200 protein-coding genes, 8 tRNA genes, 2 pseudogenes and 1 riboswitch (1 of these 211 running past the window's edge) are annotated in these 212,014 nt (G+C 64.7%); of the genes and pseudogenes, 123 read left to right on the plus strand and 87 right to left on the minus strand.

The annotated features are described in order from the left end of the window. The 5 genes from iolD to BJ997_RS19715 form a co-directional block, all read left to right on the plus strand. Window positions 1-924, plus strand: partial view of a 3D-(3,5/4)-trihydroxycyclohexane-1,2-dione acylhydrolase (decyclizing) gene (gene iolD, locus BJ997_RS19695; RefSeq protein WP_035836673.1) — the final stretch only. 981 nt of this gene lie to the left of the window's left edge; the window shows 924 of its 1,905 coding nt (coding positions 982-1,905); the start codon falls outside the window, past its left edge; its stop codon occupies window positions 922-924. A gap of 2 nt (window positions 925-926) precedes the next feature. After that, a complete protein-coding gene (locus BJ997_RS19700) occupies window positions 927-1,853 on the plus strand; it encodes a sugar phosphate isomerase/epimerase family protein (RefSeq protein ID WP_035836672.1) in 927 nt (308 codons plus the stop codon). A gap of 45 nt (window positions 1,854-1,898) precedes the next feature. Beyond that, window positions 1,899-2,909: a Gfo/Idh/MocA family protein gene (locus BJ997_RS19705; RefSeq protein ID WP_035836671.1), complete on the plus strand. Its 1,011-nt coding sequence runs from the start codon at window positions 1,899-1,901 to the stop codon at window positions 2,907-2,909. A gap of 31 nt (window positions 2,910-2,940) precedes the next feature. Next, window positions 2,941-3,819: a sugar phosphate isomerase/epimerase family protein gene (locus BJ997_RS19710; protein WP_035836670.1), complete on the plus strand. Its 879-nt coding sequence runs from the start codon at window positions 2,941-2,943 to the stop codon at window positions 3,817-3,819. A 121-nt stretch (window positions 3,820-3,940) separates the two neighbouring features. Next, on the plus strand, window positions 3,941-4,129 hold the full coding sequence (locus BJ997_RS19715; RefSeq protein ID WP_035836669.1) for a hypothetical protein: 189 nt from the start codon (window positions 3,941-3,943) through the stop codon (window positions 4,127-4,129). Window positions 4,130-4,361: 232 nt separating this feature from the next. Here the strand turns inward: BJ997_RS19715 and budC are convergent, their stop codons facing one another. From budC to BJ997_RS19740, 5 genes are all read right to left on the minus strand, one after another. After that, entirely contained in the window at window positions 4,362-5,141 is a 780-nt protein-coding gene (budC, locus tag BJ997_RS19720; RefSeq protein ID WP_201771715.1) for a meso-2,3-butanediol dehydrogenase, read from the minus strand. After that, a complete protein-coding gene (locus BJ997_RS19725) occupies window positions 5,138-6,151 on the minus strand; it encodes a sugar phosphate isomerase/epimerase family protein (protein ID WP_035836668.1) in 1,014 nt (337 codons plus the stop codon). The genes budC and BJ997_RS19725 overlap by 4 nt, the downstream gene beginning before the upstream one ends. 92 nt (window positions 6,152-6,243) lie before the next feature. After that, window positions 6,244-6,990: a creatininase family protein gene (locus tag BJ997_RS19730; protein WP_201771714.1), complete on the minus strand. Its 747-nt coding sequence runs from the start codon at window positions 6,988-6,990 to the stop codon at window positions 6,244-6,246. After that, window positions 6,987-7,961: an aldo/keto reductase gene (locus BJ997_RS19735; protein WP_035836667.1), complete on the minus strand. Its 975-nt coding sequence runs from the start codon at window positions 7,959-7,961 to the stop codon at window positions 6,987-6,989. The genes BJ997_RS19730 and BJ997_RS19735 overlap by 4 nt, the downstream gene beginning before the upstream one ends. Next, the gene (locus tag BJ997_RS19740; protein WP_035836666.1) at window positions 7,961-9,280 is read right to left on the minus strand and encodes a cytochrome P450; all 1,320 of its coding nucleotides are present in this window, start codon (window positions 9,278-9,280) and stop codon (window positions 7,961-7,963) included. Before BJ997_RS19740 ends, BJ997_RS19735 begins: the two co-directional genes overlap by 1 nt. A gap of 139 nt (window positions 9,281-9,419) precedes the next feature. Between BJ997_RS19740 and BJ997_RS19745 the strand changes: the two genes are divergently transcribed. Further along, the gene (locus BJ997_RS19745) at window positions 9,420-10,736 is read left to right on the plus strand and encodes an FAD-dependent oxidoreductase (RefSeq protein WP_084141213.1); all 1,317 of its coding nucleotides are present in this window, start codon (window positions 9,420-9,422) and stop codon (window positions 10,734-10,736) included. Window positions 10,737-10,783: 47 nt separating this feature from the next. Further along, entirely contained in the window at window positions 10,784-11,227 is a 444-nt protein-coding gene (locus BJ997_RS19750; RefSeq protein WP_035836665.1) for a flavodoxin domain-containing protein, read from the plus strand. A gap of 9 nt (window positions 11,228-11,236) precedes the next feature. Here the strand turns inward: BJ997_RS19750 and BJ997_RS19755 are convergent, their stop codons facing one another. Further along, window positions 11,237-12,268 (minus strand): LacI family DNA-binding transcriptional regulator, encoded by a 1,032-nt coding sequence (locus BJ997_RS19755; RefSeq protein WP_160175870.1) that lies wholly within the window; start codon window positions 12,266-12,268, stop codon window positions 11,237-11,239. 240 nt (window positions 12,269-12,508) lie between these two features. On the opposite strand from BJ997_RS19755, the gene BJ997_RS19760 reads away from it, so the two are divergent. From BJ997_RS19760 to BJ997_RS19780, 6 genes are all read left to right on the plus strand, one after another. Further along, window positions 12,509-13,558, plus strand: coding sequence for a substrate-binding domain-containing protein (locus tag BJ997_RS19760; RefSeq protein ID WP_035836663.1), 1,050 nt, complete (start codon window positions 12,509-12,511; stop codon window positions 13,556-13,558). A gap of 143 nt (window positions 13,559-13,701) precedes the next feature. Further along, window positions 13,702-14,796 (plus strand): ABC transporter permease, encoded by a 1,095-nt coding sequence (locus BJ997_RS19765; RefSeq protein ID WP_052542248.1) that lies wholly within the window; start codon window positions 13,702-13,704, stop codon window positions 14,794-14,796. Then, the gene (locus BJ997_RS19770) at window positions 14,793-15,563 is read left to right on the plus strand and encodes an ATP-binding cassette domain-containing protein (protein ID WP_035836662.1); all 771 of its coding nucleotides are present in this window, start codon (window positions 14,793-14,795) and stop codon (window positions 15,561-15,563) included. Before BJ997_RS19765 ends, BJ997_RS19770 begins: the two co-directional genes overlap by 4 nt. Before the next feature lie 106 nt (window positions 15,564-15,669). Further along, window positions 15,670-16,632, plus strand: a complete 963-nt coding sequence (locus BJ997_RS19775) for a sugar ABC transporter substrate-binding protein (RefSeq protein ID WP_035836661.1) — start codon at window positions 15,670-15,672, stop codon at window positions 16,630-16,632. 53 nt (window positions 16,633-16,685) lie between these two features. Then, window positions 16,686-17,669, plus strand: coding sequence for an ABC transporter permease (locus BJ997_RS21250; RefSeq protein WP_338080934.1), 984 nt, complete (start codon window positions 16,686-16,688; stop codon window positions 17,667-17,669). Then, a complete protein-coding gene (locus BJ997_RS19780; RefSeq protein ID WP_201771766.1) occupies window positions 17,666-18,469 on the plus strand; it encodes an ATP-binding cassette domain-containing protein in 804 nt (267 codons plus the stop codon). Before BJ997_RS21250 ends, BJ997_RS19780 begins: the two co-directional genes overlap by 4 nt. A 36-nt stretch (window positions 18,470-18,505) precedes the next feature. On the opposite strand, the gene BJ997_RS19785 is transcribed toward BJ997_RS19780, so the two are convergent. Together BJ997_RS19785 and BJ997_RS19790 are read right to left on the minus strand one after the other, a co-directional pair. Continuing rightward, on the minus strand, window positions 18,506-19,918 hold the full coding sequence (locus tag BJ997_RS19785) for an HNH endonuclease (RefSeq protein ID WP_183323697.1): 1,413 nt from the start codon (window positions 19,916-19,918) through the stop codon (window positions 18,506-18,508). A gap of 342 nt (window positions 19,919-20,260) precedes the next feature. Continuing rightward, entirely contained in the window at window positions 20,261-21,028 is a 768-nt protein-coding gene (locus tag BJ997_RS19790; protein WP_052542746.1) for a GntR family transcriptional regulator, read from the minus strand. Between the two features lie 100 nt (window positions 21,029-21,128). Between BJ997_RS19790 and BJ997_RS19795 the strand changes: the two genes are divergently transcribed. The 3 genes from BJ997_RS19795 to BJ997_RS19805 all read left to right on the plus strand — a co-directional run bounded on the left by BJ997_RS19795 (window position 21,129) and on the right by BJ997_RS19805 (window position 23,813). Beyond that, window positions 21,129-22,151: a Gfo/Idh/MocA family protein gene (locus tag BJ997_RS19795; protein WP_035840208.1), complete on the plus strand. Its 1,023-nt coding sequence runs from the start codon at window positions 21,129-21,131 to the stop codon at window positions 22,149-22,151. A gap of 204 nt (window positions 22,152-22,355) precedes the next feature. Continuing rightward, window positions 22,356-23,117, plus strand: coding sequence for a DUF4386 family protein (locus BJ997_RS19800; protein WP_035840211.1), 762 nt, complete (start codon window positions 22,356-22,358; stop codon window positions 23,115-23,117). A 69-nt stretch (window positions 23,118-23,186) separates the two neighbouring features. Beyond that, window positions 23,187-23,813: a DedA family protein gene (locus BJ997_RS19805; protein WP_160175924.1), complete on the plus strand. Its 627-nt coding sequence runs from the start codon at window positions 23,187-23,189 to the stop codon at window positions 23,811-23,813. Window positions 23,814-24,206: 393 nt separating this feature from the next. On the opposite strand, the gene BJ997_RS19810 is transcribed toward BJ997_RS19805, so the two are convergent. The 4 genes from BJ997_RS19810 to BJ997_RS19825 form a co-directional block, all read right to left on the minus strand. Continuing rightward, the gene (locus tag BJ997_RS19810; RefSeq protein WP_035840230.1) at window positions 24,207-25,766 is read right to left on the minus strand and encodes a carboxylesterase/lipase family protein; all 1,560 of its coding nucleotides are present in this window, start codon (window positions 25,764-25,766) and stop codon (window positions 24,207-24,209) included. A 59-nt stretch (window positions 25,767-25,825) separates the two neighbouring features. Then, window positions 25,826-26,560: a flavodoxin family protein gene (locus tag BJ997_RS19815; protein ID WP_035840232.1), complete on the minus strand. Its 735-nt coding sequence runs from the start codon at window positions 26,558-26,560 to the stop codon at window positions 25,826-25,828. A 113-nt stretch (window positions 26,561-26,673) separates the two neighbouring features. Next, window positions 26,674-28,530, minus strand: a complete 1,857-nt coding sequence (locus BJ997_RS21835) for a hypothetical protein (RefSeq protein WP_183323699.1) — start codon at window positions 28,528-28,530, stop codon at window positions 26,674-26,676. Window positions 28,531-28,633: 103 nt separating this feature from the next. Further along, window positions 28,634-29,548, minus strand: a complete 915-nt coding sequence (locus BJ997_RS19825; RefSeq protein WP_052542324.1) for a hypothetical protein — start codon at window positions 29,546-29,548, stop codon at window positions 28,634-28,636. 198 nt (window positions 29,549-29,746) lie between these two features. Here BJ997_RS19825 and BJ997_RS19830 point away from each other — a divergent pair. Beyond that, window positions 29,747-29,819 (plus strand) — tRNA-Arg (locus tag BJ997_RS19830). A 276-nt stretch (window positions 29,820-30,095) separates the two neighbouring features. On the opposite strand, the gene BJ997_RS19835 is transcribed toward BJ997_RS19830, so the two are convergent. The 3 genes from BJ997_RS19835 to upp form a co-directional block, all read right to left on the minus strand. Further along, the gene (locus BJ997_RS19835; RefSeq protein WP_035837049.1) at window positions 30,096-30,536 is read right to left on the minus strand and encodes a MarR family winged helix-turn-helix transcriptional regulator; all 441 of its coding nucleotides are present in this window, start codon (window positions 30,534-30,536) and stop codon (window positions 30,096-30,098) included. 426 nt (window positions 30,537-30,962) lie between these two features. Further along, window positions 30,963-31,646, minus strand: coding sequence for a winged helix-turn-helix domain-containing protein (locus BJ997_RS19840; protein WP_035837047.1), 684 nt, complete (start codon window positions 31,644-31,646; stop codon window positions 30,963-30,965). A 568-nt stretch (window positions 31,647-32,214) separates the two neighbouring features. Continuing rightward, window positions 32,215-32,847 (minus strand): uracil phosphoribosyltransferase, encoded by a 633-nt coding sequence (gene upp, locus BJ997_RS19845; protein WP_035837045.1) that lies wholly within the window; start codon window positions 32,845-32,847, stop codon window positions 32,215-32,217. A 58-nt stretch (window positions 32,848-32,905) separates the two neighbouring features. Here upp and BJ997_RS19850 point away from each other — a divergent pair, with 58 nt between their 5' ends. Beyond that, complete coding sequence (locus tag BJ997_RS19850) at window positions 32,906-33,379, plus strand: nucleoside deaminase (protein ID WP_035837044.1); 474 nt, start codon at window positions 32,906-32,908, stop codon at window positions 33,377-33,379. Here the strand turns inward: BJ997_RS19850 and BJ997_RS19855 are convergent. Beyond that, window positions 33,363-34,325 (minus strand): cation diffusion facilitator family transporter, encoded by a 963-nt coding sequence (locus BJ997_RS19855; RefSeq protein ID WP_035837043.1) that lies wholly within the window; start codon window positions 34,323-34,325, stop codon window positions 33,363-33,365. The two genes, BJ997_RS19850 and BJ997_RS19855, sit on opposite strands and share 17 nt — an antisense overlap. Window positions 34,326-34,384: 59 nt before the next feature. Here BJ997_RS19855 and proC point away from each other — a divergent pair, with 59 nt between their 5' ends. Then, window positions 34,385-35,233, plus strand: coding sequence for a pyrroline-5-carboxylate reductase (proC, locus tag BJ997_RS19860; protein WP_035837042.1), 849 nt, complete (start codon window positions 34,385-34,387; stop codon window positions 35,231-35,233). Between the two features lie 184 nt (window positions 35,234-35,417). On the opposite strand, the gene BJ997_RS19865 is transcribed toward proC, so the two are convergent. The 3 genes from BJ997_RS19865 to BJ997_RS19875 all read right to left on the minus strand — a co-directional run bounded on the left by BJ997_RS19865 (window position 35,418) and on the right by BJ997_RS19875 (window position 39,228). Then, window positions 35,418-37,028, minus strand: a complete 1,611-nt coding sequence (locus tag BJ997_RS19865) for a MinD/ParA family ATP-binding protein (protein ID WP_035837062.1) — start codon at window positions 37,026-37,028, stop codon at window positions 35,418-35,420. 93 nt (window positions 37,029-37,121) lie between these two features. After that, window positions 37,122-37,793, minus strand: a complete 672-nt coding sequence (locus BJ997_RS19870) for a potassium channel family protein (protein WP_035837041.1) — start codon at window positions 37,791-37,793, stop codon at window positions 37,122-37,124. After that, the gene (locus BJ997_RS19875; protein ID WP_052542322.1) at window positions 37,786-39,228 is read right to left on the minus strand and encodes a TrkH family potassium uptake protein; all 1,443 of its coding nucleotides are present in this window, start codon (window positions 39,226-39,228) and stop codon (window positions 37,786-37,788) included. The genes BJ997_RS19870 and BJ997_RS19875 overlap by 8 nt, the downstream gene beginning before the upstream one ends. A 74-nt stretch (window positions 39,229-39,302) precedes the next feature. On the opposite strand from BJ997_RS19875, the gene BJ997_RS19880 reads away from it, so the two are divergent. The 5 genes from BJ997_RS19880 (at window position 39,303) to BJ997_RS19900 (ending at window position 40,862) form a co-directional block, all read left to right on the plus strand. Next, window positions 39,303-39,749, plus strand: coding sequence for an ArsR/SmtB family transcription factor (locus tag BJ997_RS19880; RefSeq protein WP_035837040.1), 447 nt, complete (start codon window positions 39,303-39,305; stop codon window positions 39,747-39,749). A gap of 79 nt (window positions 39,750-39,828) precedes the next feature. Next, entirely contained in the window at window positions 39,829-40,023 is a 195-nt protein-coding gene (locus BJ997_RS19885; protein ID WP_035837060.1) for a helix-turn-helix domain-containing protein, read from the plus strand. Window positions 40,024-40,104: 81 nt separating this feature from the next. Beyond that, complete coding sequence (locus BJ997_RS19890; protein WP_003792170.1) at window positions 40,105-40,203, plus strand: 30S ribosomal protein bS22; 99 nt, start codon at window positions 40,105-40,107, stop codon at window positions 40,201-40,203. Window positions 40,204-40,296: 93 nt separating this feature from the next. Then, the gene (locus tag BJ997_RS19895) at window positions 40,297-40,566 is read left to right on the plus strand and encodes a glutaredoxin family protein (protein WP_035837039.1); all 270 of its coding nucleotides are present in this window, start codon (window positions 40,297-40,299) and stop codon (window positions 40,564-40,566) included. Then, a complete protein-coding gene (locus BJ997_RS19900; protein ID WP_035837038.1) occupies window positions 40,563-40,862 on the plus strand; it encodes a Dabb family protein in 300 nt (99 codons plus the stop codon). The genes BJ997_RS19895 and BJ997_RS19900 overlap by 4 nt, the downstream gene beginning before the upstream one ends. Before the next feature lie 58 nt (window positions 40,863-40,920). Here BJ997_RS19900 and aspS read toward each other — a convergent pair whose 3' ends face one another. After that, entirely contained in the window at window positions 40,921-42,234 is a 1,314-nt protein-coding gene (aspS, locus tag BJ997_RS19905) for an aspartate--tRNA(Asn) ligase (RefSeq protein WP_084141263.1), read from the minus strand. A 79-nt stretch (window positions 42,235-42,313) separates the two neighbouring features. Between aspS and BJ997_RS19910 the strand changes: the two genes are divergently transcribed. The 5 genes from BJ997_RS19910 to ccsB are packed head-to-tail and all read left to right on the plus strand — an operon-like array spanning window position 42,314 to window position 46,989. After that, window positions 42,314-42,958, plus strand: coding sequence for a histidine phosphatase family protein (locus tag BJ997_RS19910; RefSeq protein ID WP_035837036.1), 645 nt, complete (start codon window positions 42,314-42,316; stop codon window positions 42,956-42,958). Further along, window positions 42,958-43,554, plus strand: a complete 597-nt coding sequence (locus tag BJ997_RS19915; protein ID WP_052542320.1) for a TlpA family protein disulfide reductase — start codon at window positions 42,958-42,960, stop codon at window positions 43,552-43,554. Before BJ997_RS19910 ends, BJ997_RS19915 begins: the two co-directional genes overlap by 1 nt. A gap of 2 nt (window positions 43,555-43,556) precedes the next feature. Continuing rightward, window positions 43,557-44,318, plus strand: a complete 762-nt coding sequence (locus tag BJ997_RS19920) for a cytochrome c biogenesis CcdA family protein (RefSeq protein ID WP_035837035.1) — start codon at window positions 43,557-43,559, stop codon at window positions 44,316-44,318. After that, window positions 44,302-45,987 (plus strand): cytochrome c biogenesis protein ResB, encoded by a 1,686-nt coding sequence (gene resB / locus BJ997_RS19925; protein ID WP_052542319.1) that lies wholly within the window; start codon window positions 44,302-44,304, stop codon window positions 45,985-45,987. Before BJ997_RS19920 ends, resB begins: the two co-directional genes overlap by 17 nt. 51 nt (window positions 45,988-46,038) lie before the next feature. Beyond that, window positions 46,039-46,989, plus strand: a complete 951-nt coding sequence (gene ccsB / locus BJ997_RS19930) for a c-type cytochrome biogenesis protein CcsB (RefSeq protein WP_084141264.1) — start codon at window positions 46,039-46,041, stop codon at window positions 46,987-46,989. A 182-nt stretch (window positions 46,990-47,171) separates the two neighbouring features. Here the strand turns inward: ccsB and BJ997_RS19935 are convergent, their stop codons facing one another. The 5 genes from BJ997_RS19935 to BJ997_RS19955 are packed head-to-tail and all read right to left on the minus strand — an operon-like array spanning window position 47,172 to window position 50,275. Beyond that, window positions 47,172-48,152 carry an o-succinylbenzoate synthase gene (locus BJ997_RS19935; protein ID WP_035837033.1) on the minus strand — a complete coding sequence of 327 codons (981 nt, stop codon included), beginning with the start codon at window positions 48,150-48,152 and terminating at the stop codon, window positions 47,172-47,174. A gap of 34 nt (window positions 48,153-48,186) precedes the next feature. Next, entirely contained in the window at window positions 48,187-48,447 is a 261-nt protein-coding gene (locus tag BJ997_RS19940; protein ID WP_183323701.1) for a hypothetical protein, read from the minus strand. 9 nt (window positions 48,448-48,456) lie between these two features. After that, a complete protein-coding gene (locus BJ997_RS19945) occupies window positions 48,457-48,816 on the minus strand; it encodes a DUF7882 family protein (protein WP_052542318.1) in 360 nt (119 codons plus the stop codon). A 50-nt stretch (window positions 48,817-48,866) separates the two neighbouring features. Then, window positions 48,867-49,955 carry a sigma-70 family RNA polymerase sigma factor gene (locus BJ997_RS19950; protein ID WP_084141262.1) on the minus strand — a complete coding sequence of 363 codons (1,089 nt, stop codon included), beginning with the start codon at window positions 49,953-49,955 and terminating at the stop codon, window positions 48,867-48,869. After that, a complete protein-coding gene (locus BJ997_RS19955; protein WP_035837032.1) occupies window positions 49,952-50,275 on the minus strand; it encodes a hypothetical protein in 324 nt (107 codons plus the stop codon). The genes BJ997_RS19950 and BJ997_RS19955 overlap by 4 nt, the downstream gene beginning before the upstream one ends. A gap of 258 nt (window positions 50,276-50,533) precedes the next feature. On the opposite strand from BJ997_RS19955, the gene BJ997_RS19960 reads away from it, so the two are divergent. Together BJ997_RS19960 and BJ997_RS19965 are read left to right on the plus strand one after the other, a co-directional pair. Continuing rightward, the gene (locus BJ997_RS19960) at window positions 50,534-51,703 is read left to right on the plus strand and encodes an AMP-binding protein (protein ID WP_183323703.1); all 1,170 of its coding nucleotides are present in this window, start codon (window positions 50,534-50,536) and stop codon (window positions 51,701-51,703) included. Between the two features lie 81 nt (window positions 51,704-51,784). Then, window positions 51,785-52,801 carry a 1,4-dihydroxy-2-naphthoate polyprenyltransferase gene (locus tag BJ997_RS19965; RefSeq protein ID WP_052542317.1) on the plus strand — a complete coding sequence of 339 codons (1,017 nt, stop codon included), beginning with the start codon at window positions 51,785-51,787 and terminating at the stop codon, window positions 52,799-52,801. 111 nt (window positions 52,802-52,912) lie between these two features. On the opposite strand, the gene BJ997_RS19970 is transcribed toward BJ997_RS19965, so the two are convergent. Then, window positions 52,913-53,254 carry a DUF4229 domain-containing protein gene (locus BJ997_RS19970; protein ID WP_152602212.1) on the minus strand — a complete coding sequence of 114 codons (342 nt, stop codon included), beginning with the start codon at window positions 53,252-53,254 and terminating at the stop codon, window positions 52,913-52,915. Window positions 53,255-53,431: 177 nt separating this feature from the next. Here BJ997_RS19970 and BJ997_RS19975 point away from each other — a divergent pair, with 177 nt between their 5' ends. Further along, on the plus strand, window positions 53,432-53,833 hold the full coding sequence (locus BJ997_RS19975; RefSeq protein WP_035837031.1) for a PLD nuclease N-terminal domain-containing protein: 402 nt from the start codon (window positions 53,432-53,434) through the stop codon (window positions 53,831-53,833). 5 nt (window positions 53,834-53,838) lie between these two features. After that, on the plus strand, window positions 53,839-55,818 hold the full coding sequence (locus BJ997_RS21660) for a thiamine pyrophosphate-binding protein (RefSeq protein WP_035837030.1): 1,980 nt from the start codon (window positions 53,839-53,841) through the stop codon (window positions 55,816-55,818). 17 nt (window positions 55,819-55,835) lie between these two features. On the opposite strand, the gene BJ997_RS19985 is transcribed toward BJ997_RS21660, so the two are convergent. From BJ997_RS19985 to BJ997_RS21840, 3 genes are read right to left on the minus strand one after another with little or no spacing between them, the layout of a single operon-like run. Further along, window positions 55,836-57,209 (minus strand): sensor histidine kinase, encoded by a 1,374-nt coding sequence (locus BJ997_RS19985; RefSeq protein WP_221243999.1) that lies wholly within the window; start codon window positions 57,207-57,209, stop codon window positions 55,836-55,838. An 11-nt stretch (window positions 57,210-57,220) separates the two neighbouring features. Further along, on the minus strand, window positions 57,221-57,781 hold the full coding sequence (locus BJ997_RS19990) for a response regulator transcription factor (protein ID WP_268871385.1): 561 nt from the start codon (window positions 57,779-57,781) through the stop codon (window positions 57,221-57,223). 12 nt (window positions 57,782-57,793) lie between these two features. Further along, window positions 57,794-57,925, minus strand: a complete 132-nt coding sequence (locus BJ997_RS21840; RefSeq protein ID WP_268871384.1) for a response regulator transcription factor — start codon at window positions 57,923-57,925, stop codon at window positions 57,794-57,796. A gap of 121 nt (window positions 57,926-58,046) precedes the next feature. On the opposite strand from BJ997_RS21840, the gene BJ997_RS19995 reads away from it, so the two are divergent. The 6 genes from BJ997_RS19995 (at window position 58,047) to BJ997_RS20020 (ending at window position 62,268) form a co-directional block, all read left to right on the plus strand. Next, complete coding sequence (locus tag BJ997_RS19995) at window positions 58,047-58,541, plus strand: hypothetical protein (protein ID WP_152602211.1); 495 nt, start codon at window positions 58,047-58,049, stop codon at window positions 58,539-58,541. Beyond that, complete coding sequence (locus BJ997_RS20000) at window positions 58,531-59,010, plus strand: hypothetical protein (RefSeq protein WP_183323705.1); 480 nt, start codon at window positions 58,531-58,533, stop codon at window positions 59,008-59,010. Before BJ997_RS19995 ends, BJ997_RS20000 begins: the two co-directional genes overlap by 11 nt. 87 nt (window positions 59,011-59,097) lie before the next feature. Then, complete coding sequence (locus tag BJ997_RS20005) at window positions 59,098-59,478, plus strand: hypothetical protein (protein ID WP_035838219.1); 381 nt, start codon at window positions 59,098-59,100, stop codon at window positions 59,476-59,478. Next, window positions 59,471-59,767, plus strand: coding sequence for a hypothetical protein (locus BJ997_RS20010; protein WP_035838217.1), 297 nt, complete (start codon window positions 59,471-59,473; stop codon window positions 59,765-59,767). Before BJ997_RS20005 ends, BJ997_RS20010 begins: the two co-directional genes overlap by 8 nt. Window positions 59,768-59,770: 3 nt before the next feature. After that, a complete protein-coding gene (locus BJ997_RS20015) occupies window positions 59,771-60,760 on the plus strand; it encodes an FAD:protein FMN transferase (protein WP_221244000.1) in 990 nt (329 codons plus the stop codon). Beyond that, on the plus strand, window positions 60,757-62,268 hold the full coding sequence (locus tag BJ997_RS20020) for a 2Fe-2S iron-sulfur cluster-binding protein (protein ID WP_052542507.1): 1,512 nt from the start codon (window positions 60,757-60,759) through the stop codon (window positions 62,266-62,268). The genes BJ997_RS20015 and BJ997_RS20020 overlap by 4 nt, the downstream gene beginning before the upstream one ends. 141 nt (window positions 62,269-62,409) lie before the next feature. On the opposite strand, the gene BJ997_RS20025 is transcribed toward BJ997_RS20020, so the two are convergent. Continuing rightward, complete coding sequence (locus BJ997_RS20025) at window positions 62,410-63,642, minus strand: isochorismate synthase (RefSeq protein WP_035838213.1); 1,233 nt, start codon at window positions 63,640-63,642, stop codon at window positions 62,410-62,412. Window positions 63,643-63,706: 64 nt separating this feature from the next. Here BJ997_RS20025 and ubiE point away from each other — a divergent pair, with 64 nt between their 5' ends. The 3 genes from ubiE to BJ997_RS20040 are packed head-to-tail and all read left to right on the plus strand — an operon-like array spanning window position 63,707 to window position 66,942. Further along, the gene (ubiE, locus tag BJ997_RS20030; RefSeq protein WP_035838225.1) at window positions 63,707-64,450 is read left to right on the plus strand and encodes a bifunctional demethylmenaquinone methyltransferase/2-methoxy-6-polyprenyl-1,4-benzoquinol methylase UbiE; all 744 of its coding nucleotides are present in this window, start codon (window positions 63,707-63,709) and stop codon (window positions 64,448-64,450) included. 31 nt (window positions 64,451-64,481) lie between these two features. Continuing rightward, complete coding sequence (locus BJ997_RS20035; RefSeq protein ID WP_052542505.1) at window positions 64,482-65,552, plus strand: polyprenyl synthetase family protein; 1,071 nt, start codon at window positions 64,482-64,484, stop codon at window positions 65,550-65,552. Between the two features lie 10 nt (window positions 65,553-65,562). Continuing rightward, window positions 65,563-66,942 (plus strand): FAD-dependent oxidoreductase, encoded by a 1,380-nt coding sequence (locus tag BJ997_RS20040; protein ID WP_035838209.1) that lies wholly within the window; start codon window positions 65,563-65,565, stop codon window positions 66,940-66,942. 261 nt (window positions 66,943-67,203) lie between these two features. Here BJ997_RS20040 and BJ997_RS20045 read toward each other — a convergent pair whose 3' ends face one another. Next, window positions 67,204-67,692: a YajQ family cyclic di-GMP-binding protein gene (locus BJ997_RS20045; protein ID WP_035838207.1), complete on the minus strand. Its 489-nt coding sequence runs from the start codon at window positions 67,690-67,692 to the stop codon at window positions 67,204-67,206. 38 nt (window positions 67,693-67,730) lie between these two features. Then, on the minus strand, window positions 67,731-68,747 hold the full coding sequence (locus BJ997_RS20050; RefSeq protein WP_035838205.1) for a LacI family DNA-binding transcriptional regulator: 1,017 nt from the start codon (window positions 68,745-68,747) through the stop codon (window positions 67,731-67,733). Between the two features lie 154 nt (window positions 68,748-68,901). Between BJ997_RS20050 and BJ997_RS20055 the strand changes: the two genes are divergently transcribed. From BJ997_RS20055 to BJ997_RS22005, 3 genes are all read left to right on the plus strand, one after another. Further along, window positions 68,902-68,983: transfer RNA gene (locus tag BJ997_RS20055), tRNA-Tyr, on the plus strand. A 93-nt stretch (window positions 68,984-69,076) separates the two neighbouring features. Further along, on the plus strand, window positions 69,077-69,901 hold the full coding sequence (locus BJ997_RS20060; RefSeq protein WP_052542503.1) for an inositol monophosphatase family protein: 825 nt from the start codon (window positions 69,077-69,079) through the stop codon (window positions 69,899-69,901). A 203-nt stretch (window positions 69,902-70,104) separates the two neighbouring features. Next, entirely contained in the window at window positions 70,105-71,337 is a 1,233-nt protein-coding gene (locus BJ997_RS22005; RefSeq protein ID WP_152602288.1) for a M23 family metallopeptidase, read from the plus strand. Between the two features lie 93 nt (window positions 71,338-71,430). Here the strand turns inward: BJ997_RS22005 and BJ997_RS20070 are convergent, their stop codons facing one another. Beyond that, a complete protein-coding gene (locus tag BJ997_RS20070; RefSeq protein ID WP_338042589.1) occupies window positions 71,431-72,231 on the minus strand; it encodes a GTP pyrophosphokinase in 801 nt (266 codons plus the stop codon). 183 nt (window positions 72,232-72,414) lie between these two features. After that, window positions 72,415-74,091 carry a glycoside hydrolase family 13 protein gene (locus BJ997_RS20075; RefSeq protein WP_035838203.1) on the minus strand — a complete coding sequence of 559 codons (1,677 nt, stop codon included), beginning with the start codon at window positions 74,089-74,091 and terminating at the stop codon, window positions 72,415-72,417. Between the two features lie 171 nt (window positions 74,092-74,262). Between BJ997_RS20075 and BJ997_RS20080 the strand changes: the two genes are divergently transcribed. The 3 genes from BJ997_RS20080 (at window position 74,263) to BJ997_RS20090 (ending at window position 78,150) form a co-directional block, all read left to right on the plus strand. Continuing rightward, window positions 74,263-75,489 carry a sugar ABC transporter substrate-binding protein gene (locus BJ997_RS20080; protein ID WP_035838201.1) on the plus strand — a complete coding sequence of 409 codons (1,227 nt, stop codon included), beginning with the start codon at window positions 74,263-74,265 and terminating at the stop codon, window positions 75,487-75,489. Window positions 75,490-75,602: 113 nt separating this feature from the next. After that, window positions 75,603-77,225, plus strand: coding sequence for an ABC transporter permease subunit (locus BJ997_RS20085; RefSeq protein WP_035838199.1), 1,623 nt, complete (start codon window positions 75,603-75,605; stop codon window positions 77,223-77,225). A 1-nt stretch (window position 77,226) separates the two neighbouring features. Further along, on the plus strand, window positions 77,227-78,150 hold the full coding sequence (locus tag BJ997_RS20090) for a sugar ABC transporter permease (protein ID WP_183323707.1): 924 nt from the start codon (window positions 77,227-77,229) through the stop codon (window positions 78,148-78,150). A 4-nt stretch (window positions 78,151-78,154) separates the two neighbouring features. Here BJ997_RS20090 and BJ997_RS20095 read toward each other — a convergent pair whose 3' ends face one another. Beyond that, a complete protein-coding gene (locus BJ997_RS20095; RefSeq protein ID WP_183323709.1) occupies window positions 78,155-79,453 on the minus strand; it encodes a nucleotide disphospho-sugar-binding domain-containing protein in 1,299 nt (432 codons plus the stop codon). A gap of 124 nt (window positions 79,454-79,577) precedes the next feature. On the opposite strand from BJ997_RS20095, the gene BJ997_RS20100 reads away from it, so the two are divergent. Further along, a tRNA-Thr gene (locus BJ997_RS20100) sits at window positions 79,578-79,649 on the plus strand. Between the two features lie 33 nt (window positions 79,650-79,682). Next, window positions 79,683-79,756: transfer RNA gene (locus BJ997_RS20105), tRNA-Met, on the plus strand. A gap of 338 nt (window positions 79,757-80,094) precedes the next feature. On the opposite strand, the gene BJ997_RS20110 is transcribed toward BJ997_RS20105, so the two are convergent. From BJ997_RS20110 to BJ997_RS20140, 7 genes and pseudogenes are all read right to left on the minus strand, one after another. Beyond that, a complete protein-coding gene (locus BJ997_RS20110) occupies window positions 80,095-80,844 on the minus strand; it encodes an ATP-binding protein (RefSeq protein WP_183323711.1) in 750 nt (249 codons plus the stop codon). Then, window positions 80,841-81,344 (minus strand): hypothetical protein, encoded by a 504-nt coding sequence (locus tag BJ997_RS20115; RefSeq protein ID WP_183323713.1) that lies wholly within the window; start codon window positions 81,342-81,344, stop codon window positions 80,841-80,843. The genes BJ997_RS20110 and BJ997_RS20115 overlap by 4 nt, the downstream gene beginning before the upstream one ends. Window positions 81,345-81,444: 100 nt before the next feature. Beyond that, window positions 81,445-82,212, minus strand: a complete 768-nt coding sequence (locus BJ997_RS20120; RefSeq protein WP_035840905.1) for an ATP-binding protein — start codon at window positions 82,210-82,212, stop codon at window positions 81,445-81,447. Next, window positions 82,212-83,801, minus strand: a complete 1,590-nt coding sequence (istA, locus tag BJ997_RS20125) for an IS21 family transposase (protein ID WP_035840902.1) — start codon at window positions 83,799-83,801, stop codon at window positions 82,212-82,214. Before istA (BJ997_RS20125) ends, BJ997_RS20120 begins: the two co-directional genes overlap by 1 nt. A gap of 144 nt (window positions 83,802-83,945) precedes the next feature. Further along, window positions 83,946-84,212, minus strand: a pseudogene (locus BJ997_RS20130) (AAA family ATPase); the annotation flags it as partial. A gap of 2 nt (window positions 84,213-84,214) precedes the next feature. Then, window positions 84,215-85,597 (minus strand): Mu transposase C-terminal domain-containing protein, encoded by a 1,383-nt coding sequence (locus BJ997_RS20135; protein ID WP_035840285.1) that lies wholly within the window; start codon window positions 85,595-85,597, stop codon window positions 84,215-84,217. Window positions 85,598-85,604: 7 nt separating this feature from the next. After that, window positions 85,605-86,201: a recombinase family protein gene (locus BJ997_RS20140; protein WP_035840286.1), complete on the minus strand. Its 597-nt coding sequence runs from the start codon at window positions 86,199-86,201 to the stop codon at window positions 85,605-85,607. A gap of 263 nt (window positions 86,202-86,464) precedes the next feature. Between BJ997_RS20140 and BJ997_RS20145 the strand changes: the two genes are divergently transcribed. Next, on the plus strand, window positions 86,465-86,782 hold the full coding sequence (locus BJ997_RS20145; protein ID WP_052542755.1) for a hypothetical protein: 318 nt from the start codon (window positions 86,465-86,467) through the stop codon (window positions 86,780-86,782). Between the two features lie 261 nt (window positions 86,783-87,043). Here BJ997_RS20145 and BJ997_RS20150 read toward each other — a convergent pair whose 3' ends face one another. From BJ997_RS20150 to BJ997_RS20165, 4 genes are all read right to left on the minus strand, one after another. Beyond that, a complete protein-coding gene (locus tag BJ997_RS20150; protein ID WP_035840288.1) occupies window positions 87,044-87,700 on the minus strand; it encodes a hypothetical protein in 657 nt (218 codons plus the stop codon). A gap of 1,718 nt (window positions 87,701-89,418) precedes the next feature. Beyond that, the gene (locus BJ997_RS20155) at window positions 89,419-90,915 is read right to left on the minus strand and encodes a S8 family serine peptidase (protein WP_183323715.1); all 1,497 of its coding nucleotides are present in this window, start codon (window positions 90,913-90,915) and stop codon (window positions 89,419-89,421) included. Window positions 90,916-91,045: 130 nt separating this feature from the next. Beyond that, window positions 91,046-92,440 carry an IS1380 family transposase gene (locus tag BJ997_RS20160; protein WP_035841044.1) on the minus strand — a complete coding sequence of 465 codons (1,395 nt, stop codon included), beginning with the start codon at window positions 92,438-92,440 and terminating at the stop codon, window positions 91,046-91,048. 115 nt (window positions 92,441-92,555) lie between these two features. Continuing rightward, window positions 92,556-93,455: a hypothetical protein gene (locus BJ997_RS20165; RefSeq protein WP_183323717.1), complete on the minus strand. Its 900-nt coding sequence runs from the start codon at window positions 93,453-93,455 to the stop codon at window positions 92,556-92,558. Between the two features lie 123 nt (window positions 93,456-93,578). Between BJ997_RS20165 and istA (BJ997_RS20170) the strand changes: the two genes are divergently transcribed. Both istA (BJ997_RS20170) and istB read left to right on the plus strand, forming a co-directional pair. After that, window positions 93,579-95,060, plus strand: coding sequence for an IS21 family transposase (gene istA, locus BJ997_RS20170; protein WP_084141842.1), 1,482 nt, complete (start codon window positions 93,579-93,581; stop codon window positions 95,058-95,060). Then, window positions 95,057-95,788, plus strand: coding sequence for an IS21-like element helper ATPase IstB (gene istB, locus BJ997_RS20175; RefSeq protein ID WP_183323340.1), 732 nt, complete (start codon window positions 95,057-95,059; stop codon window positions 95,786-95,788). Before istA (BJ997_RS20170) ends, istB begins: the two co-directional genes overlap by 4 nt. A 406-nt stretch (window positions 95,789-96,194) precedes the next feature. On the opposite strand, the gene BJ997_RS20180 is transcribed toward istB, so the two are convergent. Continuing rightward, a complete protein-coding gene (locus tag BJ997_RS20180) occupies window positions 96,195-97,169 on the minus strand; it encodes an AAA family ATPase (RefSeq protein ID WP_035840812.1) in 975 nt (324 codons plus the stop codon). A 1,365-nt stretch (window positions 97,170-98,534) separates the two neighbouring features. On the opposite strand from BJ997_RS20180, the gene BJ997_RS20185 reads away from it, so the two are divergent. Continuing rightward, window positions 98,535-99,299 carry a primase-like DNA-binding domain-containing protein gene (locus BJ997_RS20185; RefSeq protein ID WP_035840809.1) on the plus strand — a complete coding sequence of 255 codons (765 nt, stop codon included), beginning with the start codon at window positions 98,535-98,537 and terminating at the stop codon, window positions 99,297-99,299. Between the two features lie 205 nt (window positions 99,300-99,504). Continuing rightward, window positions 99,505-100,904 (plus strand): IS3 family transposase gene (locus tag BJ997_RS20190; RefSeq protein ID WP_183323836.1). Its coding sequence is split into 2 segments (ribosomal slippage): window positions 99,505-99,826 and window positions 99,826-100,904, totalling 1,401 coding nucleotides; the frame shifts between segments, so codons are not numbered across the junction. 107 nt (window positions 100,905-101,011) lie between these two features. Here BJ997_RS20190 and BJ997_RS20195 read toward each other — a convergent pair. Beyond that, entirely contained in the window at window positions 101,012-101,197 is a 186-nt protein-coding gene (locus BJ997_RS20195) for a hypothetical protein (protein WP_152602320.1), read from the minus strand. 741 nt (window positions 101,198-101,938) lie between these two features. On the opposite strand from BJ997_RS20195, the gene BJ997_RS20200 reads away from it, so the two are divergent. After that, window positions 101,939-103,174, plus strand: coding sequence for an ATPase AAA (locus tag BJ997_RS20200; RefSeq protein WP_035839080.1), 1,236 nt, complete (start codon window positions 101,939-101,941; stop codon window positions 103,172-103,174). 29 nt (window positions 103,175-103,203) lie between these two features. On the opposite strand, the gene BJ997_RS20205 is transcribed toward BJ997_RS20200, so the two are convergent. The 6 genes from BJ997_RS20205 to BJ997_RS20230 form a co-directional block, all read right to left on the minus strand. After that, window positions 103,204-103,809 carry a hypothetical protein gene (locus BJ997_RS20205; protein ID WP_035839083.1) on the minus strand — a complete coding sequence of 202 codons (606 nt, stop codon included), beginning with the start codon at window positions 103,807-103,809 and terminating at the stop codon, window positions 103,204-103,206. Window positions 103,810-104,084: 275 nt separating this feature from the next. Next, window positions 104,085-104,732 carry a hypothetical protein gene (locus tag BJ997_RS20210; protein ID WP_052542588.1) on the minus strand — a complete coding sequence of 216 codons (648 nt, stop codon included), beginning with the start codon at window positions 104,730-104,732 and terminating at the stop codon, window positions 104,085-104,087. A gap of 363 nt (window positions 104,733-105,095) precedes the next feature. Further along, on the minus strand, window positions 105,096-106,670 hold the full coding sequence (locus BJ997_RS20215) for a competence protein CoiA family protein (RefSeq protein ID WP_052542589.1): 1,575 nt from the start codon (window positions 106,668-106,670) through the stop codon (window positions 105,096-105,098). Between the two features lie 195 nt (window positions 106,671-106,865). Beyond that, on the minus strand, window positions 106,866-107,504 hold the full coding sequence (locus tag BJ997_RS20220; RefSeq protein WP_152602321.1) for a helicase associated domain-containing protein: 639 nt from the start codon (window positions 107,502-107,504) through the stop codon (window positions 106,866-106,868). A gap of 100 nt (window positions 107,505-107,604) precedes the next feature. Beyond that, complete coding sequence (locus BJ997_RS20225; protein WP_160175910.1) at window positions 107,605-107,766, minus strand: hypothetical protein; 162 nt, start codon at window positions 107,764-107,766, stop codon at window positions 107,605-107,607. Window positions 107,767-107,791: 25 nt separating this feature from the next. Beyond that, the gene (locus BJ997_RS20230; RefSeq protein WP_035839089.1) at window positions 107,792-108,235 is read right to left on the minus strand and encodes a hypothetical protein; all 444 of its coding nucleotides are present in this window, start codon (window positions 108,233-108,235) and stop codon (window positions 107,792-107,794) included. 309 nt (window positions 108,236-108,544) lie between these two features. On the opposite strand from BJ997_RS20230, the gene BJ997_RS20235 reads away from it, so the two are divergent. Both BJ997_RS20235 and BJ997_RS20240 read left to right on the plus strand, forming a co-directional pair. Next, on the plus strand, window positions 108,545-109,171 hold the full coding sequence (locus BJ997_RS20235) for a nucleotidyltransferase family protein (RefSeq protein ID WP_160175911.1): 627 nt from the start codon (window positions 108,545-108,547) through the stop codon (window positions 109,169-109,171). After that, entirely contained in the window at window positions 109,171-109,584 is a 414-nt protein-coding gene (locus BJ997_RS20240; protein ID WP_052542591.1) for a hypothetical protein, read from the plus strand. The genes BJ997_RS20235 and BJ997_RS20240 overlap by 1 nt, the downstream gene beginning before the upstream one ends. A gap of 452 nt (window positions 109,585-110,036) precedes the next feature. Here the strand turns inward: BJ997_RS20240 and BJ997_RS20245 are convergent, their stop codons facing one another. After that, window positions 110,037-110,255, minus strand: coding sequence for a hypothetical protein (locus BJ997_RS20245; protein WP_152602322.1), 219 nt, complete (start codon window positions 110,253-110,255; stop codon window positions 110,037-110,039). A gap of 354 nt (window positions 110,256-110,609) precedes the next feature. Between BJ997_RS20245 and BJ997_RS20250 the strand changes: the two genes are divergently transcribed. Then, window positions 110,610-111,833 (plus strand): Fic family protein, encoded by a 1,224-nt coding sequence (locus BJ997_RS20250; protein ID WP_035839092.1) that lies wholly within the window; start codon window positions 110,610-110,612, stop codon window positions 111,831-111,833. Window positions 111,834-111,859: 26 nt separating this feature from the next. Here the strand turns inward: BJ997_RS20250 and BJ997_RS20255 are convergent, their stop codons facing one another. Continuing rightward, the gene (locus BJ997_RS20255) at window positions 111,860-112,375 is read right to left on the minus strand and encodes a hypothetical protein (protein WP_035839095.1); all 516 of its coding nucleotides are present in this window, start codon (window positions 112,373-112,375) and stop codon (window positions 111,860-111,862) included. Between the two features lie 152 nt (window positions 112,376-112,527). Here BJ997_RS20255 and BJ997_RS20260 point away from each other — a divergent pair, with 152 nt between their 5' ends. Both BJ997_RS20260 and BJ997_RS21845 read left to right on the plus strand, forming a co-directional pair. Continuing rightward, window positions 112,528-112,773 carry a hypothetical protein gene (locus BJ997_RS20260; RefSeq protein ID WP_035839100.1) on the plus strand — a complete coding sequence of 82 codons (246 nt, stop codon included), beginning with the start codon at window positions 112,528-112,530 and terminating at the stop codon, window positions 112,771-112,773. 167 nt (window positions 112,774-112,940) lie between these two features. After that, window positions 112,941-113,066, plus strand: coding sequence for a hypothetical protein (locus tag BJ997_RS21845; protein ID WP_268871402.1), 126 nt, complete (start codon window positions 112,941-112,943; stop codon window positions 113,064-113,066). A 1-nt stretch (window position 113,067) separates the two neighbouring features. Here the strand turns inward: BJ997_RS21845 and BJ997_RS20265 are convergent, their stop codons facing one another. The 3 genes from BJ997_RS20265 to BJ997_RS20275 all read right to left on the minus strand — a co-directional run bounded on the left by BJ997_RS20265 (window position 113,068) and on the right by BJ997_RS20275 (window position 115,453). Continuing rightward, window positions 113,068-113,298, minus strand: a complete 231-nt coding sequence (locus BJ997_RS20265) for a hypothetical protein (RefSeq protein ID WP_035839103.1) — start codon at window positions 113,296-113,298, stop codon at window positions 113,068-113,070. 58 nt (window positions 113,299-113,356) lie between these two features. Continuing rightward, a complete protein-coding gene (locus BJ997_RS20270; RefSeq protein WP_052542592.1) occupies window positions 113,357-114,715 on the minus strand; it encodes a PDDEXK family nuclease in 1,359 nt (452 codons plus the stop codon). Between the two features lie 63 nt (window positions 114,716-114,778). Continuing rightward, window positions 114,779-115,453 carry a hypothetical protein gene (locus BJ997_RS20275; protein ID WP_052542593.1) on the minus strand — a complete coding sequence of 225 codons (675 nt, stop codon included), beginning with the start codon at window positions 115,451-115,453 and terminating at the stop codon, window positions 114,779-114,781. Between the two features lie 505 nt (window positions 115,454-115,958). On the opposite strand from BJ997_RS20275, the gene BJ997_RS20280 reads away from it, so the two are divergent. From BJ997_RS20280 to BJ997_RS20305, 6 genes are all read left to right on the plus strand, one after another. Further along, window positions 115,959-116,282, plus strand: a complete 324-nt coding sequence (locus tag BJ997_RS20280; RefSeq protein WP_244962602.1) for a hypothetical protein — start codon at window positions 115,959-115,961, stop codon at window positions 116,280-116,282. A gap of 11 nt (window positions 116,283-116,293) precedes the next feature. Further along, on the plus strand, window positions 116,294-116,614 hold the full coding sequence (locus BJ997_RS20285) for a pore-forming ESAT-6 family protein (protein ID WP_183323722.1): 321 nt from the start codon (window positions 116,294-116,296) through the stop codon (window positions 116,612-116,614). A gap of 36 nt (window positions 116,615-116,650) precedes the next feature. After that, window positions 116,651-117,010, plus strand: coding sequence for a DUF6507 family protein (locus BJ997_RS20290; protein WP_035839995.1), 360 nt, complete (start codon window positions 116,651-116,653; stop codon window positions 117,008-117,010). Next, window positions 117,010-119,334, plus strand: a complete 2,325-nt coding sequence (locus BJ997_RS20295) for a DNA/RNA non-specific endonuclease (RefSeq protein ID WP_035839998.1) — start codon at window positions 117,010-117,012, stop codon at window positions 119,332-119,334. Before BJ997_RS20290 ends, BJ997_RS20295 begins: the two co-directional genes overlap by 1 nt. Then, a complete protein-coding gene (locus BJ997_RS20300) occupies window positions 119,327-119,809 on the plus strand; it encodes a hypothetical protein (protein WP_152602349.1) in 483 nt (160 codons plus the stop codon). The genes BJ997_RS20295 and BJ997_RS20300 overlap by 8 nt, the downstream gene beginning before the upstream one ends. Before the next feature lie 64 nt (window positions 119,810-119,873). Further along, entirely contained in the window at window positions 119,874-120,338 is a 465-nt protein-coding gene (locus tag BJ997_RS20305) for an antitoxin YezG family protein (protein ID WP_052542710.1), read from the plus strand. A 424-nt stretch (window positions 120,339-120,762) separates the two neighbouring features. Here the strand turns inward: BJ997_RS20305 and BJ997_RS20310 are convergent, their stop codons facing one another. Beyond that, window positions 120,763-122,280 carry a relaxase/mobilization nuclease domain-containing protein gene (locus BJ997_RS20310; RefSeq protein ID WP_160175922.1) on the minus strand — a complete coding sequence of 506 codons (1,518 nt, stop codon included), beginning with the start codon at window positions 122,278-122,280 and terminating at the stop codon, window positions 120,763-120,765. A 14-nt stretch (window positions 122,281-122,294) separates the two neighbouring features. After that, window positions 122,295-122,810 carry a plasmid mobilization relaxosome protein MobC gene (locus tag BJ997_RS20315; RefSeq protein WP_084141748.1) on the minus strand — a complete coding sequence of 172 codons (516 nt, stop codon included), beginning with the start codon at window positions 122,808-122,810 and terminating at the stop codon, window positions 122,295-122,297. A gap of 769 nt (window positions 122,811-123,579) precedes the next feature. On the opposite strand from BJ997_RS20315, the gene BJ997_RS20320 reads away from it, so the two are divergent. Both BJ997_RS20320 and BJ997_RS20325 read left to right on the plus strand, forming a co-directional pair. Next, window positions 123,580-125,430, plus strand: coding sequence for a hypothetical protein (locus BJ997_RS20320; protein ID WP_035840004.1), 1,851 nt, complete (start codon window positions 123,580-123,582; stop codon window positions 125,428-125,430). A gap of 990 nt (window positions 125,431-126,420) precedes the next feature. Beyond that, window positions 126,421-127,820, plus strand: a protein-coding gene (locus tag BJ997_RS20325; RefSeq protein ID WP_183323836.1) for an IS3 family transposase whose coding sequence is annotated in 2 segments (ribosomal slippage) — window positions 126,421-126,742 and window positions 126,742-127,820 — 1,401 coding nt in all. Because the reading frame shifts where the segments join, the coding sequence is not laid out codon by codon here. Between the two features lie 145 nt (window positions 127,821-127,965). Here BJ997_RS20325 and BJ997_RS20330 read toward each other — a convergent pair. After that, complete coding sequence (locus tag BJ997_RS20330; RefSeq protein WP_183323724.1) at window positions 127,966-128,688, minus strand: primase-like DNA-binding domain-containing protein; 723 nt, start codon at window positions 128,686-128,688, stop codon at window positions 127,966-127,968. A 292-nt stretch (window positions 128,689-128,980) separates the two neighbouring features. Here BJ997_RS20330 and istA (BJ997_RS20335) point away from each other — a divergent pair, with 292 nt between their 5' ends. Together istA (BJ997_RS20335) and BJ997_RS20340 are read left to right on the plus strand one after the other, a co-directional pair. Continuing rightward, window positions 128,981-130,561: an IS21 family transposase gene (istA, locus tag BJ997_RS20335; protein WP_035840899.1), complete on the plus strand. Its 1,581-nt coding sequence runs from the start codon at window positions 128,981-128,983 to the stop codon at window positions 130,559-130,561. Next, entirely contained in the window at window positions 130,561-131,340 is a 780-nt protein-coding gene (locus tag BJ997_RS20340) for an ATP-binding protein (protein WP_035840897.1), read from the plus strand. Before istA (BJ997_RS20335) ends, BJ997_RS20340 begins: the two co-directional genes overlap by 1 nt. 94 nt (window positions 131,341-131,434) lie before the next feature. Here the strand turns inward: BJ997_RS20340 and BJ997_RS20345 are convergent, their stop codons facing one another. Further along, complete coding sequence (locus BJ997_RS20345; RefSeq protein ID WP_183323726.1) at window positions 131,435-132,610, minus strand: DUF5906 domain-containing protein; 1,176 nt, start codon at window positions 132,608-132,610, stop codon at window positions 131,435-131,437. Between the two features lie 133 nt (window positions 132,611-132,743). Continuing rightward, window positions 132,744-132,959 carry a helix-turn-helix transcriptional regulator gene (locus BJ997_RS20350; RefSeq protein WP_035835993.1) on the minus strand — a complete coding sequence of 72 codons (216 nt, stop codon included), beginning with the start codon at window positions 132,957-132,959 and terminating at the stop codon, window positions 132,744-132,746. 87 nt (window positions 132,960-133,046) lie between these two features. Here BJ997_RS20350 and BJ997_RS20355 point away from each other — a divergent pair, with 87 nt between their 5' ends. Then, window positions 133,047-133,787, plus strand: coding sequence for a helix-turn-helix domain-containing protein (locus BJ997_RS20355; protein WP_035835991.1), 741 nt, complete (start codon window positions 133,047-133,049; stop codon window positions 133,785-133,787). A 131-nt stretch (window positions 133,788-133,918) separates the two neighbouring features. Further along, window positions 133,919-134,938 carry a site-specific integrase gene (locus BJ997_RS20360; RefSeq protein ID WP_160175854.1) on the plus strand — a complete coding sequence of 340 codons (1,020 nt, stop codon included), beginning with the start codon at window positions 133,919-133,921 and terminating at the stop codon, window positions 134,936-134,938. Window positions 134,939-135,026: 88 nt separating this feature from the next. Here BJ997_RS20360 and BJ997_RS20365 read toward each other — a convergent pair. The 3 genes from BJ997_RS20365 to BJ997_RS20375 all read right to left on the minus strand — a co-directional run bounded on the left by BJ997_RS20365 (window position 135,027) and on the right by BJ997_RS20375 (window position 135,374). Then, window positions 135,027-135,099 (minus strand) — tRNA-Phe (locus tag BJ997_RS20365). Between the two features lie 64 nt (window positions 135,100-135,163). Beyond that, window positions 135,164-135,237 (minus strand) — tRNA-Asp (locus tag BJ997_RS20370). Window positions 135,238-135,301: 64 nt separating this feature from the next. After that, window positions 135,302-135,374: transfer RNA gene (locus BJ997_RS20375), tRNA-Glu, on the minus strand. 244 nt (window positions 135,375-135,618) lie between these two features. Here BJ997_RS20375 and BJ997_RS20380 point away from each other — a divergent pair. Then, entirely contained in the window at window positions 135,619-137,019 is a 1,401-nt protein-coding gene (locus BJ997_RS20380) for a M23 family metallopeptidase (protein WP_236628869.1), read from the plus strand. Then, on the plus strand, window positions 137,012-138,382 hold the full coding sequence (locus BJ997_RS20385) for a C40 family peptidase (protein WP_035835990.1): 1,371 nt from the start codon (window positions 137,012-137,014) through the stop codon (window positions 138,380-138,382). The genes BJ997_RS20380 and BJ997_RS20385 overlap by 8 nt, the downstream gene beginning before the upstream one ends. Window positions 138,383-138,448: 66 nt before the next feature. Here BJ997_RS20385 and BJ997_RS20390 read toward each other — a convergent pair whose 3' ends face one another. Further along, window positions 138,449-138,940 carry an inorganic diphosphatase gene (locus BJ997_RS20390; protein WP_035835989.1) on the minus strand — a complete coding sequence of 164 codons (492 nt, stop codon included), beginning with the start codon at window positions 138,938-138,940 and terminating at the stop codon, window positions 138,449-138,451. 45 nt (window positions 138,941-138,985) lie between these two features. On the opposite strand from BJ997_RS20390, the gene tilS reads away from it, so the two are divergent. The 16 genes from tilS (at window position 138,986) to cls (ending at window position 152,807) form a co-directional block, all read left to right on the plus strand. Beyond that, complete coding sequence (gene tilS / locus BJ997_RS20395) at window positions 138,986-139,990, plus strand: tRNA lysidine(34) synthetase TilS (protein ID WP_035835988.1); 1,005 nt, start codon at window positions 138,986-138,988, stop codon at window positions 139,988-139,990. An 18-nt stretch (window positions 139,991-140,008) separates the two neighbouring features. Further along, complete coding sequence (gene hpt / locus BJ997_RS20400) at window positions 140,009-140,572, plus strand: hypoxanthine phosphoribosyltransferase (RefSeq protein WP_035835987.1); 564 nt, start codon at window positions 140,009-140,011, stop codon at window positions 140,570-140,572. An 83-nt stretch (window positions 140,573-140,655) separates the two neighbouring features. After that, window positions 140,656-142,668, plus strand: a complete 2,013-nt coding sequence (ftsH, locus tag BJ997_RS20405; protein ID WP_035835986.1) for an ATP-dependent zinc metalloprotease FtsH — start codon at window positions 140,656-140,658, stop codon at window positions 142,666-142,668. 8 nt (window positions 142,669-142,676) lie between these two features. Further along, window positions 142,677-143,246, plus strand: a complete 570-nt coding sequence (folE, locus tag BJ997_RS20410) for a GTP cyclohydrolase I FolE (RefSeq protein WP_035835985.1) — start codon at window positions 142,677-142,679, stop codon at window positions 143,244-143,246. Next, window positions 143,243-144,079 (plus strand): dihydropteroate synthase, encoded by an 837-nt coding sequence (folP, locus tag BJ997_RS20415; RefSeq protein ID WP_035835984.1) that lies wholly within the window; start codon window positions 143,243-143,245, stop codon window positions 144,077-144,079. Before folE ends, folP begins: the two co-directional genes overlap by 4 nt. Window positions 144,080-144,093: 14 nt before the next feature. Then, a complete protein-coding gene (gene folB / locus BJ997_RS20420) occupies window positions 144,094-144,456 on the plus strand; it encodes a dihydroneopterin aldolase (RefSeq protein ID WP_152602120.1) in 363 nt (120 codons plus the stop codon). Continuing rightward, window positions 144,453-144,974: a 2-amino-4-hydroxy-6-hydroxymethyldihydropteridine diphosphokinase gene (folK, locus tag BJ997_RS20425; RefSeq protein WP_035835981.1), complete on the plus strand. Its 522-nt coding sequence runs from the start codon at window positions 144,453-144,455 to the stop codon at window positions 144,972-144,974. Before folB ends, folK begins: the two co-directional genes overlap by 4 nt. Beyond that, a complete protein-coding gene (locus BJ997_RS20430; protein ID WP_035835980.1) occupies window positions 144,971-145,468 on the plus strand; it encodes a DUF3180 family protein in 498 nt (165 codons plus the stop codon). Before folK ends, BJ997_RS20430 begins: the two co-directional genes overlap by 4 nt. Beyond that, window positions 145,461-146,000 carry a PH domain-containing protein gene (locus BJ997_RS20435; protein ID WP_152602119.1) on the plus strand — a complete coding sequence of 180 codons (540 nt, stop codon included), beginning with the start codon at window positions 145,461-145,463 and terminating at the stop codon, window positions 145,998-146,000. Before BJ997_RS20430 ends, BJ997_RS20435 begins: the two co-directional genes overlap by 8 nt. Continuing rightward, on the plus strand, window positions 145,997-147,673 hold the full coding sequence (locus tag BJ997_RS20440) for a PH domain-containing protein (protein ID WP_052542081.1): 1,677 nt from the start codon (window positions 145,997-145,999) through the stop codon (window positions 147,671-147,673). Before BJ997_RS20435 ends, BJ997_RS20440 begins: the two co-directional genes overlap by 4 nt. Window positions 147,674-147,686: 13 nt before the next feature. Then, entirely contained in the window at window positions 147,687-148,481 is a 795-nt protein-coding gene (locus tag BJ997_RS20445; protein ID WP_084141125.1) for a Rossmann-like and DUF2520 domain-containing protein, read from the plus strand. Between the two features lie 11 nt (window positions 148,482-148,492). After that, window positions 148,493-149,359: a pantoate--beta-alanine ligase gene (gene panC, locus BJ997_RS20450; RefSeq protein WP_035836003.1), complete on the plus strand. Its 867-nt coding sequence runs from the start codon at window positions 148,493-148,495 to the stop codon at window positions 149,357-149,359. A 97-nt stretch (window positions 149,360-149,456) separates the two neighbouring features. Continuing rightward, window positions 149,457-150,977 carry a lysine--tRNA ligase gene (gene lysS, locus BJ997_RS20455; protein WP_035835979.1) on the plus strand — a complete coding sequence of 507 codons (1,521 nt, stop codon included), beginning with the start codon at window positions 149,457-149,459 and terminating at the stop codon, window positions 150,975-150,977. A 7-nt stretch (window positions 150,978-150,984) separates the two neighbouring features. Then, window positions 150,985-151,140 (plus strand): hypothetical protein, encoded by a 156-nt coding sequence (locus BJ997_RS20460; RefSeq protein ID WP_160175853.1) that lies wholly within the window; start codon window positions 150,985-150,987, stop codon window positions 151,138-151,140. A gap of 17 nt (window positions 151,141-151,157) precedes the next feature. Next, the gene (locus BJ997_RS20465) at window positions 151,158-151,337 is read left to right on the plus strand and encodes a hypothetical protein (RefSeq protein WP_035835978.1); all 180 of its coding nucleotides are present in this window, start codon (window positions 151,158-151,160) and stop codon (window positions 151,335-151,337) included. Between the two features lie 6 nt (window positions 151,338-151,343). Then, complete coding sequence (gene cls / locus BJ997_RS20470; RefSeq protein ID WP_035835976.1) at window positions 151,344-152,807, plus strand: cardiolipin synthase; 1,464 nt, start codon at window positions 151,344-151,346, stop codon at window positions 152,805-152,807. A gap of 7 nt (window positions 152,808-152,814) precedes the next feature. Here the strand turns inward: cls and BJ997_RS20475 are convergent, their stop codons facing one another. Next, window positions 152,815-154,251 (minus strand): hypothetical protein, encoded by a 1,437-nt coding sequence (locus BJ997_RS20475; RefSeq protein WP_052542080.1) that lies wholly within the window; start codon window positions 154,249-154,251, stop codon window positions 152,815-152,817. A gap of 210 nt (window positions 154,252-154,461) precedes the next feature. Between BJ997_RS20475 and BJ997_RS20480 the strand changes: the two genes are divergently transcribed. The 5 genes from BJ997_RS20480 to BJ997_RS20500 all read left to right on the plus strand — a co-directional run bounded on the left by BJ997_RS20480 (window position 154,462) and on the right by BJ997_RS20500 (window position 163,849). Next, window positions 154,462-156,987, plus strand: a complete 2,526-nt coding sequence (locus BJ997_RS20480) for an ATP-dependent Clp protease ATP-binding subunit (RefSeq protein ID WP_035835975.1) — start codon at window positions 154,462-154,464, stop codon at window positions 156,985-156,987. A gap of 159 nt (window positions 156,988-157,146) precedes the next feature. Beyond that, window positions 157,147-157,671: an amino-acid N-acetyltransferase gene (locus BJ997_RS20485; protein ID WP_035836001.1), complete on the plus strand. Its 525-nt coding sequence runs from the start codon at window positions 157,147-157,149 to the stop codon at window positions 157,669-157,671. 128 nt (window positions 157,672-157,799) lie between these two features. Beyond that, window positions 157,800-162,551: an ExeM/NucH family extracellular endonuclease gene (locus BJ997_RS20490; protein WP_084141124.1), complete on the plus strand. Its 4,752-nt coding sequence runs from the start codon at window positions 157,800-157,802 to the stop codon at window positions 162,549-162,551. 135 nt (window positions 162,552-162,686) lie between these two features. Next, window positions 162,687-163,328 carry a hypothetical protein gene (locus BJ997_RS20495; RefSeq protein ID WP_035835974.1) on the plus strand — a complete coding sequence of 214 codons (642 nt, stop codon included), beginning with the start codon at window positions 162,687-162,689 and terminating at the stop codon, window positions 163,326-163,328. Between the two features lie 83 nt (window positions 163,329-163,411). After that, on the plus strand, window positions 163,412-163,849 hold the full coding sequence (locus tag BJ997_RS20500; RefSeq protein ID WP_052542078.1) for a hypothetical protein: 438 nt from the start codon (window positions 163,412-163,414) through the stop codon (window positions 163,847-163,849). Here the strand turns inward: BJ997_RS20500 and radA are convergent. Further along, complete coding sequence (gene radA, locus BJ997_RS20505) at window positions 163,846-165,210, minus strand: DNA repair protein RadA (RefSeq protein ID WP_035835973.1); 1,365 nt, start codon at window positions 165,208-165,210, stop codon at window positions 163,846-163,848. The genes BJ997_RS20500 and radA overlap by 4 nt on opposite strands. 10 nt (window positions 165,211-165,220) lie before the next feature. Beyond that, a complete protein-coding gene (locus BJ997_RS20510) occupies window positions 165,221-166,006 on the minus strand; it encodes an SGNH/GDSL hydrolase family protein (protein ID WP_084141123.1) in 786 nt (261 codons plus the stop codon). An 86-nt stretch (window positions 166,007-166,092) separates the two neighbouring features. On the opposite strand from BJ997_RS20510, the gene BJ997_RS20515 reads away from it, so the two are divergent. The 4 genes from BJ997_RS20515 (at window position 166,093) to BJ997_RS20530 (ending at window position 168,138) form a co-directional block, all read left to right on the plus strand. Beyond that, a tRNA-Ser gene (locus BJ997_RS20515) sits at window positions 166,093-166,182 on the plus strand. 373 nt (window positions 166,183-166,555) lie between these two features. Then, window positions 166,556-167,179 carry a DUF3267 domain-containing protein gene (locus BJ997_RS20520; RefSeq protein WP_052542077.1) on the plus strand — a complete coding sequence of 208 codons (624 nt, stop codon included), beginning with the start codon at window positions 166,556-166,558 and terminating at the stop codon, window positions 167,177-167,179. Between the two features lie 17 nt (window positions 167,180-167,196). Next, the gene (locus BJ997_RS20525) at window positions 167,197-167,478 is read left to right on the plus strand and encodes a hypothetical protein (RefSeq protein ID WP_152602118.1); all 282 of its coding nucleotides are present in this window, start codon (window positions 167,197-167,199) and stop codon (window positions 167,476-167,478) included. A gap of 198 nt (window positions 167,479-167,676) precedes the next feature. Then, window positions 167,677-168,138, plus strand: a complete 462-nt coding sequence (locus BJ997_RS20530) for an SRPBCC domain-containing protein (protein ID WP_052542076.1) — start codon at window positions 167,677-167,679, stop codon at window positions 168,136-168,138. 50 nt (window positions 168,139-168,188) lie between these two features. Here BJ997_RS20530 and BJ997_RS20535 read toward each other — a convergent pair whose 3' ends face one another. From BJ997_RS20535 to BJ997_RS20545, 3 genes are all read right to left on the minus strand, one after another. Next, complete coding sequence (locus BJ997_RS20535; RefSeq protein ID WP_052542075.1) at window positions 168,189-168,926, minus strand: META domain-containing protein; 738 nt, start codon at window positions 168,924-168,926, stop codon at window positions 168,189-168,191. Between the two features lie 312 nt (window positions 168,927-169,238). Beyond that, the gene (locus tag BJ997_RS21670; protein WP_084141121.1) at window positions 169,239-171,608 is read right to left on the minus strand and encodes an alpha/beta fold hydrolase; all 2,370 of its coding nucleotides are present in this window, start codon (window positions 171,606-171,608) and stop codon (window positions 169,239-169,241) included. A gap of 53 nt (window positions 171,609-171,661) precedes the next feature. After that, complete coding sequence (locus BJ997_RS20545) at window positions 171,662-172,732, minus strand: DUF418 domain-containing protein (RefSeq protein WP_084141120.1); 1,071 nt, start codon at window positions 172,730-172,732, stop codon at window positions 171,662-171,664. 124 nt (window positions 172,733-172,856) lie between these two features. Between BJ997_RS20545 and BJ997_RS20550 the strand changes: the two genes are divergently transcribed. After that, complete coding sequence (locus BJ997_RS20550) at window positions 172,857-173,501, plus strand: TetR/AcrR family transcriptional regulator (RefSeq protein ID WP_035835970.1); 645 nt, start codon at window positions 172,857-172,859, stop codon at window positions 173,499-173,501. 46 nt (window positions 173,502-173,547) lie between these two features. Next, window positions 173,548-176,082, plus strand: a complete 2,535-nt coding sequence (locus BJ997_RS20555) for an MMPL family transporter (protein ID WP_035835969.1) — start codon at window positions 173,548-173,550, stop codon at window positions 176,080-176,082. Here BJ997_RS20555 and BJ997_RS20560 read toward each other — a convergent pair. Then, window positions 176,079-177,692, minus strand: coding sequence for an ABC-F family ATP-binding cassette domain-containing protein (locus tag BJ997_RS20560; protein ID WP_035835968.1), 1,614 nt, complete (start codon window positions 177,690-177,692; stop codon window positions 176,079-176,081). The two genes, BJ997_RS20555 and BJ997_RS20560, sit on opposite strands and share 4 nt — an antisense overlap. Before the next feature lie 479 nt (window positions 177,693-178,171). Here BJ997_RS20560 and BJ997_RS20565 point away from each other — a divergent pair, with 479 nt between their 5' ends. Together BJ997_RS20565 and BJ997_RS20570 are read left to right on the plus strand one after the other, a co-directional pair. Beyond that, complete coding sequence (locus BJ997_RS20565; protein ID WP_183323728.1) at window positions 178,172-179,749, plus strand: DUF222 domain-containing protein; 1,578 nt, start codon at window positions 178,172-178,174, stop codon at window positions 179,747-179,749. 228 nt (window positions 179,750-179,977) lie between these two features. Then, complete coding sequence (locus BJ997_RS20570) at window positions 179,978-181,018, plus strand: IS110 family RNA-guided transposase (RefSeq protein ID WP_052542858.1); 1,041 nt, start codon at window positions 179,978-179,980, stop codon at window positions 181,016-181,018. 222 nt (window positions 181,019-181,240) lie between these two features. Here BJ997_RS20570 and BJ997_RS20575 read toward each other — a convergent pair whose 3' ends face one another. Both BJ997_RS20575 and BJ997_RS20580 read right to left on the minus strand, forming a co-directional pair. Beyond that, window positions 181,241-182,308 (minus strand): IS110 family RNA-guided transposase, encoded by a 1,068-nt coding sequence (locus BJ997_RS20575; protein ID WP_183323730.1) that lies wholly within the window; start codon window positions 182,306-182,308, stop codon window positions 181,241-181,243. A gap of 277 nt (window positions 182,309-182,585) precedes the next feature. Next, on the minus strand, window positions 182,586-183,890 hold the full coding sequence (locus BJ997_RS20580) for a hypothetical protein (RefSeq protein ID WP_035840156.1): 1,305 nt from the start codon (window positions 183,888-183,890) through the stop codon (window positions 182,586-182,588). Window positions 183,891-183,974: 84 nt separating this feature from the next. Here BJ997_RS20580 and BJ997_RS20585 point away from each other — a divergent pair, with 84 nt between their 5' ends. The 3 genes from BJ997_RS20585 (at window position 183,975) to BJ997_RS20595 (ending at window position 185,523) form a co-directional block, all read left to right on the plus strand. Next, entirely contained in the window at window positions 183,975-184,313 is a 339-nt protein-coding gene (locus tag BJ997_RS20585; protein ID WP_035840154.1) for a PadR family transcriptional regulator, read from the plus strand. Beyond that, a complete protein-coding gene (locus tag BJ997_RS20590; protein ID WP_035840153.1) occupies window positions 184,306-184,905 on the plus strand; it encodes a hypothetical protein in 600 nt (199 codons plus the stop codon). Before BJ997_RS20585 ends, BJ997_RS20590 begins: the two co-directional genes overlap by 8 nt. A 123-nt stretch (window positions 184,906-185,028) precedes the next feature. Next, entirely contained in the window at window positions 185,029-185,523 is a 495-nt protein-coding gene (locus tag BJ997_RS20595) for a DUF2231 domain-containing protein (RefSeq protein ID WP_035840152.1), read from the plus strand. Between the two features lie 44 nt (window positions 185,524-185,567). Here the strand turns inward: BJ997_RS20595 and BJ997_RS20600 are convergent, their stop codons facing one another. The 4 genes from BJ997_RS20600 to BJ997_RS20615 all read right to left on the minus strand — a co-directional run bounded on the left by BJ997_RS20600 (window position 185,568) and on the right by BJ997_RS20615 (window position 188,851). Beyond that, entirely contained in the window at window positions 185,568-186,797 is a 1,230-nt protein-coding gene (locus tag BJ997_RS20600; protein ID WP_035840151.1) for a Dyp-type peroxidase, read from the minus strand. Further along, a complete protein-coding gene (locus BJ997_RS20605) occupies window positions 186,797-187,324 on the minus strand; it encodes a copper chaperone PCu(A)C (protein ID WP_035840148.1) in 528 nt (175 codons plus the stop codon). The genes BJ997_RS20600 and BJ997_RS20605 overlap by 1 nt, the downstream gene beginning before the upstream one ends. Then, the gene (locus BJ997_RS20610; protein ID WP_052542737.1) at window positions 187,321-187,986 is read right to left on the minus strand and encodes a copper resistance CopC family protein; all 666 of its coding nucleotides are present in this window, start codon (window positions 187,984-187,986) and stop codon (window positions 187,321-187,323) included. The genes BJ997_RS20605 and BJ997_RS20610 overlap by 4 nt, the downstream gene beginning before the upstream one ends. Window positions 187,987-188,236: 250 nt before the next feature. Then, window positions 188,237-188,851 carry a hypothetical protein gene (locus BJ997_RS20615; RefSeq protein ID WP_052542735.1) on the minus strand — a complete coding sequence of 205 codons (615 nt, stop codon included), beginning with the start codon at window positions 188,849-188,851 and terminating at the stop codon, window positions 188,237-188,239. A 93-nt stretch (window positions 188,852-188,944) separates the two neighbouring features. Between BJ997_RS20615 and BJ997_RS20620 the strand changes: the two genes are divergently transcribed. The 6 genes from BJ997_RS20620 to BJ997_RS20645 all read left to right on the plus strand — a co-directional run bounded on the left by BJ997_RS20620 (window position 188,945) and on the right by BJ997_RS20645 (window position 194,308). Continuing rightward, on the plus strand, window positions 188,945-189,712 hold the full coding sequence (locus tag BJ997_RS20620; protein WP_035840145.1) for a hypothetical protein: 768 nt from the start codon (window positions 188,945-188,947) through the stop codon (window positions 189,710-189,712). A gap of 60 nt (window positions 189,713-189,772) precedes the next feature. Further along, window positions 189,773-190,126: a hypothetical protein gene (locus tag BJ997_RS20625; protein WP_183323731.1), complete on the plus strand. Its 354-nt coding sequence runs from the start codon at window positions 189,773-189,775 to the stop codon at window positions 190,124-190,126. 37 nt (window positions 190,127-190,163) lie between these two features. After that, window positions 190,164-190,547 carry a DUF7882 family protein gene (locus BJ997_RS20630; protein ID WP_236629025.1) on the plus strand — a complete coding sequence of 128 codons (384 nt, stop codon included), beginning with the start codon at window positions 190,164-190,166 and terminating at the stop codon, window positions 190,545-190,547. 251 nt (window positions 190,548-190,798) lie between these two features. Continuing rightward, a complete protein-coding gene (locus tag BJ997_RS20635) occupies window positions 190,799-191,152 on the plus strand; it encodes a zinc ribbon domain-containing protein YjdM (protein ID WP_035837173.1) in 354 nt (117 codons plus the stop codon). 150 nt (window positions 191,153-191,302) lie between these two features. Continuing rightward, the gene (locus BJ997_RS20640) at window positions 191,303-193,693 is read left to right on the plus strand and encodes a trehalase-like domain-containing protein (RefSeq protein WP_052542355.1); all 2,391 of its coding nucleotides are present in this window, start codon (window positions 191,303-191,305) and stop codon (window positions 193,691-193,693) included. A gap of 33 nt (window positions 193,694-193,726) precedes the next feature. Then, on the plus strand, window positions 193,727-194,308 hold the full coding sequence (locus BJ997_RS20645) for a hypothetical protein (RefSeq protein ID WP_035837174.1): 582 nt from the start codon (window positions 193,727-193,729) through the stop codon (window positions 194,306-194,308). A gap of 3 nt (window positions 194,309-194,311) precedes the next feature. On the opposite strand, the gene mmsB is transcribed toward BJ997_RS20645, so the two are convergent. Genes mmsB through BJ997_RS20665 form a run of 4 tightly spaced genes read right to left on the minus strand, consistent with a single transcriptional unit; the run spans window position 194,312 to window position 198,969 of the window. Next, window positions 194,312-195,229 (minus strand): 3-hydroxyisobutyrate dehydrogenase, encoded by a 918-nt coding sequence (gene mmsB / locus BJ997_RS20650; RefSeq protein WP_035837175.1) that lies wholly within the window; start codon window positions 195,227-195,229, stop codon window positions 194,312-194,314. A gap of 13 nt (window positions 195,230-195,242) precedes the next feature. Further along, window positions 195,243-196,331, minus strand: a complete 1,089-nt coding sequence (locus tag BJ997_RS20655; protein ID WP_035837176.1) for an enoyl-CoA hydratase/isomerase family protein — start codon at window positions 196,329-196,331, stop codon at window positions 195,243-195,245. After that, window positions 196,328-197,467 (minus strand): acyl-CoA dehydrogenase family protein, encoded by a 1,140-nt coding sequence (locus BJ997_RS20660; RefSeq protein ID WP_035837177.1) that lies wholly within the window; start codon window positions 197,465-197,467, stop codon window positions 196,328-196,330. The genes BJ997_RS20655 and BJ997_RS20660 overlap by 4 nt, the downstream gene beginning before the upstream one ends. Before the next feature lie 2 nt (window positions 197,468-197,469). Next, window positions 197,470-198,969, minus strand: a complete 1,500-nt coding sequence (locus BJ997_RS20665; RefSeq protein ID WP_035837178.1) for a CoA-acylating methylmalonate-semialdehyde dehydrogenase — start codon at window positions 198,967-198,969, stop codon at window positions 197,470-197,472. Window positions 198,970-199,128: 159 nt separating this feature from the next. On the opposite strand from BJ997_RS20665, the gene BJ997_RS20670 reads away from it, so the two are divergent. Together BJ997_RS20670 and BJ997_RS20675 are read left to right on the plus strand one after the other, a co-directional pair. Then, window positions 199,129-199,908, plus strand: a complete 780-nt coding sequence (locus BJ997_RS20670; RefSeq protein WP_035837179.1) for an electron transfer flavoprotein subunit beta/FixA family protein — start codon at window positions 199,129-199,131, stop codon at window positions 199,906-199,908. A gap of 32 nt (window positions 199,909-199,940) precedes the next feature. Further along, complete coding sequence (locus tag BJ997_RS20675; protein WP_035837180.1) at window positions 199,941-200,912, plus strand: electron transfer flavoprotein subunit alpha/FixB family protein; 972 nt, start codon at window positions 199,941-199,943, stop codon at window positions 200,910-200,912. A gap of 77 nt (window positions 200,913-200,989) precedes the next feature. On the opposite strand, the gene BJ997_RS20680 is transcribed toward BJ997_RS20675, so the two are convergent. Beyond that, window positions 200,990-201,595, minus strand: coding sequence for a DUF305 domain-containing protein (locus BJ997_RS20680; protein ID WP_052542356.1), 606 nt, complete (start codon window positions 201,593-201,595; stop codon window positions 200,990-200,992). Window positions 201,596-201,927: 332 nt separating this feature from the next. Here BJ997_RS20680 and BJ997_RS20685 point away from each other — a divergent pair, with 332 nt between their 5' ends. From BJ997_RS20685 to BJ997_RS20695, 3 genes and pseudogenes are all read left to right on the plus strand, one after another. Further along, a complete protein-coding gene (locus BJ997_RS20685) occupies window positions 201,928-202,782 on the plus strand; it encodes a hypothetical protein (protein WP_035837181.1) in 855 nt (284 codons plus the stop codon). A 104-nt stretch (window positions 202,783-202,886) separates the two neighbouring features. Further along, on the plus strand, window positions 202,887-204,173 hold the full coding sequence (locus BJ997_RS20690) for an ATP-binding protein (protein ID WP_035837182.1): 1,287 nt from the start codon (window positions 202,887-202,889) through the stop codon (window positions 204,171-204,173). Window positions 204,174-204,192: 19 nt separating this feature from the next. Beyond that, a pseudogene (locus BJ997_RS20695) lies at window positions 204,193-204,995 on the plus strand (transglutaminase-like domain-containing protein). A gap of 9 nt (window positions 204,996-205,004) precedes the next feature. Here BJ997_RS20695 and BJ997_RS22010 read toward each other — a convergent pair. Beyond that, window positions 205,005-207,773, minus strand: coding sequence for a helix-turn-helix transcriptional regulator (locus BJ997_RS22010; protein ID WP_035837183.1), 2,769 nt, complete (start codon window positions 207,771-207,773; stop codon window positions 205,005-205,007). 317 nt (window positions 207,774-208,090) lie between these two features. On the opposite strand from BJ997_RS22010, the gene BJ997_RS20705 reads away from it, so the two are divergent. The 5 genes from BJ997_RS20705 to thiM all read left to right on the plus strand — a co-directional run. After that, on the plus strand, window positions 208,091-208,711 hold the full coding sequence (locus BJ997_RS20705) for a SipW-dependent-type signal peptide-containing protein (protein ID WP_052542357.1): 621 nt from the start codon (window positions 208,091-208,093) through the stop codon (window positions 208,709-208,711). Window positions 208,712-208,713: 2 nt separating this feature from the next. Next, window positions 208,714-209,394 (plus strand): SipW-dependent-type signal peptide-containing protein, encoded by a 681-nt coding sequence (locus BJ997_RS20710; protein ID WP_052542358.1) that lies wholly within the window; start codon window positions 208,714-208,716, stop codon window positions 209,392-209,394. Continuing rightward, window positions 209,367-210,686 carry a signal peptidase I gene (locus BJ997_RS21265; RefSeq protein ID WP_236629023.1) on the plus strand — a complete coding sequence of 440 codons (1,320 nt, stop codon included), beginning with the start codon at window positions 209,367-209,369 and terminating at the stop codon, window positions 210,684-210,686. The genes BJ997_RS20710 and BJ997_RS21265 overlap by 28 nt, the downstream gene beginning before the upstream one ends. Further along, a complete protein-coding gene (locus BJ997_RS20720) occupies window positions 210,683-211,195 on the plus strand; it encodes a hypothetical protein (protein ID WP_035837184.1) in 513 nt (170 codons plus the stop codon). The genes BJ997_RS21265 and BJ997_RS20720 overlap by 4 nt, the downstream gene beginning before the upstream one ends. A gap of 11 nt (window positions 211,196-211,206) precedes the next feature. Further along, a riboswitch (TPP riboswitch) is annotated at window positions 211,207-211,305 on the plus strand. Further along, window positions 211,296-212,014: hydroxyethylthiazole kinase (gene thiM / locus BJ997_RS20725; protein WP_338080935.1), on the plus strand; the 719-nt coding region annotated here is incomplete at its 3' end. (Overlaps the previous riboswitch by 10 nt.)

Consider the following 212,014-nt stretch of genomic DNA (forward strand, 5'->3'; position numbering starts at 1 on the left):
GTGGCCTCATTCGACGCGTTCAAGCACGGCAGCGCCATCCCGGTCGTAGCGGATGCCCGTGAGTCGCTTCTCGAGCTCACCGAGGCTCTCGCAGGCTTCCACGTCTCCGCCGACTTCCGCTCCGATTACACCCGGGAGAAGGCCACCTGGGACGCCGCCGTCGACGAGTCCTTCGTGGATCGCCGGCTGGCGCTGCCGAGCCAGTCCGAAATCATCGGCGCCGTGCAGCAGGCCTCCGACCCGCGCGATGTGATCGTGTGCGCCGCCGGCTCGCTCCCCGGCGACCTGCACAAGCTGTGGCGCGTGCGCGACGACCTCGGCTACCACGTGGAATACGCCTTCTCGTGCATGGGCTACGAGATCGCCGGCGGCATCGGAGTGGCCAGGGCAGACGTTACCCGCGACTCCATCGTGATGGTCGGCGACGGCTCGTACCTCATGATGCACTCCGAGATCGTGTCGGCCGTGGCCGAGGGCATCAAGTTCATCATTGTGCTCATTCAGAACCACGGCTACGCCTCGATCGGCCATCTGAGCGAAGACGTGGGGTCGCAGCGCTACGGCACGCTGTATCGCTACCAGGACAAGGCGGGCAACAACTTCGAGCAGGGCGAGATCCTGCCGATCGACCTCGCCGCGAACGCCGCGAGCTACGGCCTCGACGTGATCTCGATCGAGCCCACCGAGAACGCGATCGTCGACCTGTCCGCCGCCATGAAAACGGCCAAGGCCTCCACCCGCGCCACCATGATTCATATCAACAACGACCCGCGGCTCTACGCGCCCGATGGCGAAGGCTGGTGGGACGTGCCGGTGGCCGAAACCTCCACCCTCGACACCACCACGGCCGCACGGGTCGACTACCTCGCACACAAGACCAACCAGAAGCCGCACCTCGGTGCCGGCGCCGTTGAAAGGAACTGACCATGACCTCTTCCCTCGCCACGACCGAGCAGCTCCGCATCGGCACGGCCCCAGACTCCTGGGGCGTCTGGTTTCCGAACGATCCGGGGCAGATCCCGTGGGAGCGCTTCCTCGACGAGGTGCAGACCGCCGGCTACCACTGGCTCGAACTCGGCCCTTTCGGCTACCTGCCCACCGACCCTGCCCAGCTCGAGGACGAGCTCGCCAAACGCGACCTCAAGCTCTCGGCCGGTACCGTCTTCACCGGATTCCACAAAGGTGACGACCAGTGGAAGAGGGCCTGGGACCAGGCCCTCGACGTGGCCGGCCTCGTCTCCAAGCTCGGTGCCGAGCACCTCGTGGTGATCCCCGACCTCTGGCGCAGCGACGCCACCGCCGAGGTACTCGAGGCCCGCACCCTCGACAACGAACAGTGGCACAAGCTCGCCGCCGGTCACGACAAGCTCGGCAAGGCCCTGTTCGAGGAGTTCGGCATCAGCCAGCAGTTCCACTCGCACGCCGACAGCCACGTGGGAACCTACCGCGAGGTGGAGCGCTTCCTCGCCGAGACCAACGCGCAGTACACCAACCTGTGCCTCGACACCGGCCACTTCGCCTACTACCTCGGCGACAACCTCAAGCTCATCGAGGCCTACCCCGACCGCATCGGCTACCTGCACCTCAAGCAGGTGGAGCCGCACATCCTCGCCGAGGCGCTCAAGAACGACCTGCCCTTCGCTGAGGCCGTCTCCCGCGGCGTCATGTGCGAACCGCCCCTCGGCGTGCCGGAGCTGGGCCCGATCGTCGAGGCCGTCAGCCGCATCAACCCCGAGATCTTCGCCATCGTCGAGCAGGACATGTACGGCTGCGACATCGACAACGGCCTGCCCATCGCTACGCGCACGCGTGAGCACATCTTCGGGTGCACCCGCGCCGCGCGCATCCGCTGACCACTCGTAACCCCCAGAAACTTTCACTCATAGAGGAGTAAAACCATGACAGACCTTCGTATTGCCGTTGTCGGCGCCGGCCAGATGGGCGCGGACCACATCAACCGCATCACCGAACGCATCGTGGGCGCCAGCGTGAGTGTTGTCGTCGAACCGGATGCCGCCCGCGGCGCCGCCGCGGCGGCCCTCGCTCCCGGGGCGGTCGCCCTGAGCAGCTTCGCCGAAGCCCTCGAGCGCGGCGACATCGACGCCGTGCTCGTGGCCACGCCCGGCCAATTCCACGAGACCGTGCTGCTACCCGCCCTCGCGGCCGGCCTGCCCATCCTGTGCGAAAAGCCGCTCACACAAGACCCGGTGTCGTCGCTGCGGGTGCTCGAGGCCGAGCAGGCCGGCGGCAAGAAGCTCATCCAGGTGGGCTTCATGCGCCGTTTCGACCGTGAGTACATGCAGCTGCGCGAGCTGATCGAGAACGGCAACGCCGGAGCCCTCCTTGCGATGCACTGCGCGCACCGCAACCCCACCACCGGCGAGGGCTACACCGACAGCATGCTCATCACCGACTCGGTCGTGCACGAGATCGACGTGGTGCGCTACCTCACCGACTCGCCGATCGTGGCCGTTGAGGTGAAGCGCCCCAAGCGCAACTCCCTCGCGCCGAGCTGGCTCAATGACCCGATTCTGGTGCTGCTCGAGACCGAGTCCGGCATCCTCGTGGACGTCGAGATGAACGTGAACATTCAGTTCGGCTACCAGGTGAAGACCGAGGCCGTGTTTGAGAAGGGCGTCGCCGAGATCGGGCGCACGGCCGGCCTCACCCGCTGGCAGGACGGCCGTATCTTCGGTGAGGAGCACACCACCTTCAAGACCCGCTTCGCCGACGCCTACGACGCCCAGATACAGCGCTGGGTCAACGCCACCAAGCGCGGCGAGATCGACGGCCCAAGCGCGTGGGACGGCTACCTCGTTGCCGCGTCCTGCGAGGCCGGGGTCAAGGCCCAGCAGACCGGCGAGCGTGAAGAGGTCGTCTACGTGCCGCGCCCGGCCTTCTACAACTAGCCTTCACCTATCAGCGTTCGAAAGGCCATCCGTGAAGATCGCGCTCGATCCCACCCCGTTCCACCACTCGCACTCGCTGCTCGAGTTTCCGCGCCTCGCCGCGGACCTCGGCTACGAGTGGCTGCAGCTCACGCCGCACGCCGACTTCATCCCGTTCTTTAACCACCCGAAGGCCGACGATGAGCTCGTGCAGGCGTTCAAGAAGGCGTGCACGGATGCCGGGGTGGGCGTGGCATCCGTCCTGCCGGTTCTGCGCTGGTCCGGCCCAGACGAAGACGCCCGCGAGGCGGCGGTTCGCTACTGGAAGCGCGCCATCCAGATCACGGTGGAGCTCGGGGTCGACACGATGAACACCGAGTTCAACGGGCGCCCCGAACTGCCCGAGCAGTCGGAGCGGGCCTTCTACCGCTCGATGGAGGAGCTCGTTCCGATCATCGAAAGCGAGGGAATTCGGGTGCTGATCGACCCGCACCCCGACGACTTCGTTGAAGACGGCCTCGCGGCGCTGCGCGTGATCCGCGGCATCAACTCGAAGAACTTTGGCTTCGTGTACGTTGCCTCGCACACCTTCCACTACGGCAACAGCCCGCTTGAAATCATGCGCGCGGCCGGCGACAAACTCGGCCTCGTGCACGTGTCGGACACCATGGACCACAACGCCTCCCACGGCCTGCGCTACATCACCAACCCGCCCGGCAACGCCGTGCGGGTGCACCAGCACCTGAAAATGGGCGACGGCGACGTGAACTGGGGCGAGTTCTTCGGCGGGCTCAAGGAGATCGGGTTCCTCGAGCGCCCCGACACCGTGATGGTGTCGAGCGTGTTCGCCGAGGACGAGACGGCCGCCGAAACCGCCATCTACCAGCGCGAGCTGATGCGGGACTCCGTCGCGAGCCTGATCGGGACCTGAACGGTTCACCGGATCCGACAGGACATACTGTCATATGAAACGATAAAGTGAAGATCTTGGGCCACCGCAGCGGTCCAGACAAAACAGTCGAGATGACCCGTGCCGATACTCATGGTGCGGTGTGGGAAACCTGGTTCGTCCTTACACCATCTTGTTTCTCGTCGTTGCGTTCGTCTGCGCCGTACAAACGTTCCTCAACATTGCGATCGGGGTCTATCTGTCGGAAGTCTTTCCGCTGCATTTGCGCGGCTTCGGCATCGGCGTGTCGATCATTGCCCTGTGGGTGACGAACCGCGTTCTCTCGCTCTAGTTCCTCAGCCTGGTTGAGGCTGCAGGCATCACGGGGACATTCTTCCTGAGCGCCGCTACGGGGGTGCTCTCTCTGGTCTTCGTGGCAACGCAAACAGCGGATCCACGTGGACGCAGCCTCGAAGCTCGAGGAGAACGTGACGACCGGCGCTATCTGCGCGGTGTCCGGCGAGCGTGACGAAGTCGTCTACGTGCCGCTTGTGACTGCGTGAACGTTCGCGTGGTACTGCAAGTCACACAGGGCGGGGTGTGCCGGCCGATGCGGTGGTGCCGCCGTCGACCGGCAGGATGGCGCCGGTGATATAACCGGCGTCCGGGCTTGCGATGAAGAGCACGGCGCGGGCTATGTCTGCTGGTGTCGCCGCCCGGCCGAGAGCGACGCGGTCCAACAACCGCGCGGAGAAGTTTGGATCGTCGAGCCGCGCCTGAGTGAGTCGGGAGGCCGTGAACGCGGGGGCGATCACATTGGCGCGAACACCGAACTCGCCGAGGTCGAGCGCGAGGCTCTGCACCAGGGCGTTGACCGCGCCTTTTGTCGCGTTGTAGGCGAACTGTTTCCAGTCCCCGCGTATGCCCGAGACCGAGGAGATCGCCACGAGGTTGCCTCTGGTCGCCTTCAGCGCCGGCGCGCTCGCGCGTACGAGGGTGATGAGCGAGTCCAGGTTGACCCCACGCATGCGCTCCCAGGCGTCGTCTTCGAACGAAGCTATGTCGCTCGGTTCGCTTGTGCCGGCATTGCTCACCACCACGTCGAGTCGCCCGAAGCGGCCGATGATGGCGTCGACGGCGGTCTCCACCGCCGGCCGCGAAGTGACGTCGGTGACGAGCGCGAGACTGCGCTCGGCAGGAAAGTCGTTCACAGCATCCAAGAGGGTCTGCTGGGTGCGGCCGAGTACAGCGACGCTCGCACCCTGTTCCAGGAAGGCACGCGCAATCGCCCGGCCGATCCCGGAGCCAGCGCCCGTGACGAGCACGACTGTGCCCGCGTACGGGTAGGTCGCCCAGGCGATCACTGCCGGAGTGAGGCGTGTAGCGCGGCGTCCGCTGCGAGCAGCACGCTCGCGGCGACTTCCAACCCTTCCAGCCGGCCGAGTTCGGTGTCTTCGTGCTCGATGTTGACGAGCATGTCGGGGTCTACGGCGTGCAGGGCACGCAGGAACTCCGTCCAGTACGCGGTGTCGTGACCTTTGCCGAGTGCGACAAAGTCCCAGGCGGCGTCTTTCGGCCATTCGTTTGCCCATTCGTCGCCGCCCAGATTGGTGCGGGGCTCAGTTGGGGAGAGGCGGCGGAAGCGGTTGTCGAGCACGCCATAGATGGCTGCGTTCTCGACGTTCACTCGTACGTCCTTGGCGGCGGCCTGGAAGACCAGCGGACCGAGATTCTTGACGACCGCCACCGGGTCCATCTGCTGCCAGAACAGATGGCTCGCGTCGAGTTCCACGCCGATGTTCGTCGCGGCGGTGCGCTCGACGAGGGTGCGGATGTCGGCCGGATTGAACACGAGGTTCTGCGGGTGCAGTTCGAGGGCAACTTTGACATCGAGGTCATGGGCCAGACGGTCGATCTCTTTCCAGAACCTGGCGGCGACCTCCCACTGGTAGTCGAGCACGTCGAGGGCTGCCGAGTTCCAGGCATTGACGATCCAGTTTGGCTGGCTTGCGCCGGGCTCGCCCCCGGGCAGGCCCGACATGGTGATGACCCGGTGCTGGCCGAGGCGGTTGGCGAGTCTGATCGAACGTCGCACGTCTTCCGCGTGCTTGTCTCGGATCGTGGGGTTCGGGTGCAGCGGGTTGCCGTTGCAGTTCAGGCCTGCGATGGACACGCCCGTTCCCGCGAACAGCCCGAGAAAGTCGTCGCGCGCGGCGTCGCTCGTCAGGATGTCCTCGAAGCTGGGGATGTGTACGGCGGGCAGGAACCCGCCGGAGTTGAGTTCGAGACCGGTCAGACCGAGGTTGGCGACGACCTCGATGGCCTCCGGGAGGGTGCGGTCGTGCAGAATTGCGTTGTAGACACCGAGCTTCATTGCATAATCATCTCTCTTGGGCCGCGCGCGACAATGAATATCTTTGTCCTGACAATACTACATAGGAGTGCAATGGCGCAAGAGAATCCGCCCTATAAATCTGTGAGGCGGGCCGAGACCGAATTGGCGAGCCAGGCAACGAGGGTGCCGCTGAGTTCGGCGCTCGTGGACGGGTCGAACCCGCGCGGGTCCGGGCCGAAAATTCCCCAGAGCGGATGCCGCGGGTCGTGCCGGTAATCCCCCATCGGGTTGCTATGTGGGTCGATGCCGGGATGATCCGCCGCAGAGGGCAAGCGCTCCAGGTGCACGAGGTCCGGCCAGAAGGAGTGCAGGAGTGTGGTTTCGAAGAGCCCGGCGTGATCCGGGGCCAGGGGCGCGGTCTCGCAGCGGTTCACCCCGGTGGCGAGTACGTCCATGGTGCGTTCGGCCTGGCGCCACGCCGAGGCGATCTCATCGATCATGGCCAGCTGCTCTGGGGCGAAATGACCGGTGAAGATCACCGCGAGCCGAAAGCCGAAGTGTTCCAGCCGAGCGAGGGTGTGCTCCAGGTGTGCGCGGACCCCCGCCGCTGACGTCATCATGATCGTCCAGGGGTAGTCGGAGTGCCCGCCTCCGACGCCCTGATAGACCGGCGGTAGCACGACGCCCCCGCATGCCATGGCCGCTCCGACACATACGCCGTGCGCGTTGAGGGCGTCGAGCCCAATGGGCAGGTGTGCACTGTGAAACTCGAGGCTGCCGAGCGGCAGATAGGCCACGGGGCAGGCCCGCACGGCGGCCTCCAGTTCGGCGGGGGCCAGATATTCGGCCCGCACGTCGGGCGTTTTGGCGTTCGTCACTTGTAGTAGTTTCGCGGCCAGTTGTGCTCGGCCAGCTGGTCACTCAGCTCCTGCGGGAACGGCACGCCGTCGGAGTACGAGACGTTACGGTCCACGTGATCCCGGGTACGAATGCCTGCGATGACGGTCGACACGTGCGGCGAACTCAGCGTGTACCGCATGGCAGCCTCGGCGAGCGTGGGGAAGTAGGGAGCGCACAGCTTCTTGAGGGCCTCCACGCGTCCCAGGGTTTCAGCGAAGCGGTCACCGCGAAACAACTGGTGCTGCACCGAGCCTTCCTCCCAGGTGGCGTAGGTGTCTTCGGTCCAGCGACCGCTGAGCGACCCTGAATCGAAGGCCACGCGGTCGATGAACGCGGTACCGCTCTCCGCGCCGGCCGGGAACAGCTCGTGGGTCGGCCGCTGCTCGAACAGGTTGAAGATCACCTGGATCGAGTCCACGAGCCCGAGCCTGGCAATCTCGACGCCTTCATCCGGGCGGTGGTCGCGAATGGAGACGCCGATCTTGTCGATCTTGCCCTCCACCCGAAGGGCGTTCAGGGTTTCCAGCCAGTCGAGGTTCTGCACGCCGTCGGAAAACCAGCCGTGAAGCTGCAGCAGATCGAGACGTTCCACACCCAGGCGTGTGAGGGCAAGTTCCACGCCCTTGCGGAGATGCCACTCGGGGTAGCGACCACTCATCAGCGGGTGGCCCTCGTCGGCGCTCGGCCACACCGTGGGCTGAATCTTCGTCGCGACATGGATTCTGTCGCCGCTCCAGCGCCGCAGGGACTCGCCGATCACTTCCTCGCTGTGGCCGGCGCCGTAGAGCTCGGCCGTATCCACGAAGTTGATGCCCTGGGCGTAGGCATGCAGCAGGGTGCGCACCGACTCTTCATCGTCGACGGTGCCCCATTGCCCACCGAGTTGCCAGCCGCCGAAGGAGATTTCGCTGACCTTCCACCCGGTTCGGCCGAAATCACGATACTGCATCAGCTGAACTTCACGGGAAGCACGGCAAAACCACGCACCATCTGCTTCACCCAGCGCTCGGGGGTACCCACGATACGAACGGACGGTCCGGCGAGCAGGGTTTCCATCGCCACCCGGGTCGCGAGCCGGGCCAGAGGGGAACCCATGCACGCGTGGATACCGTCTCCGAACGACATGATTCGGTTCTTAGGGGTGAACGCGCGGCTGAGGTCGAACGCGTCAGGGTTCTCGAACACGCGCTCATCGCGATTTGCGGAGCCCAACAACAGCATCACGCGCGAATCAGCGGGGATGGTAACGCCGCCGATGACGACCTCAGACGTGGTCTGCCGAGACAGGTTCTGGCCCGGAGTGTCGTAGCGCAGAGTCTCTTCGACGAACGCGCCGATCAGTTCTGGGTGGTCACGCAGGTGCTGCTGCAAGGCCGGGAACTTGTCGAGCACCGCGATGCAGTTGGTAATGAGCGCGGCGGGGGCATCGATCGCGGCGGACAGAATCAGGTGCGACAGACCGACCTGTTCTTCCTGCTCGACCTTTCCCTTTGCGACACCCAGCAGGATCTGCGTGATCGCGTCCGAGCTGGCGGTGTCTGCACCGGCTTCGATGTCATGGCGTCGTTGCTCGACGACCTCATGAATGTGAAGCTCGGTCTCCTGGTTGGATGCGGCGGCGTCGTCGGGCACGCCGAACTCGCCCACGGTTCGCTGCATGGCGCGCCAGAGGTGGTCCTGCAGCATGGCGTTGTCTTCGGCGGGCATACCCACCAGATTGGTGGCGGCGGCAATCGCGAGGGGAAGCGCGAATTCCGCGGTGAAATCCCCGCCGCCGTTCTCATGCATCTGCGCGAGTAGATTCTGCGAGAATTCACGCATACCGTCTTCCTTGGCGAGGATCTCTCGTGCGGCGAACACTCGGCGCACGGAGGCCCGCAGCGCGGTGTGCCGGGGCGGGTCCTGGGCCACAAGGTTGCCGCTGCCGTATGAGTCGTGGGTTCCATCGACGTCATTGCCGAAGGCGTTGATCATCTGCTCGTAGTTCTTCAGGCCGGCCTGTACGTCGTCGTAGCGCGAAATCACGTAGAGGTTGCGGTCGGCGTTGTAGTACACGGGTGCTTCATCGCGTAGGCGACGGTAGAGGTCGTAGGGGTGGTCATAGGCCGCGTACGACAGCGGGTCGTAGTGCACTGTCAGGTGCGTCACATCGGAGCCGGAAGCGGCCGACTCGTGGGGCGGGCGGCCCGCGGGAACTGTTGGCGCAGTGGCTCCGGGGAAGGGGCAGCCCTGGTTTGTCGGAGCGTTGGATTCGGCGGCTAGCGTCATGGGGTAAGCCACACTTTCACGATTCAGGTCGGCTCTGCACGGGCGATTTCACCAGAGACTAGCACGTGCTAGTAAATAATGCTATGTTGACCTGACAAAGGGGGAATCATCCCGCAAGAACTGCAAGGGAGCAGCGCGCATGCACAGGAGCGAAGTGTCCACCGCCACCGAGGCGGCGACCATGCCCGCTCCTGCGGCGCATTCCATCGCCATTGTCGGCAGTGGGCCGGCCGGCTGCTACGTTGCCCACTTCTTGCGCAAGCGCTGGCCGACGGCCGAAATCGTCATCTTCGATCGCCTGGGTCTGCCCTACGGGCTCGTGCGCTACGGCGTGGCCCCCGACCACACCGGAACCAAGGCGGTGGCCCGGCAGTTCGACCGATTGTTTGAGCAGGGCGGAGTGCGGTTTGTCGGCGGGACCGAAATCGGTCGGCACCTCACGGTCGACCAGTTGCGCGAAGCCTTCGATGTCGTAGTACTGGCCACCGGCCTCTCCGCCGACCGCCCCCTGGGCATCCCCGGTGCGACCGGCCGTCCCGTGCCTGTCGTGACCACTTCGACGGGTACCCAGCCTGCCGGCGCCACGGTGCACGGCGCCGCCCTCAGTGGCGCGGCGCTGTCCGGAGTCTACGGTTCAGGGCGACTCACCCGACTGATCAACGGCCACCCCGATGAAAACGCCGAGGGCGTCGTGTTCGGGTCGCGGGTTGCGATCGTCGGGCAGGGAAATGTCGCTATCGATCTCCTCCGTCTGCTCCTTATGTCGCCAGACGAGCTGCGTGGCCATGGCGTGGCTGACGAGGTCGTCAACGCCATTGCCGCCGGGCCCGTGCGCCACATCGACATCGTTGGACGGTCGAGCCTGTCGCGTGCGAAGTTCGATCCGGCAATGATCAGTGAACTGGCAAAGATCCCAAACGTACGTTTTCTGGCCGACCACGGTGAACTCCACGACGCCGATGCCGAGCCTCGGGACCTTGCCAAGCGGGATGTGCTCCTGCGCCTGCTGGCGACCGCATCTCATGACGCTGACAGAACGGATGCCAACCCCGGCTCCGATCGTACGGTGCGATTTCATTTCGGCTGGGTGCCGGAGCGGCTCGAGGGGGCTGGCTCCGTTGACACCCTGAGCCTTCGCGGTTCTGTCGGCAGTGACTCTTCACTCAAGCTCGCCGTGGACTCCGTGCTGACCGCCATTGGCTTCTTCGAGGCAGCGGATGCCCCGTTGCGTCGCCAATCACACGAATCGCCCGACAGCGACCTCGAAATCGGACGCCTCGGACCGGGACTCTACTGCGTCGGCTGGCTCCGCCGCGGGCCGCAGGGCACCATTCCCGCCAACCGCACCGATGCGAAGATGGTGGCCGACGTCATCGCTGCCGCCGCCGACGCTGGCGAGTTTTTCCCGGGCAAGCCCGGGTTTGCCGGGCTGAACCTCCTGCCCTCCGACCATTAACTGCACGCATCGCCCTCGCACGCCCATCCCGGAACAAAGGAACGATCATGAGCACAACCGTCATTCTGTACGGAACCGAATCCGGCAACTCCGAACTGGTCGCCGAAGACCTGGCCGCCGACTTGGGGGGAGACCGGGACGTCAGGGTCTACGACATGTCTGACTTCGACGTCGCCGACTTCGACACCGACGATTTCTATCTCGTTGTCTGCTCCACCCATGGCGACGGAGAACTTCCGGGAGGCGCCAAGCCGCTCCTGGAAGCCCTGAATAGCGAGCAGCCGGACCTGTCGGGCATCCGCTATGCAGTGTTCGGTCTCGGCAACAGCACCTATGAAACGTATAGTCAGGGCAGCGAAATCATCGACCGCCGATTCACCGAGCTCGGTGCCGAACGTGTGGGGGTCTACGGCCGTCACGACGCCTGTGACGGATCGCTTCCGAACGACGGCGCGGTCGAATGGGCCCGCGAACTTCTCGTGCTGGTTTAGTCGCGTGGGCTAGCGCGGCACGGCCGTGCTGCCACGAACGACGAGCCGGGCACTCGTGAAGACTTCGGTGCCCGTCGTGCTGGTGGTGGTGATTCGGCTGATGGCGGCGGCTATGGCGGCCTTACCGACCTCTTTGGGGTCCTGACGCACCGTCGTGAGGTTCATGAACGACAAGCGGGCGACGCGGCTGTCGTCGAATCCGGTGATCGAGACATCCGCTGGAATTCGCACCCCGGCTGCCGCGAGGGTGTGGCTGAGGCCGAGGGCGGCCTGGTCGTTGCTACAGACGATGGCCGTCGGGAGCGCCTCCCGGGCGAGCAGGATGCGCGCAGCGCTCGCCCCGCATTCTTCGGTGTAGTCCCCCCGAACTTCGAGGATCTGCTCGGTGAGGGCGAGCCGCTGCGCGCCGGCCCGATAGCCGGAGAGCCGCAGCTCAGCGTCGAGCATGTCGACGCCGTGCACGTAGACGATCGAGGTATGCCCTAGACCGGCCAGGTGCACCACGACGGATTCGATTCCGCTGTCGCCCTGGGAGCGAACGAGATCGAATTCGCTGTCGGGGATGCCCCGGCCGATGACCACAATGGGAATCTGCCCGGCGGCGCGACGCAGCAACTCCGGTGACGAACGTGGGGCGACCAAGATGAGCGCCTCGCAACGATGGCCGACGATCTCGGTGATCGCCTCGCCTTCGTCCCTGATCGGTGTCAGCGCACTGACCACGAGCCGGTAGCCGGATTCGTGGGCGAAGGCATAGAGCCACTCAATGATTTCGACGGGGGCTGAGTGGGCGGGATCGAAGATGACCCCGATGTACTTGGTCGAACCCGCGCGCAAGGCGCGGGCCGCCGTGTTCGGGCTGTAGCCCAGAACGTGAGCGGCCTCAAGGATCTTCTCGCGGGTTTCGGCGCCGACACCAGCGGCATTTCGAAACACCAGTCCCACGAGCTGGCGGGACACCCCGACCCGTACGGCGACATCCGCCATGGTCGCCGGTCGCGGCGCTGTCGGGGGTGGTGTCGCGGATGACGTCTCGGGCACTGTGGGTCCTTTCGCCGCTCCTTTCATCGTAACGTTTGTGCTTAATGTCACTGTTTGATAACGGATGCCCAAATTAGCGAATTTAAAGCTTGTGCTTACAAAGTTTATGACGTAATAATGTCCTAACAAACGATCTGTCGTCACCCGGTTCCCCCGCTACCGTCAGTTGTTTGGACTGCGCCCCCGGCCCTAGCCGGGGGCGCGACACACATTCAGTTCTTTTGAAAGGGACACAGCGACGTGAAACTCAACCTCTCAACCAAGCGCGGTCTGGCGGCCGTGGCCATCGCGAGCACCGCGGTGCTCGGCCTGTCTGCTTGCACCTCGGCCGGAACCACTCCAGCCTCCTCCACCTCTTCCGCCGGCCTTGAGTCGGGCTTCGGAGCTCGCGCCGAGAACCGCGACGCCTACTTCATCACCTATTACAACCCGGCGTCCGATGCCTTCTGGGCGCAGATATTGGCCGGGGCAGAGGATGCCGCGAAGCTCGGCAACCTCAGCCTCACCCACCAGACCGCAGACGCCGACCCGGCCACCATGGTGACCCTGGTGCAGACCGCCATCGCCACGAAGCCGGCCGTGATCTTCATGCCGTTCAACGAGGGTGAAGCCTGGGTTGACGTTGCCTGCCAGGCGCACGACGCCGGAATCACCGTTGTCTCCTACAACGTACCTGCCCCCGAATCGGCCGGTGACTGCGTCTCCGGTTTCGTCGGGCAGGACTTCTACGAGGTAGGTGGCATCGTCGGTCAGGCACTTCTCGACTCCGGGAAGGTCGGCACAGGCGACAAGGTTCTGATCACGGCGGAGGAGCCCGACCAGCCCTATGCCCTGCAGCGTGGCGGCGGGGCTTTTGATGTCCTCGAAGAAGCCGGCATTGGCGTTCTTCCTCAGGAACAGTGGCTCCGTGTCGGTGGTGATGACGCCGGTGCTCTCGACGCACTGACCTCATGGCTCGTGGCAAACCCTGACGTCAAGGCCGTCATCCCCGTAGGCGGAACCCCGCACCGCAACCTTCCCGCCGCGCTCGAGGCTGCCGGTCTCTCCGACGTCACGATCATCGGATTCGACACCGCGCCCCAGATCGTTCAGGGCTTGAAGGACGACGTCATTCTCGCTACGGCAGACCAGCAGGGCTACGTTCAGGGCTTTCAGTCCACCATGCAGGGCGTTCTGTCGATGGACTTCGGATTCTCACCGGCGAACATCAACTCCGGTGGTCTCGGCCTGATCGATAAGGACACCGTCGAGAACATCGAGGCTCCTGACCTGCAGGGCGTCCGCTGGTAGCCTGCGGCACCTTCTAGCCACCAGCTCCTTCTCGTCACCAGCTCCACCGGGGCCGATCACCTACGCGGTGATCGGCCCCGTCCACTCCACACCCCCCCCCCCGTTCCGGCACCTTCAACTCATGTGCTCAAAGGAAAGAAGCCATGTCAGACAAATCCCCCGGCCTAAAGGGCCCCATTCTCGAAGTGCCCCTGCCGACAGAGGCCATCTCGCTTCGACGCAAGCCGGCCGATGAACCCGACTCGTTCTTCGGCCGGATGATGTATAACCTGCAGTTCATCCGCGGTCGCGGAGCACTCGAGATCAGCATCGTATTGATCGTGCTCCTCACCGGATATGTGATCGCGAGCCTGATCTCACCCACCGGCTTCGCGTTCCTGAACCCCAACAACCTGTCCGGCGTTATCTCCCAGAGCGTGCCCGTGCTGGCCATCTTGGGCCTCGCCGCCGGAATCCTGATGATCGCCGGAGAATTCGACCTCTCCCTCGGCGCCAACATCACCCTGAGCGCAATCGTCTTCATCAAGACCTCTGAAGCTGCCGGACTCTGGGCGGGTATCGCCGCCGGTATCGCCACCGGCGTCGCCGTGGCTCTGGTCAACGGACTGATCGTCGTCTACACGAAAATCCCCTCCTTCATCGCCACCCTGGGCATGAGCTTCTTCTGGATGGGCGCCGGTATCTTCATCAACGGCACCTCTCCAGCCGCGCTCACTACCTCTCGTGAGGGCACGATGGAGTACCTGTTCGCCCACAATTTTGGTTCCTTCCGCTCGCAGCTCGTCTGGCTCATCATCATCGGGGTCGTTGCCTGGTTCTTCGTGCACCGTCACCGACTCGGGAATCACATCTTCGCCGTGGGCGGCAACCCGGCGGCGGCCGAGGCCATCTCGATCAACACCAAGAAGGTCAAGCTCATGTCCTTCGCCATCTTCGGTGGCCTCGTGGGCTTCGCGTCAATCCTGATCGCCGTGCGCACATCGTCGATCCAGCCCGGCGGTACCGCGACGGAGGACTTCACCCTCTTCGCGATCGCCGCGGCGGTCGTGGGCGGCACCTCACTCACCGGCGGACGCGGCAGTGTCATCGGCATCATCGTGGGAGCTGCACTGATCGAACTCATTCGCAACGGACTCCTGCTCGCCAAGGCGCCCGGCTTCTACATCACCCTCTTCGTCGGCGTCACCATCGTTATCGCGGCGATCTTCAACAAGCTCATGGAAGGGAAAGCGCGATGAGTAACGCATTGCTTCGAATCGACGGCGTTTCTAAGAAATACGGCCCCAACACGGTTCTCAAGGACGTGTCTTTCGAAATCGGCAAGGGCGAGGTCGTCGGCCTGCTCGGCGACAACGGAGCCGGTAAGTCCACCCTGGTCAAGATCATGTCCGGCGTTGTGGATTCTTCCACAGGTGACTTCTTCTGGGACGGCAAACAGATCGAGAAGATGAACCGCGATGTCACGGAGAAGCTCGGTGTGGAGACGATTTTTCAGGACTCCGCCCTGGTGCCGCAGATGACCATCACCCGCAACATTTTTATGGGCCGCGAGATGACGAACTCCCTCGGCTTCATGAAGATGAAGGAAATGGATTCCATCGCCGCTGACGTTCTCGACAGCGTTGTGACAATCGAGGGCATCAAAAGCCCCAAGCAACTCGTCTCCTCGCTCTCGGGCGGGCAGGCCCAGGCCGTGGCCATTGCCCGGGCCGTGCACTTCAAGCGCAGCCTGCTCATCTTGGATGAGCCCACGTCGGCACTGGCTGTTCGTGCCACAGAGGCACTGCTCAGCTACCTTACTCAGCTGAAGGGTGAGGGAGTGAGTTCGGTGCTCGTGACCCACAACCTGCACCATGCTTTCCAGGTGTGCGACCGGCACATCGTGATGAACCACGGCAAGAAAATCATGGATGCCCGCCGCGAAGACACCAGCGTCGAGGAACTCACTGCTGCTGTTGTCGAGGGTGCGGTTGGACTGGCACGGTTCCGAGAAGGGGTCTTCTAACCTCTGAGCAGAAGGCGGCCCGTGATGCGGACCGCCTTCTTTTGGGGCGGCGTGAGGGGAATTCGCGCCGGACAGGCCACAATTGAGGCAACGAAGGTTGCAGAAAATGAAAAAGAACAGAAGCTGGCTCGCCGCTCTCATTGTCATTCCCCTGGCCCTGACGGGATGTACGGCCACCACAAGCGACACGACGACCGCGGCATCCGCTGACGAGGCCGTGATCGCCGTGGTCACGCACGGCACCGCGGGCGACTCTTTCTGGGACGTGGTGAAGAGCGGCGCGGAACAGGCTGGCACCGATCTCGGTGCCACGGTCACGTACCAGGGCGACGGCGACCCGGTGAAGCAGAGCCAGCTGATCGACGCCGCGATCGCGTCGAAGCCCGACGGTCTGATTGTGTCGATGGCCAATCCCGACGGCGTGAAAGACGCGGTAGAGCGGGCTATCGCGGCCGGAGTGCCGGTGATCACCATCAATTCAGGGCTCGAAGACTCCAAGGCCTTCGGCGCCCAGACTCACGTGGGCCAGAGCGAGTTCATCGCCGGACAGGGTGCGGGCGAGCAGCTGGCCAAGGCCGGCGTGACGAACGTGATCTGCGTCATCCACGAGGCCGGCAACTCCGGGCTCGAAGAACGCTGCCAGGGCGCCGCCGACACGCTCGGTGGCACGCTGTCCAACGTGCAGGTCGACATCGCCAACGTCGCCGATGCCCAGAACACCATCAAGAGCAAGCTTCTGGCCGACCCGTCGATCGACGGCGTGCTCACACTGAACCCGGCCATCGGTGTGGCCGCCGCCCAGTCGATTGCCGAGGCGGCGAGCACGGCGAACCTCGCGACCTTCGACGTGTCTGCCGACGTGACCTCGCTCATCGAAGACGGCAAGATTCTCTTCGCCGTTGACCAGCAGCCCTATTCACAGGGGTACCTGCCTGTGGTGTTCCTCACGCTGCAGAAGCGCAACGGCGACGTCGTGGGCGGCGGCCAGCCTGTGTACTCCGGCCCGGCCTACGTCACGAAAGACAACGTGGCCGAGGTTGCCGAGTTCGCGACCAACGGCACCCGGTGATCCTCGCCGCCCCGGCGCGGTCCGATGAACGGGTCAGAGTAGCCAATCGCGCGGTGAAGCTGTTGCGTCGACCCGAAATCGGCGCGGCGGTCGCGGCGCTGGCCATCTTCACGTTTTTCTCGTTGATGGCGCCGGTGTTCCTGACCCCGGCCGGAGTCTCGACCTGGCTGTACTCCGCGTCGCTGTTCGGCATCATGGCGGTGGCTGTCGCCCTGCTGATGATCGGCGGGGAATTCGATCTTTCCGCCGGCGCGATGACAGGCACTACCGGCCTGATCGTGGGCGTGATGACCACCCAGTGGGGGCTCAACATCTGGCTCTCGATGCTGATCGCGCTCGCCGCGGCACTGCTCATCGGGGCAGGCAACGCTTTCGTGGTGATGAGAACCGGTCTGCCGAGCTTCATCGTGACGCTCGCGACCTTCTTCATTCTGCAGGGCGCAAACCTGGCCGTGACCAAGCTCATCACCGGTTCGGTAGCCATCCAGGGAATGGGAGCCGTGCTCGGCTTCGACGTCGTCAAGGTGTACTTCGGCTCGTCGTTCCCGTTCCTCGGGGCCGACATTAAGATCGCGGTCGTGTGGTGGATCGCACTGACAGCGCTCGCCACCTGGGTGTTGCTGCGCACCCGCGGGGGCAACTGGATCTTCGCGGTGGGCGGGCAGCTCTCCAGCGCCCGGCAGCTCGGTGTGCCCGTGGTGAAGGTGAAGACCGGACTGTTCATGACCACCGCGGGAGCGGGCTGGCTCGTGGGCATGCTGCAACTCTTTGATGTGTCGACGGTGCAGGCCACGACCGGCATCGGCCAGGAGTTCATCTACATTATCTGCGCGGTGGTGGGCGGATGCCTACTCACCGGTGGCTACGGATCCGCGATCGGCGCCGCCCTCGGCGCTCTCATCTACGGCATGACCCTGCAGGGCATCGTGTTCGCCCAGTGGGACAACAATTGGCTCAAGGCCTTCCTTGGCGGCATGCTTCTGCTCGCCGTGCTCGTGAATCTGTACGTTCGGCGCCAGGCGGGGGAGCGGTCGTGAGCGGCGCGGCATCCGCAGTCTCGCCCCTGCTTGAGGTGCGCGGCGTCGGCAAGACCTACGGATCGATCGTGGCGTTGCGAGACGTCTCGGCCTTCGTCGGGGCGGGTGAGGTGCTGTGCGTGCTCGGTGACAATGGCGCGGGCAAGTCGACGCTCATCAAGATTCTCGCCGGGGCGCACGTGCCCTCGCAGGGCGAGCTGCTGTGGAACGGCGAACCACGCCGGTTCGCGAGCCCGCGGGACGCCCTCGACCTCGGCATCGCCACGGTCTACCAAGACCTCGCGGTGGTTCCGCTTATGCCGGTGTGGCGCAACTTCTTTCTCGGTTCGGAGCCCACGCGCGGGCGCGGGCCGTTCCGCCGCCTCGATGTGAAGCGGATGCGCGCGGTCACCCTCGCCGAGCTGGCCCGGATGGGCATCGACCTGCGCGACGTGGACCAGCCGATTGGCACTCTCTCCGGCGGTGAACGCCAGTCGGTGGCGATCGCGCGCGCTGTGTACTTCGGGGCGAAGGCGATCATCCTCGACGAACCGACCGCGGCGCTCGGTGTGAAGCAGGCCGCCGTGGTGCTGAAGTACATCGCGCAGGCCCGTGACCTCGGCCTTGCCGTGGTGTTCATCACCCACAACCCGCACCACGCCTACCCGGTGGGAGACCGGTTCCTGCTGCTGCGCCGCGGAACGAGCCTGGGCGCGTTTGCCAAGAGCGAGATCTCCCTCGAGGAGATGACGCGCCTGATGGCCGGTGGCGCCGAGCTCGATGCGCTCGCGCAGGAGCTAAGGCGGCCGACCTCCGACTAGCTACTTCTCGACGAGCGTGGTCGCGATCCGGACAGGCTAGAACGGGCAGTCCTTGGAGTTGGTGGCGGGGATACTCCAGGGGTCTGCGTAGGTGAGTGGCTTCGTGGTCAGCGTGGGTTCCGTCAGGGGGATGGTCGGTCGGATGCGGGTTTCGGGGTGAGTGGCATAGTGCCTGCCCGCCGGGCTGGTCCAGTTGAGGGTTCCGTCCTCGCCTTGGACCACTGACCAACCTGTTTCGTGTTTGACCCGGTGGCTCGGGCGGCAGAGGCTGGAGAGATTCGAGAAGACGGTTTCTCCGCCGTGTTCCCAGGCGATGGTGTGGTCGATGTCGCAGTCGGCGGCTCGTCGGTTGCAGCCGACGGCGCGGCACGTGCCGTCGCGTAGTCGCAGCCAGTTCTTCAGGTCGTCCGGGACCTTGTACTTCGTGCGTCCGAAGGAGAGGACAGCGCCGGTCTCCGGGTGGACGAGGATGCGAGTGAAGCTGGTGGCCGTTCCGGCGAGGCGCCGGGCGGTCTCCGCGTCGATCGGCCCGAACCCTTCCAGGGTGCCGGGTTCCTCGCTCTGACCCAGCAGGGTGAGAACGGGGACGGTGACGAACACGCTCGCGCGGACGCCGGCACCGAGCCCGGTCTCTGTCACTCCTTTCAGGAGCAGGTCCGTGGCGGCGTCGGTGCGAAGCTGCGCGAGGGTGCGGGTTTCGTCGTGCACCTTCAGGTTCTTCGCCAAAGATTCGACCCGGTCCGCGATGGCGGCCGCATCTTCGTTGCTGAGGGTCATCTCCAGGTACCCCATACCGTCACGACCGGGACTGACCCAGAAGTTCCGATCGGCAAGGGCCTTCTGGTGCCGGATAGCGATGGACTCCGGGTGAGTGAACTCCCGCACCTTCACGGCCTTCCTCCGCAGTTGCGGGACGGTGAGGGTTTCACTGTTGGTCAGGGCCTCGTCTTCGAAGGCCTTCCAAGCCTCCGGTGGCAGGGAGACTGCGTTCTCCATTACTACCTCGGCGTGGCGGTAGCTGATGTCACCGCGTCGGAGGGCATCTCGGGTGGCGGGGAGCCGGTGTTGCAGCAGGTCGCTTTCGAACATCAGATTGCGGGCGACACCGCTGGGCAGTTTCAGCAGGGCGGCCAGCTCAGCGACGAGGCCTTCGTGGGCGGCTTTCTGCGGCGACCACTCGGTGTCTCGTCGTCCCCGCGCGGTGAGGGGGAGTCCAGCCTCGGCCGTGGCGTCGGTCCACTGCCGGAGCTTGTCGATCACTTCCGCTCGAGCGGCCTGGGCGAAACAGACCATCCGATCGAAGCTCAGGATCGCGTCGAGGAGCAGGGTTTGAGTGTCGTCGGCGACGGCCTTTTCCTCCGCCAAGACGGCGAGGGCCTGATCGACTGGTTCGGGCGGGGTATTCCCCGCGGCCTCCTCCAAAGGAGGAACTTCATCGTTTTTCTCCATAAGATAATTATCCCACGAACCACAGACAGATTCGAGAAAACCTCACGGTTGTGGATAACTCATTCGAATAAGTCTCCCCTTTACGATTTCAGTGAGATAGCGATTGCTCCATTGCAGACGGTCATGCGCCACTTAGATATGGGCATCTCACTGAAATCGTAAGGGGGATAAGTCTCCGCCCTCCCGCAGTCCGGAGATTGGGTCGCGGGCCTCGAGACTCTCGTTCCCCGTTCGACGACCAGCGAGAACGGGGCGCCGTAGGCGGCGTCTATTGTCGAGATGGCCGGGGGAGCCGAGCTCGACGCGCTTGCGGAGGAGATCAAGCGGCCGACCTTCGACTAGCTACTTCTCGACGAGCGTGACCTCGAAGGAGTAGAGGTCGGGGCGGTAGCAGTGGTGGCCGAATTCAACGGCGCGACCCGAGTTGTCGAACGCGGTGCGGTCCATGGTGAGCAGCGCGGCGTTCTTCTCCACGTCGAGCAGCTCGGACTCCTCGTTCGTGGACTTGCGGGCGCCGATATGCTGGCGCGCCACCCGCATAGTGACGCCACGGGAACGCAGCACCTGGTAGAGCCCGTAGGTGACGAGGTCTTCGGGCTCCATCGTAAGAAACTCCTCGGGCAGCCAGTTCTCCATCACGGCAACCGGAACGTCATCGGCCAGGCGTACCCGACGGATGTGCAGGGTGGGCGTGCCCACCTCACAGGCGAGCTTCTCGGCCACTGTGGCATCCGCGGGAACGCTCTCGAACGTGAGCAGGCGAGTAGACGGTACCTTCTGCGTGTTGGTGAGGTCGTCGTAGAGGCTCGTGAGCTCGACCTTGCGCGTGACCTGGCCGTGTACGACCTGGGTGCCGATGCCGCGACGGCGAACGAGAAGCCCTTTGTCGACGATGTCCTGGATGGCGCGGCGCACCGTGGGGCGGCTCAGTCCGAGGCGCTCGGCGAGGCCGACCTCGTTCTCGAGGCGAGCGCCCACCGGGAGCTCGCCGCTCAGAATCGCCTTCTCGATGCGCTGCGACACCTGGAAATACAGCGGTATCGGCCCGGACCGTTGGAGGTCCATGAACAGGCTCATCGGCAGCACGTTCTCTTCATTCGTGGTGCTCATGCCAGCCCCTTACATCGTCTTCTCTTTGGCAAGTTGTTATGACATTATCATGACTAGGATTCAGTGTCACCGGTGGTACGGGAAAGAAATAGGACGAACAGTGCGCATTGGAATTGTCGGCTACGGAACCGGGGGCAAGAATTTCCATGCCCCGTTCATTCAGGCAGCGGAGGGAATCGAGCTCGTGGGAGTTGTGGCCCGGTCGGCCGGCAAGCAGGCCGAGGTGCGCGCCGACCTGCCGGGGGTGCCGGTGTATTCCAGCCTCGAGGAGATGCTCGCGGCCGGTGTCGACGCGGTGACCATCACGACACCGCCGGCCACCCGGCACGACCTCGTGCTCGAGGCGATCGCGGCGGGAGTCGACGTAGTCGCCGACAAGCCGTTTGCACGGGATGCTGCCGGTGGACGCCTGCTGCAGGCCGCTGCGGAGCAGGCGGGGGTGACTCTCAACGTCTTTCACAACCGCCGGCGCGATGCGGACCTGACCACCCTGGCATCCGTTGTCGCTTCAGGCCGACTCGGCGAGCTGTGGCGGGTGCACTCTCTCATGGACCTCGACGATCCCGGCACGATTGACGCCGGCATGTTCGGGGGGCTGCTGCGCGACGTGGGCAGCCACCTGATCGACCAGATGCTCTGGCTGCTCGGCCCGGTCGTTCGGGTTCACGCTACGCTCGACCGCACATCGCGATTCGGCGAACCCACCGACTGTGGCTTCTTCGTTACCCTCACGCACGCGTCGGGGGTGGTGTCGACGGTGTCGTCGACCAAGCTCAACTTCTCGTCGACCCGCGAGTTTCGGGCCTACGGCAGCGAGGGGAGCTACCAGGCTTCGGGAACCGACGTGCAGGCGCAGGCCATCTTTGCCGGCCACAAGCCCATGGATTCGCCGGAGACCTGGGGAATCGACGCGCCGGAATACTGGGGCGCACTGTCGACGCCCGTCGGACGCGAAACCATCCCGTCGTTGCAGGGCAACTATGCCGACTTTTACACGGAGTTCGCGCGGGCGGTGCGCGGCGACGGGCCCGAGCCGGTGTCCGCCTCCGAGGGCGTGCGCACGCTCGAGGTTCTCGACGCTGCCCTGCTGAGCGCTGCGACTGGCGAGGTCGTCAGCCTGTAGCGGCTGCCGCGGGACACCGGTGGGAACGTGGTGGTGCAGGCCCCGGCCGGTGGCGCCGCGAGGAAGCCGTCTTCCGGAGGGTGCACTGGTCGCGTGCACACGCCGGTGGACGCCGCCCCCGTCCGCTCGAGCGTGAGGCGCGCTACGGTGTCGACCTGTGGGAGGGCGATGTGCCGCGGCACCCGGGCGGAGAAGAGCCGGTGGATGATGACAACAGCATCGGACGCTGACGCACACCGTGCGCATACGACCGTTCAGTCGTGGCGCACCCTCTTCTACGTCGGCGGGATCGCAGCCATCCTCTTCGTGATGCTCTTCCTGTGCGCCCTCGTACTGGACTTCCTCGCGCCACCCCCCGAGAACGGCGGGGTGGAGACTCTCGAGTTCATCTCCCGCAACCGGGCGATCTACAGCGCGGAGCAGATCCTGTGGATTCTGCCCGATATTCTTCCAGTTCTCACGTTTCTGGCCCTGTTCGTGGCTCTCGCACCGGACAACAAGGCCCTGGCCCTGATCTGCGTTACGGTGGCGGGAGTCGGTTGGGCGCTGCTCCGGGTCCTCCCTACCTCTGGCCGCGGATCGCTCGTGCTGGTGAACCTCAGCGACAGCTACGTCGAGGCCGGCTCCGCGAGCCAGCGGCAGGTCTACAGCACTGCGGCCGAGGTGATCATTGCGGAGAATAACACTCCGTCGCTCCTCGGGGTGCTCAGCGCGGTGGGGATCGCGCTGGCATCCACCGCCATGATTCGGAGCGCGTTGCCACGTCTGGTCGGGTGGCTGGGTGTCGTTGCCGGTGTCGTGGGCGTCGTGTCGGAGGTGTCGGCCTACACGCTGCCCGCGTTGTCGAGCGCCTACGGGCTGTTGCTCTGGGCCTGGTTCGTGAGCGTGGGAATCGCCTTGATTCGGCTGGCCCGGCGCACGCCGGAGCGGGGCCCGGGAGCTGCCGATGGCACCGCCGGCGGCTAGCATCGGCGGCGTCAACGTAGCGTTCACCCGCCGTTACGCGCTCCGGTCTAGTGTCGGAGCATTGTGTCCTTGACCGAGATCATTCTGGCCGTGGCCGGCAGCCCGTGGGCCTATGTGGCCCTCGCTGCGCTGCTCCTGATCGACGGGTTCTTTCCCTTCGTGCCGGGGGAGACCTTCGTCGGTGCTCTCAGCGCGCTCGCCGCAACCGGCAGCGGTCCTTCCGTCGCATACGTTCTGGGCGTCGCGATCATGGCGACGGTCATCGGCGACGCGATAGCCTTCGTGCTCGGGAGACGCATGGGACTCAGTCGCTGGGCCTGGATGCGTCGCCCGCGGATCGCCCGCGCCTTCGCCTGGGCGGCGCGCGGCCTGCGACAACGCCCCGCAGCATTCTTTCTGACGGCCAAGTTCGTGCCCGTGGGGCGGGTGGCCGTTACGATGACGGCGGGCGCGACCGGGTTTCCGGTGGCGCGCTACATCCCGTTGTCGATCGCCGCCTCGAGCTTTTACACGGTGTACCACGTGGCAGTCGGCTACGCGGCCGGGTCATGGCTGAGCGCGCATCCGCTGCTCGCGATAGTCGTCTCCATTGGTTCCGTGCTGCTCGTTGGCTTCAGCATCGACACCGTGATGACCGCGCTGTCGAGGCGCCGACGACGACGGATGCTCATGGCCGGTGAAGGCCCCCGCGACTGAAGGCCACCGCGTGAATATCGCCCTCGTCAGCACTTCGTAAGGTGGCCTGCACGGCAAAACCAGCGAAGGGGAGTACGGTCGGCTGTACGCCGGGCGTGTGATCGCCCGACCGACCGGAAGAATTCTTGAGAGAGGTACGACAGATGTCTGACACACCGCACCCCAAGCCCCACGACCCACGGCCGCATGCGCCCGAGTCGCCAGCTCCCAAGCCTCCCGAGCGTCCGAACCCGCAACAGCCATAGCGTCACCCGCCGCCCTTCGCGAGGGCCTCGGAAACCGCGCTCCGTGAGGGCGGGTGGTGCGTCGTCTGTCGCGCTCGCGACCGACGCACAGCCCGCTTTCGCGAGAGTGCGTGCGGGACTTCGAGCGGGAGCGCGAACGGATGCCCCGCTACAGGTCCGGCAAGAACTGCTGCCACGCCTCCCTGCGACGGCCTCGCGGGTCGGACTCCACCCGATCGACCTCGTCGATGATGAGGGTTTGACGATCGGTTTCGGTGTAGGCCGGCCAGGACGAGTCGACCACACCCGTGCAGGCGAAGTGCAGCCAGTGTCGGCGCATCCGCTCGCCCGCGCCGATGAACACTCGCCGACCGCCGAGAGAAGTCGCCGTGCGTGCGAACGCGGTATCGACATGGTTGAACAGAGCGAACAGTTCGATACCGTGGGTCGCGTCGAGCCCGATCACATGCATGAGCCGCGGGGCGAGATCGAATCGGTAGAAGTGCACGGGAGCCACCCTGGAGTGCAGCGAACCCACCGTGACGCTCGGAAACCAGAACGCGAAGTCGCCACCGAAATCCGATGATGTGCGCTTGGTATGCAACCCCGGGTAGGCCTGCCGCATGGCCTTGTGCACGTCGGCGGGCGCACTCGCAAAGAGCGCCTGGATGCGTGGCGTCGACGTGGGCAGAATATCCACCCGCCCGCGAAAGGCAGAACCCTCCCGGTCGTTGGTGCCGATGATCAGCGGTACTCGGTGTGCTCGACCGTGTCGGAAGGCATCCACCGGGCGCTCCGGCAGAAAATCCCCGTCCACCACCGGGGCGAGTGGAAAAGTTCCCGGCCGGGCGTCGGGCGTTCGCGTCTGAATCGTTAGCGCTGCGGCCAGCAGATGAGCGACGTCGGCATGCGCGAGCAGGTCGGCCGGCTCGGACTCGGTGTCGGCCGTGAGTCGGCGCAATTCGAACAAGAATTCCGCGGCCCAGCTGGCCGCCAGCTCGGGAGAATACGCGGCACCGGGCGGGGGGCTTTGCGCGATGACTCGGGAGAACAAGCCATCGGCCGACGGCGTGGCCATGAGCGTGATGGCGGCGTTGCCGCCAGCCGATTCGCCGAACACGGTGACATTGTTCGGGTTGCCTCCAAAGGAGCGGATGTTGTCACGAACCCACTCGAGTGCGGCCACCTGGTCGCGCAGGCCCAGATTGCGTTCGAACGTTCGCTGCGGCGTGGAATAGCGGCTGAAGTCCAGGTAGCCGAGGGTGCCGAGCCGATAGTTGAAGTTCACGTAGATCACCCGGCCCGTGCGCACGAATGCCTCGCCCTGCCCGGGAAAATCCTGCGACGAACCGACACTGTATCCACCGCCGTGAATGAAGACCATCACCGGAAGGCTCAGCTTGGTGCGTCGGCCGACCGCAGGCGCGAGAACGTTCAGGGTGAGGCAGTCCTCGCTGGAGGCGGGCCGGAACGCGGTGGCGCGGCGTCGGGGGAGCTGGCACGCGGCCGGCCCAAACCGGCTGCAATCACGGATGCCGTCCCACTCCTGCACCGGCTGGGGCGCGCGAAAGCGCAGCGGCCCCACCGGCGGGGCCGCATAGGGAATGCCGCGCCACGCGAGAACACCGCCTTCGCGCGCGCCGCGAAGCAGCCCGCCTTTCACCCGCACCACGGGCCGGCCGGGGCTAGCGGCTGACGGATGATCAAGAGCTGCCTGCGTAATAGCCATGGTGCCGCGCCCTTTCCGTTCTGACGCCTGTTGTCGTTCTGGTTCCGGTCGTTTCCTCTTTACCTGTACTCGGGGTTGGGTTCGAAGCCGAATCGTTCGCCGCTGTCCCAGCTGCCACGAAGGTTTCCCCACGCGGGGATGCCGCCGTTGGCCTGCAGAATCGAGGCCAGATGCATGAGGTTCCAGCTCATGAAGGTGGTGTTTCGGTTCGTGAAGTCGTTCTCCGGGCCACCTGAACCCGGGTCGAGGTAGCTCGGGCCCGGCCCGATCTCGCCGAGCCAGCCCGCATCCGCTGCCGGGGGAATCGTGTACCCGATGTGTTGCAGGCTGTAGAGCAAGTTGGAGCCGCAGTGCTTCACCCCGTCTTCGTTACCCGTGATGATCGCCCCGCCGACTTTGCCGTAATAGATGTATTGGCCCTTGTCGTTGAACTGTCCGGACATCGCATACAACCGTTCGACCACGCGCTTGGTGATTGAGCCGTTGTCGCCGAGCCAGATCGGTCCGGCGAGAACGAGAATGTCGGCGGCCCGCACGGTCTCAAAGAGAACGGGCCACTCATCCGTTTCCCAGCCGTGATCGGTCATGTCCGGGTACACACCCGTGGCAATGTCGTGGTCGATAGCTCGGATTTCGTCGACGTGCACGCCCTGCTCCCGCATGATGCGCGCGCTGAGATCGATGATGCCCTGCGTGTTGCTAGTTTGCGGGCTGCGTTTGAGGGTGCAGTTGATGAAAAGCGCCCGCAAAGACGAGTAGTCGAAGGACGTGTCAACACGCGTGTGCTCAACCATCCCGTCAGTAAAGCACCGAGGCACGCGGCTGGCTAGGGGGTTTCCAGACGCACCAAACCGGGCGTCGCGGCTTGTGGCCGTGCCGCCCGGTAGGTGTGGCTGGTGTTACTCGACTAGACGAGCGTTCCCTTTTTGTGTGCCACGAGGGTGAGCCCGAGGCCGAGCATCAGCACGAGAGCGCCCACGGCGAGCATCGGTGCGAGGTGCGTACCGGTTGACGCGAGCGACGCGACCGGGGTGACCCGGAGTGCGGCGATCGAGCTGTTACCCGAAGCGGATGCCGTAAGCACGTCCGAGGCGGACGGCGCGCGGGCTCCTGGGGTCGTCGGGGTCGTCGGGGTCGTCGGAACGACCGGAACAACGGGGGTGACCGGTGTAACCGGGGTCGTGGGCGTAGTGGTCGAGTCGCCCACGACGCTCACAGCGTTGCCGCTGATCGTGACGGGCACGAACGCTGTCGGCGCGATCTGTGTACCGCCGAGGATGCTTCCGGTTCCCGTGGTGGTGGCTCCGGTTCCCGTGGTGCCGGTTGTCGGCGTGCCGGTCGTGGTGGTTCCGGTGGTGCTGGAGTCGCCGAGGATGCTGATGGCGTTTCCGGTTGCGGTCACCGGGGCGGTGATCGGTGCGACCACCCGGGTACCGCCGAGGACGGAGTCGGTGTCGGTGGTGGTGGCTCCGGTTCCCGTTCCGGTGGTGCCTGTTGTGGTCGTTCCGTTGGTGGTTCCGGCGGAGTTGGAGTCGCCGAGGACGCTGATGGCGTTGCCGGTGACGGCGACCGGGGCGGTCACTGTCGGGGCAACCTGGGTGCCGCTGGCGATGCCATCGGTTCCCGTGGTGGTGGCTCCGGTTCCCGTGGTGCCGGTTGTGGGTGTGCCGGTTCCTGTTGTTCCTGTGGTTCCGGTGGAGCTGGAGTCGCCGAGGACGCTGATGGCGTTGCCGGTGACGGCGACCGGGGCGGTGGCTGTCGGGGCGATCTGGGTGCCGCTGGCGATGCCGTCGGTTCCTGTGGTGGTGGCTCCGGTTCCCGTGGTGCCGGTTGTGGGTGTGCCGGTTCCTGTTGTTCCTGTGGTTCCGGTGGAGCTGGAGTCGCCGAGGACGCTGATGGCGTTGCCGGTTGCGGTCACCGGTGCAGTGATCGGGGCGACGACCTGGGTGCCGCCGAGTGTGGAGTCGGTGCCGGTGGTGCTGGGTCCGATTCCCGTTCCGGTGGTGCCGGTTGTCGGCGTGCCCGTGGTGGTTCCGGTGGAGCTGGAGTCGCCGAGGACGCTGATGGCGTTGCCGGTTGCGGTCACCGGTGCAGTGATCGGGGCGACGACCTGGGTGCCGCCGAGTGTGGAGTCGGTGCCGGTGGTGCTGGCTCCGGTTCCCCTTCCGGTGGTTCCGGTTGTCGGCGTGCCGGTCGTGGTGGTTCCGGTGGTGCTGGAGTCGCCGAGGACGCTGATGGCGTTGCCGGTGACGGCGACCGGTGCGGTGACTGTCGGGGCGATCTGGGTGCCGCCAGCAACGGAATCGGTTCCCGTGGTGGTCGGCGCCGCGGCGGTCGGTGCAGCTGCCGGAGTAGCCGCAGGTGTCGTGGTTCCGGCGGAATTCGAGTCGCCGAGAACACTGATCGCGTTACCTGTCACTGCGACGGGTGCCGCGACAGGGGCAACAACCTGGGTGCCGCCGGCCACGGAGTCCGCGCCGGAAGTAGCGGGTGCTGCAGCGGGTGCCGGTGCGGCGGGTGCCGCAACGGGTGCCGGTGCGGTCATGGGGGCGGCCGCGGCGGTGGAGTCTCCGAGAATGCTGATGGCGTTCCCGGTGAGGGCGATCGGCAAGGCAACCTCGGTCACAACCTGGCTGCCCGATACGAGGCCGTCAGTGCCCGAGGTGATCGGTGCTTCGGCTGCATTGGCCGCACCGACGCCGATGAGCGAGATGCCCCCGACGAGTAGGGCGCACAAGAGGCCCTTTTTGACGAATGAATTCATGATGGTTCTGCTCCTGAATGAGTGATGGTGTGCTCCCCAGAAGGGAGACTTCGGTCTGCGTGTGACCTGCATCCCTGAAGCAGAGACGAGGTCGGCAGACCCATCAGTCGGGAGAAGAACCCGGATCGAACGTGGGCGCTGTGGGAAGAACCTCAGTGCCGAATGAGGAGCCGGACGACACCAGTCGCACGGGTACAGGAGCGGCCAGGGGCGCGTCGGAGGCCGTGTTCAGGCCTCCTGCTGATCCGGTCTGACCTGAGCTGCTGCCCGCCGGGGTCGGTAGGATCGCCTGTTCGGCGCTCCACCGCTGGGGTGCCCCGAACGGTCCGCCAGCGGGCGGTGCCTGCGAGAGAACTGCTTCCGCGGCCGAGGTGTTCGGCACGGTGAACGATGTGCTGGCAACACCGGCGGAGGTCGATGTGCCTGAGGAGATCAGATCTGAGGTGGGCGCAACGGTCGGGGCCGGAGCGGCTGCCGAAGCCAGATCCACGAGGGGAGCCAGGGTTGCCTCCACCGGAACGATGGCCACGGCATCCGTTGCCAGGGTGACGACCGGAGCCACGACTGCGCTCACAGGGGTGGCGACGGCCGCGACGACCGGGGCGATCACGGCGGTGACGGGCGCGACCACGGCGGTGACGGGCGCGACCACGGGGGCGGCGATGGCGGCAGCGGATGCGACAACCGGCGCGAGAACGGGGGCGGCAATCGGCGCGGCAGCGGCAGCCACAGGCGCGACGACGGGGTCAAGGGCCTGGGCGACGGGCGCGACAATCGGAGCGACCGGGGCGGTCACCGGGGCAGCGAGGTCAGCGACCGGCGCGACAATGGGCGCGATCGGATCCGCGACGCTGCTGAGGCTGCTGAGCGGGGCGAGCCCGTCCGAGTCGGCCTCGGCCTCGCACGGAGCGGCGGCGCCGACGATCACGCACACGGCCGACCAGGCAACAGCGAGGGTCGCTCCGACGAGCACCAATCGGAGCGGGCGGGATGCCGCGCGAAAAATTACTGTATCCATCGGGCACCCCCCTTTCGTGGGTCTCGTGTTGCCCTAGGTAAACATGCACAAATCACCCTGTCTATCCCCTTAGTGCCATTCGCAGCAATATCAGGCGTCTCGTAATGTCTGCGTAATAAGTGCAATCGGCGAGCGGGGCTCCGGATAGCTGGTATAGTTTTCAAGTTGCCTCCGAGCGTTTCAATCGGAAGTAACTGGGCGCCCGTAGCTCAGCGGATAGAGCAATTGACTACGGATCAATAGGTCGGGGGTTCAAATCCCTCCGGGCGCACATTGAGAAAGCGGTTCACTTCGGTGGGCCGCTTTTTTGTTGCCCGAGAGCGGGGCAATATCGCCCGAACGGGCAAACTGGGGGCAAGCTCAGGTACCATCAGCATAAGTGAGTAATTCTTACCTTTCGCTTCGTGGGCCACGTCCCACGTGTGCGACCGAGATTTCTCGCCGGGCGTTGTTCGGGCTCCCAGCGAGGAAGGCATTCCTGCGAGGGACTGCCTCGGTGGGGCGAGGGGTAGGGCCTTCGCCTCATCGCCACCCTTCGGGGGACCGACTAATTCGTGGAACGCGTGCGCAGCCGATCACACAGCACTGTGAGCTGGCACAGCTCGTCGTTGCTGAGGGAATCGCCGATGCGATCGGTGATCGTGTCCATGTGCTGCACCGCGACGCGGCGAAAGAGCGCGAGCCCGCTGAGGGTGAGCTCCACGATGGCGCCTCGACCATCCTGCGGGTCCGCGAGCTTGCACACGTACCCACGGGACACGAGACGGTCAACGAGGCGGCTGACGCTGGGCTGGGTGAGCAGCACGTGCTCGTTGAGTTCCCGCAGACGGATGCGGCGGTCAGGCTGACGAGACAGGTTGAACATCACGTCGTACTCGTTGAGGGAAATATCCTTCGATGGAAAATCGGCGGCGAGGCCGCGCATGATGGCGACCTGGGCGCGGAAGAGCGATTCCCACGCTCCTACCGCCACGTTTCTGTCAGCCACCGTGGATCCCCACCCATTCTCGTCCGCCGCGCCTCAGGGTAGCGGTCTCCACCAAGGATAGGGACTCCGTGCCGATCGGGTCGCATCCACTCGACACGTGTTGCGTGCCGGGCGGGAAGCGGCATGGAGGGAACTGTCAGGAGAAAAGGTCCCGGATGGGTGGCATCCGTTACTCATTCGTTATATATTCAGTAGGCGTCAACCGTTTGCTGTGGCGGAAGACGTGAAATGTGATTGCAGGACAACTCTTGGTGCAAGGGACGAGGGCCGGCCGTAGACTCTACGACCGGCCCTCAATCACGTGTCCGGCCGGTCGGGCGCTCAAAACCTGCACGCGCGCCCGCGATACCGACCGCACGAGCAGCTTTGCCCCGCAGGAACGGGTGATGCGGATGCCGCAGGCCGTGAAGCGCCGCCGCCGTGCGATTAGAAGCGGTCGGGGCTCGGGGTCGAGGCCTGGCGGATCGACACGTCTGCGTGACGGTCGAACCGGTAGCCCACGCCGCGAACCGTGCGCACGATGTCCTCGTAGCGGCCGAGCTTGGCGCGCAGGCGACGTACGTGCACGTCGATGGTTCGTTCGTTCGGGGTGTCCTCGTCGTCGCTCGCGTCCCACAGTGACGAGATGATCTCCGCGCGGTCGATCGTGCGGCCCTCTCGCAACACGAGGTACTGAAGTAGCTCGAACTCCTTGTAGGTGAGCGCTGCCGTCTCGTTGTCGAGGATCACGCGCTTGCGGGAGATGTCCACGACCACGCCGCTGTGTGCGCGGTCGAGCTCGTCGACCTCTGTGCGGTGTTCGGCCAGCGCCGAGGGATCCTGCAGGGCGAGGCGCACCACGTCCACGTCGCGGCCGCCGGCGCCCTCGGGGGCCAGGGCTACCGCCGCGTAGGTCTCGGCGCTCGGCGCGAGGTCGCTCGCCAGGGCCTTGAGCGCCTCGACGATCCGGTGCAGGCTCGTTCCGGCCGCGGCCGCCTTGGCCTCATCGATGCCGACGTAGAGCACGAAGCCGCGAGCCTCGGTGCCCTGCGGCACGGCGCGAATGCGGGGAGCGGGCTGCTCGACGATCTTGAGTGCGGGGTGGGTGGAGTGAATGTGGGCGAGAGACATGGGAGGAATCCTTGCGTGAAAGATCGGTGAACCCGGCGCCGTGGGCGACTGCAGGTTCGAAAATGAGGCACGTATGCCGGGTGTCGAAGGCTTCGGAACACGAAGCATCCGGGGAGTTCAGCCGCGACTCTCGCGGGGAACTCGGTCAGCTACAGCAGCTAGTCGGTTAGCGACACATTCGACAACAGGCGACAGCGGAGGACCCGGCCATCATCATGCCGGCAGTCCCGGGGGCCTCGAGGGAGGTCAGGGGGCGTGCGGTGGTTGTCATAAATGTGAGTAAAGCGGAATATGACGTGGTGTGTCAATTCTGTGACAGCGGATGACGCGGTGTGACACGCATCACATCCATCACGTCGGTCCCGTCTGGGCGAATCCGTGGGAAAGCCCCTTTATGAGAAGGATTCTTTTACAGAAAGGTGATTTGTCAAAGTTCAGTGAATATTCCGCCCGTCGGCGCGTCTCGAGCCGCAGAACCTGCGGTCCGCCGGAGCGACAGACGTGCGAGGCGCGTCTGGTGCGGCTCGCGTGAGCCGCACCGGACGCGCCGAGTGAGGATATGTGCGGGTCAGACCAGGCCGTAGAGACGGTCGCCGGCGTCGCCGAGGCCGGGCACGATATACCCGTGCTCATCGAGGCGTTCGTCGACGGCGCCGAGGATGATGGTCACTTCGCGTCCCGCGAGCGCCTTCTCCACCGCGGCGAGTCCCTCGGGGGCGGCGAGAATGCAGATGGCCGTCACGTCGGTAGCGCCGCGGGCGAACAGGAAGTTAATCGCCGCGATCAGAGAACCACCGGTGGCGAGCATCGGGTCGAGCACGAAGCACTGCCGGTCGGACAGGTCGTCGGGCAGGCGCTCGGCGTACGTGGTGGGCTCAAGTGTCTCTTCATTGCGAGCCATGCCAAGAAACCCCACCTCGGCGGTGGGCAGCATCTTCACCATGCCCTCGAGCATGCCGAGACCCGCACGCAGAATGGGCACAACGAGCGGCTTGGGGTCGCTGATACGCACACCCTGTGCCGGTGAAACGGGTGTCTGCACCGTGACGGCCTCCACGCGAACGCCGCGCGTGCCCTCGTACGCGAGGAGAGTCATCAACTCTTCGACGAGGGAACGGAAGAGGGGAGACGGAGTGGTTTGGTCCCGAAGCACGGTGAGCTTGTGCGTGATGAGCGGGTGGTCGGCTACGTGGACTCGCATAGGCTCAATTCTAGGCGCTCCCGGTCCGGGGCCACGGCGCTGCGCGGGAGGGAAACACATGGGTCGACACACCGAGTGGATGCGCCTGGCTCAGGGTGAAGCCCGCCTCGCCCTGGCCACCGGCGACGTGCCGGTGGGAGCGATCATCGTGGATACCGCGGGTGTCGTGATTGCACGCGGTCGAAACGAGCGCGAACTCCACCGAGACCCGACCCTGCACGCCGAGATCGTGGCCATTCGTGCGGCCGCGCGCGCCCTGGGCGACTGGCACCTGACCGGCTGTACGCTCGTGGTCACCCTCGAGCCGTGCGTCATGTGCGCCGGCGCCATTCTGGCCGCGCGCATTCCCTTGGTGGTCTTCGGCGCGTGGGACGAGAAGGCCGGCGCCGCAGGCTCGGTCTACGACGTGCTGCGCGACCGCCGGCTCAACCACCGGGTCGAGGTCTTCCCCGGCGTCGAAGAAGTGGAGTGTGGCGCGCTGCTGCGCAGCTTCTTCGACGATCCCGCGAGGCGCCCTACTCGAGGCCCTTGATTACGAAGGCGTCGGTCGGCGGGTTCGCCGCATCGGGGTTGAACCAGACATCGGGTTCGAGGTAGATCACCCGCGCCAGCGGCACGGCCGCGCGGATGCGCTTCTCGACGGCGTCGATGTCGGCGGCCACGAGGGAGAAGCGCTTGTCGGAATCGACGGCGATCTTGGCGCCCACGAGCATCTCGTCGGGACCGAGATAGAGCGTCTTGAGGTGGATGATGCGCGCGGTCTCTGGCCCGTCGAGGATGGCGGCCTCTATCGCGTCAACGTCCTGCTCGCTCGCGCCCTCGCCCACGAGAAGGCTCTTGGTCTCGATGCCGAGGATGACGGCCACGAGCACGAGCAGCAGCCCGATGCCGATGGTGCCGATGGCGTCCCACGCCGGATCACCGGTCACCACGGTGAGGCCAACGCCGAGGAAGGCGAAGACCAGGCCGGTAAGCGCCGCAACGTCTTCGAGCAGCACGACGGGTAGCTCCGGGGCCTTGGCATGCCGAACGAACTGCACCCAGCTCTGGGTGCCCCGCAGGTGGTTCGACTCCTTAATGGCGGTGCGCAGCGAGAAGCCTTCGAGTCCCATCGCGATCAGCAGCACGACAATGGGGACCCAGGCGTTCACGAGCGGATGCGGGTGTTGCAGCTTGTTCACACCCTCGTACAGCGAGAAGACACCACCGATCGAGAACAGGATGATCGACACCACGAAGGCGTACACATAGCGTTCCCGGCCATAGCCGAACGGATGCTCAAGGTCGGCCCGCTTTTTCGCCTTGCGACCTCCCAGCAGCAGCAGAAGCTGGTTGCCGGCATCCGCTATGGAGTGCACGCCCTCGGCGAGCATGGAGGCCGAGCCGGACACCCCCCACGCGATGAATTTCGTGATCGCGATGCCGAGGTTGGCCGCGAAAGCCGCCACGATTGCCTTGTTGCCGCCGGATGCACTCATGCGCCCATCCTAGGACGCACCCTCGGCAGGTTCGGAGGGCGCGAAAGTAGACTGATCTGATGACTTCTACCAAAACCGTAACCCTGCCCACGATTGCTTTCCTCGGCGCCGGCTCCATGGCCCGCGCCGTTCTGGCTGGGCTGTTGAAGCCGGGAGTGCACGTGGAGGGCGGCATCCGCACCACCAACCGCACCGAGGAGAAGGCCGCCGAACTCGCCGGAACGGAGGGCGTCACCGCCTTCGCCACCGCGGCCGACCCGGAAGCGAACCTCAAAGCGATCGCCGGCGCGAAGATCGTCGTCGTGGCCGTAAAGCCCTACATGGTGCCCGACCTGCTCGCCGAAATCGCCGATCACCTCGAGCCCGGCGCCCTCGTGATCAGCGTGTGCGCCGGCGTGACCGTGGCCACGTTTGAGTCGCTGCTGCCCGACACCGTGCACGTGATCCGCTCGATGCCCAACACTCCCGCCGTCGTGGGTATGGCCGTCACCGGCCTGAGCGCCGGAACGCGTTCGACCGACGATGACCTCGCCGAGGCGCAGGCCCTGTTCGCCACCGTCGGCGACGTTCTCGTGGTTCCGGAGACCCAGCTCGATGCCCTCGGCACCATCTCCGGTTCCGGACCGGCCTACGTGTTCTACCTCATCGAGCAGCTTACGGAGACTGCCGTCGCGAAGGGCTTCACACCCGAGCAGGCCGCCGTGATGGTGAACGGCACCTTCCTCGGGGCGAGTGCGCTGCTCGCCGTGTCGGACAAGTCGCCCACCGAGCTGCGCCGCCAGGTGACGAGCCCCGGCGGCACGACCGAGCGTGCCGTGGCCGAGCTGCAGAAGGGCGGCGTGCGCGAACTCTTCGACATCGCAACGGATGCCGCCCTCGCGCGTTCCCGCGAGCTCGCCGCCTCCTAGCTCCTCCGCCGCCGCTGGTCGAGGCGCGACGAAGGAGCGATCGAGACCTCGCGAGCCGTCTCTTAGGCTCGGCCCTCGCTGGTCGAGGCGCGACGAAGGAGCGATCGAGACTTCGTAGGCCGCCGCGCAGACTGACTTGCGGGGTCTCGATCGCTCGTACCTCGCGCCTCGACCGGCGGGGTTGCTACAGCCCTTCGGCGATGGCCGCGGTGGCCTGCAGCCAGGCTGAGCGGGTGCGGGGCGCGAGGGTATCGACGTTGAGCGGGCCGCCGCCCACAAGCGACGGGTCGTACGGCACGTCGAGCACCTGCCGCGTGAGCTGGCCGAAGTGCTCGTGCAGGCGCGCGGAGAGCTGCTGGTCCACCGTCTTCGACGGCGAGGCGAGGATGGTCACAGCCTGGGCCACCTTGTCGGCGTGGCCCTTGCGGCGCAGTCCGTCGAGCAGCGACGCGGCGCCGTAGCCGGTGTCCTCGCGGATCGTTGACACCACCACGAGCTGGTCGGCGGTGTCGACCGCTGCCTCCCAGTTGCTGGCGCGCATGTTGTTGCCGGTGTCGATCACAAGAACCCTGTAAAAACGACTGAGCGTGGCGTGCAGCTTGCGGAACGCGACGGCATCGATGCTCGCGGCACCGGCCGGGTCGAGGTCTGAGGCGAGCGCGTCGAACTGGGCGTCGCCCTGATTGCGCACGTAGTTGTCGAGGTCGCCCACGCGTGCCGAGCGCACGTCGGAGAAGCGGTCGAGGTCGCGCAGCAGATCAACTGCAGTGTTGGTGTGTCGGGCCGACTGCGCCCGTACGCCCAGTGTGCCCATGGTCTCGTTGTTGTCCCACGCGAGGGTATAGCCGCCGCGGTAGATGCCGAACGTCGCCGCAATGAGCAGGGTCGCCGTGGTCTTGTGTGCGCCGCCCTTGGGGTTGAGCACCACGATGGTGCGCGGTCCGCTCAGGCTGCGCTGCACGGCCGAGATGGCATTGCGCTGGGCCAACTCCGCCCCGCTCGGGCTCACGGAGATGAGTCCACCGGTGAGGCGACGGATGGCGCCCTGCCAGCCCTGCAGGGCTGGCCCGGCCGGAGCGGGTGGCCGCGAACTCAAGAAGTCGGCGAGGTTCGGCGGCACGTGGGCGCCGGCGCGCTCGGAGCGTTCCGCGCGCGTCAGGGGCGGCGCCGAAGACTCCGGAACGGCCGGAGTCTCCATGAGGGAATTGATGAAGGCCACGTCGGAACCGCTGTCTTCGGCATCGTCAGGCGTGTACGGCGGCGTAAACGAGGGCGGGAAGCCGGCGGATTTTGTCGATCCGGCGTCAAACGACGAAAACGTTGCGGCGTCGAGCCCCACCGAGCGGCTGCTCGCGCGCGGCGCAAGCACGTCTGTTTCGGTAGCGAACCCTGGAGCCATTAGCTGCGCAAACGACAGGTCCGATTCCGGCGCGGGCGCGTCAGCCTCGTCGTCGGGTACGTCTGCCTCGGGTGCGTCTGCCTCGGGTGCGGCACCGATGGCACTCGTGTGCGTTCCGAGCGGACCGGTGGTCGTGATCACGTCGCCGGTGGATTCCACCCGGCCGTCGGGGTGGATCACGAGGGGCCAGACACCCTGCTCGTCCTCGACCTCGAGCCGCACCGGACCGTCGAGGTCGCGGGCGACCCCTGTGGCCACGGCGACGATCTCTTCGCGCACGCCGGCGTCGTCGACCGCGACCACGATCTGGCTGACGCCCTCGATGATCACCTCGCCGGTGGCATCCGCTCGAACCAACGCGTTGATTCGCGGGAATTCGGCATTGTCTTGAGTCATCTTGGCCACCTTTTAAGCTTCACGGTTTGTTCCCCCGCAATGAAAGGCTAAACCTTCCTGGAACTGACGGTCTCTTGCGCACATAAACAGGGTCTACGAGCCCAGGGCCGCGAACCGCTCGATGTCGGCCTCGGTGCCGGACACAATAATGAGGTCGTGGTTGGACACTACAGTGTCGGCGGTCGCATAGGTGAATGGTTTTCCGGGGCTCTTCACGCCCACAACGGTCACGTTGTACTTGCGCCGCACGCCCGAGTCGATCAGGTTGAGGCCGCGAATCGGCTTGGGCGGGTACATCTTCACGAGGGCGAAGTCGTCGTCGAACTCGATGAAGTCGAGCATCCGGCCGGACACCAGGTGGGCGGCGCGTTCGCCGGCTTCCGCCTCGGGGTAGATCACGTGGTTGGCGCCGATGCGCTCAAGAATTTTGCCGTGCGACTTGGAAATGGCCTTCGCCCAGATTTGCGGAATCTTCAGATCGACCAGGTTCGCCGTGATGAGCACGCTCGCCTCAACGGATGAGCCCACCGCGCACACGGCGATGGAGAAATCCTGGGCGCCGATCTGTTTCAACGCTTCGAGGGAACGTGAATCGGCCTGCACGGCGTGTGTGACGCGCTCCGCCCACTTCTGCACGAGGGCCTCGCTGATGTCGACGACGAGCACTTCGCGGCCCAGTCGGTCGAGCTGACCTGCCGTGGCGGCGCCGAAACGACCCAGCCCGATGACGAGCACGGGGGCGTCGTGTTTGATGCGGTCAACCAACGATGGGCCTTTCCTCCGGGCGCTTAAACAGTTGCCTGCTCTGGCTCGCCGCCAGTGCGGCAGCGAGTGTCACTGTACCAACCCGCCCCATGAACATGGTGGCAGCCTGAACGTAGACCCCCTCCGGCGGCAGGTCGGCGGTGAGACCGGTGGACAGCCCACAGGTGGCGAAGGCACTGATCACGTCGAACAGCACATGGTCCAACGGAGCCTGGGTGATGTGCAGAATGAGGATGCTGGACACCGCCACGGTTGTGGCGCCCCAGAGCACGACGCTCACCGAGAGGCGCAGAATGTCGCTCGGGATGCGGCGCCCGAAAGCCTCCATCTGTTCCTTGCCGCGGGCCTCCGCGAAGGCGGCCAGAAAGAGGATGGCGAGGGTCGTCACCTTGATACCGCCGGCGGTCGACGCGGAGCCGCCGCCGATGAACATCAGCATGCTGCTCACGAGCAGGCTCGACCCGTGCAGGTCGCTGATTTCGATGGTGGCGAAGCCGCCCGACCGGGTCATCACCGACATGAAGAGCGATTGGAATATTGTGTCGCCGGCGTTCAGCGACCCGAAGGTCTTCGGATTGTCGAATTCGAGAATGATGTAGATGATCATTCCGGCGAACATGAGCGCGATCGTGGTCACAAGGGTGAGCTTCACGTGCAGCGACCACAGCCGGGGCTTGCGCCAGCTGCGGGCGAAGGCATAGATCACGGGGAATCCGAGGCTGCCGAGGAACACCCCGAGCATGAGTGCGCCGAGAAACCAGTAGTCGTTCTCGAACTGCCCAAGTCCCATAGCGTTCGGGCTGAATCCGGTGTTGGTAAACGCCATGGCGGCGTAGTAGAAACTGTGCCAGAGAGCCTCGCCTGCGCCAACACCGTCGATGAGCATCCGGGGAAAGAGCAGCGCCGCAACGCCGACCTCGATCACGAGGGCGCTGATCGCCACGGTGAGCAGCAGGCTGCCGACGTCGCCGAGCCGGATGGCCTGGCCCTCGTTCACCGGTCCCGCGTGGATGCGTGAGGGGTTCGAGTCGCTCGCCGCCATGAGCTTGGCGCGCAGCCCGAGGCGTCGGGAGATGACCATGCCCATAATGGAGGCGAGGGTGAGCACGCCGATGCCACCCACGTTCACACCCACGAAGACCAAGATGTTCCCGAAGGGTGACCAGTGGGTGGCCATGTCCACCGTGGCGAGACCTGTGACGCAGATCACGGAAACCGCGGTGAAAAGTGCGTCATAAAGGGGCGTGATGGTGCGGTCGGCCGATGCGATCGGCAGCGAGAACAGCACTGTGAAGAGCAGTATCAGGGCCGTGAACACCAGGATGGCAAACCGTGACGGCGACGTTCGAACGATGTGATCGACACCGTCGCGAATGCGGCCGTACCAGGTGGACTGGTGGTGCCCGAACCGCTTGGCGGAGGCGTTTGATTGCACGTGGAACCCCCAAGACCTGCGACCCGCGACAGTTTGTCATGGTACTCCCTGTAAGGAGTGACTAACCTGAGGGAATGGCAGACATCTTCGACGTTGTGGCGGATTCGACCCGGCGGGACATCCTTCGGATCCTCCTCGATCGTCACAACCAGGGCGGCGAGGCTCGCGGTGAGCTCAGCGTCTCCGACATTGTCGGCAACCTCGGGCTCAGCCAGCCGACGGTCTCGAAGCACCTCAAGGTGCTGCGCGAGAGCGGGCTCGTGAGCGTGCGCGAAGAAGGCCAACACCGCTACTATCACCTCGACTACGCGCCTCTGGAGGCCATCGAAGACTGGCTCATCCCCTTCCTGAGCGTCGACTTCGACGCCGCAGAAGAGGCAGAGGCCGCCGAGGAAGCCGGGCTGAAGGAAGAGCAGCGCGCGTTCGCCTCGGCCATCGGCAAGGCATTCGCCGACACGTCGTACCAGATGACCCATGTCGTGAAAGACGCCACGGCGAAAAAGTGGCGCAAGAACGCCTAGACGACCACGGTCTCTCGATCTAGAGTTACCTTCAGTGCACATCTCTCGTGCACGTTCGTGGACGCTGAAGGCGGGAATCGTGACACCGGATTTGGCTGATGTGCGGTTTCTTACCGTGGCCGAGGTCGCCGACATGATGCGCGTGTCGAAGATGACGGTGTATCGCATGGTGCATTCGGGTGACTTGCCCGCAATTCGGTTCGGACGGTCGTTTCGGGTGCCGGAATCGGCCGTTGCGCTGGCCATTCAGAGCCCGATTGCCGACTCTGCGTAGAACGCGGAGGATTTCTCCAGTAGAATGGGATTTTCGTGTCTGTCGCGAGTCCCGCGGCGAATCAACTCTTTGTGAGGTCCTGTGGGTTCTGTAATCAAGAAGCGACGCAAGCGCATGGCAAAGAAGAAGCACCGCAAGCTGCTTCGTAAGACCCGCCACCAGCGTCGCAATAAGAAGTAAGACGGTCTTTAGGCCGTAACCAAGCGTGAGCGCTGGGCCCGAAGGGTCTGGCGCTTTTTGCTTGCCCTTTTCGGCTTCAACTAGGGTTGGACCATGGCGAACATTCACCTCACACTGATCGGTAAGCCCGGTTGCCACCTCTGCGACGACGCACGTGGCCTCGTGGCAACGGTCGTGCAGAAGGTCGTGGCGGAACGCCCGTCCCCCGACATCACGGTGGAGGAGCGGTCCATTCTCGACGATGCCGAGCTGCACGATCTCTACGTCGAAGATATTCCCGTGCTGCTCATCAACGGCAAGGTGCACAACTACTGGCGCATCGACCCGATGCGTCTCCGCACGGCCCTCTTGGAGGTCTCATGACCATTCGTCACATTGTTTTCTGGAAGCTCAGTGCTGTCACGCCCCGCAAGAAGGCCGTTGATGCCGCCGGCGTCGCGAGCCGCCTCGAGGCACTCGTGGGAGTGGTTCCCGAGATCCGCGCGCTGACCGTCGGCCCCGACGTCGCCGGTGACGAGAACTGGGACATGGCTTTGATCGTGGACGTGGACGACCTTGACGCCCTCGCGCGGTACCAGGCGCATCCGGATCACAGGGCTGCCGGTGCCTTTATTCGCACCGTCGTCACCGACCGCCTCGCAGTAGATCTGGCGGTCTAGCGACCGGCCTCGCGCCCCCACCCCGTTGGTCGACCAGCGGTTGAGGAGCGCGTTGGGGCTACGGCTCCAAGCGGGTGGGGCCGCGGAACAGATACGTGACCTCGCGGATGCTCGCCTGGTGCAGCATGAGCATCAGCACGCGGGCGAGGCCCATGCCGAATCCTCCGTGGCTCGGCACACCGTACCGGAAGAAGTCGAGGTAGCCCTCGATCTCCTTCGGGTCGAGGCCCTTCTCGACCGCCTGCGCTTCAAGCACGTTGATGCGGTGCTCGCGCTGCGCTCCCGTCGAGATCTCGGTGCCGTTGAAGATGAGGTCGTAGCTCTTCGTGACGCTCTCGTCGCCCTCGTGACGCATGTGGTAGAACGGGCGGATGCTCGAGGCGTAGTCGGTGAGGAACACAAACTCATGCCCGAACTTCTCCGCAACGTACGCGGCGATCTGGCGCTCGCCCTCGGGGTCCATGTCGTCGTCGTCGCGGGGAACCTCGTAGCCACGGCTCTTCACGATCTCCTTCGCCTCGGCGAGGGGGATACGTGGGAACGGCTGGCTCGGAACCGTCACCTCGACGTCGAACAGGGCCTTGACTTCGTCGCCGTGCTTCGCCCTGACGGCGCTGAAGCCGGCCACCATGAGCTCTTCGTGCAACTGCATGACGTCTTCGTGACTGTCGATCCAGCTGATCTCCGAGTCAACGCTGGTGAACTCGGTGGAGTGGCGGCTGGTGAACGAGGGGTCGGCGCGGAACGCCGGGCCCACCTCGAAGATCTTGCCGAAGCCAGCCGACTGCGCCATCTGCTTGAAGAACTGCGGGCTCTGCGCGAGATAGGCCTTCGTGTCGAAGTAGCCCACCTCGAACAGCTCGGCGCGGCTCTCGCTCGCGCTCGCCATCAGCTTGGGGGTGTGCAGCTCGATGAAGTCGTGCTCGATCCAGTACGTGCGCAGGGCGTGCTCGAACGTGGTCTGGATGCGGAAGATGAGGTTCTGCTTCGGGTTGCGCAGGTCGAGGAAGCGCCAGTCCATGCGCTTGTCGAGGCTCGAGTCGGCCGCAATCGGCGTCTCGGGGATGGCGGCAGACACCACGGTGAGAGTGGCGAGCTTGATTTCGATGCCGCCGAGCTTCACACGCTCGTCGTGCTTGAGCTGTCCCGTCACGGTCACGAAGGTGCCCTGGGCCAGGCCCGAGATGCTCGTGGCCGGCTCGTCGGCAACGATAATGCCATCGGCATCCGTTGTGCGGGGGTTGACGAGCTGGACGGCGCCCGATTCGTCGCGCAGAACGACGAATTGAACCTTCTTCTGGTCTCGAACGGTATCGACCCAGCCGGACACCGTTACGGGGCCGTCGTCGAGAGCGGACAGGTTCTTGATCACTACGCGCGAAGTCACACGTCTGAGTTTAGCCGCCCGCCTCACGGCAAATTCGCGGGTGCCCTGTCAATAGACTGGGTGGGTGGTAGCCAGTCAAGTTCATCTCGTGCGTCATGGTGAGGTTTTTAACCCCCGGGGCGTGCTCTACGGCAGGCTGCCGAACTATGGACTCTCCGAGTTGGGCGCGAAGATGGCAGCGGCCGCTGCCGCCGACCTCGTGACCCGCGGGCGCCCCGTGGTGCGCGTGATCGCATCGCCGTTGCAGCGCGCGCAGGAGTCCGCCGCGCCGATTGCGAGCGCATTCTCCCTGCAGCTTGACACCGACGAGCGCATCATCGAGCCCACCAACCACTTCGAGGGCAAGCGGATGCGCGGCGAGGGCGGCGCCCTGCGGGACGTGCGTAACTGGCCCTACCTCGTGAACCCCATGCGTCCGAGCTGGGGCGAGCCGTTCCGCTCGGTCGCCGATCGGATGCTTGCCGCCATCCACGACGCCTGGAACTCCGTCGACGACGGCGACGTCGTGCTGGTCAGCCACCAACTCCCCATCTGGATGGTGCACCGCGCGCTCGCGAAGGAGCGCCTCGCCCACGACCCGCGCAAGCGCCGCTGCGCCCTCTCGAGCATCACGACGGTCTCCTGGCGCGGCGACCACTTCGAAGAAACCGCCTACTCCAGCCCGGCCGCCCACCTGCAGGGTTCGGCAACGGATGTCGGTGCCGTCTGATGCGCGCCCCTCGCCTTGCGATGACGGTCGGCCTCGTCGCCCTCGCCCTGGTTCTCACCGGCTGCTCATCTGATCCGCTCGCCGACCAGTACCGGGAGGGAAGCAGCAAGGGTTTCATCGCGGGAGACGGCAGCGTCACCGAGATTGCGGCATCCGCTCGAGGCGAAGCAATCGATTTTACCGGCATCGGCGAGAACGGCGAGACTCTCGCGAGCGCCGACTACGCGGGCGAGGTGCTCGTGGTGAACTTCTGGTACGCGAGCTGCGCCCCGTGCCGCGCCGAAGCTGCGGACCTGCAGAAGCTCAACGCCCAGTTCGAAGACAACGGCGCCTCTTTTCTCGGTGTGAACGTGCGAGACCAGGCCGCCAACGCGATGGCCTTCAACGACACCTACGGCATCACCTACCCCTCCGTGCTCGACGTCAACGACGGTGGCATGCAGCTGGCGTTCAGCGGAAGCATTCCGCCGAACGCCGTGCCCACCACCCTCGTGCTCGACAAGCAGGGGCGGGTGGCCGCGCGCATCCTCGGCCAGGTCACGTCGCCCTCCATCCTCGAAACCCTGATCCGTGACACCGTTGCCGAGGTCTCCTAGGCGTGGGCAATCCGTTCGGTGAGATCGTCTTCAGCGGTCCGTTGCTCTTCGCGATTCCGATCGCCATCCTCGCCGGACTCGTGTCATTCGCTTCCCCGTGCATCCTCCCGCTCGTGCCCGGGTACCTGGCCTACATCGGCGGGTTCGCCGACGGCAGCACCAGCGCAGCCAAGGGTGACCGCCGCGGCCGCCGCCGGCTCCTCACCGGAGTGGCGCTGTTCATCCTCGGGTTCACCCTCGTCTTCGTTCTCACGGGAGTGGTGTTCGGCGCGGCCGGTTTCTGGCTCAATCAATACCGCGACCTCGTAGGCCGCATCGCCGGCGTGGTCGTGATCCTGCTCGGCCTCGTGTTCGTGGGTCAGTTCGGGGTGATGCAGCGCACGCTGAAAACACAGTGGCGACCCAAGATGGGCCTCGCCGGTGCGCCGCTGCTCGGCGCCGTCTTCGCCGTGGGGTGGACGCCCTGCACCGGCCCCACGCTCACCGCCATCAACTCGCTCAGCCTCACCACGGGATCCCCGTGGCAGGGCGGGCTGCTCGCGCTGTTCTATGCGCTCGGCCTCGGCATCCCTTTTCTCCTGATCGCGCTGGGCCTTAACTGGGCCACCGGAAGCGTCGCCTTCTTGAAACGGCATATCCGGGCTATCAACCTGTTCGGTGGGGTCTTCCTCATCGTCATCGGCGTGCTCATGGTGAGCGGCATCTGGGGCCAGTGGCTCCTCGACCTGCAAGGGGTGATTGGCAACTTTGTCCCGGCCATCTGACCACTACGATTCCGCGCCGGCCCAGGCTGCCGACGCCCAGATCGTGCAGCCCAAGCTTGGCCTGACGGGCTGGCTGCGCTGGTTCTGGCGCCAGCTCACGAGCATGCGCACCGCCCTCTTCCTGCTGCTCATGCTCGCCATCGCCGCGATTCCGGGTTCCCTCGTGCCGCAGCGAAGTTCGGACCCAAACGGTGTCACGCAGTACTTCACCGACAACCCCGATCTCGCGCCCATGCTCGACAAGATCCAGGCCTTCGACGTCTACTCCTCCGCGTGGTTCTCGGCGATCTACATCCTGCTGTTCGTCTCCCTCATCGGCTGCGTCATTCCGCGCACCAAGCACCACTTTCTCGCCCTGCGCGCCAAGCCGCCGGTGACTCCTGCGCGTCTGGCAAGGCTGGCCGGTTTCACCGTGCGCACGGCGCCCGCGGGAACGGATGCCTCGGCGGCGATCGGCTCGGCACGTGCGCTCTTGAAATCCAGCGGCTACCGCACCGTCCTGTTCGACGACACGCGAGCCGGCACCACGTTCTCAGTCTCGGCGGAGCGCGGTTACCTGCGCGAAACCGGCAATCTCGTGTTCCACTTCGCCCTCGTGGGAATCCTCATCACGGTGGGCTTCGGCGGCGGCTACGGCTTCAGCGGTCAGCGCGTGATCGTGGAGGGGCAGACCTTCGTCAACACGCTGCTCGCCTACGACTCGTTCAACCCGGGCCGTTTCTTCGACAGCGACTCCCTCGACCCGTACAAGCTCACACTCGACGACTTCGCCGTGGAATATGAGCAGATGAACCTCAAGGCCTACGGGCAGCCCGTCGATTTCACAGCGAGCGTCACGGTCACCGACGAAGAGGCGAAAGAGACCGAAGGCGAGGTGAAGGTCAACGGACCGCTGCGCACCGGCGGCACCGACATCTTCCTGCTCGGAAACGGCTACGCGCCCACCATCACCGTGAAAGATCCGAGCGGCACGGCCGTCTTCACCGATTCGGTTCCCTTCCTGCCTCAGGACGCCAACCTCACCTCGCTCGGCGTGGTGAAGGTACCCGACGGGCTCGCCGAGCAGCTGGGCATGATCGGGTTCTTCTACCCGACACAGGCCGACACTCAGTCAGGCGCTTTCTTCTCGTCATTCCCCGACCTCGAGTACCCGGTGCTCACCCTGCGGGTCTACACGGGGGACCTGGGTCTCGACGCCGGCGTGCCGACATCCGTTTACTCGCTCAACACCGACGAGATGACCCCGCTCACCGGGGGCGCCACCGGGGTGGAATCCCTCGAACTGATGCCCGGTGAAACTGTGGATCTGCCGAACGGCCTCGGCACCGTCACCTTCGACAACGCGAGCCCGAACGCCGCCGCGAACGATTTCTCCACCTCGGTTCCGCGCTTCGCCTCGTTCGATGTGCACCGTGATCCGACGCAGGGTTGGGTGCTGCTGTTCGCGATGGCGGCCCTGTTTGGCCTTTTGACCGGGCTTTTCGTGCCCCGACGCCGGGTGTGGGTCAAGGCCGTCGATCAGACGGACGGAACCGTGCGCCTCGAATACGCCGGACTCGCCCGCGGTGACGACCCGGCCCTCGAAGCCGCGGTGGCCGACCTGGCCGACAGGCATTCCGCCCAGTTCAACCCCATTCAGGTCGTCGACCCGACGCCCAAACCGACTTAGGCTTACATCGTGAATCTCAATGAGCTCTCCATCATCAGCCTCTATTCGGCGATGGCAATTTACGCGGTGGCCTTCATCGCCTTCGCGATCGACCTCGCCAAGCGCAGCGCGTCGGTCGATGCCCAGGCCAAGGCCTCGGTAGCGGATGCCGCGGGCGGCTCATCCGCCGCGGCCGGCGGCGGAACCACCACACTCACCCGGCTGAGCGCCCGCATGGACAACGATGCGGCGAGTCCCTACGGCCGCTCGGCGAGCCTGCGCATCGGCGTCTCGCTCACGGTGCTCGCCTGGGCGCTGCACCTCGCGGCCACGGTGCTGCGCGGAGTTGCCGCGGACCGTGTGCCGTGGGCGAACATGTACGAGTTCGCGATGACCGGCACCGTTCTCATCGTGACGGTGTTCCTGATCGTGCTCACGCGCATTGACCTGCGCTTTCTCGGCACGTTCCTCACCGGCCTCGTGCTCGTGCTGCTCGGTGTCGCCGCGCTCAACTTCTACGTGGAGATCGCTCCGCTGCCGCCGGCGTTGCAGTCGGCCTGGCTCGTGATCCACGTTTTCGTAGCCTCGCTCGCCACCGGGTTCTTCGCGATAGGTTTCGCGCTGTCCACCGTGCAGCTCTTCCAGTTTCAGCGCGAAAGCCTCGCCGCCGAGGCGAAGAGCGTCAGGCTGCGATTCCTCGCCACGCTGCCCTCGTCGTTCACCCTCGAAAACCTCGCGTACCGCGTGAACATCATCGGATTCATCCTGTGGACCTTCACACTGATGGCCGGATCCGTCTGGGCCGAACAGGCGTGGGGTCGGTATTGGGGCTGGGACACCAAGGAAGTGTGGACCTTCATCATCTGGGTGATCTACGCGGGGTACATCCACGCCCGGGCCACCCGCGGCTGGCGCGGATCACGCTCGGCGTGGCTGGCGATCATCGGCTTCTCCGCAGTGCTGTTCAACTTCGGCATCGTGAACGTGTTCTTCAAGGGCCTGCACTCCTACTCCGGACTGTAGGCAGCCCGGCATCCGCTTCACCCCGCGCTAAAACCGGTCACAATGGTGACACGCCGCCTGCGGCGTCGGGCCGCCCGGCGTTAGGCCGCCCGGCGTTAGGCGATTCCACGGTTTTACGGGTCGTCGGGCCCTCGGTGGGCGGGTCTCGGCTTGGGCCCCGACCGATCGGTGGGGGTGGCGGGTCAGTCCTCGAGCAGGGCGTAGGTGCGTTCCAGACGGGCGATCCACCAGTCGCGGCGCTCGGGCGTGGCCGCATACTTGTCGAGCAACGCCGGATCGGGAGTGATGCGACGCACGGCGATCTCTCCGTCGACGGGCAGCAGCGGGTCGCTCGTGACGTCGCCGAGGAGCAGCGAGGCGGTGGCGAGCCCGCAGTCGAAGTAGAGACCGGGAACGGCCGCGGCGAGGTGCGCGCCCATCGAGATACCGATCGATGTGTCGAGGGCGCTCGAGACCACGACGGGCAGGCCGGTCTGGCCGATGATGGACAGTGCCGCACGGATGCCGCCCAGCGGCTGGGCCTTGATCACGAGGATGTCCGCGGCGCCCGCCCGGGCTACCGCGAGGGGGTCGCCGGTTTTGCGCACGCTTTCATCTGCGGCGATCGGCACCCCGAGGTAGGCGGTGCGCTCGCGGATATCGGCGAGCTCAGCCACGCTCGCGCAGGGCTGCTCCACGTATTCGAGGTCAAAAACGTTCAACGCATGGATGGCCTTCTCCGCCTCGTCCACCGTCCACAGGCCGTTCGCATCGATGCGGATGCGACCCTCGGCGCCGAGCAGTTCGCGCACCTTGCTCACCCGAGCGATGTCGTCGGCGAGGGTCTGGTCTGGGCTGGCGACCTTGACCTTGGCCGTGCGGCAGCCGGGGAAGCGAGCGAGCACGGCGGCAACCTCGTCGGGGCCGACGGCCGGAATCGTGGCATTGACCGGGATACTCGTGCGCAGCGCGTGCGGAGCCTCACTCCAGCCGAAGTCGATCGTGGCACGGAGCCAGTCGAGGGACTCGGCGTCGTCGTACTCCACGAAGGGGGAGAACTCCGTCCAGCCCTGCGGGCCTTCCACCAGAAGCGCTTCCCGACTGTCGATGCCCCGAAAACGGGCGACGACAGGCAAAGCGACGACGCGTGCTGAATCGAGCAACTCGTGCAGTGAGGGCTTCATGCTTCCAGTGTGTCAGTCCGCCGCTGTGAAACGATCACAAGCCGTCGGGGATGAACGATTCCGCAGTGTCGTTCTCGTGGCTGACCCCGTTGACCTGTGCGTGCACGAGGGCGATCGGGATGCCCGGCGCGATGAGCAGGAAGGCGTCTTCGTAGCGGCCCTCGCCGGCGTTGACCGGCAGCCAGTAGGGCACGCCGGCCGTAATGGCCGAGTCGATCTCGACTTGGATCGATTCCACGTCCCGACCACCAAGCGAGTACGGACGTCCGCCGTACACGATGTCAATCCGACTCATGAGGGCTCCTTAGTCGAGCTTGGTGAAGTGGTTGGCTACGAGGTCGCTATCAACTCCCGGCACGATCGACGGGGCGTGGGGCTCGGGAACGATCTGCAGGCCGCCCGAAGAATTTGCAGTGGCCATCAGCACCTCGATCCACTCTCGATTCAGGCTGGGCGATCGGCTGCCGAAGTACTTGTACGACACTGGGATGCTAGGGTGCATCCAAATCGTGCTGCGGCCGTCTCCCGATTTGGGGTCATCGCGCCAGCTGAAGTAGAAGGATTCTCCGCGGCGCAACTTGGCACCGACCACCACCTGGATGTGGGCGAGCACTCTGTCATCAAAGTCCGCAGTCAGGGTCGAATCATAGGTCAGCTTTCCCATTTCACCATTCCAATGAATCAGTTGCTGCGACCTTACGCCGAAACCGTGAACTAGTCCTTCAAATAGTGCTCCAGACGTGGCACGTGTAGGAGGGCCAGGGCGCGCTTCTCGATTTGGCGAACCCGCTCCCGCGTCACACCTTCGATGTGTGCGATCTGGTCGAGAGTGCGGGGCTCGTCGCCGTCGAGGCCGAAGCGGGCCCGCAAGATCGACTGCTCGCGCGTGGGCAGGGTGTCGAGAAAGAAGCGGATGTCGGCGGCGCGGAGTGCGAGGGTCGCGTATTCATCGGGCTGCGGAAGGTCATCGTCGATGATGAGTTCCGCCATATCGCCGGCGCCGTCGCCGACCGGAGTGTGCAGGGAGATGGGTTCGTTATCGTACTGCAGGAGACGCAGCACGTCGCGCACCGGAATTTGGGCGATCTCGCCGATTTCACGGGGCGTCGGGTCACGGTCCAGGGTGCTCGTGAGATCCCGACGGATGCGCTTGATCTTGTTGAGCTTCTCGGCTGTGTGCACCGGGATGCGGATCATGCGGGACTTGTCGGCCATGCCGCGGTGGATTGCCTGGCGAATCCACCAGGTGGCGTAGGTCGAGAACTTGTATCCAGTCATGAAGTCATACTTCTCGACCGCGCGCACGAGGCCCATGTTGCCGTCCTGCACGAGATCCATGATGGGAACGCCGCGACCCGAGTAGTGCTTCGCAATGCTGACAACGAGGCGCAGGTTCGCTTCGATGAACTGGTTCTTGGCTCGGCGACCGTCGTGCACGAGCCAGGTGAGTTCCCGGCGCTCCTCGGCGTCGAAAATCGGGTCTTCCCCGTTCACCTCCGCGTCGATGGGCTGCTGCACGAGTCTGGCGCCGGCGAACAAACCCACCTCGATTCGGCGCGCGAGGTCGACTTCTTCCTCGGCGGTGAGCAGTCGGCCCTTGCCGATGCGCCGCAGGTAGTCGCCGAAGGCATCCGTGGATGCCCCACTGTACTGCTCGGTTCGGGCGGCAGCGGCGGCGGCACGGCTGGCGGCGCTGGTTAGCCGCGCTTCAGCGGTGAACGTTTCAACCAGCGGGGGGATCTCGGCAGAGGGACTGCCTGGTCGGAGCTTCGTCGTGCGGTTTTCGTCGACTGTGACGGTCATTTCAGCACCTTTCGGTTGGCGAGGGAACTCGTCGAACTGGATTGGGGGGCCAGGCTTGCGGCCGCCCGATCGAAGGAAGAGAAGTAGCTGCGCTCGCGCAGCAGACGGAGGTTGGTCACCTCGTAAGCGGTCTTCACTAGCTGGATGAAACCCAGCAGCCCGGCCGGGTCGTCTTCGGAGAGAGCGGCGTTGCTCACGCGCCATTCGCTCGGTGACAGCGCTGTCACTGAAATGTTGTGCGGGGCGTCAATTTCGGACGTTCTGGTTGCCGTCTCGCCGGCGGTCGGGCTGGTGTGTGCGCTGTCGATTTCGTGGGCCATCACTGCCTCCCGATCTTTTCCAAAACACAATTACACCCGTGAAAAAGCAGGGCTTCAAGGGGTTGACTTGCCCTAATGGGCAGCGTATTTTTTTATCTTGAAGCTGTGCCCCGGTCACTCACGTGCAGTGGCGAAGTAGGCTGGCCCCATGAATCCTGGCCCTCGCAACGCCGGCCCGCTCAACGCCGCCACCGGCCCGGCCGACACCGTCACCGTGGATCGCCGAGCTGCCGCAGAACTGTCATACATGAGGCCGGCATGACCCGGACGCTACGCGCGGTGCAGGTGAGCGGTCGTGGCGCGCCGGACCCCCTTGAGCTGATGGCTCTCCTGCGCGGGGCGCTCACGTCGAGCGGCGACGCCCTCATGCCGGTCGCGGCGTCTGCTGCACCGCGTGACGGTCTCACCGTGCCGCGCTCCGTCGCCGTCGTGATCGAGACTTCCGGCTCAACGGACGCGCCCAAGCGCGTGATGCTCAGCACCGACGCCCTGTTGGCCGGTGCCGCCGCTTCGAGTGACGCGCTCGGCGGCCCCGGCCAATGGCTGCTCGCACTGCCCACGCACTACATCGCGGGCCTGCAGGTGCTCGTGCGGTCGATCGCTGCCGTGACAACGCCGGTGGTGCTGGCGCCCGGGCACTTTGACGCGCACGCCTTCCGCAACCTCGCAGAGACCATGACCGAGCCGTTGCGTTACACCTCGCTGGTGCCCGTGCAGCTCGCCAGATTGTGTGACGCGGCCACCGATGACCTACGGACGCGAGCGGTGCTGCGCCGGTTCACGGCCATTCTCGTGGGTGGCCAGGCCATGCCCTCGGAGCTGCAGACTCGCGCCGAGGAGCTCGATCTGCGCGTCGTACGCACCTACGGCTCGTCGGAGACGGCCGGCGGGTGCGTGTACAACGGAGTGCCGATCGGCAACACCCGCGTGCGTGCGGTGGGCGGGCAGCTCGAAATCTCCGGTGCGGTGCTGGCCGAGGGGTACCTCGGGGAGCCGGAACGCACCAGGCAGAGATTCAGTGAAGTTCATGGCGTGCGCTGGTATCGCACGGGAGATCTCGGCACTGTAGACCCGCTTTCAGGCGTGGTGCGGGTGCTGGGACGGGCCGACAATGTGATTATTTCCGGTGGCGTGAAAGTGTCCCTCGACGAGGTGGAGGCCATCGTGCGGGCGTTTCCCGGCCTCGAGAATGCCGTCGTCGTGGCTGCGAACGACCCCGAGTGGGGCCAGGTGCCCGTGATCGTCGCAGCGGGCAGCTCCGCGACCCGCGTCGAGCTTGTCGAGACCTCTGTCGAGACACGCATCGCGGATGCCGTCTCATCCGTTCTCGGTCGGGCTGCCCGGCCCGCGCGATTCGTGATCGTGCCGTCGATTCCGCTGCTCACGTCGGGTAAGCCGGATCGGCGGGCCATCACCGCCGCGCTCTGATTGAGGACATCGGCACGAGCCCTCCGGTAGAATCGGGGCGTGGCAAATGGAGCGCGGCCCGTGCGGCCCAGACAAGAACGCATGAACCCTGCGAAGGTGACTGACGAGAACTCAGCCAAGACGTCAGCGGCGAAAACCTCAGCGGCGAAGACGCACGGCAAATCGGGCAACCCGGCCAAGCGCAATAATCCAGCCCTGCGCGGGCACAACACGGTCAAATCGGCGTCGGCAGCCGACTGGATCTCGGGCGCTCGGTTGCGCACGCTTCCCCTCGCCATCGCGCCGGTTGCCCTCGGCACGGGGGCCGCCATCGTCGCGAGCGAACCCGGTGTGTACCACCCGGTTCGCGCGTTGCTCGCCCTGATCGTGGCCCTGTGTCTGCAGATCGGCGTGAATTACGCAAACGACTATTCCGACGGCATCCGCGGCACGGATGACTTTCGGGTCGGGCCGGCCCGCCTGACAGCGGCAGGCGCCGCACAGCCCCGCACGGTGCTCACGGTGGCGCTGGCCTTCTTCGCCCTCGCCGCCGTCGCCGGGCTCGTGCTCGTGCTCCTCACCCAGTACTGGTGGCTGCTGATTGTGGGCGTCATCGCGATCGCCGCGGCCTGGCTGTACACCGGCGGCAAGAAGCCGTACGGATACTTCGGCCTCGGCGAGCTGTTCGTGTTCGTGTTCTTCGGTCTGGTTGCCACCATGGGAACCACGTACGTGCAGGTTGGGCGCGTCAACGTGGAGAGCTGGCTGAGCGCCGTCGGTATCGGGCTGATCGCCTGTGCCGTGCTGATGGTGAACAACCTGCGCGACATCGAGCCCGACACCGCAGCGGGCAAACGCACTCTCGCCGTGCTGATGGGCCCGAAGTGGGGGCGCGTGGTTTTCTGCGTCTTCCTGTTGCTGCCGTTCGTCTTCGTCGGCTTCTTTTCGCTGTTCTATCCGCTCGCGTTCTTGACGTTCTTCGTGCTGCTCATCGCCCTGCCGGCGTGCCTCATCGCGGTGACGGGACGATCGGCGGGCGAGCTCATTCTCGCCCTCAAGCTCACGAGCATCGCGGCGCTCGCGTACGGGGTGCTGCTGGGGCTGGCCTTCGCGCTCTGATCCCGGCCGCGACCGGCGGCATCCGCTTGCCCCTGCCCGCACTCGCGCCCGTGTCGCGCGCCGCGGTCGCTACAGCGGTAGCGGGGCGCGGGAGCGGCGCAGACGCGCCGGTTAGGGCTGTGAGCCGTTCTGGCGAGAGTCCGTGCTCTGCTCGGCACCGGCGGTCGATTCGACCGGGGTGGCCTTGCGTTCTTCGCGGTCGAGCGCGGCATCCTCGAGCTCGGCGTCTTCGTGAACGCGCGGCTTCTCGCGGTGACGCGCGGCATACAGGTCGCGCGCAACCTTCTCCCGGGTCTTGCGCAGGAAGATGAACGACAGGCTCATGCCCACCAGCGCGGCGATCACGGCGGCGATCCATTCCTTGATGCCGAGCAGCAGCAGGATTGCGAGGGGAGCGACGAAGAGCAGCACGCGAAAGACTGAGTAGGACACCCAGGAGGGGACGGATTTCATGTGCTCAGCATAGGATGCGCAACTGTGCGCACGCTGCGGTGCGTACGGGTTTTCGGTGGGTTCACCGACGACGAATCCGGTGCCAACCGACACCGGATTCCCGTGAGGCAGCCGAACAGAGGTCGGTAGGGACCTTCTTGCGTCGCGCCATGTCGGGGACCGGCTTACAATTGAGTTATGCCCAAGCTGCTGATTTTCATCGGACTGGCCGTCCTCATCCTGACCGTCTACACAGTCGTGGACTGCGCCCTGTTCGAGCGCAAGCGAGTGCGTGGCCTGCCACGTTGGGTATGGATCTTCGTCATCGTGCTCGTGCCCCTCATCGGCCCGTTGCTCTGGCTCTTCGTCGGCCGCGGCCGCGGGGCATCCCCGGTGGGCCGGTCCTTCCGAACAGTGGCACCTGACGACGACCCTGAATTTCTGCGCTCCCTCAACAACGACAAGGACACGCGCGAGCGCCTGCGTCGCCTTGAGGAGGAGCTTGCCGACCTCGACAAGCCCGAGGCGAAGAAAGACCAGGACGTTCCGAAGACCACCGACCCGGGCGAGGGCGACCAGCCCGGCCGCCGGGACGTCTGAAACGGATGCCCGCGCCGCTTCGTAGCGGAAGCCCGGCCACCGATTTCAGCTTCGCACTGCTGAACGAATTCGTACGCCTCGGTGTACGCCAAGTTGTGCTGAGCCCAGGCGCGCGCTCCCAGGCCCTCGCGCTGGCCTGCGCGGAACTCGAGCGGCTCGGCCGCATCTCCCTCCACGTGCGCACCGACGAACGCGGGGCTGGCTTCCTCGCGCTTGGGCTCGCGGTCGAAACCGGGCTGCCCGCCCTCGTGATCACCACATCGGGAACGGCAGTGGCAAACCTGCACCCTGCCGTGCTTGAGGCGCACCACTCCGGTGTGCCGCTCATACTGCTGACGGCTGATCGTCCGAGCGAGCTGCGCGGCATCCGCTCGAACCAGACCACTGTGCAGCCGGGCATCTTCGGGGTGGCGGCGCACCTGTGCGTCGACGTGCCCGCGCCCACTGGCGAGCCCGACGAGGCCGCGGTAGCCGCGCGGCTCGCCCAGCGGGCAACGGATGCCGCCCTCGGCACCCACACGCTGGCCCCCGGCCCTGTGCAGCTCAATCTCGCGTTCCGGGAGCCACTGTCCGCGGCCGTGACGCTGCCCGACCTGCCCGACCTGCCCGACCTGCCCGACCTGCCCGACGCCGACGGTGACGTTCCTGATGCGCCGGACGTGCGGCGCGGGTCGGCCGATGTGCTCGCTGGCGCGGGTGGGCCCGCCGAGTTCTCTCGTGCCGAGGAGGAGTCCCGACGCGGGGGTGTGGCCGCTGACGGCTCGGCCGAATCAGGCTGGATGAGCCTCGGCGGCGACGCCGCGCAGGACGCCCGCGACAATGCCCAGGACCGTGGGTCGTGGGGCTCCGACGAGAGCGCCGATTTGGATGACGCCGTGGCCGAAGCCGCACGGGAGCCCGGGCCGCCCGAGGTGCACGCCCTCGTGCAGATCGCGCCCGGACCGCGCACGGTGGTCGTGGCCGGCCACGGCGCCGGTCCCGAGGCCGAGCACCTCGCCCGCTCCGGCGGCTGGCCGCTGCTCGCCGAGGTGTCGAGCGGAGCTCGCTTCGGGCCCAACCTCGTCGTCAGCTCCCGGGAGCTCCTGCACGCCGACGACCTCGGCGGCCGTATCGAACGGGTCATCGTGTTCGGGCACCCCACCCTCAGCCGGGAGGTCCCTGCCCTCATCGCACGCGGTGGCGTGGAGACCATCGTCGTGGCCCCCACCGGCACCGAGTGGTACAACCCCGCGCACGCCGCGCAGACGCTGGCCCGCACTGTTGAAGCGGATGCGGCATCCGTTGCCGCCGTGGGCACCGCCGCGGCGCGCGAATGGCTGGGACGCTGGGTGATGACGAGCCGCCAGCTGCTTGCTGCGGAGTCTGAGCGGGAATCGTATCCACTCGACAAGCGCGGCATCTCGAGAGCAGAGCTTGCCGCGCTGCGTGCCCCGCTTACCCGTTCTCTCCTCGTGGACGCGGTGTGGCGCGCCTCGTGGCCGCACGACCGCCTCGTGCTGGGTGCGTCACGGCTGATTCGTGAGGCCGATCGTCGGGTGCCGGGCAAGAAGATCTCGGTTCACTCCAATCGGGGTCTCGCCGGCATCGACGGCACGGTGGCGACCGCGATGGGCATCGCCCTGGCGAGCCAGGCCGGCGCCGAACCCCGCTCGGCGGGAGTGACGCGGCTCTTGCTCGGCGACCTCACCCTGCTGCACGACGTGGGGTCACTCTTGCTCGCGCCGGGCGAGACCCTGCCGCGGTTGCAGGTGATTGTGGGAACAGACGGCGGCGGCACCATCTTCGACGGCCTCGAGGTGGCGTCGACCGCGCCGTCCGCGGCCCTCGACCGGGTTCTGTTCACGCCGCGCCACGTCGACCTGGCTGCCCTCGCGGCCGCCTACGGCTGGGAGTACACCCTCGCCGGCACGCGCACGGACCTCGAGCGTGCCCTCACCGGTGTTCCCGTCGGGCCCAGCATCCTCGAGGTGCCGCTCGCCCGCTGAGCTCGCCCGCTTTGGGGTCAGGGCACGGCCTCGAAGGTGACGGAGGCGTCGATTCCGGAGCCGGGGCGCGGGGCCAGCGCAGCCGTGGCCCGGCTGGCCCTCGCGAGCTGGGAGACGATGGCGAGCCCGAGTCCGCTGCCGGGGTGATCCGAGGTGGCACGCCAGAAGCGGTCGAAGGCCCGAGTGCACTCCTCCGGCGACATTCCGGGCCCGTCATCCAGCACGTGCAGGGTGGTGTGAGCCCCGGCCACGGCGACGCGCACCACGATCGTGCTGCCGGCCGGGCTCACGGAAAGCGCATTGTCGAGGTAGTTGTCGAGGATCTGCTCCGGGGCGAGTGCCGTGGCGCGAACGGATGCGGCCGTTGCGCCCTCGTAGACGATCGTCACGTCGGACTCCTGGGCCAGGGCCTGCCACTGCTCCATCCGTTCCTGGGCGACGGAGGCGAGGTCGAGAACCTCCAGCGGTGCGGAGCTCGCCTCGGTTCGGCTGAGCAGCAGGAGCCCCTCCACGATGTTGCTGAGGCGATCCACCTCGCTCTCTGCAGCGGCGAGCCGTTCGGTAGCGCCGGCCGGGTCGGTGTGGAGCAGATTCCGCGTGCGCTCGAGGCGGAGGCGCAGGGCCGTGAGGGGGGTGCGCAATTGGTGCGAAGCATCCGCTGCGAAGGTGCGTTGTTGCTGAATGAGGGAGTTGAGCCGCTCCGCCATGAGGTTGAACGACGTTGACAGTGAGCGCAGCTCCGGCGCGCCGGACGTCTCGTCGGCTCGTGCGCTGAGATCGCCCTCGGCGAGTCGTTCTGTGGCACCCTGCAGCAGCTTGAGTTGGCGCGTCACCCTGCCGGAGAAGATCAAACCCACGAGCCCCGCCACGAGAACCGTCGTGAGCGCCACGAGACCGAGAAGGCGGATCTGGCGACTGACGGCATCCGTCACGACCTGGCTCGGGTAAGTGAGGCGCACGGCGCCGAGCACGCGGTCGCCGCTGAAGACCGGCACTGTCACGTAGAGCAACTCAGTTTTCACGGTGTCGGAGTAACGCTCTCCCGAGGTGATGCGGCCGGTGAGCGCCTCCGCGATTTCGGGCCGAGAGGCGTAGGAGGAGCCGAAACTGGACTGATCATCATCGCTCGTGACAACGGCAGTGCCGGCCGTGTCGACGATGACCACGCGGGCCCCTCCGGCGTCACGGTAGGTGCGTGCGACGGCTGCGAGCGTCGATTCATCCGCAGGCGTAGGGCTTTCGAGAAATTCCTCGCTGCGGCCGGCGAGCACGAAGGCGTCCCGCTCGAGGGCCGTGACGATTCGGTCGTTCTCGACAGTGCGGAGGTAGGAACTCAGCGGAATGTCCTGCACCAGGAGCATGAGCAGTGTGACGCCGATGAACGCCGCCATCAGCCGCCACCTCATGCCGGCGCCGCCGGAACTATGGGAACCTCGAACCGGAAACCGACACCGCGAACGGATTCGATCCAGGCTGGGTTGCCGAGTTTCTTCCGGATCGCGGCGATGTGCGCATCAAGGGTTTTCGTGGTGCCGTACCAGTTTGTGTCCCACACATCGTGCAGGATATCGCCGCGCCGGAAGACAGCCCCCGGGTCGTCGGAGAGGTACACGAGCAGGTCGAACTCCTTCGGCGTGAGGTACACAACCGTGCCGGACAGGGTGACTCGTTGTGCGCGGGTGTCTATCACGAGGGCGCCGCGGGTGCGTTCAGCGCCATCGGCTTCCGGACCGCTGTCGCCGCCGGCGTGGGCGAAGCGCCGTGAAACGGCACGGATCCGGGCCACCAGTTCGCGCATGCCGAACGGTTTGATCACGTAGTCGTCCGCGCCGATCTCGAGGGAGATCACGCGATCGATCTCGTCGTCGCGAGCGCTCACCACGATGATGGGTGTTTGGCTGGTCAGACGGATGGCCCGGCACACATCGGTGCCGTCCATGTCGGGCAGGCCCAGGTCGAGCAGAACGAGGTCGGGCTAATACTCGAGCATCGCGTCGAGGCACGCCGCACCGGTGGCCACGCGTCGGCACTCGATGTTGGCGTAGGTGAGGCCGTCAATGATTCCGTCCGCAACTGACCTGTCGTCTTCGACCAGGAGAACTCGCATAGGTCAATCATGCCGCCGTGGCGGGCGTATCGGTGCGGTGCGGCGGGGGCGCCCGCGGTTCTTGGACAAGTCTTGGATATCAGACGGGTTAATCTCGGCGAAGCTTTCGTAGCCTCGAATCATGAAGTCGAAAGTCTTGACGATGGTGTCAATTGCAGGAGTCCTCGGTATCGCCACGGCGGCCATGGTTGTGAACGCGGATACATTCTCCGCGGTGCATTCGAGTTCACTAGGGCGGGCCGCCGACGTGGTTGTTCAGGCGGTCACAGCTGATCCCCTCCCGGCGTCAGCAGAGCCCGCGGTAGACGCCCCGGCGCCCGCTCTCACCGTGCCCGAGGGTCCGCTCGCACCCGTGCCGCCGCCCGCTGCGGCCCCGGCGCCGGCAGTCTCGGTGGCCGTGCCGGTGCGCGCCCTTGCCCCCGCAGGACCGGCCGCGGCCGGGACCGCGTCTGCTGCAGCGGTGCCGCGCGCAGCACCGGTGCCCGTGGCGCCAGTGCCAGCCCCGATCGTGGCGGCACCGGCGCAGCCCATTGACGAGGCCTCCGACGACGACGCAGCTGAATTCGAGCAGCCCGAGCAACCGGACCACAGCGAGGATCCCGAGCATGACGACTAGGCGCAGGCATCCGGCGCGCGGTGCCCGCGTCGTGACGGGGGCCGCCTGCACCCTCGCATTCGTGGGCATGGTCTCGGGGTTCCAGGTGGCGGCGAGCGCCGACGCGGCGCAGGCGGCGAAGGACTCGGCCCAACGGGCATCCGTTGCCGTGATCGTGCAGAAAGCCGCCGTCGCGACGGCCGCGCCCGCTCCGGTAGCGGATGCCGTGCCCGTCGTTTCCGAGCCCGCCCCGGCCGCTCCAGCGCCGGCTGTCCCGATCGCGGCGGTGCCGCAACCGGTGCCGGCCGCCCCGGTGGCGCGGGTCGCGGCTCCTGGGCCTGTGGCCCCGGCCCCTGCGGCTCCGCCGGCCCCGGCGCCGCCCCCGCCAGCCCCCGTCGCGCCGGCCCCCGCGCCCCCGCCACCCCCGCCGGCCCCGGTCGCGCCGGCTCCCGCACCCGTGCAGGGCTCGTCGGGAGGGTCCGGCGGTTAGCGCCTGCTCGACACCGATCGATTTTCTTGGACAAGTCTTGGATGTTCACCGGGTCGGCCTGGAGAGTCGCCTCCGTAGTCTCAAAACATGAAATCGAAAACGATCACGATCTTGTCCATCGTCGGTGTGCTGGGCCTCGCGTCGGCCGCGATGGCCGTGAACGCCGACACGCTCTCCTCCCTCGGCACGGGAGCGATCGGCGGGGCCACGGAGGTGATCATTCCCGCCTCCACCGACGTTCCCTCTACCGGGGTGCCAGCCACGGCCGCACCAGCGATCGCCATCCCGGCGGCCACGGCGGAACCCGAGCTGCCGGCACCGGCCGCGGTTGATGCAACCAGTACCGCCACCCCCTTCTACTCCGACGACGACGGCTACAACGGCGACGACAACGGCGACGACAACGGCGACGACAACGGCGACGACGGATCAAAACACGAAGAGCAGGAGACCGGGGACGATGACTAAGGCAGTCCACCCGGCTCGCCGGGCGCGCATCGCCACGGGGGTCGTCTCGGTTCTCGCCCTCGTGGGTATGGTCTCAGGCTTCCAGACCGCGGCCACCGCGCAGGCCGTGCAGGACGCGCAGACACTCGCTGCCGCTGCTCAGGCTGCCGCGGATGCCGCCACGGCACAGGCGGGTGCTGACGCTGCGGCCGCCCAGGCCGCAGCCGCCCAGAAAGCGGCTACCGCAGCGGCAGCCCTGGCCCGCGTGGGCGCTCCAGTGCAGGCCACCTCGGCAGGGTCCGGCGGCTGACCCGTGGCTGACCCCCAGATCGCGCGAGACGCAGTCCGTGCTGTCTTTTCCGAAACTAAGACCAGACCGGAGTGCGTCTCGCGTTCCCAGACGCTGATGGGCGGGCGGGCCTCCGTCATGCTCGTGGGCGGCGGACCTGCCGCGTTGGCGCGGGTTTTCGCCCTCGCCGACCGCTGCGAGCAGCTGTGGAGCAGGTTCCTGCCCGACAGCGACGTGACCCGGCTGAACTGGGCGGAGGGTCGCGCGATCGAGGTCGACCCGCTCACTGTGCGGTTGATCATCGCCATGACAGAGGCAGCCGCACTCACCTCCGGCGACTACGACCCCACGCTCCTGCCCGATCTCGTGGCCGCCGGCTACGCGGCATCCGTTCTCACCCCCGACCGCATCACGACGCTGCCGGCCTCGGCGCGTGCACCGGGAAACCTGCGCGGCATCGTGATCGACGGCAGCACCATACGGATGCCGCTGGGCACGACGATCGACCCGGGCGGCATCGGCAAGGGGCTCGCCGCCGACATCGTGTGCGAAGACGCGCTCGCCGGGGGAGCGTGGGGCGCGCTCGCCGAAATCGGCGGGGACATCGTGGTGGCTGGGCAGGCGCCCGACGACGTGGCCTGGCGGCTCGGCATCGAAAATCCACTGCGCTTCGCCGAGAACGCAATCGATACCGCGCCCGAGCGCTCCGCCATCGTGCGGCTGGCCTCCGGCGCCCTCGTCACCTCAAGCCAGCGCAAACGGCGCTGGAGCACGGCGCAGGGTGACCGCCACCATCTCATCAGCCCCCGCACCCACTTGAGCGCACTCACCAGAATTCAGACCGTTTCCGTGATCGCGGCGACGGGAGCTCGAGCGGAATCCCTGACCAAACCCGGCTTCCTGCGCGACACCACCGAGTATCTCGCCTGGCTGCCCACCGTGGGCGCCGCCGGCCTCGTGATCGACGACACGGGCACCCTGACCTCTTCAGCGAATTGGAAGAATTACTCATGACCGAGCCGCACCTCTGGTGGTATATCTCCCGGGCCAGCGCCATCATCGCGTGGGCGCTCATGACGGCATCCGTTGTGTGGGGCATCTTGCTGTCCACGCGCGTGATGCGTCGCGTCGACAACCCCGCCTGGCTGCAAGACCTGCACCGTTTTCTCGGCGGCACGATGCTCATCATGGTGGGCCTGCACATGGTGTCGCTGATGTTGGATAAGTGGCTCGCCTTCACCCCCGGCGAGGTGCTTGCGCCGTTCGCGACCGACTTCAAACCGCTGCCAGTGGCACTCGGAATCCTTGCCTTCTACCTGCTCCTGGCCATCCAAGGATCATCGCTGCTGATGAACCGGCTACCGCGCAAGTTCTGGAAGGGTGTGCACTACTCGAGCTTCGCCGCGCTCATCCTCATCTCGTTCCACGCCGGTTTCACCGGAACGGACGTCGGCTCCCTCTGGTACAAAATAGTCGCCGTGAGCCTGATCGCCGTGGTGGCCGTTGCGATCATCATCCGCATCTCCACCGGCACCGCCACGCGCCCCGCGCGCAAGATCGACGCGAAGAGAGCCGCCCCGGGCGGCGCCTCGCCGGTGCCGCAGCCGGAGAAGCGAGGTCTCGTCGTGGCCAGCGCGACGCCGATTGCGGAGGGGGTGCTGGGCATCCGCTTGGAACGCCACGACTGGGCGCCCCTGCCGCTGTGGCATCCCGGTGCGCACCTCACCCTGCACCTGCCCAACGGTCTTGACCGGCAGTACTCGCTCTGCGGCGACCCGGCCGACCGGCATCACTACGACATCGCCGTTCTGCGCACCGTGGATTCGGAGGGCGGCAGTGAGTGGATCCATCAGCACCTCGTCCCCGGCATGACCATCGAGGTGTCGGGGCCGCTCAATCACTTCGAGCTCGAACCTGCCCCGGAATACCTCTTCATCGCGGGCGGGATCGGTATCACGCCGATGAAGGCCATGATCGAGTCCCTGCCCGCACAGCGCGACTGGCGCCTTGTCTACGTGGGTCGGAGCCGTCGTACGATGGCCTTTGCCGCCGAGCTTGAGAAGCAATACCCGGGTCGGGTGCTCATTCAGGCGAGCGACGAGAACACCCCGAGCCTCAACCTCGACGACGTGATCGGGCTCGGCGCCGACGAGGTGTACTGCTGCGGGCCGGAGTCGCTCATGAGCGCCGTCGCCGCCCGGGTACCCGCCGAACGTATGCATCTGGAGCGATTCGTTGCCCTCGAACGAGCCGGCCGACCCGCAGCGCCCGTGCATGTGGAGTGCCGCAAGAGTCGCAAAGCCTGTGACGTTCCGGCCGGGCAGAGCATTCTGGAGGCCCTCGTGGAGAATGGCCTCCCCGTGCTCGCATCCTGCCGCAAGGGCGTCTGCGGAACCTGCGAGGTGCGCGTGCTGGCCGGCGATCCGGAGCACCTCGACTCGGTGATGGACGACGATGACAAGGAGTCGCTGCGCATCATGTACCCTGCGTCTCCCGGGCCACGACACCCGCCCTGGTGCTGAACATCTAGCTGTGCTGAGCTATCCGGCGCATAACTCCTGCAAATCGGGACTGCCCAGCCTGGCGGCCGCGTGATTCCGGGCCCGAACTGGGACCGGCCCAGAATCTGCAGGAGTTATGCCGGGGGGCGGACGAGGACGCTGTTAGCCGAAGGCCTCGACGACGGGACGGAACTTCATTTTCGTCTCGGCGAGCTCGTGTTCCGGATTGGAATCGAGAACTATGCCGCAACCGGCATATGCCGTCACGTCGCCGGTGCGGCTCACTTGGGCGCAGCGCAGCGCGATAGCCCACTCGCCGTCGCCGTCGGCGCCGACCCAGCCCACCGGGCCGGCGTAGCGCCCGCGGTCGAACGGCTCCAGCTCGCGAATGAGCGCGAGCGCGCTCTGGGTCGGGGTCCCCGCAACGGCGGCCGTCGGGTGCAGGGCGGCGATCAAGTCAAGGGAGGTGGATCCGTCGCTGAGTGTGCCCTCGACATCCGTTGCCAGGTGCCACAGGTTGGGAAGCTTCACCGTGAAGGGGATCTCGCTCGTGGCGAGCACCGACGTGTGCGGGCGCAGCGACTTGAGCACGCTCTGCACCGCGAACTCGTGTTCGTCGCCGTCTTTGCTCGAGGTGGCGAGGGCCAGGGCGGCCTCGGTGTCGGCCACGGCATCCGCTCCCCGCGAGATCGTGCCAGCGAGCACTCGCGCATTGACCTCCCCGTGGTCGGCGCGAATCAGCGTCTCCGGGCTGGAGCCCACGAGCCCGTCGACCGCGTAGGTCCAGCAGTCGGGGTACCCGAGCGCGAGCTTGGTGATGGTGCGCCGCAGGTCTGATTCGTCGGGCAGGCGCCCCACGAGGTCGCGGGCGAGCACTACCTTGTTGAGTTCCAGCGACCCGATTCGCCCCACGGCCTCTGCGACGGCCTCCCGGTAGGCGGCGGGCTTGAGGGCGCCCGGCAGCAGCGAGATGCGGTACTCGTTGCCGAGCGGGTGCAGGGTGAGCGGATGCGCCGGCGCGGCTGACCCGGTGTGCCACACGCGGGTCACCCAGCATTGCCCGTTCTCGCGCCCCACGATCACTTCGGGAACGATCAGCACGCTGGTCTCGGCCGAGGACTCGTCGAATGCGAACGCCCCGAACGCGAGCAGTCCGGTGCCCGTGCGCTGAAGCGGGTCGGTCACAGTGGCCGCGGCCACGACCTCTTGCCACGCGCTCGCGGCATCCGTCATTCGGTTGGGGCCGGAGAATTCCAGCCGCAACGCGGTACCGACACCGGCGAGCCCCTGGTTGCGACGCATCCAGAGCAGCGGCTGACGCTGATCGAGGAGCAGAACCAGTTGGCGGATGTCGGGAATTGGGGTGGTTTCGACCGTTAGGGCCTGCGCATTCACCTGATTAGACTACGCCCGCCCGTGTGTCCATCTGTCGTACGCCCGCGCGATCTAGACTGGTGTGGTGAATAGAGCAGACCTCAACAAACGGCCCGCGCAGGTGGCTGCCATGTTCGACGAGGTTGCGGCGCACTACGACCGCACCAACGCCGTGCTGTCCATGGGCAATGCCACCCTGTGGCGCGTCGCCACCACGCGCGCCGTCGGCCCGAAGCGGGGAGAGCGCATCCTCGACATCGCCGCCGGCACAGGCACATCGAGTGCCGCGCTCACGCGCACGGGCGCCCAGGTCGTGGCCGCGGACTTCTCCGAGGGCATGATCGAGGTCGGGCGCCAGCGTCACGCCGACAACCCGAACATCGAGTTTGTGCAGGCGGATGCCACAGCGCTGCCGTTCGCGGACGGCGAGTTCGACGCTGTCACCATTTCCTTCGGCCTGCGCAATGTCGTGGAGCCCCAAAAGGCGCTCGCCGAGTTCTACAGGGTCACCAAGCCCGGCGGGCGCGTCGTGATCTGCGAGTTCTCCACACCACCGCTCACCCCGGTGCGAGTGGGCTACTTCGCGTACCTCAACCACGTGATGCCCGCCATCGTGCGCCTGGCATCGTCGAACGCGGAGGCCTACGACTACCTGGGCGAGTCGATCGCGGCCTGGCCGGATCAGGCCACGCTGAGCGGTTGGTTGCGGGGCGCGGGCTACGAGGGAGTTGCCTACCGCAACCTCACCCTCGGTATCGTGGCCCTGCACCGCGGGGTCAAGTCCCCCGACGCGCAGCCCGCAGCGGCATCGACCGACGCGACCTCCTAGCTCTTTTCTTACTCTTCGTTAGGCTGACACAGTGAAACCCAGAGCCCCCGTGGTGCGGCGGAGCCCCTCCGTGACGAGTCAGCTCGGCTTGAGCGAGCGTATTTTCGCGACGGCGGCCGACCGTGGCCTTGCAGCCAACATCGACGCCGGCATCGAAGACGTCGAGTCCTCGCTCATCACCGAACTCGTCTACGCGAACGAAATCGCGAACGTGACCACGCGGTATCTCTTCGATGCCGGCGGAAAGCGCGTTCGCCCGATGCTCGCCCTGCTCACCTCGCACCTCGGTGACGGCGCGGTTCCCGACGTGATCACCGCGGCCAGCGCCATCGAGCTCACCCATCTCGCCTCGCTGTACCACGACGACGTGATGGACGACTCGGACAAGCGACGGGGCGTGCCCAGCGCGCAGGCCGTGTGGGGAAATTCGATTGCCATTCTCACCGGGGATTTGCTGTTCGCGAGAGCCAGTCAGCTGATGGCACGTCTCGGTGAGCGGGCCATCCGCTTGCAGGCGGCCACCTTCGAGCGTCTGGTGCTCGGGCAGTTTCGGGAGACTGTGGGACCGCAACCCGGTCAGGATCCCGTGCAGCACTACATCGGAGTGCTCGCCGACAAGACAGGGTCGCTCATTGCCGCGGCAGCGCAGGCCGGCATCGTGTTCTCCAACGCCCCGGCAGAGTACGAGCAGCCGGTGGTGACGTTCGGCGAGAAAATCGGAGTGGCCTTCCAGTTGATCGACGACGTTCTCGACCTGTCGCCGCAGCCCGAGCAGACCGGCAAGGTGCCCGGCACCGACCTGCGCGCCGGCGTCGTGACCCTCCCACTGCTTCGGCTGCGCGAGCGCGCCCCGAGCAGTGAAGCGGATGCAGCGCTGCTCGCCCGCTTGGAACGTGACGTGATGACGAGCAACGGCATCGCCACCGAGGCCGCCGATTCCGCCATCACGGCCCTGCGCGAACACCCTGTGACCGCCGAAACTTTGGCCGAGGCCCATTCCTGGGCCCGTGACGCCGTTGCCGCCCTCTCGCCGTTGCCCGCCGGGCCGGTGAAGAAGGCGCTCACCCGATTCGCCGAGACCATCGTCGAGCGATCCAGCTAGAAAGGTCTCAGTGACCAAATTACGATTGGCCATCGTCGGCGCAGGACCAGCAGGCATTTACGCCGCGGATATCCTGCTGAAGGCGGAACGCAATTTCGAGGTGTCGATCGACCTGTTCGACCAGCTGCCCGCCCCGTACGGGCTCGTGCGATACGGGGTGGCCCCCGACCACCCGCGCATCAAGGGCATCATCACGGCCCTCCGCGGCGTGCTCGACAGCGGGGACATCCGCGTGTTCGGCAACGTGCGCTTCGGCGTCGACATCACCCTCGACGACCTCAAGAAGCACTACAACGCGGTGATCTTCTCGACGGGAGCCGTGAAAGACGCCGACCTGAAGATTCCGGGTGCAGACCTCGAGGGCTCCTACGGCGCCGCCGATTTCGTGAGCTGGTTCGACGGGCACCCCGACGTGCCGCGCACTTGGCCGCTCGAGGCGAAAGAGATCGCCGTGATCGGCAACGGCAACGTGGCCCTCGACGTGGCACGGATGCTCGTCAAGCACGCCGACGACCTGCTGCCCACCGAGATCCCCGAGAACGTCTACGCCGGGCTCAGTGCCTCCCCGGTGACCGACGTGCACATCTTCGGGCGCCGCGGACCGACATCCGTTAAATTCACGCCGCTGGAGCTGCGCGAGCTCGGCGAACTTCGCGACGTGGACATGATCCTGCACGACGAGGACTTCGACTACGACGATGCCGCGCGTGACGCCGTGAAAAGCAACAAGCAGGTGTTCGTGATCGACAAGGTGCTGAACCAGTGGCGCCAGCGCGAGACTGGCAGCGCGAGCCGCCGCTTGCACCTGCACTTCTTTGCCAAGCCGCTCGAGGTCGTCGATGATGGCACGGGCCGGGTGGACGCGTTCCGCTGGGAACGCACGAAGCGCGACGGCGCCGGCGGTGTCGTGGGCACCGGGGAGATCCGCGAGATTCCGGTGCAGGCCGTCTACAGGGCGGTCGGCTATTTCGGCTCCGAGCTGCCCGACGTGCCGTTCGACAAGAAGCGTGGTGTGATTCCCAACCGCGAGGGACAGGTGCTGCGGCGCGACCCCGAGGCCGGCACCGGGCTGTTCAACCAGCAGATGTACGGCGTCTACGCCACCGGGTGGATCAAGCGCGGGCCGGTGGGTCTGATCGGCCACACCAAGAGCGATGCGATGGAGACGATCCGCCACCTCATCAACGACCTCGGCAACTGGTGGCGGCCCGAGTCCCCGTCGGAGGAGAGCATTGTGGCCCTGCTCGACGAGCGCGGCGTGAAATACACCGGGCTCGACGGCTGGCACAACCTTGACCAGCACGAGCTCGCCCTGGGTGAGGCGTCAGGTCGTACCCGAATCAAGGTCGTCCCCCGCGAAGAAATGGTAACCATCTCCCGCGCGGAGTAGCCCCTCTCTGCACGGGGCCCGGGCCCGGAACGTGGGCCCAGTCTAGAAACTGGGCCCCGGTTCAGAGGGTGGGCCCGGTAGGCCAGAGGAATGCCCGCGTGCACGTGACGCCCCGTGTCATGCGGCGCGGCCACGGTCGCCGAGGGCGCGACCGACCTCTGCACGGGGCCCGGGCCCGGAACGTGGGCCCAGTCTAGAAACTGGACCCCGGTTCAGAAGGTGGACCCCGGAGGTCGGCGGTCCCGGCCCAGGGCAGCTGGGCTAGCGGAAGTTCACAAACTGCAGGGCCACGTCGAGGTCCTTGCCCTTGAGCAGGGCCATCACAGCCTGCAGGTCGTCGCGGCTTTTGGAGCTCACGCGCAGTTCGTCGCCCTGAATCTGGCTCTTGACGCCCTTGGGCCCCTCATCGCGGATAATCTTGCCGATCTTCTTCGCGTTCTCCTGATCGATGCCAGCCTTCATGCTGGTCTCGATGCGGTATTCCTTGCCCGACGCGAACGGCTCGCCGGCGTCGAGACTGCGCAGCGAGATGCCGCGCTTGATGAGCTTGGCCTCGAACACCTCGAGGATGGCCTTGACACGCTCCTCGGTGTTCGCCTTCATGAGTACCTTCTCGCCGCTCATCGCGATCGAGGCGCCCACATTCTTGAAGTCGTAGCGCTGTGCGACTTCCTTGTGAGCCTGGTTGAGGGCGTTGTCGACCTCCATCGGGTCGACCTTGCTGACGATGTCGAACGTTGAGTCTGCCATGCCTGCAATGATATCCGGTCGTCGCGCGGCCCCCGCCGTCAGCGGGGAGGGGCGGCCGTGCTGGAGCGCTGCTTCAGCTCGAAGGGCATGCTGATGTTCAGGCCCACCGGCTCGACTGGGCGGTCCCGGAGCTGTTCCATGAGAACGTCCACGGCCTTCTCGCCCTGGCCCTGCGGAAATTGCGCGATGGTGGTGAGGCCGAAGAAGTCGGCCAGCTCGTGGTCATCGACTCCGATCACCGATATGTCGCCCGGAACGGTCAGCCCAAGGTCGCGGGCCGCGAGGATGCATCCGATGGCCATCTCGTCCGATGCCGCGAAAATGGCGGTCGGACGGTCGTGGTCACGTTCGAGCAGGCGACGTGCGGCCTGGTAGCCGCCGCGCATGGTGAAATCGGCCGGTTCGAAGAGCTCCGCCCAGACGCCGATGCCGGCGGTCTCCAGTGCGGCTTCGTAGCCGATGCGACGGTTAGTGGGCAGGTGAAAGTCAAGGTCAAATTCCTTGCTACCGCCCACATGTCCGATGCGCGTGTGGCCGAGGGAGAGCAGGTGTTCCGTCGCGAGCCGGGCGACGGCTCGGTCGTCGATCGTGAGAGTGCGCACGCCGCCGATGGGGCCGCCCACGCCCACCAAGGGCTTGCCCACGGCGTAGAGGCGGTCGACCTCGTGTTCGGTGAGCTCGAGGGACACGGCGATCACGGCATCCAGTCGCTGGCGCAGCAGGAAATTGTCGAACACACTCGCGCGCTCGTCCCCGCCACCGGCGAGGTTGTAGAGGGTGAGGTCGTAGCCGTTACGCAGGAGGGCACGCTGGGCGCCCTCGACGACGCTCGGAAAAAACCAGCCACCGAGGAAGGGAATGACGACGCCGATGTTCTTCGTACGACCGGATGCGAGACTCGACGCGCTCGCCGACACCACGTACCCGAGTTGCTCGGCTGCGGCCTCGACCTTGAGGCGCGTGGCGGCGGAGACGGGCCCCTTGCCGCTCAGCGTGCGCGACACCGTTGCCGTGGACACTCCGGCGAGGCGGGCGACGTCCTCAATTCCGGCCATGGGCATCCTGTCGAGTCGAGAAAAGTGCGGGTGATTGATCTTATCGAGGGGATTTTCCAGCCGGGTGCAGGGGCTGATTTCACGCTGGGGCACTTCGTCTTGTATTCTAAATTCGCACGTCCGATTCGGTGAGTCATCAAGTCGGACAGCAGCTGGCGAGTTACCCAAGCGGCCAAAGGGATCTGACTGTAAATCAGACGGCGTAGCCTTCGTGAGTTCGAACCTCGCACTCGCCACACGCAGTGAACGGGCCCGGAGAAATCCGGGCCCGTTTTTTTCGTTCACCGGTCGTTCGGCTGGTGGGGTGGTGCATCACGTAGCGTGGAAGCATGACTCGCGCCGTTTCGACCGACCTGCTCTCCCTGGCCCGCACGATTGCGCTCGAAGCCGGCGCGCTCGCCTTTCGCCGCCGCGCCGAGGGAGTGAACATCGCGGCCTCGAAGTCATCCCCTGAAGACGTGGTCACCGACGCCGACCGCGAGGTGGAGACGCTCATACGCGCCCGCCTCGCCGACGCTCGGCCGCACGACGGCTTCTATGGCGAGGAATCCGAGGCGACCGCCGGATCGAGTGGGCTCACGTGGGTGGTCGACCCCATCGACGGAACCGTCAACTACCTCTACGGCATCCCGCACTATGCGGTCAGCATCGCCGTCGTCGCGGGCGACCCAGCGCCGAGCAGTTGGACCGCCCTCGCCGGGGCCGTCATCAATCCCGCACTCGGCGAGCTCTATACGGCTGCGGCGGGGGAAGGGTCGTTCCTCAACGATCGCCCTCTGAAGGTGAAGACCGGTGTGCCCCTCTCTCTGGCGCTGGCCGGAACCGGTTTCGGGTATGAAGCGCCGCGACGCCTGTGGCAGGCCGCAGTCGTGCAGGGTCTCATCGGCGAGGTGCGGGATATCCGTCGTATGGGAGCCGCCGCCCTCGACCTGTGTGCCGTGGCGACGGGTCGCCTCGACGTGTATTACGAGCGGGGCTTGCAGCCGTGGGACCACGCGGCCGGCGCGCTGGTGGCGGCCGAGGCCGGTGCCAAGGTCGGTGCTTTTGGCGCCGACTCCGAGGGAAAGGATCTTCTGATTGCCGCCGCCCCCGATCTCTACTTGGCTTTCGAACCGCTCCTAGCCGGGCTTTTTGCCCGGCTAGCCAGGGAATAACGGGGAAATCTCGTTCGCGGGAGCGGCCCCGGTTCGAGGTGCAATTGCTTGCTGAATGTGGTTTTTCGCTCCCCGCGGGGTACCCTTGACCGATTCATTATATTTCGTTTCGGCTAGATCGAGCAACAAAGCCACATTAGTTTTTTGCCCGCCGCGTAGAAAGAGCCCTTTTGTCACGTCACTCCAGCCCCTCAGATGCCCCCGTGTCTGACGCGAGTGACGCTTCACAACCCGCTCTCCCTCTCACCCGACGCGAGTTGCGCGAGCGCGAGCGTCAGGCCTCGACGGCCGGCCCGGTCTCCGATGCCACGCCGATGGTCACAGCGGATGCCGCGGTGTCGCCCGATCTCGTCGCTTCGATCGTCCAGGCGCCGCTCACCGAAGAAGCCGAGTCTGTCCCAGCCAGCCAGCTCGCGGAGCCCGATCTCGAGGCCGCCGTCGTTACCGAGTCAGACCGGGTGATTGCTGCGCCCGCGGCGGCCGACGCCCGCGACTCCGACGCTGACATTCTCCTCACGCCGGGCAAGACGTCAACAACCTCGATCCCGCTCCCCACTCGCTCCCAGCTGCGCAGCGACGAGTTTGCCCGCACGACGCGGCCGCGCCGGCTCCGCGTCGACGAGCCCGACACGACCCCTGCGGCCGCCTACGCGCCGCAGCGCACCTTCGTGCCGGCCTCCGCCCTTCCCCGCGCTTCACCGCACGCGCAGCCCGTCAGTGATCGCATGCGCAAGTTTGTGGCCAAGAGCATGACCGTGGCGGCCATGTCTTTCGTCGCGCTGATGGCGGTTTCCACATCGCTGCCGGCCCAGGCGCTGCTGTCGACGGCCGACGTGCAGGCATCCGCTCTCGCGGCGCAGCGTCCGAGTCAGGATGAGGGTGTACAAACCCTCGATCTCGCCGGTGGCGACACCATCACGGTTGAACGCGACGGCTACGAGACGAGCACCATCGCGGAATTCGCGGCCGCAAGCGGAATCCGCATGGAAGCAACCTTCACCAACAACCCCAATGGCACGATCCAGTGGCCCTTCGCCGTCGGCGTGCACATCGGCGACCAGATCGGTCCGCGCAGTTGTGCCGGCTGCTCTGCGAACCACGGCGGCCAGGACTTCAACCCGGGTCTCGGCGCTCCGATTCAGTCCATCGCCGATGGCGTCGTGAGCCTCGCCGAAGACGGCGAGGGCAGCCTCGGCGTGCACATGATCATCGACCACATGATCGACGGCAAGCTTGTCTCGAGCGTGTACGCGCACATGATCCACGGATCCATGAACTTCAAGACCGGCGACGTCGTCAAGGTGGGCCAGGTCATCGGCAAGACCGGAAGCACCGGAATGTCCACGGGCCCGCACCTGCACTTTGAGATCCGAGACGGCGGCATCGACGGCACCAAGATCGACCCGCTCGCCTGGCTCTACGCCAACACGAACTAACTCTCGAGCGTCGCTCGTTTCCGCGAGGGCTGGTGGCGTCGGGTGAGCCGCTTGGGCGGGACGATCCGCCCGCTTTCGCGGGGATGGCAGGGGCTACGCCGCCGGAGGAACCGGGATGCCGGCGCGGCCACGAACGAAGGCCTCGAGAACCTCGCGTGACATCGGCAGCTGAGCGAGCCAGCCCAGGCTCGTCTGCGTGCCGACGCCGTCTCTTTTGTCGCCGTCAGTCGACCCGAGGGCGACAACCTGGTCGTGCAGGCCCTCCTTTTTCACGTCGAGGCGATTGGCGACATCCGCTGCCTGTTTGAGGTCGGCGAGCAGGGTTTCGCGTACGGCGCCGTGGTACTTGTAGTAGATCTTGTGCTCAAGGCTGGCCCAGAAGTCCATGGCGATGGTGCGGATCTGAATCTCCACAGTGACCTGCTGCACGCGATCCGACATGAAGACCGGCACTCCCACGAGCAGATGCAGGCTCTGGTAGCCGTTGGGTTTGGGGGAGGCGATGTAGTCCTTCACCTGCAGCACCGTGACGTCCTTCTGCCCGGTGAGCAGATCGCGAATGCGATAGGTGTCGGAGACGAAACTGCAGGTGATGCGGATTCCTGCGATGTCCTGAATCTGGTCGCGAATCTCGTCGAGGGCCAGCGGGCAGCCCTTACGCAGGGCCTTTTTCAGGATGCCGTCAGACGACTTCAGTCGAGAGCTCACATGCTCGATCGGGCTGTAGTCGTGAATCGAACTGAACTCTTCCTTGAGGATGTTGATCTTCGTCATCATCTCGTCGGTCGCGAACTTGTAGGCCATCATGAACCGCGTGAGCTCAGTCTTGAGTTCGCGCATGGCCTGCAGCTGGCTGTACTCAGCCAGCGTGCTGTCGTCGACCTCGTCAGTCACTGTTCCCCCTCGATGTACGAATCAGCCAGTGTGCCACCGGCCCTTGTGCGTATACCCCGGGTGGGGAGCGGATGCTCAGGGGCGCGACCTGGGAAGGCCGCGCTCCGGGGGTGCCGCGGAGCCGCCGTAAGACCCGCTCTCACGGGGAAAAACGCGAGAGCGGGCAGCGGGCGGGGTCGTCTGTTAGGCGCGTAACCAGACGGTGGTGTCGCCGGGGAGGGTGCGCCCCGTGAGCGGTTCGCTCGCCAGGAGCACATCGCCGACGGGCAAGGCGACAGAGGTTTCGCCGGTGTTGGCGATCACCGTCACATCGCCGGAGCGGAACGCGACGACCTCCGGCGGGAAGCCGGGAAGCCAGTCGACCGTTCCGAGTCCGAGCGCGAACTGCCGACGCAGGCCCAGTGCAAGCGTATACAGCTCGAGAGTGGATCCCGCCACGCCCATCTGCTGGTCGCGGGCGAGCCCGGCCCATTCGATGGGTTGCGGCAGCCAGCTTGATGCGGAGGGACCGAAGCCGTAGGAGGGTGCGGCGGCTTCCCACGGGAGCGGAACGCGGCAGCCGTCTCGGCCGTAGCGCTCACCCTTGGTGCGGAACCATGTGGGGTCTTCGCGGGCTGAGTCGGGAAGGTCGATGACTTCGGGCAGGCCGAGTTCCTCGCCTTGGTACAGGTAGCTCGACCCGGGGAGTGCGAGCATCAGGCTTGAGGCGGCCCGGGCGCGGCGCAGGCCCACGACAGTGTCGGGAAGACCCTCGGTCTTCGGGCCGATGCCGTGGCCCTGCAGGTTCTCGGCACCGAGTGCGAGCCGGGAGGCGTGTCGAACGACGTCGTGGTTGGAGAGTACCCAGGTGCTGGGGGCTCCGACTCCGCTGAACGCGGCGAGTGAGTCGTCGATGACGCGGCGCAGCTTCGGCGCGTTCCACGGGGTCTCGAGGTAGGCGAAGTTGAACGCCTGGTGCATCTCGTCGGGGCGAACCCACTTGGCCACCTCGGTGAGCGGGTCGACCCACGCTTCCGCGGCGAGCACCCGGTCACCGGGGTATTCGGCGAGCACTGCGTGCCAGTCGCGGTAGATCTCGTGAACGCCGTCCTGCGCCCAGAAGGGCGGCGTGGCTGCGGGTTCCGCGCTGATGTCCGGCTCGAGGGTGGCCGAGCCCCCACCCATGCTGCCGCCGTCTGCCGGCGGAGTGTAGTCAGGGAGGCCCGCGGCCTTGATCATGCCGTGGGCGACGTCTACACGGAAACCATCGACGCCGCGGTCGAGCCAGAAGCGCAGCACCGAGCGAAATTGATCGCGTACCCAGGGGTTTTCCCAGTCGAGGTCGGGCTGGGTGCTGTCGAAGAGGTGCAGATACCACTGGCCGGGAGTGCCATCGGCCTCGGTGACGCGGGTCCAGGCGCGGCCGCCGAAGACTGAATTCCAGTTGTTCGGCGGTAGTTCGCCGGTGGCGCCCTTGCCGTCACGGAACATGTAGCGTGCGCGCTCGACGCTTCCGGGTGCGGTCTGCAGCGCTTCCTGAAACCACGCGTGGTCGCTTGAGGAATGGTTGGGAACGATGTCGATGATGACGCGGATGCCGAGGTCGTGAGCCGCGGTTTGCATGGCGTCGAAGTCCTCGAGGGTTCCGAAGAGCGGGTCCACGTCGCAGTAGTCGGCCACGTCGTAGCCGGCATCGCGCTGGGGCGAAGTGTAAAACGGCGATAGCCAGACGGCATCGACGCCGAGGTCGCGCAGCTGCGGCAGGCGCGACTGGATTCCGGCGAGGTCGCCCATGCCGTCACCGTTGGCGTCGGCGAACGACCTCGGGTAGATCTGATAAATAACTGCCGTGCGCCACCACTCTGTACCTGTGCCTGTCATTGCTTCATGCTATGTCATTCGGCACCGCGTGCAAGCGTTTGCACGCAGACCTGATGCTATTGGTAACGAACCGGTGTCGATTGTTCTCTGCGTGGTCCTGACAGTGCATACTCGGGCTATACCTGTAAACGCTTGCACAAACTGCAGCGTTCTCTACGAAAGGCAACACCAATGAAGGTGAACAAGAAGGGCCTGCTGGCGTTCAGCGCTGTGGCCGTGGCGACAACTCTCGCGCTGGCTGGCTGCTCCGGCGGCGATTCCGGCGTTCCGGCAGACGAAACCGCGAGTGCACTCACTGTCTGGGTCGATGCCGACCGTGCCGCCGTGCTCAAGGATGCCGCCGCGGAGTTCACGAAAGAGTCCGGCGTGAAGGTCAATCTTGTGCAGAAGGATTTCGCTGAGATCCAGGAGCAGTTTATCGCCCAGGTCCCGACCGGCAAGGGCCCCGACATCACCATCGCCGCCCACGACTGGCTCGGAAACTTCGTCAGCAACGGCGTCGTGCAGCCGGTCGAACTCGGCGACTCCGCTGCCGACTATCAGCAGGTGGCCGTCACCGCCATGAGCTACGAGGGTCAGGCCTACGGTGTTCCCTACGCGGTGGAGAACATCGCCCTGCTCCGTAACACGGCGCTCGCGCCCACTGCCCCGGCCACCTACGACGACATGATCGCCGCCGGAACCGCCGCCGGAACGGAATTCCCGTTTCTCGTGCAGGTCGGGCCGGAGTCGGACCCCTTCCACCTCTACCCCTTCCAGACTTCCTTCGGAGCTCCCGTCTTCGGTACGAACGCCGACGGCAGCTACAACGCGGATGACCTCGCCATTGGTAACGCGGGTGGAGAAGCCTACGCAGCCTGGCTCGCCCAGGAGGGCGCAGCCGGGCACCTCAGCGTGAACGTTACTGGCGACATCGCCAAGGAGAAGTTCAACGCCGGTGCGTCGCCCTTCTTCGTGACCGGTCCGTGGAACGTTCCCGACGCGGAAGCCGCCGGCATCGACCTCGCGATCGATCCGATCCCGTCGGCCGGTGGGGAAGCTGCGCAGCCGTTCGTCGGCGTGCAGGGTTTCATGGTGAGCGCCAAGACCACCAACGCCCTCGCAGCCAATGAGTTTCTCGTGAACTACATCGGGTCCGAAAAGGTGCAGACCGCTCTCTACGAGGTCGGTGGACGCGCCCCGGCGCTCACCTCCGCCTTCGAGGCTGCGTCGGCCGACCCGATCACCGCCGGCTTCGGCGCCGTCGCGGCTTCCGCAGTGCCCATGCCGAACATCCCGCAGATGGGCAAGGTCTGGCAGTTCTGGGGCGTCACAGAGGCGGCCATCATCACGGGCGGCGGCGACCCGACGACGCTGTGGCAGACAATGACGGCCGATATTCAGGCCGCCATTCAGTAGCACGTCGAATCGCCCCGGCCCGCGCACATGCGGGTCGGGGCGATTCGCGCCCGGCTTCACCCGCCGGGCACGCACAACCCGCATCGCAGACCGGCACCAGAAAGCAGACCAGCATGACCAGAACACAGACCCTGCGCGATGACGCGCAGGTCAAGAAGGCCAAGCAGTCCCGGCGCGCCGGACGCATCGCCGATGCGGCATCCGTTGGGGTGAAGGTCTTGCTGCTCAAGATTCTGCTGCTGGGAGTCGTCGACGCAATCAGCCTCTACGCCCTCTTCGTGCTCGGCCTGAACCGTGACTGGCTCGTGTTCGGCCTCGTGCTCGCAGTCGCACTCGCTGTCAACTGGGTCTACTTTCGGCGCGGCGGCCTGCCAGCCAAGTACCTGACACCCGGCCTGATCTTTCTCGCCATCTTCCAGATTTTCGTCATCGGCTACTCCGGGTATATCGCCTTCACCAACTACGGCACGGGTCACAACAGCACGAAGGATGACGCGGTGAACGCCCTCATCGTGGGCTCGCAGCAGCGCGTTCCCGATTCGCCCAGCTACGACCTGACGGTGCTCGAGCGCCTCGGCCAATACAGTTTCCTCGTCACAGACCCAGACGGCACTGCGAGCGTGGGTGACGAGCTCACGCCGCTGCGCGAGGTCAACAACGCCGAAACGGATGCCGCCGGTCAGGCCGTCGCCCTCCCCGGCTACACGACCCTCGGCTTCAGCGACATCGTGGCGAACCAGCAGGCGATTGCGGCCCTGTCGGTGCCCACCTCCGACGATCCCAACGACGGCACGCTTCGTACGCCAGACGGTTCGAGCGCCTATCTCTACCTGTCCGACCTCCTCTATGACGAGGCGGCGGACACCATGACAGACACGACCAAGAATCTGGTCTACTCAGCAGACGAAAGCACCGGCGCCTTCGTCGCCTCCGACGGTTCGCAGCTCCTTCCGGGGTGGAAGGTCGAGATCGGCTTTGACAACTTCACCAAGGCCTTCACGACGGAGTCGATTCGCGGCCCGCTGATCAGCGTCACCATCTGGACCTTCGCCTTTGCCTTCCTCTCGGTGGGCACGGCCTTCGGGCTCGGTTTGTTCCTCGCGATCGTGTTCAATGACATGCGCATGCGCGGGCGCAATGTGTACCGCGTCATCCTGATTTTGCCCTATGCTTTTCCCGGTTTTCTGTCGGCGCTCGTCTGGGCCGGCATGCTCAACCCCCAATTCGGCTTTGTGAATCAGGTCTTGTTCGGGGGCGCAGACATCCCGTGGCTCACCAACGAATGGCTGGCCAAGTTCAGCATCATCTTCGTGAACCTCTGGTTGACCTTCCCCTATATGTTCCTCGTCACGACGGGGGCCCTGCAGTCCATTCCCGAGGAGCTGCAGGAGGCCGCGAAGGTCGACGGTGCCAAACCCTGGGCGATCTTCCGCCTGATCAAGCTCCCGCTGCTGTTGGTCTCGGTGGCACCCCTCCTGATCGCGTCCTTCGCCTTCGCGTTCAACAACTTCAACCTCGTGTTCATGCTCACCAACGGTGGGCCTCGTGATGTCACGGCCGGCGTGAATGTGGGCGCCACCGATATCCTCATCACGATGGTTTACAAGGTGGCCTTCGTGGGAGCCAACCGGGATTACGGCCTCGCTAGCGCGTTCTCAATCATCATCTTCCTGCTGGTGGCGCTCGTCTCCATCATCAGCTTCAAACAGACCAAGGCGCTAGAGGAGTTGAACTGACATGAGCACCGCTGCCTCGCACTCCGCCCCGACAGACACGGCCCGTCGATACATCCCCACGAAGCGACCCTTCAACTTCACGCGCTGGTTCAAGGCAACCGGATGGCGCCACCTCGTTGGTGTGATCATGGCCGTTTTCGCCGCCTTCCCGCTGCTCTATGTGCTCTCGGCATCGCTGCACCCCGGCGGCACCTTGATCACAGCGAACGGGCTCTTCAACCAGATCGACATCGGAAGCTACGTGACGCTGTTCAACCTGCCGCAGCAGCCGTACGCCGACTGGTACGCGAACACCCTAATCATCGGCACCGTCACGTCGGTCTGCACAGTGTTCCTCGGTGCCCTCGCAGCATATTCTTTTTCGCGTATGCGATTCGTGGGGCGCCGCACCGGGCTCCTCACACTGCTGCTCGTGCAGATGTTCCCCCAGCTCCTTGCTGTCGTGGCGATCTTCCTGCTGCTCAACGGGATCAGCGACGTCTTCCCGCTCATCGGGCTCGACTCGCAGATCGGCCTGATCATGGTCTACCTCGGGGGTGCCCTGGGCGTGAACACCTACCTTATGTACGGATTCTTCAACACGATCCCCGCCTCGATCGATGAGGCAGCGAAGATCGACGGCGCGGGGCACGCTCGCATCTTCTTCACGATCATCTTGCGGCTCGTGTCGCCCATCCTCGCCGTGGTGGGCCTGCTCTCGTTCGTGGGCACCACTAATGAATTCGTGATCGCGAGCGTGGTGCTCATCTCACCCGAGAAGCAGACCCTTGCTGTGGGGCTGTATCAATTCGTTTCGCAAGAATTCTCCACCAACTACTCTGTCTTTGCAGCCGGAGCAGTGCTTGCCGCCCTGCCGGTGATGGCGCTGTTCCTCTGGTTGCAGAAGTACATCGTGAGCGGACTCACGGCAGGATCCGTGAAGTAGAGGCTCAGCGTCCGGCGGCGGCTGCTGTGATGGCTTCGACGGCCAGGGCGGTGGCGTCGAGTCGCCCGTAGCTCTGGGCGAGCTCGCGGGCGCGGTACCAGTAGCGTGGGTCGGTGAGCACAGTGTCCACGGCGTGAGCGATCTGCTTCGGCGAGGGGTGGTCGTTGGCGAGGGAGATGCCGACCCTGCTCCAGGCGACGCGCGCGTTAGCCTCCATCTTGTCCTCAGTTTGCCCGGCCACAACCAGTGGGACTCCGGCGGCAAGGGCCTGCTGCACGCCGCCGTACCCGCCGTTCGTGACCATGAGGTCTGCCTGGGGCAGCAGCTTGTCGAACGGAACGAAGCGCTCGAGCCTGAGGTTGGCGGGGCGACGGGACCGCGGGAGCACCAGCTCGGGGTCCGGTCCCCCCGTTGTTGCGACGATGAGTACGTCCTCCGTCGCGAGCGCCTGGATGGCGGGCAGCAGGAGCTTGCGCGGCTCGCGGGCGACGGAACCCTGGGTGACCACGATCACAGGCCGGCCCGATTCTCGGATTGCGGCTACGTCCGGCCACCAAGCGGGAGGCGTCCAGTTCGTCGTCGACGGTGGAATCAGCGCGCCGATGAACTGCACATGGCCTGGCAGATCGGACCGCGGGTATTCGAACTCGGGAATGGTCGCGGCGAGGTACCGTGTGGCCAACTCCACGTGCCAGTTCAGAAAGAAACTCGGGAGAGCCCGCAATCCGAGGCTCTGGCGCACCTCGTTTGCGGCTCTGTGCTCGTTCGCGAAGACGACACGCTGGACGGACGCGTTCAGCACTCGATTTCTCGCCTTCCCCGCCGCGGACGCAGACGGCGCATATCCCATGCCAAAGGGAGCGGTGTCAACGCTCGAGAGGGCGAGGGGGGTGGACGAAAAGGCCACGCTCGGAATCGAGCGTTTCTCGGCGAGAAACAGGCCGGCCACAAACCCGTGATCCACGACCACCACGTCCGGCTGGAAACGCTTGGCGATCTCGTCCAACTCGGCGAACCAGCCCGGTATCGGGATGAGGAATAGGTTGAGAAGCCCCCATCTGACCGCGTTCAGGCCGGGCTTTCTGGCCGCGGTGATGGCGAGCTGCTGCACGGCGTCGTCGTCGAGATCGACGCCGGGAGACATGGGCAGAAACGTGGCGCCGGTTTCCCTGATCATGTCGCCGTAGCCGGATCCGGTGTACCAGGACACCTCGTGACCGGCCGCGACCAGAGCGTGGGCGATACCGAGACCAGGGCGAACATGACCCGTCGTGGGCATCGTTCCCATCAAAATTCGTGCCACGTGCGCCCCCTGAATGCGTGTCAATCAAGCCCATGTTATCGCGGCGGTCACGGCGAGGTGCAAACAGGTGATAATCTGATCAGGTTGCCAAAATGCGGCGCAGCTTCTGCGGTTGAGAAGCTCTGCCCCCTTAGCTCATTGGTAGAGCACTTCCTTGGTAAGGAAGAGGTAGTGGGTCCGATTCCCACAGGGGGCTCAGGCTTGGAAGCGCTAGCAGCCGACAAGCCGTGGCGGGGTAGCTCAGTTGGTTAGAGCACACGGCTCATAATCGTGGTGTCGCGGGTTCAATTCCCGCTCCCGCTACAACAGCCCCGGATTTCTGCGGAAGTCCGGGGCTTTTTCTCTGTTGTAGCGGGCTCACCCCGCATGTTCACAGCACGAGGTCGTGAGTGAGTTCATCAGTCAGATTGTTCAGCCCCCCCAAGTCGAGTCTTCGTCTACGGCCATTCCTTCGGAAGCGTGGACAAGCCGTACTTCGATCACTTGGTGCGGAGGTTCAAAGATGTGCCTTGGATGGTGTGCGCATACTGAGTATTTGCTGCTTTGAGAGCCACCCGATCGTGCGGTTCAGAGCCACCGTTCGTGCGGGAGAGAGCCAGTGGTGGTGTGGCTGGGAGCCACTGGCTCTCTCCGCCGGATCTTTAGGCGCTGGTCAGGGCTGCTTGCTCCCTCATGTTGTAGGTGCCGGTCTCGACCCAGACGGTGTTGTGGATGATGCGGTCCATGATCGCGTCGGCGTGAACGCCGGACCCGAGACGGCTGTGCCAGTCCTTCTGCTGATACTGGGTGCAGAACACCGTCGAGCTCTCCCCGTAGCGGCGTTCCATCAGCTCGAGCAGCATGCCGCGCATCGATTCTGTCGGGCGATCAAGGAGCCACTCGTCGATGACGAGGAGGGTGAAGGAGGCATATTTCCGCAGGAACTTCGCGGCGCCGCCGGTGGTGTCTTGGGCAGCAACCCAGGCTTCCTCGAGGTCAGGCATACGGACGTAGTGGGCGCGAATGCGGTGTTCGCAGGCGCGTTTGGCGATCGCGCAGCCCAGATACGACTTCCCTGACCCGGTGAAACCCTGAAAGACAACGTTCTGCTGCCGGGTCACGAATGAGCACGTGCCGAGCTGGGTCAGGAGCTGCCGGTTCAGGCACCGCTCATCGAGCAGGTCGATGCGGCGCAGATCGGCGTTGGGATAACGGAGTCCGGCCCGCCGGATCAGCCCGGCGACTTTCGAGTGCGTGAAGGTGGAGTATGCGTCATCGACGACCAACCGGACCCGCTCTTCAAATGACAAGCTGATACTGAGGGTCTCGTCTTGGGTGTCGATCGCTTCCAGCAGCTCGCCGGCGTTCATCTCCCGAAGCTTGCGTTTAGTCTCCGTGTCGAGCCGGCTCATCGGGTGCCTCCGGCGTAGTAGGCGCTGCCACGGACGTAACCGCCGTCATCGGCTTCCGGCTCGTCGGGAACGTGCCCGGTCTTGTCTTGCCCGGTATCCAGGATCGGCCGCAGGTGCGCATACCGCGGCGATCGGATCGGGCCCCGCAACGCCAGTGCGCAGGCGGCCTCGACCCTGGTCGGGGAGAACCGGCGAGACAGACGTAACACCGCCAATGCCGGGTCGTAGCCCGTTTCCTCGATCGAGGCGGCTTCGAAGATCTTGCTGATCACCGTCACCGTGGCCGGTCCCATCCGGCCGGCCCACTCGTCGATTCGGGACCGGTCCCAGGCTTGGAAGCTGCGCCCTTCGGGCAGGTCCGCGTCGTTCGTCTGATATTGGTTCGTCGTGCTTGCCGGCAGCAGCAGGTGGCTCGTCAGGCGCTCGTCGTTCCGATAGACCTCCAGCATCGTGTCCGTGACGCGAAGGTCAACGTGGGCGCCGATGTGGCTGAAGGGCACGGTGGCGAGTGGCGCTTGATGGTAGCGGTAGTCCAGGCACCTGGTAGCGCAGTTCTGAAGAGCCGGTAGCGGCCCGGGTTTTGCGCCCGGGCCGCTTCGGTCACTCCCAGTAGGTCTCGTGGGCGCGGGCTTGGTCGTTGCGGTGCCGGCGCATGTCAATCTGGCCGAGGTTGATGATCCGGGCGTTGTTGGCGAGGCGGTTCACGATCGAGTCCGCGGCGACCCGGTCGGGCAGCTCGGCGACCCAGTGCTTTGGCCCGGTCTGCGAGGCGATCATCGTGGGTAGTCGGTGTTCCCTGTTCGCGAGGATCGCGAACAAGTCGCTGGCGGCGTCGCTGTCGATGCCGACTGTGAGGAAGTCGTCGATGATGAGCAGGTCGATGTTGGAGAGCTCGTTCAACAGCTTCTGATGGGCGATTCCGTCGCCGCGGGCGATGACAAGCCTTCGGGCGAGGTCGTCCATCCGGAAGTAGAGAACGGAGTGCTCACTCTGGCAGGCGCCGATGGCCAGCGCGCAGGCGAGGTAGGTCTTCCCGCCTCCGGTGGGCGAAATAATGAGGAGGTTCGTCGCATCGGAGCGCCAGTCATGGGCGGCATAGCGTCGCATTCTGACTGGGGTGATCCCGCGCCCGTCGCGGTAGTCGACCTCCGCGACCGTGGCCCCCGGGATCGGGAAAGCAGCTTGGCGGATGAGCTTGTCGACCTTGTTGATACGACGGGACTCCAACGCGTCGTCGACCGCGGTCAGGAACAGCTGCTCGGGGGTGAGGGTGTCGTTGCCTTCGTCTTGGATGAGTTCCTCCAGGCGCGTCGCGACGTGGGTCACGCGCAGGGCCCGGAACTTGTCGTAATCGATGCTGGTGAACATCACTTCCCCTCCTCGTCGCCTGCGTAGTGGGAGGCATCGCGGACGTAAACGTCCGAGATGGTGTCGCGGAACACGACCGTGTTGCTGCGTTTGCCTGTCGAGGCTGCCGGGGTCACCGGCCGGGGCTTCTTCGCGTCACTATCGATCGCCGCCATCAACCGTTTCAGCGTCGAATACGTCGGATGGGTGCCTCGGTTCACGAGTGCCTGGCAGGCCGCCTCCAGCCGTTCCCGGTTGTTCTTACCGAGCCCGTCGAGGATGTTCTGGCAGGCCAGGTAGCCCTGCGCCTCGATCACCTGGCTGTCGAGGATGTGCTCGATCACCGTGACGGTGGCCGGCCCAACGCTGCGCGCCCGGTCGATGAACCACCGCCTTGACCACAACCCGTCGATATCGCGGTGCTGCGGCGGGACGTGGTCCGGAAGAGTCGAGTACTGGCCTTTCCTCCCCGTCAGCCGAGGATGTTCGCAGATGCTCTCGTGCCCGTCGAAGACCGTCACCAGGGACGACGTCAGCCGAACCCGCAGCAGCTTGCCCGCCAACCCGAAGGGCACGGAATACCGTTGCGTGTCCGCGGTGACGTGGTAATTCCGGGCCGCCTTCAGCTCCTTCCACTGCACATCCTCGAACCCGGCATCGGGCAAAGGGCCGAGCAACTCGCGCTCCTCCATGTCGAAGCGTTCCCACCTGGTCGTGTCGTCGGCGCGGCGGATGTCATGGTTGATCTCACGCACGCGCTCTTCGATCGCCGTATTCAACTCGCTCAGCGTCGTGAAGACGTCGTCCTCGAGGTAGCCGATGACTCGTTTGTTGACCACGTTCACCGCGTTCTCCGCAGCCGCCTTATCGCGGGGTTTCTTCACTCGGGCCGGGACAATCGCGGTCTGGTAGTGATCCGCGAGCTGCTGATACCTCGCGTTGACGACCCGCTCCGCATCGCCCTTATGTGTCTGGTGAGTGGAGGTCGTCGGGTTGTCCGGCACGACGATCTGCGTCACGCCGCCGAAGAATGCGAACGCTCGAACGTGCGCATCGAGCCACGCCGGGGACTTCATATCCGCGTAAGCTCGGCAGAACAGAAGCCCTGAAAACGGCAACACCGCGACGAACAAGATCGCTCGGACCACCTCGCCGGTGATCGTGTCAACGATGTCCATCGTGTCGCCGGCCCAGTCGACCAGCATCGCCCGACCCGGCTCATGGCGCAGCACCGCGACGAGATCGTGGGTGCGGAGGTAGCCGGTGAACAGGGCGCAGAACTGCGAGTACCCGTACTTTTTCCCGGCGTCCTTGGCGTCGACGTACCGACGCCACGCCAGCAGCAACGTGAAGTGCCGGTTCGCCTTCATTGATGCCAGAACCCGAGACAAGTCGGGCTGGTCATACTCCGCCGACACTTTCCGGCGCCCGTCGGGGAACCATTCCGTCAGCTCGGCGTCGCTGACCGCGACCGCCGAGGTGACACCTCGTTCCTGGACCTCTTGCCGGACCCGGGCGACGTCGCGATGCGAGCACCCAGCGATCTCTACGACTTCGCGGTAGCTCCGCCCCTCGAGCAACAACCCCAATATTTTCCGATAATCCGCCATGACCCGCCCTTAACAATGGAACGACAACGCCTTGCGCGTTGTCCTTCCACAGCCCAGCAGTTCATTAGCGCCAGCGCTACCGTGTTCCCGGAATCCTGCTACCGAGTCGCTGGACTACCGCTACCTACAAGCGCTACTCGCCATCTTTGGTCTGCAGAGCACTTCAGGTGTGTAGAAGACGGTTCGGGATCGGTTGGCGAGGGCATAGTGCTTGGCGTCGTGGTCGCCGCGGGGGCCCCATTCATTAATGTATGGCTCGAGGGTGTCCCAGTTGGCGTAGCGACGGGCGGAGTTGGTTTTGCCGATGCCGGCATCTCCGTGGCAGATCCCGATTGTCTTCTCGGTGCGGACCGCGTTGGCGAACTCGATGAAACGTCGGTGTTCTTTGGTCACGATGAAGGCCTGGGTCATTGTTAGTCCTCTTCGTAGGTGCGTAGCTGGCGGCGGGGCGGTTTGGGCTCTGAGCTGCGAGGTTCTTCGCGGGCGGCGACGGCGGGGATACGTTCGTTGATGCTGTGGCGGAGTTCGCGTTTGCGGGCGCGACGGGCGGTTTCGATGTCGCGAAGGCTGAGCCGAATATTGGGGTGGGCTTCGTCGACGGCCACGCAGACAAAAGTGTCGCGGTCATAGACGCGAATTTCGGAGATGTCGCGGGGGTCGTACCGGATGGTGACGATGTGACCAACAAAAGGTGCCAACGTCGGGGCGAGATACCGCTGGCCTTGGAAGTGGATACCGTCACGCTGCACGACCCGGTTCTTCGGAACGGTGAGGAGTAGCCCGTCGAGCTCCTCGAGGCTGTCGGGCATCCGGGGAAGCCACCCGTCAGCAACCCAGGCGTCCCGAGGCGAGATGCCGAGTTCGCTGTGGGGCCTGTCGTTGTAGGTCGTGATGAACTCTCCTAGCGCGCGGTCCAGCGCTGGGAGGTCCAGAGTGGGGGTCGGCTTGCGGCTGCCGGGCCCGAGGTGTCCTGGAAGGGCTGCGAGCAGTTCAGTGTTAACGGTGCCGAAGAAGCGCTCGATCTTTCCGCGGCCTTGGGGCCGGGCGATGGTCGAGTGGATGATGCGGATGTGGAGCGCAACGGCGGTGCGTTCGAGGTGGTGGCTGGTGAAGTCGGATCCGTGGTCGACGTGCAGAATGTCGGGAATGCCACACATGGCCCACGCTGGGTCGGTTTTGCGCCAGATGGCCTGCCGCAACGCGAGGGCGGTATTGATCGCCGATGGCGCACCGCTGAATACGATGTAGCCGCAGATGGCCCGCGAGTGATCGTCCATCACTGTGGTCAGCCAGGGACGGTCTGGTTTCCCGTCGGCGCCGATGATGAGAATGTCGAGTTCGGTGTGATCGGACTGCCAAGTCTGATTGGGGCGGTCCGCGCGGCGACGAAATACGAGCTCGTGCCGGTCGCGGTACGCGGCCGGGCCCTCTAACGCGAGCGTGACCAAGGCGGGATCTAAGGCTTTGACGATTTCATAGACAGCGGCGTAGCTCGGCTCGGGCGCGTTCCGCTGGGTTGCGTCCGCGCGGGCAAGTCGGTGCAGCATCGCGATGCTGGGGCGAGGCCTTGTCAGCGCGAGATGTTCGATGAACGCGACCGTCTCGGCTGCCGTGCGTCGCGTGCCCGAGTCGGCGCGGGGGTGCGGATCCAGGGCCGAGATGCCCTGGGTCCGATAGAGGTGGTGCCAGCGTTGCAGCGTGCGCGCACTGATCCCGGTGTCACGGGCGAGGGCAGTGAGCGGGACTTGGTCTTCGACGTGCAGTCGAAGAACCCGCCACCGCTCGGTGCCATCCATGGGGCAGCTACATGGGGGTGCTCTCGCGGGCAGCGAGGGCTTGCTGGTGGCGGTAGAGCGTGGCTCGGCTCCACCCGACAAGACGCGCCGCGTCCCCGGCGGTGCGGCCCTTCGCGCGGGCTTCGGTGACGAGTTTGAGTTTGTCGGCGATCACGACCGGATCCGACAACGGCCGACCGAACCGGGTTCCGCCTTGCCTGGCCGCGGCGATGCCGGCGTTGACGCGTTCGACGATCAGCTCCCTCTCGTACTCGGCCAGAGTCGCGAGCATGTTCAGCATCAGCCGGCCTGACGTTGTCGCTGGATCAATGCCGTCGGAGATGCTTTTCAGGTGCACTTCGCGCTCCCGCAGCAACTTCACCGTGTTCAGAACGTCGATCAAGGATCGGCCGAGCCGATCCACTCGCCACACGACGACGGTGTCACCCGGCTCCACATAGGCGAGCAGTTTTTTCATTCCGGGGCGCTCGATCGCGGTCTTGCTCCCAGAAGTGACGTCGGCGAACACGTCGCGTTTTTGCACCCCGGCCAATACGAGAGCGTCGAGCTGGAGCTTCGCGTCTTGGCCTGAAGTGCTGACCCGTGTATACCCAAGATGTCTCACATAACCATTTTGCCTCAGAAAACCCCAGAGCGTACCCGCCAGAGACAATTCATGGCGAGACATGTTTCCAAGACACGTGGTGCCCCGGAATGACGCTAACTCGTTTCTTCGCCCGAAAGGCGAGATGGGTGCCTCGAAAAGCTGTACCTTTCCGAGACCCTTGGACCGATGCCGTATCAAGGTCACGTAGTGATTCCCGTGGCGCCCCGATTGCCGGCGGGACGCCCTGCGAATCCATAACGCCGGCTTGTATGGTTATGAGCATGCGACCAATCGAAACAGTTCACGCGGAACCGCGCGAATCCGTCGAATCACCCGACTATCGCGTGAACTTTTGGCAGCAATCCGGGGAGGCCTGGGCGCTGGACGCTTACGCGCTCACTGAAGTCGAGGACATCACGGAGGTGCTCCGATGGGTGGACGAGCACTCTTCTGGACGCCGTTTTGAGGTATTCGCCGAGATGGACGACGAACCGGAGCGCTCGTACCAAAGTCCGCGAAAGACTGGACTCATCCGCCTGCTCGGAACCAACCCCAATGTGGGTGTAACCGTTGAGATCGGACGCTTCGTCAAGATATGAGTGACTGCTATTCATTGTGACCTGACGACCGGCTACGCCTAACTTCGCCGGTAAAACCATCCGCCGCTCCAGGGAGCGCGCTGCGCCCGCCGAACACGTCCCAAACTCCCGGCGTCAGCAATAGATGACGGCAGGTGGCAGGCAATGAAAGAGGGGATAGAAGGTTATTTCCTCTATCCCCTCTCGCATCAGGGCGGCTACTTCCCTACAGCAGGAGAATTGTGTCCTTACTGGGTGAACGAGTTGCGATCAGTCTCGCCGTCAGCCGGCCAGATCGGAGCGGACGAAGGTGACCGTTGTGGTCTCGCTACTGGGCGATTCGCTGTTCCCGGCGATGCTTTGCGAGACTCCGCAAGCGACTCCCGTGTTGTTGCCGTATTTGCTGGAGGTAGCGGGGCCAACAAGCGTGTAGCCGGGAGGTGGACTAATTACACCCTGCGCCCAGCCCTGGAAATTGCCTGGTCCCTCGCTGCAAGAAACCGCTCTGTTGTTCTGGAGAGTTTTCTGGCCCGCGTTCGACTTCGACCCTGCACCCCACTGGGTGTAGTTGGGAGACACCCGGATCAACGAATAGTGCAACGTCAGGCTGCCCGCGGCCGCCGTGCAGGAGATCACGGCGACGCCGTTGATCGTGCCCGAGACATGCGTCGAGCCGTGCACATTCTGAACATTTAGATTGCATGAGATCGACGCCGCCAGAACACTTAGCCGAGCCTCGGAAGGCTGACGCCCGGTGGACGGAAGGATGGTCAACTGCGACTGTTCTGTATTGAACACCGTGCTTCCGTCGGCCTTGGTGACGCCGGTGGTCTCGGACGTTGACTCAGCTGCCCCGCCCCCGCTGTCGGCCGGCTGTTCGGCGGCCACGGCAGGCGCCGCGAATGTCAGGAGTGCGATCGTGAGCGCAGCGATGCGCATTCCCACTTTGTTTCGTGCTTTCATGATTCCCCACTTCGTGTCGCCTCCGTTGGCGGCTGCAAATGGAGGTTATCGGGGGGTGAGCCTCCGAGGTGAGGCCCCAAAACAGGGCGACGACTCCAGAACGAACTGCGCCGCGGGGACTCGTCTGTGCAGCACGTCTCGTCGGCTGGACCCGCGACGCTCTAACGTCACCTGCAAGCCCTCGCGATTCGGCAGAGCACAACCATGTCATTGAAGTCGCCGCGAGCATCCTCGTTTGCGACACCAAGCGATCAAAGAATGCCGCCACGGAGCGCTGAACTTCACAGCTTCTGGAGGATTCTTGACGTGCTCAATTGGGTACACCTCGATGGACATCAGGGAGAGGACTACGCCCGGAACTCAAGGTCGAGGGGAGCAATCGGGTGGCGGCCTGACGCCGACTGGATCACCGGAAACACAGCCATCGATTTCCAGACGAACGAGAAGATCGACGCGCCCTTTCTGCGTGAAACAGCTCTCTCAGCTGCTCCACGTCGAGCGCCGGTTGAATGCTAACAATGTCGCCGTTTGGTGCCCGCGTGGGTTGACGCTGGAGTCGTGGTCCGCTGGCTCCCTGATCGGATCCGACCCGAAGACGGCGCTGCCAGAGTTCCTGAGGCGTTTCCTGCGCTCCGTTCAATAGCCGCGCCCTCGCCCTCCGGACCTCGGATGCCCATCACGGGAGACCACTCTGCATTCTGTGCGGCGACGAGAGTTCGAGAGCAAGCCGATACGAGACCTACGGGCACACTGCAACACTCGAGATCGAAGAGATGTCCTCTCGTGGGATCTTGACGCTCAGCGAACCGACTGACAAGTGTGCAAATTCCTTGTCTAAGGCGATGTCAGCGGAGCAGTAACTTCCTTCTGAGACGGTATGTATGAGGACCCGGTCGCTAGTTGGAGCGGGTAGAGATAGTGCCAAGGCGACCAGAATAGAGCCGATAGCGAGGCCAGCGAGTGTCATGGACCACTGAATCAATCGAACGCCTAGCGTGACTTCTCGCTGCTCCCATCTTGCTAGTGACATCGGGTCATGTGTGGCTGCATTCGCCGGCCACCCAATTGAGGCGCGAACTGCAAACGCGACTGCCAAGAAGCCGGCAATAACCCCTGTGCCGAGAAGTATTAGAACGATCGTCCTGATGGGATCATCAAGATCCCCAAGAATGTCACGTCCTGCAGTAACGCCACCCAACAGCGCGATTCCAGCGGAAATCACACCGGCATTTCGCCACCCCGTAGCCGTATGCCGGAGCGCGGCGAGTTCGACTGATTTTACCTGGCGAGTGCGACGGGCCTCGATAACTTCCTCGGTAGTCGGGGCACGGGTCCCGCGGACGTTATTAGCTGGCTGGTTCATCGTCAACTTCAATCATTAGTGTCGTACCGCATCCAATCGGTCCGCTCTTCTGACCGGTGTGCTTATGGCCGCAGTTGCATTCCATGACTACGACCCAAACGGTGGGGCCGGAACCCCAACCTTGACCGATGACATCACTGGCTCCGACAGGGCGGGTGATCTTAGGCCAATTGACGGTCATGATGCCTCGGCAGGTCGGACAGATGCCGCTAACAGAGATGGACTCTTTGAGGCTGGCATCTGCGTGAATCGTCTCAAGAGTCTCTGGCAGACTTGCTGATTCGAGCGCTAAGGATTTCCAGTCCACTTGAAGGTGTCCCATGGGCATGGGCTACCGTGTGGCTCTCTGTCGAGTGCGACTGGTCAGACGAGCTTGAGCGAGACCATGCAGGTCGAGTTCGGGGCGCCCTTCGTCAACAAGCTCGATGGCAAGAGCGTAAGACTGTTGTGGGTGCTCTTGCAGTTGAGAAGCTGTCCATGGGCTTTTGTCATGCGAGACAACTAAGAAGTAATGTTCATCATCCTCGCGCCAAGTGTTGGTTGAAATATCGCGCCTAATAAGGGTGTTTGAACTGAGCGTGTTCACTCCTGGAATCGTCCGCGGACGTTTATTCTCATTCGGCATCTCATCGTAGGGAAGCTCTGGATTGCCTTCCCTCTCCGCAACCGTTGGCTGCTGTTCCCAAGTGCGCTTCACCTCGGTCAACGTCATATTGCGAACGAAGTCAAACTTCATGCGACCAGCAACATAGTTTCGACGGCTCCGCTTAACTGGTGGATCAAAAGATAGAACGATTCGAACCCTTCTTTCGGCTCCGCTCACCAACTGAGCGAACTCGCGAGGGATGGGGAGTTCATGAATCACCCGGGTGCCAATATCCATGAGGCCCTCGAACACAAGAATGGCTCTATTCTGCCCACTTTCGAGCACACGGTCAGCGTTCGGTATCCCGTACGCGAATTGTGTCGATGGCTCAAGATTCGGGACTCTCCCCGCCTCGAGAGGGGGCGCTGAGAGCGCAGTGATCGCCCGGAGCAAGTTGGGCCCTGCATCCGGATATCGGGTCGCAATCTTTGCCACTTCATGAGCAACAAATGGCGCAGCAAAACTCGTTCCTGTCGTCGCCGCGAACATGGGCGTATTTCTTCCCGTGAGAGTTATCACACCTAAGCTTGGGTCGTTTGAAACAGGCACCGAGAGGCTCGGCTTCCAGCCGAAATTCCCGCCAGGTGCGACGAGCTCGGGTTTTTGCGTCTTTCCGTCTCGATTGCCCCGGGTGGGCCCAGTTCGAGTGAACGGTGAGGGATGGCCCCTCGGCGCGATTCCCACGAGCGTCGTGTCGTAAGGAGCATCCCGAGCGGCGACCGCGCCTACCGTTATCGCTAGCGCGGCAGTCCCCGGCGCAGCGATTCTTGCGGACGGACTCTTGAGATAGTGAGGATAATCATCACGCCAGTGCTGCGTTCCGATCTCCCGTACGTTTCCAGCGCTGACAACGAGGACCATGCGGTACTCCCTGGCCAAACGGTCGAGGGTGACTGTCAGCTCAGTCGGCAGAGGGTCATCGTCCGCGTTGTCATACGCGAAGGCCACTACAGCGATTCGAGCGCCCTCTGAATGGAGCCATTGGAGCGCTTGCTCGACTTGGGCAACGACATTTCCGACGATTACACTTTGTCCGCTCCGATTCTCGCTAACGCGGGCGGACAGAATTGGGAAAGGCGCCGAGACTTGTTCCCCTTGCGATGCCCGATCCAGGGACCCGTAGGCGGCAATACTTGCGACTTGAGTCCCATGTGGAGTCGACGAGCCGAAGCCTGAATCCACCGGTTGGCCTCTGATGAATTCTTGATTTGGGCGCGATCCTTTTTCGGGGTTTTGGGCTCGGTCGAGCTGTGGGCCTTGATGCCTGGGTGTTCCACTGGGGTTCCTGGTTGCGCCCGGTCGGGCTCGATGGTTAGGTGGCGGCGCGGCCGGGCGGGTTGCAAACGCTGGTGAACAGCGCCGACCAGCCTTCTTCCCAGGGCCAGCTTTCGGGCAGGTGCAATGTGACGCGTCGTGCCGACGTGGATACTCTGGCGGCGACGTTGATGAGTTTGCGGCGAACGGTCGCGGTGACGGCTTTTCCGAGGGCGGGATTGGCGAGGGTGCCGGCGGCGCGGGTGAGATTGAACGTGATGCAGGCCAGCACCAGCCAGGCGGCGTTGGCCGTGAATACGCCGGACGGGAAGTGCGCCATCGCCGACGCTTTCATGTCGGCGTTCAAATTTTCGATGATCGCATGGTGGCGGTGGGTTTTGTCGGCGTCAACGGTGTTCAGGGTGCTGGTGGTGAAGAACGCGTGAAAGCGGAACAGGTCGAAAAGGGTGCCTTGCCCGGCGGCGACGGTCTTGTTCAGTTCCGGGATGCGGCGCACGACGAGGCGTCCAGGGATTTGTTCGCTCTTCTTCTTGGAGCCGAACGCGGTGAAGGGGATTTCGGCGACTTCCGCGTCGGAGATCCACCGCCCGGTGGCGTCGTCGAAGATCGCATTGGTGTATTTGATCGGGGTCCACGCGGTATCGGGGATGGTGCTGATACCCGCTTTCACCAATGAATTCAGGCGTGCCGTGATCGAAACCATCGCCCCGGCACGGAGGGCAGCTTGGATGACGGCGCTGACGTAGTAGGCGCTGTCGGCTCGGAGGAGAAGCATTCCTTTTGCGGTTGGGCTGCGCAGTCGTTTCACGGTCGCGAGGGTGTCGGAGACGAATTTCTTTGCGCCGCGGGCGGAGTTGGTGGGGCCTTTGCGTAGCCGGGAGCTGACGATGATCGGAGCGGCCGATCCGGTGCTGACGATGGCGAGCAGGGCGTTGAGGCCGCGAACACCGGAGTAGCCAAACCCGGCGCCTTGCTTCTTATATCCGTGCACTTCCCTGATGGTGTCGTCAATATCGACCAGGGCGAGGTCGTCGATACCGGTCACGATCGGCGTGACGGCGCCGAGGTTCTGCAGCCACCGGGACGCGGCGGCGTCGAGCTGGCGGACATGGCCAAAAGCGAACGCGCGCAGGAACGATCCCAGGGTCGAGGGCGCATAGGTTCCGGTGAACAATTTCCGGAGAGCGCCGTGCCGGAGCACGGCCATATCGTCGATGGAGTCGGCGCCGGTGAGCATTCCTGCGACCAGTGCCAGCGCTTTCAGGCCGGCATTCGCGCCGAAGTAACCGGGCAGTTTCACCCACTCATCGACCAGCGCGCCGAGGCCTGTTTTCTCGGCCAGAGCCATCGTGGGCACCAGTCCGGCCGACGACACGAGATTGGGGTCGTCGAAGGATGCAGAAAAGGACCGGTGAGTGTGAGAAAGTTGCATCTACGAGATGCCTCCTTGATCGTTGAATAGTTTGTCTAAGTAACAACTATTTTAGCTGATCAGAGGGGTATTCTCGGTTTAACGCGCCGTCAGAATCTGAGGTCGACCGGTGGATTCAGGCGAAGGCATAATCAGCCGGGAACGAGGCCGACGCCCGCAGAACATTCCTCATCCAAGGATTCGCAGTGAGGACGGTGTCATCAATAACACCAATAGCCGCACCATCGGCGGGTAATGGGTCGAAACGCTTCCCATCAGCAAGCAGGTGGTTGGGGCTCAAGTACGGCGTTAGCGGCCCCCGAATTCTTTCGACATAGGGGTGCCGCAATAGCTCGTCAAGCAAGCCGCGAGTTGCATTCACGCGCATGAGAAGAGTGTCCGGCCTAGGATCCTCATCGAGAATCGTGATTCCATCGTCCGCGATCGCCGCGGTATCTACGAGCTCGCGCAGCTCTCCCAGCCTTTGTGCGGCAACCCGGTTGGCGGCGGCGGTGGCAAGAAGAGACGTTGGCCACAGCACAACGTCAATTGGTTCGACTGTCTCGAAAGCTAGATCGGACAGGCTTGCGTCGAACCTATCCTCGACTCCAAAGATGGTGACGTCCCGAATCTTGTCTAGGGCCTTCGCCCACGATTCCGGATGATTCCACGACCCCGCTTGGGAACGATCTCCGTAGTCAGTCACGAGTGCCGCGAAAGCTCGACGTGACTCGAGGGCAGACAGCACGAAGTACTCGTTGTCTGCGTTCTCACCTAGGGCAGTCATGTTCCACTTGCTAAAGGGCCCCTTGTCGGCCTGGCCCGCAGTCTTGAACTTCAGAACGACGGTGCCCATTTCGGTTTCGTCGTCCTCGGCCGATGGCATCGTGTGTGTGATCAACTCTTTGTAGGCCGTTTCGGCGCTGGAATCCTGCCAAGTTAGCGGCTGGTTTCCTGCCAAAAGAGCGCTAAGAATCAGGCCAGGCAATTCCCCGCCAAGACGTTGGTTTGGGGAATGCGCCGAGACAGTGATCACCGGTGGCCGAGGCCCTTCTCCCGTGCGCGGAGACATGGGCCCGCCACCCCAGATATGTTCCTTACGGCGTAGCTACTGCCAAGCGGTCGCGCCGGAAGGAACAGAAAGCAGATGACGGTACCCATGTCCGTGCAAGAAAATATCAGAACTCTCGACTCCCACGGAATCGCGGGCCGAGAGATCGCCCGCCGACTGGGCGTCAGCCGCGACGCGGTAACGAAATACACCGGCCAGCTGGACTACTCGCCCAAGCCACCGTCGCCGGTGCCTCGGCCGGCCGGGTCGGTGTTGACAGGGTTCGAAGACACCATTGAGTTGTGGTTGGGCGAGGACCAGCGCCGGCCGCGCAAGCAACGCCACACGGCCAAGCGCGTCTTTGACCGCCTCGTCGTCGAGCAGGGCTACTTCGGCAGTTATTCGCCGGTGCAACGCTTCGTCGCTAAATGGAAGACCCGCCACCGCCAGGCCGGGGAGGGATTCACCGAACTGGTCTGGCCGGCCGGCACGGCGCAGGTCGATTTTGGGCAGGCCGAGGCCATCATCGCGGGGGTCCGGCAGGTCCTACATATCTTCGTCGTCACGTTCCCGTTCTCGAACATGCGCTTCGTGCAGGCTTACCGGGGCGAAACATCCGAGTGTGTCTGCCACGGCCTGCGGACTGTGTTTGATCACATCGGTGCGGCACCTCGGCACTTGGTCTTTGACAACGCGACCGGGATCGGGCGGAGAGTGGGGGCCAAGGTCGTCGAGACGAAACTGTTCAGCGCATTCAAACTGCATTACCGCTCGGAGTCTCGGTACTGCAACCCGTACTCCGGCAATGAGAAAGGCAACGTGGAGAACGCGGTCGGGTTCCTCCGCCGGAACCTGATGGTCCCCGAGCCGGAGGCGGCCACGTTGCAGGGCCTCAACGACGTGTTGTTGGCGCGGTGCCTGGCGTTGGCTTCGACGGTGCACTATCGCAAGGGCCTGCCCGTGGGTGAGCTCTTTACCCAGGACGTCGCCGCGAGTCTCGCGCTGCCCGGGGTCGGGTTTGACCCGGTGCGTTATGAGTCCCGCACCGCCGACAAGACCGGGAACCTCCTCATCGACGGGAACACCTATGCGGCCGGGTCTTCCTTCCATAGCCGCACCCTGACAGTGGGGTTACGACACGATGTGGTCGAGATCCTCGATGAGCAGGCCACGCCGGTGCGGTCATTCCCTCGGGCGTTCGGACGACAGACCGAGACGATCTTCGAACCCGCGTCGCTGCTGCCGTTGCTGGTGACCAAGCCCGGCGCTTGGGGTCACTCCCAACTGCGCCCCCTGGTCCCAGATCCGGTGCGGCAGTGGCTCGATACGGCCACCGCCACCAACCGGCGGCGACTCCTCAGCGCCGTGGATGCCGCCAGCGGTTCGGCCGGTTTCGACGCCGCAATCGGCGCCGCCGACATGCTGATCCAGCGTGGGGACACCCCCGATATCGCCGCGCTGAGCATGCTCGCCCGGCGCCTCGCCGACGGCACGGCCCCGGCGGCGGAGAACGTGGACCTTAGCGTTTATGACATCTTCACCGCCGACGCCTTCACCACCGTGAACACGCTGACAGGAGAGATCGCATGAGCCTGATCACCGTTCAAAACATCATCGAGACCGGCCGGCAGGCCTCCCTGACCAATACCGTGCTGGCCGAGTGGGCCGAGAAAGGCACCCCGAAGCAACGCGAATACCTGCACGGAATGCTCACGGCCGAGCACGAATCCCGCCAAGCATCTCGCCGCCAACGACTGCTGACAGCGGCCCGGTTGCCGGCGTTGAAGTCACTCACGGGTTTTGACTACTCGAGCGTGAAGTTCCCCGAGGACTACGGCCGTGACGAGCTGACCTCGCTGGATTTCATCGACCGGGCCGAGGACCTTGTCTTCTACGGTGACGTCGGCACCGGGAAAACCCACCTCGCCAGCGCGCTGGTCGCCGCCGCCTGCCGCGAGGGAATCCCGGCACGTTTCTTCACCACCTCGTCGCTGGTGATGCAGCTGCGCCGCGCCAAAGACGAAGGGCGCCTCGATCGGGAGCTGGCCTCCATAGCCAAAAATCGGCTCGTGGTGATTGACGAATTTGGCTACTTACCAATCGATACCGAAGGCGCCCGGCTCCTGTTCCAGGTCATTGCGGACGGTTATGAAAAAAGAAGCCTGGCCATAACCACAAATTTGGAATTCTCCCGCTGGGGAACCGTGTTCGGCGACGACAACATGGCCGCTGCCGTCATCGACCGCATCGTGCACCACGGCCGGCTCCTGCAATTTCGTGGCGAGTCCTACCGAGTTAAACACGCCCTCATGAAATAACCCCCGCACCACCCCAGCCGACGGCCGCGCTGGCCGAGAATGCTGGAACGACGCCGAAAACCGGCCATTCTGACCACCGTGCTCAACTGGCCGGAAACCACGCCGCACTGGCAGGTTTTTAATCGCTCAAATGGCCGGCTTCAAGTTGACAAAACACACATCGACGACGACGACGCCGAGGGGCTAAAGGATACCCCAGTAGATTCAAGGCCTTCGAGTATTCCCTTGATAGTTGTCGCATGCCTGCTTCGGTCGAAGTCACCCGACAGGCCTGCGTTTGGCGGGCGACGTCGTCCAAGAACGAGAGTGGGGCTGGTGAGGCGCAGATGGTCGGGCATGGACCAACACTATGGTCTGTCACCTGTCTTGCACGCCATTGCGGTGCTGGTCAGCACCTTGGTGGGAGTTACACCCAGCGACGTTGAGTTGTTTCGTGAATGGCTGCTTTCAACTGAGCGGACGAAACATGGTTATTGCGGGCAAGCACAGACCTGCGAATCGCCGAGTACGCAGCGAATTCGGCCGCAGCGTGTGGCAGGCCGACGAGGTCCTGAGCTGTGCTATCAATGTCAAAAAGATCTGTCCGGCCTCTGAGGATCCTGAAAAGGATCGACTGCAGTTCAAGCGTCTCGGGCAACGGTAACTCGGCGACAACATCGAAGCGACGCCAAAGCGCAGGGTCCAAGACAGAGGGATGATTTGTTGCAGCGACGATAATGGACGGACCGTCATATGCATCGATTTGCTGTAAGACTGCGTTCACTACGCGGCGAAGTTCGCCGTGGTCGGACGGGTCATCTCGCAACTTTCCAAGGCTGTCAAACTCGTCCAACAGCAAGACGTAAGCACCAGAACTGGCGTACTCAAATAGCTTGCGCAGGTTGGATGCTGTCTCCCCCAGATAGCTGGACATTAATCCGTCCACGCGCGCGGTAATGAGCGGTCGACCAAGTTCGGTTGCCAGGGCTTCTACCGAGCTAGTCTTTCCGCAGCCAGGTGGACCATATAGGAGAATTCGATTCCGCCGGGGCAATCCCGCGGTGTCCAGTTCCGGCCAACGGCCTACCTCTTCAACGAATTCCTGCAACAGATGGGAAATGTCAGGTCGTAGCACCTGCTCGTTAAGCCGTCGGTTGGGCATTGAGATCGAAGCTAGGGGAGTGCTGCTGTCTCGGTCAAGCGGTGGCTCAGGAAGAACCGGAGCTTCATTGAAGCTCACTGAGGACGAATTGACTGTCAGGAGTCTCGTCAAATCACGAGCGAGTGTCGTGTGTTTCTTTGCTTCTTCCTCCTGAATGATCGCTTGAACTGCGCGACGGAACTGAAGGTCGTCGCGACGCCCGTAAGCGGCAATCAAGTCCTTCAGATGCTGTCCAGCCATGCCCCCAACATTACAGCCACCGTGCGTGGTGAACGCGGGGCTCGACGGACTTCGAGTCGTCGTCTGCGCCGAGCGCATCACCGGCGCCCGAAGTGACTGCGCTGTTGTTCCTCCGGGTCACGCGAGAATCACGGCCAGGTGCACGGCGAGGCGCGCTGGGCCCCCTCGCCGTCGACCACATCTCACCTGAGGTGGCGGTTCTTGCCTCCGGCGATCAGCCTCTCTACGCGACCTCATGGGACTTCGGACGTGACCATCGAGTTAATCGAGGGGCATGCGCAGCCGGAGTCGTCTCCATTTGGAGAACGAAGTAAGTCGTCAGGCATGTTCTGACCTCCGCCTTGGAGCAAAAGAGGGAAAGAAGACAGAGGGTCCGTGGCAATGGGCTCTTCTCTTTTTGCGCATTCCTGGCCCCTAAGCCGAAAGCAGTTGATGCCGACTGCAAGCCGAGTGCCGAAAGAGGCCGACAGCTCTCTCTCACTGACATCGAGGCTGGTGCTCACCCTCGCCAATCTTTACGTAGCTTCAGTCAAGGCCGCCTCTGGCATGGGGTCCGGGAGGAGCCCGGCGAGGGCCGTTCTATCTCGGCAGCAGGGACAGCAGAGCCTGCCGCTGCACCGGAGCCGGCGATGGGCCCGACAAAGCCTCCGGAGTCGGCCAACAGCCGCCGGACAAAGCTTCTGGAACGCGTCGTCGGTAGCGGAGGTGTTGGGACCAGCTATTTCGATCGCGACAGTAACCAACGCTGACGCGGGCGCTGGTCGGGGCTGGTTCACGAGAGCACGAGAGCACGGCCGAGAGCTGGCCCAGAAGCACGTGTACCTTTTCTGGCGAGCAAGAAAAGTCACACCTCAGCAACGCTTCGACGCCACTAAAACCCCTGATCAGAAGCTAATGCTTAGCTCAGAAGGCAAGCGCGACGAGAGTGTGTACCTTTTTTGAAATACACGAAAAGTCACACTTTTCTAGCCTCTCATCAGGCCAAACGGCTGAATGTACCTTATGTACCAGACGTTTGGACAAACCCCTGTGTGTGCGTGTGCGCAGGCGCGCATGTGTAGGGTTTCTGCGATCACGAGGTACATAAGGTACATCTCTGTACTTCTCTCTTTCTATTTGTTGAAAAATCAAGAGAAAACAGCCCAAAGCAGCTGAAACTCTGTACCTTTTCTTACCTTTTGGAAAAAGAAGAAAAGGTACATTCAATCTCACAAACGCATTCTCATCAGGCAATTCCCCTCCTGAGCTTGTACCTTTTTCTGCGCGCAAAAAAGGTACATCGCTCTTTATGACTGGAAAACGCCCGTACAGTACGGGCAAATTGCCCAAGAACACCCAAACGCATCCTCTGAAGGAGGCCGCAGCATGCACAACACTGAGCAAACACTCGGCACCGCCATCGCGGAGCTGAACTGCCTGAGCCCAGGCGCTCCCGCGACACTTGGCGAACTCAACGCGCTGAACGTCGCTCGCGACTGCATCGACGAGCTGCTTCGGTCCTGCGTGAGCCAGCTGCGTGCCGAAGCTGCGACCCGACACTCCTGGGGAGCTATTGCCCATGTGCTCGACGCATCACCCCGCGGAACGCAGCAGAAGTACAGCCCGGCGCTCGTAACGGCGGTCTCGGGAGCGGGGCTTCTTCTCGACCTGCACCGGCCGGTACTCGCCCCGGCACTCGGGCATGACCACGACGACCAGACGCAGCTCGAGCACAGGCTTGACCTTGTCGTTCACGCGAACGATCGCATCAGCGCCTTCTGGAAAGAGTTCGCTCCCCGCTTCGCCTGGGATTTCCTACCCACCGAGTTCCTCCACGCCCTGTACGTGGAGTGGATGACCACCGAGGTGGTCGGTGAAGAACCGCTCGGAAAAGCAGCGTTCACAGGGCGGCTGACGAAGATCGTCTCGGCCGAGTCTGTGATATCCGAGCCCGTGTCTGTCGGGAATGCGTCCACCCAGGCAGCTGCGCCTGACGGATGGCGCTACACCCGCGCACGCGCACAGAGGCTGATGCGCGCAGCTGAGTCGATGGCGGATCAGCTGCATGGATGGTCGCCAGACAGTTCAGGGAATGCCATCTACGGACTGCATCGCAACACCCGGCGCCAGCCGTCGCGTGCTGGCCGGTGATGCCCAGGTAGCTGTCGAACTCGCACGAACACGGAACGACCTGCACGGAGGAGGTGAACCCGTGCAGGTCGTTCCGTGTTCCCTACGTGTCAGGGTTGGGTGAGGCCAGTACCTCAGAGCAAGTCCGCCGTTTGACGTAGGGCGAGAATCAGGAATCATCACCATGTCCAGTCCGTCTTTGAGCGCAGTGCGCGACGATAGTCATATGAGTAGTCCCGGACCCCGAGCTGGTGGCCCGACCTCGAGAAGGTCATTCACCCCAGCGCAGAAGCTTGCCTACCTCGCCGCGTATGACACGGCCATCAAGAACAACGAGGGCGGCACTTATCTGCGCACCGAAGGGCTCTACTCCTCGCAGATCACGGAGTGGCGAAAGCTTCGTGACGCGGGTGTTCTCGCGGGGAAGAAGCCCGGCGAGAAGATTGGCCGGTTAACTCCGGAGCAGGCTGAAATCGCCCGGCTGCGCCGCCAGTTGAGCAAGACCGAGCAGCGGTTGGAAACGACGGGGGTGGCGTTGGAGATCATGTCAAAAATGCACGAGCTACTCGAAAGTCTTTCGAAGAGCTCGCGGGACGAAACACCGCACACGAAGCCGTAATGACCGCGTACCGCGAACTGGCCAGTCGAGGGATCTCGACTCGCGTCGCGGCCGACCTGGTCGGGATCCCTCGAGCGACAGCCACAAGGAAACGACGCATTCCCGTGGCCCGGCCGGCGCTGATTCCGGCGAACAAGATCGGCGACACCGGCCGCCGCGAGATCCTTGACGTCGTCAATTCACAGCCGTTCGTTGACCTGCCACCGATCCAGATCTACGCCCAACTGCTCGACGCAGACACGTACTTGTGCTCCATATCAACGATGTATCGGGTGTTGAACGAGAATCAGCAGGTCAAGGACCGCCGCCGCCAGGCGCGCCATCCTGCCCGGGCGATCCCGGAACTGACGGCGACGGGACCCGGCCAGGTACTCAGCTGGGATATTACGAAACTCGCCGGCCCGATCAAGGGCAAGTACTTCGATGCTTACGTGATGATCGATATTTACTCCCGCTACATCGTCGGCGCCTATGTTCACGCGTCGGAATCCGGCGAGCTGGCGGTGGAGATGATGAAGGAGATCTTCGGCATTCACGGCGTCCCTCAGGTCGTTCACGCCGACCGCGGCACGTCGATGACGTCCAAGACCGTCGCGGCGCTGTTGTCTGACTTGGAGGTCACCAAATCGCACTCGAGGCCTCGGGTGAGTAACGATAATCCCTACAGCGAGGCCTGGTTCAAGACCCTGAAGTTCGCTCCGACGTTCCCCGAACGCTTCGGCTCCCTTGCCGACGCGAAGACGTTCATGGCCTCGTTCGTCGACGGCTACAACCACGAGCATCGCCATTCCGGGATCGGCCTCAACACGCCAGCAGACGTTCATTACGGCCTCGCCGAGGCGAAGGCCATCGAACGGGCAGCGACGCTGGACGCGGCACGCGCACGCTTCCCAGAGCGATTCAGCACCAACAAGGCGCCGCAGATCCTGTCCATTCCCAAGACGGCATGGATCAATAAACCAGCCCCCAAACCTATCGAGAATGAAGGGCTCGAACTAGCCGCCTAAACTCCCACTGGCCTCATCCACCTTGACAAATTCCGGTTTCCCAGGACCGGCCTCGCGGCGTGCTGGATCGAAGCCCCGGACTTAGCGCGTACTGGCCTCAGCTCTTCCTAAGCGCGCGTCCTGCGTTGCAGAACGTACCTGCGGCCGTAGTACACCGTCTGTACCAGACCAAGACCAAGCAGCGCTGCGGTGAACCAGAAATTGCTGGACGTCACGGCGCTGAATACGCCCAAGCCAATGAAGAAGAGGCCGATAATCGTCAAGGCAAGCGGCGCTTCAATGTGTTTGGTCATACTGCACTCACTCCCGTTGGTGAAGACGATCCTAGCGATGAACAGCCCCAAGATGTCATGGTCACGCCAAATAGTGTGAATCCAAGCGCCCCTCCGGCACTGGCCGATGCGATTGAGCCGCCAATGCTCAGGAAGCAACGGGCGGCCGCTGCTTTTTGGCCAGCCGTCGGTGCGGGCCCACCTGTGTACGAGTAGTTCCTTCCTTCGTATGTGAAGCACCCGACTGATGACGAGCAGTACCCGGTGTAGAGACGGTAGACGGCTCCGCACCCTGCCGTACCGGATCGGCAGACGTTGGCTGAGGAAACAGTGATGCACTTCTTCGGTGCGCAGATTCGGACCGGTATGGCGGTGGCTGGCCGTACCGAAGAAGTGACGACGTGCGTCTGAGTCAGACTGCTTGCTGCCAAACCCCCAGGCGAAGCGCTGGCGGCTCCGGCACTTGAGAGTAACGATCCCGCCACAAGCAGCGTTGCAGCCACGGAAATGAACTTGTATCGACTCACTCTGAATCCCCTTTGAATCAGCGGTCTCTGGCTGGTTGGCCACAGTGAACGCCACTTTCCACGGGTGGTCATCCTCCTGTCAATACCCACAAATTCCCATTGCCTGTTCAGCCGAAACCTGCCAGAGTCACCAGAGAGGGGCCGGGGGTCACGATCCGCAGGAACGGGCCAGACGACTTCGCAGCCGAGCCTGATAACTTTATCAAAGTCAGAAATCCCTGATAAACTTATCAACATGCGCACTGCACTCAATAGCCCGTTCAGCCCTGGTTCCGACAGCATCCCCGAAGTGTGGGCCGGCCGGACAGCCCAGCTCAGCGACTGGCGCGACGTCGTGCGGCCGCGGCGCATAGCCGGGCTCCCTGAGCGAGGAAGAACCATCCTCGGAGAAGCCGGTCTCGGGAAGTCCACCTTGGTCAGGCGCATCGCCAGAGATGCTGCTGCCGCGGGAGACTGGACCACCCAGCAGCTGCGCGTTCCCTCTGGCGCTGACCCCCTGAAGATCGTCGCCACGGCAATTCTGAAGCTCGCCGACCAAGCGGGCCTACCCACGTCGCGTGAGAGGCGCATCAAAGACGCCCTCAGTCGCGTGCAGGCTGTTGCTGCCAGCGGGATCTCGCTGTCCCTGCGCCAACAAGAGGGCCCTGAGCCGTACACGGTGTTGACGGCACTCTTGGTAGAGGTCGGCCGAGCCGCAATCGCGCGCGGCGATGTGATGGTACTCATCCACGTCGACGAGGTGCAGAACATCACCGACGAGAACGCCCTGTCCCAGTTGCTGATCGCTCTCGGTGATGCCCTTGTGCACGAAGAAGAGATCACCGCGCCCGGCGGTGTGCGTGTGCTCCGGTCGTTGCCGATTGCTGTCTATCTCACCGGCCTGCCTGATTTCGCCGACATGGCCGGATCGCGCACCGGCGCCACGTTCGCGAGGCGCTTCAAGACAACCCTGCTTGAGGCAATTGCTGATGATGATCTGGTCTCTGCTCTTCAGCCGTTCATCATCGAGGGCTGGCCTGTGCCTGATGACCTAGGCGGTATCACGCGTGTCCACATGGAACCCACCAGTGTCGCAGCGATCGTCGAGCTCTGCTGCGGCGAACCGTTCCTGTTCCAGCTCGCTGGCGAGCAAGCCTGGTACGCCGGCAGTACCGACGTGATCACCCGCGCGCAGGTGCTGGTCGGCTGGAAAGCTGCCCGTGCAGAGGCAGCTACCCATGTCGAGCGGATCCTTGATCGCCTTCCCAAGCGCGAGCGCGACTTCGTTCAGGCCATGGCTGAGCGCCCGGCCCAGGAGCGCACTCTCACCCGTATTGCCCAGGACATGGGCTTCGCCAAGGCCACAGACGCCGGCCCCACATCGCAGCGGCTGGACTCCGTGCGCGGCATCATCGAGCGTGGCAAGCCGTACACGTTCCGTCACCGTGCTGTCGAGGCGTACCTGACGAGTGACTGGCCCAGCGTCGACTGAGCTACCTGGGGGCGACAGGGCACTATCAATCAATCTTGAACCGGCAGCCCCACTCGCGTGCGAACGGCCGCTTCCCTGGCAATCGCCGTAGGGGTTTCAAGGACGGTACGAACCTGCATCCGTGTCCGGGGCTCCAGATGCACGGTCCCGTTCTCTGTTTCGACTGTCACGACGTCTGCGTCGAAGCGACCCTCTGTGTCAGAGCTGCGGGTGAAGATCACCGTCTGGATAGTGCCGATGTCGACGCCGTGCTCGTCGGCGAGGATGCGGCCGATGTGGTGACTCTTCAGCCCCTGTGCGAACAGAGTGCTCGTCCGGGGAACCTCGTCGCCTCCGATGTTGGGGGCGCAGGTTTTGCATGAGCGGAGCTTGATGAGCGCGCGCGCTTCGCCGCGGGTCATGAGCGTAGGAAGCGCGGGTCGGAAGTTTCGATCCTTCTGTAAGCGCTGGCGGGAGTAGCTGGGCCAGGCGAGAGTGCGGTCGAACCAATCTCTCAGGCTGGAGCACGAGATGCGGTGCGCCACGCGGTTACCTGGTGTCTGCATGTGCGTTACGGCGATGTCCGCGCCGCGCAACAGGCCCGCACGTACGACGGCGTTTTCTTCGTCGATGATCTGGGCAACGAGCTCGTCCATGCTCCCGTCGTACTCAGCAGGAAAATGATAGACAGGCGACGGATCCCAACCGGTTACCTCACGAGAAATAGCCACGGCATCAGGGTTCCGCTTTTCCTCGGCACGGGCGGCTTCCTTAGTGATGACCTCACCACGAACCCAGTCTCCCTGTGCGTTTTGCGTCGCGACGGCCCATTCGTACCCTCCGCCAGCGACACTCGATGGCGTGGGAGCTGGTGAGAAAGCGATGATTCTGTCCATCAGACGAGCTTATCGAGGCCCTGGCTAGTCCAGCTCTAGTCCAGTTCCAGCGCCTCAAGGACCGCAGCCCACGGGTAAGCCTCAATGGCTTCGTCAAACGTCGAAGCGCTGCTGGCCCCGGGCAAGTCTTCCGTGTGTGTGCTGGTCAGAAACACAGCGCACATGCTCGACGCGGGTTCGACGTGGAAGTCCAGGCGCACGCGGTGGCCATCAATAGAGCCAAACACGACCGCTCCAAACGGACCAGCTGGCTTGGCCATGGCGCTCAGAAATTCAGCACCGATGAGTTCCAGCTCGGCGTTGACGAGCTTCACCAGCGGCGCTGTGCCGAGGGCCGTCATCTCAGGCGTCCGTGGTGAGTCTGGAACAGCCGGTGGCTTGCTCGCAGCCTGGTCAGCTGCCGGGACATCAAGAGCCCGCTCAACGGCGGACGCCCACACCCACACCCGATGCGTGCCGCGATCTTCCCACTCAACGTACACAGCACGAGAGGTCCAGGCCACAACGAGACCCTGCACACGGACGGCGATCGCTGGGTATCGGACCCACGCCAGCACTGGCGTCGGCGCTGACGCCATGGACACAGCGAGATCGCCCAGCTCGGCCGGCGTCAAGCTGAACGGCCGCGGCACGAACTCGTTCCCGTGGTCGGGCTCGATCTGGGTCAGGTTCTCGGAAGACATTGGGCTTGCCTGCTTCCTATTGACGAGATGGACGAACGAACATCACCAAGTGATCAGCCGGGATCTCACTGCGCAGCTTCTCTATCGCTTCGAGACTGCTCGCTGCCTCAACGCGGGCAGGCGTTGCTTCAGCCGTGTCACGAGTGCGATGTGCGCGGTCCCAGAGCATCTATCTATTATCCGCCTCACAGGCAGACTGGCTCGCTGGGTCTGGACCACTATCTGAACGTGAGCTGCACATCTGATTTATTGCGGCAACACGTGATTCACGACGGAATCAGGTTCACAGCCCGCTTGGAGCATGCGCACGGGTAGCCCCGCTCGGCGTGCGGGGCGAGTCGGGTTCGTGGCCACAAGAGACTCCTACGTTCCGTCGGTCCCGACCGGCGCAGAGGCAATAGGTATCGGGGCTATCGGCGGCACCGCGCGCACCACACGCGGCAGGTCTCTGTCCCGCCGCAGTCGCTCCTGGAAGGCCTTCAAGTCCGCAGCCCGACTTGGGTCGGTAATCATCACTTGCCCCTCAGCGTCCACCGGCACCGGGCGTACCTGCCCGCCCTGAGCACGCACGCGCGCGAAGACGCGCTCGCGTTCCTCCCTGATAGCTACCAAGTTCGACTCACGCTGCGCTTCCCGCGCACGAGCGGTGGCTTCCTCGTCCCGAAGGACACGCATCGCCTCCACCTTCGCGTCGGCCGCGAGCTGGTTCGCAACTTCGCGGAGGGCCAGTCGCTGGTGATAGGCACTCATCCACACCCACGATTGCATGGCAGCCACGCGGGCGGTCCAGGATGCCTTGGAGATCACGGGCGAGAACCGTCCGCCCAAGGCCCTTCGGGCGTCTGCATTAGCTATTTGGTCGCGGGGATTGGCTCCGCCGGCTGCACGAGGTGCTCGATCAGCAAGAGTCGCTGGCGGGTGGCGGAGCGCTTCGAGAACGTGCTGAATTGACGAGCCCTGCCAACCGGGATGACACCAGTGCGCCGGGATTTCCGTGCGTTCTTCGTTGGTGCGAATCTCGGCGGCATCCGCAAGCCATGCCTGGTCAAGCCACGCAAACGGCGCAGCGCACCCCGGGCAAGAGAACCCCCATGCAAGGTCGGGCTGGTCTCCCGGGTGCGAGGGGCTGACAGGCACCGCCAACGACGCTTGGGGCAGATCGAGGCCCAAGTCTCCGGGCGACACACTGTCAGGCAGGTGCTCACCCTCCGTCCAGGTGCCCTCGCAGCGGTCGCACGCCTTCTCTGCGCGGCCGACGCTGTGGAACGTGATCGAGTGGACACGGCAGCTGTTGCATGCCTGCACGCCCCATCGCGTAGACGCGGCGATCGTGCCAGGCTGGGCGGGCGCCCACCGGAGCGGGCTATTCAGCACCGCGACGATGACGGGCGCGAGCGGGATTTCTGGCGTGCCCTGAGTCCATGCCCCGTCGCGGACCACTGGCTCGTCGTCCACGATGGCCACGCCGAGCGCAGCTGTAACCCCGTCCGTGAGGTGTTTGATGTGACGCACGAGCCAGAGGCATTCCACCTGATCGTTCGCGTACCGCTCCTGTCGGGCACGGTACACAGAGTGGATCTGCTTGGACCATTGCACCTCAAACGCGTACCTGCGGTCCCCACGGGTGGCCATGACATCCGCGATCCAGCTTCCGTCAGGGGCGCGGACTTCCTCGCTCGCTTCCCATCCGGCTTCTCGCGCGGCGAGCATGACCACGGTCTTAATGCGCAGGTGCTCCGGGGATTCAGGCTTGTGCTGGAACTCGCAAGCCGCGAGGTCGTAGTGGTAGAAGTGCTTCGTGCCCAACTTGGATCGACGCGGGATGCCACGAGTGCCGCAGCTCAGCGTGAGCTTGAGCTGTTTGAGGTCCGCCCAGTCTTCGTCCGCGATGAAGGGCGCCTGGTACTGGCGCTCACCGTCGTACGCCGTCAATGGCATGTGTTCCTCCGTGGCTGGCTGAGGCTGAGCCTAGCGAGGACCACTGACACTCTCTGTTCTCGCTGCAAGTGGCCGCACCGGCCGGTTTCAGCGCGACGCGCCTTGTACCTCCACGCTCGGTTCGAAACGGCGACCGCCGGCTCAACCGCCGCCGGGGTAACTGGTCGGCACGGCGAGCATGACCCGCGGCGAGGTCTACCGAGGATCCTGCCATCCTGGCGCGAGCTGATCGAGGAGCGCGATGCGCTCCGCACTGATCTGATCACTGCGGTTTTCGTTCCGCCTGTTCTTCACCCAGGTGGCAAGGCGCCGCTCATCAGCGGCGGCGCTGCGGCGGTTCGGCCAGCACCCCGTCCGCCTCACGTACGCGCCGAGCTCACCCGCGGTCCGCTCCCACGCGGTCTGCCGTGAACCGTCACCCTCCCAGCCGGGACAGGTCACGTTCAACCAGGCAGTCAGCTCCGCGTTCAAAGAACCGCTGTGATGCGCTACCCGCTGGGCAGTCAGCCACGCCCCGAGGCGCTGTTCGTCTGCGGTTTCGCCGTTCTGACGGGGAAGCCGCCCTGTCGTCTGTATGTGACGCTGCAACGCGACCGTGATCTCTGTCCGGCTCCGTTGAGGTGGCTTCGGTGATTCGCGCCAGCCTGGCAAAGACTCATCCAGCTTCATCTGACGGTGGAGCGTCATCCACGGCTCGCCACTCCTGGCGCCACGGCGCTGGATAGCAAGCCAGCCGCCCGGGTGGCTTTCGCCACGAGGAATCGAGCCACTGGCGCGAAAAGCCGAGACAGCGTGTCCGAGGTAGAGCATCCACTTTTGATCGTCAGCCGTCATGGGGCCAAGGATATCGGCCCGAGCTGCTGGTGAGGGGAGCTGGGCACTCGAGGAAGACACCTAGCCGGTTACGAGCTCGCTGTCTTGGCGAGAAAAGTAACTACTTCGCCGCAGGTGTTTGAGAAAGCTTGACGATCCACTTTGGCGTCTTGTCGTTGCCGGCGCGGCGGTCTGCGTTCACGCGAACTCGCGCGGCTACGGCCTGAGCTTTCGGGCTAGGCCGGCTGTCGCTCTGACGTTGCTGACTCTCGTTGATCGTCATGGTGTGCCTCCTGATCCTGTACTTATTATGCGCGTGGGCGCCTGAAAAAACTACGTATGACCCTAAAGATTCGAGCGCGGCTGCCAGTTGGTATAGGCGCATCATCGTCTTCGCTGGCACGTGCTTCGCTGGAAGGACCGGCGGATACGTCCGTGGGCCCCCTGTACAGGAACCACTGCGTTGCCGCTTGGATAAATGCTCGTTCTGGCTCGGTCTTCGATTCGAGCGCGTCGAGCATTTCGAGGCCAGTTATCTGCGTGGTCTCCTCCGCCGCCAGTGTCAGGTTCAATGCGTACTCGGCGCGCTTCCACCATTGCTCCTTGCGGGCGTTTTTCGTCGTCGCGATGTACGCGATAACGGCAGCGACGACGGCCAAGCACCCTGCGAATCCGGGAGACTGTGCGAAATCCGGGAACCAGAAGAGGTACGTGCCGCAGATGTCGCGCAGATTGTCGAGTACCGGGCCCATCCGCCCAGCATGCCAGAAGCACCAGCACGCCAGAGACAGAGGACGAGCCGGACGTAAATACGCAACGACGCATCTCGTGTTTGCCAGGACAACCACCACTAGGCCCGCTGTGATTTGTGTTTAGCAACGGTAAACACGAATTAGAGCGGGACTAGTGTGCCACTGGGTAACAGGAAGCGGTGTAGAACGGCGCTTCGATGTCCCGGCCTCTATCCGAGAGTTAACTGAACACCTGAGTCATTGCGGAATCACGTGTAACCTGTAAGTATCAGGTTCACAGCTTACTTGGAGGATTCAATGGATCTCGGGATGCCGCTTGTCACTGTCTTCGGTCGTACTGAGGGCGCAGTTCTGACGGCCCTCGCGCGCGGGTCGGCGTCGGTAAACGGTCGCCAGATCGAACGTCTCCTCGGCGGAACGGTGAGCATCAAGGGCGTGCGGGGAGCCTTGGAGCGTTTGACTCGAGTCGGTCTCGTGCTGGCAGCGTCCCGACAGGCCGAGACGCTCTACCGTGTGAATCGGGAGCACCTGCTCTGGTCGACCGTGGAGACGGCGATCAACGCTTTGACTGAGTTGCGCCAGCGCATCCGCGATCTTGCGAACGAGAGCGCCCCGAACAGAACCGCTGTCGTGCTTTATGGCTCAGTCGAACGAGGTGAAGCCACAGCCGACTCCGACGTCGACCTCCTGGTCGTGTTCCCTGACGAAATACCCGCGAGTCTCCGCGAGGACTTCGTCTATGAGTTGGGGCGACGCGTAGAGCTCTGGACTGGCAACCCGGCACAGGTCATCCAGATCACCGTTGGTGGCCTTGTGGAATCCGCAGGACGCGGTGACGCGCTTGTCGATTTGTGGCTGAACGACAGCGAAGTCCTGATCGGTGAACTTCCGACGGTAGTGTCGACGGTGCTCCCGACGACACTTCATCACCAGTAATGGCACGCCAGACGGCCAAGCGCCAGAACATCGACCGGCCCGCGATCCAGGCTCGGCTCGCGGACGCACTGAAGTTCCTCGAAGCAGCGCAGCTGTACGTCGAAGACGACAGTGTGTCCTCCTGGAAGGTAGCCGGCTCGAATGCGGTGAACGCCGGCATCGCGGCCTCAGACGCTATCTGCGGCCTTGTCCTCGGCGAGTACTCCCGCGGCGCAGACCACAAGGACGCCTTGGCCCTTCTCCAAGAAGCAACTCAGCCGGACACTGCGCCGCGCAGGCATCTCACCGCGTTACTGGCCGATAAGAGCGGCTACCAATATGGAACAGCTGGTGTCCGACAGGATGCGGCTAAGGCGCTCGTCGAGCACGCTGCGAAACTGGTGGCTGAGGCAGAGCGTCGCTCGAAGCGATAACTTCCGAATCGAACAGTCGCCCGCTCAACACGCCCGATCGACACATCGGCCCGGAAGGACCTCATGACCAACGTCATCGAACCATCGGTACCGCAAAGTGAAACGGGACATTGCCCCGCCTGTGGGACCTGGGCATGCGACGACTGCGGCGCCCAGCGCCCATACGCCAGCAGGTTTTCAGAAAAGTCGCAGCAGTGTGCGAGCTGCCGAAGCCTCAGCGGACAGATGATGCCGAGCCGTCACCGCGAGCGTCGCGCCGACGACCACGCAACCTCATATCAGTCGCGCCTCGCCGGCGGTGGCGCGCCGCGCTACCCGCTCGGGCCAGAGCGCTAGATCACCCCTTGGGCAGCGCGTGTTGCCGTGCTCGACCACCCTCCAGCTGAGCTGCGCCTAAACAAGCTCGAAGCGGTGCTATCGGTCACGAGACCTCGCTTATGCAAGTGGAACAGTCAGCGATACGTTGCCGCAAAACCGACACCGAATCCCACGATGAAATTCGAGATGACGCCACCGGCAATTACCCAAACACCTGCAACAATCCAGCCGAGTCGGCTGCGAACAATCTCCTCGTGGGTTCGTTCCCGAACCGGCGTCGTGATTGGAACGCCAGACATGGCTGCACCTTGTTGGTAGGAGGGTGACGTCGTCGGATCGAAATTGTCAGCCACGCTGCCCCCTGCTTCGTCTAGGCGCCCAGCTGCGCCACCACCCAAGGCTATGGGTGGCTGGTTGTCGCCGCCAGTGGTGTGAACGGCCGCGCAAAATGTCGCCGTTGCTCCCGCGTTTGAGCGGGCTGCCAAATAAAGTGTCGCCGTCGTGGTCCAAATGGAGTGTCGCGCCGAGCAAGCCGCTTTGGCAGGCGACACTTTATTTGGCAATCCAACGCGCTCTCCGGCCCCGTCAACCGGCGCAGGCCCTGCTCGACGACGTCTAGGCGCCGGCAGGAGCTAATCACCACTCTTTTCGCTCTAATTCGTGTTTAGCAATACCAAACACCATCTAGATGCGGTAAAGTTGTGCTTATGCACGCTGACATCACCAACACTGCTTGGCCGCCACACCAGGTTGAGACTCTGCCGTGGCGTCAGCAGATACGCAGTGGCACGCGTGAAGACCGGGAGCTGAGTTCGGTCGACGCGACAATCCCGCCTCTGATCCGGACGCTCGACTACATGCCGCCCCTGGCAGTGTTGTTGGAAACCGAGAAAGCCCTTCTCGCCGTCGCGCAGGCTGACACTGACGCCCAAGCAGGCACTGACGCGGAAGGCCATTCAGCGGCGCTGAGCCGTTTCATGGTGCGTTCGGAATCGGTGGCTTCCTCGAAGATCGAGCACATCTCTGCCTCGGCGCTGGACTATGCCCAAGCGGTTGCAGGCAACCGAGGCAACGCCTCGGCGATGAGCATAGTCGCCGCCTCGGCTGCACTCCACGAACTCATCACCACCGTTGAGCAGCACGGTCGTTTCGAGCTAGAGCACATCATCAGCGCGCATCGCGCGCTGATGTTAGACGACCCCAGCGAAGCAAGCTACGCCGGTCGTCTGCGGGACATGCAGAACTGGATCGGCGGAAGCGACTACTCACCCCGTGATGCCCTGCACGTGCCGCCGGCGCCTGAACGAGTCGCTGAGCTCATGACAGACCTGGTGGCGTACCTCAACCGCGACGACGTTCCCGTGATGGTGCAGGCCGCGATCGGTCACGCCCAGTTCGAGTCGATCCACGCCTTCACCGACGGCAACGGTCGCATCGGACGAGCGATGGTATCCGCTGTGCTGCGTCGCCGCGGCGTCACCAGAAACGCTGTTGTGCCGCTGGCCAGTGGTCTCCTTGCCCGCCGTGAGGACTACTTCGCATCGCTCGGCGCGTACCGCCGCGGCGACCCCGCGCCGGTTGTGAGCTTGTTCGCGCGCTCAGCGCGCGCGGCGGCCGAGTGCTCGCGCGGCACGATCGCTCGCCTGAAGGCGCTGCCTGATGTGTGGGCAGCAGAGCTGCGCCCTCGCGCCGGATCAGCGGCCGCTGCTCTGATCCAGGCGTTCTATGACCACCCCGTGATGAGTGCGGCCGAGATCGAGGCACGGTCCGGGTCCGCGGCTTCCCAAGCCTACCGGGCCATCGACCAGCTCACCCGAGCCGGGTACATCCAGGAAATCACCGGGCGCAAAAAGAACCGTGTGTGGGCCGCGTCCGAGGCGCTGGCCGAGTTGGATGATCTTGACCGACGCATCCAGGCCGCGATGGCGTGAAGATGAGCTTGCGAGGACGCAGGGGCTTAGCCTCGAGGAAGATGCGGACCCGCAGCCAGTACGGCTTCGGCTTCGACGCGCAGCTGGAAGTTCTGAACGACTTCCTGCATCTCGTCGGGCGACTTCGGTGTCCACTCACCTTCGGCGGTCGGCAATCCCAGCAGCGCAGCGAAGTGCATGACATTGAGACGACGTACCTTCTGAATGATCCGCAACGGAGCAAGCAGCATCTCTGACGTGAGGTTTGCGCCCTGAACGATCACGGCATGCCCGGCAGGCGCCGAGGCGGTCTCAGGATTGTGAAGCACCGCGACGAACGGGGCCGTGAAGCCCTTGGACGCCTCGTTGATCGTGTGCCGCCGATGCGTCTCCGGTAGGTGAAGTTGCTTGCCGAGCACGGGTTCGTGCGCATGCAGCCGCCCATCGACGGGAACGTCCAGATCGTCCGAGAGCCAGTGAGGCTCGACGGCGTAGAAGCTGAAGCGATAGCTGGCCGGCGCTGCTGCAAGATCCGCGAGGATCTGGTCCGCCTCCACGAGCATCGGGTCACGATCGGACGATTCTCGACGAGTGCTGGCAGAGCGTTGCGCTACGAGCTCACGCTGTCGGCGTTTGTCCTTGGGCATCGGCACCTTCCCTGATGTGCAGCCCGGTGCTGCACGACTTTAGAATACCGGCGCGCAGAGGAGCAGCCGTGGCCAGACGATTTCACCTCAGCGTCATCTCACTTCAAGGGTCTGGTTTCTTACCCACGATAATCGCACTTATCACTACTATTGGCGCGGAGGAACACGAGAGCGCGCAAAAGCGCGGCATCAAGGCCGCCGAGATCGAGCACATGGCCTCATCGTTCAATAAGACTCAGTTCGAGCAGGCCATACGGTTCGTGACGAGCGCGCGGCCTCAGGAAGAACAGGATAAAGAAACTAAAACACCCTGAAGAGGGGACGCAATATTAATAGCGTTAATACAAGTTAATAGACATTCATAAGCCAGTCCCGGTGGTGCAGCCGGATTCGAGGCTTACGGAGGGTTGCCACCGTTTTTTGTTAAAGTTATCACCGCACGCGGCGGCTGATAACGTTATCAACCAGTGACAGTGACACAATGACTGCCTTGAATGACACGCGCGTAGAGACTCTGCTCCTGGCAAAAGCCTTTCTGTCGCCTGTCGCGTTGTGTGGCGATGACGCCGCCATGGTCAAACAGCGCTACGGGCGACAGTTCGATTAGCTCACGGGACCAAACCTCGCTTTACCAGGTTGTCCATCGCCTGCGCTTGCGCGCGGAAAATGTGCGCGATGTTTTCGGTCAAATTCTCTTGCTGCTCACTCGTGAGCGACACCCAATCCGGCTGCTGACCATTGGTCACAGCGACTTGCTGATTCGCGAAGCAGCGGGCGGTCTCGTCGATCAGCTTCACTCGAAAGGGCGGCCATTCGTCGCGCCAGGTTGTATTGGGCATCTTCTTCTCCGGATTTCATTTTCTTCCTGGCCCCATGGTCAGACTGCGGTGCAGGCATTCACGAGGACTCCGTTTCAGATTTCCGGTAGTCCGGATCCCTCAGATATGCCCCAGTGTGGTATCCGTCGGCCGGGTGGGACCGAGTGGACGGCAGGCTTTTCAATGACGCGAGCGATTTCATAGTGCTCCCGGTTGGGATAAAAACGTGAACCCACTCCTCGGACTCAGCAACGATCGTAACCAGCTGCCGGCCGAATAGTCCTTCTTTGGTTGCTTGTGCTCGAACCCATTGCCTGTACTCCGCGTAGATGACGCCGAAGAGCACGATGGGCGGGAAATGTTGGGTCTGAGTGAGCCAGAACTCTCGGACGTTGTCATCTACAGGAACCCTGAAGCTGGTCGCCAGATACGAAACTGGAGTCGTCACAGCTTGGGGCCTCGGCGCGGCGTGCGAGGCTTCGGGGTCCTGTCCATCACGACAGGACGGGATGAGACTGACGGCGCCGGACTGGATAACGTAGCGGAACATTGTGGTCGCCAGCCCGGGATGCCGGATTGCCATCATTCCCCGCTGAGTTCTCAGGTCGATAGCTGCTGCGATGATCGTGAGGACCTGGGTCTGATTGACCACCTCGGGCAGCGGGTGGCCAAAACGCTCATGGAAAACAGCTGTCAAATCGATGCCAAACAAACCGCGAGCCGCGATTCTGATGATCTCGTCCCTGTTGAGCTGCTGGACCCAGTACAGGTAGTCGGTCACCTGGCCAACGATCGCTGGAGTAGTCCTACCTAGCTTCAGCTCAATGCTGTGGATTACCCCAGTCGGAGCTATAGCGAGAAGATCGAGAATACCGAACGACGTCGCCACCTGTTTGCCGATGATCAGCAGATCCGGTCCTAGAATCCACGGATTCGCCTGTAGGTGGTCCTCCAGCTCCGTCTCGAGCCGGAACGCGGGCAGCGGGGTCGATCGTGAAGCACGGGCTTTCGCCCTCTGACCGCGTGCGAAGGCTCTGGACGCCGGTCCTTCGGCCAAGGAGAATGAATCGCGTGTGAACCAGATCCAACCCTTGCGGCGCCAGTGAATCGCGACGATCTGATTGAAGAAGTATTTTTCCTTTCGTGGGGCCGTGGCCCAAGCTTCATTTTGGGACAGGAGCTTGTTGAAGAGTCTCGAAAAAGATGGACGAGCTTTCGTGGTCTTCCTCACGTGTCGGATGTAGAGCCCTGCGCCCCGTGCCCATTCGTCAGAGGTTTCCTCGCCCGTCAGCTCCAAGAACAACGGCCTCAGAACACTCCCAATTTGGCGCGGTTCGGCGCGAATGGTGTCCTGTGTCCGACTAATCACGGCCGGCAGCTGAGCCGTCTCGTCTACGTGATCTGCTCGGAACGGATACCAAAAGCCTGCTTCATTCATCTGTTCCTCATCCTCTCTGCTTACGGATCTTGTGGCGCCCCGTCAGGTGTCGGTGCCAAGTGCTCAACGCCAATCCGAAGCTTCCACGATCTCAATGACGTCGTGAACGTCGCCGCCGTCTCGGAGCCACTGAGCCGGGGTCTTGGGGCCCTCGGCGACGAGGCTTGTCTGCGGTGTTGCCATGAAGCCGGCCACGCTTTGCCAGCTCCATCGCGGGGACATGACCTGGGCGATCGCGGTGAGCCCTGGGAGGAGCTTCGAGGGAGACCCGGCGTCGAACTGCCAGACGGGAAAGCGGAACCGGCCGGAGATCTCGACCGCGTACAAGCGCCCCTCTGCGACGGCCGTGCCAACGACTTCCTCCTTCCAGCTCAGGAAACCGGAGACGACGTCCAACGAGATGGTTTCGAAAAGGCCCAACAGCCACGCCTCAGTTGCGGCAACGTGCAAGCATCCTCGGTTCACGGCTTCCGACGTCTTGGCCCACTCTTCAGCGCTGAACGCGCCAGATTCGATCAGAAAGCGGACTTCGGTCGCCGAGTATTCGTCCGGCGAGATGGGTTTCATTGCCGTGAGCATGTCCGTGAGTGCCTGAACGAAGTACTCAGGATCGTCCGACAAGGCGGCGACGGCTTCGGCGAGGCGTCGGACAGCTGCGGCGGAGACATGGACTGCTTCCGGCTCACTGCAGACTCCGTCGGTGGACGCGCGGGGTCTTGGTTGGGGATTGTCGGTCACGGATCGAATGCTTTCATCTCCGGGGGAGGAAGGCAACGGGGCGACGTGGTGTGAAAACCATCTCAGCAAAGTGCTTAAAAGGTCGGTGAAGCGGGATCGTTTGACGTGTTTTACACCTGATCAAACGCTTAATCACCTAATCACGCGTCCGTACGACGTGAGAATTTGGATCTCGCTGGGGTGTTCCTGCTCGAGTTGCGATCGCATTGCAATGACCTTCATTTACGAGCAGAAAACCGATGGCCGGGTGACGTCAGAAGCGGGCGTCAAGGTTTGCCTGTGAATCCCCTGTGGGGGCGTCCTGTTTGTTCAATCCCCAGGCAGGCCACGTCGGGTCGCAGTGCCGGCGGCCAACTGGGGGATCGGCGCCGGAGGCCCGCACGCCCCGACAGCGGTCCCTCACTGGCACACCGGGTAGACAGCTCGTCTTCCCTGTGGCCTAGACTGCGGTGATCATGAACCACAATCACCTTGGGGGCTCTCGATGGCTGGCATGAAGTTTGCAATGGGATCCGACGTTCTGTCGCATCTGACGAAGAAGACGAGTACCTCGTCGGATGACCTCGGGTCGCTCGTGAAGCAGCTGTTCGAAGCGGCCGCTCCGCTCGAAGGTCGGTTCAACGGTGCCGGTCGCGCCGCGTTCGACAGGTTCAAGAACGAGACGGATTCGATCTCCGCCGAGCTCAACGGTGCGCTGGGGTCGATCCTCACCGGTATCGCCGGGCAGGACCTCGCGTTCGGCCAGGCCGACCAGGAGTTCGCCGACCAGACGACGTCAGCACAATCCGGGGCGGGTTTCGACTCGGCGCGGTTCGGTTCACGGGGATAGGGAACACGCTCATGGCATCAGGCGGTAACGCGGCGGATCGTCGCGACTATGACATTGCGGCATCACAGAATGCGCAGGACAACTTCAACGCGATCGCCGGGCGGCTCGAGGCCCTGATCGACCAGCGCGACGCCGACGTGAAGGCCATGATGGCCGACTACCAGGCCGACGGTGTGTCGGAGGAGTACGCGTCGAAGGAAATTCGGTGGAACACCGTAGCGGGGCAGGTGAAGCAGATCATCACGTCGCTGCGTTCCTCGCTGGCGACCAACGACGAGACCGCTCAGTCGGCTCTCGCTCGTGGCCGGTCCGCCGTTCAGAACATCGGATAGTCCCGTGTTCACGGTCGCTCGGCGCGAGCCTTCCGCATGAGTGGCTGGAGTATCGACCCGTCGGGCGTGCAGTCAGTTCTCGCGTCGGTGGTAACCGCCGCGTCCGAGCTGCGCACGGCCCTCGACTCCGCGTCGACGTCGTTCGCCGAACTCGCGACAGGTGCCGGCCCGAACATGGCCGATGTCCCGGCCGCGATCCAGGCCCTGATGGAGAGCGAACAGGGCCGCCTCACGGCGATCGGCAACCGCATCACCGCCGGGTCCCTCGGCGCGAGCACGGCCACGATCGGGTACATCCAGGGGGACGAGGAGATGGCGGCCACCGCGCAGACGGCGGCCGGCCACGCCGCGTCATCCGGTGATTTGTCGTTCTTCAACGCGGCTGGAACGCCCTGATGCTGGCATCTGGCGAGGTTCAACCCGATAGCGATCTAATCAAGCCCGAATTGATCCCGGGCGACGACATCGACCCCGCCGTGATCGCCGGGTCCGCGACCGGTTTTTCGAGCGCGGCAACCACCGTCACCGATAAGGGCGCTGCCGTCGTCACCCAGTGGGCCGCGCTGTCCGGCGTGTATGCGGCCCCGGAGTCACCCGAACTTCTCGACGTGATGAACCCGGTCACGGTGGATTCTGCCGCTCTCGGCCAGACCTTCGCCTCCCTGTCGAAGATCATCGCGAATTTTGCAGACGACGTGGCCCCCGTAAAGACCCGACTAGCCGCTCTCCGAGAAGAAGCTCGCGTGTTCGTCGCGCGGGTAGCGGACGGCATCACTGTCAACATCGGGGATATGGAACATCCAGCGCGTGACGCTGGAATCGTCAGCTTCATGGTTACCGACTGGGTGGACATGGGCCCTCAAGTCATAAGCTGGCGCCAGCATCAAGAGTCAGTGGACATGAACAAGGCCTTGGTCCACCGGGTGAACGTAGAAGTCGCGGCCCTCCAGTCAATCCAAGCTGACTGCGTGAACGCGATCAACGCCCTGCGCACCGACACGGAAGTCGCCGCGATCATCCCGATCACGGCCTCCGACCTTGATTCGGGGGCTATAGCCCTGCCCTGGGGAGCTGCTACGGAGGGTGATCGTTCGTACACGGAGCTGTTCGGCGTCGGGTTCGTGAGTTCTCTGAAGGCCATGTGGGATGGCAGCGCCGCCCTGCTTAGCTACAACGCCGTATCCGGACGCTGGGGTGACCTCGGCACCACCGGAACGGCCCTGTCGAGTCTGGGGATGACGGTCGCTGGGGTTGCGCTGTTCTTCGGGGCCGGTCCCGCGCTTGCGTGGAGGGAGGACGTTCACGTGCCGGGATGGTTGCAGCCGGTGGATGACTTCATGGACGACGCACTGGCCCACTCAAGCGCTGCAGGCAACGGATTCATCGCGGCCGACCAATGGGCAGACAATCCTGCCTCCGCGGCGGGTTCGGTGGCTGCGAACGTCCTCACCCTGGCTATTGGCGGACCGGCGGTCGCTGGAGGGAAGGCTGCAACGCTCGGTGGGCGGGCGGTAACGATCATCGGTCACGCGGCCGAATTCGTCGTACCGATGGGGTCCTGGGCCGTGCGCGGAGCCACCTCGGGCCTGCTGCATGCTGGGCAGGGGCTGTCAGTGATAGCGGACGCTGCCCGGCTGAGCCTCGTCACTGGCGTGAGCACTTCCCGTGTCGCTCTCGCGGAAGCCTTGCGCACAGTCGGTGATTCCATTCCTGCCGTCAGCATTGTTCCGGGATACTCCGCCGTCACCCCGGACGGTGCCGGGTTCGGTGCTGCTCCGCGCCTGGTGGTTGGTGAGCCAGGAAGCGGCGGCAGCTTTCTGCACAGCGTCGCTGACCGCGTAGATGCGACGCGTGCGGACGGGCCAGTTCCGCCCGCCGCAGGTCAACTCGATGTGCAGCCAACGAGCACGTCCGACACGCTCACGGCCGATACGGGAGCCGCCGTTCATCGGCCGGACGGTGACGGGGTGGGCGGCGGCCTTGAGGTCAAGGGGGACGTCGGGCCGCCTGAGATGGGCCCTCGTGCGATTCCGCAGGATTATCCACGCCCACCCGTAGGGCATGAGGTACACGCCTCTGGGCGCGATCTACCGGGCAGCCGGACGCCGTTCGCGGCGCGGACGGATTTGCTCCCCGACACCGTTTATCACGTCGAAGGTCGAGGCGATTTCTACACAAATTCGCACGGCACCGTCAACTACGTTGAAACGACCTATGGCGGAACACGAAACCTCAACGCGGATCTCATGCATCCGCAACCGGACACGACCTACGTCGTGCATCCGAGCGTGGTTGACCCGATTGATGGGGCGAGTTACGCGCACGTATTTCAGACGGACGACCAAGCACACACGGTGCTGGCTCACACAGATCGTCTCGCGTTCGGCGATGCTGATCGGTCTCCGTCTATCCAGTCGACCGTCGCCGCTTGGGGAGGCGCGCAATATGATGGAGGCCATCTGTGGGCCAAGGGCTTCGGTGGGGGCGGGGAGTACACCAACATGTCCGCCATGCTCACCGAGCTCAATCGTGGCGGTGGGAACAGCTACTTCAACCTTGAGAACACATGGCGTGGCATGTTGAAAGCGGACCCGAATACCAAGATCGAGGTCGACATCCGACCTCACTACCCAGACGGAGAAAAAGTGCCAGACGTATTCACGGTTCGGTTCGCGATCGACGGCGAACGCTCAACGACGCGGCGGTTTGAGAATGGCTGAAGTGCAGGGGCTTGGCCTGCAGGGGGAAGCGTTTAATGCGTTGGGCAAAGTCCTGTTTGGGATGTTGGCCGACGGCGACGACCGGATTGAGTACAGCGCGAGCATGACGGCGCCAGTCACAAGCTCGGACGTGATGATATTCAACGCGACCGGTCAATTCGAGACTCCTGACGGGCGCGTCAACTCGTCGGAGGAGCCAGATGAGCTGTACGACGCTCTCAAAGCGTTGAGGGCGGCGTGTTATCGCCCCGGTACTGGTACGTGGTTCAGCATTCGCGTGGTGGTGCTCGCGACGGGCGCGGGAACGGCGGAGTACAACTATGACAACGAACCGGACTTTGGTCTCGGTGGGATTGACCCCATCTGCTATGTGACGGACCAAGATAGATTCCCGCGAGATGAGGACAAACAGCCGGAGTGGTTAAAGCTCCGGTTAGCTGAAGGACGCGCGGGGATAGCCGCTCGCGGTCAGTGACGTGCCCCGCTCATTCGGGGCGGCGTACGGGGCAGGCACCAAGTTGAGGGAGGCTTAATCGAAGATGAAGTACTCACCACGTGCTGAAGAATCCGCGAAATACCCCGGAATATTCGGGCAGAAGATTCTGCTGGAGAAACTCGGCAAGATCCTCTATTCGAGTATTCCTCTCGGATTTGACAGCGTTGTCTTCAAGGTCAGGACGCTGGCGCCGTGGGGACAGGCATCGATGGACATCACTCGCGCGGATGGTTCTGCCCAGAGCGCTACGGTCGCCGACAACGCGATGCAGTGCGCTGGCGAGCTTCGGGCAAATATGTATCGAGATGGACTCGGCACGTGGTTCAGTGCTGAGTTCACGGTCACTGCTGCAGGGAGCCTGCACACGACATATAACTACGACGACGAGCCGAACTGGACTCGCCCCGCGGAAGCTGTTTTCTACGTCGATGATCTCGAGCGTTTCCCGCGCGATCCAGAACACATCCCGGAGTGGCTGCGCCGCCAGGTGGAACTCGCAGGACGCTGATCTTGGAGACATCGGACGATCTCGACTTCCCTGACCGGGAGCTGCCAGACGACGACCCGGATATCGTGAAGGGGATGGAGAACTTGCGTCTTTTGCGCGAGCATGAGGACGACATCCGAGACTTGCGGCCCCGGCCGAACAGACGCCCGCTCTGACGTGCGGATCGCCGCTCATGCCAGTACGCCGCAGGGCCGGCTCTTCGTCGCTACTATCGGTCGATGGCGGCAGGATGGTGTGCTCGCAACTGCGACCACTTTCTGTCCGCGTTCGGACCAACGGTGTTCCTTCCGACAATGCAGCAAGGCGGCAGCGCGGAGTCAGATCGCGCCGTCGGTGCTCATATCTCCCGACTCTAGAGGGGCGCCGCAAGGGTGCTGAACTGTGGCTGCAGAACTCAGACAATCGTGACCACCCACCGTTTCCGTCAGTCGCCGAGCAAGGGCGCCTGCTTCCGGGGATTCATGGCTGGCGCGATGTCGTTGAAAAGTTCAGGATGATCCAATCGCAACTTCCGCTGCTGAGGTGTCATCGCCTTCGTCGCAGCAAACTGCTCGGGCGACACAACTGGCAGACCTAGCTGCCGGTTGCGCTCGTTCATTTTGCGGAGCTTCTCGGTATCTCCTTCGCCTCGCGGCGCGAACAGGATCGCCTCAGATGCGGCGGATTCCGGGGACGTTTTGCGAGCGGTCGGAGATTCTTCCCTTGTCGATGACGCATCACGCAGAGCCGAGAGAGATACGGCGCCGGGACTGCATACAATAGCGCTCTGTTCGACCTGTGTGGGCGCCTCAAAGGGCCGCTGCGGCTCGGCGCCTGGAGCTTTTGCAGTCTTGTAGTCAGCGATCATGCGGCGAGTCTCAGCGTTTGCTTGTTCATCGACTTCCTTGAGCGCAGCGCGCATCCGTTCTTTGAGTGACGACTTCTGCTGAGCCGGCCGGTGCTGTGGATCAGGGAGGACCATCTTCACCGTGGACGCGACAACGGGCAGGAGTGAAACCGAAGACTGCAGGGCTGCACTGTTGCGTGCCAGCGCCAGATCTACCGCATCCATCTCAAAGCCAGCACCGAGCGACGAACACCGTCGACGGTCGCTCGCTGCGGCTTCAGCGCGCGTGCCGTCGGGGTGCTCCCGCAGCATGCCGTACGAGATTCCGCGACCCTTCTTGCCGCGTTGCTGGACATGTATGCCGTGCTCGCGGCCCGCGTCGACAAAACTCGCCCAGTCGATAGCCGCTGGATCTGCGAGCGCTTGCTCGATGCGGGACTTGAGAACTGTCGAGCTGAACGGCTCTGTTTTGTGCGCTGCCCCGAACTCGTCGGCGATGTCGCTGTCTGCCTCCCACATGAGGTATCGCTGGAACTCGCGAAGCTCACTTCGCTGCGAGGAGTCACCCCTGCGGAGGCCGCTCGGCTCGCCACGCTCTCGGCGCTCAGTCGCATCGGAGAACGCCTTCTTGAGATCGGCACGCTGCTCGAACCCTTCGGCTTCGAGAACGCGCTCGTGAGCTTCGACGAGTCGCGAGTGCATGACGATGCTGCTGTCAAGGCTTCGGCCTGTCTTAGTCTCGACGCTGTTCACGACAATGTGATTGTGCACGCAGCCTGTCTTCCCATCGCGCTGCGTGACGATGAGCACCTGCCGACCCGGGAACCGGTCTTCAGCCAGGGCACGGCCCAGCCGTTGGGCGGTCATCCACGAGTCAGGATCATCTGGATCGAGCTCATCTTTCGCGAAGCTTTCGATGACGTGGTAGGCCTGCACAAACGCGCCAGGCTTGTCCTTGCCCCACTTCTTTCTGACGTCTCGCATCTGCTGCTTCGCGACCGAGACGAGCAGCCCGCCGACACCGGACGCCATGACGTAGCGCTCGCCCTGTTGATCGGGTTTGTCATCGAGGGCGTAGCTGATGAGCGCATGACCTGAGCGCGAGGCACTCGCCACTACAACGGGCATGGCTACGCAACCCCGCGTGGTGGGAGACCTTGCCGAACCAGGTGCGCGATGCGCCGTTCGATCTCGTCTGGCAATGCCGTCATGTCGGCAACGCCCTCGAGTGCTGCTGACAGCTCGGCGGCCGTCACTGGATCGCCGATGTTGAGCCTCTTCGAGATCTGGTTCAGATTCCCGGAGATGTGCGAAACAAGATTCCTGATCGGACCTAGCTCGTAGCCAAGGCGATCTGAAATGCTTGCAAGATTGACCCCCGGTGACAAGCCGCTGCGCTCCATAACGAGCGCTTGCGCTTCAATCTCGGCGGTGCCGAGCTTGTGCGTGATGAGCAATCGAAGGGCCTCACTGAAGGAGACATCTGTGATGTCACGACCGCTGGACTTGGCCAAAGCCCGGCGCACGTTTTCGACCGCTCGTTCCTCGCTTTCACTGAATCGCAGTGTGCGGCGCTTCGCGAAGTTGACGGCCTTCTTCCTCGTTCGCTTCGGCATCGCTCCGCTTGCCGCATCGTTCCTCGTCATCAGTCCGCCCCCTCCGCTCGGTACTTCTTGTAGTCCGGTCCTGTATCTCCCACGCTCCGCGAGGGTGGTACCAGCCTACAAGAAGTACGGGCAAGCAGTTTATCCGTCAGACATATCGCTTCGCTCATGTCTTTGGATAACAGCTTGCTCAGGTGGCTACGCCCCCGAGACCCCCTGTGACCACGCGCATCCACCCCCGGTCGGGGCCGGCAAACACACACCGTGCGATGGCCGCGCGGCGGGCTTCACTGGTTGTGAACTCGGCCCTCCGCGTTGCTGCACCCGCGACGCAGGTCGAACGCCTGAGCGGCGAATTGACCAAGCCGTGGAGGCGTTCAGGCGCTGTGCGAGCACGGAGCTCTCATCGGGCCGACGTGTCCACGGTCCTGCCTCAACGGCTATCTTCAACGTGGTGAGCACAAATGTATCGGCGCCTAGGCCTTCACGGACCGGCCGAGGCGTCCGAGAGCCAGGGGCTGAAACTCGCGACCAGTATCTGACCAGTATGTGGACACTATTCGGTCATTTTCTGCCCGTCAAGAATATGTAGTGGTAAATGCAGCGTCGAGAGGGTGGCAAGTGACCACATTGTGGACATTCTGCGGTCCAATGCGGCCCACTCTGTTTGGCTTAGATGGAAGTGGGCGCGACGTGTCCACTTTCTGGCCGCTATTCGAAGGCTGCCCCGTTAGAGGAGGAGACGGACTGAGGAACGGCCTTGGACGCCGTGAGAGTCAGCCCTTGACAAGGTTTCTGAGAGACTCTTGTCATGGACATCGAGACCCTCGCGGTGAACGAGATCAGCACTTTGGTTGCGATGTGTCCGCACCTGATTCAGCAGATTACAACCAACGACAAGACGCCGTTCACGGATGGGCACATCGAAATCTTCAGTGGCCTTGAGCGCAGCAAGGACGAGTGGGTCGGACGCGTCTCGGTCCAGGTCAAAGGACGAACTACCCCAGCCAAGGGGAGGTTCAAGAAGTCCTACCCGATCTCACGGACTGACCTTCTGGCCTATCAGTCCGACTCGGGCGTCTTGTATTTCGTCGTATCTATTGACCGCGATACAGGACAACGGCATCCCTACTACGCCCTCCTCTCACCGTTTCGTATCGAGAAGATACTTTCCGACGCCGCGCCAACAACGAATCAAATTTCGGTGCCACTCAAGGACTTTCCTGCCAACCAGGATGAGATTGAAAGGCTCCTACACTTCGCGCACAAGACCAAAGAGCAGCGACCGTCCGCGGGCAATGTTTCCTCGCTGTTTCCCCAGATGAAGAGTCTGACGGTCTACTCAGCCCAGACCTTGAATCTTGATTCCCCAATATCGCTGGTGCCTGGTGAGACCGAAATTACAGTGGTACTCACGACGGCTGAGGGGTTGTCATTGCACCTCGATGGTGAGTTACGGCTCTTCCCCCCGGCCTACGCTCCACGTATCGTCAACCTGAGAATCGAGTGCGGCGAGGTTATATTTGACCAAGTAACTGTGCAATCGATTGACGATGAGACCGTCGAAATGAAGCTGGCCGATGGCCTGTCATTGCGCTTCCGCAAGGCTTCAGGTGCACAGTCCATGCAAGCAAACTTCACATTGATGGACCTTCTCCCTGAGAGGATAAAGACACTTAGCTTTTTCGTGGCATTGCTCGATCGTCATCCCCTCGTCATTGACGGGGGATCGATCACGTCCGAGCAGGTCTTTGGTGATGATCCTGAGCTGCATCGTCATCTGGGCTACCTTCGCAAGTTGGCCGATCTCTTTCGTGTGCTCGGCGTGGATACCCAGCTGGTGAACCTCAGCGATATCGACCAGAAGCAGCATCGGGAGCTTCAGCTCCTTCACAGTTCTTTGGCAAATCACAAACCGTTCTTCGCTGACAATGCAGAGCCTGGGTGGGTTTTGCAGCAGGTAGGCCGTTGGCAGTTGATGCTCCTCGTTGTTCGCGGGTCAGAGCCGGGATCGTGGCGCTACGTCGATCCGTTTGCCCCGGGATCCCGCCATGAATTCCGAGCGGGACAAAAGCGCACCGATAATTCGTCCGAGTTCGTCCCCTCAACCATCTACGAGATCGTCGAGAACGAGGACCTGAAGTCGACCCTGAATCTGTGGCTCGATCAGATCACAGAAGCGTACGACGTCATTGCCGACCTCCCCGACACCGCCACCATGGCAACTCTCCAGGTGCTGTCACTCATTTCTGCCGCGGATGCGAGTGACAGCCGACGTGGAGCATTCCTCGACGCTGCTAGTGCACTTACCGAATGGCTCATCGCTGGCGCGGGGGAGGAGCCGCACTACCTCGTGAACCGATGGCAGATTCTTAAGAGAAGAGGAGACCTCAACAGCGCGCACCGAGGCGAGATCCGAGGCCTGAAGCGCTCGATGTCGAGGAGCGACCTTGAACTTGCTGGCCAGATCGAAGTCGCCTGTGCCTTCCTGCTCGACGACCGCGAAGAGGCCAATTACTGCCTTGAGCTGCTCGAACCTGAGGAACGCGACCAGCTGAAGACATGGCCGATCTGGGCGCTGCGCGAACCCGCCGCTGAGACCGCGTTCAGCACAACGCAGGTCACCGTCGGCACGGTCGCCAGTCCGGCCGCTGGAGAGTGAGGACGATGAGTCCGTGGTCCGGGCTGGCATCTCCGCAAGGAAGGCGCTCAATTCGGTGTTCGGCGCACTCCCCTCGGTGGAGACCGCGGGAAAGACAAAGTCAATGTTCTTGCCGATTTAGCAAACTGCGCCACAGTCTCCGGACGCGTCGCGGTGAAGGTCGAAGCGTCCCAGAGCACATGATCGCGGCTTAGGAGAAGACTCAGCTCGTGCAGTCTGCAGGAGCAGGCGGGTATTCCGTGGTCGAGTGAGTGGGGGCGAGGGTGGAGCTTGGTGGCGTGAGGCGGTTACGTTTCAGCGCGCCCTGTAGTAATGACTGAATTCCCTGTTCAGGTGCTATTTTTCAGCGTTATCTTTCGGTTACAAATTTTATCGCCCTCAGCCGCGCCAGGGGATGGCTCATCGAAAGGGGCCTCTCTCCACTCTCTCTATAACTCTTGTAACTTAGTAATTCTGTAATCTTGGTGCTTTTAGCCGCGGAATCATGCAGGTCTTGCGGTTACAACCGTGATGCTGAATCTGTAATCTCATATGTGGTTTGTAGTCCAGCTCATCATCGCCCTGAGCTTTGCCCAAAGAGGCATGCCCGCTCTGCGGCAGCGGGCCGCAGGGTCCGCCTTGGCGGTTGGGTGCGGGGCGGTCGGCGCCCGCCGACGTCCATCGTGCTCGGTGGTGCCGCCACAGCCGCGCCCAGCGGTCAGCGACTGACTGGCCGGGCATCGGCGGGGGTTCGACGATTGTGGCCTAAGCCGCCGCGAAGGTGACCGTCGACGTGGACGCGGCACAGTCGGCGATTACGGCGAACAGAAAGTGAATCCGTGTCGCGAGGGACAACCACCAAGTCATTATCCTGACGAAGGCCCCGCCCTACGTGTCAGGGTTGGGTGAGGCCAGTACCTCAGAGCAAGTCCGCCGTTTGACGTAGGGCGAGAATCAGGAATCATCACCATGTCCAGTCCGTCTTTGAGCGCAGTGCGCGACGATAGTCATATGAGTAGTCCCGGACCCCGAGCTGGTGGCCCGACCTCGAGAAGGTCATTCACCCCAGCGCAGAAGCTTGCCTACCTCGCCGCGTATGACACGGCCATCAAGAACAACGAGGGCGGCACTTATCTGCGCACCGAAGGGCTCTACTCCTCGCAGATCACGGAGTGGCGAAAGCTTCGTGACGCGGGTGTTCTCGCGGGGAAGAAGCCCGGCGAGAAGATTGGCCGGTTAACTCCGGAGCAGGCTGAAATCGCCCGGCTGCGCCGCCAGTTGAGCAAGACCGAGCAGCGGTTGGAAACGACGGGGGTGGCGTTGGAGATCATGTCAAAAATGCACGAGCTACTCGAAAGTCTTTCGAAGAGCTCGCGGGACGAAACACCGCACACGAAGCCGTAATGACCGCGTACCGCGAACTGGCCAGTCGAGGGATCTCGACTCGCGTCGCGGCCGACCTGGTCGGGATCCCTCGAGCGACAGCCACAAGGAAACGACGCATTCCCGTGGCCCGGCCGGCGCTGATTCCGGCGAACAAGATCGGCGACACCGGCCGCCGCGAGATCCTTGACGTCGTCAATTCACAGCCGTTCGTTGACCTGCCACCGATCCAGATCTACGCCCAACTGCTCGACGCAGACACGTACTTGTGCTCCATATCAACGATGTATCGGGTGTTGAACGAGAATCAGCAGGTCAAGGACCGCCGCCGCCAGGCGCGCCATCCTGCCCGGGCGATCCCGGAACTGACGGCGACGGGACCCGGCCAGGTACTCAGCTGGGATATTACGAAACTCGCCGGCCCGATCAAGGGCAAGTACTTCGATGCTTACGTGATGATCGATATTTACTCCCGCTACATCGTCGGCGCCTATGTTCACGCGTCGGAATCCGGCGAGCTGGCGGTGGAGATGATGAAGGAGATCTTCGGCATTCACGGCGTCCCTCAGGTCGTTCACGCCGACCGCGGCACGTCGATGACGTCCAAGACCGTCGCGGCGCTGTTGTCTGACTTGGAGGTCACCAAATCGCACTCGAGGCCTCGGGTGAGTAACGATAATCCCTACAGCGAGGCCTGGTTCAAGACCCTGAAGTTCGCTCCGACGTTCCCCGAACGCTTCGGCTCCCTTGCCGACGCGAAGACGTTCATGGCCTCGTTCGTCGACGGCTACAACCACGAGCATCGCCACTCCGGGATCGGCCTCAACACGCCAGCAGACGTCCACTACGGCCTCGCCGAGGCGAAGGCCATCGAACGGGCAGCGACGCTGGACGCGGCACGCGCACGCTTCCCAGAGCGATTCAGCACCAACAAGGCGCCGCAGATCCTGTCCATTCCCAAGACGGCATGGATCAATAAACCAGCCCCCAAACCGATCGAGAATGAAGGGCTCGAACTAGCCGCCTAAACTCCCACTGGCCTCATCCACCTTGACAAATTCCGCCGTCCCGAATTCTCTGGCGGGGCCTTCGGGGCTGGGCGTTGTCACCGGAGATGATGCCGACACCGTGTGATCCACGCGATATGGGTCCGAATTTCAACGGCGGATTGTGTCAGCTCACGTGCGCGCCCTGGCGCGCCTTGGCGTCTGCGTGCGCGTTCTCCAGGGCGACGCTAATCGCCAGTGATCGCTTGACCGATGCGGGGCGCTGTATCTGCACCTTTGTTGCCCCACCCGTCGATGGGCACAAGCAGCCAGAGCCCGTGCGGCGGACCCGCGCATGCTCTGGAATGTGAGTCGGATCGCTCACGCCATCGTCGTCGATGGCGTGCCGTTCCCAAACGGCGATGTCGCACTCTTGTAGGGCCGACAGCTCGTGGACGCTGGTCGGCAGGAATGTCCGCCGTTCTATTCCCTTGTAGGTCGACGCCTTGTTGTTCCACGAATCCGAAGCGACACCATGCTCGTGCAGCATCGGTTCGTCACCTAGCATTCGCTGGGCACGATTAATCACCGTATCGCGGCCATCAGAGAACCAGAGCTGATCGTTACGCACTGCCTCCATCATGCGGTCGGTAAAGGTTTGCTTTCCCATCGGCTTGCTTCCTGGGTTTTCGCGCACGCGCCAGGCCTCAAAGAGACGGTGCAGGAAAGGGAACGGGAGGAGATCCCAGGCAAATTGCTCGCGGCTCTCTCCCCAGAACTCTCGGACCAAATCATTTCGTCGTTGCGCTTCGTCTTTCATGTCACGGCATGATTGTGGCTCTGAGAGTGCGTAATGCGTCATGTGCAAAGCGCGCCAGAGTACATACTCCAGCACCTTCAGGTCACTCAAGAAGGTCTCTTTGATCTCAGGGAACGCCGACCCCGTGAAACTCTTTGGGAAGGGCACGTACAGCTGGCGGCGCGAGAACGAACTTGACTTGTCCTTCGTGCTGGGAAGCGCATTGACGCACTGAATAACAAAACCGCGAAAGCGGATTGGCGAGTAGTCCGACTCGGTACGGTTAGTCCACGTTGTTGGTACTGCCGTTCCACGGAGTTGGTACGGCGGCCATCTTGATTTGATCCCTTTGACAGGACGGCAGCACGACCGGTGTTGCCGATTCCTAACGGAGGGGGCATTGATGGCGAGCTACAAAGCCATAACAGCGTTGGTATTCGAGGGCCGCAGCTACGACGAGATCACGGGCCTAGTGGGATGTTCACGCCGCGAAATCTCGATGGTGAAGAAGACCATCACAGCGAAGAACTTGACCGCCGCGGCGACCGCGGCGATGAGTGACGAGCAGTGGGCAGAACTGTTCCCCGACAAACGCCGCAGCGTATCGGAAGCCTTCATCCAGCCTGACTTCGTGGGAACGCTGAAGTCGATGAAGAGCAATAAGCACTTCACGCTGCAGCAGGGATGGCGAATGTATGTGGGTTTGGATTCGGCACGGCCGGGGCGTAAGTACGGGTATTCGCGGTACTGCGAGCTGTTCACCGAGTTCGTGAACACGCATGACGTCGTGGCGACTCTGCACCACGATCCGGGCCGAGCACTACTCGTGGACTGGGCCGGCGACACACTCCCGGTTGCAGACATGGTCACCGGGGAGATCCGCAAGGGCTACCTCTTCGTCGCGGTCCTACCGTTTTCCGGGCTGATCTTCTGCTCGGCCTATGCCGACATGAAGCAAGACTCCTGGAACAACGCCCACGTTCAGGCCTTCGAGTTCCTCGGCGGTTCAACCCAGCTCATCGTCCCCGATAACGCCGCCACCGCCACCCACCGAACGGTGAAAGACGATAGTGCTCGCGTCGTCCAGGCCCGATACCAAGAGCTCGCCGACCACTATTCCACCGCCGTCGTGCCAGCCCGCGTCCGCCGCCCCCGGGACAAAGCCGCCGCAGAATCAGCGGTAAACACCATCAACAAGCGAGTAATAGGCTACCTCGCCGAAGAAATATGGACAACCTTCACCGAGCTCAATTCTGCAATCAAGGAACGCATGGTCGAAGTGAACGAGCAGATGCGCCGCGCCGACGGCACCACCCGGTCCGAACGATTCCGCGCCGCCGAGGCCGAGCTGCTCCAGCCGTTACCGGCGCACCGATTCGATACGGTCTCGTGGAAGCAACTGAAGGTGGGGCGAAATTACCATGTCACTGCCGAGTACCAGCACTACTCGGTGCCTTACAAACTGGCCGGGCAGATGTTGCGAGTGCGTCTGACCGGCAGCAACGTCACCATCTTTGATGGCGACACGCTCATCTGCGAACACCCGCGCAAATCCGGACGCAAGGGCCAATACTCCACCGTTGCCGAGCACGCCCCGGAACGCCACCACGACCTCGAAGGGCTCTGGACACGGGAGTGGTTCGAGCATCGCGCCAAGAGCTTCGGGCCGGCGACCGTGACGGTGATCAAGATGATCTTGGACCGTTCCGTCATCGAAGCTCAGGCCTACCTCGACTGCCAAAACATCCTGATGACCCTCGGCAAGAGCAACAAGCAGCGACTCGAATCGGCGTGCCAGCAGATCGTCAACCAGCGCGGTTACCCGACCTACACGACGCTGAAACGCATCATGGCGACCATCACCGGCGATAAGAAACAAAGCCACCCATTGGTGCCGGCGGCCACGAATACGAAGAGCCCGCCCGGGCCTGCCGATACGCCCAGCGTCATGGTCCGCGGCGCCGACTACTACAAGGACCGCTGATGATCGGCAGCGTATTCACCAGCGTCGACCACGACAAATTCAAGGCTCTGCGCATCACGCACCTCGCGGCGCGGTTCGAGGAACTGATCAAGGACGAAGCCAACGATGCTGCCGCGCCCGAGGAGCTGTTCCTCACGGCCGTCGATGAGGCGTTGGAGCTTCGCCGCTCAATCCGGATCGAGAAACTGATCCGTCAAGCCAAGTTCCCGATCCCGGAGGCATCGGTGGCTGAGCTGAACTACCCGCCGGGACGCAACATCACCCCGGTGCGGATGAAACGCTACGCCGCCCACGACTGGAAGGCCGACCCGAGAAACCTACTCATCATCTCGCCCACCGGCGGCGGTAAAACCTATCTGGCCTGCGCGATCGGCATCGCTGCCTGCCACAGCGAGCACAGCGTTCACTACACCCGGATGGATGATCTGGCCCGCCAGCTGGTCATCGCTCGAGGCGACGCGATCGGGCACCAGAACATGCTCAACAAGCTCAGCGACGTGGATTTGCTGATCATCGACGACTTTTTAACGGTGGGGATCGACCCCAATGCTTCCAGCGATCTCTTCTCGATCCTGGCCAACCGTGATCATCGGTTGCCGACGATCATCGTCAGCCAATCCGGGCCAGCCTACTGGGTCGAGGCCCTACCCGACCGGATAGCGGCCGACTCCACCGTCAACCGGCTCGCCAGTCAAGCTCGCACGCTCAACCTCGGCGAGGTCGACATGCGACGCCTGCGCAGCGACGAAGCAAAGACCGCGAAGGACTACTGGGAGTAACGCCCGAACGTCGTCCAGACGATCTGGCCGGGCTGGCCCCATCGCCAGCCTGGCCAGTTCCACCTCCCCGGAACAGCAGTACCAACAACGTGGACTACCCGTACCATTTACGACTATCCGCCAAGCGGATTGTGATCACCTTCCGCCCCTTGCGGTTGATCGGGATCCGATCGTGTGTAACCGCGGACTTGAAGTTCCCCAGAAAAGGCAGATGCTCTCCGACATTGTTTTCGTCGACGAGAACGGCGATCGCAGTGAGGAGCGGCTCAAGTTTGAAGTCATTGCCCGGCCCGCCCCACTGGTCGAGAGGGATCGAGCAATAGGCGCCAGAGCCTTCGCCGAACAGGTGCTGGATCATCTCCAAGAGGGTGCCTTTGCCCGATTCCCCGAGGGTGCTGAAGAAGAACGCTGCCTTGTTCCAGCGGACGCCGGGGCGAACACTGGCGCTAATAATCTCCCAAACAGTGTTCGCAACATCTTCCGCATCGGGCAGCGGTTCGAAGAGATCCACTAGCCAGTTGCTGAACTTCCACTTTGATCCGTCGCTGAGGAGGCGCATCGGTTCGTCAGGCTTAGTCAAAGGACAGTCGACAGCGAGCTTTGACGTGAAGACATCGATGTCGGGGTCGTACTCCCTCTGAGTCTTCGTCCTGAAATCGAAGACGCGGCTCCTGCACGGTATGGCGTCGCGATCAGAGGTCTTCTCGACGCGAGGTGCGATGTCATAGAGCTTGCCGATGATCTCCTTCATCTTTGGGTCAGGGATATCCTGGTCAAAGTTCAAAATCAGCGCCCTCAGGGCAGACTCGTCTGTGACGTAGAGGCCGCGCTTCGCTCCGGTCTGCTGGTAGTAGCTGAGCTCGTCGAGAGTCGTGTCGCCGAGGCCAGCGTGCGCGATCCGCCGGATCCGATGCCAGCGCGCGGCCAGCATTGCGACTTGCCACGCGGTCAACGCGGCGGGGGCGCCACCAGGCACGTATGTAGGCCTCTCCTTGCCATTTTCCCCGTGCCATTCTCGGATGCAGGCCCGTGTCGTGCGGGCCAAAAGTTCAGAGTTCGAGGTCAGCTTGGCGGGCAGTGCCGTGGGGTCGAGCCCGGCTAGTTCCTCAAGGTATGCCGCGGTGGCGTGGTTGATGCGCTGTGCACGACTCCAATCCGGTGGAAGTTCCTTAGGGTCTTTTGGCTGTTGATTCTCGCCGCTACGTGAATCGAGCTCGTCGAGGTTGGACTGAGATTTTTTGTCCTTCTCGGTTCCAATTGATAGAGTCATCTTTAGGTTCTTTCGGCTGTTGGACGAGCTGTAACTCGTCGGCTGGATCTGAGTATCGTGTAGAACGCCTCGGCAATAGCCGGGGCGTTTTGCGTTGCTCTTGTCTGGGGGAGCGGCGGTGGGGGCCGCAGGATCACCCCACCTCGGGCTCGAGCTGCTCCTCTATCCAGGCATCGACGTCGGATTGACGCCACCGAACGGCGTGCCCTCCGAGCTTCACCGCCCGGGGCAGGGACTCGCCGATGGAGCGCTTGCGATAAATGGTAGACATCGACATGCCGGTCTGGTCCGCGAGGTCCTGCGCGGTCAGGAGGGCGAGTGGACGCGCTCCGGGGTGATGGACTGTCATTGTTCAGTTCCTTTCTACAAGTTCTATAACGTGTAATCTGATGCTACTGACTTTCCCTTTCTTCTACAAGTTCTGTATCCTGTAAGCATGAGCGAAACTGAAACAATATCCGCTGCCGTAGGAGGGTTCCTTGCACGAATCCGCCGTGAGCGCGGCCTAACCCTGGATCAGATTGCCCGCGCCGCCCGTTCTTACGGCGCAAGTTGGAGCGCGAGCAGTGTCAGTAACATCGAGCGCGGGCAGGCGTCGTTGACACTGCCCACTCTGCTGCTGCTGGCTCTCGCCCTGGGGGATCTCTTGGAGGAGCCGCTCCCGCTTTCAGCGTTGCTGGGAGACGTGGAGGCGCTGACTCTGGTCGCTGGCAGTCAGTACCCTGTGGAGCGCTCGTGGGTTGATGGCGTGTTGAACGGCGCCGAGGTGATCAGGCGCTCCGTCGACAGCGTCGATGCCGAGGATGACGAGGAGATTGACGAGGAGCTAGAGGCCGAGGTTCTGCGCAGGATGCGCGAGATGCGCGGTCGAGAGGCGACGCGTGCGGAGGTGGACGCCCAAGTCGCTCAGCTCCTCGACGAGTCCCAGCTGCCCCCTGAGTCAGCGACCAGGAACCCTGCCAAGGGCGATGCGGGCAGCCTGGCAGAGGAACGTGCAGCCGCAAAGCTCGGCGTGAGCACCGCCCGACTCCGGCGGCTAGCTCTTGACCTCTGGGCGCATTCGCTGGAGGAGGAGTCGTCACGACGTGCCGGCTCTGGCAGCACGCCTCAGGCGCGCGGTCGCGTAACCCGCGTGCTGGTCGAAGAGGTCCGCGGCTTCATGAATGAGGTGCGGTGATGGCGAGACCCAGGATGGGAATTGGGACCTTCGGCGCCATTAACACGAGCGAAGTCCAGCCCGGGAAATGGCGCGCGCGAACCCGTTATCGGTTCACGGATGGGAGGGCGCGCCAAGTTGAGAAGTTCGGATTGACGAGGGCCAAGGCGACCTTCGCGCTGAAGCAGGCGCTAACAACCATAGAGGCGGAACGGGGCGGTGAGTTGAAGCCGACCACAACCCTGCGCGTCCTGGCACAGATGTTTCTGGACGCCAAGCGTGACGTCGGGCGATCCGAGGGCACGCTGGAGACCTATGGTTATGCAGTTTCCGCCCACATCGTGCCGAAGATCGGGGACCTCACTGTGGCCGAGGCCAAGCCTGAGCGTCTCCAGCCGTTCCTGAACCGCATCGAGAAGGAAAGCGGAGCGGGCGCTGCGAAAAACTGCCGCTCCACACTGAGCGGGATGATGGCCTTGGCCGTCATCAACGGCGCGACAGAGAAGAACCCCGTCCGTGAGCTCGAGAGAATCTCCCGAAGCCGGGGGAAGAAGCGTGGCAGCGCAGCGATTCCGCTTGACGAACTGCCCGTCTTTCTCGCCCATGCGCGGACCGACGCAGACTTAATGCGTTGGGACACGGTCGAGTTGATCGAGTTCATGCTTTCGTCAGGCTGGCGCGTGGCCGAAGTCTGTGCCCTCGATATCGGCTCCGTGGACTTTCCAGCTGGCACTGCCACCGTCGAGGCCATCAACGTTCGGGTGAAGGGCAAGGGTGTCGTGCGTCAGGACTTTCCTAAGACCGAGAAATCAGCACGCATTACGCCCCTGCCAGTGCAGACGATGGACTTGCTTCGCCGTCGTCATGAGGCCCTGGGAGAGTTCACGACGCTTCTCTTCCCTACGCCGCTGATGCGCCTACGTGATCCGTCGAACACCCAGCGCGAGATTCGTGACCGGCGCGACGTGCTCGGCTACCCGGAACTTTCTACGCACTCGTTTCGCAAGACCGTGGCGACGATTCTCGACAAGGCGGGGCTATCGGCTACGGAGATCGCTGACTACCTCGGTCACGAGAACCCGTCCATGACTCAAGACGTCTACATGAACACAATCAAAGGATCTAAGCGTGCTGCGGAAGTGATGGGGCAGCGCCTCGAAGGCCTGATCTGAATGTGCGGGGTTTATGCGGGGTGGCGGACTGAAAACTCCCGCAGAAACGAAAAAATCCCCGTAAACACGAGGTCTAAGAGGATTACGGTGGCCCCGACCGGCGTCGATCCGGTGACCTTTCGATTTTCAGTCGAACGCTCTACCAACTGAGCTACAGGGCCAGAAAGCCCGAAACGGCGCCTTCTCAAACAAAAACCCTCTCTTGCGAAAGGGTTCTTGCTTTTGCGACCCTGACCGGACTTGAACCGGCGACCTCCGCCGTGACAGGGCGGCGCGCTAACCAACTGCGCTACAGGGCCTCACTGGTGTAAATGATAGTGAGTACTTGGTAAGACTATTCTATTTTTTGTGCCTTCACTTACGTGACCCCAACGGGATTCGAACCCGTGTTAACGCCGTGAAAGGGCGCCGTCCTAGGCCACTAAACGATGGGGCCGTTAGTCATAATGAACATGACCGACGAGGGATAAGCATACGGAGAAAAGTGCCAATGCTCAAATCGAGTGCAAAGATTGTTTAAATGACACGGTCAGGCTTCGCACCGCGCCCATGAATGACCGCCGTTTGGGGGGTGTTTCGGGTTAGGTTCAGCACCAAGACTGCGCAATACTGCCCTGTCTTGTTACTGTAAAGAGTGTTACCACAGTGACAGATGTGACTGATGAGTGCCCGATCGGGGAATGATGAATCGCACGGCTACTGTGATCGGCCGCGAACTTCGCGGCGCCTGGGGGCGCTTGCGCCAGACTCCCGGCCGCGACGTTCAGGCTCCGCGCGTGCGCCGAACCCTGTCGATCACGAGCGGTGTCGCAGCCCTCGCGTTGCTGGTCACCCTGTTCACCCCGGTCGGTGCGGCCCAGGCGCTTGACTACCCCAGCTGGCAGGACCTGCAGAACGCGAAGTCGAACACGGCCGCGGCCGCTGCCCAGGTCACCAAAATCCAAGAACTGCTCGTGAGCCTCCAGTCCCAGGTCGATGAGACTCAGGCCGAGGCTGAGGCCCGTGGTGCCGCCCTCGAAGAGGCGCAGCAGAAGTTCGACGACGCCGCACGCCGCGCCTCGGAGCTCCAGGCCCAGGCCGATGCCAGCAAGTCCACAGCGGATGCCGCCACCCGCCAGGCCGGACAGCTCGCTGCCCAGCTCTACCGCACCGGCGGAACCGACCTCAGCGTCAACCTCTTTCTCGAAGGCGGAGACAACGGCGGCGGTCAGGCCGACGAGTTGCTCTCCAAGCTCGGCAACATGAGCAAGCTCGTGGAACGCAGCACCGACATCTACGACGTGGCCCAGGCCGCCAATAACAGCGCCCAGGCGCTAGGGGACCAAGCCAAGATCGCGCAGGCCGAACGCGAGACCCTTCGTATCGCCGCCGAGGCTGCTCTCCAGGCCGCGCAGGACGCAGCGGATGCCGCGGCGGCCGCCCTTGCGGAGTCACAGGCCAAGAGCCTCGAGCTCGACCAGCAGCTCGCGTTCATGCGGGATGCCGAGGCCACGACATCCGCGGCCTATGAGGCCGGCGTGATCGAACGCGCCCGCATCGCCGCGGAAGCCGCCCGGGTTGCCGCTGCTGCTCGTGCGGCAGAGGCGGCGCGAGCAGCCGCTGCTGCCGCAGCGAGCGGGGGCAGCAGCTCGGCCGGCTCTTCGGCGGGCTCGGCGAGTTCGTCGGGGTGGGGGCGACCAGCCAACGGCCGCATCACCGGAAGCTACGGACCGCGCACTCCGTACTGTGGCAACGGTGTCTGCAGCGGAAGTTACCACTACGGCACCGACCTCGGCACCGGCTGCAGCGCGCCGCTCTATGCGGCAGCCGCCGGGCGGGTCACGTGGGCCGGTTCGCTCGGCACCTACGGCAACTTCGTGAAGATCGACCACGGCGGCGGAGTCTCCACGGGCTATGCCCACATCCGTAACGGCGGTGTCTTTGTGAACGTCGGCCAGAGCGTGTCGGCCGGTCAGAACATCGCGAGCTCGGGCAGTACCGGCGCGTCGACCGCCTGCCACTTGCACTTCGAGGTGTGGGTCAACGGAAACCGAATCAACGCCGTGCCGTTCATGGCCGACAGGGGAGCATCACTTGGCTAACAGCAACACCCGGCCGCGCGCACGTTTGCGGCCGAACCGGCTCTTTTCCGCCGTCGGTATCGGAATGGTGGGGGCCGTCAGCGCAACGGTCGGTCTGGGCGCGCCGGTCGCGTTCGCCGACCCGGGGTACCCGAGCTGGGACGACGTTCAGCAGGCCAAGCAGAATGAGGCCACCAAACAGACCGAAATCGAGAAGATCTCCGGTCTGCTGACCGACCTCCAGGCGAGTGCCGAGGCCGCAGCCACGTCGTCGCAGATTGCTGCGGAGGCCTACCGCGTGACCCAGGACGCGCTCGACGCTGCAACCACGCGCGAGGCCGCGCTCACCGAGCAAGTGGCGACCGCGCAGACCACGGCCGCAACCTCCAAGATGCGCGCCGGCCTGATCGCGGCGCACCTGAACAAGGCCGGTGCCGGCGGACTCTCCCTCAACCTCTTTCTGAACGGCAATACAGCCGACGACCTGCTGCACCAGCTCGGCACCGCGAGCAAACTCAGCGAGCAGTCCGAAGCCATCTATGGCGAGGCACTGCAGGACAAGAACACCGCGGAATCCCTCGGCGCGCAGGCGGCAGCCGCGAGCGATGAGCGCGAGCGCCTCACCGAAGAATCCAAGAGCACCTTCGACGCGGCAAACCGCGCGGCCAGCGCCACGCAGACGGCGTACGACGTGGAGCAGAAGAAGTCGAGCGAACTCTATGAGCAGCTGGCCATGCTCAAAGACACCACGGCCGAGGAAGAGCGCAGCTACCAAACCGGGCTCGACGCAGCAGCCTCGGCCAGGGCGTTCGCCGCAGCACAGGCCAACGCCGCGCGCATCGCGGCGGCCGCCGCTGCCCAGGCACCGGCGGCTCCCGCCGCACCGGCGGCACCGGCTCCAGTTGCCCCGCCCGCGTCGGGCGGAGGCAGCAGCTCGGGCGGCTCGAGTTCGGGCGGCAGCAGCTCCGGCGCCGGGACCGGCGGCAGCGCCCCGATCCCCAACGCAAACGCGGTGAGCACCGCCGTGAACTTCGCTCGCGCGCAGCTCGGTGACCGCTATGTGCTCGGCGGCGCGGGGCCCAACGTCTGGGACTGCTCGGGCCTCACGAAGGCAGCGTACGCCGCCGCGGGAATCTACATCGGCACCCACTCGGCCACCAACCAGTACAACACCATGGCTGCACAGGGAAAGCTCGTGTCCTTCTCCCAGGTGGCCGTGGGCGACCTCGTGTTCTGGGGTGGTCGCGGCGACTACTACCACGTGGCTATCTACATGGGCGGCGGGCAGATTCTGGAAGCCCCGAACCCCAACGCGCCGGTGCGCATCCACAGCATCTGGAGCTTCGGCGACGTGTCGCCGTACGTGGGTCGACCCTCGTCCTAACACGCCGGCAGTAGGCACAAAAACAGGCCCCGGAGCACTGCTCGGGGGCCTGTTTTGTACTGGGGGCTAGTGGCCCTCTGCGGCGAGCTTCGCCACGCCGTCGCGCACGATCTGGTCGGCTTCGGCGGCGTCGCCCCAGCCCTCAGTCTTGACCCATTTGCCGGGCTCAAGGTCTTTGTAGTGCTCGAAGAAGTGCTCGATTTCCTTGCGGGTGTACTCGGGAATGTCGAGCAGGTCCTGAATGTGATCCCAGCGCGGGTCGCCGGCGGGAACTCCGATGACCTTGGCGTCAGAGCCGCCATCGTCGGTCATGTTGAACACGGCGACGGGGCGTACGGATACGCCGACGCCGGGGAACAACGGGTAGTCGAGCAGTACGAGCACGTCGACGGGATCGCCGTCGAGGCCCAGTGTGTTCTCGAAGTAGCCGTAGTCGGTGGGGTACATGAAGCTCGTGTACAATACCCGGTCGAGGTACACCCGACCGGTCTTGTGATCGACCTCATACTTGTTGCGGCTCCCGCGGGGGATTTCGATGACTGCGTCGTATTCTGCCATTGCCTTGTTTCTCCCTTGATCTACGTCTGCGGCTAACGTTACTGGATGCAGTCTGAACGCCGTCCACGCCTGACCCCGTCCATCGCCGACGTGCGCCGGGCCGTGCGCACAGTTTTCACCGTGGCCCCAGCGTCGACCTTCGTGCTGGTCGGGCTGAGCGGGGGAGCCGATTCCCTCGCGCTGGCCGCCGCGACCGCTTTCGAAGCGCGGCGTTTCGGTGCGCGCGCCGGTGCCGTGATCGTTGACCATGGACTCCAAACCGGGTCAGCGGATGTCGCGGCTGCCGCCGGAGACCAGGCTCGCCGGCTGGGCCTCGCGCCCGTTCTGGTGGTCAGTGTGCAGGTCGGCACAGATTCCGGCCCTGAAGCGGCGGCCCGCGCTGCCCGCTATGCCGCGTTCGAGCGCGCCCTCGCGGAGACAGGCGCGGACGCGGTGCTGCTCGGACATACCCTCGATGACCAGGCCGAGACTGTACTTCTCGGCCTGGCCCGCGGATCGGGGCCCACCAGCCTGCGCGGAATGAGCGTCCGAAACGGACGCTACCTGCGGCCCCTGCTCGGCATCCGTCGTGCCCAGACCCGTGAGTTCTGCGCCGACAGCGGCCTGGAGCCTTGGCACGACCCGCAGAACCTCGACCCGGCCTACGCCCGCGTGCGCGTGCGCGAAACCGTGCTGCCGGTACTCGAACACGAACTCGGACCCGGCATCAGCGAGGCACTCGTTCGCACTGCCGACGCCCTGCGCGAAGATTCCGACGCCCTCGACGCCCTCGCCCGCGAGGTGCTGGGCTCGTCGTGGACGGGCACAGGGGAGGACGGGCGCATTGCCGTTGACACACTCGCGACGCTGCCGGCCGCGGTGCGGCAACGCGTCATCCGCTTCGGTGTCGAGGCACAGTTCGGCGCCACCCTCGAACGAACGCACACTGTCGCCGTCGCCAGGCTGGTCACCGATTGGCACGGTCAGGAAGCTCTCCACCTGCCAGGCGTTAGAGTTGTCAGGCAGGACGGCGTGTTGATTTTCGCCGATCTTGGACACGCTTTCGAGTAAAAGGACTGCCCCGCTCCCATGGAACCTCGCGACATTGACGGCGACCTCACCGAAATTCTGATCAGCGAGGAGCAGATTCACTCCAGACTCGCCGAGATGTCTCGCCAGATCGAGGCGGACTACGCGGGCAAAGACCTGCTGCTCGTGGGAGTGCTCAAGGGCGCCGTCATGGTGATGGCAGACCTGGCCCGCGAACTGCATCACCCCATCACTATGGACTGGATGGCAGTGAGCTCCTACGGCTCCGGCACCACATCGAGCGGCGTCGTGCGTATTCTCAAAGACCTCGACACCGACCTGACCGGCCGCCACGTGTTGATCGTGGAAGACATCATCGACTCCGGCCTGACGCTGTCGTGGCTGATCGCCAACCTGAACTCCCGCGGACCGGCATCCGTTGAAATCTGCGCCCTGCTGCGCAAGCCCGACGCCGCCAGGGTCGAAATCGATGTGAAATACGCTGGCTTCGACATCCCCAACCAGTTCGTCGTGGGCTACGGACTCGACTACGACGAAAAGTACCGTAACCTGCGTTCCGTGGGCGTGCTCGCCCCTCACGTCTATTCGTCAACCAGCGTGTGAAATAGGGGAACACCCGTTCCCTATTCTTCTTTAGGCGAACACACACCCTTCCCCCAGTGCCGGCACGCTAGCTTAGGAGCACCATGAACGTCAAGAAGCTTCTTCGCGGACCTATTCTCTACATCGTGCTGGCCGTCATCGCAGTGTGGGTGGGATCCAGCCTCATCACCATGTCCGGATTTCGTGAGGTCACCACCCAGGAAGGGTTGGAGTTCCTCAAGAACGGGCAGGTGTCCGAGGCCAAGATCGTCGACGGCGAACAGCGTGTCGACCTCACGCTCTCTAATGCCGCGGGTGACCTCGGCACCCAGGTGCAGTTCAACTACGTGTCCCAGCGTGGCGAAGAAGTCGTCAACGCGGTGAATGCCGCCAATCCCAAGGACGGCTTCACCGACGAGGTGCCGCAGCCGAACGTGCTCCTGTCGGTGCTTGGGTTCCTGCTGCCGGTGCTGCTGATCGGCGCGTTCTTCTGGCTCATGCTCTCTGGCATGCAGGGCGGCGGAAACAAGGTGATGCAGTTCGGCAAGTCGAAGGCCAAACTCGTGTCGAAGGAAAGCCCTCAGGTGACCTTCGCTGACGTGGCCGGCTCAGACGAGGCCATCGAAGAGCTCGAAGAAATCAAGGACTTCCTCAAGGAACCGGCCAAATTCCAGGCAGTCGGCGCGCGAATACCGAAGGGCGTTCTGCTCTACGGCCCTCCCGGAACCGGTAAAACGCTGCTGGCCCGCGCCGTTGCGGGCGAGGCGAGCGTGCCGTTCTATGCCATCTCAGGTTCGGACTTCGTGGAAATGTTCGTGGGTGTGGGCGCCAGCCGTGTTCGCGACCTGTTCCAGCAGGCCAAGGAAAATGCCCCGGCCATCATCTTCATCGATGAGATCGATGCCGTGGGGCGCCACCGTGGCGCCGGCATGGGCGGCGGCCACGACGAGCGCGAGCAGACCCTCAACCAGCTGCTGGTCGAGATGGACGGCTTCGACGTGAAGGCTAACGTCATTCTGATCGCCGCAACCAACCGCCCCGACATCCTCGACCCCGCGCTGCTTCGCCCGGGCCGGTTCGACCGGCAGATCGGCGTCGACGCGCCGGACATGCTCGGTCGCAAGCACATCCTCGAGGTGCACTCCAAGGGCAAGCCGATGGCTCCCGGCGTGGACCTCGAGGTGCTCGCCCGCAAGACGCCCGGGTTCACTGGAGCCGACCTCGCCAACGTGCTCAATGAGGCCGCGCTGCTCACTGCGCGTTCCAACGCGCAGCTCATCGACAACCGTGCCCTTGACGAGGCCGTCGACAGAGTGATGGCTGGCCCTCAGCGCCGCTCCCGCGTGATGCGGGACAAGGAAAAGCTCATCACGGCCTACCACGAGGGTGGGCACGCTCTCGTGGCCACGGCCATGCGCAACACCGACCCTGTCACCAAGATCACGATCCTCCCGCGCGGCCGCGCCCTGGGCTACACGATGGTCATGCCGCTGGAAGACCGCTATTCCGTGACGCGTAACGAGCTGCTCGACCAGCTCGCCTACGCCATGGGCGGTCGCGTCGCGGAAGAGATCATCTTCCACGACCCCACCACAGGCGCATCCAACGACATCGAGAAGGCCACCGCCACGGCGCGCAAGATGGTCACCGAGTTCGGAATGAGCAGCGCCGTCGGCCCGCTCAAGCTCGGCCAGGGATCGGGCGAGGTCTTCCTCGGCCGCGACATGGGGCACCAGCGCGACTACTCGGAGCGTCTCGCCGAGCGCGTCGACAACGAGGTGCGCCAGCTGCTCGAAGACGCCCACGACGAGGCATACGAGGTTCTGATCAAGAACCGAATCATCCTCGACGAACTCGCCGCAGCCCTGCTCGAACACGAAACCCTCGATCAGCACGCTCTCGCCGATCTCTTCACCAATGTGGAAAAGCTGCCGCCGCGCCCGCAGTGGCTCTCGAGTGACAAACGACCGGTCTCCGACGTTCCGCCTATCGAGATGCCGGCTCCCAAAGCACCGATCGATGAGGGTGTCGTCGACGGCGGAGTGACAAGCGGTGACGAAGCCACGGTCACACCCCAGCGTTCGCCTAACCGCAACCCGCGTCCAGCGACCGCGTAGGTCGCGACATGGGGGTCGACAGGGCGCGCATCGAGGCGGCTGTTTCAGAGATTCTGGCGGCGATCGGCGAGGACACCGACCGCGAGGGCCTGGAGTCCACGCCGAAGCGGGTAGCGGATGCCTACGCCGAGTTCTTCGGCGGACTAGACCGGAATCCGCTCGATCACCTGCGAGACTCGATTCCGGTGGGCCCGCACACCGGGGAACTCGTGTTGCTGCGAGACGTGGCGTTCCGATCGATCTGCGAGCATCACCTACTGCCCTTCCTTGGCACTGCGCACGTGGCCTACCTGCCGAACAAGCGCGTAGTCGGCCTCGGCCGCCTGCCCGCCGTGGTTGAGACCATTTCGGCGCGCCCGCAGTTGCAGGAGCGTTTGACCGAAGAAATTGCGGAGGCCCTTCAGGAAGGCCTCAACCCGCTCGGGGTGCTCGTGGTTCTCGACGCCGTGCACGGCTGCGTCGGCACCAGGGGGCCGCGCCAGGCGAGCAGCTCCACCGTGACGATGGCCAGCCGAGGAACTCTCTCCGACCCGGTGGCGCGGGCGGAAATCATCGCGTTGATTGCGGCCGGTTCGTGACTCTCATCATGGGCGTGCTCAACGTCACGCCCGACTCCTTCAGCGATGGCGGTCGGTGGGCCGGAGCGGATGCCGCCATTGAGCACGGCCTGCACCTCGCCGCCCAGGGTGCCGACGTGGTGGACGTGGGCGGGGAATCCACCCGGCCGGGAGCGACCAGGGTGACCCCGGCCGACGAACGGTCTCGCGTGATCCCCGTGATCACGGAACTCGCTCGCCACGGAGTGCGCATCAGCGTGGACACCCTCAATGCGAGCACGGCGGAGGCCGCAGTGGCCGCAGGCGCAAGCATTATCAATGACGTGTCCGGGGGACTGGCCGACCCACTGATGGCCGGGGTCGCCGCGCGCAGCGGGCGTACCTACGTGGCCATGCACTGGCGAGGCCATGCCCAGGAGATGGGCTCGAACGCGAATTACACCGACGTCGTGGCCGACGTGCGCGCTGAGCTCGCTGCCCGGGTGGCCGCTCTCACGGCGGCGGGTGTGAAGCGGCGTGACGTGGTGTTGGATCCGGGCCTCGGCTTTGCCAAGGAAGCGGAGCACGACTGGGAACTGCTCGCGAACCTGGCGGCCTTCGATGACCTGGGGCTTCCCGTGATGGTGGGGTCCAGTCGCAAACGGTTCGTGGCGGCGGTGCTGTCGGCGGAGGCATCCGTTCTCTCCCGCGACCTGCCGACCGCCGTGATCAGCGTTCTCGCTGCACAGGCGGGGGCGTGGGCGGTGCGCGTGCACGACGTGTCGGCCACCCGCACCGCGTTCAACGTTCTGGCACGCGTGGCCGAGGCCCGGCGCGACTCGACCATCGGCGACTCGGCGCGGTCCCGCTCATGAGCCACAATGGAGTCATGACGGACTCGATCACCCTTACCGGGCTGCGCGTCAACGCGCACCACGGCGTCTACGACTTTGAACGAGAAAACGGCCAGGACTTCATCATCGATGTCACGGTGTGGCTCGACCTGCGCCGGGCGGCCGCGAGCGACGACGTGGCGACCACGATCCACTATGGCGAGCTTGCCAACGAGGTGACCGAGGCCGCCCGGCGCAACCCGGTGGACCTGATCGAGACTGTCGCCGAGCGGATCGCCGCCGTTGTGCTGCTGCATCAGGCCGCCGACCGTGTGCAGGTGACGGTGCACAAGCCGCAGGCGCCCATCGAGGTGCCGTTCACGGATGTTGCGGTGCGCATCGAGCGGACGCGCGCATGAGCGTGGCGACCGGCGCTCACGTGGTGTTGGCCCTCGGCAGCAACCTCGGCGACCGCACGGCGACTCTCGCCGCCGCCGTGCGCGACCTGTGCGCGGTTCCCGGCTTTGAGCTTGAGGCAGTCTCCCCGACGTTCGAATCGGCGGCAGTGAAGCTCGACGGGGTCGATGACGCCGCTCCCCGATATTTCAATTCGGTGGTGACCGGTAATTTCGCCGGATCACCGCATGACCTGCTCTCCGCCGTGAACCATATCGAGGCCCAACACGGGCGAGTGCGGACCCAGCGGTGGGGCGACCGCACCCTCGATATCGATATCATCGCCGTGGGCGCGCTGCACATCGACGACGCCCTACTCACCCTTCCGCACCCGCGCGCCTGGGAACGCGACTTCGTGCTTGCGCCCTGGCTATGCATCGACGCGGACGCCGTGATCCCCGGCCGCGGCCCCATCAGCGATCTGCTTGCCGCTACTCGGAACACCGTCATGCCGGTGGCCGACCAGACAGGGGCGTCATGAAGCGCACTCACGCCACGCCCCTGATCGGCCTCGGCCTCGCCGGACTCGTGCTGGGGTTTCTCCTCGAACTCGGTGCCGCGGCATCAGGTTCGGCCATCATCGTTCCGCCCGTGACCCTGCCGCTCACCCTGGTGGCGATGGCGGCCATCGTGGTCGTGCTCGCCTGGCGCGTGCGTCGATCGACCCGGCGTCGGGGCGCGCGGCGTATGGATCCGTTCTGGGCCATGCGCGTCGCCGTTCTCTCGAAAGCATCGAGCCTGAGCGGGGTGCTTCTTCTCGGAGCCGGCCTCGGAATCGTCGTGTACATTCTCACGCGCACCGTCGTGGCGGCGATGCCCTCGCTGTGGCTCGCTATCGCCACGGCCGTAGGTGCCCTGCTGCTGCTCGTGGGCGGACTCCTGGCGGAGTACTTCTGCACCCTGCCTCCCGACAAAGACCCCACCAAGTCCGGCGACAAACCGAACGGAGACGTTCCCGGTGGCGCACGTGTCTGAGCTTCCTGAGTTCACCCCGCCGTCTGCTGACTCCGTTGTCGAGCCGCCCGCCCGCCTCGACCTGCCAGAAGTCGGCGACTGGCAGCGGGTCGCGCCGCGCTACGTCGTGGTCGAAATCGTCGGAACGGTCGTCTTCGGCCTCGTCGTCTGCGGCGGTGCGGCCCTGCTCTGGCTGCTCGCCGATTTTCGCTGGGCCCTCTACGCCGGCGCGGCCTTCGCCCTCTTCACGATCATCAGCGTCATCATCGAACCTCGCCGGGTACGGTCGATCGGATACCAGCTTCGCGCCGACGACCTGCTGTTCCGTCGTGGCATCATGTTCCAGCGCTTCGTGTCGGTGCCCTACGGCCGCATGCAGCTCGTGGACATCACGCGTGGTCCGGTGGCCCGATGGCTGGGACTCGCCGACTTGAAATTCGTCACCGCTGCCGCCACGTCGGGCGTGGCGATCCCCGGGCTCGATGAAGCCGTGGCAGAGGCCCTCCGTGACCGCCTGGTCGAGTTGGCCGAGAGCCGCCGGGCCGGGCTGTGACGCTCCCGGTCGATCCCACCGGCGATCCGCCTGCCGGCCCGCCCGCCAGCCCGCCTGTCGACCCCGAGGGTTCGCCCGCGCAGCTTGCCGTTCCGCTTGCTGTTCCGTCGATCACGGACGGCGAGTGGCACCGGCTGCACCCGGCGACCCCGTTGCTCCGGGGCGGCATCTTCATCGTTGCGGTTCTCGGATTCGTTATCGCCAACCTGCGCGAACGCCTCGTGGAGTTCTTCTTCAATGAGCCGCACCACGGGGGAGACCCCCTCGACGAGATCGTGAACCGGGGGGCCGTCGGTTGGGCGCTGCTGGGCGTTGCGGCCGTGCTCATCGTCATTCTCGTGGTGTTCTGGCTCTCTTGGCGCATGCACACCTTCCGGGTGACAGCCGAGGTCGTGGAGGTTCGCAGCGGCGTGGTGTTCCGCAGCAGCCGCCGGGCGCGCCTCGACCGTGTGCAGGGTGTCAATCTGGTGCGCCCCTTCATTCCCCGGCTGTTCGGCGCCGCCAGGCTCGAGGTGAGCGTGGCGGGCCAGGACGGCAACGTGCAGCTCGCCTACCTGGGCTCCGCGCTCGCCGACGGCCTGCGCCGTGACATTCTGCGCCTCGCCTCGGGACTGCGTCAAGCGCCGCACAGCGCACCGGCCGCCGTCACGGAAATGGATGCCGCTGGCCCCGTCCCGGAAACCGGCGACGCGCCCGGCGCCGGTTTCGGGGCAGCGTCGCTCGGCGCGCTGGCGCACACTCGGGTAAACGAGTTCATGGCCCCCGAACTCGACCCCGACGCCGCGCCCCCCGAGTCCGTCGTGCGCATCCCGCCTGGCCGCCTCATCGGCTCGCTCGTCTTCAGCGGCTTCACGGTCTTCCTGCTGATCGCCGTCACCGGTCTCATCGTGAGTGTGGCGGTGGGAAGCAGTGAATGGTTGCTCTTCGCCATTCTTCCGGGAATCATCGCCAGCGTCGGCTACTACTTCTCGCGATTCACCAAGTCCCTGCGGTACAGCATCGCCGCAACGCCTGAGGGCGTGCGCGTGGGCTTCGGCCTGTTGTCCACGAGCAGCGAAACCCTTCCCGCCGGTCGCATTCACGCCATTGGGGTGTCGCAGCCCCTGTTGTGGCGCCCCTTCGGCTGGTGGCAGATTCAAATAAACAAGGCCGGACAGTCAACGAACCAGGGCGCCGCGGGCGGGGCGAATACCCTGACACTGCCCGTCGGCACCCTCGAGGACGTGGCCAGGGTACTGGAACTGCTGGTGCCCGGCTTCGAGCAGCAGCACGACCTCATCGCCCGCGGCCTGCTCTCCAGGGGCGGCAGCGACGGGTTCACGAACGCTCCTCGATCGGCCCGCTGGCTTCGTCCGTTCTCCTGGCGCCGCACAGGATACGCCATGTGGGGCAACGTGGCCCTGCTCCGACGAGGCGTCGTGTCGCGCGAACTCATCCTGGTTCCGCTCGCCCGACTGCAGAGCGTGCGCATCTCGCAGGGCCCCATCCAGAGGCGACTCGGGCTTGCCCATGCCCACCTGCACACCGTGGCCGGCCCGGTCACAGCGACGGTGAGCAACATGCACCGAGACGAGGCTGTGCGCCTCTTCGACGTGGTATCCACTGGGGCCATTTCGTCTGCCGACCTGGACACCAGCGTCGCGAGCACCCCCACGACAGGACCGACGCAATGACAGGAGCACTACAGTGACGCAGCGACCGGGACGACTCGGCGTGGGAATCATCGGCGCTGGTCGGGTCGGTCCGATCCTCGGTGCCGCCCTCGCCGGCGCCGGACACGCCATCGTGGGCATCAACGCCATCTCGCAGGCGAGCCGTGATCGGGCAGAAGTCATCCTGCCCCTTGTTCCCATTCTCACCGTTCCGCAGATCGTCGAGCGCAGCGAACTCGTGATCCTCGCAGTTCCCGACACCGAGCTCGAAGGCCTTGTGAGCGGCCTCGCAGCCACCAGAACGTGGCGGCCGGGTCAGCTCGTGCTGCACACGTCAGCTCGCTACGGTATCGACGTTCTCGCCCCCGCCCTGGCCGGGGGTGCGATCCCACTCGCCATCCACCCCGCGATGGCCTTCACGGGAACAAGTCTCGACCTCACGCGACTCACAGACAGCTACTTCGCGGTCACCGCGCCGGCCCCGGTTCTGCCGATCGGACAGGCCCTCGTCGTGGAGATGGGTGGGGAGCCGATCATCGTGGCCGAAGGGGACCGGGCGAGCTACGCGGAGGCCGTCGAGACGGCGACCGCGTTCTCCACATCGATCGTGGAGCAAGCCACCCGTCTGCTCTCCGATATTGGCGTCGAGAGTCCAGGTGCTGTCATCGGCCCGCTCGTGCGGTCGGCCATGGAGAATGCGCTCGGCCGTCTGAGCCCTGAACCGTTTGATCTGACCGCACTCGACGGTCTGCAGGAGCGTACTCTTCGTGACAGGCTTGACGACGGCCCGCGCGAACGATTCAACGAACAAGACCCGGAGGACGAGTGACTGTGCTCACCATGCCAGAAGTCATTGGCACCATTGACGACCTGCGCAACCGACTGGGTGAGACCCGCGACAGGGCTGCCATGGTGGGCGGTGACACCCGCGTCGTGCTCATACCCACCATGGGCGCACTGCATGATGGGCACATGGCTCTGATTCGCCGGGCCAAGCAGCTCGGTGACATCGTCTTCGTCTCCATCTTCGTGAACCCACTGCAGTTCGGTGTCGGCGAAGACCTCGACCGCTACCCGCGCACCCTCGACGCCGACCTTCACGCGCTCGCCGCCGAGGGAGTGCCGTTCGTGTTCGCGCCGAGCGCCCGCGAAATGTACCCGGCCGGCACCAACGACACCCGCGTCGTCGCGGGGCCGGTCGGCTCGCTGTACGAAGGAGCTGCCCGTCCCGGACACTTCGACGGCATGCTCACTGTCGTCGCGAAACTCCTCAACATCGTCATGCCGGATGCCGCTGTATTCGGTCAGAAAGACGCGCAGCAGGTCTTCCTCGTGCAGAGCATGGTGGCCGACCTCAACGTGCGCGTCGCCATCGAGGTGGTGCCCACGGTGCGCGAAACAAGCGGGCTGGCCCTCTCGAGCCGCAATCGAAACCTTGATCCGGCCGAGCTCGAGGCCGCCGCGGCGCTGTACGCCGGGCTGACAAAGGCCCAGCTGGCCGCCGCAGACGGGCCCCAAGCCGCCCTCGCCGCGGCGCATGCGATCATCGACGCCCAGCCGTTGGTTAAACTGGACTATCTCGTTGTCGTTCATCCTCAGACCTACCGTTCGGTGGAACCCGACTACCGCGGGCCGGCCAGAATGTTGGTCGCCGCGATAGTGGGCTCCACCCGCCTCATCGACAACTTTTCACTCGACCTGGCCTGACGGCCGGCAGCACCCCGCGCATCCAGCACCGCGCACCCCGTACGTGACCGACCGACACACACCGAGCCCACCGCGAACCATCCGGCGGGCCCTGGCAATGGAGACCCGCATGAGCATGAACCCCGACGCCGAGCTCACCCCCGCCGAGATGAACGAGCAGAAGCTCGTGCGTCTGGGTAAGCGAGATCGCCTGAATGCTGCGGCCACCTCACCAGCCGGCGGCGCGTACCCGGTGTCAGTTCCCGTCACCGACACTATCCCGGCGGTTCGTGCCCGGTTCGGCGACCTCGAAGCGGATGCCGTGACCGGCGTTACGGTCGGCCTCGCCGGCCGCGTGGTGCACTCCCGAAACACCGGCAAGCTGTGTTTCGCAAGCCTGCAGTCCGGCGACGGCACCCGCATTCAGGCCATGGTCTCCCTCGGCGAGGTGGGCGATGAGTCGCTCGCCGCGTGGAAGGATCTCGTCGACCTCGGCGACCACGTGTTCGTCTCCGGCCAGGTCATCTCCAGCCGCCGCGGTGAGTTGTCGATCATGGTGAGCGAGTGGCAGATCGCCGCCAAGGCGCTGCTGCCCCTGCCCAACCTGCACACCGAACTCAGCGAAGAGACCCGCGTGCGCAGCCGCTACCTCGACCTGATCAACCGCGAGCAGGCGCGCAGCAACGTGATCGCCCGCTCGAAGGCCGTCGCGAGCCTGCGGAAGACGTTCACCGACCTCGAATTTCTGGAGATCGAAACGCCGATGTTGCAGGTGATGCACGGCGGGGCATCCGCTCGCCCGTTCGCCACGCACAGCAACGCCTTCGACACCGAGCTGTTCCTGCGCATCGCACCGGAGTTGTTTCTCAAGCGGGCCGTCGTCGGCGGCATCGACCGCGTCTACGAGATCAACCGCAACTTCCGCAACGAGGGCGCCGACTCCACGCACTCGCCTGAGTTCGCCATGCTTGAGGCGTATGAGGCGTACGGCGACTACAACTCGATCGCGGACCTCACCCAGAAGCTGATCCAGGACGCCGCTTTCGCTATCGCCGGATCACACGTTGTCACCTGGGCGGACGGCACCGAATTCGACCTCGGCGGCGACTGGGCACGCATCAGCATGTATGACAGCCTCTCGGCTGCGGCCGGTATCACGATCACGCCCGAGACGCCGATCGAGGAGCTCAAGGCCCTCGCAGCGCGCGAGGAACTTGAGATCGACCACCCGATCCACGGCAAGTATGTGGAGGAGCTGTGGGAGCACTTCGTGAAGGGTGACCTCACCCGGCCCACCTTCGTGATGGACTTCCCCATTGACACGAGCCCGCTTGTGCGCGGCCACCGGTCGATCGCCGGCGTCGTCGAGAAGTGGGACCTCTACGTGCGCGGCTTCGAACTCGCGACAGGCTATTCCGAGCTCGTCGACCCCGTCATTCAACGCGAGCGTTTCGTCGAACAGGCTCGACTGGCCGCAGACGGCGACCCTGAGGCTATGCGTCTCGACGAAGAATTCCTGCGTGCCCTCGAGCACGGCATGCCGCCGACCGGTGGCATGGGCATGGGCATCGACCGGATGCTGATGGCCCTGACCGGGCTCGGCATCCGTGAAACCATCCTGTTCCCCCTCGTGAAGTGAGTGTGCGATGAGCTATCTGCCCAAAGGCGAACTTGAGCCGGAGAAGCCCGACAAGAACGGCCGTAAGCCGCCGTCGCAGAGCAGAATCGCGCTCTGGATCGTCGTCAGCGGGGTGGGCCTTTACCTCGTGGGCAGTGGCCTGTACGGCATTCTCACGAAGTAGCGCTGTAGTCTAAGAAGGTGATTGAGAACTTCTGGGGTAACGCGCTCTTCTCGGTTGTGCCCACCATTTTTCTGGGACTGCTGTTCTGGGGTTTGCTGCGCTCAATTCTGCGGGCTGACCGCACCGAGCGGAAGGTCTACGCCCGCATGGAAGCCGAAGAACGCGAGCGTCTCGGTCTAGACAAGCCCGCCACCTAATTCCACATGTTCGGTTTCGATGGCCTGACCATCACCGTACTGCTGGCTTTCATCATCGACTTCGCGGTGAGAATCGTGGCGATCATTGTCGTGCCGCGCAACCGACGGCCCATGTCGGGCATGGCGTGGTTGCTCACGATCTTCTTCATCCCGTACGTGGGCGTGCTGCTCTTTCTGCTCATCGGCTATCGAACGCTTCCGAAGAAGCGGCTGGCCAAGCAGGAGGAGATCAACAGGTTCATCCGCGAGAGCACCGAGGGTATGGAACGCGTGGACCGCGACCAGCCATGGCCTAGCTGGCTTGAATCCGTCGTGGAGCTCAACCGCAACCTCGGCGCCATGCCGCTCGTCGGTGACAACCGCGCGAGCCTCCTTGGCGAGTACCAGGAGTCGATCGACACGATGATCGCGGACATCGATGCGGCACGCAAGTATGTGCACGTTGAGTTCTACATCCTGTCACTCGACACCACCACAGCGCCGTTTTTCGACGCCCTGGAGAACGCCGTCACCCGCGGCGTCACCGTGCGCGTGCTGATGGACCACATCCAGTCCATGCGCAAGCCCGGCTTCCGGCAGACCAAGCAGCGTTTGACGGATGCCGGGGTGAGCTGGGAGCTGATGTTGCCGGTGCAGCCGCTGCGCGGAAAATGGCAGCGGCCCGATCTGCGCAATCATCGCAAGCTGCTGATCGTCGACGGTCTCGTTGGTTTCATGGGCTCACAGAACATCATCGACCGTTCTTACAACATGCGCCGCAACATCCGCCGTGGCCTGCAGTGGAAAGACCTGATGACCAGGGTCGAGGGGCCGATCGTGCTCGGGCTCAACGCGATCTTCATCACCGACTGGTACAGCGAGACCGACGAGCTGCTCACCCGCGATGTGGAGCCGACGGTGCCGAACCTCGGTCTGGAGGGCCTCGACTGCCAGGTGGTGCCGAGCGGCCCGGGGTTCAAGGGTGAGAACAACCTGCGCCTGTTCCTCGCGATGCTGTACTACGCGCAGGATCGAATCATCATCACGAGCCCGTACTTCGTGCCCGATGAGGCCATGGCCTACGCGATCACCACGGCGACACAGCGCGGAATCCACGTGGAGCTGTTCGTCTCCGAGATCGGCGACCAGGCCCTCGTCTACCATGCGCAGCGCTCCTACTATGAGGAGTTGCTCACGGCCGGTGTGCACATCTACATGTACCAGGCGCCGTACATCCTGCACGCCAAGCACTTCACGATCGACGAAGACGTGGCGGTGATCGGCTCAAGCAACATGGACATGCGCTCCTTCAGCCTCAACATGGAAGTGTCACTCATGGTGCGTGGCAAGTCTTTCGTTCAGGACCTGCGCAAGATGGAAGACGGCTACCGGGCCAACAGCACAGAACTCACGCTCGAGACCTGGCTCAAGCAGCCGCTGCGCTCGACAGTGCTCGACAACCTCGCGCGACTGACCTCCGCCGTTCAGTAGCCCGCCGTCAGTCAGTGTCGCGCGCGCTGGCCGCGGCCTCGACGGGCACGAATTCTGCTTCTGCCTCCTCCGGTGTCTGCACCTCGTGCGCCTCGGGACGCATCAGCAGTTCCAGCAGCACGATGACCACGATGCTGATGAGCACGGTCCAGCCGATCACGCCCGGCGTCAGCGGGCGGACGAACACGATCACGGCTGCGGCCACCACGACGACGGCCACCCGGACGACGCGCCGGACGCTGTACAGCCAGACTCCGAACCGGCCGGTCGTCACACCACCGCGTTCAGCGGACGCGCGGGCCAGGGCGGCGCCGTGCACCGTGGCGCGACGCAGGTTGCGGCCACCGGTGAAGGGACCCGCGAGGTAGGCCACCACGGCCACGCCGAACCCCACGAGACCCACCGACAGGGCGGTACTGAAGAGGTAGGGCGTGACGGCGTCGTAGAACGCCTGCGCGGCGCCGATCGGGAGGTAGGCGGGGGACACCGTGTTCACAAAGATGATGCGGCCGATGGACAACCCAGCGGCAAGAACAGCCATCATCAGGGCGAGGAAACTCCCCGCTAAGATCAGCGTGCGCGCCCGGCGCTTCGCGGTGAGCACTCCGGCCGCGAGAAACGCGAGAGCCACAATCGGCAGCCACACGCCGAGAGTGTTGAGCACTTCGTATCCGGTGCGTGCCTGCACGAGCGAGTCGGATTGAGCGACCTGGATGGTGCGGTCGATGCTCGGAATGTTCTGCGCGATCGTGAGGCCTTGGGCCACAAGTTCGGTCTTCACGGCGTCGATGATCGGGCCGATCTGAATGCCCAGCTCACCGTTGGGTCCGATGACCACGGTCCCCGACGTGTCTCCTTGCAAGGCCGCAATGAGCTGGGTGTGGCTCACCCGCAGGGTCTGTGCCCACACGTCGGCAAAGGCCTGCGAGGTGATCACCGACTCGGTGGTGCTGCGGATCAGCGATTCCACCCCCTGGGCGGCGGGGGCTTCGAAGAGTTGCAGGGCCGCCGCCGCGTTGGGTGGCAGGTTGAGGGTGGCGAGTCCGTCGAAGAGATCGCCGACGAGCGCGTTGATGTCGATTCGCTGGTCGATCTGCGTGACGATGTCGTCCACCAGCACCGCCTGCACCGCCGGGTCGGAGGCGAGGGGCGCGAATGTCGAGACGAAGCGTTCGGTATCGGTCACCTCTGTCTTCGTCCAGGCCGTGATGACGGCCGTCGGGGCCAGGAGCACGCCCACCGCTACGAGAAGAGCCGCCACGAATGCCCGACCGCGGTGGTGCTCCCGCTGGGTGGTGGTGACCGGCGCTGTGGGTTCGATCACGGCGGTGGCGGCGACCTGCTCGCGCAGCCGCGCGTTCTCGGCCGACAGGCGCGCGATCTCCCGCGCGGCATTTGCGGCTGTCGCGTCGCCCGGCTCCGCACCGCCCGCTGACTGGTCCATGGACTCCGCCTTCCATTCACGCTGGATGCCCCGCTGATTGCTGACACTATGGCCCCAATCGGGGGTCTTCGCCAGACCCGTGGACGAGGCTGCGGCATCCGCTGTGCAGACTTCCGTCACGCCTACGGCGAACAAAGCCGTACAACCCAGCCGGGCTGGTTACTCTCGATGTAACGGCACCAACTGCCCTGGCGCCAAGGGAGCGATCATATGTTTGAGAGATTTACCGACCGAGCTCGTCGCGTCGTCGTTTTGGCCCAGGAAGAGGCCAAGATGCTCAACCACAACTACATCGGCACGGAGCACATTCTGCTCGGTCTGATCCATGAAGGTGAAGGCGTTGCAGCCAAGGCTCTGGAGAGCCTCGGCATTTCGCTGGATGCCGTGCGCGAACAGGTGCAGGACATCATCGGTCAGGGTCAGCAGCAGCCCACCGGACACATCCCCTTCACGCCGCGTGCGAAGAAGGTTCTTGAGCTGAGCCTGCGCGAAGCGCTGCAGCTCGGCCACAACTACATCGGCACTGAGCACATCCTGCTCGGCCTCATCCGCGAGGGGGAGGGTGTTGCCGCTCAGGTTCTCGTGAAGCTCGGGGCAGACCTCAACCGCGTGCGCCAGCAGGTCATCCAGCTGCTGAGCGGCTACCAGGGTAAGGAGCAGGTGCAGGTCGGAGCCAACGAGCAGCCCGCCAACACAGCCGGCAGTCAGGTGCTCGACCAGTTCGGTCGCAACCTCACCCAGTCGGCGCGCGACAACAAGCTCGACCCGGTGATCGGGCGCGAGAAGGAGATCGAGCGGGTCATGCAGATCCTGTCTCGCCGCACCAAGAACAACCCCGTGCTGATCGGTGAGCCCGGCGTCGGCAAGACCGCCGTCGTGGAGGGTCTTGCCCAGGCCATCGTCAAGGGTGATGTTCCGGAGACGCTGAAAGACAAGCAGCTCTACTCCCTCGACCTCGGCTCGCTCATCGCCGGAAGCCGCTACCGCGGTGACTTCGAAGAGCGGCTGAAAAAGGTCACCAAGGAGATCCGCACCCGCGGCGACATCATCGTGTTCATCGACGAGATCCACACTCTCGTCGGTGCCGGCGCCGCAGAGGGAGCCATCGATGCCGCGAGCATCCTGAAGCCCCTACTGGCCCGCGGTGAGCTGCAGACCATCGGTGCGACGACCCTCGACGAGTACCGTAAGCACTTTGAGAAGGATGCAGCCCTCGAGCGCCGCTTCCAGCCGATCCAGGTCAACGAGCCGTCGCTGCCCCACACGATCAACATCCTCAAGGGCCTCCGGGACCGTTACGAGGCACACCACAAGGTGTCGATCACCGACGGCGCTCTCGTGGCAGCGGCGAACCTCGCCGACCGGTACGTGTCAGACCGTTTCCTGCCCGACAAGGCCATCGACCTGATCGACGAGGCCGGCGCCCGCCTGCGCCTGTCGATCCTGTCGAGCCCGCCCGAGCTGCGCGAATTCGACGAGAAGATCGCCGTGGTGCGCGCCGCCAAGGAACTCGCCATCGAGGAGCAGGACTTCGAGAAGGCGGCCGGGCTGCGCGACGAGGAGAAGAACCTCCTCGGCGAGCGTCTGCGCCTCGAGAAGAAGTGGAAGTCCGGAGACGTCAAGTCCACGGCGGTTGTCGACGAGGGCCTGATCGCCGAGGTGCTGGCCCAGGCCACCGGCATCCCCGTCTTCAAGCTCACCGAGGAAGAGTCCGCTCGCCTCGTGTTCATGGAGAAGGCGCTACACCAGCGCGTCATTGGTCAGGAAGAGGCCATCTCGGCGCTCGCCAAGACCATCCGTCGCACCCGTGCGGGCCTCAAGGACCCGAAGCGTCCCTCCGGTTCCTTCGTGTTCGCCGGCCCCACCGGCGTGGGCAAGACCGAGCTGGCCAAGGCGCTCGCCGAGTTCCTGTTCGACGACGAGGCTGCGATGATCTCACTCGATATGAGTGAGTACGGCGAGAAGCACACAGTGTCGCGTCTGTTCGGTGCTCCTCCCGGGTTCGTCGGCTTCGAAGAGGGCGGCCAGCTCACCGAGAAGGTGCGCCGCAAGCCGTTCTCTGTGGTGCTGTTCGACGAGATCGAGAAGGCTCACCCGGACATCTTCAACTCCCTGCTCCAGATTCTGGAAGAGGGCCGATTGACGGATGGCCAGGGACGCGTCGTCGACTTCAAGAACACTGTCATCATCATGACGACCAACCTCGGTACCAAGGACATCTCGGGTGGCCCCGTTGGTTTCCAGCTCGAGGGCGATTCGACCACCGGGTACGAGCGCATGGCCGGCAAGGTGAAAGACGAGCTGAAGAAGCACTTCAAGCCCGAGTTCCTCAACCGCGTCGACGAGGTCATCGTCTTCCCGCAGCTGACGAAGCCCGAGCTGCTTCAGATTGTCGACCTGTTCATCAAGCGTCTCGGCGTTCGCCTGCTCGACCGCGACATGACGGTTGAACTCACGGTCGCGGCCAAGGAACACCTGATCGAGGTGGGCTTCGATCCGACGCTCGGAGCACGTCCATTGCGTCGCGCGATCCAGCGCGAGGTCGAGGACCGTCTGTCGGAGAAGATCCTGCAGGGTGAGCTCAACGCGGGAGATCACGTTCACGTGGACTTCGTCGACGGCAAGTTCGTCTTCGTGACCACGTCTCGTTCAGAGGCCGTGGGTGTGGGAGTGAACACCTCGGCCAGCGTGGGCACAGGTCCGGCGACGCCAGACCTCGCCATCACGAGCGACTAGCACCAGCACTACCACCAGCACTACCACCAGCACTACCACCAGCACTACCACCACGAAGGCCCGGCAGTTTCTCTGCCGGGCCTTCGTCGCGCATCCGCTTGCCCGCTCCCTAGACTGGAGTTTTCCTCCTGAATGAGGAACGAGCGAGAGGCCGACCCTGTGAGCACATCCGAATACACGGTGCGTCGTGCGCGCACAAGCGACGTTCCCGGCATCCAGGCGCTCGTGGAGCCCCTCGTGCAGCAGCGCATCCTGCTCGGCAAGGACCTCGTCGTGTTTTATGAGGCGGTACAGGAATTTCGTGTTGCCGAAGACGCCGCCGGCAACCTGATCGGCTGCGGCGCCGTGCACGTGATCTGGGAGGACCTCGGCGAGGTGCGTACCCTGGCCGTGGATGCCGCGTGGCTCGGCCACGGGGTGGGCCATGCCCTGCTCGAGCGCCTCGAAGTGGACGCGCGCGAACTCGGCCTGAGCCGCCTGTTCTGCCTCACCTTCGAGGTGCCGTTCTTCAGCCGCAACGGCTTCGTCGATATGGGGACTGAAACTGTCGACCCGGCGGTGTATGCCGAGCTCGTGCGCTCCCACGACGAGGGTGTGGCCGAGTTTCTCGACCTCGCACGCGTGAAACCGAACACTCTGGGCAATACCCGAATGGTCAAGGCTGTGACTGCCCTGTCGGGATGAACGCCAGGAAAACTCTTTTCCGGAGCAGGTGCTCATGTGAGCAAAGTTTGTCGAGTTAACCTAATCGACACGTGGCCTAGCTAGTCTGCGAAGACCAGCCGGAGCTTTGCAAATTCATAGGGGAACCAATGAAACATCCGTCCAGGAGCGTTTCGACGCTCATTTCCGCGGCAGTTCTGGGAGTGAGCCTTGTGGCTGCTCCGTTGGTTGCCCTGCCCGCCGCCGCCAGCACAGACGGCACCGGCGTGATCATCAACGAGGCCTACCTGAACGGTGGCAGCGCCGGGGCCACCTACCTCCACAAGTTCGTGGAACTCTACAACCCCACTGCCGCCGACGTGTCACTCGATGGCACGTCCATCCAATACCGCTCGGCAACCGGTGTGGTCAATCCCACCGGCACGATCCCGTTATCTGGCACGATCGAAGCCGGTGGCTACTACCTGGTGCAGGGCAGCTCGAACGCCGCGAACGGTGCCGCGCTTCCCACTCCCGACGCCGCCCTCAGCGTCTCATTCGCCGGCGGGTCGGGAACGATCTTCTTCGCCGACCAGGCCACCGCGCTGACAACCCCGCCGGTCGGCTCGATCGTGGGCAACCCGGCGATCATTGATCTGCTCGGTTACGGCTCCTCCAACACGTATGAGGGCACGGCGTCGACCGCCGCATCCGTCACCACCTCGGTCAACCGCTCATCCTTCGTGGACAGCGATGTCAACGCTGCCGACTTCACGACCGCGGCCCCGACCCCCACGAACTCAGCAGGGGAAACTGCAGCGCCGGTCGAGCCGACTCCGACCGATACCCCCACACCCACGGACACCCCGGCGCCGACGGACGTCACTCCGATCAGCACGATCCAGGGCACGACGGACACGAGCCCCTTCGTCGGTTCCACCGTCAAGACCGAGGGAATCGTCACGGCGTCCTACCCGACCGGCGGACTTGCCGGGTTCTACCTGCAGACCGCCGGCACCGGCGGCATGATCGACCTCGGCACGCACACTGCGTCTGACGGCATCTTCGTTTACACGGGCACCCTCGCCGCATCCGTTGCCGTGGGCGACTACCTGTCCGTGACCGGAAACGTCACCGAGTACTACGGTCTCACCGAACTCAACGTGACGTCCCTCGCCGGTATCAGCGCACTGGATGACGCCGGAATCGTCGACCCGACGCCGGCCACGGTGGCGCTGCCCGAAACGGCTGCCGCGCGCGAGTCGCTCGAAGGCATGCTGATTGCGCCCCAGGGCGACTTCACCGTGACGAACAACTACACGACCAACCAGTACGCCGAGATCGGCCTCGCGGCCGGAACGACGCCGCTGGTCAACCCCACCGTCACCGCACGCCCCGGATCGGCCGAGTACACGACGGCCATCGCCGACAACGCCGCACGTGCCGTGACCCTCGATGACGGCGCGAGCACGAATTTCCTGTCGTCCGCGAATCAGGGCACCCCGGTTCCGTACCTCAGTCTGGCTGACCCTGTGCGCATCGGCGCTGCGGTGACCTTCACGAAGCCCGTCATTCTCGACTACCGCAACTCGGCTTGGAAGTTCCAGCCCACCGAGGCGCTGACCGCGGCCAACGCGTCCACCGTGCAGCCGGCCACCTTCTCCAACACCCGCAACGCGGCTCCCGAGGACGTGGGGGGCGACATCCGTCTCGCGAGCTTCAACGTGCTCAACTACTTCTCCACCGTGGGGACCTCGCTCAGCGGGTGCACCTACTACACCGACCGTGCCGGCGACCCGACGACGGTCCGCGGCGGCTGCCTGGCCCGAGGCGCGGCTAATGACGTGAACTTCGAGCGCCAGCAGGCCAAGATCGTTGAGGCTATCAACGCTCTCGACGCAGACGTGGTCTCGCTCGAAGAGATCGAGAACTCGGCGGCATTCGACAAGAACCGCGACGACGCCCTGTCCAACCTCGTGACGGCCCTCAACGCCGACGCCGGAAGCACAGTCTGGGGCTTCGCCGCCTCGCCGGCCACCCTCCCCGTATCGGAAGATGTCATCCGCACCGCCTTCATCTACAAGGTCGACACTGTTGAAACCGTGGGCGAATCGGTCATCCTGGCTGATTCGGTTGCCTTCAACGGGCGTGCACGCGAGCCCCTCGCGCAGGCGTTCCAGCTGGTCGGCGACGACAGCAGCTCCTTCCTCGCCATCGTGAACCACTTCAAGTCCAAGGGCTCCGGATCCGGCGCCGACGCGGACCAGGGCGACGGTCAGGGAGCTTCGAACGCCACGCGTGTCGAGCAGGCCACGGCGCTCGTGGCTTTCGCCGACGAGCGCACCACCACAACCGGGATCGAGAAGGTCTTCCTTCTCGGCGACTTCAACGCCTACGACCAGGAAGATCCGATCCGTGTCATTACCGACGCCGGCTACGTGAACCAGGGCGCCAAGACCGGCGAATACAGCTACGCCTTCGGCGGCACGGTCGGCTCGCTCGACCACGTGTTTGCGTCGCCCGAAGCGGATGCAACGGTGAACGACGTCGACATCTGGAACATCAACTCCGTCGAGTCGGTCGCCCTCGAGTACAGCCGCTACAACAACAATGTGACGGACTTCTACGCAGCCGATGCGTACCGTTCCTCCGACCACGACCCGGTCGTGCTCGGGCTCAACCTCGCAACTCCCACCTCGGTTGAGCTCAACCTGCTCAACATCAACGACTTTCACGGACGCATCGACTCCAACACTGTCAAGTTCGCCGGAACCATTGAGAAGCTGAAAGCCGAATACGGCGACGCCAACTCGCTCTTCCTCTCCGACGGCGACAACATCGGCGCGTCCCTGTTCGCCTCGGCGTCACAGAACGACCAGCCCACCATCGACGTGCTCAACGCCCTCGGCCTCGCGGCCTCTGGCGTGGGTAACCACGAATTCGACCAGGGCTTCGCGGACCTGACCGGCCGAGTGGCCGACGCTGCCGACTTCGACTACCTCGGTGCCAACGTCTACAACGTGGGCACGGAGACTCCCGCCATGAAGGAATACGTCATCATCGACGTGGACGGCGTCAAGGTGGGCGTGATCGGAACCGTCACGGAAGAGACCCCGTCGCTCGTATCGCCCAACGGCATTGCGAGCCTCAGCTTCGGAGACCCCGTCGCGGCTGTCAACCGCGTTGCCGCCCAACTCACCGACGGTGACCCGTCGAACGGCGAAGCGGATGTTCTGATCGCCGAATACCACGAGGGTGCCGGAGCGGGAACACCCGATGGCGCGACGCTGGAGCAGGAACTTGCCGCAGGCGGGGCCTTCGCCAGCATTGTCAACGACACGTCGGCTGAGGTCGACGCGATCTTCACCGGTCACACGCACAAGACGTACGCGTGGGACGCTCAGGTTCCCGGCGCGGCCGATGGCGTGACCCGCCCGGTGCTGCAGACGGGAAGCTACGGCGACAACGTGGGCCAGGTCGTGCTCAACTACGACATCGCGACCGGTGATACGACCACGGTGACGAACCGCAACGTGGCCCGCTCAACCACAGCTGACGCTGATCTCGTGGCCGCGTACCCGCGCGCCGCCGAGGTGGAGTCCATCACGAAGGCCGCGTTGGCCGAGGCGGCCATCCAGGGCAATGTTCCGGTGGGGTCGGTCACCGCCGATATCACCCGGGCCTGCGCCGGCGGAGTCGCACCGTGCGTTGAAAACCGCATGGCTCCCTCCACCATGGGCACTCTCGTGGCGAACTCGCTGCGGGCATCGTTGGCCGTCCCGACCATCGGGGGTGCCGAAATTGGCATCGTCAACCCCGGCGGTATGCGCTCGGACCTCTCGCTCGCTCCCGACGGCGTCGTGACCTACGCCGAAGCCAATGCAGTGCTGCCGTTCCTAAACAATCTCTGGACGACGAGCCTCACCGGGGCGCAGTTCAAGACCGTTCTCGAACAGCAGTGGCAGACCAACGCCGATGGCACTGTTCCGAGCCGTCCGTTCCTGCAACTTGGCCTAAGCGACAACGTGAACTACACCTTTGATGCCAGTCGTGCCGCGGGTGACCGCGTAACGGGCATCTGGATCGACGGCGCGCAGATCGACCCGGCGCAGTCCTACCGCATCGGTTCGTTCAACTTCCTGCTCACCGGTGGTGACAACTTCCGGGAGTTCACGAACGGAACGGACACCCGCGATTCGGGTCTCGTCGACCGGGACGCCTGGATCTCCTACATCCAGGGCAATAGCCCGTTGTCTCCGTCTTTCGCAGCTACTCAGGCCTCGATCACCGGCGCCCCGACGGCTGCGGTCAACCCGGGTGACACCGTCACCTTCACGGCTGGCAGCCTCAACCTCACCTCGCTCGGCGCACCGAAGAACACCCAGCTCGCGTTGAGCTGGTCGGGCACCGACGTGGGTACGGCATCCGTTGACTCGACCGGCACGGCCACGGTCACCGTCACGGTGCCGGCCGATGCTGTGGAGAACAGCGTTCTCGAGATGACTGCGGCGGAGTCCGGCACTATTGTGCGGCTGGCCATTTCGGTGGCCGTGAGTGCCGAACCGGGGGAGGCGCCCACCGCAGCCTCCGAGAAGGACCTCACCAAGAAGCTCAAGAACGCGATCGACACCGATGAGAACTCCTATCAGGCCGGTGACACGGTCGTTATCGAGGTCGGAAAGAAGCTCGCCGGAGAGTACGTGTCGGTGTGGGGCTACTCCAAGAAGAAGGCCGACAACCTCGGGGGTTGGTTGCTCGTGAACGCCGACGGAACCGTGAGTGTCACGCTCGCCGACGACCTCAAGCACGGGAAGTACAGCATCTCCGCGCAGAACACGGACGGCGACGTGATTGGCTGGACCGATGTGAAGGTTGACAAGGCCAAGAAGTCGCCGAAGCCGCCGAAGTACGGGCACCACTAGCCCGCTGGCTGCGCGGGGCCCGCACACGACCGGAAATCTCCGATCGCGTGCGGGCCCCGCGCATTTCGGTGGCAATTGCTGCCGACACGCACGCCATTACCGGTTCGCGGCACTGAACCTCAATAACCTAGGGGCATGTCGACGATCAAGCATCCTCTCGGCCGCCAGTCCAGCAAGGTGTACCGGCGCCGGCGTTTTGTAGTTGCACTCGGACTCCTTGCGGTGATCGTGATCATCGCGCTGGTGATTTTCAAACCCGGGGCGAGCAGCGGTCAGACCGGCGACACAGACGCAGCGAAGAGCGACGCCGTGGCATCGTCGACGGACACCCCGACAACAGCCGCGGCGGCGCCTCCCGCCGTTGACGGTGCTCCCTGCGACCCGTCCAACGTCACGGTTGAGGCACTCACCGACAAGAGCTCCTACAACCCCGGCGAGTTGCCGCAACTCACGCTGAGCCTGTTGAACAACGGCACCACGACGTGCGTGATCAACGCGGGGACGGCCGCACAGGTCTTCACCATCACGAGCGGCAAAGACACCTACTGGACGTCGACGGACTGCCAGACGGAGCCCGCCGACGCCGAAGTGACGCTCAAACCCGGTATCGCGGTCAGTTCCTCCACCCCGATCGCGTGGGACCGCACGCGCTCGGCCGTCGACACCTGCGAGGCCGCCACCCGCGACGCCGCCCCGGCCGGCGGCGCGTCGTACTTCCTCAACGTGACCGTAGACAGCATCGCTGCCGCCAGCCCTAAGCAGATCCTGCTCTACTAGCCCGTCGGCAGGTGGTGGTGGCGTTCGCTCGGGGCGTGCGCTTCGGCGTGCGCGGCGGGTCGTGCTCCTGATTGAATGGAGGGGTGACAGAAGCAGAAGAGACTCCTCCCGTGGCCACGTACTCCGAGGCGCTCGCGACCGCGCTTGCCCAGCAAGATGTCGTGGCTGTGGCCTACGCCCTGCGCAATGACGTGATGATAGTGCCGCAACTCGTCGTGAACGGGAACGCGGAGCAGGTGCGCGTCTTCGGGCGGGAGGGCACCGACAAGCGCATGCTGCTGCTCTTCTCGTCCGCCGAAAACTACGCGGCCATGGTCCCCGACGAGGTGGATCCCCAGGTGATGGTCGCCGATGGGCAGTGGCTTCGCGAGTTTCTTACCGTGCACGAACGCACCCTCGAAATGGTGTTCTTCGACATCGCCGGACCCAACGTCATGCAAGCGGCGCCCGCCGACCTCATGCGCGCGCTCGGCGAGCAGCCCGGCGAAGGTGCCCCGCACGACATTTCGAGCCTCGGCTAGCGGAAGGCCTCGTCGAGCTCGATATCGCGCGGGTCGCGGCCGGTGGTGAGCGCGAAGGCGACGGCCGCCTGGATCGAGCCGCTCGCGGCATCCACCTGGTTGGAGAACCCCAGGCGTTTGGCCTCGTTAGAGCGCTGCTTCGCCGCCGACGTGGCACGGATCTCGCCGGCCAGGCTGATCTCCCCGAACGCCACCACGTCATGCGCGATCGGCAGGTTGGTCATGGCCGAGGCGATGGCGAGGGCGATCGCGAGGTCGGCGGCCGGCTCGGTGAGACGGATGCCCCCGACAGTCGACACGTAGACGTCCATGGCGGAGAGGTCCATCTTCACGCGCTCCTGCAGCACGGCGAGCAGCATCGCCACCCGAGACGGGTCGATCCCGCTCGTGACCCGGCGCGGATTGGGCGCGGACGTCTTCGTGACGAGCGCCTGCACCTCCACAGGCATCGCGCGCCGGCCTTCCATGGCCACCGTGACGCACGTGCCGTACACGGGCTCGGAGCCACGGCTGAGAAAGAGACCACTCGGATCTGGAACTTCGGCGATGCCGTCTCCGGTCATCTCGAAGCAGCCGACCTCGTCCGTGGGGCCGAAGCGGTTCTTCAGGGCGCGCACGAACCGCAGCGAGGTCTGGCGGTCGCCCTCGAACTGGCACACCACGTCGACGAGGTGTTCGAGCACGCGCGGCCCGGCGATGGAGCCGTCTTTCGTAACGTGGCCCACGAGCAGCACCGGCAGGTCGCGGTCTTTTGCCACGCGAATGAGAGTGGATGCCACCTCCCGCACCTGGCTCGGCATGCCCGCCGAGCCGTCGCTCAGCGCGCTCGACACTGTCTGCACCGAGTCGACGATGAGCAGGTCGGGCTTGACCGCGTCGATCTGGCCGAGGATGGTGCCGAGGTCGGTTTCGGCCGCGATGTAGAGCTCCGGCTCGAGGGCGAAGGTGCGTTCGGCGCGAAGCCGCACCTGGTTCACGGACTCTTCGGCGCTCACGTAGAGCACTCGCGACTTGGCCGCCGCGGCTTTCGAGGCCACCTCGAGCAGCAACGTGGACTTGCCCACGCCGGGCTCGCCGCTGAGCAGAATGACCGAGCCAGGAACGATGCCACCGCCAAGCACACGATCGAACTCGTTGATTCCCGTGGGCCAGTGAGCCGCGGCATCCGTTTGGGCGTCTGTGATGGGGCGCGCAATGCCGTCGCCACTCACCTGGGTGGCTCTGAGGTTGCGGATGATGCCCACGCCCTGTCCCGCGTCGACCACGGTGCCCCACTGCTGGCATTCGCCGCAGCGGCCGGCCCATTTGGGCGTGGTCCAGCCACACTCGGTGCAACGGAAGGAAGAGACGGGTTTGGCCATGTCTCCGAGCCTAGCCGCGGCCCCCGACACTCTCCCGTGCGGGATCCCCGGTCGGTGCAAAACGGCTCGCGACCAGCCCTGTGAGGGAGGGGAGAAACGCCTCGGCCCACGAGCGGTAGCCGCGATCATTGGGGTGAAACAGGTCGCCGGCAACGTGGGTCGCCACGCTGCGAATGCCCGCTCGCTTCGTGACGGCGTGCAGGGGCGCCACGGTCAGGCCGTGCTCGGCCGCAACCCGGCGAATGATTTCGTTGGCCACAGCCACCTTGCGCTCGTTCTGCGGCAGGTGAAAACAGGGCAGGTTGGCCACGAGCGCGTGGGCGGGGAGAACGGCGAATACGCGGCGGATCCCGGCTTCGAACACATCCGGATCCCACTGGGCGATGTCGTTCGCGCCGATTCCCACCGTCACGAGGTCGGGGGAGAGCTTGACGAAGCGCGGAAGTTGGTCGCGTACCGCGAGCTCAACCGTGGCACCGGAGACGCTGAGGTTGATCACGCGCACGGAGCGTCCGGTGGCGGCGCGCACGTGGTCCGCGAGGATGCCCACGTAACTGCGGTTCGGCTCGCTCGCGCCGATGCCCTGCGCGGCGCTGTCGCCCATCGCCACGTACAGCAGCTCTCCGCGTTCCTTGGCGTGCTCCCTCCACCACAGCGAATGCACGGGCTGCGCGTCGCTGAGTGCTTGCTGGCTCACGGCCAGCCGTTCGCGAAAGCCCCTGAGCTTCAGCACGACAGCCACGCCGATGCCGATGGCAATCAGAATTGAGCGGATGCCGCTGGCCAGTTTTCTCACCCGCTGAGAGTACAGCCCGTTACCGAATCTCCGCTGTGCAGAAGGTCGATTGGCGCGGGGCCCCGCGGGCAACTAAGATCAATCCCGGTACCGTGTCCGAGCGGCCGAAGGTGCGACTCTCGAAAAGTCGTGTGGGGGAGACTCCACCGTGGGTTCAAATCCCACCGGTACCGCCACGAAAAACCCCCTACATCCCGTTGTTTCACTGGGATGTAGGGGGTTTTCTTTGACCGGGCGGTCGTGTTGGCAACTTTTACTGGGGGACAGTGCCTGGACGGTTCGCTGACATCTTTGGTGCGCGGCTGGGCCCAGCATCGTTCAGTTCCCGACCGCAACGGCGACCAACGCGGGTGCGCCGCAACCTGCACTAGGGACGTTTGGCCCTGCCCGGGACCGGGAGCGCACGCGAGTATCAATACATCGATCCGCACCATCCGATTCCGCTCGATATCCGCATTCGTCGACACGGACCAATACCCCACGGTGGCCTACTCATTCGACGGGCCAAAAGACTGGATACGTCCAGGTGACAGCAGACGGAGACTCAACATGCCCGAAAGCCGTTCCCCACGAGATGCTTCTGAGCTGACGGTCGACTACCGTGCACACCAATCGTTTGACCTGAAGAAAGACAGGAAACTCAATCTCGCCGTACAGGGCGTCTTCCTGCTGGTCGTCGTCGTCGCGCTGGGAGCATCGTTGTTTCTCAGGTTGCCCATTCAGACGAACTGGACTCCTCTCTTCACGGTCGTCGTGACGCTTGGCGCTTGCCTCCTCTATATGGCTCTGCATGAAGCCACTCATGGTGGCGCGTTATGGGCTCTCACCAGGGTGAAGCCGTCCTTCGCGCTGCGAATTCCCTTCTTGACTACCGGGAATCATGCATATCTCAGCCGTGGAAAAGCGGTTATCGTCGCTCTCTGGCCGGTCGTAATCTGGGGCTTTGTGCTCGTCGTTGCCTTGGCGGTGCTGCCCGAAGACTTTCGCATGACCGCTTACGTCCTGCTGACGCTGAACTTCGCTGGATCCGCCGGAGACTTCGTCGAAGTGTGTCTCGTGTCGCGCCAGCCCCGGAACGCGCTCATTCGGGACAACGGAAACACTCTGAACGTCTTCGTGCCGGGAGCTGAACAGTCGCTCAGCCCGATCGCATCGACCCGGACCGGGCACTGACCAATCGGAGATACTCCATGCGGACTCAGAGCGATAGGGTGCTCAACAAAATTCAGCACCCTGACGCCTATCGTGAGGCCAGCTCCCCGGTGCTCGTCATCGCCGGGCGCGGCGACCCACTCTTCCCGCTGTCCTACACGCGTGACGTATACGAGAGCATCGTCGCCCCGCACAAGGAACTGCTGATCCTCGAGTCACAGGTGCATCTCCTCTTCAACGAGGACCTCGACGCTCTACTGCCGCCTCTGCTGGACCGTCTCTCGCTCCTCAGCCACGGTTACCTCACCTCGGCAACCTGACTGACGCCTCGCAAATGCATGCGAGTTGCCTTCGCGCCGCTGTGGACCTGTGGACCGTTATCGGCGACAGATTGGGCTCCTGCGGGAACAGAGACGCAATCATAGGTACGCTCAATGGGGTGCGTTTGCAGAACCAGTTGACGTGCCGCTCGGCGGATGCTGTCCCGTCGCGCTCGACGAGAACGTGAAGGAAACACCGTGTCTGATCACGCAAGAATCAAGGGCCACACCGTGACCCGCACCGTTCACGTCGAGGCCTCGCGTGCGAGCGTCTGGAAGGCGCTGACCGACCCCGAGGTGATGGTCAAGTGGTTCGGAGACGGTGTGGGGTTCGCCGCGCTCAAGCCTGGTGCTACCGGCAGCATCGACTGGGACGACTACGGCAGCTTCCCTCTCGAAATCACCGAGGTGGTGCCCGACGCCTCGTTTGGCTTCCGTTGGTCGGGAATCCCCGCCGAGAAGCTCGACGAGTACTCGACGCACGTGCGCTTCACCATCGCCGATGCAGGTACCGGGACGGATGTCACGGTGATCGAATCGGGCTTTGACACGCTCCCCGGCGGCACCCGCTACCGTCGCGCACGTCTTGAGCAGAACCGAGAGGGCTGGGACGTCGAACTCGACGAGCTCGCGAACCTCCTCGATGGTGTCATCCAGTAGTTCACGATTGCGGGGGAGGGTCGCTCGACGGGCTGGGGCCGCCGACCGCGTCAGAGGGCACTGAGCTGGCCCAGGACGGTTCCGTCGACGGCCTGGAGCGTCATCACGCCGGCCAGCACCCGACCCTGAACCGCTCGCCCCAGCCAGTCATCCACTCCCTCGCAGGCCCGCAGCGTCGTAGCGCCGCCGGTGAGTACGACCGCATCGTCGGCTTTCGAGACCCAGGTGCCGGTCAGGTTGTTGCAGCCGTCGTTGCCGGAATACGTGCCGTCTGTGCTGAAGTTCAGGAACGGCGACGCGGGGGTACGTGACTCCGCCCAATACCCGATGGGGCGCCCCTGAGGACCGACGGTGGAATCAGAAGACCGCACGAGGGCCGTGCTCCCCGCGGCGTCGCCGACGCCGATGAGAGTCAGCGAATCCTGTGCCACCTCGACCGACGTGGCCGCGACCAGGAGCATCGGCAGCTGTACCCCGTCGCAGGCGGTCAGGGTCTGCGGGCCCGAGGTGGTGCTGAGGGACCCGTCGGAGGCGACCTGCCAGGTGCCACGCACCCGGTTGCACCCGTCGGAGGCGCTCCAGGTGTTGTCTTGCACGAAGGCGATGTAGGGCCGCTCGGGAGTGCTGAACTCGCCCTCGACGGTCCAGACTCCTACCAGGCTGCCGGCCTGCACCGATCCCGTCGGCGGTGCCGAGGAAGCGCTGTTCCCGGCCGCGGAACAGCCCCCCAGAAGTACGGCGACAACAGCTCCGGCGAGCAGAGTGAGTAGCGTGCTTCGAGCGGCCATGTCACATCCTTACTGGGCGGGTGAATCGCTGATAACTATGCTGTGGAGTCTCTGTTCACGCCGAAGGTTGGCGCGGAATCATGCTCCACGAGCACCAGGGGTGCAGCCCTCACGGTCGATACTGGCGTGATAGTCGGAGGGTAACGGGACGTACTGAGACGGTAGTAGTGCCCGTGCTGCAGGTCAAGGTCTTCCCGGTGCCGGTGGGATCGGATAGTGCAACCTGAAACTGTCGGGCTGATGTTGCACCGGGCCCGGGCCCGGGCCCGCTCCCGCATCAGCACCACGAGCCCGTACTTCGTGCCCGAGGAGTCAACCCTGCCTCGTGCGCACCGCCGGAACGGATCGGTTCAGGAAATCCTCGACGAGCGCGGCAAACTCGTCGGGCCGTTCGATCTGAGGCATGTGGCCGGTCCGCTCGAATAGGTGCGATTTCGCCCGGGGCAGGGCCAGCGTGGCCGCATGCAGGTGCGCGCTCGGCAGCACATGGTCGTGATCTCCCCAGACGACCAGAGTCGGGATGTCCAATTGTGTGAGCGCTGCGAGCAGGTCGGCCCGCCATTCAGGTCTGATGCCACGAAGGGTTCCCAGATCGTGGGCCAGGTCGAGCACAGTTTGAGAGTGTGTGCGCCGCCGCGACAGAGCATGGGAGTGACGGATGCGCTCTGTTGTCCCGAAAGAGGTGTCGTAGAACAGCGACCGCACCGTGCGTGTCGAGCTTGTCAGGTTGGGGCGCAGAAGCAACCTGCCGATCCGCCTGACCGTGAGTAGGCGGAGGGCCAGGGTGACCTGCGGCCCGAAGCCCGCGCTATTGGCGAGAACCAGTGCCGCGATCCGTTCAGGATGGCTCACGGCGAAGGTCATGGCCACGGCGCCCCCCAGCGAGTTGCCGATGACCGCGACGGGCATCGAAACGCCCATGGCGTCAAGGAACGAGGGCAGGATCGACGCCAGTCGAGCGAGACTGGCCGCGCCGGGCATCCGGTCGGAGTACCCGAACCCGGGCAGATCGAGGCTGTACACCGTGTGCTGCTGCGCCAACCGATCGTGCTGTTCGTTCCAGTCGTCGAGGCTCTGGCCGATGCCGTGCAGCGCCAGGACTGGTGCGCCGCACCCGGTCACCCGATAGCGAACCGTGATGCCCGCGAGGTCGAGCATGCGGGTGCCCGGCAGGGCGAGCGGATCCTCTGGGAGCACGGGCTCACCGCGGTAACCGAAACTCACATCCCGTTTCAGCCCGCCCGCGCGCAGGAGGGCGAAGTCTCGGAAGTAGTTCTGGTGCAAGCGCCAAGGCGTGTGAGTACCCTGCTTGGGCAGCGTGCTCAGGCTCCGCTGAATGTATCCGGCCTTCAGATCGATCAGGGCCGAGAGGGGGCCGGATGCCACCGACTCCGGCGCGTGCGGAGTGACGGTGTCGAAGCCATGCCGCTCCATGTACGCGAGGAGGCGGCACACATACTGTGCCACCAGGTCCGCTTTGAGGGTCCACGACGTGTTTGTGTAACCGATGGTGAGCGCGAAGTTCGGAACGTCGGACAGCATCATCCCCTTGTACGCGAGGGACGTTGACAGGTCGACCGCACGTCCGTCGACCGACAGCGAGATGCCGCCGATGATCAGGAGGTTCAGACCGGTTGCCGTCACGATGATGTCTGCCGGCAGCGTGATTTTCGATGCCAGCAGGATTCCGTCCGGCGTGATTCGTTCTATCAGGTCGGTCACGATCTCGGCAGACCCGTCGCTGATCGCCCCGAAGAGATCGGCGTCGGGAATCGCGCAGAGCCGCTGGTCCCAGGGATCATAGGTCGGGGCAAGGTGCCGGTCAACGTCGAAGTCCGCGGGGAGGCGGGCGACCGCGGCCTTCCGGAGGATGGACTTCATCAGCTCCGGCCTGCGGCGGCTGAGCTGATACGTGAACATCGACGTGAGGATGTTCTTGCCCCGCACCAGCCCAAAGGCGAGCCGTGGTGGCAGGAGGGAGCGCAGACGATCCGCACCGGTGTCCCGCGAGGCAACGGGAGCGATATAGGAGGGTGAACGCTGCAGCATGGTCACGTGGCTCGCCCGTTTTGCGATCGAGGGCACGAGAGTGACCGCTGTCGCCCCGCTCCCTATGATGACGACACGCTTGTCGGCGTAGTCAAGATCGGCGGGCCAGTGCTGCGGGTGCACGATCGTTCCTCGGAAGTCGTCCGCTCCAGGGAAGGTCGGTGTGAAGCCTTCGTCGTAGCGGTAGTAGCCGGAGCACACCGACAGGAATGAACAGGTGAAGGTGATGGTCTCGCCAGCTTCACCTGAGTACTTGGCCCCCGCTGTCTTCACCGCGGTGATCGTCCACACGGCCGTCGTGCTCGACCACGCGGCACTGAGCACGCGGGTGTTGAGGCGGATGTGAGTTGCCAGCCCCTCGTCTGCCACTGTGGCGCCGATGTACTCGCGGATCGAGACGCCGTCAGCGATGGCCTTCGGGTCGGTCCACGGGCGGAACGAGTAGCCCAACGTGAACATGTCCGAATCCGAGCGGATGCCGGGGTACCGAAAGAGATCCCAGGTTCCGCCCACGGTGTTTCGCGATTCGAGCACGACGAAAGACGTGTCGGGGCGTTCGCGCTTCAGGTGTGTGGCGGCACCGATGCCGCTGAGTCCGGCACCGACAATCAAGACGTCCACGTGTTCGGTCATGAGGCCAGCGTATAGACACCGTGTCACTCACGCCTGTTCTCTTGTGCGCGCCATCACGTGTGAGTTCCGATGCCCCTGGACCGCCGGGGCAGTCGCCCCAGACTCGCTCGCGTGGCGGCGGCGAACAGGCGCTCAAGGGGGCCCGTGCCCAGGAAGTACCGCCACAGGCTGGCTCCAATCAGGGACGCGAGCAGCATTCCGATCAGCAGCGGCCAGCCTGGATAATCGATCCCGCCGCCGCGCTCGAGCAGGGCGACGCAGATGGCCAGAGCGAGAATCTGCAGCGTGTATACCGTCAGTGCCATCGAGCCAATCGCTCCGATCGGCCACAGTGCGCCGCGCACGGCGGCGCCGAGGGAGCGCCTCCGCGGGGCCGTGATCCAGAGCACCCCGCCGATGATCGAGATGGCAAGCCCGCCGGAGCCGACCACCTCGGCTATCGTCCCGGAATGGGCCACGGCGCTCACTCCGGGGACGAACGCGGCGGCGCCGTACCCGGCCCCTGCCGCTGACGCGCCGAAGCCGGCCATGGCCACCTGCGTTCTCTCCCGCGTGAGGTTCGATCGCGCGGCGATGAGGCCGACCAGGAGAAAGGGCACCCAGATCAGTATGGGGAACGAACCATTCAGAAAGTAGTAGTCGACGAAATAGGCCAACGGTGGCTGCGTGCCGTCAAGCTCGTCCCGACCTGCGCCGAGCAGAGGTGCTGTCACCAGGAAAGTGCAGCCGATCCCGGCCAGAATCCAACGGTGTAAGAAAAGAAGCGGAGTCAGCACGAGGAACATGAGCCCGTAGTAGTCCAGAATCACTGCGACGCCGGTGTTGAGGCTGCCGAGCACGCCGCCGAGCGCGAACAAGAGCAGCGCGCGCAAGAGGATGCTCTCCACTCGAGCCGTGCGCTGACCGCGGACGAGCGGCTGGGCGCCGCCGGTCATGATCCCGAGGGATACGCCCGCCAGGGTGGCGAACAGAATGGCCGAGCGCCCGTCCACCAGAAGTTCTGAGTCTGTGCCGCGCGGAATCACGTGCGCGACGAACATGCCGACGATCGCCAGACCTCGGGCGATGTCGACGCCGGCTATCCGAACACCCCCGTCGCGCGGCCGGAGCGCTAACGGGTGCATGGGAACAGGCTACGGGGTCCAGACATGACAGTGTTATGCAGGACTTCCGAGCTCACAGAGGATTCGCAGCGGCAGAGGCCGGATCTGGGTGCACTTCGTGCGTGCTTGCACTTAGTGTAAATACGTGACCTCGCAGACCCTCGCCCCCGACCGACGTGGCGCGCTCAAGGCGCGCTACCGCGAGGCGATTCTCGATGCCGCCGACGCCCTTATTCGCGAGCGAGGCAAGCCCCATTTCAGCGTTGAGGAACTCGCCGAGCGCGCCGACGTGTCCAGGCGCACAGTCTTCAACCATTTCTCTTCCCTAGACGACGTGATCATGACCAGCTGCACTCGCGTGCTCAGCGGCGTCGTGGATGAGTTTCGGGCTGCCACGGCCGCGACTCCGCGGGGAGACGGCAGTCGCGTCACACTCTTCGCCGACATCACGGCAGCGGTGCGCAACATCGACCTGCCCACAGTCGTTTCCTACCTCTGGGGCGTGCTCGCCGATGACGGAGACGACGGCAGAGCCCGGCATCCGCTTGACGATGTGTTCACCCGCGCCACCGACCAGCTTTCGAGCGAGATCGCGGAGCGGAGCAGCGAGATCGACGCCTTCGAGGTGGCGGTGCTCGTGAGCAGCGTGATGAACGGCATCGCGGTCGTGTCAGCCCACTGGATAGCCCGCACCGGCGCGACTCTCGACCACGCCTCGCGCGCCGTGTGGGACGAACTGCTCGACCGCCTCATCTCCACCATTCGCACCGGGTACTCCAGCACCAGCTGACCTGCCCCGCCCCCACAATCACGCACCCCGAAGGAATCGGACGATCATGGCAACTTTCCTCTACCGACTTGGTCGGCTTTCCGCCCGGCGAGCCTGGCTGGTCATCGTTGCCTGGATCGCAATCCTCGCTCTGGCTGGCGGCGCGTTCGCGCTCTTCGGGGGAACGCTCAGCTCTGCGGTGAGCATTCCCGGCACGCCCACCCAGACAGTGGCAGACGAACTCGCCGCCAAGTTCCCGGCCGCCAGCGGCGGGCGCGGAACCGTGGTGTTCACCACAACTGACGACTCCGCGTTCACCGACGAGCAGCAGGCGGCCATCGGCACCCTGCTCACCGATTCGCTCGACCTCCCAGACGTCAAGGCCACCACGAACCCCTTCGACACGCAGGCGCAGATCGATGGCCAGGCGGCCACGATCACCGACGGTCGCCAGCAGATAGCGGATGCCGCCGCCCAGCTCGACGCGGGCCAGGCACAGCTCGACGCCGCGAAAGCCCAGCTCGTCGGCGGTCAGGCGCAGCTCGATGGTGCCAAGGCGCAGGCCGAGGCAGCGGGCCAGCTCGCCGCAGCTCAGCCCCAGTTTGACGCGCAGCAGGCGCAGATCGATGCCGGTATCGCCGAGATCGCCGCGCAGCAGAGCACCCTCGACGCGGGGCGAGCTCAGCTCGCCACGCAGGGTGTGACCCTGGAGCAGGGTTCAGACCTGCTCGGCCTGGCCGCGGAAATCCGTCTGGTCTCTACCGACGCAACCACCGCCGTCGCCAGCCTGCAGTTCGACAGATCACTCAACCAGGTCTCCGCCGAAGCCAAGGAAGCACTCGTCGGCGCCATGGACGACGCCGACATCGACGGCGTCAAGGTCTTGGTGTCCAACGACATCGCCTCCAGCATCCCCGAGATTCTCGGCCCGGGCGAGATCGGTGGCGTGATCTTTGCCGCGATCGTCTTGTTCGTCATGCTCGGCACACTCATCGGCGCGAGCCTGCCCCTGATCAACGCCCTCATCGGTGTGGGGGTCGGTGTCCTGGCCTCCCTCGCGCTGTCGGGCACCGTCACCATGCTCTCCGTCACCCCCGTGCTCGGCGTCATGCTCGGGCTCGCGGTCGGAATCGATTATTCCCTCTTCATCCTTAACAGACATCGTGTGCAACTGCGCAATGGAGTGCCCCTGGAGGAATCCATCGGACTCGCCAACGGAACCTCGGGTAACGCCGTCGTCTTTGCCGGCTCCACGGTGCTGATCGCTCTGCTCGCTCTCAACCTCACGGGCATCCCGTTCCTCGGGCTCATGGGCACTGTCGGTGCGGTCTGCGTGCTGATGGCCATCCTGATCGCCGTCACGCTGACGCCGGCCCTGCTCCACCTCGTGGGCGCCAAGATTCTCACGAAGAAGGCGCGTGCGCGCATCGGGAAGGCCGAAAGCCGTTCTCGGATGCCCGTCAAGCCGATGAACACAGTGCGCGCCGTCGTTACCGTGATCGCCGGCATCGCCGTGCTGCTCACCGTCGCCCTCCCAGCCCTCACGATGCGCCTCGGCCTGCCCGCCGGGTCGTCCGAGCCGATCAGTTCCAGTGCGTACCAGGCCTATAAGCTGACTGACGAGAAGTTCGGTGCGGGAGTCAACGGCCCGCTCATCGTCGTCGCCGACCTCGCGGAGGCCGTGTCTGAGGCCAACTTCGTCTCCGAACAGGTGCGCATTGGCACCCTGCTGAAGGCGGAGGACAACGTTGTCGCCATCGCTCCGATCGGCGCGTCCGACGATGACATGCTCCTCGCGTTCCAGGTCGTGCCGCGGGAAGGCCCCACGAGTGTGACGACAGAGCAGCTGGTGCTCGACCTCCGCGGGCTCGACATCGAGCGCGTCACCTCTCTCGGCGTGGCCGGAAATGCGTCCGGAAACATCGACGTGAGCAAGAAGCTGGCCGCGGCTCTGCCGCTGTACCTGCTCGTTGTCGTGGGGCTCTCCCTGCTCATCCTGATCTTCGTGTTCCGCTCGATCCTTGTGCCGGTCACCGCCACCCTGGGATTCGTATTGTCGCTGTTCGCCTCATTCGGCGCCATCACGGCGGTCTTCCAGTGGGGCTGGTTGGGAGCGGTGTTCGGCATCCACGATCCGGGGCCGATCCTGAGCTTCCTGCCCATCCTGGTTGTCGGCATCCTTTTCGGGCTCGCGATGGACTACCAGCTGTTCCTGGTGAGCGGGATGCGGGAGGCTTATGTTCATGGCACGCCCGCCCGCCTCGCCGTCCAGCGAGGAGTGCACGCGGGACGCACCGTGGTCATCGCGGCCGCGCTCATCATGACCTCGGTGTTCGCCGGATTCGTCTTCTCGAACTCGGTGATGATCCAGTCGATCGGTTTCGGGCTCGCGATCGGCGTGCTCCTCGATGCCTTCGTCGTGCGGCTCCTGATCATTCCGGCCGTCATGCACCTGCTTGGTGACGCGGCGTGGTGGATGCCGAAGTGGCTGGACCGCATCCTGCCCAACGTTGACGTGGAAGGGGCGTCCCTCGAGCGCACGCACCCCGGTACTCATGCGGGCGAGCGCGCACCAGGGTCAGTCGGGTCGCCGCGCGCCTAGCGCTCGCTCGCGGCGACCTCGGACAGGCCTCCGTCGCCGTCGAGAACGAGGGTGGTCGTGAGGTCGAGGCGGGCGAGGAACGCGTCATCGTGGCTGACGACGATGACGGCTCCGCGGTAGCCGAGCAGAGCGTCGACCAGCTGGTCCACGCTCTGCAGGTCGAGATTGTTCGTGGGTTCGTCGAGCACGAGCAGTTGTGGGGGAGGGTCCGCGAGCAGGAGGCGGGCGAGCGCCACCCGAAACCGTTCCCCGCCCGACAGCGTGCCGACCGCGCGGTCCACGGTGGCTCCGCGCAGCAGGAATCGCGCCAGCTGGTTTCGCACGTCGCCGACCGGCACCGACGGGGCCAGCGAGCGCACATTCTCGAGCACCGAGGCGGCGTCGTCGAGCCCGTCGAGCCGCTGCGGCAGGTAGCCCACGCGATCGACCAGCAGCACGGCGCCGGCGCGGCGGGGCTGGGCTTCCGTTCCGTTCACGAGGGTGTCGAGGAGCGTGGTCTTGCCCACGCCGTTGGCTCCGGTCAGGGCGACGCGTTCTGGCCCCTGCACGACGAGCGTGCGCCCGGCGCCCACCAGCTCGGCGATCCTGCGGCTGTTCGGCACGTCGGGGTCTGGCAGGTCAATGTGGATGTGGTCGTCGTCGCGCACCCGGGCATCCGCTGAATCGAGCGCGGCCTGCGCGGTCTGTACCTTGTCGTCGACCCCGGTGCGCAGCTTGCCGGCCGACACCTGGGCATCGGATGCCCGTTGGTTCATCAGTATTTTCGACCCGCGCTTCTGGTCGTGGCTCGTGTGCGCCGTGCGGGCACGTCGGTCGAGCTTGGTCGCGGTCTCCACGCGTTGTCGCTTCTCGGTCTTGACAACCTGCTGCGCGGTTCGGGCCGCCTGCACAGCTCCCGCCTGCTCGTGGTCGAGGTGCGCGCGCCACTCGCTGTACGGCCCACCGAACACCGTGAGGCGGCCCGAATGCAGCTCGGCGGTGGAGTCCATCAGCTCGAGCAGGGCGGTGTCGTGGCTGACGACCAGCAGGGTGCCGGGCCAGGTGCGCACCATGTGGGCCAAGCGCGCGCGTTCAGTTCGGTCGAGGTTGTTGGTCGGCTCGTCGAGCAGGGTGATGGGCGCTCGCCGCACGTGCAGGCCGGCGACTGCGATGATCATGGCTTCTCCGCCGGAGACCGTGTTCACCGGCCGGCTGAGGTCGACGGCCGTGAACCCGATGTGGCGCAGCGCTTCTTCGGCCTGAGTCTCGATGTTCCAGTCGTCTGCGATCGTGTCGAAATGTCGCTCGGACACGTCGCCGGCCTCGATCGCACGCAGCGCGGCGACCTTGTCGGTGATGCCGAGCAGGTCGGAGACCGTGGCATCGACGGCGAGCGTGAGCGTCTGAGGCAGGTAATCCACGTCGCCTGCCGCGTCGATGCGCCCGGTAGTCGGGGCCAACCGCCCGGCGATCAGGCGAAGCAGGGTGGATTTACCAGAGCCGTTTGCACCGACGAGGCCGGTGCGCCCCACACCGAACGTGCCGGTGATGCCGTTCAGTGCAGGCGATCCATCGGGCCAGGTGAGGCCGACGTTCGTCAGAGTGATGGGCGAGTTCTTGGGGGTAGCCATGGGTCTCCAGATGTGTGTTGGGGACGCACAAACACCGGAGTCGAGAAACGGCGAATCGACAGCGTCAGCGCGCGGAGTGCGGCGCGAAACCGTTGCAGAACTTCACCGGTTTACCCTTTCGCTGGAAGACAGTAATAGATCCAGTCTTCCAGAGCCGCCGAATGCCGGCAAGTCAGCTCAACAGCTGGGCCTTCACTGGCGAGCATCCGCGGCAACCTCTTGGCGAGACAACCGAGCGGCGCCCGCCCTGAACCAGGCACACGCGCCCCGGTACGACCTCGCTCCGACCTTCCGAACCGGAAGAAGAAGACTCCCCTTTACGATTTCAGTGAGATAGCGATTGCTCCATTGCAGACGGTCATGCGCCACTTAGATATGGGCATCTCACTGAAATAGTAAGGGGGAGAAGACTTCTAATCTCAGCTCACCCAATGTGATTTATCCTCACTTTTATGTTCGATAAGTGGGAGAATGGGGGCATGTTAACGACGCAGAAGTCAGGTTCCGAGGTGGTCGCCCTACTGGAGAGGGCAGACGCCTCGGCAGCTGCTGCGTTGGCGGAGGTGAACTTCCAGCAGTTCACCGGGGATGAGGCCCTGGCCGTGATGGCGGCGGTGGAAAAGCTGGGGCGCCGGGCGGATGGGGCGAGGGTGGCGTCGGCGACAGACGTGGCCAGCCGGGCGGATTCGGCCCTGGGTCATGAGTCCCTGGCGTATAAGAACGGATGCCGGGGTAAGTACGAGCTGATCACCGCAGTGACACGCATCTCGGGTTCGGAGGCGAAGCGGCGGATGCGGCTCGGCGGCCTGGTCACCGGGGCCGCGACCGCCGCCAGCGGGCTGCTGGGGCAGGAGGTGCCGGTGCAGCATCCCGCGGTCGCCGAGGGGCTCGCGTCGGGAGAGTTGGGGGTGGATGCGTCGGAGGTGATCGTGACCGCCCTCGAACCTCTGTCGCGGCGGGTCGCTCCGGCGGACCTGGATCGGGCGGAGCGGGCGCTGGTGGCGTCGGCGACGGGAGCGATCACGCCCGAGACCGAGGGACTGCCGGGGGCGGGGATCGCATTCTCCGCCGACCTCATCCGGGCGCAGGCCCACGAATGGGAAGCCCGCCTCGACCCCGACGGCGCCGCCCCCAGTGACGATACGACGGCGGCCAAAAGCACCGTCGGGTTCGGCCGGCTCAAGGCTGGCCTCTATCCCTTGCGGGGCGGGGTGACGCCGGAGCTCAAGGGCATCATGGACGGCATCTTCAACACGTTCCTCTCCGCCCACGCCGCTCCCGCTTTCCCCAGTGCTGAGCAGCAGGCGTTGATCGAAGCGGGAGAGCTGATTCCCGGGGCGGAGGAGTTCGACGACCCGCGCACTGGCGGTGAGAAGCGAGCGGATATTCTCCGGGGCGTGTTCGAGTCGAAGGCGCGGGACGCGAAGACACCGAGCATGGGCGGGGCGGCGCCCGTGGTGATGGTGCACGTGAATGCCAGGGATTTGAAGAGCGGCCAGGGCGTCGGGTGGGTCGACGGAGTGGAGGCCCCGATCTCCCTCCTTACTGTGCGGCAGAAGATGTGCGCCGGCGGGTATCAGAACGTGATCCTCGGGGAGAACGGGGAAGTGCTCCGACTCGGTGAGAAGAAACGGTTCTTCACCCCCGCCCAGCGCCGGGCCATCGCAGCCCGCGACGGAGGCTGCATTATGGTCTCGACAGGCTCGACCCGAGCCAGTCTAAGGAGCGGCGGCGTGGTGCGAAGTTCACCACGTGATCCCGTGGCAGCACCACGGAAAGACCGACATAGACAACGGAACTTTGCTCTGCTGGTACCACCATGCCACCATCGACACCTCCGGGTGGGAGATACGCATGGTGCGAGGCCGTCCCGAGGTGCGAGGTCCGGTACTCTTCGACCCCACCCGCACCTGGCGGCCCGCCGCCACCCACCGCGCCAATACGGCCAGCCGAGCGTCGCGCTAAAAGTGTGCCCGGTGCAGCGTTGCAGGATCGGCTCGCGGGGTCTCTGTAATGGTTATAGCTGGTCTGGTTATCAGCTGGCAGGCTGGTCTTGATTCGTGTGGGTTGCGTGACTCTTTTGGTCTCTGACCCTCTTCACGGAGGTGTCTTCGTCTCGACATGTCCGCTCCACGCATCGAATCGAGGCCGGCCTGTGACCCTCAGAGTGACTTGATTAGAAGCCTGTCCGTACCCCCAACAGGGTCGTGACTCATTACAGAGATGTTCTCCGAGGAACCCCAGACCGGCACGACATAACACCCATCGAAGGAGTTATCGTGACCATGGTCTCACAGCAGTTCAGTTATGTCATCGGGGTGGATACCCATGCCAAGACACACACGCTGGTCGCCCTCGACCATCTGGGCGGGAAACACGGCACCGCGCAAACATTCCCGACAACTCCGCCCGGACTCAAACGGGCTCAGGCGTGGATCGAACGCGAAACAACAGGGCCGGTTTTGGTGGCCATGGAGGGCACCGGGTCCTACGGAGCCCAGTTCTGCGACCTCCTGACGGCCGCCGGCGTGCGCGTCACCGAAACCAGGCCGCCCAAGCGCGGCGTTCGCCGGGCCGGCAAAACCGACCCCATCGACGCAGAGCACGCCGCCCGCTACGCCCTCGCCCTGCCAATGGAGCACCTCATCACGCCCCGCAACCACGCTGGGCACCACGCAGCCTTGACGGTGCTACTGACCGCGCGCGCCGCCCTCAAGAAGGCCCACAGCGCCTCCAACAACCGCCTCACAGCGCTGCTGCGCGGGTACGGTTTCGGCCTGGACGTTCGCCTGGCCCTCACCGCCGAGCAAGTCAAAGTCGTCGCAGCCTGGCGCGCCCATCGAAACGATGACGTCGGCATGGTCACCATCCGCGCCGAGGCTGCCCGCGAAGCGCGAGAGATCCTCAGCCGTCAAGCCGAGCTCACGGCGAACGAGAAGGGCCTCCTCAAGCACGTGAAAGCCCTCGCCCCCTACCTGCTGCTTGAGCACGGCGTCGGCGCGATCGTCGCCGCGCAGCTGATCGTGTCGTGGTCGCACCAGGGACGCATCCGCTCCGAGGCCGCGTTCGCCCGCTTCGCGGGCATCGCGCCCATCCCCGCGTCATCGGGCAACACCATCCGCTACCGTCTGCACCGCGGCGGCGACCGGGCGCTCAACACCGCCATCTGGGTCACCACGTTCTACCGCTACCACCACGACCCGGCGACCGCCGCCTACGTCGAGAAACGGACGAAGGAAGGCAAGACACCCAAAGAAATCCAACGCGTCCTGAAACGCTACATCGCCCGGCACCTGTTCCGCGTCCTCGATAACCACACCATCTAAAACGTCACCACCGCCCAGCGGACAGGCCATCTTCGACGGCCCGCCCGCCACCCTCACGCGCCCAAAAACACGCCACACGACTCACAAAACATCATCAAAAAAGACCTCAACAGCTTGACAACTCCCATAGAAGCGTCGAGACACGCCGTAGACGGCGTTCCTCGACCAGCGGGTGAGGAGCGACCAGCGGGGTGAAGAAGGGTCTCGATGCTCCTATAGATGTCAAGCTGAGATTGCGGCTTGTTGGTGGCGTTCTCTGATGGTGATGAGGATTTGGAATATCTCTCGGGCGACGTAGCGTTTGAGGAGGCGCATGGCCTCGCGTTTGGTCTTTCCGCGGGCGAGGGCTTTGACTACGTAGTCGCGGGTTTTCTCGTGGGATTTCATCCTGACCATGACGATTCGGTAGGCCGCTGAGTTGCCTTGGCGGTGGCCGCCGCGGTTCAATCGGTGTCGGTTGGTCTTGCCGGATGAGGCTTGGATTGGGGCGGTGCCGATGAGGTGTGCGAAGGCGGATTCGTTGTTGAGGCGGTCGACGTTTTCGCCGGCGACGATCAGCATTGTCGCGGCGACGTCCGGTCCAACGCCGTGCACGGCGAGAAGTTCCGGGGCGTGCTCTTTTACGATGGCGCCGAGGCGTTTCATCAGCCGGTCGGCTTCTTTGAGCAACTCCAAATAGCGTTTGCCGAGGGAGCGGAGGACGTTCTTCGTTTCGGTCATGACGAGGTCGTCGGCCTTGCGCACGGGGATCTTTGAGCAGCGCAGCGCCAGGTTCTTCGCCTTGAGTTTCGCGAGGCTCACGCGCAGGTCTGCGGGCGCGCTGACGATCAGGCATTGCAACTGATTCATGCTCTCGGTGCGCTGTTTGACTAGCAAGCGGCGGGAGGTGCGGAGCACGCGCAGGGCCTCCACGAATCCGTCCTGGGTCTTCGGGACGGCGGTGGCGAGCTCGTTGAGGACGGCGCGGGCCGCGTTGTAAGCGTCGATCTGGTCGGTCTTGCCGCGCAGGCGCCGCAGCTGCTTATCCGGCGCGATTAAGTCGATGACGGGGATGCCACGGCGGGTGAGTTCGCGGGTGAGGCCGGCGCCGTAGGACCCGGTCCCCTCGACGCCGGCGCGGCCGATCCGGCCGACGCCGGTCGCCCAGGCGATGAGGTCGGAGTACCCGGCGGAGGTGGCGTCGAACTTCCGGTCGGCGATCGATTTTCCGACGTGGTTGATCACCGCCGCGTGATGAAAATCTTTGTGCGTATCGACGCCGAGGATCAGATCCTTGCGGGAATAGGTCATGCTGAATACAGCCCTTCTGTTTGAGGGTCAGTGTTCAGGGGCACCGTCAGACAAGTCAGTGAAGAGGCTGGAGTCAAGCTCCTATTAAGTCATGGTGGTGCTCCCGAACGCGACAATGCGTGCGGGGGCTGGACACCGGTCGACGCATCGAGACAAAGACAACCGAAGCGTCAGACAAGCTCCGAGTCAGACCGGGCCAACCCCCTGCAACCATCATCACTGACAAGCTCGACCAGCGGAGGAGGGGGCTCGACCAGCGGAAGCGGACCCGCGGCGGTCAGGACACGAGGGTCTCGCACAGCCAGAGGGCCGGCCAGGCCGCGGCCAGCACGATGGCGAGATACACGAAGTTGCGGCGGGTAAGCGCAATACTGTCGATACCGTAGCGCCCGTGCAGAAACATGGTGAGTCCGGTGAGTGGCCCGACCGAGGTGGATACTCCCCAGCCTATCGATGCCGCAAGCACGAACAGTGTGGGATCGGGATTGAGTGGCAACGCGATCGCCGCCACCACGGCAACCGACACCACCGGGTGCACGCCGATCAGGGCGAAGAGCACCATCACTACGAGGCAAGCCCAGGCCACAGGCACCGTGAAACTCGTGAAAGGCAGGCCAATCGAGACCATCGGGAACAGTACCCGCAGCCCGACAGCGAGGATGCCCGCCGACGCGAAAAGCGTCACCTCGCCGCGCAGGTTCGGCAGGTCATAGCGAGCGTGGCGGGCGAGCCGGCGCAGGGCACCGTTCGGCTTCTGCAGCAGCAAACCGACGAGCGTCACGGCGAGAGCAGCGAGAAGCACGATGCGAGGAACCGGAACCTCGGGCCAAACTTGGTGCGCAAGCACGACGAGCGCCACGAGCGCGAGCGGAATGCGAATAAGTGCCCAGCCGAGCGTATATCCCGTGTAGCCGCGCAGGTCGGATCCCCACATGCGAAAGATGTCGAAGCAGCTCAGACAGATCGCGACGAGGGCCAGAGGCAAGCCCACCAGAATGAGCACGAGGCTGTTCGCACCGGGAACCAGGGAGGTGGCCGCCGCAGCGGCCGCCCAGAAGGGAGACCAGAAGGCCGCCGCCGAGTAGGCGCGGGACAGCATGGCAGCATCGGGCAGGCGGAGCTTGGACGAGCCGCGCAGGTGGTCGCCCACGATACCGACGGCCCCGAGGTTGATCACAGCGCCGAGGGCGTGGGTGGCGACTGCCGTGCGCACCACGGCGGGGGCGCCGCGCAGTCTGCTGCGCGTCTCGGTGGGAACGGGAGTGACCAGCCGCAGAAACGACACGGCTGTGAGCATGCCGATCAGGTCCTGGTTGACCGACAACGCGCTGAGGGTCGTGACCTCGCCCCCGAGGGCCAGCCCGATGATCAGGGAGGCGATGCCCAGGAGCATGAGGATGCTCGCAACAATCCGCTGGGTGCGCGCCACGAGCACGAGCCCCACGGCCGCGCAACCGAGCGTGAGCGCCCCCGCCACGAGAGTGATCTGCGGCCAGACAGCGGATGCCCCCACCGTCACGATCACACCGCTGACCAGCAGCGCATAGGCGAAGCCCCACCCACCCCCGCCTCGAACTGTCACCGCTGAAATCTATCGCACGAGAGCCGATCCTCATCACGGCACGCACCTTGCCACTAACGTGCCAAGCAAGGTAGTGTGACGGCCATGAACGTCGATGTGGGAGCACAACTCCGCAAGGGAGTAGTGGAGTCCTGCGTATTGGGGCTGCTGGACCAGCAACCGATGTACGGCTGGCAGCTGTCCGAAACGCTCATCCGGCACAACCTGATCGCCAGCATCGGCACTCTGTACCCGATGCTGTCCCGTCTGCGCAGTCAGGGTCTAGTCACTACCTATGAGGAGGCCTCGGACGCCGGTCCAACGCGCAAGTACTACCGGCTCACGCCCGACGGGACTGATCACCTGCGGAATTTTCGCCTGCAATGGCAACCCTTTGCCCGCACGGTGGGCGAGATCGTCGGAAAGGACGAAACCCATGACTAAATCGTCAACGAACGCGCCGATCCGCGCCTACCTTGCTGAGCTTGACGCTGCCCTCGCGGACCTGCCCTCTGATGTGCGTCGAGGGATCCTCGAGGGGGTCGGCGAAGAGCTCCGCGGGTTGAGCGAGTCAGACACTGTCCGTCGAATTCAACAACTCGGCCACCCCGCGTTCATCGCATCCCAGGCGCGCGCCGAGGCCGGCTTGAGCGAAAGTGACGCAGCGGATGCCACACGAGAATTGTCTGACCCGGCCTGGTTTCCCGTCGTGGCTGCGCTCCTGGTCATGGTCGGCGGAGTCCTGATTCCCTTCGTGGGCGCGATCGCCGGGCTCGTGATGGTCTGGTTCTCCCGCACCTGGACGCGAGCCGAGAAGTGGGTCGCCACCCTCACCCCTGTGGTGGCCGTTGTGCTCGCCGTCCTGCTTGCCGCTGCCGCGGCCCTGTCGTCGCGTCAGGACGTCTCCCCAAGTGGTGACGTGCACAATCCGCTGGTCCCCGCCCTCTTCGACGCGGTCTGGTCGAGCCTGCTCATGGTCCTCGTGGTGCAGGTATTCGTGGGTATTTGGCTGCTCGTGCGAGCCCGGGCCCGGTAGGGAGGCGCAGGCGCCGCGAAGTGAGCGCAGCCTGTCCTGTGTAGCGGTTCCGGGCGCATCCATTTAGCGTGAGCTATGCACTCGTGAATCCGTGGGCGCCCACCCGATGCTTCAAGGAGAACCATGTTCGATACCTTCTTCGGTCTTCCGATGCATCCTCTCGTTGTTCACGCGACAGAAGTCATCGTGCCGACCGCCGCGCTCGTCGTGCTTCTCGTCGCCGTCTGGCCGCGGTTTCGCCGTTGGGCGCGTTTCCTGCCGCTGGGACTTGCCCTCGCTGCGCTCGTTCTCGTGCCCATCTCCACCGAAACCGGGGAGGCGCTGGAGGCGCGGGTCGGCGACTCCGCGCTGATCGAGATCCACTCCGAGCTGGCCGAGGGCCTGCTGCCCTGGGTGATCGGCCTGGTCGTGGTCGCCGGCGTGATGCTGTGGCGCAGCTATGTGGACCGCGCGCCGCGTCGAACTCCGAAGTGGATTGCCATTGCCATCATCGCTGCGGCCGTCATCACGTCCACCGGAACGATGGTGCAGGCCATCCGAATCGGACACAGCGGCGCTACCGCGGTGTGGCAGGAAGACATGGGCACGACGCCGGCCCCGTCGGGCGACTCCGACTAGATTTCCGCCGGGGCCGCCCGTGATCCACTCGCTCCGTGCTTCACTCAGAAGAGGGTGTCGCCGATGTAGCGCCCGGCGGCACAGCCGGGCGGGATCGCGAACACGGCCGACCCGATGGGGGCTATCCACTCGTTCATGAGGTCGAGTGCGTCCAGTCGCCGCTGGATAGGAACGAACTGGGCGTCGACATCCGCCTGGAACGTGACGAACAGCAGGCCGGAGTTCGACACGCTCGAGCCCGTCGGGCCTTCGTCGTAGTTGTAGCCGCGGCGAAGGAAGCGCTCGGCCGGGTTCTCGGACCGGGCGCGCCGCATGTGTGAGAACTCGGGGATGACGGGAAAACCGATCGCCGTCTTCGCCTCGAAGTCGGGGGCATCCGCTTCCTGGGTGCCGGTGAGGGGTGCGCCGTTGGCCAGGGTGCGACCAACGGATGCCTCCCGGCCGGAGCGATCGAGCTTGTCCCACTTGTCGAGGTTCATGCAGATGCGTCGCAGCACGAAACCGGTGCCGCCGTGTAGCCAAGCCGGGTTGGCTGCCGTGCCCCACACCAGGTTTTCGAAGTCGGTCGTGCCAGGCACGAGGTTGACGGTGCCGTCCACCTGACCGAAGAGATTGCGCATGGTCGTGCCCGGCTTCACGGAACCGGGCGCGCGCCGAAAGCCGGACTGTACCCAGCGCACGGACGCGAAAGAGCGGCTGTCCTTGAGCAGCATTCGGGTGGCGTGCGCTACCGTGAGCGCGTCGTCGGCCGCGAACTGTATGAGAAGATCGCCGTCAGCCCAAGCCGGGTCGAGCCTGTCGACGCCGAACGCAGGCAGCGGTCGGAGCCAGCTCGGCACCGCGCCACCGGCGGCGGCCACGAGCCCGGGGCCGAAGCCAAAGGTGACGGTGAGCCGGGCCGGAGCCACGGCAAGTTCCGGCTCGGAGTCGGCCAGGGCAGGCGCGCCCTGGCTGAGCCGCGCGGCATCGCTCGTGAGGATGCGCATCATGCGGCGGAGCGTGGCCGCATCGGTTCCCGCGTTCAGGTCCAGGGAGAGCAGGGTCACCTGGGATTGGGGGACGGTGTCGATTCCGGCCTGGTGACGCCCATAAAACGGCACAACTTCGTTGCCGTTCAGGCCCGCGGGTGCCGCCGCGGGCGGTGTGGCGGATGCCTTCGCTGCCAGGTCGATGCCGATGGCGCCCACCGCGCCGATCCCGGCCGCTGCCCCGCCGAGCAGGAGGTGCCTCCGACTCAGACGACGACCAGCAGCAGCGTGCTTATCCACTTCCATTACTTGTCTGCATTCATGTTCGTGTCGCCCTCGTACGTCTCGTTCGCTCCTGAGTAGTCCTTTGCGGGGGCGGTGAAGTCGAACGTGGAACCGTCGGACAGCGTTGCGGTGAATGAAGAGTCCTCGCCGGCCACGAGGGGAGCGGTGAGGCCCATCAGCATGATGTGGTTGGCGCCGGGAGCGAGCTCGTAGCTGCCGCCGGCGGGAACGACGAAGCCGCCTTCTTTCTTCTGCATGACCATGGCCCCGGAATCGTTCTCCACTGTCTCGTGGAGCTCGATCATGGGCGCGGCCTCGGAGCTCACGGCGGTGATGGTGATGTCTGTGTCGCTCGAATTTTCGAGAACGCCGAAGGCCGCGCTCATGCCCGATTCGGCGGACTTGACCCAGGGGTCGGTGATGCTCAGGCCGTCGGCGGCGGGCGTGGAGGGTGCCGCGGGGGCTGTCGCGGTGCCCGCGCAGCCGGAGAGGGTGAGGAGCGCTGCGACGGCGATCACGAGGATGCGGGGTGTTGTGGTCAGTGTCATGTGAGGGGTTCCGTTCCGTGAGTGGTTCCGGTATTCGAGCTCGCGGAGGCGCGAGTCGACGTCTGGGCGTGTTGGCGCCGGAGGAGAAACAGGATGAGGGAGAAGATGGCGACCCCGATGACAGCCCCGCCTGCGCCGATCAGCGCCACGGGTACGTGCCAGGGGGTCGATGAGGTCAGGGGCTGGGCTTCGGTCGGGGGCGCGTCTTCGTTCTGCGGCGCGGCCGAAGCGGATGCCGCGGCGCCACTTTCCGCTGTGAACACGGCATCCGCTGCCCCCACTCCGAAGTCAAACGTGCCCGAGACGGGGTGGCCGTCGGCGGAGACCACGCGCCACCGCACCTGGTAGTTTCCGTCGGGCAGATCGGTGGCGACGGCCTGGCTGACCTTGGCCCCCTCGAGGGTGGGCGCGCCCTGCGCCCAATCGTCTCCGCCCTCGTCCACCACGAGCAGGATCGCCCCGAGTTGCAGGATGTCGTCGGTGAAGACCATCTCGATCTGGGCCGGTGCCGAGCCGAGGTGTTCGGTCTCTCCCGGCGTCGTCGAGAGTACGGAGTCGTGGGCGCTCGCCGCGGGCACACCGACTCCCAGCACGAGCGAGGCAATGAGGGTGGCGAGGGCCGCGCCCGCTCTGTGGGCGTGGCGGAGGCGTGTGTGATGCATAACGGAGAGTCCATTCACAGTGGTGGCGGATGGCCGCGACCACGAGAGATCGGGTGTGCCTGTCACTGACGCGGGGGTCGGTGACGGGCGGCGAAGGGTCGGGTGCGCCGAAGAGTCAGGTGCGCCGAATCGGCGCGCGAGACGCGAGGGCGCTCAGCTCGCGGGACGGCTTGTGCCTGGCGCGCCGTCACCGGCGCGCGGGCACCTGCTCACACAGTGTTGTGCTCACACGCGGGGAGCGGCGCTGAGGCTAGAGGGCGGAGAGCGCCACGGGCGGGCCGCGGTATCGCATCGGCGATAGCAAAACGGCAGGCTCCGTGGGCACAAGGGCACGGGCGAGCGCGGCGAGAACATGAGCTCGCTGGCGTGGCAGCGAGACGATGATTCCGAGGGTGCGCACGAGGGCGACCAGGGCGAGGCGGGCGACGTCCAGCAGAGACCAGAAGGACTGCTCGCCGCGTCGCAGCGCGACGATGGTGACGACGGCCGCGAAGGCGTGCGCGACCCACATCCAGCCCATGTCCAGCATGCCGTGTGCCGAGACGGCGGCGGCCGCGTCGGTGGCACCCACCACAACCGCGCCGTGATGTCCTGTGGTGGTCATGCTGGCAGAACTGGTACCGCCAAGCCCGAAGAGCACGTGGAAAAGCACCTGGCTGAATCCAACGGACAGGGTGAGTTTGGTGAGTGAGAGTTTCGTGCCGGCCAGGGCAACACACGCCATGCCGGCAAATGCCAGGGCCAGGGTGATGCTGATCAGTTGGGGTGATTCCCCGCCAGCGGCGACATGGGACAGTGCGGCCACGAGCACGGCAACGGATGCGGTGAGCCAGCCGCGCACAAATCTCGCCCACCTGGTTGCCATGTCATCCCTCATTTCTGCGATAAGGCTAGCGGACCCGGGCAACGGTAAACTGCCAGTCATGCAACACGATGAGCGATGTGCACGGGGTGCCCAGTGGTAACCGACGAGACACTGCGACTTCCCACGATCCAGTTTCGTGCCGTGCTGGATCTTGGCGAGTGCCTCGCCGCTGCAATCCCTCTTCCGGAGGCGCTCGGACACCCTGACCTGTTCGCCGACTGGGGTGACGACGGCGAGGCGCTCAACCTGTCCGTCGACTTCGAAGACGGCCAATTGCACATCGTGCTCGACGACACTGGGCCCACATTTCACTTTCACGGAAACGAGGACCCGTACGAGAGCCCGTGGCCCCAGACGGAAACGGAAACGCTCCTGCAGTGGGCGCTCACGCTCGCGCAGGAGATCTACACGCTCGAAGACCTGCTCGACTCCATTGCGGATGCCGCCGATTGGTTCGAGCAGGGGTTCACCCTTTATGTGCCGGAAACTGATCCCACCCAGCTTGAACTCATCGAGCTCGGCATCACCGGCGAGTTATTGACCTTGCCCTGGCTGGGCTCGGGAACCGTCGACCACGAGCACATCGACGGCGATCATCACCCGATCGCACTGGTCTGGACGCCCGTACCGGGGCGCGATGGCCAGCAGATTGCGCGCGCCTGGCTGGACCCCGCCACGGGGGAGCCGCGCACCGAGGCCCTGCCCGGAGTGGACTGGAACGCTGTCGCGATGGCCGAGGACGAAGTGCTCTCCTGGTTGCTGGGTATCTACGCCAACCACCACGTGGCACCAACGCCCGAAGCGCAGATCATGCGCGCGGCTCTCGAGCGCATGGGGGGCATCAGCTCCAGTTCCGTCTGAGCTCGCCCGGATTTTCGAGACAGGCCCCCAACGGAGCACCGCGGGGGTATCCTCCCAGGTATGAAACGCATGAAGTTCGCCGGGGGGTCGATCATCACGGGTGGCGTGGTGGCAGATTCCCTCTTGGAGTATGCGACGAAACTGTCCGGAACACTGACCAGCGTGTCAGTGAACGTACCCGTGCTGGAGACCGACGGGTCAACGACGATCCACACGCTGCTCATTGGACCGGCCAGTCAATTCGACGTTGAAGAAGTGGCCATCTTCTCCGACGAAGAGGAGCTCGCCATGTTTCCGGTGCCTGCTCTGCCGATGATCGGCGTTGTCGCGTCGGTCGAGTCGCTGGCCGACGCCGAGGAAGACGCGGCACAGTTCAACCAGGCCGTGGCCGATATCGACAGCAGCCTGTCTTAGGCGACCCCAATCGACCCGACGTGAGAAGAGGAAGCGAATGGGCAAGTTCATGTACGGTACGCCGGCAACGTCCGTGGAATTCGACGACCGCACTCTGGCCCACCTGAAGGTCGTCATCATCGCCAAGCTCCGCCGGGGCGAGAGCTTCACCTTCACCTGGGCCAACACGCCGGAGTCGGGCGGCGGCCACAATTCGATCTGGCTGAACCCCTCCGTTCCGTTGCAGTTCGAGTTCTACGGCAGCAAGGATCCCCTCCTCAATCGAACGTGGCTGGAGGAGCTCGTGCGCCTGACCAACACTCCCGCCGGGCTGCATGTCGTACCCGAGCCGCCCGAGGTAGCGAACGTGGCGACTCCGGCCGTGAAGTCCGCCCTCAAACCGACGGCCACGCAGGGAACAAAGCTGCACGGAGCCCGCTAGCTGGCTAACGCCCGAACAGCCTCGACCAGAACGATCCCGTGGGCGCGACCTTCTCGTGGCCGCCGCACTGCTTCGCCCGGGGGACACCCCTCATGACCTGGTCGACGTGCTGGCCGCAGCCGGCCCAGGTTGTCTTTCCGCAGGTCTTACAGGTAACGGCTCGGCACATGGTGATTCCCTTTCAGTGGACGATAGTGGATCACACTATACCCCACGGGGTATCTGAATCTCTCGGGGTCTACGATAAACAGGTGAACGATACATTGCCTCCCTGCCCCGAATGCTCCAGCGACCTCACCTATGAGATGGGTGCCCTTCTCGTGTGCCCGCTCTGCGCGCACGAATGGTCGGTCGAGGCTGACGCGTCGGGCGATGAGGCCGCCGAGACGGTATTCAAGGACGCCTTCGGCACTGTTCTGACGGATGGCGACACCGTCTCCGTGATCAAGGACCTGAAATTCAAGGGCAGTTCCACCGCGATCAAGGTGGGCACCAAGGTGCGCAACATCCGGCTGTTCGGCCCGGTCGACGGCCACGACATCGAGTGCAAGGTCGACGGATTCGGTCCCATGCAGCTCAAATCGAGCGTGGTGAAGAAGGTCTAACCTTCGCCCACGGGTTGAGAGATAGGGCGGGATTCGCCTCGGCGATTCTGGAATTATCCAACTGGGTGACACTATCGAGAATCGGGACTATCCCGATATCGGCACAACGGTTTGTTCCCTGCCACGAAATCCAGCCCAAGGACACACGCAATGCCACAAAGCCTCATTCGTTCGAGCCATCTCCCTCGCTCTGTTGCAGGCCTGTCGCTCGGACTGCTGCAGGATCTGCAGCAGCTGGCTCGCACGCCCTCGTTGCTCGTCGCGTGCAACTACGGCGGAACCCTGTCGTACCATGGCGATTCGGCCGTGCCGTCTCAACCGCTGGCTGAATCCGCCACGGCTCTCCGAGCTCTGGCTGCGCTGCCCAACACCCACACGGCCGTGCTGTCGGGACGCCCGCTGCGCGACCTCGCCGCCGATTCTCGCCTCCCGCGCGAGGTACACCTGGTGGGCTCCCACGGAGCGGAATTCGATTCCGAGTTCTTCGCCGCCGCCGCAACATCAGGGGAGGCCGAAGACTCCGGCATCGCCCTCGACCGGCTGCGCACCCGTCTCGGCGTAAGCGCAGCGTTCTTCGCAGGCGACGCCGCGAGTGATGAGCACGCCATGAACACCCTGCACGGCCCCGACATGGGCGTGCGCGTGGGGCCCGGACAGTCCGTGGCCGCCCACCACATCAGTGGCCCGGAGATTTTGGCGCAGATGCTCGCCCTTCTCTTTGAACTTCGCAAGGACTGGCTCTTCGGCCAGGAGGTGGTCGCCATCGAGCGGCACTCCATGATCGGCGACGGCACGACCACCGCGCTCGTGACGCCGGATGCCCGCATCTGCTGGATGACGCATCCGCTTCCCGACTCCGGATCGCTGTTCGCGAGCATTCTCGGCAGCGACGAGGCCGGCCACTTCTCGATCGAGCCCGTGAAAAAGTCGCGCGTGCTCGGACAGCGCTACCTCGACAACACCATGATCGTGGAGACGCGCTGGGCGGATGTCACGGTGAAGGACTACATCGAACCGTCACCTCTCGGCATCACCAACCTGGTGCGCGTGCTCACGGGCACCGGATCGGCCCGGATCGTGTTCGCCCCGCGGCCCGACTACGCGGCGGCCTACTTCAACATGCACGCCGATGCTGTGGGTGTGCAGATCACCGGAACGTCAGACCCGATCACACTCTCGTCTCCGGGCGTCGACTTCGCGATCACTTCCGATGGGCGCAACGCCACGGCCTCTGCCGTCGTCGATCTCTCGAAGGGCCCCGTCGTGCTCAACCTGCGCTGCGGCGACACCGAGTCGCTCGCGCCGGAGCCGGCAGGGGAGCCCGAGCGCCGCGCGGCAGTGGCGGCATCGTCGCGCGCCTGGGTGAACACCCTCACGCTTCCCAACGTGAAGCCCGCCCTCGTCGGGCGCTCGGCGCTGGTTCTGCGCGCGCTCACCTACGAACCCACCGGAGCGGTGCTGGCCGCCTCCACCACCTCCCTGCCGGAGGGAATCGGCGGAACCCGCAACTGGGACTACCGCTACTGCTGGCTGCGCGACGGCTCGATGACAGTGAAGGCGCTCGTCGACCTGGGGTCGACGGTTGAGGCAGAGGGGTTTCTGCAGTGGCTCGACGGAATTCTGCAGCGCAGCCCGGGCGCCGAGTGGCTGCATCCGCTGTACTCGGTCTCCGGCTACTCGCTGTCCACCGAGGCGAGTCTTGAGTCGCTGCCCGGTTATGCCGGCTCTCGCCCTGTGCGCATCGGCAACGCCGCTGACAACCAGGTGCAGCTCGACGTGTTCGGCCCGATCGCGGAACTGATCGACACGCTCAGCGCGCGTCGCGGGGAACTCACCGACTTCCAGTGGGGTCTCCTCGGGCAGATGGTCGACGCGGTCGAGAGTCGCTGGCAGGAGCCCGACCACGGCATCTGGGAGGCTCGCCGCTCGCCGCGGCACCACACCTACACGAAGACCATGTGCTGGGTCACCATCGACCGCGCCCTGCGCGTGGCCGCGCGGCACGACCGTGTGGCCGAGCCGCACTGGGAGCTGCTCGCCGAGACCATTCGTGAGGACGTACTGCGCGAAGGCTGGGACGACGACGTGAAGTCGTATACGGTGGCCTACGACAGTCCAGACCTCGACGCCGCAGTGCTGCACATCGGGCTGTCCGGCTTACTCGACGTGAACGACCCCCGGTTTTACCAGACCGTGAGCGCGGTCGAACGCGAACTGCGCGTGGGCCCGACTGTCTTCAGGTACCGCTACGACGATGGGCTTCCGGGCCTCGAGGGCGGGTTCCACATCTGCACCACGTGGCTGATCGAGGCGTACATGCTCACCGGACGCTTCGACGAGGCCGAGGCGTTGTTCGACCAGCTCGTCACCCTCACCGGCCCCACCGGCCTGCTGTCCGAGGAGTTCGACCCCGCCACGGAGATCCACCTCGGAAACCACCCGCAGGCGTACTCGCACCTCGGGTTCATCCGCTGCGCCCAGCTGCTCGACGAGCACCGCAAGCGCGATGCGGTGCCCTACGTGCTGGCCACCGCCGGCTGACCCGCCGGGCGGGGTCGTGGTAGCGTGCGGGGCATGAAGCAGGCAGAGTTGTTCTTTCAAGCGGATGCCGCGTTGCGCTCCGTCATCGACCGGATCACTACCGAGCAGCTCGGGCTCGCAGCTCCGCCCGAGTGGTCCCTCCGGGAGAACCCGACCCTGCGCAACGTCCTCGCGTCGCACGCACGCGATGAGGCCTGGGTGCCGGATGTGCTCTCCGGCCGCACCATAGAAGACGCCGGCGCGACCTACGACGGCGACCTGCTCGGCGACGACCCTGTGGGTAGTTACGACAGGCTGAACGACCGCGCGACGGCCGCCGTTACCGCTGACCTCGACCCTGACAAGGTCGTGCACCTGAGCTACGGCGACTTTCCGCTCGCGGAATACCTGCAGCACGCGAGCGTGTATCGGGCCTTCCAGGCCTGGTCGATCGCCCACCTCATCGGGCTACCGTTCTCCATGAGCGACGAACTCGTCGACACCCTCTGGGAGCAGATCCTGCCAGAGGTCGACGGTTGGCGCACGATGGGCGTGTTCCCCCCGGAGGTCGCGGTGCCGGCGGACGCCGACCGCGAGACGCAGCTGCTCGGCAAAACCGGGTACTGGCAGGCCTGACTCCTAGTCGGTGGACGCTGACCTGGCACGGATGGTGTTGATGATGCCGGAGAAGTCCTGGCCGGCACCCCCCTCTTCGTCGGCGAAGCGACGGTAGATCGCGGCGGCGAGGGTGCCGAGTTCGGCGTTCACCCCGGTGCTTTCGAGGGCGTTGACGGCGAGTCCGAGGTCCTTGGCCATCAGGGCGCCGGCGAAACCGGGCTGGTAGTCGCGGTTCGCCGGGCTCGTGGGCACGGGTCCGGGCACCGGGCAGTTGGTCGTGAGAGCCCAGCACTGGCCGGACGCCGTCGACGCCACGTCGAACAGGGCCTGGTTGGTCAGCCCGAGCTTCTCGCCGAGCACGAACGCCTCGCTCACGGCGATCATCGAGATGCCGAGAATCATGTTGTTGCAGACCTTGGCGGCCTGGCCACCGCCCGAGCCGCCGCAGTGCACGATCTTGCCGCCCATCACCTCGAGCACGGGCTTCGCCGCCTCGAAGTCCTCGATTTCGGCGCCGACCATGAAGGTGAGCGTGCCGGCCGTTGCGCCGCCGACTCCGCCAGACACCGGGGCGTCGAGCCCGCGGTGGCCTGCCGCCACGAGCAGGTCACGGGCCGCGCGGGCATCCTCCACATCGATTGTGGAACACTCCAGAAACAGCGTGTTCGGGGCAGCGGATGCGATGAGCCCGGGTGTGGCCTCGTCACCCTGATAGGCGCCGAGCACGTGTCGGCCGCTCGGAAGCATCGTGATGATCACGTCGGCGTCGGCCACGGCGGCGGCCGCGGACTCGGCCACGGTGATGCCGTTGGCGCGCGCCTCGTTGAGGGCGGCGGGAACCAGGTCGAAGCCCGAGACGGTGTGTCCGGCCTTCACGAGGTTGGCCGCCATCGGCCCGCCCATGTGGCCCAGACCGATGAATGCGATGCGTGTGCTCATGAGATTCTCCTGGCTAATTCGAATGGGGGTGGGCGAGCGCCGTGAGGCGGAGCTCGTCGGCGCCGAGATCGTCGAAGTGCGACGCGACTTCGGCATCGCTCACATCGGCGAGCTCCGGGGGCGACCACTGCGGGGTACGGTCCTTGTCGATGACCATGGCGCGGATGCCCTCGCGAAAGTCCGGTCGCTTGAGGCTGTGGATGGACACCCTGAATTCCTGTTCGAGCACGGCTTCCAGGTTCGGCAGCTTCCGTGCCCGGCGCAGGGATTCGAGGGTGACCTTCACCGCGGTGGGGGATTTGGCGAGGATCACGTCTGCCGTGGCGCGGGCATCCGCTTCGGGGGACTGCTGCAGGTTCGCGACGATCTGCTCCGCGGTGTCGGCCGAGTAGCAGGCGTCGATCCAGGACTGCGAGGCGAGCAGGGGCGCCGCCGGCGGTGCCTCGGTGAAGGAATCAAGCGTCGACTGCAGGTCGCTGCCTGCGGTCATCTCGCCCAGGGCGCGCACGAGGGCTGGCACCTTCTCGCTCGCCAGGTACCGATCCGCGAGCCCCAACCTGATGGCGTCGGCGCCGGTCGCCGTGCCGGCCGTGAGGGCGAGGTGCGTGCCGAGCTCGCCGGGAGAACGGCCGAACAGGTAGGTTCCGCCGACATCGGGCACGAAGCCGATCGCCGTCTCCGGCATGCCCACCTTGGTGCGCTCGGTCACGATGCGGATCGAAGCGTGCGCGGACACTCCCATGCCGCCGCCGAGCACGACGCCGTCCATCATCGCGATGAAGGGCTTGGGGTAGCGGGCGATCTGCAGGTTGACGGGGTATTCGTCGGCCCAGAACGTGCTGGTTCCCGTGCCGCCCGCCACGGTGTCTCGGTAGATGGCCACGATGTCGCCGCCGGCGCACAGGCCGCGTTCGCCGGCGCCGGTGAGGAGCACGGCGTGCACTGCGTCATCCGTCTCCCAGTCGGTGAGCTGGCGGCCGATCGTCATCATCATCCTGTGGGTGAGGGCGTTCATGGCCCGTGGTCGGTTGAGAATGAGGTGGCCAAGCGTGCCTTCCCGACGCACGAGAACCTCGGGTTCAGTGGGCTCCACGGCGGTCACGAGGCGTCCGCCAGGGTGCGGCCGATGATGAGGCGCATAATTTCGTTACTGCCTTCCAGAATCTGGTGCACCCGAAGGTCGCGCACGACCTTCTCGATGCCGTACTCGCTCAGGTAGCCGTAGCCGCCGTGCAGCTGGATGGCCCGGTTGGCCACCGAAAAACCGGTGTCGGTGGCGACGCGCTTGGCCATGGCGCAGAGCTTCACCCGGTCGGGCGCGCCGCGATCGAGGGCGTCCGCCGCCCGCCAGATCATGGTGCGGGCAGTTTCGAGCTCGGTGTCCATGTCGGCGAGTTCGAACAGCAGCGCCTGCTGATCGATCAGGGGTTTGCCGAAGGCTTTGCGCTCCTTGAGGTAGGCAACCGTCTGGTCGAGGGCCCACTGGGCGCCGCCGAGGGAGCAGGCGCCCATGTTGACGCGGCCGCCGTTCAGGCCCTTCATGGCGATGCCGAAGCCGTCGCCCTCCACGCCGAGCAGGTTACCAACGGGAACGCGCACGTCTTCGAGGATCACCTGGGCCGTGGGCATGGCGTTCCAGCCCATCTTCTTCTCGTTGGGCCCGAAGGAGAGCCCGGGGGTGCCGGCTGGTACGACGATTGCCGAAATGCCGTGGTTGCCGGTGTCGCTCGTGCGGGCCATCACGATGTAGACGCTCGACGTTCCGGCCCCGGAGATGAACTGCTTCACTCCGTTGAGCACGTACTCGTCGCCGTCGCGCACGGCCCTGGTGCGCAGGGCGCCCGCGTCGGAGCCTGCATCGGGTTCGGTGAGGCAGTAGCTGCCGAGCGCCGTCATGGCGGTGAGCCCCGGTACCCACTTCTCCCGCTGCACGTCGGTGCCGAAGGTGTCGATCATCCAAGCCACCATGTTGTGGATGGAGATGTACGCGGCGATCGTGGGGTCGCCCTTGGCGAGCTCCTCGAAGATGCGCGCTGCGTCGCTCCTGGTGAGGCCAGAGCCGCCCACGTCTTCGCGCACGTAGATGCCACCCATGCCGAGGCCTCCGGCCTCTTCGAGCACGTCCACCGGGAAGTGCTTGGCGGCGTCCCATTCCACGGCGTGCGGGGCGAGGGAGGTGGTGGCGAAGTCGCGCACCATCTCCACGATGTCCTGTTGTTCGTCGGTCAGCTGAAACATGATCAACCCATCGTTGGAATCACGAAGCTGGCCTCGTCCTTGACCCCGTTGGGCCAGCGCGAGGTCACAGTCTTGGTCTTGGTATAGAACCTGAAGGAATCCGGACCGTGTTGGTTGAGATCGCCGAAGCCGGAGCGCTTCCAGCCGCCGAACGAGTGGTACGCGATCGGCACGGGGATCGGAACGTTCACACCCACCATGCCGGTGTTGACCCGGGCAGCGAAGTCGCGGGCCGTACCGCCGTCGTTCGTGTAGATGGAGACACCGTTTCCGTATTCGTGCTCGCTGGGGAGGCGCAGGGCCTCTTCGTAGTTGTCGGCGCGCACGATGATGAGCACGGGGCCGAAGATCTCCTCGAGGTAGATGCGCATGTCGGCCGTCACGTTGTCGAACAGGCTCGGGCCCATGAAGAAACCGTTCTCGTAGCCGTCGAGGGTGAAGTCACGGCCGTCAACCACGAGGTCGGCGCCCTCGTCGATGCCCACCGTGATGTAGTCGGAGACCCGATCGACGGCAGGCTGGTTGATGAGGGGGCCGTAGTCGGCGGACTCGTCGAGGCAGTGGCCCACCTTCACGGTCTTGACCCGCTCGATCAGCTTGGCCACGAGGGCATCCGCCGTGGCCTTGCCCACGGGAACGGCCACCGAGATGGCCATGCAGCGCTCGCCGGCGGCGCCGTAGCCAGCGCCGATCAGGGTGTCGGCGACCATGTCGAGGTCGGCGTCAGGCATCACGATCATGTGGTTTTTCGCGCCGCCGAAGCACTGCGCGCGCTTGCCGTTGGCGGCGGCCTGGGTGTAGATGTACTGCGCGATCGGGGTGGACCCGACGAAACCGATGGCCTTCACCCGCGGGTCTTCGAGCAGGGCGTCGACGGTGTCCTTGCCGCCGTTGACCACGTTGAACACGCCGGCCGGGAGCCCGGCCTCGAGGAAGAGTTCGGCAATGCGCAGCGGCACGGAGGGATCGCGCTCGGAGGGCTTGAGGATGAAGGAGTTTCCGCTCGCGAGGGCGGGTCCGGCCTTCCACAGCGGGATCATGGCCGGAAAGTTGAAGGGGGTGATTCCCGCGACCACGCCGAGGGGCTGGCGCATCGAGTACACGTCGATATCTGTGCCGGCGCCGGTGCTGTACTCGCCCTTGAGGAGGTGCGGGCCGCCGGCGGCGAACTCGATGACCTCGAGGCCGCGCTGGATGTCGCCCTTGGCGTCCGCGACGGTCTTGCCGTGCTCGGAGGAGAGCAATCGGGCGAGGGAGTCCATTTCGGCGTTCACGAGGTCGAGGAAGCGCATGAGCACTCGCGCGCGGCGCGACGGGTTCCAGGCTCCCCACGCGAGCTGGGCCTCTTCGGCGTTGGCGATCGCGGCTTCTGTTTCTTCGCGGCTCGCGAGAGGCACGCGGGACTGCACGAGGCCGGTGTTGGGATCGAAGACGTCGGAGAAGCGTCCGGAGGTACCGGCGACGTGCTTGCCTCCGATGAAGTGGGTCAATTCGCGAGTCATGCGGGAGCCTGCTTTCTCTAGCGACGTCATTGTGCTGTCTCACGACCAAGATACTAGGAAGCCCTAGTAATTACTAGGGCTTCCTAGTATCTTAGGATGACATCAGAAATTGACGCACACGGCTACGCGCGAAATCGGCCCCTCGAAGGAGAGAAGCACATGAAGATCGTTGTTCTGGTCAAGCAGGTCCCCGATACCTGGGGAGAACGAACGCTCCGCGCCGATGGCACGGTCGACCGTGAGTCTGCCGACAGCGTGATCGACGAGATCACCGAGCGCGCCGTTGAAACTGCCCTGCAGCTCCGCGAGGCGCACCAGGGCACGGTCACGGTGCTCACGATGGGACCGGTCGGCGCTGTCGATGTGCTGCGCAAGGCGCTCGCTATGGGCGCCGACTCGGCGATCCTGGTCACGGACGACGCGCTGGCGGGCTCCGACGCCCTGCAAACCTCTGCCGCGCTCGCGGCCGCGCTGCGAACTGTCGAGTTCGACCTGGTGATCGCCGGCACGGAGTCGACCGACGGCGCCACCGGCGCCATCCCCGCGATGCTCGCGGAACGACTCGGCCTGGCCCAGCTCACGTTCCTGAGCGCCGTGACGGTCGAGGGCGATGTGGTGAGTGGCAACCGTTCGGTCGAAGACGGCTCCCTCGAGGTGCGTGCCCACCTGCCCGCCGTGATCTCCATGACTGAGCAGGCTCCCGACCCGCGCTTTCCGAACTTCCGGGGAATCATGGGGGCAAAGAAGAAGCCCCTGACCAAGCTCTCCGCCGCCGACCTCGGGCTCAACCCCGACGACATCGGTGGCGCGAACGCCTGGTCCCTCGTGCGCGGTGTGACGGCTCGTCCCCCCCGCAGCGCCGGCACCGTCATTAAAGACGACGGCACGGGCGCCACCCAGCTCGCCGACTTTCTGGCCTCGGCCAACCTCCTCAAATAGACCCGACCGAACACGACGTGAAGGACACACTCATGCCACAGATTCTTGTGCTCGTCGAGCACTCGCAGGGAAAACTCACCACCGTCACCGGGGAACTCCTCGCTGCCGCCGCCCGGCTGGGGGAGCCCAGCGCGGTTCTCGTGGGCCGACCCGGCATCGGCGACTCCCTCATGGCGGAGTTGGGCGCCCTCGGGGCTCTGCACGTCTACGTGGCCGAAGCGGATGCCGCTGACACCCTGCTGGTCACGCCGGCCGTGGCCGCGCTCGATGCGGCGGCTAAGGCTGCCGGCGCCGTGGGAGGCGTTCTCATCACGGCCAGTATCGCGGGCCGGGAGACCGCGGCACGGCTCAGCGTGCGCCTCGATGCGGGGCTAATTAACGACGCCGTCGATCTGGAATCTACAGACGGCGGCATCGTGGCCACGATGCAGGCCCTCGGCGGCGCTTTCACCGTGCGGGCAGCTGCCAAGTCCCTGCCGATCGTGACGATTCGTCCGCACGCGATCACGGGTGCGGCGCCGGCCGCCGAGGCGCAGCGCATCAACGTGGACGTTGACCTCGATGCGGCACCCGCCGCGCAGATCACGGCGGTACACGCCGAAGCAACGGCGACCGATCGCCCCGACCTGATGTCGGCGAGCGTGATCGTCTCTGGCGGACGCGGCCTCGGCTCACGGGAGAACTTCGCGCTCGTTGAGCAGCTCGCGGATGTTTTCGGTGCCGCCGTCGGAGCCTCCCGCGCCGCCGTCGACGCCGACTACTGCGACCACAACATGCAGGTCGGTCAGACGGGCGTCACGGTGTCGCCGGATCTGTACATCGCCCTCGGTATCTCGGGTGCGATCCAGCACCGCGCCGGAATGCAGAGCGCGAAGACCATCGTGGTGATCAACAAAGACGCCGATGCCCCACTCTTCGAGGTGGCTGACTTCGGCGTGGTCGGCGACCTGTTCACCGTCGTGCCGCAACTCATCGAGGCCGTGCGGGCACGCCAGCAGGCCTGACCGCAGGATCTGGTCGAATCCGCCGGATCTGGTCGAATCCGCCGGATCTGGTCGAGTCCGCCGGGTCTGGTCGGGCCCTACAGAGCCGCGAGCAGCTCCCGCATCTCGGCGATTTCAGCGGTCTGCGAGGTCACGATCGACTGCGCGAGGGTCTGAGCTTCGGGGTTCTCGCCGTTGGACAGCTCGGCCTTCGCCATCACAATCGCTCCCTCGTGGTGCATGATCATCTGCTGCAGGAAGAGAGCGCCGGCATCCGCTCCGGAGGAATCGCGCAGCGCCATCATGTCGCCATCGCTCATCATGCCGTTCGAGCCCTCGCCCATGCCGCCCATGCCGGAGTGGTCGGTCGCCTCGGCGCCCCATTCGGTGAGCCAGCCCTGCATCTGGTCGATTTCCGGCTGCTGGGCGGCCTTGATAGCGGTCGCGATGTCGGTGACCCTGACGTCGACGCCGTCCTTGGTGAGCAGGTCGTCGCTCATCTCGATGGCCTGCTCGTGATGCGGAATCATCAGTTGCGCGAATGACTCGTCGGCGTCGTTGAATGCGGCCGTGCTCGCCGAGGTGCTGGCGCCGGCATCGCCGCTTGCGCCGGGAGTGGGCCCTGCGACCGCGCAGGCGCTGAGGGTGAGAGCCGACGCGAGAGCGAGGACGGTCACAAGGGACGTGCGAGCGGTTGGGGTCATGTCTGGGCCATTCCGTGTGGAGGGGGCGGGGTCGTATACCCCCATAGAGTATCCGACAGTCGCGAGGCTCGGGCCCTCGAGCATGTGAAATCCATGTGAATGGGCTGGGCGTCCTCGACCGATTCTCCGCTGGGCGGGCACAGCTACGGCGCTCGCAAGCCGGTGAGCGAGCGGTCCGCAGCGGGTTTCGGTGCCCTCGGAAAGGGGGGCACGAACCTGAGTACCCAGCTTCCACGGAGGCTCGGCAACGAAGGCATACCTATGCTCGGGCAATGCCCCGGTGGCGCTGTGGCCTCTGCCGCTGTGTCGCCAGCTATCGAAAGGAATTACAAATGCCCCAGAACCATACCTCCAAGGCGTTCAACACTCCCCTCAAGAAGAAGATTTTCGGCGGTGCCGTCACCGTGATCACCGCGGGATCCCTGCTGGGCCTCGGCGCGGTCGGCGCCCAGGCGTCGCCGCTCGACCAGGTGACAGACACCACCAGCGGAACCTCCGCCACCTCGAGCACGTCGGCCGACGGCAAGGCCAGCACGACCGACGACGTGATTGCCGCCGTCAAGCAGCAGCTACGCGCCGACCTCTCGCAGGGTGGCAGCATGAGCGAGAAGGCGCAGAACGTCTCCCAGACCGTGGCGGGCCAGTCCGCACTGTTCGCAAGCCTCCCCGCGAACCTACAGGCCGACCTCACGTCGCTCAACGCGGCGTCCGGCCCCGAGCGCGACGCTCTCGCTGCCCAGATCGGCACGACGGCACTCGACGGCGGTTACGGCGAGGAGGCGCAGAAGGTCGCGACTGCCGTTCAGGACGACCCGAAGCATCCGCTCGCCGCGGCACTGCGCGCACTCGTGGGACAGACCGGCGAGCACTCCGACAAGGTCGGCGAGCACGCCGACCGGAGCGCGGAGAAGACGTCACAGCGGGTGACCGAGGCGCTGATCGAGCACCCAGAGCTCTTCGCGAACCTGCCGACCAACCTGCAGGATGACCTGACCGCGCTCAAGGACGCTCCGGAGGCCGACCGCGCGGTCGACGCCGACGCCATCGAGGCCAAGGCGCTCGCCGGCGAGTATGGTGCCGAGATCCAGAAGATCGCCGGACACATCCAGGCTGATGACGATGTGACGGCAGGCGGCGAGGTGAGCGCCGACACCGACGTGAAGACGGACGCCGGCACGGGCAAGTAGCCCGCACCACTGCTGCACGGGTGGCCGGGAGCGCAGACTCCCGGCCACCCGTGTGTGTGCACGTGGCATAGATTGGCTGCACACCCAAAGATGTGAGGCACTCAATGACCGGCTGGCGGCTGCGCGACTTTCACCCCGATGATCTCGACGGAATCCTGCGACTGTGGGAGGAAATCAAGGCCTCCGACACCGAGCCCGTCTACGGACTGTCCGAGGTGCTCGCCTCTTGCCAGAAGGACTACGCGATCGTTGCTGTGCACGGCGACGAGGTCGTGGGCGCCGCTGTGGGCCGCGCCGCCCACGCGCAGGGCTGGATCGTCTTCCTCGCCACCGCGCAGGACTGGCAAAGCCAGGGCATCGGAACAGCCATGCTCGCGGCCCTCGAAGCTCGCATGGCCCCGCACGGCATGACGAAGCTGTCGGCCCTCATGCCTGAGTCCGAGACCCGAGTGGATGCCTTCATCAATCGCGGCTTCGAGGTGAAGAAGAACCTGCGGTACTTCGAGCGGCACATTCCCGTGCAGCGCCAAGAACTCAAGCTGCTCACCGAACTCGGCGGCAGGGTTCTGCCCCGAGATCTGTGGAGCCGGGTGGGGGGCATGCAGCAGGAGAAGGAACTGCTCGAACGCCGGCTCGTGATGCCGCTCGCCAAGCCCGACCTCGCCGAGCAGTACGGCGTGTCCGCGCCCAAGGCCGTGGTTCTCTTCGGCCCTCCCGGCACCGGAAAGACCACGTTCGCCAAGGCCATCGCCTCCAGGCTGGAATGGTCTTTTGTGGAGGTCTTCCCCTCCCGGCTCGCCGCCGACCCGCAGGGCCTCGCCGGGGCGCTCCGTGAGACGTTCCTCAAGATCGCCGAGCTCGAGCATGCCGTTGTCTTCATTGACGAGGTGGAGGAGATCGCGGCCCAGCGCCAGGGCGACCCGCCCTCTGCCATGCAGGGGGTCACGAACGAGCTGCTGAAGATCATCCCGGCGTTTCGGGATCAGCCGGGCCGACTGCTGGTGTGCGCCACGAACTTCATCCGCGCCCTCGACTCCGCATTCCTGCGCCACGGCCGCTTCGACTATGTCATTCCGATCGGCCTGCCCGACGTGGCCGCGCGACAGGCGATCTGGGAACGCTACATCCCCCAGGCCGTCGCGGGGGTGGTGGACCTCGACGCGCTCGTGGAGAAGAGCGAAGGATTTTCACCGGCCGACATCGAGTATGCCGCTCACCGGGCGTCGCAGAATGCGCTCGAGAAGGCCCTGTACTCGGTCGAGGAGTCGCCCGTCCTGGCCGGTCCGAGCACCGAGGACTACGTGGCGGCCATCCTGTCGACTCGAACGACGGTGTCCGCCGAGGTCGCGGCGGAGTTCTTGGAGGACATTCAGAGCCTCGCGCGCCTCTGAACCTGTCAGTATCGGGGTCATGTTGCGAACAGTGTCTGCGCGTCTTGAGCTTGAGGTAGTTGCGCCGGCAAGGCTGATCTTCGAGGTGACGGTGGCCGGTGGTTTCACGGCAACCGAGAGTCTCTCGATTCGGCAAGACGGGACAGAGTGCGAGAAGCGGATGCTGGTTTACCAGCACGACACGCGTGCCCATCAGATCGACGCCAGACCCGGCCGCCTGAAAGTGAACTATCGGGCCGAGGTCACCGGGCAGGCCGCGGTCGCGGAGGTGAGCGACGTCGACCGCATCCGCTACCTCCGGCCGAGCCGCTATTGCGAGTCCGACAGCCTGCGCCCGACTGCGATCGCCGAATTCACCGGCCTGACGGGACTGGATCTGCTGCATGGCGTGAGCTCCTGGGTGGGGCAGAAGCTGGCGTACGCTCCGGGATCGAGCCTTCCCACGGATGGCGCGGCTCGCACCCTGCTCGCACCCTGCTCGCACGCGAGGGCGTCTGCCGCGACTACGCCCACCTGGTGATCGCGCTGCTGCGGGCCATGGACGTGCCGGCTCGTCTCACATCCGTTTACGCACCAGGACTCAACCCGATGGACTTCCACGCCGTGGCAGAAGCCCTCGTTGATGACGCCTGGCACGTCGTCGACGCGACAGCGCTTGCCCCGCGGCAGGCTCTCGTGCGCATCGCCACCGGTCGGGATGCCGCTGACACGTCTTTTCTCACGGTGATTGGCGGCCTCGTGAACCTGTCCTCGCTTGAGGTTTCGGCGGTTGTCGACGAGCTGCCGCGCGACGACGTGCGGCAGCTCGTGGAACTTCGGTAGCGCGCCGGGTCAGGGGGTGTCGGTGCCGGCGGAGAGGGTGCTGCGAGCGCTGAGCCCGGTCTTGACCCGTGCCTTGTAGAGATGGGATTCCACGGTGCGCACCGAGAGGAAGAGGTCGGAGGCAATCGCTCGATTGCTGAGGCCCTGGGAAACCAGTGCAGAGATCTCCCGTTCGCGGCCGGTGAGCAGCGCTCCGGAGTGGGGCCCGCGGGGCGGTAGCAGATGGGTGAGGCCTCGGCTGGCCACCGACGACAGCTCCGCGTCCTCACGGCTCTGCGCCGCGGCCGCGCAATCGCCATCGCGGTCGTGGAGGCGCGCCGCGTCGTCACTGGCGGCTCCCGCCAGGCCGAAGGCGCCCAACTCCGACAGGTCAGCAGCCGCGCCGTCCAGGGCCGCCGCGTCGTCCTCTGCCTTTGCGCGGGTTCGTCTGGCCAGCGCAACGATCAGCGGTGAGTCGGTCTCCGCCACGGTGCGGTCGAGCAGGTGAGACAGATCCCTGGCTGGCGCACCGAGCTGCACCAGAACGTCGAGCAACCAGGCGCGGGTGACAGGGTCCCTGTCTTCTGCGCTTTCATGGAGTCGGGTGGCGAGCAGCCGTGCGCCATCCGTGTTCCCCGACCGCAACAGGAATTCCAGGTCGGATCGGTCCGATTCGAACTGGTAAAAGGCGTCCATGCCTTCGAGGGATCGGCGCGCTGTGGACATTTTGGAGCGTGCCGCCTCCATGAGCCCCATCCGGGCCAGCGAGCTGGCGTGAAGGCAGCGCAACCACGGCGTCCAGTAATTGGGATCCGACCTGCTGAAGTGTGCCTCGGCCATGCGCAGCTCGGCCTCGGTGCCGGCCAGGTCGCCCCGAAATTGCGCGACCTGGGCCGCGACAAAGCCCAGGAATCCGAGGTTGCCCTGATTGTGACCGTTCACGGAACTATCGATCCACGTGTCTAGCTCATCCGACACGCCCTGAACGTCGAACCCGCTCATGCACCGCACGGCCGCACCGCTGTAGAAGATCTCCAGCGCGAGCCCGTCGCTCGAATAGATATCGGCGTGCCGCACGGCGCGATCCTGTTGATTGACCGCCGTGGCAAGGTCGAGTACCCCGAGCGCATGGGCGGTCCGACCCTCGTGCGCGTGCCCGATCGCGCTGAGGCAGGCGGCCCGTATGCGCGTGACGGTGTCGTAGTCCTCATTGCGGGCGAGGCTCTCGCCCTGCGGCGCCACGGTGGTCCAACTCATGTTCTGCATGGAGTGCGTGAGGCCGATGAACTCGACCTCGCCCTGCATCAGGATGTTACCGGGGAACCAGCCGGAGGCCTGCTCCGCAAGGGCCGCGAAGTCTTGGGCCGTCATCGGCGTGAATTTGGCCAGCGACACCCGCCAGCGCACGAGCTTCACGCCGTCGGTCGGAACGCCCAGCATGTCCTCCGCCGTGGCGAGAACGTCGAGGGCCGCCGGGTACCGGCCGGCCCCGGCCAGGGCGCGGGAGACTTCGATCGTGGCCCGCAGACTGGATTCGACCTCGGCGGTCAGTCGCGCGTACAGCAGTGCCTTGTCGCTGAGGCCCAGCGAGCGACTGCGACGTGCCGCCATGAGAAGTACATCCGCGACGACGCTGCTGCCCCATTTCGCGACGATACCGGGCACCAGGGTGCCGCACGACGTCCAGCTGCCGGCGATTAACATGCATTCCGCGGGCGTGGTGGGGAGGCCAAAGCCACGATCGGCCAGGAGTGCCGCTGCAATCACCGCTGTCTGGTCGCGCAGCACCCCGGCATCGCACAGCGCCACGGCCGCTTCGGCCAACATCGTGTGGGCCTGCACGTGGCCGACCTGTTCTGCTGCCGTGCGGAGATAGCCGCGCTGAACCAGGTCGCGCAGCTCAGCCGATTCACAGATCATGAGGGCTCTGGCCTCTGACATGCCGTTGGCGCTGCCGATGATCGCGAGGGCGCTCGTCTGGGTAACCGTGAGCGCGCGGAGCTGGTGGGCCAGGATGTCGAGGATTCGCTGCGGTGGGGAGGGAAACGCGAGTGTCCTGAGGTCGCCATCCTCGGTGAGCGGTTGGGTGCGAACGGCCTCGGCGGTGAGCTCCCGAAGCAGCAGACGTGACCCGCCGCTTCTGGAGTGGAGCAGGGCCTGTGTCACCCGGTCGAAGCGGGTCGCCGGCGCGAAAACCGCCACCAGGTCCCGGGAGTCCGCCGGGGAGAGAGGGCCGAGGTCGATTCGTTCGGCTCCCCCCGAGATCCAGAATTCCTCCAGCACACGCAGGGTCGTCGAGGTGGCCTGCAGCCCGGCCTCGGTGGTGGAGAGGGCTGGCACGAGCTCACTCGTGAGGAGCAGGGCTATCGCGCCAGCAGACGCGAGTTGGCACAGTGCGTGGATGCTGTGGGCGTCAAGCAAGTGCGCATCATCCACCATGATCACGGGAACTGGAGAATGCGTGCTGTCGACGGCGTGCGCGAGCAGCCGGGCCGGAGTCGCCGGCTCTCGCCCGCCCAGGGCCAGCGCGAGCGGCAGGTTGGACCCGTTGGTCAAACTCCCGAAGGGCACCGAGTTCGACAGCGCGGTGCCTACAATGTTCAGCGGTTCGATGCCCACGGTTCGCAGGATTTCCCCGACGGCCTCGGCGAGAAGTGTCTTGCCGAACCCGAGCGGTGCGAAGATCACGGCGCTGCGGGCGTTCGTCAGGATCTCGACGATGTCGCGTGGATCGCGCCCGATGACGACGGGCGCCTCCGGAAACAGTTTCCGGTTGCCCGGTTTCTTCACAGCGGCCACGATGCTCCCCGATAAGATCCTGAGCGCCCATCCCCGAGAGGGGCAGTGGGCATTTCTTCTGAACAGCGCTTATGCCACAGTACCCATAATCGGGGGTAGACGGACCCTCCGATTCCGCTCTGCACTGGCATCCTGCGTCGTTGCACTGGCGTTGCACTGGTGTTGCCACCGTGGTGCTCGGGTATCACCGCCTCGTGTCGTCGTCCGCCCAGTGCTCCGTGCGGGGCTTGCCGAAAACTGATCCCCGACGAGGACGAGTCGATCTAGCGTGTGCAGAGAACCAGAACAGGTCGTTCGCACACCAGGGGAGTCACATCATGCAGGCCAGCCAGAACCACATCGGGGACACACGCAAAAAGCGTCAGCGCCGCATCCGCGCCGTGCTGGCCGGGGGACTCGTACTGGGAGTTGGCGCCGCCGTCACTCTCGCAGCCTGGAACGACTCGGAATTTGCGCAGGGCAGCTTTGCCGCCGGTGCCTTCAACCTGGTCGGCAGCACCAACGGCACCACCTTCACCGACAATCCCAACGTGGACGCCCCCGCATCGCTCGGCTTCACGGTTGATTCGTCCAACCTCACTCCGACAGACGTCGTGTACGCGCCCTTCGCCGTGCAGCTCGATGCCACGACCACGACCGACGCCCAGATCACGCTCACTCAGGCCGCAACCGGCGGCACAGTGGCGAACCTCAGCTACTCCGTGATCCAGTCGACGGCCTTCGGCTGCGACGCGACCACCACCGGAACCGAACTCGTTCCTGCGGCAACCCCACTCGGCTCCGACCCGGCCACCGTGCCCACCTTCAGCCTCAGCGCCGGAGCGGATGCCGCGGCCGGCGCCCCCGCCTACCTGTGCTTCGCGGTGACCGCCGGCGCAGACCTGGCACAGTTGCAGGCCGGCACCGCCACCTGGCAACTCACCGCCGCCTCGCTGTAACAATGGCGGGATCCGGGACGGGGGTGCGCGGGCGACATGCGCGCGCGCGCGCCCGGCGTGCTCGTTCGGGCCGGCGCCGCGGCACACGCCTGCGGGCGCTGCTGGCCGGCGGGCTCGTTCTCGGGATCGGCGCCACCGTGACGGTGGCCAGCTGGAACGACTCCGAGTACGCCTCAGCCACGTTCACGAGTTCGGTTTTCGACACGGAGTCCAGCGTGCAGGGTGCCGCCTACGCGGACAACGTCTCCGCACCAGGGCCCGTGGTCACCTTCAGCGGCGCGGGGCTCTCCCCCGGGGTGTCGCGGTACCTGTCGGTGAACATCCGCTCGAAAACAAACTCCGTCGCCGGAGCGGCTGTGCTTTCCGGTGCCGTCGTGACAGGAACGGATGCGGCGACGCTCGGTTCCGCCCTGCGCTATCGCGTGGTGCGTGGCGATACCGCCTGCACGGCGGCCGCCTTCACGGCGGCCGCGACCTACGTGGTGGGCACCCCGACGGTCAGTCGGGTTCTCACGGGCGCCCAGGAGCCGGGTGTGTCGAATCTTCTCGCCGCCGCGCCGAGCACGGGACCGGGAGCGGCCACCGGGTTCTGCTTCGAGGTGACCCTGCCCGCTGGGGCGGACAACGCACTCCAAGGCAAGGCCGCGGGCGCAACGTGGTTGTTCACCGCGACCTCGGAGTGAACGACAGCATGAGCGGGTCGAAGAAGTCCCTTGCGTCGTTCCTGTCGTCGACCCTGCTCAACCTGGCGGCGATCGGCGGGGTGTTATGCATCATCGGTGTGCTGGCCGCCGTGTTTTTCAACGTCACCCTCATCATGTTCAAGACGGGCTCCATGAGTCCCGCGATCACGGCGGGGTCTGTCGCACTAGTGCGCGAGATCCCGGCGTCGGAGATCGCGGTCGGCGATGTGGTCACGGTGGACCGATCCGGCCAGCTCCCGATCACGCACCGCGTGACCTCGGTTTCGGCTGGCGCGACCGGCGAGTGGCGCAGCATCACCATGCAAGGAGACGCCAACCCCGTCGCCGACCCCCAGCCCTACGACGTGGCGCAGGTGAGATTGGTGGTCTTCTCTGTGCCGTACCTGGCCCAGTGGATCGTCAACGTGTCGAACCCCTTCGTGCTCGGCGGCATCACCGTGGCCGCCGCGGCCCTGGTGGCCTGGGCCTTCTGGCCGCGTGATGACGAGAACGATCCGGTGAACGGGCCGCACGAGCCCGGCGGCTCGCGGGAGCCCGTCGCGCCCCGCGCCGTCGGCGCGCATACGGCGGCTCTGTGGATTGTGCCGCTTGGCGTGGCGCTGTCGGTGCTGGGAGCGCCGGTCCCGGCATCCGCCGCCACCCCCACACCTGTGCCGGTCGATACCCCGCCCGTGCAGGAAACCGTCGTCACCGGCGATGTCCTGAGCCTCACGTCGATTGGACGCCCCGCCGAGATGGGCAGCCTCACTCCCGGGCGGGTCGTGGAATGGCAGGTGGGGATTCAGCCGATGCGGGAAGTGACGGGTACGGTGCGGGTCGGCATCTCGGCAGAGGGCAACCTCGCCATGCCGGGCAAGCTGCAGCTGAGCGTTCTGTCCTGTCGCGTGCAGTGGGTCGACGGTGCCTGCGCGCGCGGGGAGAGCCTCTGGCTTCCCACGCAGGACCTCGCCGCGGCCGTCACGGCTGACGGCGCAGGCACCATACGCCCGCTGCAGACCATCCCGGCCGAAGCTGCCCGCTGGCTCCTCCTTCAGGTGACGATGCCCGCCGAATCGGGGGCCACCGGAACCGCAGAGGTGCGCATCCACGCCGAAGGCCAGGGTGAGGAGGGCCAGGACGACGAAGGCCTGGTCAGCGACGCTGGGGCCGGCACGCTTGCCCGCACAGGTTTTGCGCTCGCGCACACCCTGGTCCTTGCGCTCGCCGCAGTGGGTTCAGGGCTCGCCGCGGCCGGCCTCGCGCGGCTCGGGCGGCGGAAGGCCCGCACATGAGCGTGCGACGCGGTATCGCGGCTGGCGCGCTCGCCCTCCTGATGCTCGGCGTGGTGGGACAGACGGCGGCGTCGACGACGGCCGCGTGGAGTGACCCGTCCTATCACCAGGCGCAGTTCACAACCCTCGTGGTGTCTCCGCCCGCGATCTCAACGTGCGTGTTGACGCCGGGGCTGCTCGGCACGAGCCCGACGATCACACTCACCTGGCGACTGCCGGCCGGCACGAGCTACACGACGGCGAACGTGCGGTACTACGTGGCGCAGGGCGGTCTGCTGGGCAACCTCACCACCGTGGTCCTGGGAGCCAATCTCTCCACGACTGAGGTGAGTGCTGGTGTCTATCAGACCCAGTTCAGGTCGGGCCTGTTGGGCGGGCTTCTTGGGGGATCGTATGGCGTGTATCTGCAGACCGTCGACGGATCGGGATGGACCTCCACCCTCGCATCCGCTACCGCGTCGATGGGCCTCGCCGGGGCAAGCCCCCGCTGCGTGGTGGCGGCGGCGTAAGGGTAGTCTGAATGCGTGACACGGGGTGCCGATGCAGAAGGCCGGCTGAGAACAGACCCGTTGAACCTGATCTAGTCAGTACTAGCGAAGGGATGTCCGAGTGAATTCTCGCCTGCTGAACAACCGTGCCCACACCGTTGCCGAGCACCTCGTGGAACTGCGTCGAGCGGCCCCGCTCGTGCAGTGCATCACCAACTCGGTGGTGACAAATGTCACCGCAAACGTGCTCCTGGCCCTGGGGGCCTCTGCCGCGATGGCCGATGTTCCCGGCGAAGCGGGGGTGTTCGCCCCGATCGCCTCCGGGCTGCTCGTGAACCTCGGCACTCCCCACGCCGAGCAGCGGGTGGCCATGCTCGAGGCCGCGTGTGCGGCTACGGCGGCGGGTACGCCCTGGGTGCTGGACCCGGTGGCCATCGGACTGCTGCCGGTGCGCACCGCGCTCGCCGAAGAGCTGCTGTGGCTGCGACCCACCGTCATTCGGGGCAACCCCTCCGAGATCCTCGCGCTCGCCGGTGCGGGCGCGGGGGGCCGGGGCGTCGATTCAACCGACTCCGCCGAGGCGGCGCTGCCCGCCGCGCGCGGTCTGGCGCGCGATTTCGGCTCGATCGTGGCCGTATCGGGGCCGGTGGATGTGGTAACGGATGGCGCAACGGACATTCGGGTCAGCAACGGCACCGAGCTGCTCACGCGCGTGACCGGAGGAGGATGCGCCCTCGGCGCCGTGATCGCAGCCTTCGCCTCGCTCGGCGACGATAGGCTCGCCACGACCGTGGCGGCGTGTGCCGTGTACACGATCGCGGCCGAGCAGGCGGCTGCGGT

The organism is Cryobacterium roopkundense, assembly GCF_014200405.1.
GTDB classification, from domain to species: Bacteria; Actinomycetota; Actinomycetes; order Actinomycetales; family Microbacteriaceae; genus Cryobacterium; species Cryobacterium roopkundense.

What these genes read in the sequence shown, in the direction of transcription:
- hpt (WP_035835987.1), top strand. Translation starts at nt 140,009, where the DNA reads ATGGAACCTCGCGACATTGACGGCGACCTCACCGAAATTCTGATCAGC.
- BJ997_RS20680 (WP_052542356.1), bottom strand. Translation starts at nt 201,595, where the DNA reads ATGACCCCAACCGCTCGCACGTCCCTTGTGACCGTCCTCGCTCTCGCG.
- BJ997_RS20225 (WP_160175910.1), bottom strand. Translation starts at nt 107,766, where the DNA reads ATGACGATCAACGAGAGTCAGCAACGTCAGAGCGACAGCCGGCCTAGC.
- BJ997_RS20545 (WP_084141120.1), bottom strand. Translation starts at nt 172,732, where the DNA reads ATGCACCCGTTAGCGCTCCGGCCGCGCGACGGGGGTGTTCGGATAGCC.
- BJ997_RS20460 (WP_160175853.1), top strand. Translation starts at nt 150,985, where the DNA reads ATGAGCTATCTGCCCAAAGGCGAACTTGAGCCGGAGAAGCCCGACAAG.
- proC (WP_035837042.1), top strand. Translation starts at nt 34,385, where the DNA reads ATGACTTCTACCAAAACCGTAACCCTGCCCACGATTGCTTTCCTCGGC.
- BJ997_RS20590 (WP_035840153.1), top strand. Translation starts at nt 184,306, where the DNA reads ATGACTAAATCGTCAACGAACGCGCCGATCCGCGCCTACCTTGCTGAG.
- BJ997_RS19775 (WP_035836661.1), top strand. Translation starts at nt 15,670, where the DNA reads ATGAAAAAGAACAGAAGCTGGCTCGCCGCTCTCATTGTCATTCCCCTG.
- BJ997_RS19900 (WP_035837038.1), top strand. Translation starts at nt 40,563, where the DNA reads ATGACCATTCGTCACATTGTTTTCTGGAAGCTCAGTGCTGTCACGCCC.
- BJ997_RS20000 (WP_183323705.1), top strand. Translation starts at nt 58,531, where the DNA reads ATGACGACTAGGCGCAGGCATCCGGCGCGCGGTGCCCGCGTCGTGACG.
- BJ997_RS19940 (WP_183323701.1), bottom strand. Translation starts at nt 48,447, where the DNA reads ATGAGTCGGATTGACATCGTGTACGGCGGACGTCCGTACTCGCTTGGT.
- BJ997_RS20150 (WP_035840288.1), bottom strand. Translation starts at nt 87,700, where the DNA reads ATGCGCATCGCTGCGCTCACGATCGCACTCCTGACATTCGCGGCGCCT.
- istB (WP_183323340.1), top strand. Translation starts at nt 95,057, where the DNA reads ATGAGCCTGATCACCGTTCAAAACATCATCGAGACCGGCCGGCAGGCC.
- BJ997_RS20475 (WP_052542080.1), bottom strand. Translation starts at nt 154,251, where the DNA reads ATGGACCAGTCAGCGGGCGGTGCGGAGCCGGGCGACGCGACAGCCGCA.
- BJ997_RS20010 (WP_035838217.1), top strand. Translation starts at nt 59,471, where the DNA reads ATGACTAAGGCAGTCCACCCGGCTCGCCGGGCGCGCATCGCCACGGGG.
- BJ997_RS21835 (WP_183323699.1), bottom strand. Translation starts at nt 28,530, where the DNA reads ATGAATTCATTCGTCAAAAAGGGCCTCTTGTGCGCCCTACTCGTCGGG.
- BJ997_RS20665 (WP_035837178.1), bottom strand. Translation starts at nt 198,969, where the DNA reads ATGACTCGCGAATTGACCCACTTCATCGGAGGCAAGCACGTCGCCGGT.
- BJ997_RS19700 (WP_035836672.1), top strand. Translation starts at nt 927, where the DNA reads ATGACCTCTTCCCTCGCCACGACCGAGCAGCTCCGCATCGGCACGGCC.
- BJ997_RS20290 (WP_035839995.1), top strand. Translation starts at nt 116,651, where the DNA reads ATGAGTGGCTGGAGTATCGACCCGTCGGGCGTGCAGTCAGTTCTCGCG.
- BJ997_RS20235 (WP_160175911.1), top strand. Translation starts at nt 108,545, where the DNA reads ATGCCGCTTGTCACTGTCTTCGGTCGTACTGAGGGCGCAGTTCTGACG.
- BJ997_RS20610 (WP_052542737.1), bottom strand. Translation starts at nt 187,986, where the DNA reads ATGCATCACACACGCCTCCGCCACGCCCACAGAGCGGGCGCGGCCCTC.
- BJ997_RS20305 (WP_052542710.1), top strand. Translation starts at nt 119,874, where the DNA reads ATGAAGTACTCACCACGTGCTGAAGAATCCGCGAAATACCCCGGAATA.
- BJ997_RS20670 (WP_035837179.1), top strand. Translation starts at nt 199,129, where the DNA reads ATGAAGATCGTTGTTCTGGTCAAGCAGGTCCCCGATACCTGGGGAGAA.
- BJ997_RS19855 (WP_035837043.1), bottom strand. Translation starts at nt 34,325, where the DNA reads ATGAGTGCATCCGGCGGCAACAAGGCAATCGTGGCGGCTTTCGCGGCC.
- BJ997_RS19790 (WP_052542746.1), bottom strand. Translation starts at nt 21,028, where the DNA reads ATGAGCACCACGAATGAAGAGAACGTGCTGCCGATGAGCCTGTTCATG.
- BJ997_RS19840 (WP_035837047.1), bottom strand. Translation starts at nt 31,646, where the DNA reads ATGTCTCTCGCCCACATTCACTCCACCCACCCCGCACTCAAGATCGTC.
- BJ997_RS20315 (WP_084141748.1), bottom strand. Translation starts at nt 122,810, where the DNA reads ATGACGAGGAACGATGCGGCAAGCGGAGCGATGCCGAAGCGAACGAGG.
- BJ997_RS20180 (WP_035840812.1), bottom strand. Translation starts at nt 97,169, where the DNA reads ATGGCTGGACAGCATCTGAAGGACTTGATTGCCGCTTACGGGCGTCGC.
- BJ997_RS20210 (WP_052542588.1), bottom strand. Translation starts at nt 104,732, where the DNA reads ATGTCTTCCGAGAACCTGACCCAGATCGAGCCCGACCACGGGAACGAG.
- BJ997_RS20270 (WP_052542592.1), bottom strand. Translation starts at nt 114,715, where the DNA reads ATGAATGAAGCAGGCTTTTGGTATCCGTTCCGAGCAGATCACGTAGAC.
- BJ997_RS20595 (WP_035840152.1), top strand. Translation starts at nt 185,029, where the DNA reads ATGTTCGATACCTTCTTCGGTCTTCCGATGCATCCTCTCGTTGTTCAC.
- BJ997_RS20625 (WP_183323731.1), top strand. Translation starts at nt 189,773, where the DNA reads ATGAAACGCATGAAGTTCGCCGGGGGGTCGATCATCACGGGTGGCGTG.
- folB (WP_152602120.1), top strand. Translation starts at nt 144,094, where the DNA reads ATGACGGACTCGATCACCCTTACCGGGCTGCGCGTCAACGCGCACCAC.
- BJ997_RS19895 (WP_035837039.1), top strand. Translation starts at nt 40,297, where the DNA reads ATGGCGAACATTCACCTCACACTGATCGGTAAGCCCGGTTGCCACCTC.
- BJ997_RS20060 (WP_052542503.1), top strand. Translation starts at nt 69,077, where the DNA reads ATGACTCGCGCCGTTTCGACCGACCTGCTCTCCCTGGCCCGCACGATT.
- BJ997_RS19705 (WP_035836671.1), top strand. Translation starts at nt 1,899, where the DNA reads ATGACAGACCTTCGTATTGCCGTTGTCGGCGCCGGCCAGATGGGCGCG.
- BJ997_RS20195 (WP_152602320.1), bottom strand. Translation starts at nt 101,197, where the DNA reads ATGACCAAACACATTGAAGCGCCGCTTGCCTTGACGATTATCGGCCTC.
- BJ997_RS20525 (WP_152602118.1), top strand. Translation starts at nt 167,197, where the DNA reads ATGCGGACTCAGAGCGATAGGGTGCTCAACAAAATTCAGCACCCTGAC.
- BJ997_RS20690 (WP_035837182.1), top strand. Translation starts at nt 202,887, where the DNA reads ATGACCGGCTGGCGGCTGCGCGACTTTCACCCCGATGATCTCGACGGA.
- BJ997_RS20520 (WP_052542077.1), top strand. Translation starts at nt 166,556, where the DNA reads ATGCCCGAAAGCCGTTCCCCACGAGATGCTTCTGAGCTGACGGTCGAC.
- BJ997_RS20705 (WP_052542357.1), top strand. Translation starts at nt 208,091, where the DNA reads ATGCAGGCCAGCCAGAACCACATCGGGGACACACGCAAAAAGCGTCAG.
- BJ997_RS19785 (WP_183323697.1), bottom strand. Translation starts at nt 19,918, where the DNA reads ATGGAGAAAAACGATGAAGTTCCTCCTTTGGAGGAGGCCGCGGGGAAT.
- BJ997_RS21670 (WP_084141121.1), bottom strand. Translation starts at nt 171,608, where the DNA reads ATGACCGAACACGTGGACGTCTTGATTGTCGGTGCCGGACTCAGCGGC.
- BJ997_RS20640 (WP_052542355.1), top strand. Translation starts at nt 191,303, where the DNA reads ATGCCACAAAGCCTCATTCGTTCGAGCCATCTCCCTCGCTCTGTTGCA.
- radA (WP_035835973.1), bottom strand. Translation starts at nt 165,210, where the DNA reads ATGGCCAAACCCGTCTCTTCCTTCCGTTGCACCGAGTGTGGCTGGACC.
- BJ997_RS19975 (WP_035837031.1), top strand. Translation starts at nt 53,432, where the DNA reads ATGCCCAAGCTGCTGATTTTCATCGGACTGGCCGTCCTCATCCTGACC.
- BJ997_RS20340 (WP_035840897.1), top strand. Translation starts at nt 130,561, where the DNA reads ATGATCGGCAGCGTATTCACCAGCGTCGACCACGACAAATTCAAGGCT.
- BJ997_RS20430 (WP_035835980.1), top strand. Translation starts at nt 144,971, where the DNA reads ATGAAGCGCACTCACGCCACGCCCCTGATCGGCCTCGGCCTCGCCGGA.
- BJ997_RS20080 (WP_035838201.1), top strand. Translation starts at nt 74,263, where the DNA reads ATGAAGGTGAACAAGAAGGGCCTGCTGGCGTTCAGCGCTGTGGCCGTG.
- BJ997_RS19735 (WP_035836667.1), bottom strand. Translation starts at nt 7,961, where the DNA reads ATGCAGTATCGTGATTTCGGCCGAACCGGGTGGAAGGTCAGCGAAATC.
- BJ997_RS20710 (WP_052542358.1), top strand. Translation starts at nt 208,714, where the DNA reads ATGGCGGGATCCGGGACGGGGGTGCGCGGGCGACATGCGCGCGCGCGC.
- BJ997_RS19815 (WP_035840232.1), bottom strand. Translation starts at nt 26,560, where the DNA reads ATGGTTGAGCACACGCGTGTTGACACGTCCTTCGACTACTCGTCTTTG.
- BJ997_RS21845 (WP_268871402.1), top strand. Translation starts at nt 112,941, where the DNA reads ATGACTGCCTTGAATGACACGCGCGTAGAGACTCTGCTCCTGGCAAAA.
- BJ997_RS20495 (WP_035835974.1), top strand. Translation starts at nt 162,687, where the DNA reads ATGTCGACGATCAAGCATCCTCTCGGCCGCCAGTCCAGCAAGGTGTAC.
- BJ997_RS20250 (WP_035839092.1), top strand. Translation starts at nt 110,610, where the DNA reads ATGCACGCTGACATCACCAACACTGCTTGGCCGCCACACCAGGTTGAG.
- BJ997_RS20645 (WP_035837174.1), top strand. Translation starts at nt 193,727, where the DNA reads ATGAAGCAGGCAGAGTTGTTCTTTCAAGCGGATGCCGCGTTGCGCTCC.
- cls (WP_035835976.1), top strand. Translation starts at nt 151,344, where the DNA reads ATGTTCGGTTTCGATGGCCTGACCATCACCGTACTGCTGGCTTTCATC.
- BJ997_RS19950 (WP_084141262.1), bottom strand. Translation starts at nt 49,955, where the DNA reads ATGACCGTCACAGTCGACGAAAACCGCACGACGAAGCTCCGACCAGGC.
- BJ997_RS20600 (WP_035840151.1), bottom strand. Translation starts at nt 186,797, where the DNA reads ATGGAAGTGGATAAGCACGCTGCTGCTGGTCGTCGTCTGAGTCGGAGG.
- BJ997_RS20185 (WP_035840809.1), top strand. Translation starts at nt 98,535, where the DNA reads ATGCACAACACTGAGCAAACACTCGGCACCGCCATCGCGGAGCTGAAC.
- BJ997_RS20615 (WP_052542735.1), bottom strand. Translation starts at nt 188,851, where the DNA reads ATGGCAACCAGGTGGGCGAGATTTGTGCGCGGCTGGCTCACCGCATCC.
- BJ997_RS19995 (WP_152602211.1), top strand. Translation starts at nt 58,047, where the DNA reads ATGAAGTCGAAAGTCTTGACGATGGTGTCAATTGCAGGAGTCCTCGGT.
- BJ997_RS20200 (WP_035839080.1), top strand. Translation starts at nt 101,939, where the DNA reads ATGCGCACTGCACTCAATAGCCCGTTCAGCCCTGGTTCCGACAGCATC.
- BJ997_RS19810 (WP_035840230.1), bottom strand. Translation starts at nt 25,766, where the DNA reads ATGGCTATTACGCAGGCAGCTCTTGATCATCCGTCAGCCGCTAGCCCC.
- BJ997_RS20480 (WP_035835975.1), top strand. Translation starts at nt 154,462, where the DNA reads ATGTTTGAGAGATTTACCGACCGAGCTCGTCGCGTCGTCGTTTTGGCC.
- BJ997_RS20265 (WP_035839103.1), bottom strand. Translation starts at nt 113,298, where the DNA reads ATGCCCAATACAACCTGGCGCGACGAATGGCCGCCCTTTCGAGTGAAG.
- BJ997_RS20675 (WP_035837180.1), top strand. Translation starts at nt 199,941, where the DNA reads ATGCCACAGATTCTTGTGCTCGTCGAGCACTCGCAGGGAAAACTCACC.
- BJ997_RS20255 (WP_035839095.1), bottom strand. Translation starts at nt 112,375, where the DNA reads ATGCTCGTGGAGGCGGACCAGATCCTCGCGGATCTTGCAGCAGCGCCG.
- BJ997_RS20230 (WP_035839089.1), bottom strand. Translation starts at nt 108,235, where the DNA reads ATGGGCCCGGTACTCGACAATCTGCGCGACATCTGCGGCACGTACCTC.
- BJ997_RS19865 (WP_035837062.1), bottom strand. Translation starts at nt 37,028, where the DNA reads ATGACTCAAGACAATGCCGAATTCCCGCGAATCAACGCGTTGGTTCGA.
- BJ997_RS20295 (WP_035839998.1), top strand. Translation starts at nt 117,010, where the DNA reads ATGCTGGCATCTGGCGAGGTTCAACCCGATAGCGATCTAATCAAGCCC.
- BJ997_RS20345 (WP_183323726.1), bottom strand. Translation starts at nt 132,610, where the DNA reads ATGACTCTATCAATTGGAACCGAGAAGGACAAAAAATCTCAGTCCAAC.
- BJ997_RS20555 (WP_035835969.1), top strand. Translation starts at nt 173,548, where the DNA reads ATGGCAACTTTCCTCTACCGACTTGGTCGGCTTTCCGCCCGGCGAGCC.
- BJ997_RS20605 (WP_035840148.1), bottom strand. Translation starts at nt 187,324, where the DNA reads ATGACACTGACCACAACACCCCGCATCCTCGTGATCGCCGTCGCAGCG.
- BJ997_RS20575 (WP_183323730.1), bottom strand. Translation starts at nt 182,308, where the DNA reads ATGACCTATTCCCGCAAGGATCTGATCCTCGGCGTCGATACGCACAAA.
- BJ997_RS20145 (WP_052542755.1), top strand. Translation starts at nt 86,465, where the DNA reads ATGCGACCAATCGAAACAGTTCACGCGGAACCGCGCGAATCCGTCGAA.
- BJ997_RS20630 (WP_236629025.1), top strand. Translation starts at nt 190,164, where the DNA reads ATGGGCAAGTTCATGTACGGTACGCCGGCAACGTCCGTGGAATTCGAC.
- BJ997_RS19825 (WP_052542324.1), bottom strand. Translation starts at nt 29,548, where the DNA reads ATGGATACAGTAATTTTTCGCGCGGCATCCCGCCCGCTCCGATTGGTG.
- tilS (WP_035835988.1), top strand. Translation starts at nt 138,986, where the DNA reads ATGCAGTCTGAACGCCGTCCACGCCTGACCCCGTCCATCGCCGACGTG.
- BJ997_RS20160 (WP_035841044.1), bottom strand. Translation starts at nt 92,440, where the DNA reads ATGCAACTTTCTCACACTCACCGGTCCTTTTCTGCATCCTTCGACGAC.
- BJ997_RS20005 (WP_035838219.1), top strand. Translation starts at nt 59,098, where the DNA reads ATGAAATCGAAAACGATCACGATCTTGTCCATCGTCGGTGTGCTGGGC.
- BJ997_RS20050 (WP_035838205.1), bottom strand. Translation starts at nt 68,747, where the DNA reads ATGGCCGGAATTGAGGACGTCGCCCGCCTCGCCGGAGTGTCCACGGCA.
- istA (WP_035840902.1), bottom strand. Translation starts at nt 83,801, where the DNA reads ATGGCGGATTATCGGAAAATATTGGGGTTGTTGCTCGAGGGGCGGAGC.
- BJ997_RS20685 (WP_035837181.1), top strand. Translation starts at nt 201,928, where the DNA reads ATGCCCCAGAACCATACCTCCAAGGCGTTCAACACTCCCCTCAAGAAG.
- BJ997_RS19800 (WP_035840211.1), top strand. Translation starts at nt 22,356, where the DNA reads ATGATGACAACAGCATCGGACGCTGACGCACACCGTGCGCATACGACC.
- BJ997_RS20285 (WP_183323722.1), top strand. Translation starts at nt 116,294, where the DNA reads ATGGCATCAGGCGGTAACGCGGCGGATCGTCGCGACTATGACATTGCG.
- folE (WP_035835985.1), top strand. Translation starts at nt 142,677, where the DNA reads ATGGGGGTCGACAGGGCGCGCATCGAGGCGGCTGTTTCAGAGATTCTG.
- lysS (WP_035835979.1), top strand. Translation starts at nt 149,457, where the DNA reads ATGGAGACCCGCATGAGCATGAACCCCGACGCCGAGCTCACCCCCGCC.
- BJ997_RS19850 (WP_035837044.1), top strand. Translation starts at nt 32,906, where the DNA reads ATGGGTCGACACACCGAGTGGATGCGCCTGGCTCAGGGTGAAGCCCGC.
- ccsB (WP_084141264.1), top strand. Translation starts at nt 46,039, where the DNA reads ATGGCAATTTACGCGGTGGCCTTCATCGCCTTCGCGATCGACCTCGCC.
- BJ997_RS19960 (WP_183323703.1), top strand. Translation starts at nt 50,534, where the DNA reads ATGACCCGGACGCTACGCGCGGTGCAGGTGAGCGGTCGTGGCGCGCCG.
- BJ997_RS19935 (WP_035837033.1), bottom strand. Translation starts at nt 48,152, where the DNA reads ATGAAGCCCTCACTGCACGAGTTGCTCGATTCAGCACGCGTCGTCGCT.
- BJ997_RS19970 (WP_152602212.1), bottom strand. Translation starts at nt 53,254, where the DNA reads ATGAAATCCGTCCCCTCCTGGGTGTCCTACTCAGTCTTTCGCGTGCTG.
- BJ997_RS20660 (WP_035837177.1), bottom strand. Translation starts at nt 197,467, where the DNA reads ATGTTTCAGCTGACCGACGAACAACAGGACATCGTGGAGATGGTGCGC.
- BJ997_RS20535 (WP_052542075.1), bottom strand. Translation starts at nt 168,926, where the DNA reads ATGGCCGCTCGAAGCACGCTACTCACTCTGCTCGCCGGAGCTGTTGTC.
- BJ997_RS19880 (WP_035837040.1), top strand. Translation starts at nt 39,303, where the DNA reads ATGGCAGACATCTTCGACGTTGTGGCGGATTCGACCCGGCGGGACATC.
- BJ997_RS20585 (WP_035840154.1), top strand. Translation starts at nt 183,975, where the DNA reads ATGAACGTCGATGTGGGAGCACAACTCCGCAAGGGAGTAGTGGAGTCC.
- BJ997_RS19750 (WP_035836665.1), top strand. Translation starts at nt 10,784, where the DNA reads ATGAGCACAACCGTCATTCTGTACGGAACCGAATCCGGCAACTCCGAA.
- folK (WP_035835981.1), top strand. Translation starts at nt 144,453, where the DNA reads ATGAGCGTGGCGACCGGCGCTCACGTGGTGTTGGCCCTCGGCAGCAAC.
- BJ997_RS19915 (WP_052542320.1), top strand. Translation starts at nt 42,958, where the DNA reads ATGCGCGCCCCTCGCCTTGCGATGACGGTCGGCCTCGTCGCCCTCGCC.
- BJ997_RS20110 (WP_183323711.1), bottom strand. Translation starts at nt 80,844, where the DNA reads ATGAGCCGGCTCGACACGGAGACTAAACGCAAGCTTCGGGAGATGAAC.
- BJ997_RS20490 (WP_084141124.1), top strand. Translation starts at nt 157,800, where the DNA reads ATGAAACATCCGTCCAGGAGCGTTTCGACGCTCATTTCCGCGGCAGTT.
- BJ997_RS19945 (WP_052542318.1), bottom strand. Translation starts at nt 48,816, where the DNA reads ATGGGAAAGCTGACCTATGATTCGACCCTGACTGCGGACTTTGATGAC.
- istA (WP_035840899.1), top strand. Translation starts at nt 128,981, where the DNA reads ATGGCGAGCTACAAAGCCATAACAGCGTTGGTATTCGAGGGCCGCAGC.
- BJ997_RS20020 (WP_052542507.1), top strand. Translation starts at nt 60,757, where the DNA reads ATGACCGAGCCGCACCTCTGGTGGTATATCTCCCGGGCCAGCGCCATC.
- BJ997_RS20280 (WP_244962602.1), top strand. Translation starts at nt 115,959, where the DNA reads ATGGGATCCGACGTTCTGTCGCATCTGACGAAGAAGACGAGTACCTCG.
- BJ997_RS20085 (WP_035838199.1), top strand. Translation starts at nt 75,603, where the DNA reads ATGACCAGAACACAGACCCTGCGCGATGACGCGCAGGTCAAGAAGGCC.
- BJ997_RS21660 (WP_035837030.1), top strand. Translation starts at nt 53,839, where the DNA reads ATGCCCGCGCCGCTTCGTAGCGGAAGCCCGGCCACCGATTTCAGCTTC.
- BJ997_RS20205 (WP_035839083.1), bottom strand. Translation starts at nt 103,809, where the DNA reads ATGGACGAGCTCGTTGCCCAGATCATCGACGAAGAAAACGCCGTCGTA.
- ftsH (WP_035835986.1), top strand. Translation starts at nt 140,656, where the DNA reads ATGAACGTCAAGAAGCTTCTTCGCGGACCTATTCTCTACATCGTGCTG.
- BJ997_RS20565 (WP_183323728.1), top strand. Translation starts at nt 178,172, where the DNA reads ATGTTAACGACGCAGAAGTCAGGTTCCGAGGTGGTCGCCCTACTGGAG.
- BJ997_RS20045 (WP_035838207.1), bottom strand. Translation starts at nt 67,692, where the DNA reads ATGGCAGACTCAACGTTCGACATCGTCAGCAAGGTCGACCCGATGGAG.
- BJ997_RS20350 (WP_035835993.1), bottom strand. Translation starts at nt 132,959, where the DNA reads ATGACAGTCCATCACCCCGGAGCGCGTCCACTCGCCCTCCTGACCGCG.
- istA (WP_084141842.1), top strand. Translation starts at nt 93,579, where the DNA reads ATGTCCGTGCAAGAAAATATCAGAACTCTCGACTCCCACGGAATCGCG.
- BJ997_RS20220 (WP_152602321.1), bottom strand. Translation starts at nt 107,504, where the DNA reads ATGACGGCTGACGATCAAAAGTGGATGCTCTACCTCGGACACGCTGTC.
- BJ997_RS20090 (WP_183323707.1), top strand. Translation starts at nt 77,227, where the DNA reads ATGAGCACCGCTGCCTCGCACTCCGCCCCGACAGACACGGCCCGTCGA.
- BJ997_RS20120 (WP_035840905.1), bottom strand. Translation starts at nt 82,212, where the DNA reads ATGTTCACCAGCATCGATTACGACAAGTTCCGGGCCCTGCGCGTGACC.
- mmsB (WP_035837175.1), bottom strand. Translation starts at nt 195,229, where the DNA reads ATGAGCACACGCATCGCATTCATCGGTCTGGGCCACATGGGCGGGCCG.
- BJ997_RS20560 (WP_035835968.1), bottom strand. Translation starts at nt 177,692, where the DNA reads ATGGCTACCCCCAAGAACTCGCCCATCACTCTGACGAACGTCGGCCTC.
- panC (WP_035836003.1), top strand. Translation starts at nt 148,493, where the DNA reads ATGCCAGAAGTCATTGGCACCATTGACGACCTGCGCAACCGACTGGGT.
- BJ997_RS19965 (WP_052542317.1), top strand. Translation starts at nt 51,785, where the DNA reads ATGAACCCTGCGAAGGTGACTGACGAGAACTCAGCCAAGACGTCAGCG.
- BJ997_RS20320 (WP_035840004.1), top strand. Translation starts at nt 123,580, where the DNA reads ATGGACATCGAGACCCTCGCGGTGAACGAGATCAGCACTTTGGTTGCG.
- BJ997_RS20570 (WP_052542858.1), top strand. Translation starts at nt 179,978, where the DNA reads ATGGTCTCACAGCAGTTCAGTTATGTCATCGGGGTGGATACCCATGCC.
- BJ997_RS19770 (WP_035836662.1), top strand. Translation starts at nt 14,793, where the DNA reads ATGAGTAACGCATTGCTTCGAATCGACGGCGTTTCTAAGAAATACGGC.
- BJ997_RS20215 (WP_052542589.1), bottom strand. Translation starts at nt 106,670, where the DNA reads ATGCCATTGACGGCGTACGACGGTGAGCGCCAGTACCAGGCGCCCTTC.
- BJ997_RS20355 (WP_035835991.1), top strand. Translation starts at nt 133,047, where the DNA reads ATGAGCGAAACTGAAACAATATCCGCTGCCGTAGGAGGGTTCCTTGCA.
- BJ997_RS19985 (WP_221243999.1), bottom strand. Translation starts at nt 57,209, where the DNA reads ATGGCGGCGTTCATCGGCGTCACACTGCTCATGCTCCTGGTGCAGGAC.
- BJ997_RS20075 (WP_035838203.1), bottom strand. Translation starts at nt 74,091, where the DNA reads ATGACAGGCACAGGTACAGAGTGGTGGCGCACGGCAGTTATTTATCAG.
- upp (WP_035837045.1), bottom strand. Translation starts at nt 32,847, where the DNA reads ATGCGAGTCCACGTAGCCGACCACCCGCTCATCACGCACAAGCTCACC.
- BJ997_RS19765 (WP_052542248.1), top strand. Translation starts at nt 13,702, where the DNA reads ATGTCAGACAAATCCCCCGGCCTAAAGGGCCCCATTCTCGAAGTGCCC.
- BJ997_RS20135 (WP_035840285.1), bottom strand. Translation starts at nt 85,597, where the DNA reads ATGGATGGCACCGAGCGGTGGCGGGTTCTTCGACTGCACGTCGAAGAC.
- BJ997_RS19745 (WP_084141213.1), top strand. Translation starts at nt 9,420, where the DNA reads ATGCACAGGAGCGAAGTGTCCACCGCCACCGAGGCGGCGACCATGCCC.
- BJ997_RS20390 (WP_035835989.1), bottom strand. Translation starts at nt 138,940, where the DNA reads ATGGCAGAATACGACGCAGTCATCGAAATCCCCCGCGGGAGCCGCAAC.
- BJ997_RS20300 (WP_152602349.1), top strand. Translation starts at nt 119,327, where the DNA reads ATGGCTGAAGTGCAGGGGCTTGGCCTGCAGGGGGAAGCGTTTAATGCG.
- BJ997_RS19740 (WP_035836666.1), bottom strand. Translation starts at nt 9,280, where the DNA reads ATGACGCTAGCCGCCGAATCCAACGCTCCGACAAACCAGGGCTGCCCC.
- BJ997_RS19955 (WP_035837032.1), bottom strand. Translation starts at nt 50,275, where the DNA reads ATGGCCCACGAAATCGACAGCGCACACACCAGCCCGACCGCCGGCGAG.
- BJ997_RS20240 (WP_052542591.1), top strand. Translation starts at nt 109,171, where the DNA reads ATGGCACGCCAGACGGCCAAGCGCCAGAACATCGACCGGCCCGCGATC.
- BJ997_RS20380 (WP_236628869.1), top strand. Translation starts at nt 135,619, where the DNA reads ATGATGAATCGCACGGCTACTGTGATCGGCCGCGAACTTCGCGGCGCC.
- BJ997_RS21840 (WP_268871384.1), bottom strand. Translation starts at nt 57,925, where the DNA reads ATGCGAGTTCTCCTGGTCGAAGACGACAGGTCAGTTGCGGACGGAATC.
- BJ997_RS19725 (WP_035836668.1), bottom strand. Translation starts at nt 6,151, where the DNA reads ATGAAGCTCGGTGTCTACAACGCAATTCTGCACGACCGCACCCTCCCG.
- BJ997_RS20720 (WP_035837184.1), top strand. Translation starts at nt 210,683, where the DNA reads ATGAGCGTGCGACGCGGTATCGCGGCTGGCGCGCTCGCCCTCCTGATG.